Annotated in this window: 227 protein-coding genes, 4 tRNA genes and 10 pseudogenes (2 of these 241 running past the window's edge); 100 read left to right on the top strand and 141 right to left on the bottom strand. The window is 67.9% G+C overall.

What is annotated here, in order from left to right:
• Window positions 1-704, bottom strand: partial view of a SigB/SigF/SigG family RNA polymerase sigma factor gene (locus KXD97_RS20605; RefSeq protein WP_260752005.1) — the 5' portion only. The gene continues 103 nt to the left of window position 1, outside the view; 704 of the gene's 807 nt are visible here — the first part of the coding sequence; the start codon lies at window positions 702-704; its stop codon lies off the left edge, out of view.
• Window positions 705-991: 287 nt separating this feature from the next.
• On the opposite strand from KXD97_RS20605, the gene KXD97_RS20600 reads away from it, so the two are divergent.
• Window positions 992-1,507, top strand: a complete 516-nt coding sequence (locus tag KXD97_RS20600) for a hypothetical protein (RefSeq protein WP_260752004.1) — start codon at window positions 992-994, stop codon at window positions 1,505-1,507.
• Window positions 1,508-1,535: 28 nt separating this feature from the next.
• Here KXD97_RS20600 and KXD97_RS20595 read toward each other — a convergent pair whose 3' ends face one another.
• A complete protein-coding gene (locus KXD97_RS20595; RefSeq protein WP_260752003.1) occupies window positions 1,536-1,739 on the bottom strand; it encodes a lipoprotein LpqH in 204 nt (67 codons plus the stop codon).
• A gap of 378 nt (window positions 1,740-2,117) precedes the next feature.
• On the opposite strand from KXD97_RS20595, the gene KXD97_RS20590 reads away from it, so the two are divergent.
• On the top strand, window positions 2,118-2,435 hold the full coding sequence (locus KXD97_RS20590) for a hypothetical protein (RefSeq protein ID WP_260752001.1): 318 nt from the start codon (window positions 2,118-2,120) through the stop codon (window positions 2,433-2,435).
• A 95-nt stretch (window positions 2,436-2,530) separates the two neighbouring features.
• Here the strand turns inward: KXD97_RS20590 and hisS are convergent, their stop codons facing one another.
• Window positions 2,531-3,793 (bottom strand): histidine--tRNA ligase, encoded by a 1,263-nt coding sequence (gene hisS, locus KXD97_RS20585; RefSeq protein WP_260752000.1) that lies wholly within the window; start codon window positions 3,791-3,793, stop codon window positions 2,531-2,533.
• Window positions 3,790-4,467 carry an MBL fold metallo-hydrolase gene (locus tag KXD97_RS20580; RefSeq protein ID WP_260751998.1) on the bottom strand — a complete coding sequence of 226 codons (678 nt, stop codon included), beginning with the start codon at window positions 4,465-4,467 and terminating at the stop codon, window positions 3,790-3,792. Before KXD97_RS20580 ends, hisS begins: the two co-directional genes overlap by 4 nt.
• A gap of 118 nt (window positions 4,468-4,585) precedes the next feature.
• Here KXD97_RS20580 and KXD97_RS20575 point away from each other — a divergent pair, with 118 nt between their 5' ends.
• Window positions 4,586-5,479, top strand: coding sequence for a peptidylprolyl isomerase (locus KXD97_RS20575; protein WP_260751997.1), 894 nt, complete (start codon window positions 4,586-4,588; stop codon window positions 5,477-5,479).
• A gap of 13 nt (window positions 5,480-5,492) precedes the next feature.
• Here KXD97_RS20575 and KXD97_RS20570 read toward each other — a convergent pair whose 3' ends face one another.
• Entirely contained in the window at window positions 5,493-5,831 is a 339-nt protein-coding gene (locus KXD97_RS20570) for a hypothetical protein (protein WP_260751996.1), read from the bottom strand.
• Between the two features lie 54 nt (window positions 5,832-5,885).
• Here KXD97_RS20570 and KXD97_RS20565 point away from each other — a divergent pair, with 54 nt between their 5' ends.
• On the top strand, window positions 5,886-6,410 hold the full coding sequence (locus KXD97_RS20565) for a helix-turn-helix domain-containing protein (protein ID WP_260751995.1): 525 nt from the start codon (window positions 5,886-5,888) through the stop codon (window positions 6,408-6,410).
• Window positions 6,411-6,419: 9 nt separating this feature from the next.
• Here KXD97_RS20565 and KXD97_RS20560 read toward each other — a convergent pair whose 3' ends face one another.
• The 6 genes from KXD97_RS20560 to yajC form a co-directional block, all read right to left on the bottom strand.
• Window positions 6,420-8,801, bottom strand: coding sequence for a bifunctional (p)ppGpp synthetase/guanosine-3',5'-bis(diphosphate) 3'-pyrophosphohydrolase (locus KXD97_RS20560; RefSeq protein WP_260751994.1), 2,382 nt, complete (start codon window positions 8,799-8,801; stop codon window positions 6,420-6,422).
• 39 nt (window positions 8,802-8,840) lie between these two features.
• Entirely contained in the window at window positions 8,841-9,395 is a 555-nt protein-coding gene (locus tag KXD97_RS20555) for an adenine phosphoribosyltransferase (RefSeq protein WP_396884515.1), read from the bottom strand.
• Window positions 9,362-11,047: an ABC transporter substrate-binding protein gene (locus KXD97_RS20550; RefSeq protein WP_260751992.1), complete on the bottom strand. Its 1,686-nt coding sequence runs from the start codon at window positions 11,045-11,047 to the stop codon at window positions 9,362-9,364. The genes KXD97_RS20555 and KXD97_RS20550 overlap by 34 nt, the downstream gene beginning before the upstream one ends.
• Window positions 11,048-11,053: 6 nt before the next feature.
• A complete protein-coding gene (gene secF, locus KXD97_RS20545; RefSeq protein ID WP_260751991.1) occupies window positions 11,054-12,334 on the bottom strand; it encodes a protein translocase subunit SecF in 1,281 nt (426 codons plus the stop codon).
• Window positions 12,335-12,337: 3 nt separating this feature from the next.
• Window positions 12,338-14,101, bottom strand: coding sequence for a protein translocase subunit SecD (secD, locus tag KXD97_RS20540; RefSeq protein ID WP_260751990.1), 1,764 nt, complete (start codon window positions 14,099-14,101; stop codon window positions 12,338-12,340).
• A 106-nt stretch (window positions 14,102-14,207) separates the two neighbouring features.
• A complete protein-coding gene (gene yajC, locus KXD97_RS20535) occupies window positions 14,208-14,552 on the bottom strand; it encodes a preprotein translocase subunit YajC (protein WP_260751989.1) in 345 nt (114 codons plus the stop codon).
• A gap of 338 nt (window positions 14,553-14,890) precedes the next feature.
• Between yajC and gabT the strand changes: the two genes are divergently transcribed.
• Window positions 14,891-16,240: a 4-aminobutyrate--2-oxoglutarate transaminase gene (gabT, locus tag KXD97_RS20530; protein ID WP_260751988.1), complete on the top strand. Its 1,350-nt coding sequence runs from the start codon at window positions 14,891-14,893 to the stop codon at window positions 16,238-16,240.
• A gap of 19 nt (window positions 16,241-16,259) precedes the next feature.
• The gene (locus KXD97_RS20525) at window positions 16,260-17,693 is read left to right on the top strand and encodes a gamma-aminobutyraldehyde dehydrogenase (RefSeq protein WP_260751987.1); all 1,434 of its coding nucleotides are present in this window, start codon (window positions 16,260-16,262) and stop codon (window positions 17,691-17,693) included.
• Here the strand turns inward: KXD97_RS20525 and KXD97_RS20520 are convergent.
• Entirely contained in the window at window positions 17,681-18,040 is a 360-nt protein-coding gene (locus KXD97_RS20520; RefSeq protein WP_260751986.1) for a hypothetical protein, read from the bottom strand. The two genes, KXD97_RS20525 and KXD97_RS20520, sit on opposite strands and share 13 nt — an antisense overlap.
• A 292-nt stretch (window positions 18,041-18,332) precedes the next feature.
• On the opposite strand from KXD97_RS20520, the gene car reads away from it, so the two are divergent.
• Window positions 18,333-21,821, top strand: a complete 3,489-nt coding sequence (car, locus tag KXD97_RS20515) for a carboxylic acid reductase (protein WP_260758082.1) — start codon at window positions 18,333-18,335, stop codon at window positions 21,819-21,821.
• Here car and KXD97_RS20510 read toward each other — a convergent pair.
• The gene (locus KXD97_RS20510) at window positions 21,818-22,492 is read right to left on the bottom strand and encodes a hypothetical protein (protein ID WP_260751985.1); all 675 of its coding nucleotides are present in this window, start codon (window positions 22,490-22,492) and stop codon (window positions 21,818-21,820) included. The two genes, car and KXD97_RS20510, sit on opposite strands and share 4 nt — an antisense overlap.
• Window positions 22,493-22,626: 134 nt before the next feature.
• Between KXD97_RS20510 and KXD97_RS20505 the strand changes: the two genes are divergently transcribed.
• Window positions 22,627-23,703, top strand: a complete 1,077-nt coding sequence (locus KXD97_RS20505; protein ID WP_260751984.1) for a GGDEF domain-containing protein — start codon at window positions 22,627-22,629, stop codon at window positions 23,701-23,703.
• Here KXD97_RS20505 and KXD97_RS20500 read toward each other — a convergent pair.
• The 15 genes from KXD97_RS20500 to KXD97_RS20430 form a co-directional block, all read right to left on the bottom strand.
• Window positions 23,692-24,615, bottom strand: a complete 924-nt coding sequence (locus KXD97_RS20500; protein ID WP_260751982.1) for an alpha/beta fold hydrolase — start codon at window positions 24,613-24,615, stop codon at window positions 23,692-23,694. The genes KXD97_RS20505 and KXD97_RS20500 overlap by 12 nt on opposite strands.
• Before the next feature lie 50 nt (window positions 24,616-24,665).
• Entirely contained in the window at window positions 24,666-25,733 is a 1,068-nt protein-coding gene (gene ruvB, locus KXD97_RS20495; RefSeq protein ID WP_260751981.1) for a Holliday junction branch migration DNA helicase RuvB, read from the bottom strand.
• Window positions 25,734-25,737: 4 nt separating this feature from the next.
• Complete coding sequence (ruvA, locus tag KXD97_RS20490; protein ID WP_260751980.1) at window positions 25,738-26,325, bottom strand: Holliday junction branch migration protein RuvA; 588 nt, start codon at window positions 26,323-26,325, stop codon at window positions 25,738-25,740.
• Window positions 26,322-26,906, bottom strand: a complete 585-nt coding sequence (gene ruvC / locus KXD97_RS20485) for a crossover junction endodeoxyribonuclease RuvC (protein WP_260751979.1) — start codon at window positions 26,904-26,906, stop codon at window positions 26,322-26,324. Before ruvC ends, ruvA begins: the two co-directional genes overlap by 4 nt.
• Before the next feature lie 76 nt (window positions 26,907-26,982).
• Window positions 26,983-27,342, bottom strand: coding sequence for a hypothetical protein (locus KXD97_RS20480; protein WP_260751978.1), 360 nt, complete (start codon window positions 27,340-27,342; stop codon window positions 26,983-26,985).
• Between the two features lie 109 nt (window positions 27,343-27,451).
• On the bottom strand, window positions 27,452-28,708 hold the full coding sequence (gene fmdA / locus KXD97_RS20475; protein WP_260751976.1) for a formamidase: 1,257 nt from the start codon (window positions 28,706-28,708) through the stop codon (window positions 27,452-27,454).
• A gap of 10 nt (window positions 28,709-28,718) precedes the next feature.
• Window positions 28,719-28,943, bottom strand: a complete 225-nt coding sequence (locus KXD97_RS20470; RefSeq protein WP_260751974.1) for a zinc ribbon domain-containing protein — start codon at window positions 28,941-28,943, stop codon at window positions 28,719-28,721.
• Window positions 28,944-29,137: 194 nt separating this feature from the next.
• Window positions 29,138-30,331, bottom strand: a complete 1,194-nt coding sequence (locus KXD97_RS20465) for a PucR family transcriptional regulator (protein WP_260751973.1) — start codon at window positions 30,329-30,331, stop codon at window positions 29,138-29,140.
• A 93-nt stretch (window positions 30,332-30,424) separates the two neighbouring features.
• Entirely contained in the window at window positions 30,425-31,369 is a 945-nt protein-coding gene (locus tag KXD97_RS20460; protein WP_260751972.1) for a PDR/VanB family oxidoreductase, read from the bottom strand.
• Window positions 31,366-32,409 carry an aromatic ring-hydroxylating dioxygenase subunit alpha gene (locus KXD97_RS20455; protein ID WP_260751969.1) on the bottom strand — a complete coding sequence of 348 codons (1,044 nt, stop codon included), beginning with the start codon at window positions 32,407-32,409 and terminating at the stop codon, window positions 31,366-31,368. Before KXD97_RS20455 ends, KXD97_RS20460 begins: the two co-directional genes overlap by 4 nt.
• On the bottom strand, window positions 32,406-33,311 hold the full coding sequence (locus tag KXD97_RS20450; protein ID WP_260751968.1) for a polysaccharide deacetylase: 906 nt from the start codon (window positions 33,309-33,311) through the stop codon (window positions 32,406-32,408). The genes KXD97_RS20455 and KXD97_RS20450 overlap by 4 nt, the downstream gene beginning before the upstream one ends.
• Window positions 33,308-34,270, bottom strand: a complete 963-nt coding sequence (gene speB, locus KXD97_RS20445) for an agmatinase (protein ID WP_260751963.1) — start codon at window positions 34,268-34,270, stop codon at window positions 33,308-33,310. The genes KXD97_RS20450 and speB overlap by 4 nt, the downstream gene beginning before the upstream one ends.
• A gap of 12 nt (window positions 34,271-34,282) precedes the next feature.
• Window positions 34,283-34,996: an SDR family oxidoreductase gene (locus KXD97_RS20440; RefSeq protein ID WP_260751959.1), complete on the bottom strand. Its 714-nt coding sequence runs from the start codon at window positions 34,994-34,996 to the stop codon at window positions 34,283-34,285.
• Window positions 34,997-34,998: 2 nt separating this feature from the next.
• Complete coding sequence (locus tag KXD97_RS20435; RefSeq protein ID WP_260751957.1) at window positions 34,999-35,694, bottom strand: SDR family NAD(P)-dependent oxidoreductase; 696 nt, start codon at window positions 35,692-35,694, stop codon at window positions 34,999-35,001.
• On the bottom strand, window positions 35,691-37,151 hold the full coding sequence (locus tag KXD97_RS20430; RefSeq protein ID WP_260751954.1) for an amino acid permease: 1,461 nt from the start codon (window positions 37,149-37,151) through the stop codon (window positions 35,691-35,693). The genes KXD97_RS20435 and KXD97_RS20430 overlap by 4 nt, the downstream gene beginning before the upstream one ends.
• A 318-nt stretch (window positions 37,152-37,469) precedes the next feature.
• Between KXD97_RS20430 and KXD97_RS20425 the strand changes: the two genes are divergently transcribed.
• Window positions 37,470-38,513, top strand: a complete 1,044-nt coding sequence (locus KXD97_RS20425; protein ID WP_260751953.1) for a polyprenyl synthetase family protein — start codon at window positions 37,470-37,472, stop codon at window positions 38,511-38,513.
• Between the two features lie 21 nt (window positions 38,514-38,534).
• Here the strand turns inward: KXD97_RS20425 and KXD97_RS20420 are convergent, their stop codons facing one another.
• Entirely contained in the window at window positions 38,535-39,290 is a 756-nt protein-coding gene (locus KXD97_RS20420) for a YebC/PmpR family DNA-binding transcriptional regulator (protein WP_260751952.1), read from the bottom strand.
• Between the two features lie 93 nt (window positions 39,291-39,383).
• Window positions 39,384-39,986, bottom strand: coding sequence for a TetR family transcriptional regulator (locus KXD97_RS20415; RefSeq protein WP_260751951.1), 603 nt, complete (start codon window positions 39,984-39,986; stop codon window positions 39,384-39,386).
• A gap of 53 nt (window positions 39,987-40,039) precedes the next feature.
• Here KXD97_RS20415 and KXD97_RS20410 point away from each other — a divergent pair, with 53 nt between their 5' ends.
• Both KXD97_RS20410 and KXD97_RS20405 read left to right on the top strand, forming a co-directional pair.
• Window positions 40,040-41,773 carry a CocE/NonD family hydrolase gene (locus KXD97_RS20410; protein WP_260751950.1) on the top strand — a complete coding sequence of 578 codons (1,734 nt, stop codon included), beginning with the start codon at window positions 40,040-40,042 and terminating at the stop codon, window positions 41,771-41,773.
• 48 nt (window positions 41,774-41,821) lie between these two features.
• Window positions 41,822-43,033 (top strand): acyl-CoA dehydrogenase family protein, encoded by a 1,212-nt coding sequence (locus KXD97_RS20405; RefSeq protein WP_260751949.1) that lies wholly within the window; start codon window positions 41,822-41,824, stop codon window positions 43,031-43,033.
• A gap of 18 nt (window positions 43,034-43,051) precedes the next feature.
• On the opposite strand, the gene pdxT is transcribed toward KXD97_RS20405, so the two are convergent.
• From pdxT to KXD97_RS20345, 12 genes are all read right to left on the bottom strand, one after another.
• The gene (pdxT, locus tag KXD97_RS20400; RefSeq protein ID WP_260751947.1) at window positions 43,052-43,636 is read right to left on the bottom strand and encodes a pyridoxal 5'-phosphate synthase glutaminase subunit PdxT; all 585 of its coding nucleotides are present in this window, start codon (window positions 43,634-43,636) and stop codon (window positions 43,052-43,054) included.
• Window positions 43,633-44,481, bottom strand: coding sequence for an acyl-CoA thioesterase II (tesB, locus tag KXD97_RS20395; protein ID WP_260751946.1), 849 nt, complete (start codon window positions 44,479-44,481; stop codon window positions 43,633-43,635). The genes pdxT and tesB overlap by 4 nt, the downstream gene beginning before the upstream one ends.
• A complete protein-coding gene (gene pdxS / locus KXD97_RS20390; RefSeq protein ID WP_260758081.1) occupies window positions 44,482-45,387 on the bottom strand; it encodes a pyridoxal 5'-phosphate synthase lyase subunit PdxS in 906 nt (301 codons plus the stop codon).
• Between the two features lie 102 nt (window positions 45,388-45,489).
• Complete coding sequence (locus KXD97_RS20385) at window positions 45,490-46,533, bottom strand: NUDIX domain-containing protein (RefSeq protein WP_260751943.1); 1,044 nt, start codon at window positions 46,531-46,533, stop codon at window positions 45,490-45,492.
• Window positions 46,530-47,660 carry a glycosyltransferase family 4 protein gene (locus tag KXD97_RS20380; RefSeq protein WP_260758080.1) on the bottom strand — a complete coding sequence of 377 codons (1,131 nt, stop codon included), beginning with the start codon at window positions 47,658-47,660 and terminating at the stop codon, window positions 46,530-46,532. The genes KXD97_RS20385 and KXD97_RS20380 overlap by 4 nt, the downstream gene beginning before the upstream one ends.
• 28 nt (window positions 47,661-47,688) lie before the next feature.
• Window positions 47,689-48,648 carry a phosphatidylinositol mannoside acyltransferase gene (locus tag KXD97_RS20375; protein WP_260751941.1) on the bottom strand — a complete coding sequence of 320 codons (960 nt, stop codon included), beginning with the start codon at window positions 48,646-48,648 and terminating at the stop codon, window positions 47,689-47,691.
• Window positions 48,645-49,316: a phosphatidylinositol phosphate synthase gene (gene pgsA, locus KXD97_RS20370; RefSeq protein WP_313901317.1), complete on the bottom strand. Its 672-nt coding sequence runs from the start codon at window positions 49,314-49,316 to the stop codon at window positions 48,645-48,647. The genes KXD97_RS20375 and pgsA overlap by 4 nt, the downstream gene beginning before the upstream one ends.
• Window positions 49,313-49,885, bottom strand: a complete 573-nt coding sequence (locus KXD97_RS20365; RefSeq protein ID WP_260751940.1) for an HIT domain-containing protein — start codon at window positions 49,883-49,885, stop codon at window positions 49,313-49,315. Before KXD97_RS20365 ends, pgsA begins: the two co-directional genes overlap by 4 nt.
• Window positions 49,863-51,932, bottom strand: a complete 2,070-nt coding sequence (gene thrS, locus KXD97_RS20360; RefSeq protein ID WP_260751939.1) for a threonine--tRNA ligase — start codon at window positions 51,930-51,932, stop codon at window positions 49,863-49,865. The genes KXD97_RS20365 and thrS overlap by 23 nt, the downstream gene beginning before the upstream one ends.
• Before the next feature lie 68 nt (window positions 51,933-52,000).
• Window positions 52,001-52,432 (bottom strand): TIGR02611 family protein, encoded by a 432-nt coding sequence (locus tag KXD97_RS20355; protein ID WP_260751938.1) that lies wholly within the window; start codon window positions 52,430-52,432, stop codon window positions 52,001-52,003.
• A complete protein-coding gene (locus KXD97_RS20350) occupies window positions 52,429-53,106 on the bottom strand; it encodes a PaaI family thioesterase (protein WP_260751937.1) in 678 nt (225 codons plus the stop codon). Before KXD97_RS20350 ends, KXD97_RS20355 begins: the two co-directional genes overlap by 4 nt.
• A 20-nt stretch (window positions 53,107-53,126) precedes the next feature.
• A complete protein-coding gene (locus tag KXD97_RS20345; RefSeq protein WP_396884499.1) occupies window positions 53,127-53,987 on the bottom strand; it encodes an aldo/keto reductase in 861 nt (286 codons plus the stop codon).
• A gap of 37 nt (window positions 53,988-54,024) precedes the next feature.
• On the opposite strand from KXD97_RS20345, the gene KXD97_RS20340 reads away from it, so the two are divergent.
• The gene (locus tag KXD97_RS20340) at window positions 54,025-54,522 is read left to right on the top strand and encodes a DUF1990 family protein (protein WP_260751935.1); all 498 of its coding nucleotides are present in this window, start codon (window positions 54,025-54,027) and stop codon (window positions 54,520-54,522) included.
• Window positions 54,523-54,719: 197 nt separating this feature from the next.
• On the top strand, window positions 54,720-55,427 hold the full coding sequence (locus tag KXD97_RS20335; RefSeq protein WP_260751934.1) for a GAF and ANTAR domain-containing protein: 708 nt from the start codon (window positions 54,720-54,722) through the stop codon (window positions 55,425-55,427).
• Window positions 55,428-55,590: 163 nt separating this feature from the next.
• Here the strand turns inward: KXD97_RS20335 and KXD97_RS33160 are convergent, their stop codons facing one another.
• The 5 genes from KXD97_RS33160 to KXD97_RS33360 all read right to left on the bottom strand — a co-directional run bounded on the left by KXD97_RS33160 (window position 55,591) and on the right by KXD97_RS33360 (window position 59,960).
• On the bottom strand, window positions 55,591-58,560 hold the full coding sequence (locus tag KXD97_RS33160) for a hypothetical protein (RefSeq protein ID WP_313901316.1): 2,970 nt from the start codon (window positions 58,558-58,560) through the stop codon (window positions 55,591-55,593).
• A gap of 233 nt (window positions 58,561-58,793) precedes the next feature.
• Window positions 58,794-59,237, bottom strand: a complete 444-nt coding sequence (locus KXD97_RS33375) for a sensor histidine kinase (protein WP_396884496.1) — start codon at window positions 59,235-59,237, stop codon at window positions 58,794-58,796.
• Window positions 59,234-59,509, bottom strand: coding sequence for a GAF domain-containing protein (locus KXD97_RS33370; RefSeq protein ID WP_396884494.1), 276 nt, complete (start codon window positions 59,507-59,509; stop codon window positions 59,234-59,236). The genes KXD97_RS33375 and KXD97_RS33370 overlap by 4 nt, the downstream gene beginning before the upstream one ends.
• A complete protein-coding gene (locus tag KXD97_RS33365; protein WP_396885579.1) occupies window positions 59,392-59,670 on the bottom strand; it encodes a GAF domain-containing protein in 279 nt (92 codons plus the stop codon). The genes KXD97_RS33370 and KXD97_RS33365 overlap by 118 nt, the downstream gene beginning before the upstream one ends.
• Window positions 59,631-59,960 carry a GAF domain-containing protein gene (locus KXD97_RS33360; protein ID WP_396884492.1) on the bottom strand — a complete coding sequence of 110 codons (330 nt, stop codon included), beginning with the start codon at window positions 59,958-59,960 and terminating at the stop codon, window positions 59,631-59,633. The genes KXD97_RS33365 and KXD97_RS33360 overlap by 40 nt, the downstream gene beginning before the upstream one ends.
• Window positions 59,961-60,101: 141 nt before the next feature.
• Here KXD97_RS33360 and KXD97_RS20315 point away from each other — a divergent pair, with 141 nt between their 5' ends.
• From KXD97_RS20315 to dosR, 3 genes are read left to right on the top strand one after another with little or no spacing between them, the layout of a single operon-like run.
• On the top strand, window positions 60,102-61,091 hold the full coding sequence (locus tag KXD97_RS20315; RefSeq protein WP_260751932.1) for an Acg family FMN-binding oxidoreductase: 990 nt from the start codon (window positions 60,102-60,104) through the stop codon (window positions 61,089-61,091).
• On the top strand, window positions 61,088-61,909 hold the full coding sequence (locus KXD97_RS20310; RefSeq protein ID WP_260751931.1) for a universal stress protein: 822 nt from the start codon (window positions 61,088-61,090) through the stop codon (window positions 61,907-61,909). The genes KXD97_RS20315 and KXD97_RS20310 overlap by 4 nt, the downstream gene beginning before the upstream one ends.
• 36 nt (window positions 61,910-61,945) lie before the next feature.
• Window positions 61,946-62,596 carry a hypoxia response regulator transcription factor DosR/DevR gene (gene dosR / locus KXD97_RS20305; RefSeq protein ID WP_260751929.1) on the top strand — a complete coding sequence of 217 codons (651 nt, stop codon included), beginning with the start codon at window positions 61,946-61,948 and terminating at the stop codon, window positions 62,594-62,596.
• Between the two features lie 4 nt (window positions 62,597-62,600).
• Here the strand turns inward: dosR and KXD97_RS20300 are convergent, their stop codons facing one another.
• Together KXD97_RS20300 and KXD97_RS20295 are read right to left on the bottom strand one after the other, a co-directional pair.
• A complete protein-coding gene (locus KXD97_RS20300; protein ID WP_260751917.1) occupies window positions 62,601-63,593 on the bottom strand; it encodes an Acg family FMN-binding oxidoreductase in 993 nt (330 codons plus the stop codon).
• 94 nt (window positions 63,594-63,687) lie between these two features.
• Window positions 63,688-65,352 (bottom strand): glycoside hydrolase family 13 protein, encoded by a 1,665-nt coding sequence (locus KXD97_RS20295; RefSeq protein ID WP_260751916.1) that lies wholly within the window; start codon window positions 65,350-65,352, stop codon window positions 63,688-63,690.
• Window positions 65,353-65,457: 105 nt separating this feature from the next.
• Between KXD97_RS20295 and KXD97_RS20290 the strand changes: the two genes are divergently transcribed.
• The 12 genes from KXD97_RS20290 to KXD97_RS20235 all read left to right on the top strand — a co-directional run bounded on the left by KXD97_RS20290 (window position 65,458) and on the right by KXD97_RS20235 (window position 77,725).
• Window positions 65,458-66,483 (top strand): LacI family DNA-binding transcriptional regulator, encoded by a 1,026-nt coding sequence (locus tag KXD97_RS20290; protein ID WP_260751915.1) that lies wholly within the window; start codon window positions 65,458-65,460, stop codon window positions 66,481-66,483.
• Window positions 66,484-66,546: 63 nt separating this feature from the next.
• A complete protein-coding gene (locus KXD97_RS20285) occupies window positions 66,547-67,899 on the top strand; it encodes an extracellular solute-binding protein (RefSeq protein WP_260751914.1) in 1,353 nt (450 codons plus the stop codon).
• 38 nt (window positions 67,900-67,937) lie between these two features.
• The gene (locus tag KXD97_RS20280; RefSeq protein ID WP_313901388.1) at window positions 67,938-68,861 is read left to right on the top strand and encodes a carbohydrate ABC transporter permease; all 924 of its coding nucleotides are present in this window, start codon (window positions 67,938-67,940) and stop codon (window positions 68,859-68,861) included.
• Window positions 68,858-69,685: a carbohydrate ABC transporter permease gene (locus KXD97_RS20275; protein ID WP_260751911.1), complete on the top strand. Its 828-nt coding sequence runs from the start codon at window positions 68,858-68,860 to the stop codon at window positions 69,683-69,685. Before KXD97_RS20280 ends, KXD97_RS20275 begins: the two co-directional genes overlap by 4 nt.
• Before the next feature lie 4 nt (window positions 69,686-69,689).
• The gene (locus tag KXD97_RS20270) at window positions 69,690-70,889 is read left to right on the top strand and encodes an ABC transporter ATP-binding protein (protein WP_260751908.1); all 1,200 of its coding nucleotides are present in this window, start codon (window positions 69,690-69,692) and stop codon (window positions 70,887-70,889) included.
• 19 nt (window positions 70,890-70,908) lie between these two features.
• Window positions 70,909-72,171, top strand: coding sequence for a DUF4032 domain-containing protein (locus KXD97_RS20265; RefSeq protein WP_260751906.1), 1,263 nt, complete (start codon window positions 70,909-70,911; stop codon window positions 72,169-72,171).
• Window positions 72,172-72,283: 112 nt separating this feature from the next.
• Window positions 72,284-72,685: a molybdopterin-binding protein gene (locus KXD97_RS20260; protein WP_260751905.1), complete on the top strand. Its 402-nt coding sequence runs from the start codon at window positions 72,284-72,286 to the stop codon at window positions 72,683-72,685.
• Between the two features lie 38 nt (window positions 72,686-72,723).
• Window positions 72,724-73,434, top strand: coding sequence for a molybdate ABC transporter substrate-binding protein (gene modA / locus KXD97_RS20255; protein ID WP_260758078.1), 711 nt, complete (start codon window positions 72,724-72,726; stop codon window positions 73,432-73,434).
• The gene (locus KXD97_RS20250; RefSeq protein ID WP_260751904.1) at window positions 73,431-74,243 is read left to right on the top strand and encodes an ABC transporter permease; all 813 of its coding nucleotides are present in this window, start codon (window positions 73,431-73,433) and stop codon (window positions 74,241-74,243) included. Before modA ends, KXD97_RS20250 begins: the two co-directional genes overlap by 4 nt.
• A complete protein-coding gene (locus KXD97_RS20245) occupies window positions 74,240-75,319 on the top strand; it encodes a sulfate/molybdate ABC transporter ATP-binding protein (protein ID WP_260751903.1) in 1,080 nt (359 codons plus the stop codon). Before KXD97_RS20250 ends, KXD97_RS20245 begins: the two co-directional genes overlap by 4 nt.
• A gap of 63 nt (window positions 75,320-75,382) precedes the next feature.
• The gene (locus tag KXD97_RS20240; protein WP_260751902.1) at window positions 75,383-75,547 is read left to right on the top strand and encodes a hypothetical protein; all 165 of its coding nucleotides are present in this window, start codon (window positions 75,383-75,385) and stop codon (window positions 75,545-75,547) included.
• Between the two features lie 63 nt (window positions 75,548-75,610).
• Complete coding sequence (locus KXD97_RS20235; RefSeq protein ID WP_260751901.1) at window positions 75,611-77,725, top strand: acyltransferase family protein; 2,115 nt, start codon at window positions 75,611-75,613, stop codon at window positions 77,723-77,725.
• Between the two features lie 16 nt (window positions 77,726-77,741).
• Here the strand turns inward: KXD97_RS20235 and KXD97_RS20230 are convergent, their stop codons facing one another.
• The 3 genes from KXD97_RS20230 to KXD97_RS20220 all read right to left on the bottom strand — a co-directional run bounded on the left by KXD97_RS20230 (window position 77,742) and on the right by KXD97_RS20220 (window position 81,977).
• Entirely contained in the window at window positions 77,742-80,357 is a 2,616-nt protein-coding gene (locus KXD97_RS20230) for a LuxR C-terminal-related transcriptional regulator (protein WP_260751900.1), read from the bottom strand.
• Between the two features lie 126 nt (window positions 80,358-80,483).
• Window positions 80,484-80,660: a hypothetical protein gene (locus tag KXD97_RS20225; protein WP_260751899.1), complete on the bottom strand. Its 177-nt coding sequence runs from the start codon at window positions 80,658-80,660 to the stop codon at window positions 80,484-80,486.
• A gap of 39 nt (window positions 80,661-80,699) precedes the next feature.
• Window positions 80,700-81,977 carry a YihY/virulence factor BrkB family protein gene (locus tag KXD97_RS20220; protein WP_396884483.1) on the bottom strand — a complete coding sequence of 426 codons (1,278 nt, stop codon included), beginning with the start codon at window positions 81,975-81,977 and terminating at the stop codon, window positions 80,700-80,702.
• Window positions 81,978-82,216: 239 nt separating this feature from the next.
• Between KXD97_RS20220 and KXD97_RS20215 the strand changes: the two genes are divergently transcribed.
• Both KXD97_RS20215 and KXD97_RS20210 read left to right on the top strand, forming a co-directional pair.
• A complete protein-coding gene (locus KXD97_RS20215; protein ID WP_260751898.1) occupies window positions 82,217-82,372 on the top strand; it encodes a hypothetical protein in 156 nt (51 codons plus the stop codon).
• Between the two features lie 547 nt (window positions 82,373-82,919).
• On the top strand, window positions 82,920-83,648 hold the full coding sequence (locus KXD97_RS20210; protein ID WP_260751896.1) for a SigB/SigF/SigG family RNA polymerase sigma factor: 729 nt from the start codon (window positions 82,920-82,922) through the stop codon (window positions 83,646-83,648).
• 354 nt (window positions 83,649-84,002) lie between these two features.
• Here KXD97_RS20210 and KXD97_RS20205 read toward each other — a convergent pair.
• Window positions 84,003-85,141, bottom strand: a protein-coding gene (locus KXD97_RS20205; protein ID WP_260751893.1) for an IS3 family transposase whose coding sequence is annotated in 2 segments (ribosomal slippage) — window positions 84,003-84,871 and window positions 84,871-85,141 — 1,140 coding nt in all. Because the reading frame shifts where the segments join, the coding sequence is not laid out codon by codon here.
• 84 nt (window positions 85,142-85,225) lie between these two features.
• Between KXD97_RS20205 and KXD97_RS20200 the strand changes: the two are divergent.
• Window positions 85,226-85,642, top strand: a pseudogene (locus KXD97_RS20200) (STAS domain-containing protein); the annotation flags it as partial.
• Between the two features lie 59 nt (window positions 85,643-85,701).
• On the opposite strand, the gene KXD97_RS20195 reads toward KXD97_RS20200, so the two are convergent.
• Entirely contained in the window at window positions 85,702-86,016 is a 315-nt protein-coding gene (locus KXD97_RS20195) for an NAD(P)/FAD-dependent oxidoreductase (protein ID WP_260751891.1), read from the bottom strand.
• A gap of 137 nt (window positions 86,017-86,153) precedes the next feature.
• Here KXD97_RS20195 and istA point away from each other — a divergent pair, with 137 nt between their 5' ends.
• The 4 genes and pseudogenes from istA to KXD97_RS20175 all read left to right on the top strand — a co-directional run bounded on the left by istA (window position 86,154) and on the right by KXD97_RS20175 (window position 90,533).
• Complete coding sequence (istA, locus tag KXD97_RS20190) at window positions 86,154-87,683, top strand: IS21 family transposase (RefSeq protein ID WP_260751889.1); 1,530 nt, start codon at window positions 86,154-86,156, stop codon at window positions 87,681-87,683.
• Window positions 87,680-88,480 (top strand): IS21-like element helper ATPase IstB, encoded by an 801-nt coding sequence (gene istB, locus KXD97_RS20185; RefSeq protein WP_260751888.1) that lies wholly within the window; start codon window positions 87,680-87,682, stop codon window positions 88,478-88,480. Before istA ends, istB begins: the two co-directional genes overlap by 4 nt.
• A gap of 49 nt (window positions 88,481-88,529) precedes the next feature.
• A pseudogene (locus KXD97_RS20180) lies at window positions 88,530-89,720 on the top strand (DDE-type integrase/transposase/recombinase); the annotation flags it as partial.
• Window positions 89,721-89,758: 38 nt separating this feature from the next.
• Window positions 89,759-90,533, top strand: a pseudogene (locus KXD97_RS20175) (ExeA family protein).
• A gap of 32 nt (window positions 90,534-90,565) precedes the next feature.
• On the opposite strand, the gene KXD97_RS20170 reads toward KXD97_RS20175, so the two are convergent.
• Window positions 90,566-90,718, bottom strand: a complete 153-nt coding sequence (locus tag KXD97_RS20170; protein ID WP_260758289.1) for a hypothetical protein — start codon at window positions 90,716-90,718, stop codon at window positions 90,566-90,568.
• Here KXD97_RS20170 and KXD97_RS20165 point away from each other — a divergent pair.
• Window positions 90,672-90,938, top strand: a pseudogene (locus KXD97_RS20165) (transposase); the annotation flags it as partial. The gene KXD97_RS20170 and the pseudogene KXD97_RS20165 overlap by 47 nt on opposite strands.
• 278 nt (window positions 90,939-91,216) lie before the next feature.
• Here the strand turns inward: KXD97_RS20165 and KXD97_RS20160 are convergent.
• The 4 genes from KXD97_RS20160 to KXD97_RS20145 all read right to left on the bottom strand — a co-directional run bounded on the left by KXD97_RS20160 (window position 91,217) and on the right by KXD97_RS20145 (window position 94,231).
• Window positions 91,217-91,957: a helix-turn-helix transcriptional regulator gene (locus KXD97_RS20160; RefSeq protein WP_260751884.1), complete on the bottom strand. Its 741-nt coding sequence runs from the start codon at window positions 91,955-91,957 to the stop codon at window positions 91,217-91,219.
• The gene (locus KXD97_RS20155; RefSeq protein ID WP_260751883.1) at window positions 91,954-92,139 is read right to left on the bottom strand and encodes a hypothetical protein; all 186 of its coding nucleotides are present in this window, start codon (window positions 92,137-92,139) and stop codon (window positions 91,954-91,956) included. The genes KXD97_RS20160 and KXD97_RS20155 overlap by 4 nt, the downstream gene beginning before the upstream one ends.
• 246 nt (window positions 92,140-92,385) lie before the next feature.
• Entirely contained in the window at window positions 92,386-92,853 is a 468-nt protein-coding gene (locus tag KXD97_RS20150; RefSeq protein ID WP_260751882.1) for an Hsp20/alpha crystallin family protein, read from the bottom strand.
• Between the two features lie 121 nt (window positions 92,854-92,974).
• Window positions 92,975-94,231, bottom strand: a complete 1,257-nt coding sequence (locus KXD97_RS20145) for a CdaR family transcriptional regulator (protein WP_260751881.1) — start codon at window positions 94,229-94,231, stop codon at window positions 92,975-92,977.
• A gap of 651 nt (window positions 94,232-94,882) precedes the next feature.
• On the opposite strand from KXD97_RS20145, the gene KXD97_RS20140 reads away from it, so the two are divergent.
• The 4 genes and pseudogenes from KXD97_RS20140 to KXD97_RS20125 all read left to right on the top strand — a co-directional run.
• Window positions 94,883-95,257 (top strand): STAS domain-containing protein, encoded by a 375-nt coding sequence (locus KXD97_RS20140; RefSeq protein WP_260751880.1) that lies wholly within the window; start codon window positions 94,883-94,885, stop codon window positions 95,255-95,257.
• 366 nt (window positions 95,258-95,623) lie between these two features.
• Complete coding sequence (locus tag KXD97_RS20135; protein WP_260751879.1) at window positions 95,624-96,256, top strand: GAF and ANTAR domain-containing protein; 633 nt, start codon at window positions 95,624-95,626, stop codon at window positions 96,254-96,256.
• A gap of 222 nt (window positions 96,257-96,478) precedes the next feature.
• Window positions 96,479-97,078, top strand: a complete 600-nt coding sequence (locus KXD97_RS20130; protein WP_260751877.1) for a helix-turn-helix domain-containing protein — start codon at window positions 96,479-96,481, stop codon at window positions 97,076-97,078.
• A gap of 112 nt (window positions 97,079-97,190) precedes the next feature.
• Window positions 97,191-97,730: pseudogene (locus tag KXD97_RS20125) on the top strand (helix-turn-helix domain-containing protein); the annotation flags it as partial.
• Between the two features lie 229 nt (window positions 97,731-97,959).
• Here KXD97_RS20125 and KXD97_RS33355 read toward each other — a convergent pair.
• From KXD97_RS33355 to KXD97_RS20105, 5 genes and pseudogenes are all read right to left on the bottom strand, one after another.
• Window positions 97,960-98,174, bottom strand: a pseudogene (locus tag KXD97_RS33355) (integrase core domain-containing protein); the annotation flags it as partial.
• Between the two features lie 23 nt (window positions 98,175-98,197).
• Window positions 98,198-99,547 (bottom strand): IS30 family transposase, encoded by a 1,350-nt coding sequence (locus KXD97_RS20115; RefSeq protein WP_234713714.1) that lies wholly within the window; start codon window positions 99,545-99,547, stop codon window positions 98,198-98,200.
• Window positions 99,487-100,248, bottom strand: coding sequence for a DDE-type integrase/transposase/recombinase (locus KXD97_RS33350; protein WP_396885479.1), 762 nt, complete (start codon window positions 100,246-100,248; stop codon window positions 99,487-99,489). The genes KXD97_RS20115 and KXD97_RS33350 overlap by 61 nt, the downstream gene beginning before the upstream one ends.
• Before the next feature lie 71 nt (window positions 100,249-100,319).
• On the bottom strand, window positions 100,320-100,646 hold the full coding sequence (locus KXD97_RS33345; RefSeq protein ID WP_011896177.1) for an IS3 family transposase: 327 nt from the start codon (window positions 100,644-100,646) through the stop codon (window positions 100,320-100,322).
• Between the two features lie 47 nt (window positions 100,647-100,693).
• Window positions 100,694-101,037, bottom strand: a pseudogene (locus tag KXD97_RS20105) (IS3 family transposase); the annotation flags it as partial.
• 51 nt (window positions 101,038-101,088) lie between these two features.
• On the opposite strand from KXD97_RS20105, the pseudogene KXD97_RS20100 reads away from it, so the two are divergent.
• Together KXD97_RS20100 and KXD97_RS20095 are read left to right on the top strand one after the other, a co-directional pair.
• Window positions 101,089-102,015 (top strand): annotated as a pseudogene (locus KXD97_RS20100) (DDE-type integrase/transposase/recombinase); the annotation flags it as partial.
• Window positions 102,012-102,827, top strand: coding sequence for an ExeA family protein (locus KXD97_RS20095; protein ID WP_083739454.1), 816 nt, complete (start codon window positions 102,012-102,014; stop codon window positions 102,825-102,827). The pseudogene KXD97_RS20100 and the gene KXD97_RS20095, both read left to right, overlap by 4 nt.
• A 163-nt stretch (window positions 102,828-102,990) precedes the next feature.
• Here the strand turns inward: KXD97_RS20095 and KXD97_RS20090 are convergent.
• The 6 genes and pseudogenes from KXD97_RS20090 to KXD97_RS20065 all read right to left on the bottom strand — a co-directional run.
• Window positions 102,991-103,210: pseudogene (locus KXD97_RS20090) on the bottom strand (putative quinol monooxygenase); the annotation flags it as partial.
• A 38-nt stretch (window positions 103,211-103,248) separates the two neighbouring features.
• A complete protein-coding gene (locus tag KXD97_RS20085) occupies window positions 103,249-104,310 on the bottom strand; it encodes an IS630 family transposase (protein WP_260751873.1) in 1,062 nt (353 codons plus the stop codon).
• 463 nt (window positions 104,311-104,773) lie between these two features.
• On the bottom strand, window positions 104,774-105,505 hold the full coding sequence (locus KXD97_RS20080) for a type 1 glutamine amidotransferase domain-containing protein (RefSeq protein WP_396884475.1): 732 nt from the start codon (window positions 105,503-105,505) through the stop codon (window positions 104,774-104,776).
• A gap of 385 nt (window positions 105,506-105,890) precedes the next feature.
• Window positions 105,891-106,463 (bottom strand): hypothetical protein, encoded by a 573-nt coding sequence (locus tag KXD97_RS20075; RefSeq protein ID WP_260751871.1) that lies wholly within the window; start codon window positions 106,461-106,463, stop codon window positions 105,891-105,893.
• A gap of 20 nt (window positions 106,464-106,483) precedes the next feature.
• Window positions 106,484-107,625, bottom strand: a pseudogene (locus KXD97_RS20070) (zinc-dependent alcohol dehydrogenase).
• 160 nt (window positions 107,626-107,785) lie between these two features.
• The gene (locus tag KXD97_RS20065; protein WP_313901315.1) at window positions 107,786-109,144 is read right to left on the bottom strand and encodes an IS1380 family transposase; all 1,359 of its coding nucleotides are present in this window, start codon (window positions 109,142-109,144) and stop codon (window positions 107,786-107,788) included.
• 168 nt (window positions 109,145-109,312) lie between these two features.
• Here KXD97_RS20065 and KXD97_RS20060 point away from each other — a divergent pair, with 168 nt between their 5' ends.
• Entirely contained in the window at window positions 109,313-110,374 is a 1,062-nt protein-coding gene (locus KXD97_RS20060; RefSeq protein ID WP_260751869.1) for an IS630 family transposase, read from the top strand.
• Between the two features lie 575 nt (window positions 110,375-110,949).
• Here the strand turns inward: KXD97_RS20060 and KXD97_RS20055 are convergent.
• Both KXD97_RS20055 and KXD97_RS20050 read right to left on the bottom strand, forming a co-directional pair.
• Complete coding sequence (locus KXD97_RS20055; RefSeq protein ID WP_260751868.1) at window positions 110,950-112,263, bottom strand: IS256 family transposase; 1,314 nt, start codon at window positions 112,261-112,263, stop codon at window positions 110,950-110,952.
• 426 nt (window positions 112,264-112,689) lie between these two features.
• Window positions 112,690-112,764: transfer RNA gene (locus KXD97_RS20050), tRNA-Val, on the bottom strand.
• A gap of 124 nt (window positions 112,765-112,888) precedes the next feature.
• Here KXD97_RS20050 and KXD97_RS20045 point away from each other — a divergent pair.
• The 6 genes from KXD97_RS20045 (at window position 112,889) to KXD97_RS20020 (ending at window position 114,448) form a co-directional block, all read left to right on the top strand.
• Complete coding sequence (locus KXD97_RS20045) at window positions 112,889-113,302, top strand: DUF6636 domain-containing protein (protein WP_260751867.1); 414 nt, start codon at window positions 112,889-112,891, stop codon at window positions 113,300-113,302.
• Window positions 113,303-113,397: 95 nt separating this feature from the next.
• Window positions 113,398-113,470 (top strand) — tRNA-Gly (locus KXD97_RS20040).
• A gap of 25 nt (window positions 113,471-113,495) precedes the next feature.
• Window positions 113,496-113,569 (top strand) — tRNA-Cys (locus tag KXD97_RS20035).
• A 12-nt stretch (window positions 113,570-113,581) separates the two neighbouring features.
• A tRNA-Val gene (locus tag KXD97_RS20030) sits at window positions 113,582-113,656 on the top strand.
• A 100-nt stretch (window positions 113,657-113,756) separates the two neighbouring features.
• The gene (locus tag KXD97_RS20025) at window positions 113,757-114,167 is read left to right on the top strand and encodes a hypothetical protein (protein ID WP_260751866.1); all 411 of its coding nucleotides are present in this window, start codon (window positions 113,757-113,759) and stop codon (window positions 114,165-114,167) included.
• A complete protein-coding gene (locus tag KXD97_RS20020; RefSeq protein ID WP_217889361.1) occupies window positions 114,164-114,448 on the top strand; it encodes a hypothetical protein in 285 nt (94 codons plus the stop codon). Before KXD97_RS20025 ends, KXD97_RS20020 begins: the two co-directional genes overlap by 4 nt.
• Window positions 114,449-114,505: 57 nt before the next feature.
• Here KXD97_RS20020 and KXD97_RS20015 read toward each other — a convergent pair whose 3' ends face one another.
• From KXD97_RS20015 to KXD97_RS19935, 17 genes are all read right to left on the bottom strand, one after another.
• Window positions 114,506-114,850 carry a hypothetical protein gene (locus tag KXD97_RS20015; RefSeq protein ID WP_260751863.1) on the bottom strand — a complete coding sequence of 115 codons (345 nt, stop codon included), beginning with the start codon at window positions 114,848-114,850 and terminating at the stop codon, window positions 114,506-114,508.
• Window positions 114,847-115,164 carry a hypothetical protein gene (locus KXD97_RS20010; protein WP_260751861.1) on the bottom strand — a complete coding sequence of 106 codons (318 nt, stop codon included), beginning with the start codon at window positions 115,162-115,164 and terminating at the stop codon, window positions 114,847-114,849. Before KXD97_RS20010 ends, KXD97_RS20015 begins: the two co-directional genes overlap by 4 nt.
• Complete coding sequence (locus KXD97_RS20005; protein ID WP_260751859.1) at window positions 115,165-116,010, bottom strand: phage major capsid protein; 846 nt, start codon at window positions 116,008-116,010, stop codon at window positions 115,165-115,167.
• Between the two features lie 132 nt (window positions 116,011-116,142).
• On the bottom strand, window positions 116,143-116,460 hold the full coding sequence (locus tag KXD97_RS20000; protein ID WP_313901314.1) for a hypothetical protein: 318 nt from the start codon (window positions 116,458-116,460) through the stop codon (window positions 116,143-116,145).
• Window positions 116,461-116,569: 109 nt separating this feature from the next.
• Window positions 116,570-117,193 (bottom strand): hypothetical protein, encoded by a 624-nt coding sequence (locus tag KXD97_RS19995; protein ID WP_099962974.1) that lies wholly within the window; start codon window positions 117,191-117,193, stop codon window positions 116,570-116,572.
• Window positions 117,190-118,506: a phage portal protein gene (locus KXD97_RS19990; protein WP_260751855.1), complete on the bottom strand. Its 1,317-nt coding sequence runs from the start codon at window positions 118,504-118,506 to the stop codon at window positions 117,190-117,192. The genes KXD97_RS19995 and KXD97_RS19990 overlap by 4 nt, the downstream gene beginning before the upstream one ends.
• On the bottom strand, window positions 118,503-119,966 hold the full coding sequence (locus KXD97_RS19985) for a terminase large subunit domain-containing protein (RefSeq protein WP_260751854.1): 1,464 nt from the start codon (window positions 119,964-119,966) through the stop codon (window positions 118,503-118,505). Before KXD97_RS19985 ends, KXD97_RS19990 begins: the two co-directional genes overlap by 4 nt.
• The gene (locus KXD97_RS19980; RefSeq protein WP_260751853.1) at window positions 119,963-120,337 is read right to left on the bottom strand and encodes a hypothetical protein; all 375 of its coding nucleotides are present in this window, start codon (window positions 120,335-120,337) and stop codon (window positions 119,963-119,965) included. Before KXD97_RS19980 ends, KXD97_RS19985 begins: the two co-directional genes overlap by 4 nt.
• The gene (locus KXD97_RS19975) at window positions 120,334-120,600 is read right to left on the bottom strand and encodes a hypothetical protein (protein WP_260751852.1); all 267 of its coding nucleotides are present in this window, start codon (window positions 120,598-120,600) and stop codon (window positions 120,334-120,336) included. The genes KXD97_RS19980 and KXD97_RS19975 overlap by 4 nt, the downstream gene beginning before the upstream one ends.
• Complete coding sequence (locus tag KXD97_RS19970; protein WP_260751851.1) at window positions 120,597-120,800, bottom strand: hypothetical protein; 204 nt, start codon at window positions 120,798-120,800, stop codon at window positions 120,597-120,599. The genes KXD97_RS19975 and KXD97_RS19970 overlap by 4 nt, the downstream gene beginning before the upstream one ends.
• Window positions 120,797-121,018, bottom strand: a complete 222-nt coding sequence (locus KXD97_RS19965; RefSeq protein ID WP_260751850.1) for a hypothetical protein — start codon at window positions 121,016-121,018, stop codon at window positions 120,797-120,799. Before KXD97_RS19965 ends, KXD97_RS19970 begins: the two co-directional genes overlap by 4 nt.
• Window positions 121,011-122,222: an AAA family ATPase gene (locus KXD97_RS19960; protein WP_260751849.1), complete on the bottom strand. Its 1,212-nt coding sequence runs from the start codon at window positions 122,220-122,222 to the stop codon at window positions 121,011-121,013. Before KXD97_RS19960 ends, KXD97_RS19965 begins: the two co-directional genes overlap by 8 nt.
• Entirely contained in the window at window positions 122,219-122,506 is a 288-nt protein-coding gene (locus KXD97_RS19955) for a hypothetical protein (protein ID WP_260751848.1), read from the bottom strand. Before KXD97_RS19955 ends, KXD97_RS19960 begins: the two co-directional genes overlap by 4 nt.
• Entirely contained in the window at window positions 122,503-122,847 is a 345-nt protein-coding gene (locus KXD97_RS19950; RefSeq protein ID WP_260751845.1) for a hypothetical protein, read from the bottom strand. Before KXD97_RS19950 ends, KXD97_RS19955 begins: the two co-directional genes overlap by 4 nt.
• 30 nt (window positions 122,848-122,877) lie before the next feature.
• Window positions 122,878-123,060 carry a helix-turn-helix domain-containing protein gene (locus tag KXD97_RS19945; protein WP_260751844.1) on the bottom strand — a complete coding sequence of 61 codons (183 nt, stop codon included), beginning with the start codon at window positions 123,058-123,060 and terminating at the stop codon, window positions 122,878-122,880.
• Between the two features lie 434 nt (window positions 123,061-123,494).
• A complete protein-coding gene (locus KXD97_RS19940; protein WP_260751842.1) occupies window positions 123,495-124,643 on the bottom strand; it encodes a site-specific integrase in 1,149 nt (382 codons plus the stop codon).
• A 289-nt stretch (window positions 124,644-124,932) separates the two neighbouring features.
• On the bottom strand, window positions 124,933-126,126 hold the full coding sequence (locus tag KXD97_RS19935) for an ISL3 family transposase (RefSeq protein ID WP_260751841.1): 1,194 nt from the start codon (window positions 126,124-126,126) through the stop codon (window positions 124,933-124,935).
• 216 nt (window positions 126,127-126,342) lie between these two features.
• On the opposite strand from KXD97_RS19935, the gene KXD97_RS19930 reads away from it, so the two are divergent.
• Both KXD97_RS19930 and KXD97_RS19925 read left to right on the top strand, forming a co-directional pair.
• Window positions 126,343-126,636 (top strand): hypothetical protein, encoded by a 294-nt coding sequence (locus KXD97_RS19930; RefSeq protein ID WP_260758075.1) that lies wholly within the window; start codon window positions 126,343-126,345, stop codon window positions 126,634-126,636.
• A gap of 272 nt (window positions 126,637-126,908) precedes the next feature.
• The gene (locus KXD97_RS19925) at window positions 126,909-127,331 is read left to right on the top strand and encodes a hypothetical protein (RefSeq protein ID WP_260751840.1); all 423 of its coding nucleotides are present in this window, start codon (window positions 126,909-126,911) and stop codon (window positions 127,329-127,331) included.
• 40 nt (window positions 127,332-127,371) lie between these two features.
• Here the strand turns inward: KXD97_RS19925 and KXD97_RS19920 are convergent, their stop codons facing one another.
• Window positions 127,372-127,689, bottom strand: coding sequence for a helix-turn-helix transcriptional regulator (locus KXD97_RS19920; RefSeq protein WP_396884465.1), 318 nt, complete (start codon window positions 127,687-127,689; stop codon window positions 127,372-127,374).
• A 114-nt stretch (window positions 127,690-127,803) separates the two neighbouring features.
• Here KXD97_RS19920 and KXD97_RS19915 point away from each other — a divergent pair, with 114 nt between their 5' ends.
• Genes KXD97_RS19915 through KXD97_RS19885 form a run of 7 tightly spaced genes read left to right on the top strand, consistent with a single transcriptional unit; the run spans window position 127,804 to window position 131,690 of the window.
• Window positions 127,804-128,283 (top strand): SRPBCC family protein, encoded by a 480-nt coding sequence (locus KXD97_RS19915; protein WP_260751838.1) that lies wholly within the window; start codon window positions 127,804-127,806, stop codon window positions 128,281-128,283.
• A 49-nt stretch (window positions 128,284-128,332) separates the two neighbouring features.
• Entirely contained in the window at window positions 128,333-129,055 is a 723-nt protein-coding gene (locus KXD97_RS19910) for a Clp protease N-terminal domain-containing protein (protein WP_260751837.1), read from the top strand.
• A gap of 35 nt (window positions 129,056-129,090) precedes the next feature.
• Window positions 129,091-129,573, top strand: a complete 483-nt coding sequence (locus tag KXD97_RS19905; protein WP_260751836.1) for an RNA polymerase sigma factor — start codon at window positions 129,091-129,093, stop codon at window positions 129,571-129,573.
• Window positions 129,570-130,172, top strand: coding sequence for a methylated-DNA--[protein]-cysteine S-methyltransferase (locus KXD97_RS19900; protein WP_260751835.1), 603 nt, complete (start codon window positions 129,570-129,572; stop codon window positions 130,170-130,172). The genes KXD97_RS19905 and KXD97_RS19900 overlap by 4 nt, the downstream gene beginning before the upstream one ends.
• A 28-nt stretch (window positions 130,173-130,200) precedes the next feature.
• Window positions 130,201-130,626, top strand: a complete 426-nt coding sequence (locus KXD97_RS19895) for a PPOX class F420-dependent oxidoreductase (protein ID WP_260751834.1) — start codon at window positions 130,201-130,203, stop codon at window positions 130,624-130,626.
• 48 nt (window positions 130,627-130,674) lie between these two features.
• Window positions 130,675-131,169 (top strand): hypothetical protein, encoded by a 495-nt coding sequence (locus KXD97_RS19890; protein WP_260751833.1) that lies wholly within the window; start codon window positions 130,675-130,677, stop codon window positions 131,167-131,169.
• The gene (locus tag KXD97_RS19885; protein ID WP_260751831.1) at window positions 131,154-131,690 is read left to right on the top strand and encodes a GNAT family N-acetyltransferase; all 537 of its coding nucleotides are present in this window, start codon (window positions 131,154-131,156) and stop codon (window positions 131,688-131,690) included. The genes KXD97_RS19890 and KXD97_RS19885 overlap by 16 nt, the downstream gene beginning before the upstream one ends.
• Here the strand turns inward: KXD97_RS19885 and zapE are convergent.
• Window positions 131,666-132,703, bottom strand: coding sequence for a cell division protein ZapE (gene zapE / locus KXD97_RS19880; protein WP_260751830.1), 1,038 nt, complete (start codon window positions 132,701-132,703; stop codon window positions 131,666-131,668). The genes KXD97_RS19885 and zapE overlap by 25 nt on opposite strands.
• Before the next feature lie 34 nt (window positions 132,704-132,737).
• On the opposite strand from zapE, the gene KXD97_RS19875 reads away from it, so the two are divergent.
• Genes KXD97_RS19875 through msrB form a run of 4 tightly spaced genes read left to right on the top strand, consistent with a single transcriptional unit; the run spans window position 132,738 to window position 136,871 of the window.
• Entirely contained in the window at window positions 132,738-133,526 is a 789-nt protein-coding gene (locus KXD97_RS19875) for a pyrimidine reductase family protein (RefSeq protein WP_260751822.1), read from the top strand.
• 54 nt (window positions 133,527-133,580) lie between these two features.
• Window positions 133,581-135,140, top strand: a complete 1,560-nt coding sequence (locus KXD97_RS19870; protein WP_260751821.1) for an alpha/beta hydrolase — start codon at window positions 133,581-133,583, stop codon at window positions 135,138-135,140.
• Window positions 135,141-135,175: 35 nt separating this feature from the next.
• The gene (gene aftC, locus KXD97_RS19865; protein WP_260751820.1) at window positions 135,176-136,441 is read left to right on the top strand and encodes an arabinofuranan 3-O-arabinosyltransferase; all 1,266 of its coding nucleotides are present in this window, start codon (window positions 135,176-135,178) and stop codon (window positions 136,439-136,441) included.
• Window positions 136,442-136,451: 10 nt separating this feature from the next.
• Window positions 136,452-136,871 carry a peptide-methionine (R)-S-oxide reductase MsrB gene (msrB, locus tag KXD97_RS19860; RefSeq protein WP_260751814.1) on the top strand — a complete coding sequence of 140 codons (420 nt, stop codon included), beginning with the start codon at window positions 136,452-136,454 and terminating at the stop codon, window positions 136,869-136,871.
• A 38-nt stretch (window positions 136,872-136,909) separates the two neighbouring features.
• Here the strand turns inward: msrB and hemQ are convergent, their stop codons facing one another.
• From hemQ to hemE, 3 genes are read right to left on the bottom strand one after another with little or no spacing between them, the layout of a single operon-like run.
• Window positions 136,910-137,614, bottom strand: a complete 705-nt coding sequence (gene hemQ, locus KXD97_RS19855; protein WP_260751813.1) for a hydrogen peroxide-dependent heme synthase — start codon at window positions 137,612-137,614, stop codon at window positions 136,910-136,912.
• Window positions 137,615-137,653: 39 nt separating this feature from the next.
• A complete protein-coding gene (locus KXD97_RS19850; protein ID WP_260751812.1) occupies window positions 137,654-139,027 on the bottom strand; it encodes a protoporphyrinogen oxidase in 1,374 nt (457 codons plus the stop codon).
• Complete coding sequence (gene hemE / locus KXD97_RS19845; RefSeq protein WP_260751810.1) at window positions 139,024-140,088, bottom strand: uroporphyrinogen decarboxylase; 1,065 nt, start codon at window positions 140,086-140,088, stop codon at window positions 139,024-139,026. The genes KXD97_RS19850 and hemE overlap by 4 nt, the downstream gene beginning before the upstream one ends.
• 85 nt (window positions 140,089-140,173) lie before the next feature.
• Between hemE and KXD97_RS19840 the strand changes: the two genes are divergently transcribed.
• Together KXD97_RS19840 and KXD97_RS19835 are read left to right on the top strand one after the other, a co-directional pair.
• The gene (locus KXD97_RS19840; RefSeq protein ID WP_396884457.1) at window positions 140,174-140,755 is read left to right on the top strand and encodes a DUF3000 domain-containing protein; all 582 of its coding nucleotides are present in this window, start codon (window positions 140,174-140,176) and stop codon (window positions 140,753-140,755) included.
• 5 nt (window positions 140,756-140,760) lie between these two features.
• Window positions 140,761-142,056 (top strand): ribonuclease D, encoded by a 1,296-nt coding sequence (locus tag KXD97_RS19835; RefSeq protein ID WP_260751809.1) that lies wholly within the window; start codon window positions 140,761-140,763, stop codon window positions 142,054-142,056.
• Between the two features lie 61 nt (window positions 142,057-142,117).
• Here the strand turns inward: KXD97_RS19835 and KXD97_RS19830 are convergent, their stop codons facing one another.
• The 13 genes from KXD97_RS19830 to KXD97_RS19770 all read right to left on the bottom strand — a co-directional run bounded on the left by KXD97_RS19830 (window position 142,118) and on the right by KXD97_RS19770 (window position 156,384).
• The gene (locus KXD97_RS19830) at window positions 142,118-144,283 is read right to left on the bottom strand and encodes a thiamine pyrophosphate-dependent enzyme (RefSeq protein ID WP_260751808.1); all 2,166 of its coding nucleotides are present in this window, start codon (window positions 144,281-144,283) and stop codon (window positions 142,118-142,120) included.
• Window positions 144,284-144,298: 15 nt separating this feature from the next.
• Window positions 144,299-145,492: an acyl-CoA dehydrogenase family protein gene (locus tag KXD97_RS19825; RefSeq protein WP_260751807.1), complete on the bottom strand. Its 1,194-nt coding sequence runs from the start codon at window positions 145,490-145,492 to the stop codon at window positions 144,299-144,301.
• Between the two features lie 28 nt (window positions 145,493-145,520).
• Complete coding sequence (locus KXD97_RS19820) at window positions 145,521-146,756, bottom strand: amidohydrolase family protein (RefSeq protein WP_260751805.1); 1,236 nt, start codon at window positions 146,754-146,756, stop codon at window positions 145,521-145,523.
• Window positions 146,757-147,875, bottom strand: coding sequence for an FUSC family protein (locus KXD97_RS19815; protein WP_260751804.1), 1,119 nt, complete (start codon window positions 147,873-147,875; stop codon window positions 146,757-146,759). It abuts the gene before it with no gap.
• Window positions 147,862-148,380, bottom strand: coding sequence for a (2Fe-2S)-binding protein (locus KXD97_RS19810; protein ID WP_260751803.1), 519 nt, complete (start codon window positions 148,378-148,380; stop codon window positions 147,862-147,864). The genes KXD97_RS19815 and KXD97_RS19810 overlap by 14 nt, the downstream gene beginning before the upstream one ends.
• Window positions 148,370-149,248 (bottom strand): xanthine dehydrogenase family protein subunit M, encoded by an 879-nt coding sequence (locus KXD97_RS19805; protein ID WP_260751802.1) that lies wholly within the window; start codon window positions 149,246-149,248, stop codon window positions 148,370-148,372. Before KXD97_RS19805 ends, KXD97_RS19810 begins: the two co-directional genes overlap by 11 nt.
• Window positions 149,245-151,503: a xanthine dehydrogenase family protein molybdopterin-binding subunit gene (locus KXD97_RS19800; RefSeq protein WP_260751801.1), complete on the bottom strand. Its 2,259-nt coding sequence runs from the start codon at window positions 151,501-151,503 to the stop codon at window positions 149,245-149,247. The genes KXD97_RS19805 and KXD97_RS19800 overlap by 4 nt, the downstream gene beginning before the upstream one ends.
• 44 nt (window positions 151,504-151,547) lie before the next feature.
• Window positions 151,548-152,357 carry an ABC transporter permease gene (locus tag KXD97_RS19795; RefSeq protein ID WP_260751800.1) on the bottom strand — a complete coding sequence of 270 codons (810 nt, stop codon included), beginning with the start codon at window positions 152,355-152,357 and terminating at the stop codon, window positions 151,548-151,550.
• The gene (locus KXD97_RS19790; RefSeq protein WP_260751799.1) at window positions 152,354-152,749 is read right to left on the bottom strand and encodes an ABC transporter permease; all 396 of its coding nucleotides are present in this window, start codon (window positions 152,747-152,749) and stop codon (window positions 152,354-152,356) included. Before KXD97_RS19790 ends, KXD97_RS19795 begins: the two co-directional genes overlap by 4 nt.
• Complete coding sequence (locus KXD97_RS19785) at window positions 152,740-153,201, bottom strand: ABC transporter permease (protein WP_260751797.1); 462 nt, start codon at window positions 153,199-153,201, stop codon at window positions 152,740-152,742. Before KXD97_RS19785 ends, KXD97_RS19790 begins: the two co-directional genes overlap by 10 nt.
• A complete protein-coding gene (locus KXD97_RS19780; RefSeq protein WP_260751796.1) occupies window positions 153,198-153,998 on the bottom strand; it encodes an ABC transporter ATP-binding protein in 801 nt (266 codons plus the stop codon). The genes KXD97_RS19785 and KXD97_RS19780 overlap by 4 nt, the downstream gene beginning before the upstream one ends.
• A gap of 44 nt (window positions 153,999-154,042) precedes the next feature.
• Window positions 154,043-155,050, bottom strand: a complete 1,008-nt coding sequence (locus tag KXD97_RS19775) for an ABC transporter substrate-binding protein (RefSeq protein ID WP_260751794.1) — start codon at window positions 155,048-155,050, stop codon at window positions 154,043-154,045.
• A 344-nt stretch (window positions 155,051-155,394) separates the two neighbouring features.
• Window positions 155,395-156,384: an LLM class flavin-dependent oxidoreductase gene (locus KXD97_RS19770; protein ID WP_260751793.1), complete on the bottom strand. Its 990-nt coding sequence runs from the start codon at window positions 156,382-156,384 to the stop codon at window positions 155,395-155,397.
• 109 nt (window positions 156,385-156,493) lie between these two features.
• Here KXD97_RS19770 and KXD97_RS19765 point away from each other — a divergent pair, with 109 nt between their 5' ends.
• A complete protein-coding gene (locus KXD97_RS19765; protein WP_260751792.1) occupies window positions 156,494-157,087 on the top strand; it encodes an SRPBCC family protein in 594 nt (197 codons plus the stop codon).
• Here the strand turns inward: KXD97_RS19765 and KXD97_RS19760 are convergent.
• The 5 genes from KXD97_RS19760 to nhaA form a co-directional block, all read right to left on the bottom strand.
• Complete coding sequence (locus tag KXD97_RS19760) at window positions 157,068-157,532, bottom strand: RidA family protein (RefSeq protein WP_260751790.1); 465 nt, start codon at window positions 157,530-157,532, stop codon at window positions 157,068-157,070. The two genes, KXD97_RS19765 and KXD97_RS19760, sit on opposite strands and share 20 nt — an antisense overlap.
• The gene (locus tag KXD97_RS19755; RefSeq protein WP_260751789.1) at window positions 157,529-158,293 is read right to left on the bottom strand and encodes a GntR family transcriptional regulator; all 765 of its coding nucleotides are present in this window, start codon (window positions 158,291-158,293) and stop codon (window positions 157,529-157,531) included. Before KXD97_RS19755 ends, KXD97_RS19760 begins: the two co-directional genes overlap by 4 nt.
• A 101-nt stretch (window positions 158,294-158,394) precedes the next feature.
• Window positions 158,395-159,585: a S9 family peptidase gene (locus tag KXD97_RS19750; RefSeq protein WP_260751788.1), complete on the bottom strand. Its 1,191-nt coding sequence runs from the start codon at window positions 159,583-159,585 to the stop codon at window positions 158,395-158,397.
• Between the two features lie 2 nt (window positions 159,586-159,587).
• Window positions 159,588-161,501: a 1-deoxy-D-xylulose-5-phosphate synthase gene (dxs, locus tag KXD97_RS19745; protein ID WP_260751787.1), complete on the bottom strand. Its 1,914-nt coding sequence runs from the start codon at window positions 161,499-161,501 to the stop codon at window positions 159,588-159,590.
• A 28-nt stretch (window positions 161,502-161,529) separates the two neighbouring features.
• Window positions 161,530-162,843 carry a Na+/H+ antiporter NhaA gene (gene nhaA / locus KXD97_RS19740; RefSeq protein ID WP_260758073.1) on the bottom strand — a complete coding sequence of 438 codons (1,314 nt, stop codon included), beginning with the start codon at window positions 162,841-162,843 and terminating at the stop codon, window positions 161,530-161,532.
• Window positions 162,844-163,071: 228 nt separating this feature from the next.
• Here nhaA and KXD97_RS19735 point away from each other — a divergent pair, with 228 nt between their 5' ends.
• Window positions 163,072-166,023, top strand: coding sequence for a UPF0182 family protein (locus tag KXD97_RS19735; RefSeq protein WP_260751784.1), 2,952 nt, complete (start codon window positions 163,072-163,074; stop codon window positions 166,021-166,023).
• Window positions 166,024-166,030: 7 nt separating this feature from the next.
• Here KXD97_RS19735 and KXD97_RS19730 read toward each other — a convergent pair whose 3' ends face one another.
• Together KXD97_RS19730 and KXD97_RS19725 are read right to left on the bottom strand one after the other, a co-directional pair.
• The gene (locus tag KXD97_RS19730; RefSeq protein ID WP_260751783.1) at window positions 166,031-167,215 is read right to left on the bottom strand and encodes a class I SAM-dependent RNA methyltransferase; all 1,185 of its coding nucleotides are present in this window, start codon (window positions 167,213-167,215) and stop codon (window positions 166,031-166,033) included.
• Window positions 167,212-169,206: an APC family permease gene (locus KXD97_RS19725; RefSeq protein ID WP_260751782.1), complete on the bottom strand. Its 1,995-nt coding sequence runs from the start codon at window positions 169,204-169,206 to the stop codon at window positions 167,212-167,214. The genes KXD97_RS19730 and KXD97_RS19725 overlap by 4 nt, the downstream gene beginning before the upstream one ends.
• A 100-nt stretch (window positions 169,207-169,306) precedes the next feature.
• On the opposite strand from KXD97_RS19725, the gene KXD97_RS19720 reads away from it, so the two are divergent.
• Both KXD97_RS19720 and KXD97_RS19715 read left to right on the top strand, forming a co-directional pair.
• Window positions 169,307-169,978 (top strand): TrkA family potassium uptake protein, encoded by a 672-nt coding sequence (locus KXD97_RS19720; RefSeq protein ID WP_260751780.1) that lies wholly within the window; start codon window positions 169,307-169,309, stop codon window positions 169,976-169,978.
• Window positions 169,979-170,053: 75 nt separating this feature from the next.
• A complete protein-coding gene (locus tag KXD97_RS19715; RefSeq protein WP_260751779.1) occupies window positions 170,054-170,719 on the top strand; it encodes a TrkA family potassium uptake protein in 666 nt (221 codons plus the stop codon).
• Window positions 170,720-170,725: 6 nt separating this feature from the next.
• On the opposite strand, the gene KXD97_RS19710 is transcribed toward KXD97_RS19715, so the two are convergent.
• Together KXD97_RS19710 and KXD97_RS19705 are read right to left on the bottom strand one after the other, a co-directional pair.
• Entirely contained in the window at window positions 170,726-171,427 is a 702-nt protein-coding gene (locus KXD97_RS19710; RefSeq protein ID WP_260751778.1) for a DUF3159 domain-containing protein, read from the bottom strand.
• Window positions 171,424-171,795, bottom strand: coding sequence for an OB-fold nucleic acid binding domain-containing protein (locus tag KXD97_RS19705; RefSeq protein WP_260751777.1), 372 nt, complete (start codon window positions 171,793-171,795; stop codon window positions 171,424-171,426). Before KXD97_RS19705 ends, KXD97_RS19710 begins: the two co-directional genes overlap by 4 nt.
• A 144-nt stretch (window positions 171,796-171,939) precedes the next feature.
• Between KXD97_RS19705 and KXD97_RS19700 the strand changes: the two genes are divergently transcribed.
• A complete protein-coding gene (locus tag KXD97_RS19700; RefSeq protein ID WP_260751776.1) occupies window positions 171,940-172,644 on the top strand; it encodes an alpha/beta hydrolase in 705 nt (234 codons plus the stop codon).
• 62 nt (window positions 172,645-172,706) lie between these two features.
• Here KXD97_RS19700 and KXD97_RS19695 read toward each other — a convergent pair whose 3' ends face one another.
• Both KXD97_RS19695 and dut read right to left on the bottom strand, forming a co-directional pair.
• On the bottom strand, window positions 172,707-173,519 hold the full coding sequence (locus KXD97_RS19695) for a DUF3710 domain-containing protein (protein WP_396884446.1): 813 nt from the start codon (window positions 173,517-173,519) through the stop codon (window positions 172,707-172,709).
• Complete coding sequence (gene dut, locus KXD97_RS19690) at window positions 173,506-173,970, bottom strand: dUTP diphosphatase (RefSeq protein WP_260751773.1); 465 nt, start codon at window positions 173,968-173,970, stop codon at window positions 173,506-173,508. Before dut ends, KXD97_RS19695 begins: the two co-directional genes overlap by 14 nt.
• Window positions 173,971-173,995: 25 nt before the next feature.
• Here dut and KXD97_RS19685 point away from each other — a divergent pair, with 25 nt between their 5' ends.
• Window positions 173,996-174,472, top strand: coding sequence for a DUF3093 domain-containing protein (locus KXD97_RS19685; RefSeq protein WP_260751771.1), 477 nt, complete (start codon window positions 173,996-173,998; stop codon window positions 174,470-174,472).
• A 22-nt stretch (window positions 174,473-174,494) separates the two neighbouring features.
• Here the strand turns inward: KXD97_RS19685 and KXD97_RS19680 are convergent, their stop codons facing one another.
• Window positions 174,495-174,797 (bottom strand): DUF4193 domain-containing protein, encoded by a 303-nt coding sequence (locus tag KXD97_RS19680; protein ID WP_260751769.1) that lies wholly within the window; start codon window positions 174,795-174,797, stop codon window positions 174,495-174,497.
• Window positions 174,798-174,975: 178 nt separating this feature from the next.
• Between KXD97_RS19680 and cei the strand changes: the two genes are divergently transcribed.
• Window positions 174,976-175,632, top strand: coding sequence for an envelope integrity protein Cei (gene cei, locus KXD97_RS19675; protein WP_260751767.1), 657 nt, complete (start codon window positions 174,976-174,978; stop codon window positions 175,630-175,632).
• Window positions 175,633-175,635: 3 nt separating this feature from the next.
• On the opposite strand, the gene KXD97_RS19670 is transcribed toward cei, so the two are convergent.
• Window positions 175,636-176,484 carry an inositol monophosphatase family protein gene (locus KXD97_RS19670; RefSeq protein WP_260751766.1) on the bottom strand — a complete coding sequence of 283 codons (849 nt, stop codon included), beginning with the start codon at window positions 176,482-176,484 and terminating at the stop codon, window positions 175,636-175,638.
• A gap of 137 nt (window positions 176,485-176,621) precedes the next feature.
• Here KXD97_RS19670 and ppgK point away from each other — a divergent pair, with 137 nt between their 5' ends.
• The 3 genes from ppgK to KXD97_RS19655 all read left to right on the top strand — a co-directional run bounded on the left by ppgK (window position 176,622) and on the right by KXD97_RS19655 (window position 180,343).
• On the top strand, window positions 176,622-177,437 hold the full coding sequence (gene ppgK, locus KXD97_RS19665; protein WP_260751765.1) for a polyphosphate--glucose phosphotransferase: 816 nt from the start codon (window positions 176,622-176,624) through the stop codon (window positions 177,435-177,437).
• 237 nt (window positions 177,438-177,674) lie between these two features.
• Window positions 177,675-179,114 (top strand): RNA polymerase sigma factor, encoded by a 1,440-nt coding sequence (locus KXD97_RS19660; protein ID WP_260751764.1) that lies wholly within the window; start codon window positions 177,675-177,677, stop codon window positions 179,112-179,114.
• Window positions 179,115-179,170: 56 nt separating this feature from the next.
• On the top strand, window positions 179,171-180,343 hold the full coding sequence (locus KXD97_RS19655) for an acetylserotonin O-methyltransferase (protein WP_260751760.1): 1,173 nt from the start codon (window positions 179,171-179,173) through the stop codon (window positions 180,341-180,343).
• 39 nt (window positions 180,344-180,382) lie between these two features.
• On the opposite strand, the gene KXD97_RS33155 is transcribed toward KXD97_RS19655, so the two are convergent.
• A complete protein-coding gene (locus KXD97_RS33155; protein ID WP_313901312.1) occupies window positions 180,383-181,744 on the bottom strand; it encodes a hypothetical protein in 1,362 nt (453 codons plus the stop codon).
• Between the two features lie 507 nt (window positions 181,745-182,251).
• Entirely contained in the window at window positions 182,252-183,034 is a 783-nt protein-coding gene (locus tag KXD97_RS19645) for a hypothetical protein (protein WP_260751758.1), read from the bottom strand.
• Window positions 183,035-183,116: 82 nt separating this feature from the next.
• Between KXD97_RS19645 and KXD97_RS19640 the strand changes: the two genes are divergently transcribed.
• Entirely contained in the window at window positions 183,117-183,473 is a 357-nt protein-coding gene (locus tag KXD97_RS19640; RefSeq protein WP_260758072.1) for a RidA family protein, read from the top strand.
• Between the two features lie 7 nt (window positions 183,474-183,480).
• Here KXD97_RS19640 and KXD97_RS19635 read toward each other — a convergent pair whose 3' ends face one another.
• Window positions 183,481-183,846 carry a DUF952 domain-containing protein gene (locus KXD97_RS19635; protein ID WP_260751757.1) on the bottom strand — a complete coding sequence of 122 codons (366 nt, stop codon included), beginning with the start codon at window positions 183,844-183,846 and terminating at the stop codon, window positions 183,481-183,483.
• A 133-nt stretch (window positions 183,847-183,979) separates the two neighbouring features.
• Between KXD97_RS19635 and KXD97_RS19630 the strand changes: the two genes are divergently transcribed.
• Together KXD97_RS19630 and KXD97_RS19625 are read left to right on the top strand one after the other, a co-directional pair.
• On the top strand, window positions 183,980-184,171 hold the full coding sequence (locus KXD97_RS19630) for a hypothetical protein (RefSeq protein ID WP_067960391.1): 192 nt from the start codon (window positions 183,980-183,982) through the stop codon (window positions 184,169-184,171).
• A 27-nt stretch (window positions 184,172-184,198) separates the two neighbouring features.
• The gene (locus KXD97_RS19625; RefSeq protein ID WP_260751755.1) at window positions 184,199-185,287 is read left to right on the top strand and encodes a YihY/virulence factor BrkB family protein; all 1,089 of its coding nucleotides are present in this window, start codon (window positions 184,199-184,201) and stop codon (window positions 185,285-185,287) included.
• Here KXD97_RS19625 and KXD97_RS19620 read toward each other — a convergent pair.
• Window positions 185,277-185,513, bottom strand: a complete 237-nt coding sequence (locus tag KXD97_RS19620) for a DUF3039 domain-containing protein (RefSeq protein WP_067960388.1) — start codon at window positions 185,511-185,513, stop codon at window positions 185,277-185,279. The two genes, KXD97_RS19625 and KXD97_RS19620, sit on opposite strands and share 11 nt — an antisense overlap.
• A gap of 89 nt (window positions 185,514-185,602) precedes the next feature.
• Between KXD97_RS19620 and KXD97_RS19615 the strand changes: the two genes are divergently transcribed.
• From KXD97_RS19615 to KXD97_RS19605, 3 genes are all read left to right on the top strand, one after another.
• On the top strand, window positions 185,603-186,031 hold the full coding sequence (locus tag KXD97_RS19615; RefSeq protein WP_260758071.1) for a DUF3099 domain-containing protein: 429 nt from the start codon (window positions 185,603-185,605) through the stop codon (window positions 186,029-186,031).
• A gap of 147 nt (window positions 186,032-186,178) precedes the next feature.
• On the top strand, window positions 186,179-187,138 hold the full coding sequence (gene sigB, locus KXD97_RS19610) for a sigma-70 family RNA polymerase sigma factor SigB (protein WP_036368877.1): 960 nt from the start codon (window positions 186,179-186,181) through the stop codon (window positions 187,136-187,138).
• 158 nt (window positions 187,139-187,296) lie between these two features.
• On the top strand, window positions 187,297-187,986 hold the full coding sequence (locus KXD97_RS19605) for a metal-dependent transcriptional regulator (RefSeq protein ID WP_260751748.1): 690 nt from the start codon (window positions 187,297-187,299) through the stop codon (window positions 187,984-187,986).
• A 23-nt stretch (window positions 187,987-188,009) separates the two neighbouring features.
• Here the strand turns inward: KXD97_RS19605 and KXD97_RS19600 are convergent, their stop codons facing one another.
• Together KXD97_RS19600 and KXD97_RS19595 are read right to left on the bottom strand one after the other, a co-directional pair.
• Window positions 188,010-189,059, bottom strand: a complete 1,050-nt coding sequence (locus KXD97_RS19600) for a DUF4192 domain-containing protein (protein ID WP_260751746.1) — start codon at window positions 189,057-189,059, stop codon at window positions 188,010-188,012.
• 96 nt (window positions 189,060-189,155) lie between these two features.
• Window positions 189,156-189,914: a serine protease gene (locus KXD97_RS19595; protein ID WP_260751745.1), complete on the bottom strand. Its 759-nt coding sequence runs from the start codon at window positions 189,912-189,914 to the stop codon at window positions 189,156-189,158.
• Window positions 189,915-190,139: 225 nt separating this feature from the next.
• Between KXD97_RS19595 and KXD97_RS19590 the strand changes: the two genes are divergently transcribed.
• From KXD97_RS19590 to KXD97_RS19580, 3 genes are read left to right on the top strand one after another with little or no spacing between them, the layout of a single operon-like run.
• Window positions 190,140-191,129, top strand: coding sequence for a proteasome assembly chaperone family protein (locus KXD97_RS19590; protein WP_260751744.1), 990 nt, complete (start codon window positions 190,140-190,142; stop codon window positions 191,127-191,129).
• 41 nt (window positions 191,130-191,170) lie between these two features.
• On the top strand, window positions 191,171-192,193 hold the full coding sequence (locus KXD97_RS19585) for an alpha/beta fold hydrolase (RefSeq protein ID WP_260751743.1): 1,023 nt from the start codon (window positions 191,171-191,173) through the stop codon (window positions 192,191-192,193).
• 35 nt (window positions 192,194-192,228) lie between these two features.
• The gene (locus KXD97_RS19580) at window positions 192,229-192,915 is read left to right on the top strand and encodes a PhzF family phenazine biosynthesis protein (RefSeq protein WP_260751742.1); all 687 of its coding nucleotides are present in this window, start codon (window positions 192,229-192,231) and stop codon (window positions 192,913-192,915) included.
• Window positions 192,916-192,919: 4 nt separating this feature from the next.
• Here KXD97_RS19580 and nrdR read toward each other — a convergent pair whose 3' ends face one another.
• Window positions 192,920-193,384 (bottom strand): transcriptional regulator NrdR, encoded by a 465-nt coding sequence (gene nrdR, locus KXD97_RS19575; RefSeq protein WP_260751741.1) that lies wholly within the window; start codon window positions 193,382-193,384, stop codon window positions 192,920-192,922.
• A gap of 177 nt (window positions 193,385-193,561) precedes the next feature.
• On the bottom strand, window positions 193,562-194,032 hold the full coding sequence (locus KXD97_RS19570; RefSeq protein WP_260751740.1) for a LysM peptidoglycan-binding domain-containing protein: 471 nt from the start codon (window positions 194,030-194,032) through the stop codon (window positions 193,562-193,564).
• A 246-nt stretch (window positions 194,033-194,278) separates the two neighbouring features.
• Between KXD97_RS19570 and lexA the strand changes: the two genes are divergently transcribed.
• Window positions 194,279-194,965, top strand: coding sequence for a transcriptional repressor LexA (gene lexA / locus KXD97_RS19565; RefSeq protein WP_260751739.1), 687 nt, complete (start codon window positions 194,279-194,281; stop codon window positions 194,963-194,965).
• A gap of 13 nt (window positions 194,966-194,978) precedes the next feature.
• Here lexA and KXD97_RS19560 read toward each other — a convergent pair whose 3' ends face one another.
• Window positions 194,979-197,075 carry an LGFP repeat-containing protein gene (locus KXD97_RS19560; protein WP_260751737.1) on the bottom strand — a complete coding sequence of 699 codons (2,097 nt, stop codon included), beginning with the start codon at window positions 197,073-197,075 and terminating at the stop codon, window positions 194,979-194,981.
• Between the two features lie 172 nt (window positions 197,076-197,247).
• Window positions 197,248-198,423, bottom strand: coding sequence for an acyl-CoA dehydrogenase family protein (locus KXD97_RS19555; protein ID WP_260751735.1), 1,176 nt, complete (start codon window positions 198,421-198,423; stop codon window positions 197,248-197,250).
• A 103-nt stretch (window positions 198,424-198,526) separates the two neighbouring features.
• Between KXD97_RS19555 and KXD97_RS19550 the strand changes: the two genes are divergently transcribed.
• A complete protein-coding gene (locus KXD97_RS19550) occupies window positions 198,527-200,821 on the top strand; it encodes a molybdopterin-dependent oxidoreductase (protein WP_260751734.1) in 2,295 nt (764 codons plus the stop codon).
• On the opposite strand, the gene KXD97_RS19545 is transcribed toward KXD97_RS19550, so the two are convergent.
• The 6 genes from KXD97_RS19545 to KXD97_RS19520 all read right to left on the bottom strand — a co-directional run bounded on the left by KXD97_RS19545 (window position 200,794) and on the right by KXD97_RS19520 (window position 207,221).
• The gene (locus KXD97_RS19545; protein WP_260751732.1) at window positions 200,794-202,119 is read right to left on the bottom strand and encodes a DEAD/DEAH box helicase; all 1,326 of its coding nucleotides are present in this window, start codon (window positions 202,117-202,119) and stop codon (window positions 200,794-200,796) included. The genes KXD97_RS19550 and KXD97_RS19545 overlap by 28 nt on opposite strands.
• A 223-nt stretch (window positions 202,120-202,342) precedes the next feature.
• The gene (hflX, locus tag KXD97_RS19540) at window positions 202,343-203,755 is read right to left on the bottom strand and encodes a GTPase HflX (RefSeq protein WP_260751730.1); all 1,413 of its coding nucleotides are present in this window, start codon (window positions 203,753-203,755) and stop codon (window positions 202,343-202,345) included.
• A gap of 87 nt (window positions 203,756-203,842) precedes the next feature.
• Window positions 203,843-204,712, bottom strand: a complete 870-nt coding sequence (gene dapF / locus KXD97_RS19535) for a diaminopimelate epimerase (RefSeq protein ID WP_260751728.1) — start codon at window positions 204,710-204,712, stop codon at window positions 203,843-203,845.
• A 4-nt stretch (window positions 204,713-204,716) separates the two neighbouring features.
• Window positions 204,717-205,634 (bottom strand): tRNA (adenosine(37)-N6)-dimethylallyltransferase MiaA, encoded by a 918-nt coding sequence (gene miaA, locus KXD97_RS19530; protein ID WP_260758070.1) that lies wholly within the window; start codon window positions 205,632-205,634, stop codon window positions 204,717-204,719.
• A gap of 5 nt (window positions 205,635-205,639) precedes the next feature.
• Window positions 205,640-206,326 carry a hypothetical protein gene (locus KXD97_RS19525; RefSeq protein ID WP_260758069.1) on the bottom strand — a complete coding sequence of 229 codons (687 nt, stop codon included), beginning with the start codon at window positions 206,324-206,326 and terminating at the stop codon, window positions 205,640-205,642.
• Window positions 206,327-206,339: 13 nt separating this feature from the next.
• Entirely contained in the window at window positions 206,340-207,221 is an 882-nt protein-coding gene (locus tag KXD97_RS19520; RefSeq protein ID WP_260751726.1) for a DMT family transporter, read from the bottom strand.
• A 171-nt stretch (window positions 207,222-207,392) separates the two neighbouring features.
• Between KXD97_RS19520 and KXD97_RS19515 the strand changes: the two genes are divergently transcribed.
• Window positions 207,393-208,790 carry a DUF349 domain-containing protein gene (locus KXD97_RS19515; RefSeq protein WP_260751725.1) on the top strand — a complete coding sequence of 466 codons (1,398 nt, stop codon included), beginning with the start codon at window positions 207,393-207,395 and terminating at the stop codon, window positions 208,788-208,790.
• Here the strand turns inward: KXD97_RS19515 and KXD97_RS19510 are convergent, their stop codons facing one another.
• Both KXD97_RS19510 and miaB read right to left on the bottom strand, forming a co-directional pair.
• Window positions 208,791-209,399, bottom strand: coding sequence for a hypothetical protein (locus KXD97_RS19510; RefSeq protein ID WP_396884432.1), 609 nt, complete (start codon window positions 209,397-209,399; stop codon window positions 208,791-208,793).
• Window positions 209,396-210,904: a tRNA (N6-isopentenyl adenosine(37)-C2)-methylthiotransferase MiaB gene (miaB, locus tag KXD97_RS19505; RefSeq protein ID WP_396885475.1), complete on the bottom strand. Its 1,509-nt coding sequence runs from the start codon at window positions 210,902-210,904 to the stop codon at window positions 209,396-209,398. Before miaB ends, KXD97_RS19510 begins: the two co-directional genes overlap by 4 nt.
• Before the next feature lie 275 nt (window positions 210,905-211,179).
• Here miaB and KXD97_RS19500 point away from each other — a divergent pair, with 275 nt between their 5' ends.
• The 6 genes from KXD97_RS19500 (at window position 211,180) to KXD97_RS19475 (ending at window position 215,147) form a co-directional block, all read left to right on the top strand.
• On the top strand, window positions 211,180-211,908 hold the full coding sequence (locus tag KXD97_RS19500; RefSeq protein ID WP_260758068.1) for an amino acid ABC transporter ATP-binding protein: 729 nt from the start codon (window positions 211,180-211,182) through the stop codon (window positions 211,906-211,908).
• 28 nt (window positions 211,909-211,936) lie between these two features.
• Window positions 211,937-212,770, top strand: coding sequence for a glutamate ABC transporter substrate-binding protein (locus KXD97_RS19495; protein ID WP_260751720.1), 834 nt, complete (start codon window positions 211,937-211,939; stop codon window positions 212,768-212,770).
• 28 nt (window positions 212,771-212,798) lie between these two features.
• Window positions 212,799-213,479: an amino acid ABC transporter permease gene (locus tag KXD97_RS19490; RefSeq protein ID WP_260751719.1), complete on the top strand. Its 681-nt coding sequence runs from the start codon at window positions 212,799-212,801 to the stop codon at window positions 213,477-213,479.
• Between the two features lie 97 nt (window positions 213,480-213,576).
• Window positions 213,577-214,455 (top strand): amino acid ABC transporter permease, encoded by an 879-nt coding sequence (locus tag KXD97_RS19485; protein WP_260751718.1) that lies wholly within the window; start codon window positions 213,577-213,579, stop codon window positions 214,453-214,455.
• Between the two features lie 12 nt (window positions 214,456-214,467).
• The gene (locus KXD97_RS19480; RefSeq protein ID WP_260751716.1) at window positions 214,468-214,881 is read left to right on the top strand and encodes a DUF1622 domain-containing protein; all 414 of its coding nucleotides are present in this window, start codon (window positions 214,468-214,470) and stop codon (window positions 214,879-214,881) included.
• Entirely contained in the window at window positions 214,878-215,147 is a 270-nt protein-coding gene (locus KXD97_RS19475; RefSeq protein ID WP_260751715.1) for a hypothetical protein, read from the top strand. Before KXD97_RS19480 ends, KXD97_RS19475 begins: the two co-directional genes overlap by 4 nt.
• 154 nt (window positions 215,148-215,301) lie before the next feature.
• Here KXD97_RS19475 and recX read toward each other — a convergent pair whose 3' ends face one another.
• The 3 genes from recX to KXD97_RS19460 all read right to left on the bottom strand — a co-directional run bounded on the left by recX (window position 215,302) and on the right by KXD97_RS19460 (window position 217,422).
• Window positions 215,302-215,862 (bottom strand): recombination regulator RecX, encoded by a 561-nt coding sequence (gene recX / locus KXD97_RS19470; protein ID WP_260751714.1) that lies wholly within the window; start codon window positions 215,860-215,862, stop codon window positions 215,302-215,304.
• Complete coding sequence (recA, locus tag KXD97_RS19465) at window positions 215,831-216,883, bottom strand: recombinase RecA (protein ID WP_260751712.1); 1,053 nt, start codon at window positions 216,881-216,883, stop codon at window positions 215,831-215,833. The genes recX and recA overlap by 32 nt, the downstream gene beginning before the upstream one ends.
• 311 nt (window positions 216,884-217,194) lie before the next feature.
• The gene (locus tag KXD97_RS19460; RefSeq protein WP_260751711.1) at window positions 217,195-217,422 is read right to left on the bottom strand and encodes a hypothetical protein; all 228 of its coding nucleotides are present in this window, start codon (window positions 217,420-217,422) and stop codon (window positions 217,195-217,197) included.
• Between the two features lie 20 nt (window positions 217,423-217,442).
• Between KXD97_RS19460 and KXD97_RS19455 the strand changes: the two genes are divergently transcribed.
• The 8 genes from KXD97_RS19455 to KXD97_RS19420 form a co-directional block, all read left to right on the top strand.
• Entirely contained in the window at window positions 217,443-217,772 is a 330-nt protein-coding gene (locus KXD97_RS19455; RefSeq protein WP_260751710.1) for a hydrogenase maturation nickel metallochaperone HypA, read from the top strand.
• Window positions 217,773-217,774: 2 nt separating this feature from the next.
• A complete protein-coding gene (gene hypB, locus KXD97_RS19450; protein WP_260751708.1) occupies window positions 217,775-218,539 on the top strand; it encodes a hydrogenase nickel incorporation protein HypB in 765 nt (254 codons plus the stop codon).
• 124 nt (window positions 218,540-218,663) lie between these two features.
• Complete coding sequence (locus tag KXD97_RS19445) at window positions 218,664-219,719, top strand: hydrogenase expression protein HypE (RefSeq protein WP_260751706.1); 1,056 nt, start codon at window positions 218,664-218,666, stop codon at window positions 219,717-219,719.
• An 88-nt stretch (window positions 219,720-219,807) separates the two neighbouring features.
• Window positions 219,808-221,604 (top strand): nickel-dependent hydrogenase large subunit, encoded by a 1,797-nt coding sequence (locus KXD97_RS19440; RefSeq protein WP_260751703.1) that lies wholly within the window; start codon window positions 219,808-219,810, stop codon window positions 221,602-221,604.
• A gap of 3 nt (window positions 221,605-221,607) precedes the next feature.
• A complete protein-coding gene (locus KXD97_RS19435; RefSeq protein WP_260751701.1) occupies window positions 221,608-222,492 on the top strand; it encodes a NifU family protein in 885 nt (294 codons plus the stop codon).
• Window positions 222,492-223,127: a DUF5947 family protein gene (locus KXD97_RS19430; protein ID WP_260751700.1), complete on the top strand. Its 636-nt coding sequence runs from the start codon at window positions 222,492-222,494 to the stop codon at window positions 223,125-223,127. The genes KXD97_RS19435 and KXD97_RS19430 overlap by 1 nt, the downstream gene beginning before the upstream one ends.
• Entirely contained in the window at window positions 223,124-223,762 is a 639-nt protein-coding gene (locus KXD97_RS19425; RefSeq protein ID WP_260751698.1) for a DUF6084 family protein, read from the top strand. Before KXD97_RS19430 ends, KXD97_RS19425 begins: the two co-directional genes overlap by 4 nt.
• Window positions 223,759-224,810, top strand: the 5' portion of a protein-coding gene (locus tag KXD97_RS19420; protein WP_260751697.1) for a hypothetical protein. It continues 277 nt past the right edge of the window; 1,052 of the gene's 1,329 nt are visible here — the first part of the coding sequence; the start codon lies at window positions 223,759-223,761; its stop codon lies beyond the right edge, outside the window. The genes KXD97_RS19425 and KXD97_RS19420 overlap by 4 nt, the downstream gene beginning before the upstream one ends.

The following is a 224,810-nucleotide window of genomic DNA, read 5'->3' as shown; positions in this document are numbered from 1 at the left end:
AGCAGGGTTAGCGCCGCATTCAGCAGCCGAGACACCTGAACATGAGAAATGCCCAGTCGGCGACCGATTTCTCGCTGGGACAGGCCGTTGAAGTAGCGCATACCGAGAATCGCGCGGGATCGAGGAGTCAGCGCGCCGATGGCGTCCTGTAGCACGATGCGATCCTCGACGGTCTCGAAGTGGGGGTCTTCCGCGCCGTGAATCGTTCCGAGCAACGTCGGATCCGGTCCACCCGGCCCCGAACGAGACGCATCGAGTGACAGCGGTTGATACGCCCAATGCGCAGAGCTCGACTGGGCCACGTCGTCGCTGCCGATGCCGAGTTCCCGCGCCAACTCGGGGTTCGTCGGTGACCGGTTCAAGCTCCGAGAGAGTGTCTCCACCGCGTCCCGCACTCGCAGCTGTGTCTCCTGAATGTGGCGAGGAACGCGGATCGACCAAGTGTGGTCGCGAAAGTGCCGACACACCTCCCCGCGAATGGTCGGCACCGCGAACGCCGCGAATCGCCCCTTGGCGGGGTCGTAGCGGTCCACGCTCTTGACCAACCCCATCCGGGCAACCTGGACCAGGTCCTCGGACGGTTCGCCGCGCCCGACAAATCGGACGGCGATGTGGTCGGCCAGCGGCACACACTCGGTGATGATCCGTTGTCGCCAACGCCTGCGCTCGTCGTCCGCCGCGCAGGCAGTCAACTGCGCGAACATGGTGTCAACATGCGGCCAGTCAGGATCTCGGACGGCAACATCGCTGCCTGAACCATCCGGCTGCGCGAGTGTCATCGTGGCCTCTTTCTGGGCGGAAGGCGTCGTCTTCGTCGGCTTTGCTGTGCCCTCCGCCTACCCACATGAGCCACACAACTATGGTGTTCGCGCAATCGTTGCTCAACCGAGACAAACACCGATTTCCGGATGGCGGGTATCAAGCCCCGGCCCGGAGGGAACTCCTCCTCGGACAATCGAGATCGCCGATGCGACCCACTGGAGGCAGACACATGCGGCAAGCACAGGTCCACCGGGAGGCTCCGGTGGTGCTGGCAGCAACGGCGCTGGCACTCGGAATCTCCGGGTGCGGCGAGGATGCCGCGGTGGACTCGTCCAATCGCGGCTCGGGATCGGATACGGAGGGTACGTCGGTCGAGAACGCTTTCATCGTGCCGGCCTTTGTGCCCGGCGAATGCGCGCTGCAACTCGATGCCGGCGGCGAAATGCGTTTCACCGTCACGAACAACCGTCCCGCAGACACCGAGCGACTCCTCGGTCTGACCATCGGCGCGGCCGCGCAGGCGCACGGCATCGACAGCGTGGCCATCCCCCCGAAGTCGACCGCCGCCTTCGGCGAGGCGAACCACGGTCCAGCCCCCGACGGGCGTCACCCGGCGGTCCGGCTCCAACGATTGGATCCAGGCCTGCGACCCGCCACCTCGACTGACGTGACCTTCCGTTTCGAGCGGGCCGGCGACATCACGTTGCCGGTGCCGGTCGAGGCGTGCCCCGTCCAGACTCGGTGACGGACCACCGGCAGGTACTCTGCTCGGTCTAGCAACCTGTCCTGAGCTCGAAGTGCGCGGTGTCTGTGTCCCCGGGTTCGTCGACGTAATACCCCACCGCGGTTCCGGTGATCGTGCATACCCCATCGGAGAACGTGGCATCGGCTTCGACCGGGGCGGTCGCCGGATCGGCGTTCCACGAACTGCCGGTGAAGCCGGCCAGATTCTGAATCCGGACCAGTCGCGCGCCCACGCGTCGCCGGTGCGCACCTGAGCGGTGAAACCTGGTTCCTGCTGCAGACTTTCGATGAACCACACCCAACCGACCTGGTCACACGTGATTCGCATCTGCTCCTCGACCACACTGCCGTTGATCAGCACTCGCGCAGTGTGGGTACCGAGGGCCTCGTGGCCGTCGGTTGAGCACCCTGCACCCAGCAGAGCCGCAAGTGCAAGTCCGAGAGCCCGCGTGGGGTGCGCGCGGCCTGGCATCAATCGGGCTTGGTGGTGAGCACACACGCTCACAAGTACCCCGGCGCCACGAAGTCATACGGTCGTGCAGCGGGCCGGCACGTATCAAAGCGGCGTCTGCGGGTACGGATACGGCATGGTGCGATGGATAGCAATCTTCGTGGGTGTGGTGGTCTTGCTGGTCGGGCTCCTGGGACTGATCACGCCCGTGTCAGTCTCGCCTTTTCAGCAGAGCGTCAGTTGTGGCAGTGTTGTCGCGCCCGACCTGTCGGAGGCTCGATCGCTCGACGACTCGAACGCAGCGAACGTACCCGTAGACGGCGAGATCGTGGTCGACGTGAACTACACGCACCTGTGTCGCATGGAACTGGAGGACCGGAGGCTGTGGACCATCACCGTCGCGGTGTTGGGAGCGCTGATGGTGAGTGCGGCCGGCGTGCAGCGCGTGTTGACTTCGAGAAGGACTCCCGTCAGCTGAGTCCCTCATGGACGAGCGTGCGCATTCTCGGCAGTTTCCACGGCGTGTCCGCCACAGACACGCACGCTCGCCATGACACTCGCCATGACACCGGGCTACGCCAGACGGGAAAGGACTTCTGCGACAACCTGATCGAGTGCGATGTCGACCTGCTCGCCGGTGGCCATGCTCTTCACCCCGACCGTGCCGGCCTCCAGATCCCGGTCCCCGGCCACCAGCGCGATCGAGGCCCCCGACCGGTCGGCGCCCTTCATCGCGCCCTTGAGACTCCGGTCGCCGTAGGCGACGTCGACGCGTACCCCGGCCCCCCGCAACTGCGCGGCCAGTACTGCCAGCCGCACCTTGGCGTCGGCCCCCAGCGGCACCGCGTACACGTCCACCCGCGCCGTCTCCCCGGCCGCCTTGCCCTCGGCGCGCAGCGCCAGCAGCGTGCGGTCCACCCCGAGGCCGAAGCCGATCCCGGACAGGTCCCGGCCACCCAGCTGTGACATCAGGCCGTCGTAACGGCCCCCGCCGCCGATGCCGGACTGGGCGCCGAGCCCGTCGTGGACGAACTCGAACGTCGTCTTGGTGTAGTAGTCCAGCCCGCGCACCATCCGCGGGTTGATCACGTACGGCACCGACAACGCGTCCAGGTGCGCGAGCACGGTGTCGAAGTGTGCCTTGGCCGCGTCGGAGAGGTGATCGAGCATGACCGGCGCGTCGGCGGTCATCTCCTTCACGTGCGGGCGCTTGTCATCGAGCACCCGCAGCGGGTTGATCTGCGCGCGGTGCCGCGTTTCTTCGTCCAGATCCAGCTTGAACAGGAAGTCCTGCAACAGTTCCCGGTACTGCGGCCGGCAACTGTCATCGCCCAGCGAGGTGATCTCCAGCCGGAACCCGTCAAGGCCCAGAGATCGGAACCCGGCGTCGGCGACAGCGATCACCTCGGCGTCCAGCGCGGGATCGTCGATGCCGATCGCTTCGACGCCCACCTGCTGCAGCTGCCGATACCGGCCTGCCTGCGGGCGCTCGTAACGGAAGAACGGGCCGGCGTAACACAGCTTGACGGGCAGCTGACCACGGTCGAGGCCATGCTCGATGACCGCCCGCATCACGCCGGCGGTGCCTTCGGGCCGCAGTGTCACCGATCGCTCACCGCGATCGGCGAAGGTGTACATCTCCTTGGAGACCACGTCGGTGGACTCCCCCACCCCGCGCGCGAACAGCGCGGTGTCCTCGAAGATCGGCAGCTCGATGTCGCCGTAGCCGGCGCGTCGGGCTGCGGCCAGCAGCCCTGCGCGTACGGCGACGAACTCGGCCGAGTCCGGCGGGAAGTAGTCGGGGACGCCCTTGGGCGCCTTGAACGAGTCAGTCACGGAGTCAAACCTTCGAGGAATGGGTTGGTGTGGCGTTCGATGCCGATGGTGCTGCGCTCGCCGTGCCCCGGCAATACCAGAGTGTCGTCGTCGAGGACCAGCAGTTTTGTGACGATCGATTCGAGCAGGTCCCGCCCGCTGCCGCCGGGCAGGTCGGTCCGTCCGACCGTCGCCCGGAATAACGTGTCGCCAGTGAAGGCCACCTGCTCGGGCCCGTGCTCGACGCGGAACACCACCGAGCCCTGGGTGTGGCCGGGGGTGTGGTCGACGGCGACGGTGATCCCGCCGAGCTCGATCTTGTCCCCGTCGCGGTCCAGTTCGAGCACCTGTCTGGGCTCGCGGAACATGGCTCCGAGCGCGGTGCGCGCCAGGCCGCCGAGAAACCCCCTCCCGAAGCCCTTGATCGGGTCGGTGAGCATGTGCCGGTCGGCCGGGTGGATGAAGGCCGGGCACCCGTAGGTGTCGGCCACCTTCTGCGCCGACCATATGTGGTCGATATGCCCGTGCGTGAGGAGTACCGCGGCCGGGGTCAGCCGGTTCTCGTCGAGGATCCGGCGCAGCGGACCCATCGCCCGCTGGCCGGGGTCGACGACGATGGCGTCGGCGCCCTGCCGCGGGGCCAGCACGTAGCAGTTGCACGCCAACATGCCGGCCGGGAATCCGGTGATCAACACGTCTTCCAGCTTCCCATGCCCAGGTGGTGAGCCTGTTCAGGAGGGTCGCGGCGGCCGTTTCCAGCCGGAGCTGGCACACTCGGTGCCGACCGGATCAACTTCGAGGAGGACACCGGCCGTGCCGACGAACGAACAACGGCGTGCGACCGCCAAGCGCAAGCTCGAGCGACAGATGGAGCATCGGGCCGAGCGTGAGCGCAAGCGCCGCCTGTACACGATCATCGGATCGGCGGTGGCAGCCGTCGTCATCGTCGCCGCCGTGGTCGCCACCATCGTGATCACCAACCGCGACTCCGGCACCCAGACCGCGTCCGCTTCCAGCACCACCGCCACCACCGAGCCGTCGTCGCCACTCGACATGCCGGCGCCGGCGGAGGCCGGGGCCCTGCCCGAGTTCACCGCACCGGAAAATCTGGGCGGCGACTGCCAGTACCCCGCGGCCGAGCCGGCCAGCAAGGAGAACACCCCGCCGCGCAGTGGCAAGGTGCCCACCGAGCCTGCCCATGTCAGCGCCAGCATGGTCACCGACCAGGGCAACATCGGGCTGCAACTCGACAACGGCAAGTCGCCGTGCACGGTCAACAGCTTCGCCAGCCTGGCACAGCAGGGCTACTTCAACGACACCCCGTGCCACCGCCTCACCACCAGCGACTCTCTCGGGGTGCTGCAGTGCGGCGACCCGACCGGTGAGGGCACCGGCGGTCCCGGCTACCAGTTCGCCAACGAGTACCCGACCGACCAGTACCAGCCCGACGATCCTGCGCTAGGCCAGCCCGTGGTGTACCCGCGCGGCACGCTGGCGATGGCCAATGCCGGCCCCGGCACCAACGGCAGCCAGTTTTTCCTCGTCTACCAGGATTCGCAGCTGCCGCCGCAGTACACGGTCTTCGGCACGATCGACGAGACCGGTCTGGCCACCCTGGACAAGATCGCGGCCGAGGGCGTCGACGGTGGCGGGCCCGACGGACCGCCCAAGCTGGCGACCACGGTGAAGTCCATCCAGCTGGACTGACCGCCGGGAAGGCTCAGCGCAGCGAATCCGCCGACGACTGCGCGTCGGTGACGCTGACCACCAACCGGTCGTAGTGCTGACCGTCGAGTTCGATCTGCACCGCGGGCCGTCCCGCCCGCGCGACGGCGAACGTCTTGCGACCCCGTCGGCGCCAGGTACCGATCTTGGTGCGTCCGGGCCAGTGCAGACCCGGGGCCCGCACGCCGGCTACCGCGCGCAGCGGCTCGTCCACGACGTCGACGGCCTTCACCGCCGACACCGGCACACGGATGTCGCCGTGCAGGCCCGCGATTTTCTCCCCGAGTGTCAGACGCAGCTCCACATCCGTCCCGACCCGTCGAAGTTCAGCCATCGATCCCGCTCCTTTCTCAGTTTTGATAATGATACCAAGGGTGATAATCGGCAGATGGCTTCGCTCGATATCCTGCTGCACCCGGTTCGCATGCGCATCGTCCAGGCGATGCTGGACGGCAGTGAACTGACCGCCGGTGACCTGCGGGCCGAGCTACCCGAGATCCCAGCGGCGTCGCTGTACCGGCACATCGCCACGCTCTCTGAAGCCGGCGTGCTGGAAGTGGCGCGCGAGCGACAAGTGCGAGGGGCCGTCGAGCGGACCTTCCGCCTGCACCTGCCCTCCGCGGTGGTCTCCCCGCAGCAGGCGCGCGACTTGACCCGTGAAGACCACCGCCGCGCGTTCGCCGCCTTCGTCGCGATGCTGATGGCGGACTTCGACCGCTACCTGGCGGCCCCCGAGGTCGACGTCGTAGCCGACGGCGTGGCCTTCACCCAGGCCGCGCTGTGGTTGGACGACGACGAAATGCACGCGCTCCGGGACGAACTCGCCGCGGTGATCACGGCACGCATGGGCAATCGCCGCAGCGCGGGCCGCACCAAACGGTTGCTCAGCACCGTGCTGATGCCCGCGCGCTGAGATTGCGGCTCACGCCGCTGACGTCACGCGGTAGACGTCGTAGACGCCCTCCACGTTGCGCACCACGTTGAGCACGTGACCGAGGTGCTTGGGGTCCCCCATCTCGAAGGTGAACCGGCTGATCGCGACCCGGTCGTTGGACGTGGTCACCGACGCCGAGAGGATGTTGACCTTCTCGTCGGCGAGCACCCGGGTCACATCCGACAGCAACCGGTGCCGGTCGAGCGCCTCCACCTGGATGGCGACCAGGAACACCGACGACGGCGACGGCGCCCACTGGACATCGATGATGCGCTCCGACTGTTGTTGCAAAGACGACGCATTCGTGCAGTCGGTGCGGTGCACGCTGACCCCGCCGCCGCGGGTCACGAAGCCCATGATGTTGTCGCCGGGCACCGGCGTGCAGCACTTGGCGAGCTTGGTCAGCACGCCGGGCGCGCCCGGCACCGCGACGCCGACGTCATCGTTGGTGCGCTGCCGCACCGGCATGGTCGCCGGCGTAGACCGCTCGGCGATCTCGTCGGCGGCCTCGTCGTCGCCGCCGAGCTGGGCCACCAGCCGCTGCACGACGTGCCGCGCCGAGACATGCCCCTCACCGACAGCCGTGTAGAGCGCCGACACGTCGGTGTAGCGCAGCTCCCGGGCCAGCGCGGTGATGGTCTCGGCATTCATCAGCCGCTGCAACGGAAGTCCGCCACGGCGGACTTCGCGGGCGATGGCCTCCTTGCCGGATTCCAGCGCCTCCTCGCGGCGCTCCTTGGCGAACCACTGCCGGATCTTGGCCTTGGCCCGCGGTGAGACGACAAAGGTCTGCCAGTCCCGCGACGGCCCCGCATTCGGGGCTTTGGAGGTGAAAACCTCCACCACTTCCCCGTTTTCGAGCTTGCGTTCCAGCGCGACCAGCCGACCGTTGACACGGGCGCCGATGCAGCGGTGCCCCACCTCGGTGTGCACCGCGTAGGCGAAGTCCACCGGTGTCGACCCGGTGGGCAGCGTGATCACATCCCCCTTCGGGGTGAACACGAAGATCTCCTGCACCGCGAGGTCGTAGCGCAGCGATTCGAGGAACTCACCGGGGTCGGCGGCCTCCCGCTGCCAGTCGAGCAGCTGGCGCATCCACGCCATGTCGTCGATCTCGGTGGCGGCGTGGCTGGGCGGAACTCCGTTGCGGCCCTTGGCTTCCTTGTAACGCCAGTGCGCGGCGATGCCGTACTCGGCGGTCTTGTGCATGTCGATGGTGCGGATCTGCACCTCCAGCGGCTTGCCCTCGGGGCCCACGACCGTGGTGTGCAGCGACTGGTACACCCCGAACCGCGGCTGGGCGATGTAGTCCTTGAACCGCCCGGCGATGGGTTGCCACAGCGAGTGCACCACGCCGACGGCGGCATAACAGTCTCGCAGCTCGTCGCACAGAATGCGTACGCCGACCAGGTCGTGGATGTCATCGAAGTCACGGCCCTTGACGATCATCTTCTGATAGATCGACCAGTAGTGTTTCGGCCGGCCCTCGACCACAGCGTTGATCTTCGACGCGTTCAGGGTCGCGGTGATCTCGGCGCGCACCTTGGCCAGATAGGTGTCCCGCGACGGGGCCCGGTCGGCGACCAGCCGCACGATCTCCTCGTACTTCTTCGGATGCAGGATCGCGAACGACAGATCCTCCAGTTCCCACTTGACCGTCGCCATCCCGAGCCGATGAGCAAGGGGCGCAATGACTTCCAGCGTTTCGCGAGCCTTGCGGGCCTGCTTCTCGGGCGGCAGGAAACGCATCGTGCGCATGTTGTGCAGCCGGTCGGCGACCTTGATCACCAGCACCCGTGGGTCACGCGCCATCGCGATGATCATCTTGCGGATGGTCTCGCCCTCGGCCGCCGTGCCGAGCGCGACCTTGTCAAGCTTGGTGACACCGTCGACGAGGTGGCCGACCTCGGTCCCGAACTCCTGGGTCAACTGCTCGAGCGTGTAGCCGGTGTCCTCGACGGTGTCGTGGAGCAGCGCGGCGATCAGCGTGGTGGTGTCCATCCCGAGCTCGGCCAGGATGTTCGCGACCGCCAGCGGATGGGTGATGTACGGGTCGCCGGAGCGGCGCAGCTGGTCGGCATGCCGTTGCTCGGCGACTTCGTAGGCCGTCTGCAGCAACGTCAGGTCGGCCTTCGGGTAGATCTCGCGGTGCACTGCGACAAGCGGTTCGAGCACCGGGTTGATCGTGCTGCGCTGGGACGTCATCCGACGGGCCAGCCTGGCCCGCACCCGGCGGGACGCGCTGGTGGCCGGTTTGGTGCTGTCGCCGCGGGGCAGCTCCAACGGCTGGGTCTCCGGGCTGGACACCGGCGGCCGGGACGGCGACTGCACAGCCTGGCTGGCGGGCTCGGTCCGAACCTTGTCGGCCATGTTCACCTCCGGGATCTGTGTTCTTCGCAGGATATCCGCTCAGACGGTGTAGAGACTGGTCACCTCGAGCGGTCCCAGCGCGGTGCGACCGCCCAGCGCCGTGAGCTCCATCATCACCACCGCACCGGTCACGTTCGCGCCGACCCGGGTGAGCAACTGATGGGTGGCGGCCAGCGTGCCACCGGTGGCCAGTACATCGTCGATGATCACCACGCAGCGGCCCGCCAGATCGATGCCCTCGGCGGGGACCTCCAGCGTGGCCGTGCCGTATTCCAGGGAGTAGGTCTGGCTGATGACCGGGGGTGGCAGTTTGCCGCCCTTGCGCACCGCGAGAACACCGATGCCCAGGCTGATCGCGACCGCACCACCGAGCAGGAAGCCGCGGGCGTCCACCCCGGCGATCAGGTCCGCCCCGCGCGCGGCGTCGGCGATGGCCCTGCTCACCTGCGCCAGCCCGTGCGCGTCGGCGAGCACCGGCGTCAGGTCCTTGAACTGGATGCCAGGTTCGGGGAAGTCCGGGACCTCCCGCACCAGGGACGCGATCACGTCGGCGATGTCGCTCACTGGCTCAGCTTCCAACGATCCATGTTCCATCCCGCGCCCCATCGTGTCGGATTGCCGCTCACCGCGTACATCTTGGCCGAGGTCAGCAGCGTGCGCTGCTGGCGGTACAGCGGCAGCGTCGGCATGTCGCCCCACAGAATCGGCGCGGCCTCACCGAGCAGCCGCGCGATCTCCTTCGGGTCGGAGACGACGGCCAGCGTTGCGATGATCGCGTCGATGCGCTCGTTGCGGTAGCGGGGCAGGTTGTTGCCGTTGGCGCTGTGCAACGCGTAGGCATCCATCGTCGACGAGCCCGTCGACCCGCTGCCCGCCGCTCCCCCGACGGTGGCGATCAGCACGTCGATCTCATTGTTGCGCAACGACAACGGGCCGACATTCTCCCCCGCCACGTCCTCGACGGTGATGCCCGCGGGGGCACACGCCTTCGCGATGGCGCCGACGGTCGCGGCCAGACGCGCGTTGGGGGTCTGGTAGCCGATCCGCACGGTCAGGGGCGCCCCGTCCAGCGCGGCGCGCGCGGCGTCGGGGTTGGCCACCGCGAACTCGTTGACCTGCGGCGTGACTTCGGCGGCGCTGTAAGCGTCCACCGTCGCGCTGTTCAGCCGCGTGTTGGCCACCGGCACCTCGGCGTTGCGGGCGATCACGTCACGGGGTGTGCACAGGGCCAATGCCCGGCGCGCCGGCACCGCGGCCAGCGGGCCACCCGGGGCGAAGATGAGCTGTTCGACGCCCGCCGACGGCGAGTCGGTGCGCACGTAGTCGTCGGGCAGGTTCAGCGTGCCCGACGACCCGGTGGCGATATCGACGACGTCATAGGCGCCCTCGTTGACCTTGTCCTGCATGTCGGCGCTGCGCGGCCACACGGTGATCTCGGCGGTGACCGGTGTGGTGCCCCACCATTTGTCGTTGGCCACCAGTTTCACCGCGCCGTCCTCGGTGACGGAGTCCATCTTGTAGGGGCCCGAGGATGGGAACTTCTTCAGGTCGAGGTCTGGCGTCAGGTCCCAGGTGGTGTTCCACACCTGCGCGATGCGCTCGACGGTCGGGCGGTCGTTGTCGAGCAGCGCCCGGGTCACCCCGCCGTCACCGAGACCGAGGACGTCGGCGATCACGTGGGCCGGCATCATCGACGTCGCCGCGAACAGCTGGCCGTAGTCGGTGAAACCGCGTTCCGGAGCGAACGACACCCGGGCCTTCTTCTGCCCCGGCGCGCAGTCGACGCTCGCGATGTCGACGTAGCCCGCGCGGCTGGCCGCGTCGAATCCCGGGAACCGGCCCGACTGCGACGCCCATGCCAGCACCATGTCGTCGCAGGTGATCGGTTTGCCGTCGGAGTACACCGCCTCGGCCTTGATCTCGTAGTCCAGGATCAGCGGGCTGCGGCCCACCACCGAGATGGTGCCGAAGTCGTGGTCGCCGACGATCTGACCGTCCGGCCCGTGATAGTTGAACCCGGTCAGGACGCGTGCGAACGCCTGCGGTCCGCCCGATGCGGCGCCGACGACGGTGTTGGTGTTGTAGGTGACCAGCGCTCCGTCCACGGCGTAGTCGACGGTGTCGGCGGTGGCGTCCCCGCACGAGGTCAACCCCAGCCCGCCCACCACGGCCAGCACCGCGGTCAACGCGATCGCGCGACGTGGGCGAGGTGCCCGGCGGGCTCGCAGGCGCCAGCGATCGGCCATCGGCGGCTACCGGTTCCGCGGGGTGCGCTTACCCGACGGTCGCCCGGTCCGGCTGCTGGTGGGCCGCACGGGGCGGGCGCCGGGGGCAGGCTTGTCAGGCGCGGGAGCCGGCGGTGTGGACACCACGGCCGCGGGTTCGGCCGTCACGGCGTCGTCGTCGGCGAGCGCGTCGGCCCCGGTCAGGTCGGCGCCGCCGGCCTTGGCCGCCGCCGTCTGACGGCGGTTGAGCACCCGGCGGGTGTGCTTGCTGACCAGCTCGGTGCGTTCGCGCAGGCTCACCAGCAGCGGTGTGGCGAAGTAGATCGACGAATAGGTGCCGACGATCACGCCGACCAGCTGGACGAGCGCGAGATCCATGAGCGTGCCGACGCCGAGCAGCCACACCGCGATCACCATCAGCGCGATGATCGGCAGCACGGAGATCAGGCTGGTGTTGATCGACCGCATGAAGGTCTGGTTCACCGCCAGGTTGGCCTGCTCGGCGAACGTCCGGCGGGTGGTGTGCTCGAACCCGTCGGTGTTCTCCTCGACCTTGTCGAACACGATGACCGTGTCGTAGAGCGAGAAGCCCAGAATCGTCAGCAGGCCGATGACGGTGGCCGGGGTGACCTCGAAGCCGACGAGTGCGTACACCCCGGCGGTCACGACGAGGTCGAACACCAGGGTCGCCAGCGCCGCGATCGCCATGTATCGCTCGTAGCGCACCGTGATGTAAATGGCCGCCAGCACGAGGAAGACCACGAGCGCGATCAGCGCCTTCTGGGTGATCTGCCCACCCCAGGTCTCCGACACCGCGGAGTCGGAGATGGCCTGTTCGCTGGGCTGGCCGTCCGGTCCTTTCGGCTGGAACGCGTCGAACAGCGCCTTGCGCAGCTCGATGATCTGCTCGTTGTCCAGGGTCTCCGAACGGATCTGGAACGTCGCCGAGTCGCCGGCGCCGACGATCACGACCGATTCCGGCGGGTTGCCGATGGTGTCGGTGAAGACGGTCTCGACCTGCGAGGTGGTGGCCTGGGTGTCGCTGCGGGGGAACGACACCTTGGTGCCACCCTCGAAGTCGATGCCGAAGGTGAACCCGCGCAACAGCATCGCGCCGAGCGACACCAAAATGATCAGCCCGCTGACCGTGTACCACAGCTTGCGTTTGCCGATGACCTCGAAGGCGCCGGTGCCTGTGTAGAGCCGGACGAAGAAGCCGTGCTTGGCTGCGCCGGTCGCGGCGGACTCCAGGTCGGGCGCCTCGATCGCGCCGGATTCGTCGTTGTCTGTGCGGTGACGTGTCGCCATGATCTATCCCCGTCCCGCCGCGTTCGCGGCCGCTCGGCGTTCGCGTGCGATCTGTTGGACGGCACCCAACCCGTTGAGCGACGGCTTGGCCCACAACGTGGACTTCGACGCCGCGTACACGAGCGGCCAGGTCACCAGGAACACGATCACGACGTCGAGGATGGTGGTCAGGCCGAGGGTGAACGCAAAGCCCTTCACCTGACCCACAGCCAGGAAGTACAGCACCGCTGCGGCGAGCAGGGTCACGGCGTTGCCGGAGACGATGGTCTTGCGGGCGCGGGCCCAGCCTCGTGGCACCGCCGACCGGAACGAGCGCCCCTCCCGGATCTCGTCCTTGATGCGTTCGAAGAACACCACGAACGAGTCGGCCGTCATACCGATACCGATGATCAGACCCGCGATACCGGCCAGGTCCAGCGTGTAGTTGATGTATCTGCCGAGCAGCACCAGGATCGCGAACACCATGGCCCCCGACGCGGTCAGCGACAGCGCGATGAGCACGCCCAGCGCCCGGTAGTACAGCAGCGAGTACAGCAGCACCGCAACGAGCCCGACCGCGCCGGCGATCAGGCCGGCCCGCAGCGAGGACAGGCCCAGCGTCGCGGACACGGTCTCGGCCTCCGAGGATTCGAAGGACAGCGGCAGTGAGCCGTACTTGAGGACGTTGGCGAGTTCGCGCGCGGTGTCCTGGGTGAACTGACCGGTGATCTGCGTGCGGCCACCGGGGATGGCCTCCTGGATCACCGGGGCGCTGACCACCTGCGAATCGAGGACGAACGCGGTCTGCGTGCCGATGTTCGCGGCGGTGAAGTCGGCCCACACCTTCGCGGCGTCGCTCTTGAACTCGACGTCGACGACGTACTCGCCGGCCTGCTGGTTCAGCCCGGACGTCGCGTTGGCGATCTGCTCGCCGTTGATGATCGACTTGTCCAGCAGATAGACCTCATTGCCGTCCTGCGAGCAGGTCACCAGCGGCAGGTTCGGGTCGTCGTTGCCCGCCAGCACGTCCTCCTGGCCGCAGCGGGTGGCCTGGAACTGCAGCGCGAGGATCTGGATCGCCTGCTCCGTGCTCTGCCGCAGCCGCTTCTCGTCCTGGATGCGGGTGGCCAGCGGGACATCCTTGTTGTCACCCGGCGTCGCGGCGCCCGGCGCCGGCTGCGCTCCGGGCGCGGGGGTCGGCGACGGTCCCGGAGGCGGGGTCGGCGCGGGCTGTTGCGGGAACGGACGCGGCTGCGGGGCGGGCGCTTGCGGCGCCCCCGGCTCGGCGGCCGCATCCGCACCGGGCGCGGGGCCGGGTTCGGCGCCCGGAGCCGTTCCGGGCGCTCCCGGTGGAGCCCCGGGGACGCCGCCCTGCGGGCCGGCTTCCGCTCCGGGCGGCATCGCACCGGCGGCCGGGATCACGTGGACGACGGGACGGATGTACAGCCGAGCCGTCTGCCCCAGGCTGCGGGCTTCGCTGGTGTCGTCACCGGGGACGGTGATCACGAGGTTCTGGCCGTCGATGATGACCTCTGAACCCGACACGCCGAGACCGTCGACGCGGGAGCCGATGATCTGCTTGGCCTGCTCCAGTGATTCGCGCGACGGCGGTGAGCCGTCAGGGGTGCGCGCGGTCAGGGTGACGCGGGTGCCGCCCTGCAGGTCGATGCCCAGTTTGGGTTCGGCCTTCTTGTCCCCCGTCAGGAACACCAGCAGGTAGGCGCCGATGAGCAGCACCAGAAACAGTGCCAGATAGCGGGCAGGGTGAACCGTCGAAGACGATGCCACGTGTTTACAGTCTCCTAGAGATCAGTTCGTCAGGTACCGCACGAGGGCGCGAAGGTACGGAAAGACATGGAAAGACACGAAAAGATTACGTGCTGTTGCTGAGATTTCAGCCGTCGCTCTTGGTGTTGGGCCGCTCGCCGAGGTCGGCGCCGGCGTCGAGATCGGCGTCATCGGTGTCGCCGTCCTCGTCGATGTCGTCGACGATGCGGTCCCGCACCGCCAGCTTCATCCAGGTGGTGACCACACCGGGGGCGATCTCCAGGTCGACGTAGTCGTCGGTGATACCGGTGATCGTGCCCTTCAGGCCGGAGGTGGTGTGCACCTGGTCGCCGATCTGCAGCGAGTTGTGCAGGTCGATGGTCGCCTGCATGGCCTTCTTCTGGCGCCGCGACGCGAAGTACATGAATGCGCCCATGATGATGAGCAGGGGCAGGAAAACGACCAGATCCATGGCGGCAATGTCTCTCTAAAAGTCTTCGTATCGGTCATGCGTGCAGGCTGTCGCACCTGCCGCAACAGGGGCCCGTCGCGCGGACTCACGCGCGGGCTCAACTAACCAGTGTGCCATTTCGGCCGCTTGAGGCCACGACCCTGGTCGGGCGTCCCCTGCCACGACCTCGCCCACCGGGTCCATTCGCGACGGAATCCGAAGCTGACAGCGCCAGACAGCGATGATTCCGCATCAAAGTGGTGATGTTCTCGACGGATCAGCCGGTTCAGCGACTAGGCTCAGACGGTAACTCGGCAGTCGTCGAACTCGGTCCCGTTGAGGCCTGTAGGAGGTTTCCCGTGAGCGCTCTGGAACAGAGCCGCCACCTCGCCACCGCCATTCCCGGTCCCCGCTCCGCCGAGATGATCGCGCGCAAGAGCGCGTCGGTGGCCCGCGGCGTCGGCACCACGATGCCGGTGTACGCGGCGCGGGCGTTCGGCGGCATCGTCGAGGACATCGACGGCAATCGGCTGATCGACCTCGGGTCTGGCATCGCGGTGACCACCGTCGGGAACTCGTCGCCCCGAGTGGTCGACGCCATCACCGACCAGGCCGGCCGGTTCACCCACACCTGCTTCATGGTCACGCCCTACCAGGGATATGTGGCCGTGGCCGAGGCGCTCAACCGGCTCACACCCGGAGACGGCGACAAGCGGTCGGCATTGTTCAACTCAGGCTCCGAGGCCGTCGAGAACGCGGTGAAGATCGCCCGCGCGTACACCCGCAAGCAGGCGGTGGTGTCGTTCGACCACGCCTATCATGGGCGCACCAACCTGACGATGGCGCTGACGGCGAAGTCCATGCCCTACAAGCACGGCTTCGGCCCGTTCGCCCCGGAGATCTACCGCGCTCCGCTGTCGTACCCGTTCCGCGACGCCGAGTTCGGCAAGGAGTTGGCCACCAACGGCGAACTGGCCGCCCGACGGGCGATCACGGTGATCGACAAGCAGGTCGGCGCCGACAACCTTGCCGCCGTGATCATCGAGCCGATCCAGGGCGAGGGCGGTTTCATCGTGCCCGCCGAGGGTTTCCTGCCGACCCTGCTTCAGTGGTGCCGGGCCAACGGCGTGGTGTTCATCGCCGACGAGGTGCAGACCGGGTTCGCCCGGACCGGCGCGATGTTCGCCTGTGAACACGAGGGCCCCGAAGGCCTGGTCCCCGATTTGATCGTCACCGCGAAGGGCATTGCCGACGGGATGCCGCTGTCCGCGGTCACCGGCCGCGCCGAGATCATGGACGCCCCGCACGTCAGCGGGCTGGGCGGCACCTACGGCGGCAATCCGGTGGCCTGCGCGGCCGCGCTGGCCACCATCGAGACCATCGAGTCGGAGGGTCTGGTCGAGCGGGCCCGCCAGATCGAGGCGCTGATGAAAGACAGGCTGGGCCGGATGCAGGCCGAGGATGACCGGATCGGCGACGTCCGTGGCCGTGGGGCGATGATCGCCGTCGAACTGGTCAAGTCCGGAACGCTGGAACCGGACCCGGAGCTGACCCGCAGTCTGCTCGCCGCAGCCCACCAGGCCGGCGTGATCGTGTTGTCCTGCGGCACGTTCGGCAACGTGCTGCGCTTCCTGCCTCCACTGGCCATCAGCGACGAACTGCTGCTCGAAGGCCTCGACATCCTCGAACTGATCCTGCGCGACCTCTGACCCAAGGAGCTCCAAAGACATGACCACAGTTCAGAACTTCATCGACGGCCGCCTCGTCGACTCCAGCAGTGGCGCCACCATGCCGCTGGTCGATCCGAGCACCGGCGAAAAGTACGGCACGGCACCGGTTTCCAACGAACAGGACATCGACGAGGCGTATGCCGCGGCGGCCAGGGCGTTCAAGGAGTGGAAGAAGACGACACCGTCGCAACGACAGAAGGCGCTGTTGGGCTTCGCCGACGAGGTGGAGAAGGCCGCGGACGCGTTGGTCGCCGCCGAGGGCCGCAACACCGGAAAGCCCAATCACGTCACCGCGGTCGAGGAGATCCCGCCGATGGTCGATCAGATCCGGTTCTTCGCCGGCGCGGCCCGGGTACTGGAAGGCAAGTCGGCCGGGGAATACATGGCCGACCACACGTCGTGGATCCGCCGCGAGCCGGTCGGCGTCATCGGGCAGGTGGCGCCGTGGAACTACCCGATGATGATGGCGATCTGGAAGATCGCCCCGGCCATCGCCGCGGGCAACACCGTGGTCATCAAACCCAGCGACACCACCCCGGTGACTACGGTGATGCTGGCCGAGCTGGCCGCCAAGCACCTGCCCGCCGGCGTGCTCAACGTCGTCACCGGCGACCGGGTGACCGGCGCGTCCCTGGTGGCGCACCCGACCCCGGAGATGGTGTCGATCACCGGCTCGGTGGCGGCGGGCAAGGCAGTCGCGGTCAGCGCCGGAGGCAACCTCAAGCGCACCCATCTGGAGCTCGGCGGTAAGGCCCCGGTGGTGGTGTTCGACGACGCCGATTTGGCCGCCGCGGCCGAGGGCATCGCCACCGCGGCGTACTTCAACGCCGGGCAGGACTGTACGGCTGCCACCAGGGTGCTGGCGTCGGCCTCGATCGCGGCCGACCTGACCGCGGCCCTGGCCGAGCAGGCCAAGGCCGCCACGACCACGTTCGGCCGACCCGCCGACGACGAGGACGCCTGGGTGCCGCCGGTCAACAACGTCAACCAGATGGAGCGGGTGCTGTCCTTCTTCGACGACATCCCGTCGCACGCTACCGTCGCGGTAGGGGCGAATCGCCAGGGCGACAAGGGGTTCTACATCGAGCCGACAGTGATCGGTGGGCTACGCCAGGACGACCGGCTGATCCAGCAGGAGATCTTCGGTCCGGTGATCACCGTGCAGACGTTCTCCGACGAGGACGAGGCGATCGGCTGGGCCAACGGGGTCGAGTACGGACTGGCGTCGTCGGTGTGGACCAAGGACGTGTCCAGGGCGCTTCGGGTCTCCAATGCGCTCGACTTCGGCTGCGTCTGGATCAACACGCACATCCCGCTGGTCGCCGAGATGCCGCACGGCGGTTTCAAGTCGTCGGGCCACGGCAAGGACCTGTCGATGTACGGGCTGGAGGACTACACGCGCATCAAGCACGTGATGGCTTACACCGGCTGAGCCGCGGCCCGCACGAAGTCGACGAGGATCTGCCGGATCTCGTCGGCGGTCAGTCCGTCACCGTCGACGTCATGGGCGATCAGCCCGGAGATCAGGTCGTCTCCGGGCTGCCCGCACCGGTATGCCACCATCACGTCGAAGTAGGCGCCGAGCTCGTCGCGCACCTCGCTGTCGTCAAGAGCGCCTGCCCACCGAGCGATCCGCCACCAGTCCCGAACCGGCGCGCCGAGCGCGCTGCACAGCCCGCACATCCGGGGTCCGAGGACGATCGCGGCGACGTCGTCGTGGGTGCCGGCCGACATCCGCGCCGTGAACAACTCGGTGAGCCGCTGCGTCTGCGGGTGCACCTTCCGACCTCCCTGGACGATTAGCCAACCTATTCATTCCACGCTAACCGTCGGCGATACCCGAAGAAGCACGCAGGTGGCCGACTGTGGCGGGCTTAACGCCGGACCGCGCAGTGTGACCCCCGCTGCACATATGCGAGTTGGCTTGCGCCGCAATCATTCACAGCATTTTGACAGGCCGCGAGGTTACCGTGACGGTATAAAGTTAGTTTTACTATCGTAGTTTTTTACGGCGCAGCGCAGCGCCCGTCCCCCACCGCGATTCCGCTGAGGAACTCTGATGCCCACTGAGATGCCCACTGACTCCCGCGAGGACCGCCTCGTCCGTCGCATCGCCGACCTGCGCGCCACCGACCCGCAATTCGCCGCCGCCGTGCCCGACGAGGCCGTCTCCCACACCATCGACCGACCCGGCATGCGCCTTCCCGAGATCATCGCGACCGTGCTCGGCGGCTACGCCGACCGACCGGCCCTCGGCGCGCGCGCCGTGCGCTACGTCGTCGATCCGGACACCGGCCGCACCAGCGCCGCACTGCTCCCCCACTTCGAGACGATCAGCTATGCGGAGCTGTCGCGCCGCGTCGACGCCGTGGCCGCCGCGCTGGACGACGTGCGCCCCGGCGACCGTGTCGCGATGCTCGGGTTCACCAGCATCGACTACACCACCATCGACATGGCCCTGGCCACCATCGGGGCGGTGGCGGTGCCGCTGCAGACCAGCGCCCCGATGGGCACGTTGGCGCCCATCGTCGCCGAGACCGAACCGTGTGTCGTCGCCTCGTCGGTCGACTCGCTCACCGACGCGGTGACACTCGTGCTGGAAACGGCGACCGTGACGCGGCTGGTGGTGTTCGACCACAACACGCGGATCGACGATCACCGTGACGCGGTCACCTCCGCCGCCGCCCGACTGAAGTCCGCCGGGTCGGCGGTCGACGTCGAGACACTCCCCCGGCTCATCGCCCGCGGATCGACACTGCCGCACCGCGAAATCTCCGTCTCCCGCGACGACACGCTGGCCCTGTTGATTTACACATCCGGCAGCACCGGCGCCCCGAAGGGCGCCATGTACCCCGAACGACTGGTGGCCAACTCGTGGCGGCAGTCCACCAAGGCGAACTGGGGCAACCGCGGCGGCCTTCCGTTGATCACGCTGAACTTCCTGCCGATGAGCCACATGATGGGCCGCGGCCTGCTCTACGGGACGCTGGGCGCCGGCGGCACTGCGTATTTCGCTGCACGCAGCGATCTTTCGACCTTTCTGCAGGACCTCACCCTGGTGCGGCCCACGCAATTGAGCTTCGTCCCGCGGATCTGGGACACCGTCTACGCCGAGGTGTGCAAGGAACTCGAGGGCCGCGCGGCAGAGCACCGCGAGGTTCTCGCCGACCTGCGGCAGAGCCTGCTCGGCGGCCGCTTCGTCACGGCGATGACGGGCTCGGCGCCGCTGTCTGCAGAGATGAAGACCTTCGTCGAGGACCTGCTCGACATGCACCTGGTCGACGGTTACGGCTCGACGGAAGCCGGCGCCGTGTTCGTGGACGGGCTCGTCCAGCGGCCCCCGGTCATCGACTACAAACTCGCCGACGTTCCCGAGCTCGGCTACTTCGCCACTGACCGTCCCCACCCGCGCGGCGAGCTTCTGGTCAAATCGGAGACGCTGTTTCCCGGCTATTACAAGCGTCCCGACGTCACCGCCGAGATGTTCGACGCGGACGGCTACTACCGCACGGGCGACATCGTCGCCGAGACCGGCCCCGATCACCTGGCCTACCTCGACCGTCGTAACAACGTTCTGAAACTGTCCCAGGGTGAATTCGTCACCGTGTCCAGGCTCGAAGCGGTGTTCGGGGACAGTCCGCTGGTTCACCAGATCTATCTGTACGGCAACAGCGCGCGACCCTACCTGCTCGCAGTGGTGGTGCCGACCGAGGCGGCGTTAGCCGGCGACGACGTCAAAACGGCTGTGGCGGAATCACTTCAGCATGTCGCCAAGCAGGCCGGACTGCAGTCCTACGAGGTTCCTCGCGACCAACTCATCGAGACCACGCCCTTCACGCTGGAGAACGGCCTGCTCACCGGCATCCGTAAGCTGGCCCGTCCCAAGCTCAAGGAACGATACGGCAACCGACTGGAAGTGCTGTACACCGAGTTGTCCGAAGGGCAGGCCGACGCACTGCGGCAACTTCGCCGGCAGGGGGCGGGCCGGCCGGCCCTCGAGACCGTCGGCCGCGCCGCCGCCGCGCTGCTCGGCACCGCGGCCGGCGATGTGCACGACGACGCCCATTTCACAGACTTGGGCGGGGATTCCCTGTCGGCGTTGACCTTCGCGAACCTGCTCCGTGACATCTTCGACGTCGAGGTTCCGGTCGGTGTGATCGTCAGCCCAGCCACCGATCTCCGCGAGCTGGCCGACTACATCGACTCCGAGCGCCGAAGCGGTTCCACGCGACCGACATTCGCGTCGGTGCACGCGCGATCCGACGGCCCGGTGACCGAGGTGCACGCCGGCGACCTGACGTTGGACAAGTTCCTCGGCGCCGAGACCCTCGCCGCCGCGCCCGCCCTGCCCGGGCCGCGCCAGGAGATCCGCACCGTGCTGCTGACCGGGGCGACCGGGTTTCTGGGCCGCTACCTCGCGCTCGAATGGTTGGAGCGCATGGCGTTGGTCGGTGGCACGCTGATCTGTCTGGTGCGCGCGAAGGACGACGCCGCGGCACGGGAGCGGCTGGACCAAACGTTCGACAGCGGGGATACCGAGCTGTTGGAGCACTACCGGCGTCTGGCCGCCGAGCACCAACAGGTCCTCGCCGGCGACAAGGGCGAGCCACATCTCGGGCTCGACCCGCAGACGTGGCAGCGACTCGCCGACACCGTCGACCTGATCGTCGACCCGGCCGCGTTGGTCAACCACGTGCTCCCCTACAGCCAGCTGTTCGGTCCCAATGTGGTCGGCACGGCCGAACTGCTCCGCATCGCACTGACGACGAGGTTGAAGCCGTTCGTCTACGTGTCGACGATCGGCGTCGGCGCCGGTGTCGAGCCTGCAGAGTTCACCGAAGTCGGCGACGTCCGCCAGATCAGCGCGACCCGCAGGGTGGACGACAGCTACGCCAACGGCTACGGCAACAGCAAGTGGGCCGGCGAGGTCCTGCTGCGGGAGGCGCATGACCTGTGCGGTCTTCCGGTGTCGGTGTTCCGGTGCGACATGATCCTGGCCGACACCACCTACACCGGACAGCTGAACCTGCCCGACATGTTCACCCGGCTGATGCTCTCGCTGATCGCCACCGGTGTGGCGCCGGACTCGTTCTACGAACTCGACGCTGACGGCCGCCGGCCGAGGGCCCACTATGACGGTCTGCCGGTGGAGTTCATCGCCGAGGCGATCTCGACGCTCGGCGCCCAGGCCGTCTCCGGGTTCGAGACCTATCACGTGATGAACCCGTACGACGACGGGATCGGTCTCGACGAGTTCGTCGACTGGCTCATCGACGCCGGCCACCCGGTCCGCCGGATCGGTGGCTACGACACCTGGCTGCAACGTTTCACCACCGCGCTGCACGGGCTACCGGACCGACTGCAGCAGGCGTCGTTGCTGCCTCTGCTGCACAACTATCAGCGGCCCGACGCTGCGGTGCGCGGTTCGATCGCACCGACCGACAGGTTCCGTGCGGCCGTTCAGGACGCGAAAATCGGTCCGGACAAGGATATTCCGCACGTGACGCCGCAGATCATCGTCAAGTACGCGACTGATCTACGGCGCCTCGGCCTGCTCTAGTTGACCGCCAGCTTGTCGCGGGCCTTGGTGCGGCGACGCCCGAACAGCCGGTGCCGCTTGCGGTCGCGTTCCACGGGCGCGGTCACCGCATCAGGCCGGTCGGACCGATTCCACCCTGCGGTGGCCTCCGGGGTCGCGTCGGTGACGGGGTGCGGTTCGGCCGCCGGGACGCGGGCATCGCGGTAGGCGATGTCGCGAGCGCTGCGCACCGACAACCGCCCTACGGCCATCGCGGCGAGGAACACGATCAGCGCGCCCAGCCCGGAGAAGTAGGTCAGCTCGAGCCAGACCTGCTTGGTCTCGTTCGCGGCCACCGGCTGCCCGGCCCCGCCCAGTCCCAGCGGTCCCGCCACGGCGCGTCCGACGACGAACCAGGCGCCGGCGGCCACGGCCAGCCACGCGCCGAGCATCGCGGTGGCACGGTTACGGGACACCAGCAGCAGCAGACCGCCCAACACGGCGACCGCACCGGGCAGCACTTCCAGCCATCCACGGCCTGCGGTCCACGTCCACGCCCGGTCCGGGGTGAACGCGAAATCGAAGAGCGGGCCGATGAAAGGCACCAGCGCGCCCCATATGCCCAGCGCGATGATCAGCAGGCCGCTGACCGCGCCGCGGCTCCGGGGAATGTGCATCCTGCTCTCACGGACCCGATTGGTTGAGTCGACCATGATTCCTCCTGAAGGTGATGCCAGCGGGTACCCGCAGCCGCCGGGCGATAACCCGAGGGTCGCGTGGAAGGCAGCCCGGGTTGCCAGAACCGCACCCGTGCGCTCCGTCGGCGGGACTCACTAACATCGGCGGCGTGGGTCGCATACGCCAGTGGTGGGGACAACCCGACCATTACCACTGGTTGTCGGGGTATCTCGGCTCCCGCGACCTGCGCGGGTTCACCCGCATGATGATGGGGCTGATCGTCGTGGTGCTCGGCGTCGTCCCGGCTCTGATGTTGCTCAGCCCGTCGGGTCCGGACACGAATCTCGGCCGCGGGGTCAGCCTCGCGGTCGTGACGCTGTGCGCGCTGATGGCAGCCGTCTGGTTCAGACACTGGCCGTCGAGGCGCGAATCCCTGATCTTCGCGGTGCTGTCCGACCTGAGCATCGCCGCCGTGGTGCTGGTCTGGCCGGACCCGCTGACCGGGCTGCTCGGGTGCATCTCGTTCGCCGCGCTGGCGGGTTATGTGGCGTTCTTCCACTCCAGCCACTATCTGGTGATGGTGCTCGCGACGGCGGCGGCCGTCGCGCTGCGCTGCACTCTCGAGATCACCGCCCGCGGCGACGGTTACCTCGCCACCGTGGCCTTCCTGATGATCGCGGTCGGGGTGCTGGCCGTTCCGTTCTCAGCGCAGGTGCTGGTCCATCTGCTCGGCGACGATGCGCTGCAATCCCACACCGACGCGCTGACCGGTCTGCGCAACCGCCGGGGGTTCTACCGGTCGGTGCGGGAACTCATCAATTCCGCACCGGCGCAAGGCCTTCCGCACCTGACCGTCGCGATGGTCGATCTGGACCGCTTCAAACAGGTCAACGACACCCGCGGCCACGCGACCGGGGACCGGCTTCTGGTCGCCGTCGCCACGAGCCTGCGCCAGGCCGTCAGTGGACAGGCGGTCGTCGCGCGGGTCGGTGGCGAGGAGTTCCTGGTCGCCGAGGCAACCCGGGACGACGACGCCGACGCGCTGGGCGAACGGCTCCGCAGTGCGATCGTGGCGGCCCCGTGGGGTGTCACCGCCAGCATCGGGGTGGTCTGCACGCAGATGGACGGCGACACCGGCACCCGGGAAATCCTGGGTGAGCTCATCGAGGCCGCCGACACCGCGATGTACGAGGCCAAGCGGTCCGGCGGAAATCAGTACCGCCGGGCGGGGCGGTCAGCGGCCTGACCGACGCACCCGTTCGACGACGTCGACGATCGCGCGGGCGAGGACCTTCGGCTGGTAGAGCATCACGTTGTGGCCGCATCCCGGCACCAGCACGTTGCTGGTTCCCAGCGCGGCGGCGAGCAGGTCGTTGGCGCGGTGGATCTGCGCCTGCGTGTAGTTGTCGGCGGTGAGCCGGCTCGGCGGCGGGAATCTGTCGGCGCTGAGCACACTGGCGGGCACCCTCGGCAGCGGCGGCGCCGCGGCGACCGCCGCGAACGCCCTCTCAAACCAGACGCTTTCGCCCGGCGCTCGGCCCTCCCGGCCGCTGGCGTAGAACGCGGCGTTCTGCGCCGGCGTCCCGATACCGGGCAGAAACTCCGAGGTGGGTTCGACGAACACCAGGCCGGAGATCAACTCGGGGTGTTGTCGGGCGAGCAGGTCGAGGATCAGACCGCCGTAGGAGTGAGCCACGAAGACAAGCGGCGCGGTCAGCTTGGCGGCCGCGATCAGCGCCAGGATGTCGTCGACGTCCTGCTGCATGTCGTGCGGTTGGGGTACCGACGTCGATCGCTGGTCTCCGTCGGGGCGGGTATCGGGCCGGTCATAGACGCACACGTGGGTGGCCTTGGCGACCGTCGGCTGGGCTGCATCGCGACTCGGCACCGGATCGGCGATCTCGACATCGTCGTAGGGCGTGGACCAGACCGGGTCCCCCGGCGGGATCAGATAATTCCAGGCTTCGGCGTAGCTGCCCATGCCGGGAATGACGAAAACCGTTGGGGCGCCAGAGCCCTGGCAGTTCAGGAACAGAGTGCGCCCGCCACCGATGTCGACGGCGCCGGGAACGGCCGGGGACGGTTGGGCCGCGCTGGTTGCGCACGCCGACACCGCGACGAGCACCGCCGCGAGCGCGCCGTACCGACGCCACCTCACGCCGGCGACAGTACGCGCGGCGGGGGCGTCGCGAGCAGGATTGCCGGGCGTCAGTCGAACAGGCCGGCCTGGCCCAGTCCCACGGCACCGGCGGGCGGTGTCATCCCGAGATGCGTCCACGCCTGCGCGGTGGCGACGCGACCGCGCGGCGTCCGCGCGATCATGCCGGCCCGCACCAGGAACGGCTCACATACCTCCTCGACCGTGGTGGCCTCCTCACCCACCGCCACCGCCAGCGTCGACACCCCGACCGGCCCGCCGCCGAAGCTGCGCGTCAGCGCCGAGAGCACCGCCCGGTCGAGCCGGTCCAGGCCGAGCTCGTCGACGTCGTAGACCTCCAGCGCGTACTTGGCGATGTCGCGGGTGATGACACCGTCGGCCCGCACCTCGGCGTAGTCCCGGACGCGCCGCAGCAACCGGTTCGCGATACGGGGGGTGCCCCGGGACCGGCGCGCGATCTCCGCGCCGGCGTCGGCGCCCAGTGCGATCCCCAGAATGCCGGCCGATCGGGCCAGCACCCGTTCCAGTTCGGCGGGCTCGTAGAAGTCCATGTGCGCGGTGAAGCCGAACCGGTCCCGCAGTGGGCCGGTCAGCGCCCCCGACCGGGTGGTGGCCCCGACCAGCGTGAAAGGCGCCACCTCCAGCGGAATCGACGTGGCGCCGGGCCCTTTCCCGACGACAACGTCGACGCGGAAATCCTCCATCGCCAGATAAAGCATCTCCTCGGCAGGCCGGGCGATCCGGTGGATCTCGTCGATGAACAGCACGTCGTGTTCGACCAGATTGGACAGCATCGCGGCCAGATCACCGGCGCGTTCCAGCGCCGGCCCGGAGGTGACGCGCAGTGAGGACCCCAACTCGGCGGCGATGATCATCGCCAGCGAGGTCTTGCCCAGCCCGGGCGGGCCGGACAACAGGATGTGGTCCGGGGTGCCGCCCCTGTTCTTGGCGCCCTCGAGGACGAGCTGAAGCTGTTCACGCACCCGGGGCTGGCCGATGAACTCACCCAGCGACCGCGGACGCAGGCTGGCGTCGATGTCGCCCTCGCCGACAGTCAGCGCCGGCGACACGTCCCGTTCGTCGGGCTCGTCGACCGAATCTTCGGAAAACCGGCCCACGTTGCTACTTCTTCCCCAGCATCGACAGCGCCGCGCGCAGCGCGCTGGAGGTGGTGGCCTCCGGATCGTTGGCGAGCACCTTGTCGGTGGCCTCCTCGGCCTGCTTCTGCGCGAAGCCCAACCCGACGAGGGCTTCCACGACGGGGCCGCGGATACCGTGTCCGCCGCCGGCGACGACCCCGGCCGGGCCGGACGCACCGACCTTGTCGCGCAGGGTCAGCACCAGAAGTTCGGCGGTCTTCTTGCCGACCTTCGGGATCCGGGTCAACGCGGTGACGTCCCCGTCGCCGATCGCCTGCCGCAGCGTGGGACCGTCGTACATGGCCAGCGCACCGAGGGCGATGCTCGGTCCGATCCCGGACACGCCGAGCAGCGTCAGGAACAAATCCCGGGCGTCGGAGTCGGCGAAGCCATAGAGCGTCATCGAGTCTTCGCGGACGATCATCGCGGTGATCAGCCGCGCCTCGACGCCGCGTCGCAGCGTCGCCAGGGTGGCGGGGGTGGCCATCACCTTGTAGCCGACCCCGGCCGCCTCGATGACGACGTGATCGAGGGCGATGTCGAGGACCTCACCCCGGACCGCGGCGATCACCGCGCACTCCGGGACATCCGGCTCTGCTTGGCCTTCGCGTTGAGGGTGGCCCGGTACTTGCGGCGCTGCTCGGCGGCCATCGCCTCCGCTTCGGCCATCCGGGCGATCATCGGTGCCCGCCAGCAGTGGCAGATGGCAAGTGCCAGCGCGTCGGCGGCATCGGCGGGAGTCGGTTTCTGTTGCAGCGCAAGAATTCTGGTGACCATCTCGGTGACCTGGGCCTTGTCGGCGCGTCCGTTGCCGGTGACCGCGGCCTTGACCTCGCTGGGTGTGTGAAAGTGCACGTCGATGTCGCGGCGCGCCGCCGCCAGCGCGATCACCCCGCCGGCCTGCGCGGTGCCCATCGCGGTGTTGGCGTTCTGGTTGGAGAACACCCGTTCGATGGCGAGCACATCCGGGCGGTGGGTGTCCAGCCAGTGTTCGACGGCGTCACTGATGGCGAGCAGACGGTGCGCCAACGGATGATCGGCGGGCGTGCGCACCACATCGACGTCGAGCGCGATGACCTGACGGCCCCTACCGCTCTCGATGACCGACAACCCGCACCTGGTCAGGCCGGGGTCGACACCCATCACTCGCACGCCGGCCCTTCCTCGAAGAGAACATCTGTTCGAGAGCTTAGCCGCTTGCGCGGACAGGGCCCGGCAGGACACGCGTTCAGTTCAGCGTCGTCCCCGCACTCGGCAGGACGATCTCGCCCGGTTGTTCGGCCGTGCCGGCTTCAACCGTGCCGGTTTCGGCCATCCGGGCCAGTTCGGCGATCCGCCGGCCCGAGTTGCGCCAGCCCCGGACCCGTTCGCGCGCGACCTCGGTCCCCTCCCTCTCGACGAGCACGGTCCACGGCACCCCGCACCACTTGGCCAGCAGCCAGAACGGCCACATCGCCATGAACGGCAGCACGATCAGGAGGATGACCGTGTCCAACGTCGCGAAGCCGGTCTCCCACGGGATGGTCTTCCACCACCACCGCCGCACCGTCCACTTCACGCCGTCGGGCCCGACCACGTTCTTGCGCATGGCGCCACCGCTTTCCGCCCGTCTCGGGAGTGACGTTCGGATTATGCCGCGCTACACCACGGCGCGGGAGTTGACCGGCGAAGCCGGACCCGGTGCGGCGTAGAGCGTCTCAGCCGAACGAGGCGCGGGGCGCGCCGATGCCCGGATCGATCTTCACCGGCCCGGAGGCCGACGGGGCGACCGGGAAGTCGAAGATCGCCGTCGGGATGTACACGGTGGCACAAGCATTGGGGATGTCGACGACGCCCGACAGCCGGCCCTCGATCGGTGCCGCACCGAGCAACAGGTAGGCCTGCTCGGGGCTGTAGCCGAACTTGGTCAGGTAATCGATCGCGTGCAGGCAGGCCCGCTGATAGGCCAGATGCGAATCCAGATAACGCTGTTCGCCGTCCAGGGTCACCGATGTCCCCGAGAACGCCAGCCACTCGCAATACTGCGGGTCGGTATTGCCGGGCATGAAGATGGCGTTCTCGCTGACACCGTAGGTCTCCATCCCGCCGGGGACGACGTCGACCCTCAGGTCGATGAAGCCGCCCATCTCGATGGCGCCGCAGAACGTGATCTCGCCGTCACCCTGGGAGAAGTGCAGATCGCCGACGGACAGATTCGCACCGTCGACGAACACCGGGTAGAAGATGCGGCTGCCCTTGGTCAGGTTCTTGATGTCCTGGTTGCCGCCGTTCTCGCGGGGCGGCGCGGTCCTGGCCGCCTCGGCGGCGGCCGCGGTGAACGCGTCACCGGTGAGGCCGCCGAGGATCGCGTCCCGCGGTTCCGGCGGCAGCGCCAGCGGCGGCACCCGGTCGGGGTCGGTGGCGATGAGCGCGGCCTCGCGGGTGTTCCACGTCGAGAGCAGCTCCCGCGACGGGGCGGTGCCCATCAGACCGGGGTGGATGATGCCGGTGAACTCCACGCCCGGGACGTGGCGAGAGGTCGCCTTCTGCCCCGAGAAATCCCAGATCGCCTTGTAGGCGTCGGGAAACTGCTCGGTCAGGAAGCCGCCGCCGTTGCGCGTGGCGAAGATCCCGGTGTAGCCCCAGCCCTGGCCCGCCAGCGGCCCGGAATCCTCCTGCGGAATCGGACCCACGTCGAGAATGTCGACGATCAACAGGTCGCCGGGCTTGGCGCCCTCCACGGCGATCGGGCCCGACAGCGTGTGCACCGTGGTCAACGGCGCGTTGAGGATGTCCTCGGCCGAGTCGTCGTTGTGGATCGCGCCGTCGAACCACTCGCGGCAGTGCACCCGGAAGGAATCACCCTTCTTGACACTGACCGCGGCCGGGATGTCGGGGTGCCACCGGTTGTGCCCGACCTTCTCCTGGTCGGTGAACTTCTTCGTGGAATCGAGCGGGAAGACGACGTCGGGCATGGAAGCTCCTTCAGGGTCGCGGGAGGGTCTGATGCAGGGGGTTCGTGGTGATCTTGCGGGCGGGGGCGCCCCGAGGCGGCGCCGCGACAACAGCGGGGGTATCGGCGGAACTGCGGGTGGCGTCCTGCAGCGCCATCGCGGTGCTGCCCGAACGTCCCAGGTGCGGCGTGCCCATCATCCGGCGTGCCATCCCCCGGCACGTCGGGCACTCGATTTCGTCGGGGCGACTCGCCATCGAATGCATCTGCCGGGTGATTCCACAACCGGATCGGCACCGAAATGCGTAGAGGATCAAAGCATTTCCCTTGGTGGTCGAAGGAGAGAAGCGGGGATGAACGCCACCCTACCCAGCCACGCGGGTGTGTGCGCAGCAGATGGACAACACGACAACACACGGGGGTGCCGTTGTGGCCGGCTACAGCTGCGGGGCTACCGCCGTTGCCGGGATGAAGGCGTAAAAACCTTGTGCCGGAGGGTGTTGGGTCCCGGAACAGGCGTCGCGCCGTCCGGTTCGCCGCGCTCCTCCATCCCCATGTTGTGGGCGGCCCACAGCGCGATGCGGAAATTGATGCGATCGCTCTCGTCGAGCGGGTTGGCGTCGGTCAGCTCGGCGATCTTGGCCAGCCGGTTGCGCAGCGTGTTGACGTGCACGTACAACTGACCGGCCGCGGCGCCGATGTCGTTGCCGGGGGCCAGGAACGCCTCCAATGAGGCCACCAGGAAGGAGTTGTTGACCCTGTCGTGGTCGACCAGCGGTCCCAGCAGCCTATGGACGAACGGGACCAGTCGCACCTTCGGCACCGCCGCCAACAACCCTTCGAGCGTGGCGATCTCATCGATGTGCACAGTGCGCTGCCGGCGACCCGCCTCGTGGAGCGCTTCGAGGGCCTCCGGGATCGCATGCGCCATCGACTGGGCGTCGGCGCCCAGCGCCACCCCACAGACCAACGGCGATGCGGCCAGATCGGCACGAAGTTCCGGAGTCTGCGGGCACAGCGCCACGATGCGGTCATCGAGTAGGGCCACCGCCCCGCGGTGGCGGTCGACCAGCGCGTGCACGTCCGCATGCCCCTCAGACGGGAACGCGCACACCGCCACGGGTGCCTCGCTGAGTCCGTGGCGCGCCAGCGCGGCCTCGACCGGACCGACGCCCAGCGTGCCCGCGATGAACCACCGCAACATCGATCCGAGGTCGCGTTCCCGGGCATCGACGTCACGATCGGCGGCCCGCCGGGACTCGCCCCAGTCGACGATACGGCGGAAAGGCACCGCCGGCCGCTGGACCATCAGCGGCAGGTTTCGGTCCAGGCACGCCTGCACCAGAGGCTCGGGCAGCTCGTCGAACACGTCGCCGAGCCCGATCACCAGCCCCGCCACGCCGCGCTCGGCCAGGATGTCGACGTATCGAAGCACGGCCGCGTCCGGCTGCCCGGCCACCGGCACGCCGACACTGAGGATGAGCTCCTCGCCGATCAGGTACGGCGATGGGTCGGCGAGCTCGGTGGGATAGACGTAGCGGATCGGCCGGTCGAGATCGTCGATCGGCGTCACGATCTCGACGTGCAGGCTGGGTTCGGCGAGCAACTCCCCGACGCTGACCGTGCCGTCGTGAGGCCCTTTCACGGTCGTCGCACTCTCCTCGGCGCTCCGTTCGCTCGTCGTCATCGCGCCGCTCGCACTGCCATGCCAGCGGAGTCTAAGCGCCGGAGCGCGCCGTCACAGGTCGAGCGTGAGCTTGGACCCGCACTGCGAGCGCGACACGCAGATCATCATCGAGCTGTTCGTCCGCCGCTCCGCGTCGCTGAGCAGCTCGTCACGGTGGTCGACGTCACCGGCGAGCACCTTGGTCTCACAGGTCCCGCAGAAGCCGCTGGTGCACGAGAACGGGGTGTCGGGTGCCACGGCGAGGACCGCGTCGAGCACGCTCTGGTTCTGCGGGACGCGGACCGTGACGCCGGTGCGGGCCAGTTCGACCTCGAACGCCCCGTCCTCGGATCTCGCCTCCAAGGCCGGGGTCGCGGCGGTGAACTGTTCGACGTGCAGCAGCATGTCCGGGTAGCGGGTGCTGATCTGCTTGACCGCCGCGAGCATCGCCGGCGGCCCGCAGCAGTACACCGCCGTGCCCGCCGGACTGTCGGCGAAGGCGCGTTCGATGTCGGGCAGACCGACTTCGTCCTGCGGGTAGAGGTGGACGAAGTCGCGCCCGGCCAGGCGGTCGGTGAACGCCATGGCGGCGCGGCTGCGTCCGCCGTAGAGCACCGTCACCGGGGGCGGCAGCGGCCGGGCTTGCAGTGCTTCGACCATCGCCAGGATCGGAGTGATCCCGATGCCCCCGGCCAGCAGCAGATAGCGCGGCGAGTCGACCAGGGCGAAATCGTTGCGCGGCTCCCCCACCTCCAGCACGTCGCCCGGGCGTAGCCGGTCGTGGACTTCCCGGGACCCGCCACGGCCGCCGTCGACCTTCAGCACGGCGACGGTGTAGCTGTGCGGGTCATCGGCGGACCCGCACAACGAATACTGGCGCACCGCCCCCGACGGGAGCGTGACGGGGATGTGGGCCCCGGCGCTCCAGTCGGGGAGCCGCTCCCCGCTCGGGCTTCGCAGCTCGACGGAGATGACGGCGTCGGCCTCCAGGCGCAGTTGGGTGACTCGCAGCCTCACTGCGGTGCGTGACCGTTGGTCGCAACCAACTCCGGATCGCGGGCCTGCTGGATGGTCTGTACGGCGAATTGGGTGGCCCGCCGGTAGTTCAGCGTGTAGATGTCCGCGGGCGCGGACACCTCCACGGCCTGCCCGGCCAGCGGCACCTCTTTGGGTTCAAGGCCCTCCAGGACGGGGGTGTCCTCGTTGAAGACCTTGGTCTCGACCTCCAGGATCTCGTCGACGGTGCCACCGCGAAAGTCCTTGTCGGTGGCCACGCCCCAGAAGATGATGCACTTGTCGTAGCTGACCGGCGACGGGAAGTCGACGAGGTAGCGCTTGCCGGTTTCGGGGCCGAAGTCGTACAGGATGGTCGCGATACCCGGGGCGTACGAGTGGTAGTGCATCCAGGCGTCACCGACGTCGGAAAAATCCGAATCGGGGACCTGCCGATAGAAATACGACGCCCAAACCTCACGTCCTTCGCGCTTGACGTCGAGATCGGTGACGACCGGGTTCACGTCGCCCATCGACGGCGCGTGCACGAACGGGAAATGCGCCATGTCACGGAAGTTCTCGGTGGCGGCCATGAATCCGCAGTCGGCGTGAATGGGTTCTGCTGCGCGCCAACTCAGTTCGAGACCGTCGAGCTCCGGCGGGTTGGGCAGGTCGAAGACGGGGTCGCCCAGGCAGGTCCAGACGTGCTCGAAGCGCTCGATCACCGGATAGGACTTGATGGCGGCCTTGGGCGGGATGCGCCCGTCCTCGGGCAGGGACGGGATGCGGCTGCAGACGCCGGTGCCGCCGTCGAACTGCCAGCCGTGGTAGGGACACGCGATGCCCTCGCCCACCACCTTGCCGTCGGCGAGGTTGCCGCCGCGGTGTATGCAACGGCGGTCGGTGACCCGCGCCGCGCCGGTGGAGTCGCGGAACACCACGAGGTTGTGGTCCAGCAGCGTCGCGGACTGCGGGGTGTCGATGTCCTGGGACCTCGCCACCACGAACCACACGTGCTGATAGGCCGCACGCAGTTTGTCCGGGGTCAGTGCATCGTGATTCATCGTCGCTCTCCTGTCGGTCGGGCTGTGACCGGGTCGAACTCGGGTCGGGTCAATGTACGGGGGGTCAGCCGCTGGGCACGCACGTGATCGGCGATCTCGGCCATTCCGGCCACCCAGACGTCGTCCATGCCGCATACGTCGGCGACGAACTCGCGCAGCGCGGCGGCCCGTCCGGGCCGGCCGCTGAGAAACGGGTGGTTGGTCAGAATCCAGGCGCCGCCGATCTCCCGCATGGCGTCGAGCTCGCTGCGCCACAACTCGACAGCCTTCGCCGGCGTCTCGATCAGGCCCGTGCCGGAGAAGTCGGGAACGAAGCAGTACTGCTGCCAGTCGTCGAGTGCCCAGCTCACCGGAAGCTCCACGAGCGACCCGGCTCCGGGAACCGCCAGCTCATAAGGGTGATCGGAGTCCATCAGCGTCGAATCGTAGGTGAAACCGAACTCGGCGAGCAGTTTCGGTGTGTGCCAATTCATCTCCCACATCGGCGCCCGGTAGCCGGACGGCCGGACACCGGCTACTTCTTCCAGCGCGCGCAGGCCACGGTCGAGGATCGCGCGTTCGGTGTCCTCGTCGACGCCGACCAGCGACTCGTGCAGATATCCGTGGTGAGCGATCTCGTGACCGGCGCGGGCGATCGAGCGGATCGCCTCCGGGTGCCGGTGCGCGGTGTATCCAGGCACGAAAAACGTTCCGCGAACCCCGAACTCGTCGAGAATTCCGAGGAGGCGCGGTACGCCCACCAGAGGGCCGTAGGCCTGATGCGACATCGCACCCATCCGGTCGGCGAACGCGGGATCAGTGGTCAGCAGCGGTGATTCGGCATCGACGTCGAAGGTGAACGCCACAGCACAGCGTTTCCCCTCCGGCCACGACACCGGACCCGCGGGTGTCAGTGCGGTCAAAGTTGTGCCTTTCTCCCGAAGACGGACAGGAATTCCCATGTGACGTTGGCCGCCGCGACGGCGGTGATCTCGGCGTGGTCGTAGGCCGGCGACACCTCGACGACGTCGACACCGACGAGGTTGACGCCGTCAAAGCCGCGGATCACCTCGAGCAGCTCGCGGCTGGTCATCCCGCCGGCCTCGGGGGTGCCGGTGCCCGGCGCGTGCGCAGGGTCGAGCACGTCGATGTCGACCGACACGTACACCGGCGCGTCCCCGACCCTCTCGCGGACGCGTTCGATCATCCCCTCGGTGCCGAGCGTGTCGATGTCGCGGCAGGTGATGCAGGAGAAGCCGAAGTTGGCGTCCTCCACGAGATCCTGCTTGTCGTAGATCGATCCGCGGACGCCGATGTGCAGGTTCTTGTCCAGCAGCAGCCCCTCCTCGAAGGCCCGGCGGAACGGCGATCCGTGGGTGATGTCGGCGCCGTAGTAGCTGTCCCAGGTGTCCAGGTGTGCGTCGAAATGCACCAGGGCCACCGGACCGTGCGCGGCGTGAACCGCCCGCAACGAAGGCAGTGCCACCGAGTGGTCACCGCCGAGGATGACCGCGCGGGTGCCGTCGGCCTGCAGCGCGGTCAGCTGCTGGGCGGTCTGGTCGACCGCCTGGGCGATATCGAAAGGGTTGCACGCGATGTCGCCGGCGTCGGCGAACTGGCACACCTCGAACGGCTTGATGTCCAGCTCGGGGTTGTACCCGCGGATGAGCCGGGATGCCTGCCGAATCGCGTTGGGGCCGAACCGCGCTCCGGGACGGTAGGTCACCGCGCTGTCGAACGGCACGCCGACGACGACCACGTCGGCGCGCGTGACGTCCTCCAGCCTTGGCAGCCGCGCGAACGTCGTCCATCCCGCATACCGCGGTTGAACCTGGGGGTCGACCGCGCCGACGATGGGAGGCCGGCCGGTGTCGTTGTTCATTGATTGCCTTTCCTATACGCGATTACGAGAGAGTCCGCCGTCGACGTTGACCACCTGGCCCACCGCCGCACCGAGCTCGCGTTGACAGAGCAGACCGATGGTCCGGGCCACCTCGGCGACGGTGCCCCGCCGACCGATCGGAGGTACGGCCGCGGGAGTACCGTCTGCGGCATCGCACACCGACCACTCCGAGGCGACGGCACCGACGGCTACGGCGTTGACCCCGACTCCGAATCGGCCGAAGTCGCGGGTCAACGACTTGGTCAGGGCGACGAGGCCACCCGCCGCGGCCGCGACGGCGGACAGGCCGGGTGCACCGATGTGCCAGCGCGAGGCGGTCAGCACCATGCGGCCGCCCGCGCCCGTGTCGCGCATCCGCTCGGCGGCGGCCTGGGCGAACAGGAAGCTGCCCGTCAGAGTGCTGTCCACGTGCGCCCAGAAGTCGTCCATGGACTGGGCGGTGACCGTGGCGACGTGCGGCAGACCGTGCGCGGTCACCAGCGTGTCGATCCCGCCCATCGCCTCGGCGGCGGCTGCAACGGCGGCCCGTACGGCGGCGCCGTCGGCGGGGTCCGCCACGACGGAGATCGTCTCGCCGGAGGCGGTCGCCGGTGCAGCGGAGCAGGTGCCGACGGTGCGCGCGCCACCGGCACGGAAATGGTCCCGCACGGCCGCACCCAGCTCGGTGTCCACCCCGGTGACGAGAACCCGCTGTTGTGTCCCCATGCTCAGATCACCGTTCCGCTGTTGACCGACAACACTTCTCCGCACAGGAAGAGATCGTCTTCCAGCAGCGCCCGGACCAGCTCGGCGACCTCGACCGGTGTGGCTATCCGCCGGGCGGGCAACGACTCGAGGAACTCCTCGGCGCGTTCCCAGGAGTCGGCGGGCAGCAGCGGCGTGTCGCAGGGACCCGGCGCGACCGCATTGACGATCACCCCGTCTGCCGCCACCTCGGCGGCGACACTGCGCAACAGCGACAGCGCGGCGCCTTTGGCCGCGGCGTAGTGAGCGTCGTTGCTGCCGCCGCCGATGGCACGTTCGGACGCGATCCCCACGATCCGGCCCTGCGTGCGCCGGCGCATCTGCGGCAGCACCGCCCGGCACACGTGGGCCAACCCGCCGACGTGCACCCGCAGCATCCGCTGCCAGGACTCCGGATCGATGTCCAGTGCCGGGATCTCCTCGTAGTGACCGGCACAGATCACCGCGGCGTCGATCTGCCCGAGGGTGGCCTCGATCTGTGCCACGGCATCGATCACCGCCTGTTCGTCGGCGACGTCGGCGGTCAACCACATGTCGGTGTCGGGCGCGGGTTCGCGGGAGATGGATGCGACCGTCCACCCGCATTCGGCGAGCCGCGCGGCGATGGCCGCACCGATGCCGCTGCCGGCGCCGGTCACCACGGCGACGGGGGCACTCATACGAGTTCCGTTTCCGGGGTCGACTCCGGCGCGGAGGGCGCGCCGGGCCGACTCTGACCGACCTTGCGGACCTTCACGATCACGATGCCGAGCGCGAGAATCGCGCCCATCGCCACGAAGAACGCCCAGTTGATGAACCACGCGTCCGACACCGTGCGGGGCCACACGATGTTGAGGAACGCGAATCCCGCCCAGAGGACGGCCATCAGCGCCACCGGCAGGCTGAGCCTGCCCAGATGCCACGGCCCCGGCACCCACGTACCGCGAAGGCGCGCAACCAATCCGGTGACCAACGGGAACAGGAAGGCGAGGTAGTAGCCGCCCGCTGTGAAGGTGACCAGCACCGAGTAGACGTCGGTGGCGGAGATGAGGTAGACCACGGCGCCGATCACGGTGGTGACGAGGATCGCGGTGACCGGCTGGGCCTCCGCCCTGGACAACTTCGACAGCACGCGTGAGCCGGGCAGCACCTTGTCGCGGGCGAAGGCCCAGATGACCCGGGATGCCGAGGCCTGCAGCGCCAGGAAGCTCGCCAGGAAGCCGATCACGAACGCCAGCAGGATCGGTTTGACCCAGGATTCGCCCAGCGCGGTCCCGAGAACGTAGGTGACCGGATCGGAGACCTCACCGGAGGTGATCTTGTCGAAGTCGGGCACCGCCAGCGTGACCGCCAGCGATGCGTAGGCGATGACGATGGCGATGAACGACACCGAGAACAGCATGGCCTTGGGGACGTTTCGCTGCGGTTCCTTGACCTCTTCGGCGATCGCACCGGCACTTTCGAAGCCGAGGATCGACCAGCTGGTGAAGGCCAGGGCCGCCAGGAACGGCCCCGACAGATAGGCCCACGACCATCCGCTGCCGAGGTCGATGCCCTGCACGATGATGTCGAGACCGTGGTGGCGATGGAAGATCAGCAGGTAGGTGCCCAGCCCCACCGAGGCCACGATTTCGGCGATGATGCTGCCCAACATCAGGGTTTTCAGGAAGACGCGGCCGGCGATGTTGGCGCAGGTGCCGGCCAGCAGAATCAGCAGCGCGATGATGCTCTGCTGCACCGCGGTCGGACTCGCGATCCCGACCAGCTCCGCCAGGAACCCTGCGCCGCCGTAGGCGACCGTGGCCATGATGATCACCAGCGCCCACATGTACACCCACCCGGCGAACCAGCCGGTCACCTCCCCGGCCAGGCGTTTGGTCCACTGGTAAATGGAACCTTCGAACGGCCAGCGCGACACCAGTTCTGCGAACGCCAGCGCGACGATGAACTGTCCGGCGCCGACGATCACGAACGTCCACCAGAACCCGGGCCCGGCAGTGGACAGCGACAGTCCGTAGATGCCGTACATCGCCACGATCGGCGAGATGAACGCGAACGCAAACGCGAATGCCGACCACAACGAGAACTCGCGCTTGAGTTCGGTTGGCGCTGAGCCTAATTGACCATTTCCGGCCATCCGGGTTTCCTTTCGTCACCCCCAAAGTTCACGCAAGTATGCGCACGGGCGCGGTGCCCCGGCAGCCGGACCGGCCGAGTCTGGTTTGGGCGCACAGTCCGACGCCGCACGGATGTAGGGATCTACAGCGTCGTGCCGGCAACCGGCTGCGCAGGCGAGCGCTGGGGCCCCACTGCCCATACACTCGCCGCGCCGGTCTGCTCAGAAAGCGAGGATGTGGTGGGCGACAACGCGGTGGCTTCTCCGTTCCAACCAACGAGTCCGTGTCAACCAACGACCAGGTTCCTGGGGACCCTGGAGGACCAGCTGGGCGCGGCGGTGTGCGACACCGTCGCCGCACCACTGCGATCGATCGACGCCAACCTGGAGCCGGTGGCGGATCTCTGCCTGTCGGCGGTGAAGGCGGGAGGTAAACGGCTGCGTCCCCGGTTCATGTTCTGGGCGTGGCGGGCGGCCGGCCCGCCCGCCACCGGTCTCCCGCCGCTGGTGCACCTGGCCGCGGCGGTCGAACTGCTCCATGCCGCGGTGCTGGTTCACGACGACGTCATCGACGACTCCGACGTGCGGCGCGGACAGCCGTCGGTGCGCGCGGCGCTGGCCTCCCGGCACCGCGCCGACGACGGCACGGGTGATGCGCGTCTGTTCGGCGACCACATGGCACTGCTTGTCGGCGACCTGCTGTGGTCGGCGGCGCACGACTCCGTCGCCTGCGCGGTCAGCTTGCTCGGCACCGACGCGCGCCGCCGCGTCAGGCAGACCTTCGGCGCAATGCGGGTCGAGGTGGTCGCCGGCCAACTCCTCGAGCTCCAGGCCCAGGCCGCGCGTGACTACTCCTGGGCCGCGGCCGGGAAGATCCAGCGGTACAAGACCAGCAGCTACACCGTGGAGCGGCCGATGCAGCTGGGGCTCGCGCTCGCCGGGACTGCGACCCCAGCGATTGAGGCCCACCTGAAGAAGTTCGCCCGCGCGGTAGGGCAGGCTTTTCAGCTGCGCGACGACCTGACCGATGTGTTCAGCACAACGGCCGCAAGTGGCAAGCGGGTCGGCGACGACATCCGCGGCGGAAAACCTACAGAGTTGCTGGGCACCGCTCTGGAACTGGCGAGCGCACCGGACCGGCGCACCCTGACCGGCATCGTCGGCGACGCGGACGCCGACGACGCCGCGATCGCCGAGGCCCGGCGCGTCCTGGTGGGCTCGGGGGCGGTCGATCGAATCCGGGGTCGCGTCACCGAACTCGTGGTTATCGCGAACGAGGCGATCGAGGAGTTGAACTCCCGCACCGATGCCGCGGTGTGCGCGGGCCTGACCGCGATGCTCACCGAATGCACCGACCTGTCGTTCCTGCCGCCCGGGGTCTGACCGGGCGTCACCGCGCGGCGGTCACTCCTGTTCGAGTGCGGCGGCGACGTCGTCGGGGATGTCGATGTTGGTGTAGACGTCCTGGACGTCGTCACTGTCTTCGAGGGCGTCGACGAGCTTGAGCACCTTGCGGGCGGCCTCGACGTCGACCGGAACACTGACCGAAGGCTGGAAGGTCGCCTCGGCCGACTCATAATCGATGCCCGCGTCCTGCAGCGCAGTGCGTACCGCGACCAGATCGGTTGGCTCCGAGATGATCTCGAAGCTGTCGCCGAGGTCGTTGACATCTTCGGCACCGGCGTCGAGCACCGCGGCCAGCACGTCGTCCTCGGTCAGCCCGTTCTTGTCGAGGGTCACCACGCCCTTACGGGTGAACAGGTAGGACACCGAACCCGGGTCGGCCATGCTGCCGCCGTTACGCGTCATCGCCACCCGCACCTCGCCGGCGGCGCGGTTGCGGTTGTCGGTCAGGCACTCCACCAGCACGGCCACGCCGTTGGGTCCGTAACCCTCGTAGGTGATGGTCTGCCAGTCGGCGCCGCCGGCTTCCTCGCCCGCGCCCCGCTTGCGGGCACGTTCGATGTTGTCGTTGGGCACCGAGTTCTTCTTCGCCTTCTGAATGGCGTCATACAGTGTCGGGTTGCCGGCGGGATCTCCGCCGCCGGTGCGCGCCGCGACCTCGATGTTCTTGATCAGCTTGGCGAAGTTCTTACCGCGACGCGCATCGATCACGGCTTTCTTGTGCTTGGTGGTGGCCCACTTCGAATGGCCGCTCATAGAGGTGCTACTTCCTTCGAGTTCTACTGGTCAATGTCACGTCGTCAGTCCGATCGACCAGTCTACGTGGGTGTTCGGGTGAACCGAACCCACTCACCCCAGGTCTTCGAGGATGTAGCGCTGCAGATTCGGCGCCACCGCCGCGATGAGCGCATCATCGTCCATCGATGCGATCGGCTCGATGCGCCATACATAGCGCATCATCGCCAGCCCCATGATCTGCGAAGAGATCAGGCCGCTACGGAACAGTCGGTCGGCGTCGTCGGCACCTAATTCTGAGACACCCATCAGACTCCGCTGCACCACCAGGCGCAGCTTTTCCCGGGTGGCCGCCTCATGTGCCGCGGTCTGCAGGATCGCATGCAGCACGGGGCCGATCTCGCAGTCGGCCCAGGCACTGAGCATCAGCCGCACCAGGGCGGCCCCCAGTTGGGGAGCCGGCGTGGCCCACGTCGCGGCGACGCTATCCAACCACTGCTGAGGTGGGTCGGTAGCGGCGTCGAGCAGCGCTTCCTTCGACCCGAAGTAGTGGTACACCAGCGCCGGGTCGACCTCGGCGGCCCGGGCCACCGCGCGCACCGTCGTTCCTGCGTAGCCGGTGGCGGCGAACGCCGCGCGGGCGGCGACGAGGATTCGCCGCGACAGCACACCGCGTTCGTCCCGGGGGCCGGACGGGATCTTGGGCACGAGTTTCATCGTAGCGTGAAATTCATGTTGTGGTGAAACTAGTCTCAACGTAGCGTGAGACTATGCCCAGCGTCGATCGCCCCCTCAACGGCCCGCAGGACACCGGCCGCACATACCGCAACCTGAGCCGGCCGCGGTTCGGAATCGCCCACCGCATAAACCAACGGGTCGGCATGCGCGACGGCGTCGACCTGCTCGCCGATGTGCACCACCCCGATTCGGTGGGACGATTCCCGGCGCTGATCGCCGCGTCGCCGTATCCGCGGCAGATTCAGGACCTGGGCGCCCCCGCGGGCTTCATCGAAGCCGGGGCGACGTACTTCTGGGTCTCCCGCGGATACGTCCATGTCATCGCCAACCTGCGCGGCACCGGCGGATCCGGCGGCACCTTCGGCTTCATGGACGCCCAGGAGCGCCGCGACCTCTTCGACCTCGTCGAGTGGACAGCCGCCCAACCGTGGTGCGACGGCAACGTCGGCATGATCGGGATCAGCTACTTCGCGATGGCCCAGCTGGAGGCCGCCGTGGAGCGGCCACCGCACCTGAAAGCCATCTTCCCGATCGCGGCCACCGCCGACCTCTACGAAGCCGCATCACACCATGGGCTGACGAGTTCGTCGTTCGTCACGCCGTTCTTGTCGATGATGGGACTGACCGCCGGCCGCAGCGACGCTTTCTGGCGGCGCAATCCGGCCCTCGCCGTCGCCCGCCGCATCCTGAACACGCCGCGGTTACATCGCAGGTTGGCCACGATGAACGGGGAAGCCGCCGTGACGATGATGCGTCGGCTGCTCCAACTCCCCCACAATCCACACCCGTGGGACGACCTCTGGCTCGATGCCATGGTCCGGCATCCCCTGCGCGACCAGTGGTGGCAGGAACGCAACCTGTTGCCGCTGCTGGACCGCGTCGACATCCCGGTCTATCTCGGCTGCGACTGGGAGAACGTCCCGCTGCATCTGCCCTCGACCTTCACCGCATGGAAGGCGTTATCGGCCAACCCGAATGTGCGGATGGCGATGCTTGGTCAATTCGGGCTCACCTGGCCGTGGGAAAGCCTGCACCGCGAGGCACTGGCCTGGTACGACCACTGGCTCAAGGGCGCCAACACCGGCATCATGGACGGCCCGCCGGTGCGCTACGTCCTGCCGGGCGCCGACACCTGGCTCGCCAGCGCGAACTGGCCACCGGCCGCCACTGCGCTGCACTGGGCGCTACGCGCCGACGGCACCCTCGGCGCCGATGAGGGCGAACCCGGAGCACGCGAATACCTGACCCTCGGTGGCGGGCTCAACCGAGTGAAGGCCAGCCCGATCGACCCGCCGCCGACGCTGAGCTGGACTTCCGCCCCACTCGAGCGCGACCTCGACCTCGTCGGCGACATCGAGTTGCGGCTGCAGGCCTCGGCCACCGCCGCGGACACCGCCTGGATCGCGACGCTGCGCGACGTCGGACCCGATGATCAGATCACCGAGGTGACCGCGGGCTGGCTTCGGGCCAGCCTGCGCTCCGTCGACGCGGCTGCCAGCACCGACGGCGCCCCGGTGCTGCCCTGTGACACCGCCGTGGCCGTACCGGTCGGCGATACCGTGACCTACCGAATCCCGTTGGTGCCCAATGCCCGCCGCTTCCGAGCCGGCCATCGGGTGCAGCTCACCCTGACCAGCGACGATCAGGATCCACGCACTCCGGCGATCATGGGCTTCCGGCACGCGTCGGTCGGAACCAGCAGCCTGAACACGGTTCGGTCCGACTCCCAGCTGATTCTTCCAATACTTGCCGACGCTGTTAGCTGAGCCACACTCGCTGGCCGAGTAACTTACTCCGCAGTAAGGTACCCAGGCATGACGTTCTCCCTGGAACTGCCGCCGGACTTGGTGGATGTGCAGAAGTGGGTTCACGAGTTTGCTGCCGACGTGGTCCGGCCCGCGGCCGCGGAGTGGGACGAGCGCGAAGAGACCCCATGGCCGATCATCCAAGAGGCTGCCAAGATCGGTCTCTACTCCACGGAGTTCTTCGCCGAGCAGGCCGCCGAACCCAGCGGTCTGGGCATGATCGTTGCGTTCGAGGAGATGTTCTGGGGTGATGCCGGCATCGCGCTGGCCATCCTGGGCACCGGCCTGGCCGCGGCGTCGGTCGCCGCCAACGGCACCCCCGAGCAGGTCGGCGAATGGGTGCCACAGATGTTCGGCTCCGTCGACGATCCCAAGGTTGCCGCGTTCTGTTCATCCGAACCCAACGCCGGCTCCGATGTCGGGTCGATCCTGACGCGCGCCCGCTACGACGAGGCCACCGACGAATGGGTGCTCAACGGCACCAAGACCTGGGCCACCAACGGCGGCATCGCCAACGTCCACGTCGTCGTCGCCTCGGTGCACCCGGAGCTGGGCACGCGCGGTCAGGCGTCGTTCATCATCCCCCCGGACACGCCAGGTCTGAGCCAGGGCCAGAAGTTCCTCAAGCACGGCATACGCGCCTCCCACACCGCCGAGGTGGTCCTCGAAGACGTGCGCATCCCGGGCCGCCTGATCGTCGGCGGCAAGGAGAAGTTCGATGCGCGGATCGCCAAGGTCCGCGAGGGCAAGAGGGCCGCCGGGCAGGCCGCACTGGCCACTTTCGAGCGCACCCGACCCACCGTCGGCGCGATGGCGGTCGGGGTGGCACGCGCCGCATACGAGTACGCCCGCGACTACGCCTGCGAGCGTGAGCAATTCGGCCGCAAGATCGGTGAGTTCCAGGCCGTCGCGTTCAAGCTCGCCGACATGAAGGCACGCATCGACGCCGCCCGGCTGCTGGTCTACCGCGCCGGCTGGATGGCCCGCAACGGCAAGGAGTTCACCTCCGCCGAAGGGTCGATGGCCAAGCTGGTGGCCAGCGAGACCGCGGTGTACGTGACCGACGAGGCGATCCAGATCCTCGGCGGCAACGGCTACACGCGCGAGTACCCCGTCGAGCGCATGCACCGCGACGCGAAGATCTTCACGATCTTCGAGGGCACCAGCGAGATCCAGCGACTGGTGATGGCCCGCGCCCTCACCGGCCTGCCCCTGCGCTAACGCGAACCGGCGGCGTCGCTACAGGGAGGCGACGAAGAGTTTGTGGACGCGGCGGTCGCCGGTCACTTCGGGGTGGAACGCCGTGGCCATCGTGCGTCCCTGCCGCACCGCGACGGGATGGCCCGCCGCGCTGGCCAGCACCTCGACGCCTGCGCCGACCCGCTCGACCCACGGCGCGCGGATGAACACCGCGTGCACCGAACCGTCCAGCCCCTCGAAGTCGACGTCCTCTTCGAAGGAGTCGACCTGCCGCCCGAAAGCGTTGCGGCGCACCGTCATATCGATGGCGCCCAGCGGCAGCGCCTGCCGTCCGGGCACCCCGGCGTTGGCGATGTCGCTGGCCAGCAGGATCATCCCCGCGCAGGACCCGTAGGCGGGCATCCCGTCGGCGAGCCTGGCGCGCAGCGGCTCCAGCAGCTCGAACTCGCGCAGGAGATGACTCATCGCAGTGGACTCCCCACCCGGGATCACCAGCGCGTCCACCGCGTCGAGCTCGGCGCGCCGACGGACGGTGCGGGCCTGCGCCCCGGCTTCCTCCAGTGCGGCCAGGTGCTCCCGGGTGTCACCCTGCAGCGCGAGCACCCCGACCTGGGGAGCGCTCACCCTCGGCCCGGGGTGAAGTCGCGGGTGTAGCGGGTCAACCCCTCCTGCATCACGGCGGCGACCATCTCGCCGTACCGGTTGTAGATCTTGCCCTGGGTGAGCGCGCGCCCACCGCACGCCGACGGCGAGGACTGGTCGTAGAGCAGCCACTCGTCGGCCCGGAATGCCCGCATGAACCACATCGCGTGGTCCAGCGAGGCCACCATCAGGTGAGCACGCTCCTCGATGTGATTGACCTGCGCCGATCCCAGCAGCGTGAGATCGCTCATGTAGGCCAGCGCGCAGATGTGCAGCACGTGGTCGTCGGGCAGCGGGTCGCGATGCCGGAACCACACCTGCTGCTGAGAGGCCTTGCCTTCCCGCACCCCCAGCCGGTCGCGCGGCACGATCCGCACATCCCATTCGTCGAACTGCCGGAAGCTGGCGTCGTCGAACACCTTGCTGCTGGACTTGAAATCAGGGATGTCGTCCGGCGGCGGCGCGAACGGCATGGCGTCCTGGTGTTCGATGCCGCTCTGGTCGGTCTGGAACGACGCCGACATCGAGAAGATGGTCTCGCCGTGCTGGATCGCGCTCACCCGCCGGGTGCAGAACGACCCGCCGTCGCGGATGCGCTCGACGATGTACACCGACGGCGCGCGCGCGTCGCCGGGCCGCAGGAAGTAGCCGTGCAGCGAGTGCACCTGGAACTTCGGGTCGACGGTCCGCACCGCGGAGACCAGCGACTGCCCGGCCACGTGACCGCCGAAGGTGCGCTGCAGGAAGCCGGATTCGGGACTGAAGACACCGCCGCGATAGATGTTGACCTCGAGCTGCTCCAGATCGAGGATTTCTTCAATCGCCACTTACCAGCCGCGCTCGGCCAGGCGGTGCGGCACCGGGATGTCGTCGACGTTGATGCCGACCATCGCCTCACCCAGACCGCGCGACACCTTGGCCAGCACGTCAGGATCGTCGTAGAACGTGGTGGCCTTGACGATCGCCGCCGCGCGCTCGGCCGGGTTGCCGGACTTGAAGATGCCCGACCCGACGAACACGCCCTCGGCGCCGAGCTGCATCATCATCGCCGCATCGGCCGGGGTCGCGATGCCGCCGGCGGTGAACAGCGTCACCGGCAGCTTGCCGGCCCGCGCCACCTCGACCACCAGATCGTAGGGGGCCTGCAATTCCTTTGCCGCCACATATAATTCGTCCTCCGACAGCGAGGTCAACCGGCGGATCTCGCCGCCGATCTTGCGCATGTGGGTGGTGGCGTTGGACACATCGCCGGTGCCGGCCTCACCCTTGGAGCGGATCATCGCCGCCCCCTCGGTGATCCGCCGCAGCGCCTCGCCGAGGTTGGTCGCCCCGCACACGAACGGCACGGTGAACTTCCACTTGTCGATGTGGTTGGTGTAGTCGGCCGGGGTCAGCACCTCGGACTCGTCGACGTAGTCGACCCCGAGGCTCTGCAGGATCTGAGCTTCGACGAAATGCCCGATCCGCGCCTTGGCCATCACCGGGATGGTGACCGCGTCGATGATGCCCTCGATCATGTCGGGGTCGCTCATCCGCGACACCCCGCCCTGGGCCCGGATGTCGGCGGGAACCCGCTCTAGCGCCATCACCGCGACCGCGCCGGCGCCCTCGGCGATACGCGCCTGCTCCGGGGTCACGACGTCCATGATCACGCCGCCCTTGAGCATCTCGGCCATACCGCGCTTGACCCGCGCGGTTCCCCGGGTGGGAGTCCCGAGCCCTTCGCCGGACATTTCGGATTCCACTGCTTTCTCCTTCAATCGCTACTGATCCAGTCTAGGTGTGGCCGCAAATCGATTCGATCCGCGCGGACATGAGCAGCGATACAACTCAGGTCAGCGGATGGACCGCAGGGGGCCGTCCCCCGGCGCACCCGGTGCGTCGGCCAGCGCGTTCGCCTCGTCCAGAAGCTCACCCAGCTGCAAGGGGTACACGGTCTCCCCGTTGGCGACCAGCTTGTCGATCATTGTCGCATCGCACCAGCGGTGACCGTGAATGTAGGTGCGCTCCAGCCCGGACCGGCCCGCGTCCGACGGCTCGAACCGTGTGGTGCGGTGCACGAAGTACATCTCTTCGCTGCGGATCACCGACCCGTTGAAGTCGATCACCGCGTCGCGGCGCCACACCGGGCCGGCGATGACGTCAGGCGCCACCAGCAGTCCGGTCTCCTCGTGCAGTTCCCGCACCGCGGCCTGCGCCAGCGACTCCCCCACCTGGGCTGCACCGCCGATGGTGAACCACCACCGCGGCGGGGGCCCGTCCCCGCCCGCGGCGGCGGGATCGGATCCGCACAGCAGCAGCACCGCACCGTGCTCGTCGAGCAACACCACCCGCGCCGAGGTCCGTCTGCTCACCGGCGCAGGCTCGCGGGCCGACCGCTCGCCACCCTCGGCGATCTCGAAATAGGTTGGCAGCGAAGCGGTTCCACCCAGGCGCAGCGTGCGCACCAGAGGGCGCTCCCGCAGGGCGAGGGTGTCGCGCACCGCATCGTTGTGGAAGCGGCGGGCCAGCACGACGCGCGCCTCGGCGTCGGCGAGTTCGGCCACCAGCGGCAACGGCAGCGACGCGGGGTTCACCCGCGCCAGGGCCGCCGACAGCTCGTTCTCGACGGCTTCCCGGGCTTGGCGGGGAGCCCGCTCGGCGGCGTCCGCCAGCGCGGCGAGCCGCTTGCCCTCGGGTCCCCCGCCGTGCGCCTCGACGGCCACCGCGCGGGCTACCACGGCCCGGCGGGCCAACGCCCCGTCGAGTGCCTGCCACGACAGGTCGTAGCGCACGTGCAGCCGATCCAACCGGTTCGCCGTCTGATAGGCCCAGCCGACGATCAACAGGATCAGCGCGACCAGCACCGCGACCAGCACCGCGGTCACCCACGGGATCACGAGGCGACCTGGATCTTCACCCCGGCCCCGGCGACGGTCTCGTACACCCGCACGATCTGGCGCGCCACCACCGACCAGTCGTACCGCTGCACCGCCTGCGTCGCGTTGTCGACGTAACGCGCCCGCGCGGCGTCGTCCGACAGCATCTCGATCAGCCCGTCGGCCAGGGCGGCCGGGTCATCGACAGCCACCAGACGGCCGGCCTGGCCGTCGACCAGCACCCGCCGGAACGCGTCGAGACTACTGGCCACCACCGCGGTGCCGGCGGCCATCGCCTCCACCAGCACGATGCCGAAGCTCTCCCCGCCGGTGTGGGGCGCGCAGTACACGTCGGCGCTGCGCATGGCCGACGCCTTCTCCGCGTCGTCGACCTGCCCGAGGAACCGCAGGTGACGGGCCAACGGTCCCGCCTGCGCGCGCAGCTCGTCCTCATCGCCGCGGCCGACCACCAGGATCTCTACGTCCTCGAACCGGGCCACCAACTCCGGCAGCGCCGCGAGCAGCACCGCCATGCCCTTGCGGGGTTCGTCGAACCGACCCAGGAACAGCACGGTGCGGCCCGGCCGCGGATACCCCGGCAGCAGGGGCGCCGAGGCGAAGGAGGCCACATCGACCCCGTTGGGGATCTCGACGGCGTCGCTGCCCAGCGCTTCCATCTGCCAGCGCCGTGCCAGATCCGACACCGCAATCCGGCCGACGATCTTCTCGTGCATCGGCCGCAGAATCGGTTCGAACACCGACAACGTCAGAGACTTCGTCGTCGACGTGTGGAAGGTCGCCACGATCGGGCCCTCGGCGATGTTCAACGCGAGCATCGACAGGCTGGGGGCGTTCGGTTCGTGCAGGTGCAACACATCGAAGTCGCCCTGCTGCAGCCACTTCTTGACCTTGCGGTGGGTCGCCGGGCCGAACCGCAGCCGCGCCACCGAGCCGTTGTACGGGATCGGTACGGCCCGGCCTCCGGACACCACGAAATCCGGCAGCGAGTCCCCCGCCTCCGGCGACGCGGGCGCCAGCACACTGACCTCATGGCCGCTGCCGCGCAGCACCTCCGCCAGCTGCAGCACGTGCGACTGCACCCCGCCGGGCACGTCGAACGAGTACGGGCACACCATCCCGATCCGCATCAGCATCGTCGCTTCTTGGCGCAAGCGCTCACGGGGAAGCCTCCAGGCGGGCCCTGCGCTCGTCGGACAGGTCGGCCAGCCACTGCGGCTGCATCATGTGCCAGTCCTCGGGGTGGGCGGCGATGTTCTTCGCGAACCGGTCGGCCAAGGCCTGAGTGATCGCGATGACATCCCCCGAGAACGTGTCCACTTCCGGATAGACCTGCATGCCCCAGTCGTCCGGCTCGAACCAGCAGTGCACCGGAAACAGCGCCGCCCCGGTCGCCAGCGCGAGTTTGGCCGGGCCCGCGGGAAGCCTGCTCCGCTCGCCGAAGAAGTCGACCGGGACCCCGGTGCGGGTCATGTCGCGGTCGGCCATCAGGCACACCACACCGTTGTCGCGCAGCCGGTCCCGCAGCACGTCGAACGGCGGCCGCTCACCTCCGGACAGCGGCACCACCTCAAACCCGAGGCGTTCCCGGTAGGCCAGGAACCGGTGATACAGCGACTCCGGTTTGAGCCGTTCGGCGACCGTCGCGAAGGTGCCGTGGTGCTGGACCAGCCACACCCCGGCCATGTCCCAGTTCCCGCTGTGCGGCAACGCCAGCACGGCCCCGCGGCCGGCCTCCAGTGCCGACCACAGCAGCTCGACGTCGTTGACGTGCAGGCGCCTGGCCAGATCCTCGTGGTCCATCGCGGGCAGCCGGAACGCCTCACGCCAGTACCGGGCGTAGGACCCCAGCGAGGCGCGCACCAGGTCCGCGGGCACGTCGTCGGGCGGCGCGCCGACCACCCGGGCCAGGTTCCTGCGAAGCTGCTCGGGCCCGCCATTGCGCGACGCCCACCAGGCTCCGGCATCGAAGGTGTTGCGCGCCAACACCTCCGGGGCCGCACGCACCAGACGCCAGCCCGCGGCGTACCCCCAGTCGGTCAGGTGGCCACTCAATGTCGACGGCACCGACAACAGGCGCCCGATGCCGTGTCCCGACCCGACCGGGTGCTCCGTCATTGGTCGGTGGCCTCCGGTGTGTCGCCGGCTTCGGGCACCGGGAGCGGATCCATCGCCGCCGCGGAGGTCCGCACGCTGTGCAACCGTTGCCCCACCGTCACCACGCTGGTCACCGCCAGCACCCACATCGCCACATCGAGCAACCAGGGCAGCGGGAAGAACGGCAGATCCGACAGTCCGGCGCCGACGAGCACGATGACCAGCCGCTCGGGCCGTTCGATCAAACCGCCGTCGCCGGACAGCCCGCTGGCCTCCGCACGGGCCTTAATGTAGGAGATGACCTGCGACGAGACCAGGCAGATCATCGTCGCGACCACCAAGTGCGTGCTGTGCAACCCGAATGCGGCCCACCACAACAGACCGCAGAACACCGCGCCGTCGCTGATGCGGTCGCAAGTGGCGTCCAGCACCGCCCCGAAGCGGGTGCCGCCGCCGCGCAACCGGGCCATCGCGCCGTCGAGCATGTCGGCGAGCACGAAGAACGAGACCGCGACCGCGCCCCACCACAGCTGCCCGACCGGGAACAGGGTCAGCGCGGCAAGTACCGAGCCTGCGGTACCCAGGATCGTGACGCTGTCGGGCGTCAGTCCCAGCTTGAGCGCACCCTTGGCCACCGGCCGCGACACCTTGGCGTAGGCGGCGCGGGTCATCAGGTAGAAGTCGCTCACTGCTGCCTGTCCCACTCGGTGGCCAGCAACTTGCGGGTGTCGCGCAGCAACTGCGGGATCACCTTGGAATCGCCGATCACGGTGATGAAATTGGCGTCCCCGCCCCAGCGCGGCACGACATGCATGTGCAGGTGTTCGGACAGCGATCCGCCCGCCGAAGTGCCGAGGTTCAGGCCGACGTTGAAACCGTGCGGGCGCGACACCGCCTTCATCACGCGGATGGCCTTCTGGGTGAACGCCATCAGCTCGGCGCTCTCGTCGTCGGTCAGGTTCTCCAGTTCGGCCACCCGCCGGTACGGCACCACCATCAGGTGACCCGGGTTGTACGGGTACAGGTTGAGCACCGCGTACACCAGTTCCCCGCGAGCGACCACCAATCCGTCCTCGTCGGACATGGTCGGGATGTCGGTGAACGGCTCCGACGACGACGCCGATCCGGGTTTGACCGCGTCGACGATGTAGGTCATCCGGTGCGGCGTCCACAGCCGCTGCAGACGGTCCGGGTCCCCGACGCCGCGGTCTACGATCGTGTCCTCGGGATCCACGTCACCCCTCGCCCGCTTCAGCATTGACCTCGACGAGTTGGGCTGTGGGCGTGGCATTCTCGCGCCGCCGCACCCACTCGACAATGGTCTCGACCGCTCGGTCCCGCGGCACCCCGTTGATCTGGGTGCGGTCCCCGAACCGGAAGGACACCGCGTCGGCCTCGACGTCGCGGTCGCCCGCGAGCAGCATGAACGGCACCTTCTGGTTGGTGTGGTTGACGATCTTCTTGGCCATCCGGTCGTCGCTGGTGTCGACCTCGGCGCGGATGCCGTTCGCGCGCAGCCGGGCTGCCACGTCCTGCAGGTACGGGATGTGGTCGTCGGCGACCGGGATGCCGACCACCTGCACCGGTGCCAGCCAGGCCGGGAAGGCTCCGGCGTAGTGCTCGGTGAGCACGCCGAAGAACCGCTCGATCGACCCGAACAGCGCCCGGTGGATCAAGACGGGTCTCCGGCGGGATCCATCAGCGCTGGTGTATTCCAGCTCGAAACGGTCGGGCATGTTGAAGTCGAGCTGGATGGTCGACATCTGCCAGCTACGGCCCAGTGCGTCACGCACCTGCACCGAGATTTTGGGGCCGTAGAACGCCGCGCCACCCGGATCCGGCACCAGCTGCAGCCCTGAGGATTCGGCCACTTCACGCAGGGTTTCGGTGGCTTCCTCCCAGATCTCGTCGGAGCCGACGAACTTGTCCGGATCCTTGGTCGAAAGCTCCAGGTAGAAGTCGTCGAGACCGTAGTCGGCCAGCAGATCCAGGACGAACTGCAACAGCCGGGCGAGCTCGTCGCGCATCTCCTCGCGGGTGCAGTAGATGTGCGCGTCGTCCTGGGTCATGCCCCGCACCCGCGTGAGCCCGTGGACCACACCGGACTTCTCGTAGCGGTACACGCTGCCGAACTCGAAGAGCCGCAACGGAAGTTCCCGATAGGAGCGCCCCCGCGACCGGTAGATCAGATGGTGCATGGGGCAGTTCATCGGCTTCAGGTAGTAGTCCTGACCGGGTTTGCGCACCGTGCCGTCGTCATTGTACTCGGCGTCGATGTGCATGGGCGGGAACATGCCGTCGGCGTACCACTCGAGGTGCCCGGAGGTGATGTAGAGCTGTTCCTTGGTGATGTGCGGCGTATTGACGAACTCGTAGCCGGCCTCGATGTGCTTGCGGCGCGAGTACTCCTCCAGTTCACGGCGCACCACACCGCCTTTGGGGTGGAAAACCGGCAGACCCGAACCCAATTCGTCGGGGAAGCTGAACAGGTCCAGCTCGACGCCGAGCTTGCGGTGGTCACGCTTCTGAGCTTCCTCGATCAGCTCGAGATGGCGGTCGAGCGCTTCCTGGGACTCCCAGGCAGTCCCGTAAATGCGCTGCAGGCTGGCGTTGTTCTGATCACCGCGCCAGTAGGCCGCCGAGCTGCGGGTCAGCTTGAACGCCGGGATGTAGCGGGTGGTAGGAATGTGCGGACCGCGGCACAGGTCGCCCCAAACCCGTTCCCGGGTACGGGGATTGAGGTTGTCGTAGGCGGTCAGCTCGTCGCCACCGACTTCCATGACCTCCGGATCGTCGGCGCCGGACTTGTCGTCGATCAACTCGAGCTTGTAGGGCTCCGCGGCGAGCTCTTCGCGGGCCTGGTCAATGGATTCGAACACCCGGCGCTCGAATAGCTGACCGTCCTTTACTATCTTGCGCATCTTTTTCTCGAGCGCCTCAAGATGCTCCGGGGTGAACGGCTCGGCGACGTCGAAGTCGTAGTAAAAGCCGTCGGTGATCGGCGGGCCGATGCCGAGCTTGGCGTCGGGAAACATGTCCTGCACCGCCTGGGCCAGCACATGGGCGGCCGAGTGCCGGATCACGCTGCGGCCGGCCTCGGTGTCGGCGGCCACAGCGATCACCTCGACGTCGGCGTCGGGAACCCAGGACAGGTCGCGTAGCCGGCCCTCGGGATCTTGAACCACGACGACGGCGTCGGGCGCCCCCCGGGACGGTAGGCCCGCGTCACGCACCGCCTGCCCGGCGGTCGTCCCGGCAGCCACCCGGATCGAGGCTGCGGGGGCGGGGCGGGCGGGGGCGCTCATCGCTGGGCTCTCCAAACTCTCAGGTGCGGGTCGTGGATCGATCGCGACCATGCTATCGGTGCTGGGCCTCAGCTCCCGATACCAATAGGGCTCTTGAGCCACGGGTAGTCCATCCCGACCAATCCGCCGGCGAAACCGAGCGCCCCCAGCAACCACAGCGTGCCCACCACCACCGCGAAGGTGAAGAGCGCGCCGAGCGCTTGAACCCAAAGGCCCTGACGTTTGAACCAGTCCATCGCGGCGTCGTAGCGGGAGCGTGCAAATTTCAGCAGGCGATGTGCCCACTCGAACTCGGTGGCCAGGATCACCAGGCCCAGGAAGACGATGGCCCAGCCTGGGCCGGGGTACGGAATCGCCAGGATTCCGACGGCGAGCACCAGGAGCCCGACCACACCGACCGCGATGCGGTAGGCGAGATCGAGGCCCCGGCGGTCCCGCAGCCGGTCTCTCCAGCGCGCCCACCTGCGGGTGAGTCCGCGTACCCCGCCGCGCTCGCTCACGGCTGCCCGGGTTTCAACGTGACGAACAGAGAATGGGCGTCGGCCAGCACGTCGTCACCGTCGAGAAGCCTGCCCGACACGAAGATCTTCCGGTCGACAATGTCGTCGATCCGGGCCTCGACCTGGAGCTCGGCGCCGATCAGCGCGATCTTGCGGTAGTCCACGTGCAGGAAGGCGGTGCGCTGGGCCTTGTTGCCGCTGAGTTTGAACGCGGTGAACCCCAGCAGGGAATCGAACAGGTGGGCCACCGCGCCGCCGTGCGCGGCGCCGTTGCGGCCCAGGTGGTAGCGACGGAACCGGGCAGTGCCGGCGACGCGGCCGTCCTCGGTCAGGTGCAGGTCGATCGGCGGGCTGAGAATGTTGCCGCGGTTGGGCAGGTCCATCCGCCGGCCGGACGGCGACGACCATTCGTCGGCGTCGTACGGCGCCAGCAGCGCCGAGACCTTCTCGATCAGGTCGGCGGCCTCAGTGATCACCGCGTCGGGCGCGTCCGCAGCGCGGGCATGGTCCTGCAGTGTGCGGACCGCTTCGACGAACCGCCCGTAGTCCGGGCCGCCGCGGTTGGTGGGTTCGGGCGGGTTGAACCCGCCACCGACGTGGGCGTCGAAACCAGTACCGACGCGGGCGTCGAAACCAGTACCGACGCGGGCGTCGGCAGCTTTGTTGGTGCTCACCCGCTCACCGTATTGGTTGCTCAACTCGCGGCGGCGCCGGCGTTGCTCAGTGTCTCGAACTCGGTGTCGGTCAGCTCGATCTGCGCGGCCGCCACGTTCTCCTCCAGATGGGCGACCTTCGAGGTTCCCGGGATGGGCAGCATCACCGGCGAACGCTTGAGCAGCCAGGCCAGCGCCAGCTGCGACGGGGAGCACCCATGGTCGGCCGCGATCCGCTGCAGCGGGCCGTCGGCAGCCGCCAGCGGACCCGCGGCCAGCGGAAACCACGGGATGAACGCGATGCCGTCGGCTTCGCACACGTCGAGCACAGGCTCCGAGTCGCGCATCGTGAGGTTGTACTTGTTCTGTACGGACACGATCACGGTGACCCGCCGCGCCGCGGCGAGCTGGTCGGTGTCGACCTCGGAAAGGCCGACGTGCCGGATCTTGCCCTCCTTCTGGAGCTCCGCCAGCTCACCGACCTGGTCTTCGGCGGGGAACTTCGGGTCGATGCGGTGCAGCTGGAACAGGTCGATGGTGTCGACCCCCAGCCTGCGCAGACTCATCTCGCATTCCTGCCGCAGGTAGGCCGGAAACCCTAGCGGCTCCCACACGTCCGGCGCGGTCCGCAACAGGCCCGCCTTGGTCGCGATGACGACACCGTCGTAGGGGTGCAGCGCTTCGTGGATGAGGTCCTCGGAGATGTACGGGCCGTAGGAGTCCGCGGTGTCGATGAAGTCGACGCCGAGTTCGACCGCCCGGCGCAGTACCCGCAGGCATTCGTCGCGGTCGGCGGGCGGGCCCCACACGCCGGGACCGGTGAGGCGCATAGCGCCGAAGCCGAGTCGGTGGACAGTCAGGTCGCCGCCGAGGGTGAAGGTCGGTGCGTTCGCGGCAGTCACCGCTCCGACGGTACGCGGGCGATGACAAGCTGACATGGTGAGACTGACCGACCTGGCCGCCAAGGCGCTGACCTATCCGGAGGTGGGGGCGACCGCCTCGGACATGCCCGGCGGCTACCACCATCTGCACAAGTCGTCGGTGATCGGACGCGGCCGTGACCGGTTCGAGCGGGCCGCCGCCGAAGGCATGCGCTGGGGGATGCTGCGCGGGGCGGGGCTGCGGGTGGAGGCCACGGCGCCGGTGGCAACCGTCGGCGCCGAGGTGCTGGTGCATCTGGGACCGGTGATCGCCCCGTGCCGGGTCGTCTACGTCGTCGACGAGCCCGATCGTCGCGGTTTCGCCTACGGCACGCTGCCCGGCCACGCCGAGTCTGGAGAGGAACTCTTCCTCGTGCGCTACGACCCCGCCACCGATCTCGTGCACGCGGAGGTGACCGCGTTCTCCCGGCACGCGACATGGTGGAGTCGGTTGGCTTCCCCGGTGACCTCGCTGGTGCAGCGGGTGGTCACCAACCGGTACCTGCGGGCGCTTTGACCGAGCGCCTCCGATTTCGCTGGCAGCGCGCTGCCCGGAACGGAAAGGCTGCCGGACGGGCGCCGGCCCGGCCTTCCGGTATGACGGCTACCGCGCCAAACGGTCACAATAGCGACATTCCGCATGCCCGCACCGACCGTCGGGCTCGGCGGTAGCCTTAAGAGCCATATTGACGCGTGAGTATCGGACGGTGAGGGATGAGCGATCCAGCTGCCATGGAGGCTGCGCACCTGCGTGTGGCCGAGCTGGTGCAGGGCCTGCACAACAGGCCTGACACCGACTCAGAGACCGTGGTCGCCGAATTGGCCGAACTCGCCGCCGCGGAGATCCCGGGTGCTCAGTACGCCGGAATCACGTTGACTCGCAACGCGAAACAGATCGAAACCCCGGCAGCGACCCACCATTGGCCGCTGCTGCTGGACAAGATCCAGCAGCGTCATCTGGAAGGGCCGTGTCTGACCGCGGCATGGGACGAAAAGACCGTCCACGTCCGCGATCTGGAGACCGACGAGCGCTTCCCGAACTATCGGCGTGATGCGCTGGCCGAGACACCTGTCCGGTCGATCATGGCGTTCCAGCTGTTCATCGCCGGGGAGACGTTGGGTGCGCTCAACATCTATTCCGAAAGTGGGGGGGCTTTCACGGACGAGTCGCGCACTCTCGGACTGATCTTCGCCGCACATTCGTCGGTGGCATGGAACTCGGCGCGCCGCGAAGAACAGTTCCGCCGGGCGCTGGCCAGTCGGGACGTGATCGGCCAGGCCAAGGGCATGATCATGGAGCGCTACCGCGTGGACGCCGTTCAGGCGTTCGAGTTGCTGCGCAAGCTGTCTCAGGACAGCAACGTTCCGCTGATCAAGGTCGCCACGAACCTGGTCGCCGACGCACAGACTTCGGAGGCCTGAGGCAGCCGGGAGTTCTGCGGTTCAATGCACGTGGCGGGCAGGTGAGTGCGGCTACAGGCCGCAAGCCCCAGGCGCACGTGTGACACGCCCGTGCTCGAAGCGAGCCGGGCCGCCCGCACTCCCGGTGGCGGGAGGACGGGCGGCCAGGTCGCCCGCGGCGTCGTTACCGGGTGTCCCACCGGTCACGTCGGTCACCGACCGGGGCGGTACCCGTGACCAGTGCCCGCGGGATCTCGGCGTTTACCGGAGCGGCAGCCGAATCACCCTGCGTCGCCGACCAATCCGTGCCGACGCAGAGCAGGTCCGACGGCGTGGGCAGTTCACTCGGCAACGGCACCGGCAGACCCGGGATCGACGGGATACTCAGCGACGGCGGCGCCACCAGATTCGACAGGCTCGTCGCGGCGAGCGGGGTGAACGGGTCGGGCGGCGCGGGGACACCCACACTGACCGATCCGGCACCACCGGGCACCGGGGCGGGCGGCGGCGGCAGGATGCCGGCGACCGAGGACGTGGCGTCCTGAACCGAGCGGATCACTCCGGGCGGCGTCAGCAGATCTTCGAGCGCCACCGAGCTGCCGGGTGTTCCGGGGATCGGCGACCTCGGCGTGCCGGTATTGACGCTGGTGGATCCTCCCGGAGCGGGCGGTAGACCCGGGTTGTTGCCGGGAACCGGTCCGCCGACAGACGTTCCGGGTGTGCCGGGTGACGTCGGCGTACCCGCGTTGACCGAGCTGCCGGTCGACGCAGGCGGCACCGGCGGAGTCCCCGGTGTCGCGCCGGGCACCGTCGTGATCGCGGGCGTGCCGGGACCACCCGGCGCCGGCGGGGTCACCACACCGGCAGGCACCGCACCCCCACCACCGGGAACACCCGGCACCACCGGCAGGCCCGGGACGGGAGGTGTCGCAACACCGGCCTCCCCCACCACCGGAGCACCCGGAACACCCGGAGCGGGCGGCGTCACGACACCCGCCTCACCTCCAGCGGGCACACCCGGCACACCCGGAGCGGGCGGCGTAACGACACCCGCCTCCCCCACCACCGGAGCACCCGGCACACCCGGAGCGGGCGGCGTAACGACACCCGCCTCACCTCCAGCGGGCACACCCGGCACACCCGGCGCCGGCGGTGTGGCCACGTCGACCGACGAATTCACCGGTGCACCAGGCACTCCCGGCGTTGGAGGCGCCGCAACACTCACCTCACCACCAGCAGGCACACCCGGCACACCCGGAGCCGGAGGCGTCGCCACCCCGGCCTCGCTGACCACCGGCGCACCAGGCACACCCGGCGCCGGAGGCGCCGCAACACTCACCTCACCACCAGCAGGCACACCCGGCACACCCGGAGCCGGAGGCGTCGCCACCCCGGCCTCGCTGACCACCGGCGCACCAGGCACACCCGGCGCCGGAGGCGCCGCAACACTCACCTCACCACCAGCAGGCACACCCGGCACACCCGGAGCCGGAGGTGTCACCACGCTCGACGACGCCTCGATCGGCACGCCGGGAACGCCGGGTGCCGGCGGCGTCGCCACCTCGAGCGAGGAGTGCACCGGTGTGCCAGGTACACCCGGGGCCGGAGGAGCCGCCACATTCACTTCGCCACCGGCAGGCCCACCCGGAACACCCGGAGCCGGCGGCGACGCCACCTCGACCGACGAGCCCGCCGGAGTAGCGGGTGCCGGAGGGGCAGGCGGCGAGAAGGTCTCCACCGTGCCGGACGACGGTGTGCCCGGGGCCGGCGGAGCGGGCGGTGAGAACGTCTCGACCGTGCTGACGGTCGGAGTCCCGGGCGCACCCGGAGCCGGAGGCGTCACCACACCAGCCTCATCACCCACCGGAGCACCCGGCGCACCCGGCGCCGGAGGCGCCACCACACCAGCCTCATCACCCACCGGAGCACCCGGCGCACCCGGCGCCGGAGGCGCCACCACACCAGCCTCATCACCCACCGGAGCACCCGGCGCACCCGGCGCCGGAGGCGTCACCACACCGGCCTCATCACCCACCGGAGCACCCGGCGCAGGCGGAGCCGGGGGCGCCACCACACCAGCGTGATCGCCGATGGGAGCCCCGGGAGCGGGCGGAGCCGGAGGCGTCACCACACCGGCCTCATCACCCACCGGAGCACCCGGCGCAGGCGGAGCCGGAGGTGCCGCCACGCCGGAAGCCCCGGCGATCGGGGCGCCCGGAGCCGGCGGAGCCGGAGGGGGCACCGCGCCCGACGCGCCCTCGACCGGGGCGCCCGCCGCCGGAGGACCGGCCTCGCCGGCCGCCGCTGCGATCGGCGCACCGCCGCCCGGGCCGCCGGCACCGCCGACCGCCCCACCGGAAGCACCCTCGAGTGCCGCGCCGCCACCGGGGCCACCACCGGGCACGCCGGCTGCGCCCGGGGCAGGCAAACCCGGGGCCGGGACTGCGCCGGCCTCACCGAAGACCGGCGCGCCGGGAGCCGGGGCCGGCGGAAGAGCCGCACCGGCGGGCACCGCGCCAGGTCCGCCTGGGGCGGGCGGAAGCGGAGGCAGGGCCGCGCCGCCGTCGCCGACGACGGGCAGGCCGGGAACCGGCGGAACCGGTGGAGCCGGATTGGCGACGGGTACACCTGCCGGGGCACCAGCAACCGGAGGAAGCGGCGGGGTACCGCCTGCGGTCGATGTCACCGTCGGGGTTCCCGGAATGGGGGGCGCCGGCGGGGTCGCACCCGAAGCCGGGGTCACCACCGATCCGGGCGGCGTACCCGGAACAGGCGGTGTCCCAGCGCTTGTCGAGCCCACCGCCGGAGCGCCCGGCACAGGCGGGGACGGCGGTGTCGCACCCGCGGCCGGTCGCAGCACCGAGGCCGGCGGTGTCGGGGGCGACGGCGGCGTACCGATCGACGACGAGGAGCTGGCCGGGGGCACGACGACCGGCGGAGCCGGCTGGCCCGGGTTGGTGAACGATCGCGCGGTGTCCGTCAGAGCCTGCGGGATGTCACCCGGACGAGAAACGATCTGCTGGAGGATGCCCACGCACGGAACGCCGCCCCGGGTGGGGTTCGCGTTTGCCGATGGGCCCAGCAGCGGGGCGCTCAAGAACAATCCCGCGCTGCCCATCATGACAACGACGATGCTCTTTTTCGTCCGAGACATGTGCCCCCAGTCCTTCTGCGTCCGTGCCGTGCGAATTACATCCGCGTAGTTACGGGGCTTACTGAACCGACAATTTGCGGAATCACCGACGCGACAGAACCGGCGTTATCCAACCGTTGTGAAGGAGAGGCGATCCCGTCACAGAACGTAGCGGCTTCCCAGCGCGCACAAACCACCGTCACGCTGGCCAGACGCGGCGGTACAGCACGGATGCCGCGTCACCGGTCCGGTGGTCACGGCAGCGGCGCGCGCCACGTCAGGACGGTCCCGCCCTCGGGGACGGGTTGGACCGCGAAGCTACCCCCGGCGTCGCGGGCGCGCTGCGCGAGATTGGCCAGCCCGCTGCCGGTGACGTCGGCCCCAATTCCGCGGCCGTCGTCACGGACGTCGATCACCAGATCGTCGTCAACGGCGATCGTCACCGCGACGACAGTGGATCCGGAGTGGCGAACAGCGTTGCTGACCGCTTCGCGCACGATAGCCTCGGCATGGTCTGCCGGCGCGGCATTCACGACCGACAGCGGTCCGGCGGACTGCACCGACGCACGGATTCCCGAGCCCGGAAACGCCGCGACCGCCCCATCGAGTCGCTGGCGCAACCGGGGGATTGGTCGACGATCCGCCGTGCAGGTCGAAGATCGTCGTACGGATCTCCTCAATGACCTCCTGGAGGTCATCCACGGAATCCGAAAGCCGCTGCCGCACTCAGTTCCCGCATTCTGCGCTGAGCGCCGGCCAACTGCCACACCAGTGCGGCCTGATCGGCGAACGCCGCCATCATGTCGAGGTCGTCGGACCGGAACGGTTGCGCGCCAACATCTCTGACGGCGATCAACACGCCAGAAACGGCGTCGACGGCCCGTAACGGGAGCACCAGCGCCGGTCCCGCCGCGCGGGGTCGGTCCCGGACAGCAACTCGGTGCCGATGTCGCGCGTGGTCGCGATCCATTCCTGACGGGCGCGCGACTGCTCGTAGAGCCGGGCGTTCTCGATCGCAATGCTCGCCGCCGCCAACGCCTGTACCAGCACCTCGTCGTCTTCGCTGAACGGCTCACCACCTATCTTGTCGGTCAGATACAGGTTGCCGAACACCTCGTCGCGGATGCGCACCGGGGCCCGAGGAAAGTGCGCATCGGCGGATGGTTGGGCGGGAATCCCACGGAGGCCGCGTGCGCCGAGATATTTTCCAGCCGAATCGGTTTGGGGTCGTCGATCAGCACCCCGAGCACTCCCCGGCCTTCCGGCAGGTGCCCGATCAGCTGGGCGTCGACGAGGTTGATCGCGGTATGCACGATGGTGCGCAGCGTGTCGTCGAGTTCCAGGCCGCCAAGCCGGTCGCGGCCCCTGATGATCCGCTCCACCCGGTCCTGCACCTCGGCGAGCAGCTCACGCAACCTCAACTGGACAAAGTGCCCCGCAGCGCACCCACTCCACCGTCAGTGCACCACGGTGTCGGCCGTTCTGTGATGTGGTTGAGGACCATTGACCCTGGTCCTCGACGCGTGGGGCGCGCAGTGTGGAGGTGAATCGAAGGGAGCCTGATGACTGCGACACGTGTGCACACCGCGGCGATCGTCGACGCACTGCAATTGGCGTGCCGGGCACCGTCTCTGCACAACAGTCAACCGTGGCGGTGGGTCGCCGGTGACCACGCAGTCGACCTGTTCGCCGACCCGGCGCGGCTGATCCGCGCCGCCGACGCCACCGGGCGTGAGGCGTTGATCAGCTGTGGGGCCGCGCTCGACCACTTCAGGGTCGCGATGGCCGCCGCCGGATGGGCCACCAGTGTGCAGCGCTTCCCCGACCCCGCAGATCCCCACCACCTGGCCCGGATCGAGTTCAGCTCGACCGCGGTCTCCGACGAGCAGAAGCGTCGCGCCGACGCGATTCTGCTGCGACGCAGTGACCGCCTTCCCATGGCGGCGCCTCCGGACTGGGAGCGGCTCATCGACGCCCTCACCGCCGCGACCCGGCATACCCCGGCCCGGCTGGACGCCGTCGCCGACGACGTTCGCAGCCCGCTGGCCGAGGCCTCGCACCTGGCCGAGGTGGTGCGCCTCTACGATGCCCGTTACCATGCCGAGATCGATTGGTGGACAGCGGAATTCAGCGCCTCCGAGGGGATTCCGCGCAGCGCCCTGATCGCGGCGACGGACAGCGATCGGGTACACGTCGGGCGCGCCTTCCCCGTCAGCGGTGCACGAGAAAGCCACAGCCGGCCCGACGAGGACCGCGCGGGGATCCTCGTGCTGTCCACCGACGACGACTCCGCCGAGAGCGTATTGCGTTGCGGCGAAGCACTGTCGGCCGTGCTGCTCGAGGCCACGATATTGGGCCTGGCGACATGCACCGTCACACACATCACCGAGGTGCCCGAGGGGCGCGACGTGGTCGCCTCGTTGATCGGAAGCACCGCCAGTCCGCAGGCGCTGGTACGGGTCGGACTGACCCCGACAATGGATGCCGCGCCGCCGCCCACTCCCCGCCGGGCCGTTCGGGACGTGCTCGAAATCCGCGGAGGCGCATCATGACCGAGGCACAGCCCAGCCCCTACATCGTCGTCGGGATCGACGGCTCCCCGGCCGCCGTGGACGCCGCGCTGTGGGCGATCGACCAGGCCGTCGACCGCGATGTTCCCCTGCGGTTGGTGTACGTCATCGACACCCAGGACGGTGAGGTCGACCCGCACGACCAGTCCCGCCGCATCGCCACCGCGGACGTCTCCCTGCGCCACGCGCTGACCGCCGTGGAGGCTGCCCAGCGACCCGTCAAGATCGAGGTCGAGATTCTGCAGGGCAGGCCGGTTCCGACTCTGCTGGAGGCGGCTCGAACGGCGGCGATGTTGTGTGTCGGCGCTCGCGGACTCAGGCATTCGACCCAGGGCCGGATCGGGTCGACCGCGACGGCCCTGTCGGCGTCCGCCCACTGCCCGGTGGCGATCGTGCGCGCCCACCGGCCGCACCACCGTCAGGATCGCTTCGTGGTCATCGAACTCAACAACAGTGCCGCCAGTTCTGAGGTGATGCGGCGCGGTCTGGACGAAGCTCGCCGCCGGAAGGCGCCGGTGCGCGTGCTGACCCCGGCGCGACCCCACCCCGAGGCCAGAATCCACTGGGACCGCCGACTGGCCGAATGGCAGCGCGCCTATCCGGATGTGGAGATCGTGCCGGTCGGCGATCACGGCGACACCCTCGACTATCTCGCCGCGCACGGCGACACCGTCCAACTCGTGGTCGCGGCCCGAAACCGCCCCGGCGGCGTGGCGGCTCTGGTGGGACCTCCCGGCAATGCCGCCCTTCGCGACACGGATTGTTCGATACTGGTGTGCGAACCGCACAACGCTCTATGACCGGGCGCCGGCCCGTTGGGGGGATGACGTCGCGACATGGTGAGGGTTTTCCTGGTAGACGACCATGAAGTGGTACGGCGCGGGTTGATCGATCTGCTCGGGAGTGACCCCGAGCTCGACGTGATCGGAGAGGCCGGGTCGGTGGCCGAGGCGATGACCCGGATCCCGGCACTGCAGCCCGACGTGGCGGTCCTCGACGTCCGCCTGCCCGACGGCAACGGCATCGAGTTGTGTCGCGATCTGCTCTCCCGGCTTCCCGACCTGCGCTGCCTGATGCTGACCTCGTTCACGTCCGACGAAGCGATGCTCGACGCGATCCTGGCCGGCGCGAGCGGCTACGTCGTCAAGGACATCAAAGGCATGGAACTCGCCCAGGCCATCAAGGAGGTCGGAGCCGGCCGCTCCCTGCTGGACAATCGGGCTGCCGCGGCGCTGATGGCCCGGCTGCGCGGAGACAGCGACCCCTCCGACCCGCTCTCGGGTCTGACCGAGCAGGAGCGGGTGTTGCTCGACCTGCTCGGAGAGGGTCTGACGAACAAGCAGATCGCCGCTCGGATGTTCCTCGCCGAGAAGACGGTCAAGAACTACGTGTCGCGGCTGCTCGCGAAATTGGGCATGGAACGTCGCACCCAGGCCGCGGTGTTTGTCTCCAAACTCGAACGGCACCGCCACGCCGACGGCGGCTGACCACTCACCTCAGCGGCGAACCATCAAGGCGCGCAGCAATTTCACCCAATTCGCGGCGCGGCGTCGGCGGCAGCGGGTCGGCGTTCACCGGTGCCCACCCCACCCGAAGCAGCATCTGTGCGTATCCGTCGGCACCGAACACGTCGCGGCGCACGGCCTCCCGGGTGTCGGCGATCTCCAGCGGTTCGGTGATCGGGCAGCTCGCCAGTCCGAGGGCTGTCGCGCTCAGCAGCGCGATGCTGGTCGCCTCCCCCGCGCGCAACCACGACAGCCGGTCGTCCTCGCGGGTGCCCAGGGCGAGCACCGCCGCGTTCTCCTCAGCGGCATCGACCTGCGGACTCTGCGGCAGCACGCCTCCGGCGAACGCGCGCAACGGAACCGGCCCCGTCCCGTCGGTGGTGGGAACGCTGTGGGCGGGCACCCCCGCCGTGGCGGCGTACCGGCCGCTCCAGGCGGCCAGCTCGGCGAGGTAACCCTGGTCGCTCGCGTGTGCGAACGCGGCGGCGTTCACCAGCCGTTTCAGGTTCACCAGATCATCGACCCGCCGCAGCATCACCCCGGCCCGGGCGGCACGCGCGCCCATCAACGCGATATCCCCGCGCGGCACCGGCCATGAGCTGTAGTGCCGACGATCGGTGCGGCGACGCGGGATCGCGGCGGCCAGCGTCACATCGAGCTCGGCCGCCGGATAGCGGTGCAGAACCAGCGCGGCAAGATGATCGGGTTCGGCCGGGTTGGGGAACCGGTGCACCTTGGACTGCCAGCCGAGCGCGGCCAACGCCACCACACAGTGGTTGAGCGCCGCGCCGCAGCTGAGCATCAGGTCGCGGCCGTCGGGATCGGTGTGGGGCAGCAGCAGATCCGGGTTCGCGTACAGATGGATGGTGTGCTCACCGACACGCCACTGCCACGGTTGTGAGTTGTGCACCGAGGGGGCACGACTCGCCAACGACAGCGCCGACCGCAGGGTCTCGCCGCCCGGAAAATTGCTACTCATCGCTTCGTCTCCACGTCAGGAGTTGTCGTCTCCATCAAGGGTGCTTCGGAAGCGGTTCTCAGGGTGAGGGCACAAAGACCCTTTAAGGAGTGACTTACTTCAACCAGACCGCGGTGTCGGGTGCAAGCGTGCCGCCCACGTCAGGTTCGGAGGACAGCACCACCGTCGCCCCCGCGGGCAACCGCACGGTGGTGTCGCCGGTGTTGACCCAACACTGCGTGCCCCCGCGCTCGAACGCCGCGACGCCGGGCGCAACCTCGGTCCACGTGACGTCCCCGGCGTCGCGCCACAGCGCCGGGCGCAGCTGCAGGGCGGCGCGGTAGAGGTTCAGCGTCGACGCCGGATCGCGGTCCTGCGCCTGGACGCTGTGTTCGGCCCAGTGCTCGGGTTGCGGCAGCCACGTCTCGGTTTCCGGATGGGCGGCGAAGCCGTAGGGCGCCGAGGTTTCGGTCCACGGCAACGGAATTCGACAGCCGTCCCGACCCACATCGGTGAAGCCGGACTGCACCCAGGTGGGGTCCTGGCGCGCATCGGCGGGAAGCTCCTCGATCTCCTCGAGCGCGAGTTCCTCGCCTTGGTAGACGTACGCCGTACCGGGCAGCGCCAGCTGTACGAGCGCGGCGGCCCGGGCGCGCCGGCGCCCCAAGACGTGGTCGGCCGCCTCCCCGCCCCAACGTCCCCGCTCCCAGTCGGTGTCGATCAGATGTGCCGGCTGCGACCGGGAGAACCGCGTCACGGTGCGGGTGACATCGTGGTTGGACAGCACCCACGTCGGCGGTGCACCGACCGACGCGGCTGAGCGGATCGCATCGTCGATGACCTTGCGCATCAGCTCCGCTCGCCACGGGGTGCGCAGGAAGTCGAACTGGAATGCGGTGTGCAGTTCGTCGGCGCGCAGGTAACGGGCCAGCCGCTCATTGCTGGGCACCCACGCCTCGGCGATGAAGATCCGTTCCGGCGTGTAGCGGTCGGCCACCGCGCGCCAGCCCCGGTAGATCTCGTGCACCCCGTCCTGGTCCCACGCGGGGTGCCGGGACTGAGTGTGCAGCAACGCCTGCGGTTCATCGTCGGTGCTCACACCGTCGGGGAGACCGGCCTCTTTGACCAGACCGTGCGCGACGTCGATGCGGAAGCCGTCGACACCCCGGTCGAACCAGAACGCCAGGATGTCCTCGAACTCGGCGCGCACCTCGTCGTTGGCCCAGTTGAGATCCGGCTGGGCGGGCGCGAACAGGTGCAGGTACCACTGACCTTTCAGGGGACCTTCCTCCACCCGGGTCCAGGCAGGCCCACCGAACACGCTCTGCCAGTTGTTCGGCGGTGACGCGCCGTCGGCGCCCCGGCCGGGCCCGAAGTGGTACCGCCGGCGCGCACGCGGGTCGCCGGCGAGGGCGGCCTGGAACCACGAGTGCCGGTCGGAGGTGTGGTTGGGCACGATGTCGAGGATCACGCGGACACCCAGATCGTGCGCCTCGACGATCAGCGCCTGAGCCTCGTCCAGCGTGCCGTAGTCGGGTTCGATGTCGCGGTAGTCGGCGACGTCGTAGCCGGCGTCGGCCATCGGTGACGGGTACCACGGGTTGATCCAGATCGCGTCGACGCCGAGCCGGGCCAGGTAGGGCAACCGTGCCCGCAGGCCCGCGATGTCGCCGATGCCGTCGCCGTTTCCGTCGGCGAAGCTGCGGATGTAGACCTGGTAGACGACGGCGGTCTGCCACCACGACTGTTCGGGGGCCACTGGGCGAACTCCTCCGGGCATGAGCGTACGTAAACGTTTTCTCGCCCAGATTCCCGTTTTCAAAGGAATTTGTCAATCAGAATTCCTCTTACGTAAATACTTACGTACGGTTATTCTGGTCACCCTATGATCCCCAGGCAGACCGTCAACATGACCGACGTGGCGCGCCGGTCCGGGGTGTCCATCGCCTCGGTCTCCCGCGCGCTGCGCGGCGAGGCCGGCGTCTCCCCCGCCACCCGCGACCGCATCCTCGCCGCGGCGCGGGACCTTTCCTACGTCGTGTCCCCGGAGGCCTCGCGCCTGTCGGGCGGACCCACCGGCCGCGTCGGGGTGATCGTCCCCCGGATCGACGCGTGGTTCTACTCGACGATCCTCGCGGGAATCGCCGATGAGTTCGACACCGTCGGTGTGGATCTGGTGCTGTGCACGGTGCCCGATTCGGGCGCGCGGCATCGCTTCTTCGAAGCGCTTCCGTTGCGTCGCAAGGTCGACGCGGCGATCGTGGTGTCGCTTCCCCTGTCCACCCGTGAGCACACCCGGCTGGAGCAGCTCGCGGTGCCCACGGTGTTCGTCGGCGGGCATCGCGCCAGGGATCACCGGCCGTGGATCGGCATCGACGACGAGCGCGCCGCACAGCAGGCCGTCGGCCACCTGGTGCGGATCGGCCATCGCGACATCGCGATGATCCAGGCCGCCGACGACACCGACATCCCATGGGCCACCGACCAGGCCCGCATCCGGGGGTTCCACTCGCAGCTGCACGAGGCCGGATTGCCCGACCCGACCGTGGTGACGGTGAAGTGGAGCATCGACGGCGGGGCCCACGGCATGGAGACGCTGCTGAGCCAGGACCGCCTGCCCACTGCGGTCTTCTGCCACTCCGACGAGATCGCGCTTGGCGCGCTGCGCACCCTACGACGCGCTGGAATCACTGTGCCCCAGCAGATTTCGGTGATCGGGGTGGATGATCATCCCTCCGCCGACATCAGCGATCTGACGACGGTCGCGCAACCGGTGCGCGAGCAGGGCAGGCTCGCGGCACGCGCGGTGCTCGACCGACTCGACGACGGAGAGGCCGCCGAAACCATGTCTGCGGTGACCACATTGCCGACCAGGCTGGTCATCCGCGGATCCACCGCCCCGCCGCGCTGACACCGCTGCCCCACCGAGCCTGTGAGGTGTGACACACTCACATACGTACCGAATGTGCTGCCCGTGGCCCTCATCGGAGACCACAACTTCATAGACGAGGACGTGATGAAACGAAATCAGTTCGCCCGCGGGCGACGGCGTCGTGCGATCGCGCTGGCCACTGCGCCCCTGATCGCGGCGACGGTGCTGTCCGGCTGCGGCAGCGAGGGCGGTCCCCCGACGCTGACGTGGTACATCCTCCCCGACAACGGCGGCTCCGCGGCGCGCGCAGAGCAATGCGCGGAGGCCTCCGGCGGCGCCTACCAGGTGCGCATCGAATCGCTGCCGAGCACCGCGACCGCCCAGCGTGAACAGATGGTGCGCCGACTGGCCGCCGGTGATTCGTCGATCGATCTGGTGAGCATGGACGTGGTGTTCACGGCTGAATTCGCCAACGCCGGATTCCTGCGCCCGTACACCCCCGAGGAAGCGCAGCGGCTCACCGCGGGAATGCTGCCCGCCCCCATCGAGACCGGAATGTGGGAGGACACGCTCTACGGGGCGCCTTACAAGTCCAACGCCCAGTTGCTCTGGTACCGCAAGTCGGCCGCCGCCGCGGCCGGGGTGGATCCCGCCTCGCCGACGTTCACCTGGGACGAGATGCTCAAAGCAGCTGTGAGCCAACAGAAGAAAATCGCCGTCCAGGCCCAGCGCTACGAGGGCTACACGGTGTGGATCAACGCGCTGGTCCTCTCCGGCGGCGGCGAGTTGCTGCAGGACATGCAAGCCGGCCGCAACGCCAAACCGTCGCTGGACACCCCGCCCGGTTTGAAGGCCGCCGAGATCGTCGGCAACCTCGGCCGCTCCCCGGCCGCGCCCGCCGACCTGTCCAACGCGTCGGAGGAGCAGGCACGCGCGAACTTCCAGTCCGATGAGGGCATGTTCATGGTCAACTGGCCGTATGTGCTCGCCGCCGCGCGCAGCGCCGCCGAAGAAGGAACGCTGCCCCAGGCGGTGGTCGACGACATCGGCTGGGCCCGCTATCCGAGGGTGTCCCCCGACCGTGCGAGCGCGCCGCCGCTGGGCGGGGCGAACCTGGGCATCGGGGCCTACACCGAGCACCCCGAGCAGGCCGTCGCACTCGTCGAGTGCATCAACGCCGAGCCGAAGGCCACCCAGTACATGCTCGACGAAAGTGAGCCGTCGCCGTACGCCGCCTCGTACGACGATCCCCAGATCCGGGAGACCTACGAGAACGCCGACCTGATCCGAGAGTCCATCGGCGACGGCGGCCCCCGCCCGCCGACCCCGTTCTACACCGACATCTCGGGCGCGATCCAGCAGACCTGGCATCCGCCGGACGCAGTGAACGCCCAAACCCCGGAAAGGACAGACCAATTCATGGCTGACGTGCTGGCGGGGAGGCGGCTGCTGTGACCGCCCGGGCGAGCGAAGCGACGGGGGTGAGTGGCGCCGTGCAGAACGGGTCCATCCAGAAGGAACCAGGCACCCCCTCGGTCAGTGAGCGGGTCAAGGGCGAACGCCGCCTCGGCCTCTACCTGACGGCACCGTCGTATGTGGTGATGCTGCTCGTCACCGCCTATCCCCTCGGTTACGCGCTGGTCTTGTCGCTGTACAACTTCCGGCTCACCGATCCCGAGGGCCGCAGCTTCGTCGGGCTGAGCAACTACCTGGTGATCCTGACCGACCCCGTGTGGTGGAACGACTTCGTCACCACGCTGGCGATCACCGTGGTCACCGTGGCCATCGAGTTGGTGCTCGGGTTCTGGTTCGCGTTCGTGATGCTGCGCATCGTGCGGGGACGTGGTCCGTTGCGGACCGCGATCCTGATCCCGTACGGCATCGTCACCGTGGTGTCGGCGTTCATCTGGCGCTACGCGTTCGCCATCGACTCCGGCTTTGTCAACCAGTGGCTGAACCTGACCGATTTCGACTGGTTCGGCGACCGCTGGTCGGCCATCTTCGTGATCTGCCTCTCGGAGATCTGGAAGACCACGCCGTTCATCTCGCTGCTATTGCTGGCCGGGCTGGTACAGGTGCCCGAGGACATGCAGGAGGCCGCCAAGGTCGACGGCGCCACCGCATGGCAGCGGCTGTGGAAGGTCACGCTGCCGAACATGAAGGCTGCGATCATGGTGGCGCTGTTGTTCCGGACGCTGGACGCCTGGCGGATCTTCGACAACCCGTACGTGATGACCGCCGGCGCCAACAACACCGAGACCATCTCGTTTTTGGCCTATCGGCAGAACGTCACCCTGGTGAACCTCGGTATGGGATCGGCGGTCTCGGTGCTGTTGTTCCTGTCGGTGGTGGCCATCGCCTGGATATTCATCAAGGTCTTCAAGACCGACCTCTCGCAAGTCAGGGGTGACCAGTGACCAAGAACACCAAGTGGTGGACGATCGCCGGCATCGTCATCGTCATCTACAGCTTCGTGCCGATACTGTGGATGATCAGCCTGGCGTTCAAGCCGCCGTCCGACATCGTCTCCGGCAATCCGTCATTCCTGCCGAGCTCGATCACGTTCGACAACTTCGCCCAGATCTTCAGCCAGCCGCTGTTCACCCGGGCGCTGATCAACTCGATCGGGATCGCGGTAATCGCGACGATCATCTCGGTGGTCATCGCGATGTTCGCCGCCTATGCCATCGCCCGGCTGGAGTTCCCCGGCAAGAAGCTGCTCCTTTCACTGGCACTGGGTATCGCGATGTTCCCGCAGGCCGCGCTGGTGGGTCCGCTGTTCGACATGTGGCGCGGCCTGGGCATCTACGACACCTGGCTCGGCTTGATCATCCCGTACCTGACCTTCGCGCTACCGCTGTCGATCTGGACGATGTCGGCGTTCTTCCGTCAGATCCCCTGGGAGATGGAGCACGCCGCCCAGGTCGACGGCGCCACCCAGTGGCAGGCGTTCCGCAAGGTCATCGTCCCGCTGGCCGCACCGGGAGTGTTCACCACCGCGATTCTGACGTTCTTCTTCTGCTGGAACGACTTCCTGTTCACGATCTCGCTGACGTCCACCGACAGCGCCCGCACGGTTCCCGCCGCGCTCGCCTTCTTCCAGGGCGCGTCGTACTTCGAATCCCCCGTCCCCTACATCATGGCCGCGTCGGTGATCGTGACGATCCCCGTCGTGATCCTGGTTCTCATCTTCCAGCGGCGCATCGTCGCCGGTCTCACCTCCGGAGCAGTGAAGGGATAGCCCCATGGCAGCAATCACCATGCGCAATATCGTCAAGAGGTACGGTGACGGGTATCCGGCGGTCAACGATGTGAGCCTCGACATCGCCGACGGTGAGTTCATGATCCTGGTGGGACCGTCGGGTTGCGGCAAGTCCACCCTGCTCAGGATGATCGTCGGCCTGGAGGACATCACGTCCGGGGACATGCTGATCGGTGACACACGCGTCAACGACAAGGCGCCCCGTGACCGCAACCTGGCCATGGTGTTCCAGAACTATGCGCTCTATCCGCATCTGACGGTGTTCGAGAACGTCGCATTCCCACTCCGGTTGGCGGGCAAGCTGTCCGACGAGGAGATCCGCAAACGGGTCAACGATGCGGCCGCGACGTTGGAGCTCGGTGAGCACCTCGACCGCAAACCCGCCAACCTGTCCGGCGGTCAGCGCCAGCGGGTGGCGATGGGACGCGCCATCGTGCGCGAGGCCGATGCGTTCCTGTTCGACGAGCCGTTGAGCAACCTCGACGCCAAGCTGCGCGGCCAGATGCGCACCGAGATCCTGCGGCTGCAGCGCAAACTGGGCGTCACCACCGTCTACGTCACGCACGATCAGACCGAGGCGATGACGCTCGGCGATCGCGTCGCGGTGTTGAAAAAAGGTGTCCTGCAACAGGTCGCCAGCCCTCGCGAGCTTTACGACCAGCCGGTGAACCTGTTCGTCGCGGGCTTCATCGGGTCCCCGCCGATGAACTTCGTCCCTGCGCGGGTGCAAGGCAACGAGATCGAGCTGCCTTTCGCGACGGTGCCGCTGCGCGACGAGTGGCGCGAGACGGTGGAGGACGGGAAGGTCTACATCGCGGGGATCCGGCCGGGGGCCTTCGAGGATGCGGAGTTCGTCGACGGCGACAAGGCCTCGCGCGGTGTCACTTTCGAGGTCGAGATCGACGTCACCGAATGGCTGGGCAACGAACAGTACGCGTTCGTGCCGTTCGACACGACAGCCGAGATCTCCGGTCAGCTGGCCGAGCTGGCCAGCGAGCTCGACAGCGAGCAGCTGCGCACGCAAATCTGCGTCGAACTCGACCCGCTGAGCCGGGTGCGCGCGGGGGACAAGGCCACCCTGTGGCTGGACTCCGCACGGCTGCATCTTTTCGACCCGCAGTCCGGCGACAACCTCACCAGGGTCAGCGAGTCCAGCGGCCGGCACGCGGCGGCAACCGGCTGAGCCGACAGCCGCCACGGCGATGGCCGCCCCCGAGTTGCGGCTGCGTGCCCCGCGGCCAGGACTGATCGCGCTGCCCTGGGAGCGTCCGCTCGCCGACTGGACGGCACCTGAGGTTCCGCTGCGCGAGATCGCGGTCGGGCCGAGCCGGCACCTGGTCAGGTTCGTCGAATGCGACGGCGAACTGTGGGCGCTCAAGGAGCTGCCGCCGCGTATCGCCGGGCGCGAGTACGGCGTGCTGAGCCGCCTCGAGGAGATGGGTCTCAACGCCGTGCGGCCGGCGGGCCTGGTGTTCCAGCCGGATTTCGACACCGCGATCCTGCTGACCCGCTACCTCACCGGCTCGTGGCAGTACCGCCGGCTGTTCATGCGGCTGCCACCGGATGCGCCCAAACACCGGGCGCGCCTGTTCGACGCGATGGCCACGCTGTTGGTGGAGTTGCACCGGCACGGGGTGTTCTGGGGCGACTGCTCGCTGGCGAACACGTTGTTCTCCCGCGACGGGCAGGTGTTGCAGGCATTCCTCGTCGACGCCGAAACCAGCGAGGTGCACCCGACCCTGTCCGACGGGCAGCGTGCCCACGACATCGACATCACCGTCGAGAATGTCGCCGCCGGCCTGCTGGACATGGCGGCAAGTCTCGAAAGACCGGAGCTACAGCCGGGTTTCATCCAGGAGGCCATCGAGATCCGGGAACGCTACGAGCAGCTGTGGGGATTGTTGAGCGCCGAGCCGACGTTCGGGTTTGCCGACCGCTACCGGGTCGAGGGCACGATTCGCAAACTCAACGAGGCGGGCTTCGCCGTCGACGAGGTGTCGCTGCAGCCCGTCAGTACCGGTGCCGACGAACTGCGCCTGCATGTCGCCGTCGGCGACCGCAACTTCCACGCCGACCAGTTGCGGCGGCTGACCGGACTGGACGTCGGCGAGGGGCAGGCGCGGATCCTGCTCGGCGACCTGCACGCCTACCAGGCGCAGTTGTGCCAGGAGGCCGGATACGACGTCGACGAGCGCACCGCCGCGCAGCTGTGGGTGATGGAGGTGGCCACTCCGATGATGCACCGGGCCCACTCGGCGATCGGGGGCACCGGAACCCCGATCCAGGCCTACTGCGATCTGCTGGAGGTCCGATGGCTGCTTTCCGAACGCGCCGGCCACGACGTCGGCACCGAACGCGCGCTGCACGCTTTGGCGCGCAAGGTCGTGCCGTCGGAGTCGGCCGCGCAGTTGATGGTGGTCGAAGAACCCACCGAACCGTTCTCGGTGCTCGAGGACGACGACTGACGGTCACGACACCTGGCGCAGCGCGACACTCCCGACCCCACGAATCCGCAGAAGCGGATGCAATGGCATCATTGACCCGCATACACGGATAGCTGACGCCTCGGGAGGGTTCATGCCGAACATCCGGATCCGGGATGCCGCCACTCTGCTGGGCGTCAGCGACGACACCGTGCGGCGCTGGATCGACAGCGGCAGCCTGCCCGCGGTCAAGGATGCCGCCGGCCGCAAAGCCGTCGACGGGAAGGCGCTCGCCGAGTTCGCGCGCGAGCACGCTTCTCCCCCGCCGGATCCGCTCGGCGTGGGTAGCTCGGCACGCAACCGGTTCGTCGGGCTGGTCACGAAGGTGACCGCCGATCAGGTGATGAGCGAAGTACAGATGCAGTGCGGCCCGTTCACGGTGGTGTCACTGATGAGCACCGAGTCCGCGCGCCAGCTCGGACTCGAGCCCGGCGTCGTGGCCGTCGCCGTGGTCAAGGCGACCACCGTCATCGTCGAGACGGCCGAGGTGCCATGAAAGCCGTTGCCGCCGTTGTGCTGTGCGGCCTGGCCGTGATGACGGCGGGGTGTGCCTGGCCGCACCACGACCCGCAAGCCACCCTGACGGTGTTCGCCGCCGCATCGCTGGAATCCACGTTCACCGAACTCGGGACACGGTTCGAACACGACCATCCCGCAACGGTGGTCACGTTCAATTTCGCGGGTTCGTCGGATCTCGTCGCTCAACTCGCCCAGGGCGCTCCGGGCGATGTGTTCGCGTCCGCCGACACCGCCAACATGACCAAGGCCGTCGAGGCGGGTCTGGTCGCGGGAGCGCCGGCGCAGTTCGCGTCGAACACGTTGACCATCGTGACCTCACCCGGAAATCCGCATCGGATCACCTCTTTCGCCGACCTCACCCGGCCGGGACTTCAGGTCGTGGTGTGTGCGCCCCAGGTGCCGTGCGGTGCGGCGACGCGGAAGGTGGAGGACGCCACCGATGTGACGCTGACTCCGGTGAGCGAGGAGTCCGCCGTCACCGACGTGCTCGGCAAGGTCACCTCCGGTCAGGCCGACGCCGGCCTGGTCTACGTCACCGACGCCGCCGCGGCCGGCGACGCGGTCACCGCCGTACCGTTCGCCGAAGCCGGCAGCGCCGTCAACACCTATCCCGTTGCGGTGCTGGCAGATTCGTCGAATCCCGAGGCTGCGCGGCAGTTCGTCGAGTTGATCACCGGGCCGCAGGGACGAGAGGTGCTGGCGGCGGCCGGCTTCGGGGCGCCATGACTGCGCGCCGCCGCCCGGGTGGTCGGATCGAGGTCGGGTTGCCGCGCTGGGTCATTGTCCCCGCAACGGTCGGTGCGCTGTTGGTCATCCTGCCGCTCGCGGCGGTGCTGCTCCGTATCGACTGGCCCAGATTCGTGCCGTTGATCACCTCCGACTCGTCGCGCGCCGCACTACTTCTCAGCCTGCAGACCGCGACCGCCAGCACCGCGGTGTGTGTGCTCGTGGGCGTGCCGATGGCGCTGGTGCTGGCCCGCGGCCGATTCCCCGGCCGGTCCGTGCTGCGGGCGCTGGTGCTGCTCCCCCTGGTGCTGCCCCCGGTGGTCGGCGGCATCGCGCTGTTGTACACCTTCGGCAGACAGGGGCTGCTCGGCCAGTATCTCGACATGATGGGGCTGCGCATCGCGTTCTCCACCACCGCGGTGGTGCTGGCCCAGTCGTTCGTGTCGTTGCCGTTCTTGGTGGTCAGCCTGGAAGGCGCGCTGCGCTCGGCGGGGTCGGACTACGAGCAGATCGCCGCCACCCTCGGCGCGCGGCCGGCCACCGTGCTGCGCACGGTCACGCTGCCGCTGGTGCTGCCCGGCCTGATGTCGGGCGCCGTGCTGGCCTTCGCCCGTTCTCTCGGGGAGTTCGGCGCGACGCTCACCTTCGCCGGGTCGCTGGAGGGGGTCACCAGGACGCTTCCGTTGGAGATCTATCTGCAACGCGAAACCGACGCCGATGCCGCCGTGGCGTTGTCGCTGCTGCTGATCGTTGTCGCCGCCGCGATCGTGATCGCGTCGGCCGGCCGCCGTTTGGCGGGGCCGTTGTGAGCCGGCTGCGGGTGCATGCCCGGCTGGATCAGCGCGGCATCGATCTGGCGATGTCCCTCGACGACGGCGAGGTGATGGCGGTGCTCGGGCCCAACGGCGCCGGGAAGTCCACGCTGCTGCACCTGATCGCCGGCCTGATCCGTCCCGACGCCGGGCGGATCGAGCTGGGCGCCGCGGTGGTCACCGACACCGCTACGGGGACGTTCGCGCCGGCACACGCCCGGCGCGTCGCGATGCTGAACCAGCAGGCGCTGCTCTTCCCGCACATGACCGCCGAACGCAACGTCGCCTACGCCCCGCGGTGCGCCGGGCAGTCCCGGAAGGCCGCAGCCAGCACGGCCCGCCGATGGTTGGACGCCGTCGGCGCCACCGAACTGGCCACCCGGCGGCCCGCGCAGCTCTCCGGCGGTCAGGCGCAGCGGGTCGCGCTGGCCCGCGCGCTGGCCGCCGAACCGCAGCTGCTGCTGCTCGACGAGCCGATGGCGGCCCTCGACGTCGCCGCTGCACCCGCGCTGCGCCGGCTGCTGCGCGAGGTACTGCGCGACACCGGCCGGACGGCGATCATCGTCACCCACGACCTGTTCGACGCGTTGGCCGTCGCCGACAGAGTCGCGGTGCTCGACAATGGCCGCCTCGTCGAGAGCGGGCCGGTGCGCGACGTGCTGGCCGCGCCGCGCAGCGACTTCGCCGCCCGGATCGCCGGGGTGAACCTCGTCGCCGGGACCGCCGCCGAGCCCGGTGTCCTGCGCACGCCGTGGAACACCGTGCTCCGCGGGACCGGTGACGTCGGTGCCGGCGCGGCCGCTGTCGCACTGTTCCGGCCCGATGCCGTGGCGGTGCATCTCGATCCTCCGCACGGCAGCCCGCGCAACGTGATCGAGGTGACGCTCGCCGAAGTCGATGTGCACGGCGCGGGGGTGCGTGTGCGTGGCGTCGATCAGCCCGACGGCGCGACCGGTCTGGCCGCCGACATCACTGTGGCCGCGGCGGCCGAACTGGATCTGGCGCCCGGGCAGACGGTGTACTTCGTGGTGAAGGCACGCGAGGTGCAATTGCACCCGGCGTTGGCGGGGTAGACCGCGGCACCGGGCGGGTATCAGGCTCGGGAACACCGACATCGACCAGGAGAAGCAATGCAGATGTGTCCAGGATCCGGCCGCGAACTGCCCGGCGATCCGCCGCCCGCGACCGCTGCGACGTGCCCGGAGTGCGGTCGCGAGACCCGAGTGGACCCTGAGGAGACCGACCAAGGACTGCGGTTCACCGTTGCGCCGCATGAGCAGGTAGGCCGGGACATCGGCTAAATTACTGGCGACGTCGGCCGGCGGCTGCACCGGCTGGACGTGAAGGCCGTGTTCGTGATCTAGGTGGTGAACTTGTCGGGCAGGTGGCGCGGGCCGGCGCAGGCACCCGAGAACACCCGCCGCGCCGATCTCGACGGCCTTCGGGGTCTGGCGATCGCTCTGGTCGCCGTGTTCCACGTCTGGTTCGGGCGGGTGTCCGGAGGCGTCGACGTCTTCCTGGTGCTTTCGGGCTATTTCTTCGGCGCGATGGTGTTGCGCCGCGCGCTGAAACCGGCGGCGTCGGCCGACCCGCTGCCCGTGGTGCGGCGCCTGGCACGCCGACTGCTGCCGGCGCTGGTCGTGGTACTCGGCGGCGCAGCATTGCTGACGGTGACACTTCAGCCGCAGACACGGTGGGAGTCCTTCGCCGACCAGAGCCTGGCCAGCCTCGGCTACTACCAGAACTGGTATCTGGCCGGAACCGCGTCGGACTACACCCGTGCAGGTGAAGCGGTCAGTCCGCTGCAGCACCTCTGGTCGATGTCCGTGCAGGGCCAGTTCTATCTGGCGTTGCTCGCAGTGGTGACGGTGCTGACGTGGCTGGTACGTCCGCTGGCCGCCCACCGGCGCAAGGGTGCGCTCGCCGTCGTGCTCGGCGCGTTGATCGTCGCGTCGTTCGTGTACGCGATCGTCGCGCAGGCTGAGAACCCCGCCGCGGCGTACTACGACAGCTTCGCGCGAGCCTGGGAGCTTCTGGCCGGCGTGATGGCCGCGCTGCTGCTGGCCGGGCTGCGGATGCCCATGTGGCTGCGCGCGGCCGCCGCCGCGACCGGGATCGGGTTGATCGTGTCCTGCGGCATCTGGCTCGACGGGGCCGCCCTGTTCCCCGGGCCGTGGGCGCTGGTGCCGGTCGCGGCGACCCTGCTGGTGATCGCCGCGGGGGCGGGCCGTCCGGCCGGCGTCGCGGCACCGCTGCGGCTGCTCTCGACCCGTCCACTGATCTGGCTCGGCGCCGTGGCGTACTCGCTGTATCTCTGGCACTGGCCGCTGCTGATCTTCTGGCTGGTGCACACCGGGCGGCCGACCGCGGGCATCCTCGACGGGCTCGGCGTGCTGGCCGTGTCGCTGCTGCTGGCGTATGCGACCCATCGGTTCATCGAGAACCCGCTGCGCTACCCGGATGCCGGGCCGGCCGAGGCCCACCCGGTGCGGCAGGTGTGGGGCTGGGGGCGGCGTCCCACCGTCGCGCTCGGCTCGGCGGTGGCACTGCTGGCCGTGGCGCTGACCGTGACATCGTTCAGCTGGCGCGAGCACGTCGTCCTGCAGCGCGCCAATGGCCACGAACTCGCGCTGCTGCCCGAGCGGGACTACCCCGGAGCGCGGGCGCTGACCAGCCGGGTGCGGGTGCCGGAGCTTCCGATGCGCCCGACGGTCCTGGAGGCCAGGGACGACCTTCCCGAGACCACCCGCGACGGCTGTATCAGCGACTTCCTCACCCCCGACGTCATCAACTGCATCTACGGCGACCCGGACGCCGTCCGCACCATCGCACTGGCGGGGGGCTCGCACGCCGAGCACTGGGTCACCGCACTCGACATGCTGGGCCGGCGCCATGGCTTCCAGGTGGTCACCTATCTGAAGATGGGCTGTCCGCTCACCACGGAACTCGTACCGACGATCGCCATCTCGGACAACCCGTATCCGCAGTGTCACCTGTGGAACCAGGAGGTGATGAACAGACTCGTCACCGATCGACCGGATTACGTGTTCACCACCACCACCCGGCCGAACACCGACGGCCCGGGCGACATCGTGCCCGAGGGTTACCTCGGCATCTGGGACACGTTCGCCGCCAACGAGATCAGCATGCTCGGGATGCGCGACACCCCGTGGCTGATCCAGAACGGGCGCCTGTTCGACCCCGCGGATTGCCTGGCCCGCGGCGGCGACTCGGTCAGCTGCGGGGTGAAGCGGTCCTGGGCGCTCTCGGAAGTCAACCCGACGCTGGCCTACACCGCGCAGTATCCGCTGCTGAACCCGCTGGACCTCAGCGACGCCATCTGCGATGCCACGGACTGCCGGGCCAGCGAGGGAAATGTGCTGGTGTACCACGACTCTCACCACGTGTCCGCGACCTACATGCGCACGATGGCCGACGAACTGGGCAGTCAGATCGCCGCGGCCACCGGGTGGTGGTGACCGCGGCGACGATGGGCTAGGCGCCGTCTCGTCGACGGGGTTTGAGGAGTGAGGCGAGTTCTTCGCGGCTGTTGACGCCGGTCTTCGTCATCGCCTTGTAGATGTGGCCCTCGACGGTTCGGACGGAGAGCACCAGACGCTCGGCGATGTCGCGGTTGGACAGCCCGAGCCCCAGCAGAGCGATCACCTCACGTTCGCGGTCGGTCACCGGAAGATCTGAACCCGCCGCAAGCAATGCCGGGGTGCGCACTCCTCCGCCCTCTGTGGCCAGCGCTTCGGCGCGCGTCGCGCAGCCGAGGGCGGACCCGCGCAGACCCGCCCGCCGGTAGACGACCGTGGCATGCGCGGCCGCGTCCACCGCGGCGATGCGGTCACCCAGCTCCTCGAAAGCGTCGGAGACGGCCGCCAGCTCCCCCGCGTCTGCGGCCTCGAGCGCTGCGGCGAACCGGGCGGCCACCCGGACGCGGGGTCCCTCCACGATCGTGGTCAGCTCACTCAGCCGCGGGCCGCAGGACCTGTCACCGAACTGGGTCGCGAGTTGCCGGCATTCCACCTCCGCGGCGAACAGCTCGTCCGCGGCGGCGCTCTGTGCCGCACGCAGCAGGATGTCGATCGCCTCACTGACCGCGCCCTGCCCGGCCGCCACCCACGCACGCGCCGTCGCCGTCTCCTTGCTCAGCGACCGAAACGGACGGTGTTGACTTTGCAGCAACTCCAGAAGGGCTGCGGCTTCGGCGATTTCACCTGACGCCGCGAGTGCGGTCACGTACGGGATCCGGTAGCGGTAGGCCCACCCGGTGTCATGACCAGACGCCGACAGCAGTGTCGCGGCCCGGCCCAGCATCGACCGCGCGTCGGCCAGCCGGCCCGCCCCGAGCGCCGCCCGACCCGCGATGGCCGTTCCGAGGAGTTGGGCGGCGCCGGGAAGGTCGGCGGCCTGCCGGCGCTCCCGATCCGCGACCGCCTCGGCCGACCGGACCTGTCCGGCCAGCAGTAGCGCACCGACGTGCGCGTCGGCGATGTTGCACTGCAACTGAGGTGCATCGGAACTGCGTACGATCGCATAGCCCGCGGCGGCGACGGCTTCCGCCTCCGCCGTGCGCCCGGCGTCGCCGTAGATGTTGGCCAGCACCCACGCCACTTCCCCGCCGACCACGGGCGGCAGATCCTGCAACGTGAGGTCGCGGGCGGCGGCCAGTGCCTCTCCCGGGCGGTCGGTGGCGAAAGCATGCACCGCGCGAACCGCGTCGACGTTGCGCCGTGCCCGTGCGGACGTCAGATGTGCCGCGGCCGCGATGATCTCCTGTGCGCGTGCCGGCTGGGCGAGAGCCCACAACATGTTGCTGGCCCGGAAGAAGGTGTACCGCGCGAAATCGTCTTCGCTCAGCGCGGTGGTGTCGACCTCGGTGAGCACTTCTTCGGCCACCTCGCCGCGGCCCAGCCAGGACAGCGCGTGCGCCCGGATGAACTGCGCCTCTGACGTCGCACCGGCGTACATCGCGGCCTCGGCAAGCCGCTCGGCAAGCGGCAGATCGGCCAGGCACACCGCCCCCTGCGCCGCGCGACAGAGCAGATCGGCGTCGATGTCGAGATCGGACTCGACGGTCAGCGCCGCGCGGCGCACGAGTACACGAACGTCGTCGCGGTCGGCCCCGGCGGCCAGTTCGGCGGCCACGAGTCCGCGCAGCCGCCGCAGGCGGGTCGGTGCGGCGCGGTTTCGCCGCACCTCCCCGTAGAGCGGGTGGGCCACCCGGACCTCGGTCCGGGGGCCCGTCTGGTCCAGGCTGATCAACCCGAGAACGTCAGCCTCTTCAACCACCTCGGGGTCGGTGATCCGTTGCAGCGCAGCAAGTTCCAGAGGCTCGCCGACGGAGAGCACCTCGATCACCGTGGCGACCTCGGGCCGCAGCGACCCGATGCGGGACTCGATGAGCTCGACGAGGGTGGGCGGTACAGACGGTTCGCCGTTCCACCGCCAGTGGTCGTGCCGCTGCGCGAGCCGGCCCTGCGCCACCTCGTGCTCGACGATGTGGCGCAGATAGAGCACGTTGCCGCCGGTCAGTTGGTGCAGGCGGCTGACGGAGTCCGGGTCGACCGACCGGCCGAGACTCACCGCCAGCAGGGCCCCGGTGTCCTCCCGGGACAGCGGGCCGAGTTCGAGCCATTCGAAATCCCCGAGCTTCCACAGCTCGGCCAGTCCGCCGGGAACGGTTTCCCCCGACCGCAGGGTCACAACCAGCTTCCCGGTGCGCCGCTGGACTATTTGATGAAGCACGAAGATCGACATGTCGTCGAGCTGATGCGCATCGTCGACACCCACCACGACGGGTTGCGTTGCCGCAGTCAGCCGTTCGATCACCCCGCACACCGATTGCAGCGCATGGGTGTCCGCCGGGTCCGCCCAGGATGCCATCGCGCCCAGCGGAACGCCGCGGGCCGCCGAGGATCCGGCGATCCAACGCACGTCCTTCCCCCGTGTGGCCGCCTCATCCAGTGCCGCCGCGGCGATCCGACTCTTCCCGACCCCGGCGTGTCCGGAGATCACCACGCCCGCGGTGTCGGGGCTCGACAGCGCCGCCTCGACGAGCCGCGTCTCCCGTCCGCGACCCACCAACGGCCACCCCAACCGCATGCCGACAGCCTAAAGCAGCAGGTGGCAGGGCGTCGGATGTTAGGACAACCCATCGCGGACCGCCGTGTCACACAGGTTGCCGACACGTCGAGGTCGACGCGGTGCCGTTGCACCGGGAGGCGCGATCTATGCGGCTGTGGGTGTGGTCGCGGTGCGGTGCCGCCGCAATGCCAGGTCGGTCGCGCCGGCGGCCAGGCCGCTACCAACCAGCACCGGCCAGAACAGGAGTTGGACCAGCGCCACCCTGCGCTGCACCTTCGCTCCGCGACGGATGAAGGAACGACCACGACGCACCACGCTCATGCCCCGCTCCGTACCCGGCATTTTCATCGGACAAACGGCTCAGCCCTGTCGGCCTCGGGAGCGGCGCAGCTTTCGTCCACGCAGCCGATTCTGGCGCTCCTTCACCCGGTTCTTGTCGATCACCGTGGTGTCGCGCAACGGGAGCTTGAGTGTGTCCTCGGCCTTGATCCCGGCCTGAAGCTGACGCCCACGCTCCAGTTCGGCGTCGATCTCGGCGCCGAACAGTAGTGCCAAGTTGGTCAGCCACACCCACAGCAGGAAGACGATGACACCGGCCAGGGTGCCGAAAGTCTTGTTGTAGTTGCCGAAACTGGCGACGTAGAACCCGAAGCCGAGTGAGGCCACCACCCAGGTGAGGATCGCGATGGCGGCGCCGACGCTGATCCAGCGGAACCTGGGCTGGCGCACGTTCGGGCTGAGGTAGTACAGCATCGCCACTCCGACGATCACGAGTGCCAGTAACGCCGGCCATCGCGCGACATTCCAGATCGCCAACCCGGTTTGACCGATGCCGAGGTAACCGCCGACGGCCTCGGCGACCGGTCCGCTCACCGCCAGCAGCAGGACCACCGCCGCCGCGACGACGAGACCCACCAGCGTGAGCAGCAGCTGCTGGGCCCGCAGCTTCCACGCCGGCCGGCCCTCTTCGACCTCGTAGATCCTGTTCATCGCACGACCGAACGCCCCGACGAACCCGGACGCTGACCACAGCGCGCCGAGCACGCCCGCCACCAGCGCGATGCCCGCCGACGGGGAGTTGACCAGGTTCTCGATCGGCTCGCGCAACACGTCGACGGCTGCTCCGGGGCTGACGTCGTCGATGATCTGCAGGATCGAGTCCGCGGTGCGTTCTCCCTGACCCAGTACTCCCAGCAGTGACATCACCACCACCAGCGCCGGAAAGAGCGACAACACCGCGTAGTAGGTCAGCGCGGCGGCCAGGTCGGTGCATTGGTCTCGGCTGAACTGGCTGGCGGTCTGCCGGAGGACGAACATCAGCGAGGGGCGGGTCAGGTCGCTCGGCGAGTCGGGTTTCTTCGGATCATCGGCGGGCGGGTTGCCCTCCACGGCGAGGGCCGCGTCTGCCTCTTCGGTCCCGGCATGGTCGAAACCGGCCGCACGGCCCTCGGCCGGATCCGCAGCCGGCCCGTGAAAGGGCGGCTCGGGCTTTAGCTTGGCGCGTCCCGACCGGGTCAGTACGCCGGTTGCCACACCGGCGGCGAACGCCCCCGCCACAGCGAGCGGGCTGCGCTTCTTGACGTTCATCGGAAGCGGTGACTGCTGTTGGCGCTGAAGGCTTCCCACCTGGTGCGTCATGGGCGGTTGATGCCCGCCGTCATCCCCCGCCAAACGCGCGGCGCGGTGGGGACCGCAATGCTGCCGGCGCCGTCGACGGTCGGACCCGCGGCCGGACTCCTACCGCCGGTGATCCCGAGATAAGCGGGCGCCTGGCACCTGGATCAGGACGGCCTCACCGGCGGAAGTTTCAAAGTATGACATTTCGGTAACTCACTGCCCGCAGTTCTTGACCCCGCATGCCTCGGATCGGAGCACACATGATCATCCTCGGAATCATCCTTCTGCTGATCGGTTACTTCACCAGCCTCTCGATCCTGTACACCATCGGCGCAATCCTCGTCGTCGTCGGCGTTATCCTGTGGATCCTGGGCGCTGTGGGGCGGCCCGTCGGCGGACGCAAAGTCTGGTTCTAACCGCAGGGTCACGGTCCGCGCTCGCGCGGGCCGTGACCTGCGTTGGCCGGACCCATCAGGGGTGCACGGCAGCACAGAAGCCTGATAACCCCCGCCATGGGGTTGCGCTTGCCGATCGGACCCGTATTGTCGGTAACAGGTGATGAACGAGCGTCACCGTCATCGAAAACAGAAACCGCTTGATCAACCAGGCGTTTCGATAGACGGCGACCTACCTACCGCAGCAAGCGCATGTCGAGCACCCGGCGTGATCCGTTGGTCCGAATGCCAATCGCTAGTGAGCGGTCCACGACGTGACCTGATGCTCCCCCAATCAAAGCCCTCGCTCGCCGAGGCAGATCACCCACCGGCCCGACGTCGAGTCGGCCGGCACCGAGCATCTCACCGTCACGTTCACGACCCGAAAGCGTGACCCGTGCAGACAATTGAACACCCCAAGACCATTGACACCATTGACACCGCGACCACCCAGACCGCGACGATCGAACCCCGGCAACATATCCCTACCCGCCGCCGCAACAGCGGCGCCTACGACGACGTGGTCGACATGTTCCGCGAACTCGCGGCTCTTGACGCGCAATCGGCGGCCTTCCAGCGCCAGCGCGCAGCGATCATCGAACGCTGCCTGCCCCTGGCCGATCACATCGCGCGCCGCTTCCGCGGTCGCGGCGAAGCGCACGAGGATCTCGTCCAGGTGGCCCGTGTCGGCCTGCTCAACGCCGTCAACCGGTTCGACGTCGACGCCGCCAACGATTTCCTGGCCTTCGCCGTCCCCACGATGATGGGCGAGGTCCGCCGCCACTTCCGCGACCACGGCTGGTCCCTGAAAGTGCCCCGTCGCCTCAAAGAGCTCAATATCCGTCTCAATGGCGCCAAATCGGAGCTCACCCATACGCTGAACCGCGCACCAACCCCGAGTGAGCTCGCCGAGTATCTCGGGATGGATCGTGAGGAGATCGTCGAGGGCCTGGTCGCCGCGAATGCATATTCCACCCGTTCCACCGAGCAGGAAACTGTGCTCAACGGCGACGGTGACGGATTGACGTTGATGGACACCATCGGCGCGCCCGATGACAACATCCAGCGCGTCATCGACGTTCAGACGGTACAGCCTCTGCTGGCGAAATTGCCTGAGCGCGACCGTATCGTCCTGCAGTTGCGCTTCTTCGAGAACCGCACGCAGAGCCAGATCGCCGAGCAGATCGGCGTGTCGCAGATGCATGTGTCGCGGCTGCTCGCCCGCGCGTTGGCCACGCTGCGTGAGCAGATCGGCTGACGGCTCCGGCTACGGATTCCGTCGCGCCGAACGCGCGGATTGACGACCGCGTCAGCAATCGCGCAGGCGAGGCGCACAAAACCAGCCGTACGAAACGAAACTCGCGATCGTGCCGAGTGGGCCACAGCCTACGAATTTCGTACTAGGCTGACTCCAGGTTGAGTGTCCAGCCGCGTACGCGCCTCATGGCGCAGCCTGACGGCGGTAGCTGGGCACGTGCAAGACGTCCCTTACCCCATGAAGGCTTCTTTGCAATGACGCATTGGAGATGAGGATGGTCGCCGTCGGTACTGAACCCACCAACCACACCGTTGCGGGCGACACCTGAGGGGGACCCGTTCGGTGGTCCAGTCGCTATGCGACTTTCGGTTGATGGGTCGCGGCCCACTGTAGGGCAAACTCGGTTGGGGTGCGGTCACCGTGGGCGGAGTGGGGCCGATTGGAGTTGTAATCGGCTCGCCAGTCCTCGATGATCACGCGGGCTTCCAGCAGCGAATCGAAGCGCCACAGGTTGAGCAGTTCGTCACGCAGTCGGCCGTTGAATGATTCGATCCACGCGTTCTGCCACGGCGAGCCGGGATCGATGAAAAGTGAACCGGCACTGTTGAATCGGCACCAATCAGACACGGCATGCGCGACGAACTCAGGCCCGTTGTCGAACCGCACGTAATGTGGTGCCCCGTGCGTGAGCGCCAGACGGTCCAGGACATCGACGACCCCGTCAGCGTTGATGGACCGATCCACCTCGATGGCGAGGGCTTCGCGGGTGAACTCGTCGATGACGTTGAGCATCTTAAGGGTGCGCCCATCGGAGGTGGTGTCGAACTGAAAGTCCATCGCCCAGATCACATTCGGACGGATCGGGGACATCGCACCCACGGCGACGCCGATCCCGGTCAGCCGCTTCTTGCGGCGCCGCTGCGGCACCCGCAGACCCTCCTCACGCCACAGCCGGCGGATACGCTTGTTGTTGGCCTTCCAGCCGGCTCGCCGCGCCATCTTCGCGGCCCGGCGCCACCCCCAGCGCGGACGGTCAACCGAGAACCGGCGCAGCCACGCCCGCAGCTCAGCCTCCTCGGTGGTCACCGGCGCCGGTGCCAGTCGCATCGTGGAGCGGTGCAAGCCGACGACCGAGCAGGCGCGGCGCTCCGACACCCCGAACCGCTCACGCAGCGCTACGACCGCGCTGCGCTTGCGGTTCGGGGTCAGAAATTTCCCGACGAGATCTCCTTGAGCATGTCGATATCGAGGGCCTGGTTGGCGACCAGCTTCTTGAGCCGGGCGTTCTCGGCTTCGAGCTCCTTGAGTCGTTTGGCCTCGTTGGCCTTCATGCCGCCGTACTGGGCCACCCAGCGATGCCAGGTCGACTCGGTGATCTCCAGGTGCCGGCACACCTCGGCCAGCTCCTGGCCGGTCCCCAGGAGCTTGTTGCCCTCGGCGAGCTTGCGGATGATCTGATCCGGGGTGTGCCGCCGGCGTTTGTTCGTTGCCATGTCGTCGTTGATTCTTCCTGCCCGAACACTCGGGCAACAGAGTCCCACAACGACTGGACCACTACAGGGGGCTCACCTCACACCGACCAGCAGCAGCGTTGCGGCAACGCGACATTCGCAGTACGTCCTTGCGCCCCGCACCGCGTTGCGGTCGCGGTGATCGGCGAGATCGACGCCGTCAACGGCCGTGCGCTCGCCCGCTACGTCGAGCGTCACACCCGCGTTTCGCGGCAGTTGGTGCTCGATCTGCGTGCGGTCGACTTCTTCGGTAGTCAGGGTTTCACCGCGCTGTTCTACATCAGCGTGCACTGCACGCGCAGTGACGTGGACTGGGCGATCGTCGCCAGCCCGGCGGTGCAACGGCTGCTGGCCATCTGCGATCCCGACGGAGAACTCCCGGTGATCGGCGAATTAGGCGTGGCCCTGTCCCGGTTGGACCGGCTCGCACACAGCCGACACCACGTTGTGCGCGGCGCGAGGTCGCGCCGGCTCAAACGGTGAGCAGCACCGTGACCGCGCGCCGCTCATCCGTCGCCCGGGAAGCTCTCATCGGGACACGGTCAGGCACCGAAGTACTCGTGGATGTGCCGGATTGCCATGGCCCCTTCGCCGACGGCGGAGGCCACGCGCTTGACCGAGCCGCTACGCACATCGCCCGCCGCGAATACACCCGGTCGACTGGTCTCCAGCATCATCGGTTGACGGTGCATCCGTCTCTGACTGCGGCCCGCCTCCGAGGAGAGTGCTGCCGGCCCAGTCGACACGTAGCCGTGGTCGTCGAGCTCGACCGTGCCGGCGAGCCAGGAAGTGTTGGGGACAGCACCGATGTGAGTGTGGTCACCTGACTTGGCCCCACTTTGGTCGGTGTTCGTCACCAATTTTGGCCCCGGTGGGTGGGTGAGCGTTTCCGGCCGGGTGGGGCGGTGTGTCGTCACGAATTTTGGCCCCACCCTCGTTCAGATCTTTCCTGTCGCACCGTCGTCCCTGGCGGTCGTCAGGGAGGTCGGTCAGGATGCGGTCACGCGTGGAGCTGTTCGAGAAGATCAGGAAGGACCGGCGGCGCGAGGGCTTGTCGATCCGTGAGTTAGCAGATCGCCATGGCACCCATCGGCGGACGGTGCGCCAGGCACTCGCTGATGCGGTGCCCCCGCCGCGCAAGGCCTATCCGGCGCGGCCCCGGCCGGCGATCGATGAGTGGGTGTCGGTGATCGACGCCTGGCTGATCGCCGACAAGCAGGCTCCGCGCAAGCAACGCCACACCGCTCGGCGGATCTGGCAGCGTCTGGTCGCCGAGCATGGGGCTACGTGTGCGGAGGTGACGGTGTCGCGGTATGTCGCGCGTCGGCGGGTCGAGTTGGGCCTGGACCAGCAGGAGGTGTCGGTCCCGCAGGCCCATGAGGCCGGTGCCGAGGCGGAGGTCGATTTCGGTGAGTTCTACGCCACGATCGCCGGTCTGGTGGTGAAGTGCTGGATGTTCGTGATGCGACTGTCCCACTCGGGCAAAGCATTTCACGTCGCGTTCGCCACCCAGGCCCAGGAGGCGTTCCTGGAGGGCCACGTCCTGGCGTTCGAGTACTTCGGTGGGGTGCCGGCCCGGATCCGGTATGACAACCTCAAACCGGCGGTGATCCGGGTCCTCAAAGGTCGCGACCGTACCGAGTCTGAACGGTTCACCGCGCTGCGCAGTCACTACGGGTTCGACTCGTTCTTCTGCCGCCCAGGCGTCGAGGGAGCGCATGAGAAGGGCGGTGTGGAAGGTGAGATCGGCCGGTTCCGGCGACGCCACCTCGTCCCGGTCCCCACGGTCGCCTCCCTGGCCGAGCTCAACGAGGTGATCGCCGCTGCCGACGTCCTCGACGACGACCGGGTGATTACCGGGCGCCCGATCACTGTCGGGGCGGCGTTCGCCGCCGAGGCCGCTGCGTTGATGGGGCTGCCGGCTGAGGGGTTCGACTGCGCGAGGCTGCTGCACGCGCGGGTTGATAATCGGGCCAGAGTGTCTGTGCGGCAATGCTTCTACTCCGTGCCGGCCCGCTACGCCGGGCGGCGTCTACCGGTGCGTCTGGCCGCCCGCAGCGTCGAGATCTATGACGGTCCCCGGTTGGTGGCCCGCCACGAACGTGCCGCCGGACGCTACGTCGAAGTCCTCGCCCTGGACCACTACCTGGAGGTCCTGGCCACCAAACCTGGGGCGCTGCCCGGGGCGACCGCCCTGGCCCAGGCCAAGGCCCGCGGCGTGTTCACCACCAGCCATCAGCGGTACTGGGATGCCGCCCGCACCGCCCGCGGCGACGCCAAGGGCACCCGCGCTCTGATCACCGTGCTGCTGGCGCACCGCAGCCTGCCGACGGCCGCGCTGATCACCGCGATGGACCGCGCGGTCACCTCCGGATGCCTGGATCCCGAGGCGGTGATCATCGAAGCCCGCCGCGACACCACCCCGCAGGCGCCGATCGCTGCGATCGGTGCCCTGGCCCGCTACGACCGGCCCGCACCCTCGCTGACCGACTACGACGACCTGCTGACCGGAAGTGACTCATGACCACCACCGCCACCACCAAGCCGGCGACCGCTGATGCCGCCGCGCAAGCCTCCATCGGCGCCGCGGCACGCGAACTGCACCTGCCCACGGTGCGCACCGAAGCCGCCCGCCTGGCCGAGATCGCCGACCGGGAACGCCACACCCATCTGCGCTACCTCGCCGAGGTGCTGGCCGCCGAAGTCGACGACCGCACTGAACGGCGCCGCGCCCGGCGCATCAACGACGCCAAGTTCCCGCGGCTGAAACGGTTGGCGGAGTTCAACATTGACGCCGTACCCGGCATCACCCCGGCGCTGCTGGGGCAGCTGGCCGCCGGGCATTACATGGATGCCGGCGAGCCGGTTGTGCTGCTCGGGGACTCCGGAACCGGCAAATCGCATCTGCTCATCGGGCTGGGGCTGGCGGCCTGCGAGCAGGGCCGTCGAGTCCGATACGTCACCACCGCGCAACTGGTCAACGAACTCGTCGAAGCCGCCGACGAGCGCATCCTGTCCCGGGTCGTTGCCCGCTACGGACGCCTGGATCTGCTCTGTCTCGATGAACTCGGATACGTCCAAATCGACCCTCGCGGAGCAGAACTGCTGTTCCAGATCATCACCGAACGCGAAGAACGCGCGTCCGTGGCGATTGCCACCAACCTGCCGTTCAGCGAGTGGGGCACCGTCTTCCCCGACCCCCGCCTCGTTGCTGCCATCGTCGACCGCGTCACCTTCAACGCCCACATCCTCGAAACCGGCACCAAGTCCTACCGACTACGCACCAGCAAAACCGCCACCCGAGCCAAACGCGCCGACTGACCCAAGCTGGGGCCAAAATTCATGACGACGGTGGGGCCAAATCACTTGACGAAACGCAAACCCGGCCCGCACCGCCGCGCAGGTGGCTCGCATCCTGCGCACCGCGACCGGGTGGGCGCCCTCGGAATCGACCCTGCTGCGCCACTTCCATCGGTGCGAGCTGATGGGCCCGGCCGCAGGTCAGAGCACGGAGGTGTTCGGCCGGTTCGAAGCCGCTGACCCCAACGAACTGTGGGTCGGCGACGCTTTGCATGGCCCGCGGGTCGGGGACCGCAAAACCTACCTGTTCGCCTTCCTCGACGACCATTCCCGGCTGGTCGTCGGGCACCGGTTCGGATTCGCCGAAGACACCGTGCGCCTGGCCGCCGCGCTCAAACCCGCGCTGGCCGCCCGCGGAGTGCCCGCCGGAATCTATGTCGACAACGGCTCGGCGTTCGTCGATGCCTGGCTGCTGCGGGCGTGCGCGAAACTCGGGATCCGGCTGGTGCACTCCGCGCCCGGGCGCCCGCAAGGCCGAGGCAAGATCGAACGGTTCTTCCGCACCGTGCGCGAACAGTTCCTCGTCGAGGTCACCGACACCAGCAGCGAGGACCTCACAGCGGCCGGGGTCGCCCACACCGCGGCGTTGTTGGAACTCAACCGGCTGTTCATGGCCTGGGTCGAAACCGAATACCACCGACGGACTCATTCCGAGACCGAACAGGCACCACTGGCACGGTGGGAAGCCGGCTTCGACCGGCTCGGCGGGTCACCGGCATTGCCGACCGCCGCGGATCTGACCGAAGCGTTCTTGTGGTCGGAGTTTCGCGTGGTGACCAAGACCGCCACCGTGTCGCTGCACTCCAACACCTACCGAGTCGACCCCGCCCTGGCCGGGCGCCGCGTGGAGCTGGTGTTCTCCCCGTTCGACCTGCACACCATCGAGGTCCGCTACCGCGATCAAAGCTTCGGCGCCGCGGCGCCGCACACCATCACCCGCCACGCTCACCCGAAAGCCCGACCCGAGGCCGCTGGCCCAGCGCCTGCGCCGGCGGCGACCGGGATCGACTACCTGGCATTGACCGCCGCCGCCCACCACGCCCAACTGCGTGACGATGAACGCATCGGCTACCACGCCCTCTACGGCACCGAGGTCACAGCCACCGACGACATTGTGGTCAACGACCAGGTCCTCGGACAGCTCGCGTTGACCGACCTCGGTGCCGAGAACTCTGACCATGAAGGTGAGGCCTCGGCGTGAGTATTCAACGACTGCAATCACACTGGGGATTCTCCCGGATGCCGTTCGGACGCGACCTCGCCCCCTCGATGCTGCACCGCTATCCCGGACACAGCGAAGCGATCGCCCGGATCTCCTGGTGTGTGGACCAATGCGCCATCGGAGTCATCACCGGCGAAGTCGGTGCCGGCAAAACCGTGGCCATCCGCGCCGCAGCCACCTCCTTGGATCCGGCGCGACACGTCATCATCTACCTGGCCAACCCCACCATCGGCGTGCGCGGCATGCTCACCCACATCGTGGCTGCCCTCGGACACACCCCGGTCTTTCACACCGCCCGACTGGCACCCCAGGCCGCCGACGCTCTGGCCGCCGAACACGCCGAACGCGGCCGCAGCCCCGTGCTGGTCGTCGATGAAGCCCACCTGCTCGACAACCATCAACTAGAAGCGATCCGGCTGCTGACCAACCACGACATGGACTCCGGATCCCCATTCGCCGTCGTACTCGTCGGCCAACCCACCCTGCGCCACCGGCTACGTCTCGGAGTCCTGGCCGCCCTGGACCAGCGCATCGCAGTGCGCTACACCCTGCCCGGCATGACACCAGACGACACCGCCGACTACATCAACCACCACACCAAAATCGCCGGCCGCTCCGACGTACCTATTCGCCGACGACGCGATCACCTTGATCCACAATGCCTCGCGCGGGCACCCCCGCGCGGTCAACAACCTCGCCCTGCACGCCCTGACCGCCGCGTTCGCCGCCGGTCACTCCATCGTCGGAGAGAAAGCCGCACGCATCGCCATCAGCGAAACAGCAACCGACTGAACCCAAGTCGCTTCACCGCGACGAACACCACGTCACCACGACGACGACCCCGTCACGACGACGACCACGGCCCCGCTCACCACACCGAGCGGGGCCGTTCCCATCGGCCACTCGTCACCAAACTCGATGATGCCCATATCCTCATCCACAGCGACGGGCAACACCTGGCTGGTCATGGCCACCATGGCGTTCAACCTCACCCGCGCCGCCGCGACCCTTACCAGGGGACCGTTGGCCAAAGCCCGCACCGCTACCATCCGCCGAACGCTGATCAGCGTCCCAGCCCGTATCGCGTCCTCAGCCCGCCGGCTGACCCTGCACCTACCACGAGACTGGCCCTGGGAACATGCCTGGAACACCCTGTTCGGCAGCCTGTCTCACCAAAATCGGCCCATCATCGCCTAACCAGGTCCTCTCAACCCATCCCGCGACGCGAAAGACCAACAGGAACAACCCGACAGCGAGGCCGGGCGATCCCTGGTACGCACACCACTGCACACACCAGAATCAAGCCGCACAATCGAACTCATCACCACGCAAACAGCTGATCGGTGGATCGAGGCTAAGACACCGCCGAATGCAGGCCTGCCAGGTGAACATTCCCGCTGCGGATGCGCGCGCCGGCGAGTATCCACATGCGGAGACCCAGTCGCACAACGCTTCTCGCGATGGGGGCGTGCAAATCAAGAAGACGGGACGGGGCGGGGCGGCTGGGCGCTGGACCGAAGCGTCTGCGAGGGGCTTTCCCCGAAGAGCTGACGATACTGAATGGCGAACCGGCCCAGATGCAGGAATCCCCATCGGCCTGCGACCATCGTCACCGTGACCGAGGGCGGAGAGTGAGCGATCAGTTCTGCACGCACATGGTGCAGTCGATGCCGCCGCAGATACACCATCGGCGAGGGGTGGCCGGACCTCTCGAACGATCGCTGAAGTGCTCGCGCGCTGACCCCCGTCACTCGTGCCAGTTCGGCCGTACTCCAGGGCTTCTGTGAATGAGCATGCATCAGGTCGATCACCCGCTTCGCCACCGCTGCACTGGCTGGCCCCTCACGTCCACTCAGCGCGTCGGTGTAGTTGTGGGGCTGTAGCTGCAATAGCCCCTGAATCAGCAGAAGTTGCAGGTTTCCCACGGCGAGCTGATGGTTCAGAAGGCCCCCCGGCTGCCAGGCTTGCCGCGCCAAGAGCCGCAACAAGTAGTACCAATCGCATTCGGCGGCGGTATTCAGATTGATCCGCCGATCGAACGTAATTCGTTTGCGCACCGGCTTGTTGAGCATTGCTTCGAGCTGCCATCGCATCTGTGATTCGGATATCTTGAGACAGACCTGGTCACAGTCGAGCACGCAAGGCGTACCCGGTGTGAACAGGGCGGCGGCCCCGGTCGTCGTGCGGATAGACTCGCCGTCACGCCAGCGATTCACCGCCGATCCTGATAGCGGTGCATCGATGTAGTAGGCGTGACCTCATCAGCGCGGATCTCGATATCCACGCCGAAGCCAACTTGGCCGACGGTCACCATGGGAAGCTGCAGCGCTTTCATCTGCATGTTCACCGCGGTGGTACCGGTCGGAGCCAGCTCGGCGGCCACATAGAAACGACCCACCGGCGTCGGTCGCCTCGTCGACGTCAGTTGTCCGAACCTCAGCTGCCTGATTGACGGGCGCCTGGCTCATCTGTTGCTCCCAGCGTGCATTGCGCGGTCGGCGGCTGCCGCTCACGTAACGACGATTTTATCGCCGGCCCGCCCCACGGGTGTGTGGATCTGGGCTTGGCTACGACAGTCGTCTACCGAACGCATGTCGGATTGCGGAACTGTCGTCCCCCCTCCACGAGCAACCTCTACAAGCATTCAGTGTGTTCGGTCGTCCGACTCATTCACAGTGATCTTGTTCGTCGTCGTGCGCTGTTCCTTCGGGACGTAGACCCTGAGCAGCCCATATGCCAACGACGCTTCGATCTCGCCGATTCGCAGATCGCCGGGCAGCGTGACTCGGAACTCGAACTCACCGATCCGCCGGGTGCGCCGACGCAACAGGCCCTCACGCTTGCGTTCCTTCACCTCGCCGGTAACCACGAGCTCGTTGCCGTTCATCGAGACATCGAGGTCTTCGCGGCGCACCCCTGGGAGCTCGATCTCGACGATGTAGGCGCTGTCGGTCTCGATGATGTCGGCGGCTGGCGACCAGGCGCCGTCGCCCTCCCGTCCACCGAACATCGATTGCGCCAGCCGGTCCATCTCGGTGTAGAGATTCTCGAGCTCGCGGATCGGACGCCATCTCTGTGCTTGGCCAGCCGATCGCTGCATCGACAAAGTCATGTTGGTTCCCTCTCTGTCGCTCGCCGGTATGGTGCAAGGATGTCGCAGCAGTGCGGTCGAACGCCTCGCGCCGTCGAGACGATTTCCGCTCTGTGGCTTCGTGCGCTGGGGTCGGATCCAATCAGTCCGCCGGTTGATCCTCACGGCGTTGCGGGCTGAGGAAGCGCCACACGCGCGTCGCAGCGTGCAAGTTGAAGCGGGTGTCGACATCGCGCAGGTCGAAGCCCGTGAGATCCGCGATCCGGCCGAGCCGGTACCGCAACGTGCTGCGGTGAACGTGCAGAGCGGCCGCGGATTCATCGTAATTTCCGCCGCATTCGAGGTACTGGATCAAGGTGTGCACCATGTCGGAGCCCTTTTCGGCGTCGTAGTCGATCAGCGCCCCCAACCATTCGCGCATGTACTCTTCAGCGACGCAGGCAGAATGTGCCGCATCCACCAGGTGATAGAAGCCGAGATCGTCGTAGTCCGACGCACCGTGGGGATTGGCCGAGTTCAACCGGATGCTCGCCGCGCGGCGAGCCCTGAGGTACGACTGTGGAATATCGCTGGGCGCCTCGCAGAGTGATCCGATACCGATCGCACTCGCCAGGTGGCCGAGTTGTCGGCTGACCTCTTTGTGTAGGACGGTGGCATCAGGATGGCGGTCGACGAGAACGACAATGAAACCCTCCTGTTGACCAACCAAGAAGTCGAGATGCAGGTTGGCCGCGGCACGGCTCACGGCGCAGATATCGGTCTTGCCGGCGCCGTGCCCGGAGTGGATGACCACGACGTAGTGCGGACGGCGTAGATCGTAGCCCATCGCCTCAGCGCGCGCGTAGGCCCCGTTCGCGTCGGTACCCGCGAGCAGGTCGTCAACCAGTTCCCGCCGCAGATTCAGCTGCATTTCAGCGAGGCTCCGCTGATGCGAAAGCTCCAGTCCCAGCGCTCTGCTGCCATATCGGAGGGCGAACAGCTGGTCGTCGTCGACTGCGTCGCCAGCGTCGACGAGCGCCACGACACCGAGAATTTCGGCGCGCGACTGTATCAGGACGCATACGCGGTTCCCCATGCGCACAGGCCCGGCCTGTGCGGACAACAAGCGCAGAAGCTGGTCCCGCTGACTGGGCCGGGGTTTCAGGTAGTGCAGTGGTCGCCCGGGTCCAGACCACGCGAGGAGGTTGCCGAATTTGTCTTCGACGCTGACCGAATAACCCGTCAATCGATGAAGCGATTCGACGACTCCTTCTACGCCTGTACCCGCCGCGAGGGCCGCCTCCAGCAACTCATGTGTGCGCGTGCGGGCCTTCAACCGGCGCACCGCGGCTTCCAGCTCCTCGTTGGCCTTCGCGAGTTCGCGAGCCCGGCGAAAGTCACGCGAGTGCAGTTCTGACATGGATGCCCCTTCGACGGTAGCGGACGATGCCCAAGCAACTGGCCTGGCCGCGCTGGGCCGACTCAACTTCTCTTCGCTAGATCCGAGGGAAGATCGGTGAGCGGCAGGCTCGTCGCGGAATTCACTACGGGCCACCGGTCATCTCTACGTCTGGAACAAGCGCCGTGGAACGACGACAAGCCGGAGCCGTCCACCTCCCTTCGTGCCGGGACAGCTTGATTGTACTCCACCACCCTGGTCAGCGGTGGTTGATCACCCTGGCCAGCGGTAATTGCTACGTACCAGCATATCGAACCGCCAAACTCCATTGACGCTTATCCTCGAATCCCGAAAGCCTTGAAAACAGCGATTTTCAGCGACGCGCGAGCCAAGTACGGGACTCGTCGGCGTCGCCGGAATTTGCGCTGCCACGGATGGCCGCGATCGAGGGCACGGAAGATGTGGGCGCATGGTGAGCGTGAGCTTCCGCGGCAAGGCATTCTCAGCGATGACGAGTCAATGACGAGACACTCGACCCCTTAGCCCCGAACCTCCAAGAAGTCAGTCTGAATCTCTGTGGCGCGAATCGGGTAACACCGAGGCCGTCGGCGGATATCGGACAGCCATTCGGCCGGATTGAATCGCCGATGGAGACTTGCGGGAGGTGACAGAGTGAGCGAGAAGGAAGCCGACGACAAGCAGGATGGACACCCCTTCATCGTGCGACGACTTCCCGACGGAACGAGCATTGTCTCCGCGTCCGGGAACGTCGACCGTCATAAACCATCGTTGCTGGGCCGCTTGGTCGCCGACGAATTAGCACGAGAAGCAGCACAGTTGGTGCTTGAGCTGTCACGCGCCACGTCGGTCGACAACGCATTCGTCGTCGCCCTCGCCGGCGCTTCGGCGTTGGCCGGAGAGGCTGACACGTCATTTTGCCTGATTGTGTCACCGACCGGCCCGGTCGCGGAGGCGCTCGCCGCTGCGGATCTGATCGAGCGATTCGAGATCTTCGCGACCGTGGACGAGGCCATGCTTCTGCGCTGATTGCGCTAGAGCCTCGACATCTACCAGGTCGGCATGACCGTGTGCAGCTGTGCGTGAATCCCGTATGCCGGGTGCGATGCGCATAGGTGGCTCCACGAGGTCCACGGCGTATCCGATTTGTTGATCTGCCGGGTCGATGTCTGTAGTCCATTCGGCAGGCATCGTCGTGTGACGAAGTGACGGATAGCGCACCCCGGGGGGCTTCATGATGAGATCGCAATCGGTTATCTTACAGTGCTTTTCGCCGATTCGCGATACCGTGCACGGAACGGCCTCGGCATGGTCGCAGTAATCGATATCGCTGATCCCGGGCCAACTCCGCGCGCACGCCGCGGTGGGGCGGTTCAGTCCACAGGACCGGGACTTGTGGGGGCGCTGGCCGGCGGTGACATCGAGGAGGCACTCGGCCGACTGGTCGTCTCGTCTTCGCCGTTGGTACCCGGAGCGGACTTCGCCAAGATCTCGGTGATCGACAACGGCGGGCTGCATACGATCGTGGCGAACACACAGCTGGCCGCTTCACTCGACAGCGTTCAGCAAGTGGCGGGGCATGGTCCGTGCTTGGACGCAATCAGCGCCGGAGTAGCTGTTTGCTGCAATGATCTGGGTACTGATGCGCGCTGGCCGCGATTTGCACCACACGCAGCGACCGCCGGGGTGCGCAGCGTCTTGTCCTTTCCGGTTGACGTTCCTGGTGACAACGGCGTGGCTCTGACTCTGTTCGGATTTCGGTTTCATGCCTTCGGCGCACGTTCGAAGGCCATCGGTGCGATGCTGGCCGACCACGCCCCACTTGCCTTTCTCAACCGACGACAAGCGGACCAGTTCCGGACCGCGTTGGCCTCTCGCGACATCATCGGACAGGCGAAGGGCATCATCATGGAACGCTTCGGCGTCGATGCTTCCCGCGCGTTCGCGATGCTGAGAAGAATCTCGCAAGAAACCAATACGCCGGTACGCGACCTTGCCGCGACACTCGCCGGGTCCGCGGGTCAGTAACCGCGTGCAACAGGCTTGCAGTTCGCGACAACAGCCGCGGCAAACGCCATGGCGTCAGAGCTTGTTGGTGTTGGCCGTCTCTCGGGATGATGACCACGGGGTAGTCAGTCGTCCGTGTTGGTGTGCACTGTCAGGGTGAGGACGTACTGATGGGTCGCGCGGCACCCCGCTGAAGTCTTGGCGGGCTCGCAGGGTGCCGCGCTGTAGTGCACGGAGGCACTCATGGTGACGGTAGAGGCTGATCTTGTTCACGTCGAATCGCGGCTTGCCGCCGGCCAGATCGGCTGCCCATCCTGCCCGGGCGGAGTGCTGGGTGGGTGGGGTTTCGCCCGTGTTCGCCGCATCCACGGCGTCATCGGCCCGGTGCGGCCACGGCGGGGGCGTTGCCGGTCATGCCGGGCCACTCACGTGCTGCTGCCGGTGATGACGCTGCTGCGCAGAGGGTATGCGGCACAGACCATTTGGAATGCGTTGGCGTTGCGGGACCACGGTTGGGGACATCGCCGCATCGCAGCCAACCTGGACTTGCCGAGGAGCACGGTGCGGGGGTGGTTGCGCCGACTGGCTGGGCGGGTGGAACCGCTGCGGGCCTGGTTCGTCCAGGTCGCGGTCCGCACCGGCATCGACGTGGTGATCCCGGACGGGTCTGGCTGCGGTTGGCGTGACCTCGTGACCGCCGTCGCCGCAGCCGCGGCGGCGATCGCTGCGCGCTTCGGCCCGGCTGGGGTGCTGGGCGTGGTGACGGCACCGCTGGTGATGGTGACGGTCAGCGGCGGCCGACTGTTGGCGCCTGACTGGCCACCGGCTGCTCGGCGGTGGTGAGCAACACCAGTTGCCCCTGACGCGAGGGGGCGATGTTCGGTGATTCTCGCCAAGGCACCTGCCCGGCACTGGTTTCGGGCCGGGCCGTCACAGGTGTGAGGAGAACGTCGCGGTGTCGTTGGAAGACCACAAACGTCGGGAACGAGCCCAAGCGATCGGGTTGTTCCGGTATCAGCTGATCTGCCCCGCCCTGGAGGAAGGGCTGTCGACCAAGCAGCGCGGCAAGCTGGTTCGTCAGATCGCCGAGCGCCGGCATGTCGATCCGTTCGGCACCGGGGTGCAGATAGCGCGACCGACCCTGGACCGCTGGATCCGCCGCTACCGGGCCGGCGGGTTCGAAGCACTGGTCCCGGAGCCACTGCGGCTGGGCACCCGCACCGACACCGGTGTGTTGGAGCTGGCGGTCTCTTTGAAACGGGAGAACCCGGCCCGCACGGTGGCTCAGGTGGCGCGGATCCTGCGCACCGCGACGGGGTGGGCGCCCTCGGAGTCGACGCTGCTGCGCCACTTCCATCGGTGTGAGGTGATGGGCCCGACCGCCGGGCAGGCAGTCGAGGTGTTCGGTCGCTTCGAAGCTGCCGACCCCAATGAACTGTGGGTCGGCGATGCGCTGCATGGCCCGCGGGTCGGGGACCGCAAAACCTACCTGTTCGGGGGTGTCAGATGGTCTGTGTAAGTCCTGACGGAAGGATTTCGGTCAAGTCCAGGGACGTGGTGTACGACGTCGTCGTGTGATTCTTCGAGGTGATGGTTCAGGTGGTCAGTGCCGCGGGTGATCCACCCCGGCATGTCGGGAGGTTCTCTTATCTGAGTGCCTCCTCGGTATGAGGGTGCCGTTGGCGATGGTAATAGAGGGCTTCGGCCCGGTCCGGAGTCAGGTCCTGGCAGTAGCCATTCGGTCGCTGCCGGTTGTAGAAAGCCACCCATTCGGCGGTTGCCAGCGAGAGGTCGGCGGCACCGGGATACGGCGGCTGGTGGTCGATGAGTTCGGTCTTGTAGCTGCTGTTCACCGATTCGGCCAAGGCGTTGTCGAAGCTATCGCCCACCGATCCGACTGAGGGCAGGATCCCTTCAGCGGCCAAGTGTTCAGTGAACGCTACCGCCGTATATTGGGCGGGTTCAATCGGTCGTTGCAACACCGGGTTGTTGGAGTGAGTGTAGCTGTTGGGCAAAGACTTCGGCGGGAGTCTTCCAGCCGAGGACCTTTCGGGGTCGGTTGTTGAGCGTCAGTGCGACCGCTTCGAGGTCTTGAGCCGACCATCGAGATAAGTCGGTGCCTTTCGGAAAGTACTGACGCAGAACGCCATTGGTGTTCTCGTTAGTAGGCCGCTGCCATGGCGAGTGCGGGTCGGCGAAAAACACCTTCGTTCCGGTGTCGAAGGTGAACTGGGCGTGCGCGGCCAACTCTTTGCCGCGGTCCCATGTCAACGTCTGACGCAGCTGCTTGGGTAGCTGTGCCAGTGAGGCGATCAGGGCAGCGTTCATCGCCTCGGCGCCGTAGCCGCTGAGCGCCGGCCCGTTCTTCACCGGCGGCGCCAGACCCCACCCCTCGAGGCGGGGAAGGTGAACCAGCATCACCGAGCGGCTCTTGCGTTCCACCACGGTGGCAATCGCCGACCGGCCCGCACCGATGATCAAATCACCCTCCCAATGCCCAGGAACTGCGCGATCGGCGGCTTCGGCAGGGCGTTTGCTGATCACGACGTCCGCGGTGACATGTCCCTGCGGTTTGTTCTGTGTCCTGGCCCGCGGGACCCGCAGCGCACGACCGGTCCGCAGGCACGCGACCAATTCCCGTTTGAGCGCCCCACGCCCCTCGATGAACAAGGACTGATAGATCGCCTCATGGCTGATGCGCATGGACTCATCATCGGGGAAATCCAGCGGTAAGCGGTGGGCAATCTGTTCCGGGCTCCATGCTGTCGACCACCGTCGGTCTTGTCGGTGCGGCTTGTTGCGGCCGTTCCAGGCCTTGGTCTGCGGACCTGCGACGGCGGTGCCGTCGGGTCCGCGGACACTGCCATCGAGCCGCTGCTGCACGTACTCACGCAGCTGCGGGTTGACTGCCAGTTTCGCGGGTTTCGGGCGCTTTGCTGCTTGCTGGGCCTTCCACTGCGCCACCCCTGCGCGGTACACCTGCGTGCCGCTGCGGGTGGCTGCGTTGCGCCGCAGTTCCCGCGAAACTGTCGAGGGGTCACGCTTGATCTCGCGGGCGATCTCACGCACCCCGGCGCCCTGGGCGCGTAGCAGTGCGATCTCCTCCCGCTCGGCGAACGACAGATACCGGCCCGTGGGCTCATCCAGACTGATCGGCGTCATGCCGCCAGCGTGGTGGAACCACCTGGTCGCCACCGGTGTCGACACGCCGACCTCTGCGGCTGCGTCGTCGGTGGAGACACCCTGGGCGATCAGCCGCCAAAACTGACGCTGCACCGACCGCGACGGGTCCGGGCGCCCTGGTGAGCGCATCGCAGGCCGCAACGCACGGTCAGCCGCCCACTGCCGTCGCCTACCAACCGATTCCGCGTCCTTACGCTTGGCCACACCACACCTCCGTGATCAAGGTGTTGCGACGACCAGTTGAATCCGCCTTGAGAGCCCGCATCGCTGTGATGGATCAGATCATCCAAAAATGTTGCACCAGAACGCTTCCTGGTATCTATGGCGTGGTTGATCGCATCGGTCACCAGCTTCTGGGTCATCTCGGTGGCCACCTTCCAGCCTACGATCTTGCGGGCGTAGACGTCGGTCACGAACGCTGTGTAGGCCCAGCCGGCACGGGTCCGGCAGTACGTGAAATCGGCCACCCACAAACGGTCCGGCGCGCCGGCGACGAAATGCCGCGCGACCCGATCCGGAGCTCGCGTTGCTGCCGGATCAGCAATGGTGGTGCGCACCCGGCGGCGCTTGCACGCACCCCGCCAACCCATCTCCCGCATGACCCGCTCCACAACACACCGTGAGACATCGAGTCCGTTGGTACGCAACACAATCCACGTCTTACGGGCACCCAGAACCGCGAACAGCTTGTTGGATCGGCGCAGCCGCCAGATGGCGTCGATCACCTGCGCATCAGTCCAGTCCGCCTTCGAGGGGCCACGGCGGGCGCGGTGGGCGTAATACGTCGACGGGGCGATCACGACGCCGAACTCCGAGAGCACGGCGCACATCGACTCGACACCCCACTTGAGACCATCAGCGCCCACACGCATGTGCTGGTGGGCGCTGATGAACTCCACGACTACTGAGACGGCCGGTCGAGCTCGGCAGCGAAGAAAACCGACGCCGCCTTCAAAATCGCGTTGGCCCGCTTGAGTTCGGCGTTCTCCCGGCGCAGCTTGCGCAGGACCTCGGATTCCTCGCTGGTCTGCCCAGCCCGATCTCCGGCGTCGATCTCGGCCTGGCGGACCCATTTGCGCACCGTCTCGGCGGTACCGACGCCCAGCAGATCAGCAACCCGGCCCATCGCCTCCCACTCCGAGACCGTGTCGCTGCGCAGATCGGCCACCATCTGCACCGCTCGCGCCTTCAGCTCGTCTGGATACCGCTTCGATGACTTCGTTCCCACGTGCCCATCCTTCCCAACAGAAGAACTCTCCGGACACGCCGGGGCGGATCAGCCCGCAGCTCGTCGATGAACGCGACGATCATCGGTTGCGGGGGTCGAGTTCCCCCGCGAAGAAAATCGAGGCCCGCCGCAGAATCTCGTTATCCTCCTCAAGCCGGCGCACCTTGGCCTTGAGCTCCTTGATCTCAGCGAGCTCCTCGCTCGTAGCGCCCTGACGCTGACCCCCGTCGATCTGAGCCTGCACGACCCAGCGGCGCACCGATTCCTTCCCAACGCCCTCACGCCGCGCGACGGCCTCACACGCGGCAGTCACCGACGGGTACAGCGGCAAGGTATCCAGCACCTGCCGCACACAGCGCTCCCTGACGTTCGGGTCGATCTTCTTCGGCATGGTTTGCATCCTTCCAACTCAGAAAGATGCGGCATCAAACCTGGGGCGCTTCACCTGTTCGCGTTCCTCGACGACCACTCTCGGGTGGTGGTGGGGCACCGGTTCGGGTTCGCCGAAGACACCGTGCGCCTGGCGGCCGCCCTGAAACCGGCGCTGGCCACCCGCGGCGTCCCCGCGTCGATCTATGTCGACAACGGCTCCGCGTTCGTCGATGCCTGGCTGCTGCGGGCGTGCGCGAAACTCGGTATCCGGCTGATCCATTCGACCCCGGGGCGCCCGCAAGGACGCGGCAAAATCGAACGATTTTTCCGCACGGTGCGCGACCAGTTCCTCGTCGAGGTCACCGACACCACCGCCGAAGACCTGACCGCCGCAGGGATCGATCACCGTGCGGCGTTGTTGGAGCTCAACCGGCTGTTCATGGCGTGGGTTGAAACCGAATACCAACGCCGCACCCACTCCGAAACCGGACAAGCCCCGCTGACCCGGTGGGAGGACGGCTGGGACCGACTCGGCGGGTTGCCCGCGTCACCGACGGCGGCGGATCTGACCGAGGCGTTCCTGTGGTCAGAGTTTCGCACGGTGACCAAGACCGCCACCGTCTCGCTGCATGCCAACACCTACCGAGTCGATCCTGCCCTGGCCGGACGCAAGGTCGAGCTGATCTTCAGCCCGTTCGATCTGGAGACCATCGAGGTCCGCTACCGAGACACCAGTTTCGGTGCGGCGATCGCGCATACCATCACCCGCCACGCGCATCCGAAAGCCCGACCCGAAACCCGAGACACGCCACCGGCAGCGACGGGGATCGACTACCTGGCGTTGACCGCCGCCGCCCACCACGAGCAGCTGCGCCACGATGAACGTATCGGCTACCACGCCCTCTACGGACCCACCGCCGACGCAGATGAGCTGCCCGGTCAGCTGTCGATCACCGACCTCGACAACGCTGCCGAGGAAGACGGGGTGCCGGCATGAGTATCGAACGCCTGCAATCGCATTGGGGTTTCACCCGGATGCCGTTCGGACGGAATCTGGCGCCGTCGATGCTGCACCGCCACCCCGGCCACAGTGAAGCAATCGCCCGCATCGGGTGGTGTGTCAATCAATGCGCCATCGGGGTCATCACCGGTGAAGTCGGCGCCGGCAAAACGGTGGCCATCCGCGCCGCCGCGACCGCCCTGGACCCGGCCCGGCACGTCATCATCTACCTGGCCAACCCCACCATCGGAGTGCGCGGCATGCTCACCCACATCGTCGCTGCCCTCGGGCACACCCCGGTCTTTCACACCGCCCGCCTCGCGCCGCAGGCCGCCGACGCCTTGGCCGCTGAACATGCCGAACGGGGTCGCAACCCGGTGCTCGTCGTCGATGAGGCCCATCTGCTCGACAATCATCAACTCGAAGCGATCCGGCTGCTGACCAACCACGATATGGATTCCGGGTCCCCGTTCGCGGTGGTGCTGGTTGGCCAACCTACCCTGCGGCACCGCCTGCGTCTCGGTGTCTTGGCCGCCCTGGATCAGCGCATCGCGGTCCGCTACACCCTGCCCGGCATGACCGCAGCGGATACTGCTGACTACATCAGCCATCACACCAAGATCGCCGGCCGCTCCGATGTCCTGTTCGCCGACGATGCCGTCACCTTGATTCACAACGCCTCCCGCGGCCACCCGCGGGCAGTCAACAACCTGGCCCTGCACGCGTTGACGGCAGCGTTCGCCGCCGGTCATTCCATCGTCGGGGAGAAAGCCGCCCGCATCGCCATCAGCGAAACAGCCTCAGACTGACCGAGATCCCCACCAGCCCGACCACAACTGCATCACCTCGACGACGATCCCGTCACCGAGACCACCACGGCCCCGCTCACCCGAGCGGGGCCGTTCTCATACCTACCTGGTCCATCGCCACGGCCAGTGACTCCGACATGGTCACCGTCGATGACGCGCAACAGCTGGCCAGAACATCGAGTCGGCTGATGTCTGGTGGCGAGGCGAACAGCTCATCGGCTCTTTCTGCGAGAGCTTTTCACACGGCGCCCCCAAGATGCTGCCTCGAGCGCCGCCTCGTCCGGGAACGCGTCGACGATCCCGAATGTCGACGGGCCGAATCGAACCGCGAGCCACGGCTTCGTGTCCGGTTCCTGCTCTACGAGCGGCAGGGCAGAGATCAAGAATTCCTCGACAGCGCTTTCTTTGCCGGGCTTGGCCTCTAGTGTCTCGCGTCTGAATTTGGTTTACGGGTATGGGGCAGGATGTCGTCTGCGGATTTGGTCCACACGAATGGGTGGCAGCGCTGATTCCAGCCTTGGATGAACGCGGCGATGGCGGCCATCAGTTCTTTGACGCTGTTGAACGAGCCACGGCGGATGGCTTGGCGGGTGATGATCGAGAAGAACACCTCGACCATGTTCAGCCAGGATCCTGAGGTCGGCGTGAAATGCAGTGTCACGCGGGGGTTCTTGTCCAGCCAGGCGTTGATGTCGGCATGCTTGTGGGTGTGGTAGTTGTCGCACACCACGTGCAGTTTCCGTCGGGGGTAAGCGCGGGCGACCGCTTTGAGGAAGTCGAGGAACTCCGCTTTGCCATGCCGCTCATAGCAGCGGTCGGTCACCTTGCCGGTGGCGATCTCGAGTGCGGCAAACAAGGTGGCGGTGCCGTTGCGCTGGTAGTCATGGGTCGCTTTTTCGGGCAACCCGGGACGCAGCGGCAGGATCGGCTGGGTCCGGTTGAGGGCTTGAATCTGGGACTTTTCATCTACGCACAACACGATCGCGTTGGTCGGCGGGTTCAAGTAGAGGCCGATTACGTCGCGGACCTTGGCCTCCAGCTCCGGGTCGGTGGAGAACTTAAAGGTCTCCCGGCGCCAGGGTTTGACCCCGTAACGGCGCCAGGCCCGGGCGACCGTGGCGTCCCCCACGCCGAGGTGTTTACCGAGCAGTCGACTCGACCAGTGGGTGACCGCCAAAACCTCCGGCGGCGGCTCCAGGGTGGCTGCCAGGATCGCCGCGTCGTCGACAGTCTTGGGTCGACCGCTGCGAGGCTCGTCGGCAAGTCCATCAATCCCGTACGCGGCGAATCGATCCCGCCATTTGATCACCGTCGGTCGCGAGACTCCCACCTGCCGGGCTGCGCCAGAGGTGCCGGCACCATTAGCCACCGCCAGCACGATCCGGGCCCGCTCGACATGACCGGCAGATGCCGTCGTCGACCGCGTCCACGACTCCAACGTCACGCGATCCTCAGAACTGATCACCAGCGCAGATGACGGCATACACCATCATCCCACACTGTAAAACTAATTAATGACGCATGACACTAGCCGTTTAGAATTTCGGGAAGGATAGTGCGAACTCAGCGGACGAACCCGATAGCCGCAATCCTTGTGCTCTGCAATGTTTTCCGCGATGAGATCACCCTATCCGATAGACGAGAAACGTATATCGCAGGCTCATTCATCGGATGCGCCGCGCGCCTGCTCCTAAAGGCTGGGCGATGGAGCGGCCGATTTCCTGCTCCCGCCGCGCCGAAGGCGCAGGTTTGCATTCACCCCCTTGTGTCAAGGTGCCACCCAACGGGCCAGTCGGTATGGTGCGAGCCAACCGGCCATGGCGCCTCAGGAAATCTCCGAAGCTCCGGGTGCCCGAGGTTCTGTTCCAGCAGCTGCGGAGGCCGCAGTCCACCACGCCGTCAGCAAGAGCAACAGGAAGCACGCCGCGTGGAGAGCAATGACACCATCAACCCCCTCGTCTGACCGCCATCGGGCTGCGCAACGCTGCCGCCAGCGTGGCAGCACCCACCCCGGCGAGAGCTGCCGCCGAGGGCTTCGGCGACCAGCGCAATGCGGCGACCGCCCAACCGATGGGCTCGTTGCGCGCAGGATCGGAGCCGGTAGGGCTGGACACCGTCTGCTGTTGACTCGTCGGTTCGGCGAAGATGTCCAGCATCGCAGGCACGAACGCTTTCAGGTCCTGAGGCCCGCGGCTTGTGACCAGATTGCGGTCGCGCACCACCTCGCGGTCAAGCCACGTCGCGCCCGCGTTCACGAGATCATCGCGGATGCCGGGCCACGACGTGAGGGTCCGTCCCGTGAGCAGTCCCGCCGACGCCAGCACCCATGGACCGTGACACAGGGTGACGATCGGCTTTCGGCCGTGGTCGAAGGCACGCACGAAATCTCGTGCGTCCGCCGACTGCCGCAGTAGATCGGGGTTGATGAAGCCGCCGGGAAGCAGCAGTCCGTCGTAGTCGTCGGGGTCGGCGTCGGTGACCACCTTGTCCACGCCGACGCGGCTGGCGGGCATGTGCAGGTTCACCCCGCGTATTCGGCCTTCGCGCAGTGACACGATGTCCACCTTCGCGCCCGAAAGCTGCAGCGCACGTAGCGGAACCACCAGTTCGACCTTCTCGAACCCGTCGGCGGCCAGCACCGCGATCGTGCGCCCCGAAAGGCGTCGTTTGTGTGCCATCATCCTCCTGTCGATGTCATGCATTGCGTCACTTGCTCTTTCGTTGTCGGTCGACGCTCAACCGACTTTTACGCCCCACGCACTGCCGTGTTGTGTCAACGGACCTGCCCCGCGACGCCGGGGCCGATGCGCGGTCATCGCCATAGTTCCCAGGCCAGCCAGACCCATCCGATGCCGGTGAGCACACCGAGCGCTGCGATCGCAAGGATGTCAACAGAACCGGCAAGGTCGCCGCGGCGGCACACCCGGTGGCGGTCCGGTCGACCGGGATCTGTCGATAATCGCGCCACCAGTAAGCGACATCACCGAGATAGAACAGCGCCATCCCCCCGGCAAGTGCGACTGCCGGCAGTAGCGGCAGGGGATCGTCGGCGTGCGCCCATCGTTACTTACGGCGCCTGAGAACCCTTCGCACGAGATAGATGGACAGGATCCACGGACCGGCGACGATGACCGGGTCGATCCACATGTGTCTCACATCGACCCGCTTGCGGCCGAACCGCGACCGAAGCCCGTTGTGACTGAATTCGGCTTTCACGCCCGACTCGGTGATCGGGTTGTCGGGCCGCAAGGTGACCAGCGAGCGAAGGTGGTGCTCGAGGGCATCCACTCGGTCGGCGTAGAGCAAGATCATCCAATGGGCGGCGCGGCCTTCACTGAACTTGTAAGCGAACTTCCGCATAGTCCCCGACAAACCGCTGGGTGGCTGCGCGGTACCGAACACCGGAGTCAGGAATCGATGTTCGACGGACCTTTCACGCGGCCACTTCTCGGGCTGCCGCTCGGGGAAGTCCCAATGCGCCCCGGTCTCAAGGAACTTCAGTTTGGGGACGGACGGTCGATCCTCCTTGTTGAGATCCGCGCCCCATCCGTGGATACGCGCTCGAAGAGCCTCGCTGTCCGGTACCGGCGGATGGTCGGCCGTGTAGGCGGGCACGCGCTGCGAAGTCTGGGTCATGACAGTTCTCCTTGGGTCCATCAGTTGTGGTTGACGACGACGACCGGCTTGATGTTGTTGTCGAGCTTGGAAGAGAAGATGTGGTAGCCCTCGGCAATATGCTCGAAGTGGGATGCGGTGCGTGACAATGTCATTCGGCTTGATGTAGCCATTCTCGATATGCGACCACAACCGCGGCCACTGCCGCTTCACCGGGCACTGGTTGGCGTTGATCGTGAGGCCCTTGTTCATGGCATCGCCGAACTTCACCGCGCTGAACATCGGCCCGTAGGCGCCGACCACCGAAACGGTTCCGCCTTTGCGCACCGAGTCGATCGCCCAGTTGAGAGCCACTGGAGAGCCGCCCTGCATTTTGAACTTCGCCGTCGTCACGTGCTGCATGAGGTTTCCGTCCGCCTCCGCACCGACCGCGTCGATCGCGACGTCGGCGCCCAGGAAGTCGGTGACTTTCTTCATCTCCAGCACGATGTCGCCGTACTCACCGAAGTTGTAGGTCTCGGCATCCGCGAACTCCCGGGCCTTCTGCAAGCGGTACTCCTGATGGTCGATGACGATGACGCGGCCGGCCCCCATCAACCAGGAACTTTTCGCTGCATACAGACCGACCGGCCCGGCGCCGAACACGATGACGGTGTCTCCCTCGGCGATGTCCCCGAGCTGAGCGCCGAAGTATCCCGTCGAAAGGGCATCGGTGCAGAGCAATGCGTCTTCACTTTCCATCCAGTCGGGGATCACCGATGGACCGACGTCGGCGAAGGGCACCCGCACGTACTCGGCCTGAGCGCCGTCGTACCCACCGCACGTATGCGAGTAGCCGTAGATGCCACCCACCGCAGTGGCGTTGGGGTTCACGTTGTGACAATTGGAGTAGAGGCCTCTGGCACAGAAGTAGCATGAGCCGCAGTAGATGTTGAACGGCACCATCACCCGATCACCGGGCTGGATGTTCTCTACAGTGGGGCCGACTTTCTCCACCACTCCGATGAACTCGTGTCCGAAGGTGTGCCCGATCCGGGTGTCGGGCATCAAGCCGTGATAGAGGTGCAGATCCGAACCACTAGATCGCCGCCAATTCCACCCGAACGATCGCATCGTTGGGGTGCTCGATCGCCGGGATCTCTTTTTCCTCAATACGAACTTTGCAGGGACCGCGATAACTCATTGCTTTCGTAGCGCCTCCTAGCCTCGATCTTTCACGTGGCGGGTAGTTGAGGTCTTTTCGTGGCGTGAGTGGGCGGTTCTGACGTGGGCGGCCTGGGGTTCCGGCGTTGCGTCTCGCCGGTGCTCCTGGGTCCTTTGCTCGTCGGAATGGTTTCTGTGTTTTAGGTGGGTTGCAGTGCGGTCCAGCCGAATTCGATGAGGTCGCTCCACGGCCAGCCTCTTGGCAGCCGTAGGTAGCGGCGACGCCCTGAGGTGATGATGCGTCCGGCGACGGCAAGCAGGCGCAGGCGTAGTCGTTTGGGTTCCCAGCCTCTGGCCGGGTGGCCGGTGAAGGCCAGGACTTGGGTCCAGACCAGCAGGTCAGCGGCCAGCAGGGTGATCTCCAGCCAGATCTGATTCTGGGCGAACCCGTGAAACGGCAGGTTGGTCAGTCCGGTGTCTTTGAGGTTGCGGATGCGGTCTTCCGCGCGGGCGCGTTGACGGTGCCGGACTTCGAGATCGCAGATCGACCAACCGCGGGTGTTGGTCGCAAAGCACGTGATCCGCCACCCGTTGTCATCGGTCAGGCGCAACTGCGCGCCGGGATGGGGACGTTCTCGGCGGGCGATGACCCGCATCCCTGCCGGCCAGCCTTTCAGCGTGTCGGGCAGGTAGCGGGTCAACTCAGCGACCTGGGCGCCCTCGCGTGGTGTGCCGTCGCCGTCGAGGGCAGCCCGCCACGCCCGCCGCGGGACCCGGCGCAGCGCTTCGACGATCGGGGGCATGCCGTAGAACCCGACTGAGTACTGCAGTCCCAGGTCGGTGATGTGGTGCAGGAAGTCCTTGACCCCGCCACCGGTGTCGGTGCGCACCAGCACCCGGGCCCGTTCGGGTTCGGGCAGTTGGGCCAACGCGGCATCCAGGACACTGATGTGGTCAGCAGCGCTGTTGGAGCCGGCTGAGCCGGGTCGCAGCAACCCGACCAGGGCTTCACCGGATCCGTGGCTGCCGTGGTCGACGAAGGCGAGCATGGGATGAAACCCGTATCCGTACTTGAAGGTTGGGGTGGCGCCCTGTTTGTCGCTGTGGGCGGTCACCAGGGTGGCGTCCAGATCGACGATGACCTGGCTGCCTGAGGTACCGGCCAGCGGTTGCTGGCGCCGCCATATGTGCGCGCGGGCTGCTGCCCGGGCCGCGCGGATCGCCGCAACGGCGGCATCGACGTCGCCGGCCAGCGTGGCGATCAGACGTGACACGGTGGCATCGGAGGCCACCGCCCCGAACAGCTCGGGCTGAGCACGCACCACCGCGATATCGGCGGCACAGTCACCGCCGAGTGCCACCGCGATCGCGACATCGGTGAGCACCTTGGCCGGGTCGTGCAGGGTTCGTGGTGCCCGCCACCGCTTCAAGACCTCTGACATGGCCTTTTCCAGTCCCGAGACGTGCAGCGTCCGAGCCAACAGCAGCCCGCCGGCCGACGAGACCAACGACTCGCGACCTGAATCCACCAGCAGAGAACGAACCGCGCTACGCTTCACCTACGGAGTGCCTTCCCGCTTTGTGAACATGGACCCTAGACAAGTCACATTTTCTCAAACAGGACAGGCACTTCCGTGCATTACAGGTCGTGTCAACAGCCTATTTCACGAAACGTCGAGGCTAGTGTCATGCGTCATTAATTAGTTTACAGTGTGGGATGATGGTGTATGCCGTCATCTGCGCTGGTGATCAGTTCTGAGGATCGCGTGACGTTGGAGTCGTGGACGCGGTCGACGACGGCATCTGCCGGTCATGTCGAGCGGGCCCCGATCGTGCTGGCGGTGGCTAATGGTGCCGGCACCTCTGGCGCAGCCCGGCAGGTGGGAGTCTCGCGACCGACGGTGATCAAATGGCGGGATCGATTCGCCGCGTACGGGATTGATGGACTTGCCGACGAGCCTCGCAGCGGTCGACCCAAGACTGTCGACGACGCGGCGATCCTGGCAGCCACCCTGGAGCCGCCGCCGGAGGTTTTGGCGGTCACCCACTGGTCGAGTCGACTGCTCGGTAAACACCTCGGCGTGGGGGACGCCACGGTCGCCCGGGCCTGGCGCCGTTACGGGGTCAAACCCTGGCGCCGGGAGACCTTCAAGTTCTCCACCGACCCGGAGCTGGAGGCCAAGGTCCGCGACGTAATCGGCCTCTACTTGAACCCGCCGACCAACGCGATCGTGTTGTGCGTAGATGAAAAGTCCCAGATTCAAGCCCTCAACCGGACCCAGCCGATCCTGCCGCTGCGTCCCGGGTTGCCCGAAAAAGCGACCCATGACTACCAGCGCAACGGCACCGCCACCTTGTTTGCCGCACTCGAGATCGCCACCGGCAAGGTGACCGACCGCTGCTATGAGCGGCACGGCAAAGCGGAGTTCCTCGACTTCCTCAAAGCGGTCGCCCGCGCTTACCCCCGACGGAAACTGCACGTGGTGTGCGACAACTACCACACCCACAAGCATGCCGACATCAACGCCTGGCTGGACAAGAACCCCCGCGTGACACTGCATTTCACGCCGACCTCAGGATCCTGGCTGAACATGGTCGAGGTGTTCTTCTCGATCATCACCCGCCAAGCCATCCGCCGTGGCTCGTTCAACAGCGTCAAAGAACTGATGGCCGCCATCGCCGCGTTCATCCAAGGCTGGAATCAGCGCTGCCACCCATTCGTGTGGACCAAATCCGCAGACGACATCCTGCCCCATACCCGTAAACCAAATTCAGACGCGAGACACTAGCGGGGTTGATGTCCGGCGCCGCATACCCGGCAACGATGTGGCAAAACCACCCTGCAGTGGCCAAAAAGCGCAGCGGCATTGGACCTTTGGGCACGAAGACGCGAGTCGGTAACTTCCCGCCGTCATTCCCGAGTGGGAGCTACGTCGAACGCCGCGTGATAATGGCAGCGATATGCACCACGTCGGCTGGACCAATGACGACGATTCGAAAGGAGAAGCGGCACAGACGGTCCCAGGCAGACGGGGTCGCCATGAGGGCAGTTATGTACGACGGACCAGGTGGGGTCGTTGTCAAGGAGTTCCGGACACCAAGATCGAGCACCCGACCGAAGTACTCGTCAAGATCACCGCTACCGAGGCATGGTGGTCGGGCACGAGACGTCGGCATCGTCGCCGAGGTCGGCAGCGCGGTGTCCACGGTCTCGCCAGGTAACGCCAGGCGATCGGGATTGTCCGCCCATCAACATCGGCTGCGGTTTCTGCCGCGATTGCGACGAGGTCAGACGGCGCTGTGTCCGACAGCGCATCCCGAGGCGAACTGGGAGCAATTGTCAATACCTGTGGATCGGGGTGTTTCAGGCGACCTCCGTTTCGGTGTGCTGATCGCCGTCTGACGGTGGTGTCGGTGGGGTGATGTCGGTGGGTCGTTCGAGCAGTTTGCCTTTGTGGAAGACCGCTCCGGCGCGGACGAGGGCGACCAGATGTGGGGCGTTGACGGCCCGCCAGCGGGCCTGCGCGGCGTCGATCAGCTTGTAGGCCATGGCCAATCCAGCGGCCCGCGATCCCGGACCCTTGGTGACCTTCGTTCTCAAACGCACTGTGGCGAAGGTACTTTCGATCGGATTCGTGGTACGCAGATGGATCCAGTGCTCGGCGGGGTAGTGGTAGAACTCCAGCAGGACATCGAGGTCGTCGACAATCTTGGCGACCACTTTCGGGTACTTCGCGCCGAAGGCAACCGCGAAGGCCTTGACCGCGACCTGAGCTTTGTCGATGTCTTCGGCGTTGTAGATGTCCTTGATGGCCGCCAGCGCGGCCGGATGCGCTGACTTCGGCAGCCCGGCCAGGACGTTGGCCTGCTTGTGGAACCAGCAGCGCTGCTCCTTGGTCGACGGGAATACCTCCCGCACCGCCTTCCAGAACCCGAGCGCGCCATCGCCGACGGCCAGCACTGGGGCGGTCATGCCGCGGCGTTTGCAGTCGCGCAGCAGATCCGCCCACGACTCGCATGACTCCCGATAGCCGTCGGTGATCGCCACGAGCTCTTTGCGGCCGTCAGCGCGCACGCCGAGCATCACCAGCAGGCACAGCTTCTCCTGGTCCAGGCGGACCTTGAGGTGAATGCCGTCGACCCACAGGTAGACGTAGTCGCTGCCGGACAGGTCCCGGGCAGCGAACGTACGGGCTTCGTCTTGCCACTGCGCGGTCAGACCGGTGATCGTGGTGGCCGACAACCCGGCACCCGAGCCGAGGAACTGCTCGAGTGCGGGCCCGAAGTCGCTGGTTGATAGGCCGTGCAGATACAGCAGCGGCAGCACCTCACTCATCTGCGGAGACTTGCGTGCCCAGGCCGGCAGGATCGCCGAGGAAAACCGCTGCCGCTCACCAGAATCGGGGTCGACACGGCGATCGTTGACCCGCGGCGCCTTCACCAGCACGGCACCGGCCGCGGTCAACACCTCACGCGGCTGGTGATAGCCGTTGCGGACCACCAGTCGGTGACCGTTCTCGTCGAGCTGATCAGCGAATGCGGCTACGTACGCGGCGACCTCGGCCTGCAGTGCAGCGGCCAACATCTGCCGGGCCCCGTCGCGGACGATCTCGTCCAACAACGACCGGCCGGCCTCGCCGCCGTTGGCCTCCTCGGCATCGTGAACTACGGTGAGCATGGGCGTACCTTCCCAACCAGCGCGCCAACGCCGGTCTTGATCGAATACCTGATTCCGTGATGATCATCCTCGGGAAGGTGCGCCCACTTTCAGGCCGCCTCCTCGGGCCTCATCCACAGGTATTGATCATTGCTCGTGCGAACTGGCGGGGGCCGCCGCCTATTGCTTCGCCGGGATGGGACCGTGCTGGGGCGGGCAAGCAGACCATCGGGTGCCAATGCGGTCAGCGGGTCTGATGGCTGCTTATCCGGCAATGATCCCGGGGGTCAGAAAAGGTGATCACCGTCGATCGTCGCCGCGACCGTCTGCCCTGCGAAGCTGATCGCCGGCAGTCAAGCCGCCCCTCCGGCGGCGACCAGCACGTCCACCGGCGAACCGCGGGGACACGGATGAGCGATTATCGGGACATACCCCTGAGCTGTTTGCTGGTGGTCCCGGCTGGGTTCGAACCAGCGACCTTCCGCGTGTGAGGCGGACGCTCTCCCACTGAGCTACGAGACCGGATATTCGGCGATGCGAACGAGGCAGAAGACTAGCACGCGGCACTCGTCCCCCAAGAATCCGCTGGCAGGCAATCGCCGTTTTCGGGGCGCGGCGCAGGGCATGGCGCCGCTAATGTCGCCGTATGAAGCGTTGGGCGCTCGCCGCCACTGTCGTGATTTCGGCCGCCCTGACGCTCTGCTCTGCCGCCGGAGCCGACGTCGTCGGCTTCACCTCGCCGAGCGGCAACATCGGCTGCATCCTCGCCGAGGACTCGGTGCGCTGCGACATCGCGGCCCGTGACTGGACGCCTCCCCCGCGGCCGGCCGACTGCCCGGACTTCACCGACTACGGACAGGGCATCTACCTGGGACCCACCGGCCCCGCCCGATTCGTGTGCGCCGGCGACACCGCACTGGGCAGCGGCCCGGCCCTGGACTACGGCCAGTTACGGGTCGGCGGCGGATTGAGCTGTGAGAGCGAACCCTCGGGCATCCGCTGCTCCAACTCCCACGGCCGCGGCTTCGCGATATCCCGCCAGGCATATGAGCTGTTCTGAGCCGCGGCGCGCCGCGCGAGCAAGGGATTTGTGTCTGCCTAGCTGCCTGGACTATCGTTCTGCATCGCGACGGGCGACGATCTCGCACGTGGCACGCGGATGTAGCGCAGTTGGTAGCGCATCACCTTGCCAAGGTGAGGGTCGCGGGTTCGAATCCCGTCATCCGCTCGAGGGTGCAGGCATCAACCCCAGCGGTGGAGTGGCCGAGTGGTGAGGCAACGGCCTGCAAAGCCGTGCACACGGGTTCGATTCCCGTCTCCACCTCCAAAGGTGTTCCCGGCGCGATTAGCTCAGCGGGAGAGCGCTTCCCTGACACGGAAGAGGTCACTGGTTCAATCCCAGTATCGCGCACCACGTTCGATGCAGGTCAGAGCATGTATCTAGACCCGCTTTGTGAATCCCGTGCAACTAACGTGCAATAGCCGCCCCGGTCAGTCCCAACCTGGAGGCTGGCATGAGTACGGAAACCGACCACAACATCGCGGACGCCCCATGGGCTGATCCCGCCTGGACCGTCGATTCGACGACCCGCACATGCTGCGGTGGAATCGGCGCCCACACCCACGCCTGCGCCACCGAGCCCGCATCGCCGGCAGGCGCAGACACAATCGACGATTGGGGTTCTGGCGGTGAGGGTCGCCGGGTCATCCTCGGCTACAACCGCCACGTGATCGACTCCGATGTGTTCGTCAGTACTGCCTGCATCCAGCACCGTGACGGCCATATCGACGACGGCAGCAATGGTGAAGCGCCATCGGTATACATCGACGGGGCACCGGCAAGCCTGAACTCCGACCAGGCGCGGATCTTGGCGGCGCTCCTGCTGGAGTCGGCAGCATTAATTGATGGGTGGGTCCAGCGATGAGCAAGTGCGCGTTCGATTGGTGCACCAACACCGACGACGATCACAGAGAGCACAACTGGACTGATGGCGTTGACGGCTCCAGCATCATAGGAAAGCTACGCCACGTGTCGGTCTGGACTTCGATACATGATGGGTTCGCGGAGCCGATCATGATTGGAATCGAGGCGGGTCCCGACGAGGTAGACGACGGTACCGAGGCGTGGCTCAGCGTCGACCAAGCTGTGTACCTACGCGACACGCTCACGAAGGCGATTGAGAACGCGACCACTGAACCGAGCTAGGAACGCAAACAGATGCGCCTCGGCCCCCAGACAAGGGCCGGGGCGCACTGCTGTCCATCAGCCGGTCACCCGTTTGAGTTGCACGACCTTACCGGGGGCGTACCGGTGGGGGCCGTGGGTCCAGTCCAGCGGCCACCCAACGACCTCGTACTGGCCATCCGGGAGGTCCACAACATCGGCGGGCTGTCCGGCGACCGACGGTGGCACAAAAAGGTCGATGTCGTGGATGACGCGACCTATCTCGGGTTCGGTGGATTGCGGTGTCGCCCAGCCGATGACGGCGGTCGGTGTGCCCGGTTCGTCGAGCGAGGGAAGGTACTCGATGACGGGGTTGCCTTCGCCGTCTACGGCTCCGGTGTCGACGGTGTGCCATCCGACCGTGTGACGGGCCGGGAGGGTCATAGCGCCGTCTTTCTGTAGCGGTTCAACACGAACAGTTCCGCGAGTGTCCAGCCTTGGAATGCGCCCCGGACGCTGCGGGTGAAGGGTCCGGCGGTGTCGTCGTGTGCCAGCCCTGACGGGTTGGACACCATGCGGGCCGCTGCGGCGACGATCACCGCGTCAAGCTCGTCGTTCGACTCCCAACCGGCTCCACCACGGACGTAGGCCCGCAGCATCGTGGAGACAACCGGGATGGCCTGCTCGGCGGTGGCCAGGGTGGCGGCGTTCTCTGGTTGTCCGAGGAACGCCGCCACCTGTTCAGCCTCTACGGCCACTTAGCTGCCGCCCTCGGTGAGGTAGATGACACCTTCGGGGTGCAGGAGGCCGAGGTCGTAACGGCACTGGACCCGGAGGCCGACCATTCCGTACTCGGCGTACCGCTCGGTGAGCACCTTGACTGAGGGTGCGATGTCGCGGGCGATGGCCACCTGCGACATGTCGGCCAGGATGGCATCCCCCGGTGCCAGCTTGTTCGTCACCTGGACGGAGATTCCGAAAAGTCGGTAGGTGGCGTCCTTGGTCAGGTCGGACTCCAGCACGTACTTCTTCGAGCCGGTCGCTTCCTTCACCTTCCGAAGGGCAACGAAATCGGCACCGTTGAGGAACCACCGATTCGGGGTCACCTCGGCGGCCACGGCCAGGCCGATGGCGTCCAGCATGGAATCCGGGTCCGTGGGGTCCCACACGTGGGTCTGGACGTCGGGCTGGTTGATGATGCCGGTGATGGTGTCCGATGCTCCGGTGCCCTTCAGCAGAGCGTTGTCCAGGGCGTCCGAAACATCCTTGACGAGACGGGCTTTCAACACCGCGTCAATGCCGATGACGGACTGTCGCACCAACTCATCGGTGTACTTCAGAATGGTTTTAATGCTCTTACGCTCGGTCGGCATCAGGACCAACTCGTCGAAGTCGACGTCGGCGTCGTCCGGGATGAGCCCACCTTCACCGACGAACGTCGGGGTGGAGCCGGAGACGAGCTTCGGGATGCGGAGAACGCCGGAGGTGTCGAAGATGCGGGGGCCGCTGGAGAGAACGACGGAGGCGGCTTCGAGGGGCTGAACGAGCAGGCTGGATACCTGGTCGGCAAGCAGCTCCGGATTGGCGGCAGTGGTTTCAGTCATGGGAGTCCTTGCGTGACAGGGGGTCGCGTTTCAAACGCAACCCTCAAGAGGGTTCGGGGAGACCCATCGCCGCCAGGACGCTGTAGGGGCCGGCCACCAGGACCGACCCCTACAGGATACCCCCTGAGGGTATTAGCCGGTACCCCGCAATATCGCGGCCAGGTCCACGGTTCCCGCCGAGGGGTTGTGTCCCTGCCCGATGTCGCCGGACGCGCGACGGGCCGCCAAATGCGGTTTGCGGTTGAGCAGTTCGGTGATGGCGTCCGCCATTTTGTTGGCGTCGACAAGATGGTCCTCGATGTACGGCAGGTCGGTGGGGTCGGCCAACCTGCCAGTGGCCCGTACTAATTCGGTGTGCAGTCGTTCGGCGTACGTGTCGGCCTGCTGTGCGCGCTGCCGGTACTTGCCGTTTTCCTGCCGCAGTTGTTCGACGTAGGCAAGTGGGAACATCTCGGGGTCCGATTCCAAATCGGACCCTTCGAGGTTTCCCGATTCCAAATCGGGTTCGTCTCCCGTTTCCTGCGATTGCAAGGGAAGGTCGTCGGGGGTGTCCGTGTCTTCAGCTTGCTCGGGCATTTCTCTCCAATCTTCTGGTGTATCCGGTGGATTTGATGTTGTCGGCCAGCACGATTCGGGGCTGGCAGTTGCAGCCCTTATGGCGTTGGAAAGGGTGGGCTTTCGGCCACACGCGGCTGTCCCGGGACCACCACTCACAGAGCTGACACCTGCCGGCCTCCATCTGCCGGACCCATCCCTCGACTAGGGGTTGTTGCTGCATCGCCTGCCACGTCCCGTTCTGGGCGGCCTCGAACGTCTCCGACCGCGCCAGTCGGTCCAGGCGCGTGACGGTGGGGTCGGGTTCCAGATTTGAGAGTGACGCGCTGTCACGCTCAGCGAGGACGGTGCTGACGGCCTTCGTGAGCCGGTCGGCGTCGTCGGTCGGCGGAACGCCGGTCGCTAACGCGGCTGCGCCGGTCCGTTCCTCAATCTGTGCGACCAGCCACACATCCCCCAAAGCCACGGCCGCCGAGGTGGCTTGGTTGATGGCGGCGACGATGAGCGGCACGACGTCCTGCTCGGGAAGCTCCCCGGCAAGATAGGCGGCGTACAGCATCAGGACGTGACGTTGCACCGTGGCGGCCAGGGTTTCGGTTTCGGACTGGAAGTCCTCGACGGCGGTCACGCCGACCTCGGCAGGGCTTGCAGATTCACGCCTACCGTGTCGAGTGCTTCGGTGCGTCGGGCGATACGGATAGCCTCAATCTCGCTGTCGCTGTAGCCGAGTCGTTGCAGGGCGTAGGAGGCGGGCAGCAGACCGGCGGCGAACATTTTGGTCACCGCGTCCGCCTCCTGGGCGACACTTCGGGTGGACGCGTCAGCCCACTTCACCCGGACATCGACGTTGAGCGGGTCCACCCCGTCCCGGACAGCCACGATGAGGCGTGCCACGTCCTCGAATGCGCGTCCGAACTGCTTCTGGCGGGCCTCGGCTCTTGCGGTGAGCGACGCTTCACTGGCGCGCAGCGCGTCAGCGCTGGCCGGCTGATTGTTCATCACGCCGAGGTAATGCATCGGCATCGCCGACGTGGCAGACACCATTCCCAGCACAATGTCTACGGCGTTGGTGAAGCCTCCGAGGTCCGCGCCGTCCAATTGCCCGAATTTCGTGTTTTCGGATTCAGAAACCATCATCCGCATGCCTTCGTCGATAGGATTCACTGGTTCGGTTTCGCCGGTGTCGTTGCCGTCGTCGTCGAGGATGGGTCGTTCGTCCAGTTCCAAACCGGTAGCCCATCGGCGGCTACGCGCCGAATACTCCGACGCCACAGCCAAATCCGCCAGCAGCTTGTTAAGCAGGTCTGCGACAGGCTTCAAATCCTCTATCTCAGAAACCCCCTCGTCGAGGATGCGGTCAGAGTTCAACAGCCTGACGACCGGCGGCACACCCAACGGGTTGCTGATGGACTCCACAGCATGAAACCCGTTCGTGGTCGCCCCGGTGGCGTTGGCCCGGTACCGGACAATCTCGTCCGGCCCGTAAAGCACGGCTTCGGTCGTTGTGGCTGTCTCCCAACGCTTCAGGGTGTGCGTGATGCGTCTCGTGCCTGCGTCGCGCAGGCATGACATCTGCTTGGCTGACTCGACACTGACCTGTGGTCGGCCGTAACGGTCCACCCACACAAGCACATACGCCGAACCCAGCAGCAGGGCTTCGCGGATGGCCACTGCGGACAGCTCGTCCATGTCGTTGCGCTGCCAGTCGTCGAACACGTCGACACCGTCGAATCCGACCACGCGGAGCCGTTCGGCCAAACTCGTGACCGCGAGGCGGGGGAGGTTCGCAGCCATCCGGCCGAACCTGTCCCCCAACGCTGTCTTCGCCTCCGGGGACAAGAACGTCAACGGCTGCGTCGCGGTGTAATAGCGTTCCAAGTCCGCATATTTCGCGGCGGGCTCGTCGACCTTCTGCAACAGCGTGGTAAGTAAATCGTTCATCTGAAACCTACTGCTCTCTTTCGGGGTTTGTTGATGTGATGGAACGAGGCGCGGTCAAACGCCACAATGCCTGCGACAGCCGCATCTATCTTTCGGGGCGACCCCCGCTTGTCCTTACTGACGAGGTCACCCATCGGGGTCGGCTTCGCCACGCAATGCGCGATGTGAGCCGCCAACCGTTGGTCACCGTCGTGGGTAAGAGATTTGGTGGCCACCGCCTGATACATGCGGTCCGTGGCCGGGGCCATACGGGCGGCGTGAGCGGTGTTCCATTCCACGACGCGTTTCTCACCGTGCCGCTTCGCCCATCCCTCGATCTCGGAGCGCCAGCCCCACGGGTCGGCAGCCAACTCGACCACCTTGTACTTGTCGAACGCCATCGCCACCGCCAGGTCGACGTCCTCCCGGGGTACACGCCAGCGTTCATCGCCGGGGTTCTCCCACAACCCCTCGACCCACAGGTGAGGTTTCTCCCCCACCGTGCAGCCGACCAGCGCTGTAGAGTCGCCCGACGCTGAACCGTCGAACGCCAGCACGACACGCTCCCCCGTGGGCTGCGTGGTCCTATCGCCTACGCAGGCATCCCACGCACCGAACGGCAGCCACGCCTCGATACCGGTCACCCACTGCCCTAGCCGCAACTGCCGGAAGACGGGTTCGCGGATGGTGCGCCGCGCCGCCTCCATCCCGTCCTCGGACAAGAACGGCTTCTCACACGCCAACGCCGGGTTCGCAATCCGCCATGCCTCACGGTCGGTGGTGTCGCAGCCCTCCGGGGCCATGTACTCCCGCAGCGTGAAGGCCGGGTCGTCTGCGTCGCGCCCATGCTGCACGAGCCGCCACATCACCGAATCCGGTGACGCGGCGGGCGTCGATATGGCCAACGTCAGCGACTCGGGCCGCTTGCCGGTGACCGACGTGACCGCCTCCCACACGTCCTCGGTGACGACGTGCAACTCGTCCACGATGAGCAGCGAGGGGTCGTGCCCGTGCAGCGCACCCGGTTCGGCCGGCAGCGGCAGCAGCATGGAGTCGTTGTGGGGCACCAGAATGCGGTCCGCGTAGATGTGCGCCCGGTCCGCCAACTTCGGGTTGAGCTCAATCATCCGTCTGGCCATTCGGAGGGTGATAGCGGCCTGCCTCTGGTCGCTGGCGACGACCAACACCTCCGCCGACGCGTCACCGACGAACAGCTCCGCTACGGCCAGCATGGCCGCGAGAGCGGTCTTGCCATTAGCCCTCGGAATCGACACCAGAGCGGTGCGGATACCCTCGGCGAACGCAGCTTCCACGATGTCGGTCTGGAAGTCGCGGAGCCGCACCGGCTTCCCCGCGCCCACACCCTTCGGCACCACCAAGTAGTCAGCGATGAACTTAAGCCGACGAGCAGCGCGTTCCTCCGGGTAGCGGCTGAAGCGCAAGGGAGCGGCCTGAATCGCGCCCTTCGCCCCGGACTTCACGCGGTCTCACTCTCAAACTTTGCCTTGCCCACGGGTCGGCTATCGGTCGGTTTGACCTCCACGGGGGTGGGTCGTGCGCGGCCTCGCTCGCGGTTGTGGGCTCCGCAGACGACGTCGATGTCTTGCAGGCGGATGGGCAGTCCGGCGTCCTTCCGTCGCCACGCTTCTGGGCTGTGGTCGGCTTGCAGGTCGGTGGTGCCGTTGCACACGCTGCAGAAGGGCTGAAGGCGTCGGGCTCGTCGGCTGAGCTTGGTCCATTGCCAGTCGTAGCCGCGTGCGGTGGCGCTGCTCTTGTCGGGTGGTTTGCAGTCGGTGCAGTAGGTGCCGGTTGGGGTGAGGTCGCCGCAGCTGAGGCAAGGTCTGGCTGTCACGATTCCTCCTGTTGAGCGAGGGCCGCGAGTTGGTCGTAGGTGGCCTTGTACTCCTCGGTGGTGAAGTTGGCGATGTTCTGCAAGATCGCGTAGATGATCTGGAGGTGGTTGGCGTTGAGGCCGACTACGAACTTGCCGAGGTCGGTGGCGAGGGTGAGCAGGATGGCGATGCCGCCATCGCTTGGGATGAGGCCGACTCGCAGGCCGTCGTCTTCGAGATGCAGTCTGATGAAGTCGTTGAGGTCGATGAAGGGGTCGGTCATTTCTTCTTGGGTCCTGTCACCCGGGGGTCGAGCAGTGCCTCGACGGCGTCGACGTGTGGGCATTCGGGGAAGGTGAGTTCGTCGCAGGTGCAGGACCAGTCGTCTTTGGGGTCCCAGCGGACGGCGTAGTCGTCGGCGATGGCGAGGACGGTGGGGTGTTGTGCGCGGCTGCCGAGGACTCGGAGGAATCGGATTTTCATGGTGTGCTCCTACTCGTTTCGATGGTGTCGATGATTGCGTTGGCAAAGTTGATGGCTTGGTTTTCGGTCAGGGTGATGCCGCCGAAGCTGACCATTTCCCTGTCGCGGTGGATGGCGGGTATTGCGTCTGCGGGTCGGCAGGCGATGCACAACGCCGTGACCGATGTTGTCTTTGCTTTTCGGCAGTCGCGGCAGAGGCGGGATTTTCGTTTAGCCATTCGGTTCCTCATCGGCCATTGCCATTAGTTCATCGAGGGTGTGGTCGATTGTTTCGGAACAGTCGTCGCAGTAAGTCGACTCGTTCCATGTAGGTGCGGTGTCAGGGTTTGCAATTACGCACTCACAGACAGCACATAAAGGTGTCTGAAGTGTCTTTTGTGTCTGAATGTCGATTGGATGAACCGTCGTTTCAGACAGTTCAGACACTTCAGACACACATACAGGGGTGTAGAAGCCCCTGGTGGGTCTGTCAATGCGTCCTTTGGAGTGGAGTCGCCGTAGATATGTGCCTGCATCGTTGTTGTTGATGCCCAGATGTTCGGCGACTGCTTCGGGTGTGACCCCGGACGGATGCTCGTTGACGTAGGCGAGAACCTTGAGCGCGTTATCACCGAGATTGCGACTCTCTTTGCGGCTCTCGGCTTCAGCAGCGGCTTCGGCCAGTCCGTTGCCTGACAGGGTCCAGGCTCCCTCGGCGGTGGAGAAGGCGTACTCCCCTTCGGGTGCGTCCCGTCCGGTGACTTGGAGGGTGGCGTCGTTGCTGTTGCGTTGGCGCCGCAGGACCAGCACGTAGTCGGCGGACCCGGCTAGGCCGAGGGTGCCGGACAGGTCGTCTACGAAATCGTCACTGGACGCTTTGCGGGTGTGGTGGACGGAGAGGAGTGCGCTGCCGGGGAAGGCGTCGACCACGTTCTTGAGGGCGACGCCGGCCTGGTAGTCGGCGAGGTAGGCGTCGTCGCCGCGTCGGCGTTGCTGGCGTGCCCGACCGAGGGTGTCGAGGACGATCAGACCGCCGGGGTGGGTTTGCAGCCATGTGGTGATGGTGGGGATGAGCAGTCCGGGCTGCACCGAGGTCAGGATGTGCAGCCGGTGGGGTGGAATGTCGCTTCCCCACACTGCGCGGATTCGGCTTTGGAGGCGGCGTTGGGAGTCCTCCAGCGCCAGGAGCAGCACGTCGCGTTGCTCGACGGGGATTTTCCCGAACGCTCGGCCGCCAGCGGAGACGGCGAGGGCGAGGTTCAGTGTCCACCAACTCTTTCCGAGTTTCGGTGGTCCGGCGACGATGCCGAACCCTTCGATGACGATGCCGTGGACGAACTGGACGAGGTCGGGGAAGACTTCGTGGTGCAGTTCGGCGGCGGTGATGATCTGGGCGAGGAGGTTGGGTTCCTCGGTTGACGGGTCGTCGTAGACCGCTGTCACATGCCCTCCTCGACTGGAATGACGACGGCGTTGCGGTCACGTGCTGCCCAGAAGGAAAGCGCACTGAGGATGTCGTTTTCTCCGGTGGCGGCAGCGGCTTCCCGTGCGCGGCGACGGCCCGCCTGTAGCCAGGTTTGGGGGAAGACGGTTCCGGCGGCGGTGCTGTGCTCTTTGGAGAACTTGGTGATGTCTTCGGTGTCGACGCCGAAAAGCAGGCTGAGGGCGTCTGCGGACAGCATCGGTTCGCCGTCGATCGTTTCGATGAGGATGGTGTGTTCGGTCATGCTGCGGGGGTCTCCCAAAGTTCGGCGATTTGCATGGCGATGCGCTGGTCGTGGCCGCCGCGTTTCCACATGGCGCGCATCGCGTGAAGGTTTGGCGTGGGGGCCAGCCCGTTGGCCAACAGGTGTTGGGCGGTGGCCTTGTAGCCGTCGATGTACTGCTCGGTGATGCGGTCGGCGCGGCGGTGGGTCCAGGGGTCCGAGGTGGTGCAGCACTCCAGTCGGGGCAGGCGGCGCGCGGCTTCCCGGCGGCGTTTCAGACCGGCGATATACTCGGAGCAGTTGTTGGTTTCGCTGATGGTGGCCTCGTTGGTGGCGGGGCCACTTTCTTTTTCTGAATTCATTGTTTTCTTTCTTCTGGTCTTTACCGCCTTTCAGCCGGCCTCCAGAAATCGGGCGAGTTCGGTGGAGTCAATTCGCAGGAGTTTGGGGCCGACGCGGTGGGCCTTGATGAGGCCTTGGGCGATGTAATTGCGGACGGTCCGGTCGGTGACTCCGAGGAAAGCGGCGGCCTCCCGCAGGTTCAACGGCCGACTGGCAGTTGGTGCGTTTTTCATGAAATGGACGGTAGGACCGGACGCCGACAAACGGTAGTTGACAAAACCCCGCCCGATGTAAATGTCTTTAACCAAAAGCCACCGCTTTCACAGTGATTCCTTATGTTTCAAAGTTTCACGTGGAACTTCGTTATCGAATCGTTATAACCCTTTGGTTAATCGGCATGGCCGGCTGATCGAATTTCGATGAATTCACGCGGCGTGTCACGCCAGCGCCCGGGCGTGTCGAGCAGGGCGTTCTTTACACAGATGGGGATACCGCAGCGCAGCACCGAGGTGGTGTTGAAGTCATCAGGGCGTTGAGGTCGGTCGCGTGCTTGACGACGCCTGGCCGCATCTTCACGTTCACGTACATCTCGACCTGCGCCCTTTCGACGTTGGTCGACCTCGGCGACAGGCTTGCTGTTTACGTAGCCGCCGATGGGGTGCCTTGTTTAGCGGGGCGTCGGCGCGGCGGTCGATTCGGCAACGATTTCGGCCATGCGGTGCGCGATTTGTTGGTCGCGACCCTGGGCGGCGTGCTGGTAGCGCATGGCGGCTTGCGGGGTGGAGTGGCCGAGGCGGGCCATGAGTTCGGCCAGTGTTGCACCGGACTGCGCGGCGAGGACGGCACCGGAGTGCCGCAAGTCGTGCCATCGCAAGTCTTCTCGCTTCGCCGCGGTACGGGCCTTATAGAAGTGGCGGTAAAGAGTGGACGGCTGGAGGTGCCCACCACTGGCGGCGGGGAACAACAGCGCGTCCTTGCCGCTGTCCACATGACGTTTCAGATGCTCGGTGAGGGCGGGAATGATGTTCGGGGGAATCGCCACGTCGCGGGCGCCGGCATCGCTTTTGGGTTGTCCAACTGTCCATCCCCCGTCGACGCGAACGGCTGCGCGCCGCACCATGACGACGCCGCTGTCGATGTCGATGTCCTTGCGGCGCAGCTCGACCAGTTCGCCGAACCGTAGAGCGGTCCAGGAGCCGAGGAGCACCATCGCCTGTAGCCGCTCGGGCATGGAGGCGGTGAGAGTGGCCAACTGTCCGACCGTCAGCGGTTTGGGTCTAATCCTGCGTTCGGCGGTACCTGCGCCCCGGACCTGACAGGGGTTGGAGTCGAGGAGTTTGTCGTCTACGGCTGTGCCCAGGATGGCGCGCAGCAGGGAGTAGGAGTGCGCCCGGATGGTGGGGGTGTCGGGATCGAGGCGGCGATACCAGCGGTCGACGGCTTCGCGGGTGAGGCTGTCGATGGGCTTGCCCTTGAAGGTCGGGGTGATGTGTTGGGCGAGGAGTTTCTTGTAGTGCGCTTTGGTGCGCGGCTTAAGCGGTCTGCCTCGCACCATCCGCGATTCCACCCATTGCTCGGCGTACACCTCGAAAGCGGTCGCTGCCTTCTTCGCTTTCTTCGGCTTCTCCCCCGGCGGTGACCACAGTTCTCGGTCGATCTCGCGGCGGCGGTCGGTGAGCCAGGCTTCGGCGTCGACCTTCTGGGCGAATGTGGAGTCGGCTTTGTAGAGCCGGTTGTCGGGGCCGAGGTAGGCGGCCTGGTAGCGACCGGATGGGAGTTTCCTGATTCGGCCGAACGACCTGCGATCACGCGTCACTGTCTGCCGCCTCCCGTGCCGCCGTCGTGCAATAAATATGCAACAACAGTAGACATTAGATTCCGATCATTCCGCTTGCTTCCGCGTGTTTCCGTGGGTACTGTGTGCCATATCAGCAGGTAAATGGCCTGTTGGTGCAGTTCAGAGACACGACCGGATGCTATTCACAATACTGGTTCAATCCCAGTATCGCGCACCACGTTCAGCAACAGGCCCGGGCTCGTCCCGGGCCTTTTTCGTTCCCCGGTCCGACTGCCCTCCACCACATTTCGAACATATGAGCGGCTCCTCAGGTTCTCGTGGGTAGCTGGGGGTGGAGTCCGCCGCGGCAGAGGTAGATCATTGAGGCCAGTGTTTGGGCGGAGTGGTGGCCGTATCCGCGGGCGTTGATCAGCCTGGTCGTGGCGTTGATTCCTTCGAGTAGGGCGTTGGATATGCCGAGTTCGATGGCGGCGAGGATCGGCTCGAAGTAGGCCTGAAAGCGTTTGCCGAGCGAGATGAAGACAGGAATGCGGGATCGTTTGGCCGCGGTGATCCAGGCTTTAAGAAGTTGCCGGGCTTGACCGGGTGGATGGTCGTAGCGGTAGAGATCTCGGACCTGTTCTTTCAGTGCCCAGGCCCGTCCGATATGGCGGTTGGTCTTGGCGATGTGGTTGACCAGGTCGCGTTTGGACTCGCTGAGTTTGTCCTCACCAGTGCGCAGCGCCCAACGGCCGGCTTTCCAGTCCGCGGTGCTCATCATGGCGCGGCCGGGGCCGGTGGCCGCGCCGTCATAGACGCGATCGAGAGCTCGGTTGACCCACTGCATCAGGTGGAAGCCGTCGTAGCAGATGACAGCGTCTGGCAGATGCTCGGCGGTGGTGCTGGTGTAAACGCTGGAGAAGTCCATGCTTACTGCCTCGATGCGATCGAGAATTGAATCTGGTTGGCTGGTATAGAAATTGGCTAGTGATTCCTTGCTTCGTCCGGGCTGGATGTCGATGACGGTGCCGGTGTCGTGATCGCCGATGATGGTCAGGTAGCGGTGCGGGTGGCGGTAGCAGACTTCGTCGACACCGATGCGGTAGAGGGTGTCGAGTCGGCGTTGATCGAGGAGTTCGGCGACGCCGCGGTTGATGATGGCGGTGACGGTTTCCCAGGCGCAGCGCATCAGCGTGGCCACCGATGTGCGGTCGGTGCGTTGGGCCAGCCACAGCACCGTGTCTTCGAAGTCGCGGGTGTGGCGGGCACCGGGCCGCGCCCACGGCAGCTCCTCGGTGATCACGCCGCACTCGGGGCAGTCCAGGCGGCGGATCTCGTAGACCAGCCATAGCCGACGATGGGCCAGATCGAGGTGGCGCCAGCGTCGGCGGCGCCGGTCGTAGACCGACCGGAGGCGTTTGCCGCACGGGCAGCTCAGCAGGCGTGCGGTGGGCCGCAGCACCACTTCGACATCTCGGTCGCCGATGCTGACTTCGGTGACGGTGGCTCCGGGAATGGCCAAGAGACGGTTAAATGCAGTACTGACGCGCACGCGAGTCGTCCTAAAGGTTGCGGTTGGTGTGGTAACCCCGAAAACCTAAAGGCCCGACCGCGTGCGCGTCGCCCGTTTCACAGCCGACTCGCCGAACCTCTTACACACCAACCAAAATCGCCGCTGAGCAGCACAAAAGCGCCCACTAGAACACTAGGGGCGCCACATATGATCGAAGGCGTGGCGATGCAGAAAATCGGGCATGGCGGTCAACCTCTCCGCCCGGTCTTCCGGCGCGTCCACCCCCCACGACCCGTCCTGGTCGACCTGGTCGCACTGTTCCCTCGCGAACCGCACTGCGAGGGTCGCTACCACCCGAACGGCCTGCAGATGGATTCGATCGTCGAGGGCCAGCTCAAGTGCTGGGGCCTCAGCGAGCAGGGCCGGTGGTGGGGACTGGTCACCTACCCCATCAAGCACGGCAGCGAGAAGGATCCGGTGACGCACTGGGTGCCGGCGTCGGTGCTGCGACTCAGATAGCAGAGGACAAGTCGAACTCACCGGTGTCGCCGGCTGAGTTTTCGAAGCAGAGACCTAACTGTCTATTAGGTCTCTCTCAGGTTCGGGCCATAGCTTCGTCAGTGTTCGGTTGATTCAACCGTCAAGACGAACCCGATACGCTCGGCCCGCCACCAACCCCCCGGGTGGCGGGCCGAGATCGTCGTCAGGACCGAAACCTCACAGCGCCCCCGCCCCACCCGCTAATCTCGCGGTACGCCGGTACGGTTTTTCTGACGACCCAGGGGTGGAACATGATCCGCGAAACACTCGCAGCAGCCGCGCTCGGTGCTGCGGTCTTCGGCACCGCGCCGGCCGCCTCGGCGGAGCCGGGGCCGATGTATCCCGACAAGCCGGGCCGCTACGACACCGACGTACCGGGCATGGTCTACGACGCGCACCTCACCGCCCCGTGCACCAACATGGACCGCTTCACGTTCGGACGCGGCCCGGGCGGCGAAGCGTTGCAGTGCCGGTGGATTCCGAACCAGTGGCCGCCGATCTACACCGGTTTCTGGCAGATCAGCTACGAACTTGTCGGGGTCCGCGACATCGGCAGCCCCTGCCCCAAGCGGCAATCCGCCGCCCAGGCCCCCGACGGCCGCCCCCTGGTCTGCATGGGCACCCAGGGGTGGCAGGCCGGCAAGTTCAACGGGGTCGGCTTCACGCCGATGTGATCCCGATGGTGCCCTCCGCGCGTCTCCGCGGAGGCGGCCGTCACGACGAGCGCAGCGTGCGACTCGGCTCGATGCCGAACACCTCTTTATAAGCGCTACTGAACCGTCCGGGGTGGCTGAACCCGCACCGCCCCGCGATCGAGGTCACCGTGTCGTAGGCCGGATCGGCGGACTTCAGTTCGCGGTGCGCCCGCTCCAGCCTGATCCGCCTGAGGTATTCGAGCGGCGTGGTCGCCATGTGCTCGCGGAACGCGTATTGGATGGCCCGCGGCGTGACATCGGCCGCGGCGGCGATATCGCGAATCGTGATGTCGTACTGCGCGTTCTCGTGAATGAAGTCCAACGCCCGGCGCAGCATCCGAGGCTCTGTCGAAGATTTCTCGTTGGCCCTCATGGTGATCTCGGGTTCCCGGCTTGTACGCGGTGCGAAACACGAGAGTGACCCGTACCACTGGCATGGCACCATCGAGCGATGACCGATCGCATCGAGGTTTCCCGCACCATCGCCGCGCCCGCCGCCGACATATTCGCCGTCCTGTGCGATCCGCAGGGCCATGTCGCCATCGACGCCACCGGGATGCTGCAGGACGCCGACGGCGAGCCCGTCCGCGGCGCCGGGGACGCCTTCGTCGTGCACATGGACCGCGAGGCGCTCAACGACTATCCCGAACTGGGCCGCTACGACGTGACGGTGCGAATCACCGACTACGAGCAGGACCGATTGATCGCATGGACCATCCTGGGCCGGCTCAAACCGCAGATCGGCCACGTCTACGGCTACCGCCTGGAGCCCGCCGAGCAGGGCACGCTGGTCACCTCGTTCTACGACTGGTCCGACATTCACCAGCAGTGGCGGGACGCCGGCATCTTCCCGGTGGTGTCCGAGCTCGCTCTGCGCGCAACCCTGGGCATCCTCGACCGCACCGTGCGCCGCGGCTATCCGCGCCGCTGATCGTCAACAACGGGTTGACGACAACGGTTCGTCAACCTACGGTTGACGCATGAGTGATGCCGCGAAGATCAGCCACCCCGTCCGTCTCGACGACCTCATCGACGTGATCACCCGGGTGCACGACGAGCCGCTTGACCAACTCACCGATGCGGTTCTGGCCGCCGAGGCCCTCGGCGAGGTGGCCGATCACCTGATCGGGCATTTCGTCGACCAGGCGCGTCGCTCAGGCGCGTCGTGGACCGAGATCGGCAGATGCATGGGCGTCACCAAACAGGCCGCGCAGAAACGGTTCGTCCCCCGGACCCCCACCGACACCGGCGCGCTGGACCCCAACGCCGGCTTCAGCCGGTTCACCGACCGCGCCCGCGCCGTGATCGTCGAGGCGCAGAACAGGGCGCACGCCGCCGGCAATCCGGAGATCCTGCCCGCACACCTGATCCTCGGCCTGTTCGCCGATCCGACCGGGCTGGCGGCGCGCCTGCTCGCCGGCCAGGGCGTCGACGTCGCCGTGGCCGCCGGACGTGTCACGCTGCCACCGGCAGTGGCCGACGTCCCGGCGCTGATCCCGTTCGACACCCGCGCCAAGAAAGCCCTCGAGCTGACCTTCCGGCAGGCACTGCGGCTGGGGCACAACTACGTCGGGACCGAGCACCTGCTGCTGGCCCTGTACGAAGAGGAGGACGACGACGGCGTGCTGCACGGCCTCGGCGTCGACTGGAACCGGTTCGAGCGCGAGCTCCGCGACGCGCTGGAGGCGTTCTCCGCGCAGTGATCTCACATCCGCGCCCGACGCGGCGTCTACATGATGTGAAGGTGCGACCGTTCGAAGAGATCGTGGCCCGCCACGGCGCCACCGTGTTGCGGGTGTGCCGAGCGGTCGTCGGCCCGGACGACGCCGAGGACGCCTGGTCCGAGACGTTCCTGTCGGCGCTGCGGGCCTACCCCGGCCTGCCTGAGGACGCCAACGTCGAGGCCTGGCTGGTCACCATCGCGCACCGGCGCGCTGTCGATGCCGGGCGGGCCCGCAACCGACGCGCCGTGCCCGTCGCCGCGCTGCCCGAGCGCGCCGACGTCACGGCCGACCCGGCACGCCGCGACGGGGATCTGTGGGCGGCGTTGCAGCGTCTCCCCGACAAGCAGCGGCACGCGGTGGCCTACCACCACATCGCCGGACTGCCGTTCAGCGAGATCGCCACCATCCTCGGCAACAGTCCCGCCGCGGCCCGCCGCGCCGCCGCCGACGGCATCCGGAACCTGCGGGCGCACTACCGAGAGGACGAAACCCCATGATCGCCACCATGTTCGACCTATCAGCCCCAGACGACGGCGACACGCTGACCCGCCTGCACCGCAGCCTGGCCTCGGCGGCCGATGCCGACGGAATCCTCGACCTCGCCTACCGCACGGTCGACTCCCCCGTCGGCACCCTGCTGCTGGCGGCCACCCCGGCCGGGCTGGTCAGGGTCGCGTTCGACGTCGAGATCCACGACGCGGTGCTGGCCAGGCTCGCCGAGACGCTGAGCCCGCGCATCCTGCACGCCCCGGCCCGGCTGGATCCCGTCGCCCGCCAGCTCGACGAGTACTTCGGCAAGCGGCGCACCAGCTTCGACCTTCCGGTGGACCTGCGCCTGACCGGCGGGTTCCGCCGCGACGTCATCGAGCATCTGCGCAAAATCGGATACGGGCACCGAGAAAGTTATGCCCAGGTCGCCGCCGCCGTCGGCAACCCTCGCGCCGTCCGCGCGGTCGGCACCGCCTGCGCCCGTAACCCCCTGCCCGTGGTCATCCCCTGCCACCGCGTGGTGCGTTCGGACGGTGGTGGCACCGGACAGTACGTCGGCGGCGCCCGCGCCAAGACCGCGCTGCTGGCAATGGAAACCACGGAATGAACGGCACCGCACCCGCGTAGAACGTGGCATGAAACTCAACGACGCCGCCCGCGAGCTCATCGGCAACGGCGCAGACGCAACGCTGGTCACCCTGAACCCCGACGGCAGCCCGCAGATCACCCTCGTCTGGGTCGCCCTGCAGTCCACCCCGGACGGCGACGAACTCGTCACCGCGCACCTCGCCGAGCATCAGAAGGTCCGCAACGTGCGACGCGATCCCCGGGTGGCGCTCACGATCCTCTCGCCCGAGGGTGTCGGAAAAGCGATGCGCCCCTACCTGGCGATCACCGGGACCGCCCGGGTGGTCGAAGGTGGCGCACCCGAACTGTTGGAGCAACTGGCCCAGACGCTGTCCGCCCCGGACTCGGGCTTCCCGCCACCGGACGCACCGCCCGGATACCTGACCAGAATCCGCATCGACAAGATCGGCGGCGTCGGCCCCTGGGCGTCCTGACGGGCAAGACCATCCAGTGCCCGGCGCCGGTGTGCGATCATGCCAAGCATGCGTCGCTGGCTCGTACTCCTGCTCGCCACCCTGGCGGCCCTGGGCGGTGTCGCCGCACCGACGGCGTCGGCGGCCGACATTCCGATCGGGCGTCTCGGTGAGACGCTGCGCGTCGAATACGAAGGCCTGGTCGCCGACGTATCGGTGAACAACATCCTGCCGTCGCCCCCGCCGCCCGGCTTCGGCTATCCGCCGCGCGCGCCGCGCTACCAGGTCTACCGGGCCGACATCACCGTCACCCCGATCCAGATGCCGACGCCGTACGCGATGGCGATCACGTTCTCGTTCCGCGGCGTCACCCCGACCGGCGACGCCTACGAGTCACGCAACAGCGACGCCCCTGACGCGCTGCAGCACATGATGCAAAGCGCCGTGGCGGGCCGGCCGTTCACCGGCGGAGTCTGGTGGGACTGCTACCGCGACCTGGTGTCCAACGTCGTGCTGCTGGACAAGATCACCGGATTCCGCCTGGCCCAATGGAACGTCGGCTGAGAGTCGAGCCCGCCGGCACCGATCGCGTCGCCGAACTCGCCGACGTCGCCGCGCGCACCTTCCCGCTGGCATGCCCGCCCTCGGCGGAACCCGGCGACATCGCGGCGTTCATCACCGAGAACCTGTCCCCCGAGCGGTTCACCGAGTACCTCGCCGACCCGCACCGAGCGGTTCTCACCGCCGTCGAGGAGGGTCGGATTCTCGGCTACGCCATGATGATCCGCGGCGTGCCCGACGACCCCGACGTCGCGGAGGCGGTCACCGCCCACCCCACGGTGGAGCTGTCCAAGATGTACGTGCTGCCCGAGGTTCACGGCGCGGGCACCGCCGCCGCGCTGATGACCGCGGCGCTGCGGCACGCGGACACGCTCGGCGCGGCGTCCGTGTGGCTCGGGGTGAACCAGCGCAACGAACGCGCACAGCGCTTCTACGCCAAGCACGGCTTCGCCGTCGCGGGCACTAAGCGGTTCCGTCTCGGCGCCCATTGGGAGCAGGACTACGTGATGGTGCGGCCGGCCTGACCGGCCGCGGTCAGCGCCAGCAGGCGGGACGTGGCCCGCAGGTATTTCTTCCGGAAGCCGCCCGCGAGCATCTCGTCGCTGAAGATGGTGTCGAGCTTGGTGCCCGACGCGACAACCGGGATGCCCGCGTCGTAGAGGCGGTCGGTCAGCGACACCAGCCGCAGCGCCACGTTCTGGTCGTCGATCGGGTGCACCCCGGTGATGAACACCGCCGCCACGCCTTCGATCAACGTCAGGTACCGGGACGGGTGCATCGTGGCCAGGTGTGCGCACAGCGCGTCGAAGTCGTCGAGCGTCGCGCCCGACACCTCCGCGGCCCGCTCGGCCACCTCGGCGTCGGTCCGCGGCTCGGGCGCCGGCGGCAGATCGCGGTGCCGGTAGTCCGGGCCCTCGATCCGCACGGTGGTGAACATCGCTGCCAGCGTGTGGATCTCGCGCAGGAAATCCTGCGCCGCGAAGCGCCCCTCCCCGAGCTGCTCGGGCAGCGTGTTCGACGTCGCGGCAACCGACACGCCGCGCTCGACAAGCGCGGACAGCAGCCGCGAGATCAGCGTGGTGTTGCCAGGGTCGTCGAGCTCGAACTCGTCGATGCACACCAGCACGTAGTCGGAGAGCAGGTCGATGCACTCGATGAAACCGAACACCCCGGCCAACTGTGTTAACTCACCGAACGTCGCGAACGCCTTCTGGCCGGACACCGCGTAGTAGGACGAGGCCAGCAGGTGGGTCTTGCCGACGCCGAACCCACCGTCGAGGTACACCCCGACCCCGGGCAACACCTCCCGCTTGCCGAACAGCTTCTTCTTGCCGGCGCGCCGCTGCTCGGCCTGCTCGCAGAACTGCCGGCAGGTCTGCACCGCCGCGGCCTGCGTCGGTTCGGCTGGATCGGGGCGGTAGCTGTCGAAGCTCACGTCGGCGAATGTGGGCGGCGGGATCAGCTGAGCGATCAGACGTTCCGGTGTGACGCTGGGCTGCCGATCTACCAGATGTGCGACATCACTGGACCCGTGCATGCACGCACCCTATCGGCGTGCTGTGATTCTTCGTATGTCCGGCGACGCTGACGGGACGCAGTTCACACTGTTGGGCCGCGTGGGGGAACTCGGTCCGGCCGATCTCGCAGCGCGCTACACCTACCCCGACGGGCTGCGGTCCTGCTGGGTGCGCGCCAACATGATCGCCTCCGCCGACGGCGGCGCGACCAGCGGCGGTAAATCCGGCGAGCTCGGCGGTGCCGGGGACCGCGCGCTGTTCGCGGCGCTGCGCGAACACGCCGACGTCATCCTGGTGGGGGCGTCCACGGTGCGGGTGGAGAACTACTCGGGCGCGCAGCTCGGCGCCGCCGCGCGCCTCGAGCGGCAGCGCAGGGGTCAGTCGGAGGTGCCGCCGATCGCTGTCCTCACCCGCTCCGGGCAGCTCGACCATGACCTCAAGCTCTTCCACCGCACCGAGGTGACGCCGCTGATCCTGACGACCTCCGACGCACTCGACGACACCCGCCGGCGACTGGGCCGGCTCGCCGAGGTGCTCGACGCCTCCGGCGCCGACCCGCGATCGGTGGACCTGCGCACCGCGCTGCAGATGCTTGCCGAGCGCGGTCTGCTGCGGGTGCTCACCGAAGGCGGTCCGGCCATCCTCGGCATGTTCACCGAGGCGGACCTGCTCGACGAACTGTGCCTGACGGTCGCGCCGGTGCTCGTCGGCGGCGAGGCGAACCGGATCGTCACCGGCCCCGGCGAGGTGCACAGCGACATGGAACTGCTGCACGCGCTCACCGACGACCGCGGTTATCTGTACCTGCGCTACATCCGCGACCGGCTCGGCCGCGGCAGCTAGATTCGCGGCTCGGCCGCGGCAGCTAGATACCCGCCGGTCAGTACTGTGGTGCCCATGCGTCGTCTGGTGCCGGCTGTCGTGCTGTCGATGGCCGTCGTGCTCCCGCTGGCGGCCTGCTCCCCCGGCCTGGCCGCCAACCCCCGCTTCGCGACCGACTCCGGCGCCGGCCCCCAGGGTGAGCCGCAAACCAGCGACCAACCCGCCGGACCGCCCGCCGTCGAGGCTCCGAAGAACGACCTCTCCTGGCGGGACTGCACCTCGCGGGTGTTCGCCGCCGCGGCCGTGGAAGCGCTGCCGGGGGTGAAGCTCGACTGCGCCAGCTACGACGCGGACCTGGATCCGATCAACGGCGCCACCGGCACCGTGAGCATCGGCGTGGTGCGCGCGACGTCCGTGCAGACCCCCGCCGACGCCGGCCCGCTCGTGATGACCACAGGCTCGGACGTGCCGTCATCGGTGCAGCTGCCGGTATGGCTGTCCCGGGCGGGCGCCGACGTCCTCGCGAGCCACCCGATCGTGTCGGTGGACCGCCGCGGCATCGGCATGTCCGGGGCGCTGGACTGCCGCGACCTGTTCGACCGGCAGGAGATGTTCGAGCAGGCCCAGTTCCAGGCCGGCGACGATCCCGTCGCCAACCTGGCAGCGATCACCATGACCGCGACGACCAGCTGCACCGACACCATCGCCCCGGGTGACTCGGCCTACGACAACGCGCATGCCGCCGAGGACATCGAACGGCTGCGCACCACCTGGGACGTGCCCGCACTGGCCCTGCTCGGCATCGGCAACGGCGCCCAGGTGGCGCTGGCCTACGCGGGGTCGCATCCGAACAAGGTCGCCCGCCTGCTGCTGGACTCGCCGCTGCCGCTGGGAATCTCGGCTGAAGCCGCGACCGAACAGCGGGTCAAGGGCGAACAGGCCGCGCTCGACGCGTGGGCCACCCAGTGCCTGGCCACCAACTGTCCGGCCGGGCCCGATCCGTTGGGTGCGGTCGACGCGCTGCTCGCCGACGCGCGCGCGGGCCGCGGACCCGGCGGGGCGTCGGTGGCCGCGGTCGCCCACGCCATCTCGACCGCGCTGGGCTACCCGCGCGCCGGCCGCGTCGACGCGGGCAACGAGCTCGCACTGGCCGTCGCCGACGCCCGCAACGGCGACACCAACCGATTCAACAACCTCATCAACCAGGCCGAGACCCTGCGCCAGACCGACGGACAGTTCGTCAACACCTGCAGCGACGCACTGAACCGGCCCACCCCCGATCGGGTCCGGGAACTCGTGGTCGCGTGGGGCAAGATGTATCCGCAGTTCGGCACCGTGGGTGCGTTGGACATGGTCAAGTGCCTCAACTGGCCCAGCGGCAGCGCCCCGAAAGAGCCCAGCGGCCTGGAGATCCCGACCCTGCTGCTGGGCGTGCAGAACGACCCGATCGTCGGCAACGAAGGCGTCGCGGCCGTGGCCGCCACCGCCATCAACGCCGGCTCGGCGAACCGGCGGGTGATGTGGCAGGGCATCGGACACGGCGCGACGATCTACTCGCCCTGCGCCCTGCCCCCCGCGATCGAATACCTCAAGACCGGTCAGCTTCCGTCCACCGACACGTACTGCCCGGCCTGACGGTTCCCTGGGAACCCTGCGGTACGGTGCGGGGCGTGCGCGATCTTGTTCTGACGGTTTTCCGGCCTCGCACGACACCTCCCACCACGGCGTCGGTGCTGCGATCCATCCTGTGGCCGTTGGCCATCATGGCGGTGATCCACCGCAGCTACGTGCTCGTCTTCAACCGCTACATCACCGACGACTTCGCGCCCGTCTACCGGGCTGTCATCAACTTCAAGTTCGGCTGGGACATCTACAACGAGCACTTCGACCACGTCGACCCGCACTACCTCTATCCCCCGGGCGGCACGCTGATCATCGCGCCGTTCGGCTATTTGCCCGAGGTCGCGTCGCGCAACTGGTTCATCTTCTTCAATACCGTCGCGATCATCCTGGCCGGCTATTTCCTTCTGCGGCTGTTCAACTACACGCTGTCCTCGGTGGCGGCGCCGGCGCTGCTGCTGGCGATGTTCTGCACCGAAAGCGTCACCAACACACTGGTGTTCGGCAACATCAACGGCGTCATCCTGCTGCTGGAGGTGCTGTTCTTCCGGTGGCTGCTGGACGGCAACCGCAGCCACGAATGGTGGGCCGGGGTAGCCATCGGCCTGACCCTGGTGGTCAAACCGCTGATCGCGCCGCTGCTGCTGCTGCCGCTGCTGAACCGGCAGTGGCGGGCGCTGGTGACCGCGTTCCTGGTGCCGGTCGCGTTCAACCTCGCGGCCTGGCCGCTGATCAGCGACCCGATGAACTTCGTTACCCGCACGGTGCCGTACATCCTGTCCACCCGCGACTACTTCAACAGCTCCATCCTGGGCAACGGCATCTACTACGGCCTGCCGATGTGGCTGATCATGGCGCTGCGGGTCACGTTTGTGGTGCTCGGCGTGATCGCGCTGTGGCTGCTGTACCGCTACTACCGAACCCGCGATCCGTTCTTCTGGATGCTGACCTCGTCCGGAGTGCTGCTGGTGACCTCCTGGCTGGTGCTGTCGCTGGGGCAGGGCTACTACTCGATCGTGCTGTTCCCGTTCCTGATGACCGTGGTGCTGCCCAATTCGGTGATCCGCAACTGGGTGGCCTGGCTGGCTGCGTACGGGTTCCTGACCATGGACCGCTGGCTGCTGTGGCAGCTTCCGTCGACCGGGCGCGCACTGGAATACCTGAAGATCACCTTCGGCTGGTCGCTGATGGCGGTGGTGATCTTCTCCGTGCTGTTGTTCCGCTACCTCGACGCCAAACGGGACGGCCGCCTCGACGAGGGCATCGATCCGCCGTGGATGAAGCAGCTGGCCCCGGCGGTCAAGTCGTCCGAGTAGCCTGAAACCCATGACAGGTCCCAAGCTCGAACTCACCGACGACCAATGGCGCGAACGGCTGACGCCGCAGGAGTTCGCGGTGCTGCGGCGGGCCGGTACCGAGCGTCCGTTCACCGGTGAGTACACCGACACCAAGACCGAGGGTGTATACCAGTGCCGCGCCTGCGGCGCCGAATTGTTCCGCAGCACCGAGAAGTTCGAGTCGCACTGCGGCTGGCCGTCGTTCTTCGACCCGGCCGATTCTGACGCGGTGATCCTGCGGCGCGACGACTCGCTGGGCATGCGCCGGGTCGAGGTGCTGTGCGCCAACTGCCACAGTCACCTGGGCCACGTCTTCGAGGGTGAGGGCTACCCGACCCCGACCGATCAGCGCTACTGCATCAACTCGATCTCGCTGCGGCTGGTGCCGACGGAGTCACAGCAGTCCTGACACCTGGGCCGTCGTGACGGCGATGGCCGGCTGCCGCATCAGGGCAGCGCGGCCACCAGCTGCTCGACCGACACCCGCGGGCCGGTGAAGAACGGCGTCTCCTCGCGCACGTGACGGCGCGCGTCCGTGGCCCGCAGATCCCGCATCAGGTCGACGATGCGGTGCAGTTCCGGCGCCTCGAACGCCAGCAGCCATTCGTAGTCGCCGAGCGCGAACGCCGGCACCGTGTTTGCGCGCACGTCCTTGTAGCCGCGCGCGGCCATCCCGTGCTCGGCGAGCATGCGGCGACGCTCGTCGTCGGGAAGCAGGTACCACTCCAGGGACCGCACGAACGGGTAGACGCAGATGTAGGCGCCGGGCTCCTCGCCGGCCAGAAACGCCGGGATGTGGCTCTTGTTGAACTCGGCCGGCCGGTGCAGCGCCACGTTGCTCCACACCGGGGCGGACGCCCGGCCCAGCGCGGTGGTGCGCCGCAAATCCGAGTAGGTCTTCTGCAGAGCCTCGACGGTCGGCGCGTGGGTCCACATCATGAAATCGGCGTCCGCGCGCATCCCGGCGACGTCGTAGAGGCCGCGCACGACCACTCCCGAATCCTCCTGCCGTTTCAGGAAGGTCGCGGTCTCGTCGACGACGGCTGCCCGGGCGTCATCCGCGGTGTCGAGCACACCCGGTTTCACCGCGAACACCGAGAACATCAGGTAGCGGATCGTCGAGTTCAGTTCGTCGTAATCGAGCTTGGCCATGCGCCTATCGTGCCACGCACACGGCTGTGATCCAGCACGTCATCGGGCGGCGGGCGCTGGGCCGACCATCAGCGCGGCCACCGCCCGGGTCGCCGCCGCGACACACGCGGGCACACCGATGCCGTCCAGGTAGGCGCCGGCGACCGCGAGCCCCCTGGGCAGCCCGGCGCGCAGCTCGGCGACCAGCGCGGCGTGCCCCGGACCGTACTGCGGCATCGCGTCGATCCAGCGGACCACGCGCGCGTCGACGGGTTCCACCGTGATGCCGAACAACGTCGTCAGATCCTGCGCCGCCCAGGTCAGCAGGTCCTCGTCGCCAGTGCTGCCCGCGAGATCATCGCCGAAGCGGCCGTAGGACAGCCGCACCATCTCCACGTTGGCCCGTCGTCCCCACTTGCGCGACGACAGCGTGACCGCCTTGGTGCGCAACCGGCCGGGGCCGGCGACGAGCACCCCGGACTGTTCGGGCAGTGGGGTGCCGCCCGGCAGCGCCAGCGCCACGACCGCCGCCGACGCCACCGGGATCCGGCGGGCCGCCGCCGCGGTCTGCGGGGCGAGGTCGGCGATCAGCGCCGGCAGCCGCGGTGCGGGCACCGCGAGCACCACGGCGTCGGCCGGCCAGCGGACGCCCTCGTCGTCGACCACCTCCCAACCGCTGCCCGCCGGGCGCACGGTGTGCGCCGCGACCTGCGCCCAGTCCAGATCCGCCTGCCGCACCAGTTCGTCGACCAGCACCTGGTAGCCGCCGTCGATGGCGCCGAACACCGAGCCGGGCTGGGGCGGCGGCAGCGCCAGCGACACCGCCTCGGTCAGATTGCGCGCCCCGCCGTCGAGGGCCGCGGCGACCGTCGGTGCGCCCGCGCGGATGCCGATGGTCGCCGCGGAGCCGGCGTACACCCCGCCCAGCAGCGGGTCGACCGAGCGGATCACGACCTGCTCGCCGAACCGGTCACCGACGAGCTCCGCCACCGACGGGTCGGCGCCCTGCCGCCAGGTGAAGGGTCGCCGCGGCTCGTCGAGCATCCACCGGATGGTGGCGTCGTCGACCAAACCGGTCAACGCGGTCGGCCGCGACGGAATGCCCTGCACGGTGTCCGCGGGCAGCTGGTGCAGCCTGCCCCCGCTGTAGATCAGCGGCCGTGCACCCGAGGTGGCGATCTGTCGGCCGGCCAGCCCGAGCTCGTTGAGCAGAGCCGGCACTTCCGGTCGACGGGCGACGAACGCCTCCGCGCCGACGTCGAGGAGTTGCCCGCCGACACGTTCGGTGCGCAGCACCCCACCCAGCCGGTCGGCGGGGTCGAGCACCGTGATCGACGCATCGGGGCCTGCGGCGACGCGCAACCGGTACGCCGCGGCCAGACCCGAGATACCGCCGCCGACGACGCAGTACCGCAGCGGAGCCGCCGCGCTCACAGCTCGTGCACCAGCGCCACGGCGTCGGTGATCACGGCGGGATCGGTGGCCGGCAGCACGCCGTGCCCAAGGTTGAACACATGCCCGACCGCGCCGGCGTCGATCGCCCGCCTGCCGTCCTCCACCACCGCGCGCACCGCACGGTCGACCACGGGCCAGCCGGCCAGCAGCAGCACCGGGTCCAGGTTGCCCTGCAGCGCAGTTCCGGGCCGCACCCGCGTCGCGGCGTCGTGCAGCGCCGTGCGCCAGTCGACGCCCACCACGGCGGGCACTCCATGACCGGTGACAGCCTCGGACATGGCGCCCAGCAGCTCGGCGGTGCCGACCCCGAAGTGCGTCATCGGCACCCCGTACCCGGCCAGCGACGCGAACACGCGCGCGCTGTGCGGCAGCACGTACGCCCGGTAGTCCGCCAGCGACAGCGTGCCCGCCCACGAATCGAACACCTGGATGGCATCCACCCCGGCCTCGACCTGGGTGCGCAGGAACGCGATCGTGACGTCGGTCAGCGCGGCCATCAACGCGTGCCATGTGTCGGTCTCGCCGAACATCATCGCCTTGGTGCGTTCGTGGTTGCGGCTCGGCCCGCCCTCGACCAGGTAGGACGCCAGAGTGAACGGCGCGCCGGCGAACCCGATCAACGGGACGTCGCCCAGCTCGGCGACCAGCTGGCCCACCGCGGTGGCCACCGGAGCCACCTGGCCCGGTTCCAGCGGGCGGATCCCGGCGACGTCGCCGGCCGTGCGGATCGGATGCGCGATCACCGGTCCGACGTCGGGGACGATGTCGAGGTCGATCCCGGCGGCCCGCAGCGGAACCACGATGTCGGAGAACAGAATGGCCGCATCGACACCATGCCTGCGCACCGGCTGCAGCGTGATCTCAGTGATCAGGTCGGCGTCGAAACAGGCCTGCATCATGGTGTTCTTGGCCCGCAGTTCCCGGTACTCGGGCAGCGACCGGCCCGCCTGTCGCATCAGCCACACCGGCACCCGGAGCGGCTTGCGACCGGCGACGGCGGCCAGGTACGGGGATTCGGGCAGCTCACGGCGCGTGTTCATCGCCCACCATGCTGCCATGCCCGCTGATGCCCGAATCGGCGCGCCATGAGCACAGACCTGGCCGAATCCGCTAGCGTCAAACGACGTGACCACCGCCGAACCGGCTCCATTCCGTGAAGCGGTGGCGGCGATGAATGCCACCACCGTACGGCCGGAGATCGAGCTGGGCCCGATCCGGCCGCCGCAACGCCTGGCGCCGTTCAGTTATGCGCTGGGCGCCGAGGTCAAGCACGCCGAGACGGCGATCATCCCCGAACGTTCCGAGGGTGACGCATTCGGCCGGCTGATCCTGCTGCACGACCCCGAGGGCGCCGACGCCTGGGACGGCACGATGCGCCTCGTTGCCTACATCCAGGCCGACCTGGACTCCTCGGAAGCCGTTGATCCGCTGCTGCCCGAGGTGGCATGGAGTTGGCTCGTCGACGCGCTCGCCGCGCGCGGCGACCACGTCACCGCGCTGGGCGGCACCGTCACCGCGACCACGTCGGTGCGCTACGGGGACATCTCGGGCCCGCCGCGTGCCCACCAGTTGGAGCTGCGCGCCTCCTGGACTGCCACCGACCTCGAACTCGGCCCCCATGTGGAGGCGTTCTGCGAGGTGCTCGAACACGCCGCGGGACTGCCGCCCACCGGGGTGACCGACCTGAGTTCCCGCACCCGCGCCTGAACCATATGTCCGATTCCGACACGCCAGGCTCGTCGCTGGACGCCGACGACGCCCACCACACCGACGGCGCCGACGAGCAGGTCCCCGATGCCGAACCGCTGCTGACCCCCCGCGAGGGCGTGCCCGGGGTGTCCGTCAGCCGCTACGAGATCGCCGAGGCCGCGGATCGGCTGGCCGCCGGGCACGGACCCTTCGCGATCGATGCCGAGCGGGCCTCGGGCTTCCGGTACTCCAACCGCGCCTACCTGGTTCAGATCCGGCGGGCGGGGGCGGGCACGGTACTGATCGACCCGGTCAGCCACGGCGGCGACACCCTCGAGGTGCTCGCGCCCGTGGCGGAAGTGCTCGCCGACGCCGAATGGGTGCTGCACGCCGCCGACCAGGATCTGCCGTGCCTGGCCGAGATCGGCATGCGGCCCCCGTCGCTCTACGACACCGAACTGGCCGGACGGCTGGCCAACTACGAACGCGTGAACCTCGCGGCGATGGTGCAGCGCCTGCTGGGTCTGCAGCTGACCAAGGGCCACGGCGCGGCGGACTGGTCGAAGCGCCCGTTGCCCGACGAGTGGCTGAATTACGCGGCGCTGGATGTCGAAGTTCTCGTCGAACTGCGCCACGCGATCGACGAGGTGCTGCAGCAGCAGGGCAAGTCCGAGTGGGCGGCCCAGGAATTCGAGTTCCTGCGCACGGTCGAGCCCACTCCGACGCGCCGCGATCGCTGGCGGCGGACCTCGGGCATCCACAAGGTGCGCGATCCGCGCGCGTTGGCCGCGGTGCGGGAACTGTGGACCACCCGCGACCAGATCGCGCGGCGGCGCGACATCGCCCCCGGCCGCATCCTGCCCGACAGCGCGATCGTCAACGCCGCCACAGTGAACCCGGACAGCGTCGAAAAGCTCACGGCGCTACCGATTTTCGGTGGATCCAAGCAGCGGCGCAATGCTCAGGTGTGGCTGGACGCGTTGGCCCGGGCCCGGACCGGCGACCTGCCCGATCTCCTGGAGCCGTCCAATGGTCCCCCGCCGGCGTCCCGGTGGGCACGTCGTAAGCCCGAGGCCGCGGCCCGGCTGGAGGCCGCGCGCACCGAACTGTCCGCACTCGCGCAACAGATCTCGGTGCCGGTCGAGAACCTGCTGGCACCAGAGCTCGTGCGCCGGTTGTGTTGGGACTGGCAGCCTGTCGACGGGACCGAGGCCACCACCGCCGCGGTGGACGCTTTTCTGCGCGGATCGGCTGCGCGTCAGTGGCAGCGTGAACTGACCGTGCCCGTGCTGGCGAAGGCGCTCACGGCTGCCGGCTGACGACCGTGTCGACGTCGTCGACGAAGTGCCACCACCCCTCGTCCGGTGCTTCCAGGTGCGGTCAGCGGCCGGTCGACACCAGCTTGATCGCGGCCGCTTCCACGGTCTCCTCGGACAGCAGCACCTCTAACGCAGCGTCGCCGAGCGGAATGTAGCTGTCGTGGCTGGCCACCCGCGCCAGCGCGCCGGTGTAGCCGTGGTCGATCAATGCCGTCAAGATGCCCTCGCTGACGCCGCCGCTCTCGCGGGTCTCGTCGACCACGAGCACCCGACCGGTCAACTCGGCCTCGGCGAGCATGTCGGCCAGCGGAAGCGGTGCCAGCCAGCGCAGGTCCACCACCCGCACGTCGATGTCGCGTGCGGCGAGTCTGCGCGCGACCCGCAGGCTCATCCGCAGCCCGTTGCCGAAGGTGAGGATGGTCAGATCGCGGCCGGCGCCGTAGCCCCGCGCCCGTCCGATCGGCACCGCGCCGCCACTGTCGGGAGCAAGCCATCGATCGTCGCCGTCGTCGTGCAGGTCGCGGGTGTGGTACAGCGCGATCGGTTCGAGGAACAAGCACACCACGCCGGCCGCCCGCGCGGCCGCCACACACGTGCGCATCATCGCCGCGGCATCGTCGGGCCGGGCAGGTGACGCGACGATCACGCCGGGCAGGTCGCGGATCGCGGTGATCGAGTTGTCGTTGTGGAAGTGTCCGCCGAACCCTTTCTGGTAGCCGTAGCCGGCGATGCGCACCACCATCGGGTTGCGGTATTGCCGGTCGGAGAAGAACTGCAGCGTCGCGCCCTCACCGCGGATCTGGTCGGCCGCGTTGTGCAGGTACGCCAGGTACTGGATCTCGGGAATCGGCAGCAGCCCCGAGATGCCCGCGCCCAGCGCGAGCCCGAGAATCGACTGCTCGTCGAGCAGGGTGTCGAACACGCGGGCGGTACCGGCCCTGGCCTGCAGCCCGCGCGTCACGCCGTAGACGCCGCCTTTGCGGCCCACGTCCTCGCCGAAGATCATCGCCTCCGGGTACCGGGCCAGCACATCGGCCAGCGCCCGGTTGATGCCCTGGGCCACCGTCAGCGGCGCCGACTCCGTGCCGACGGGTTCGGCCTCCGCGGCGGCGCGCCCGGCCCGCACCGCCTCGTCGAAAGCGTCGGTCAACGGCGCCATCACCGCCCGCGGACTGTCCAGTTGCGGCAGGTCGGCGACCTCCTCGGCCACAGCGAGCACTTCGGCGCGCTTGGCCTCGCAGCGGTCCAGCACCTGCGCGGGGGTGAGCACGCCCGCCTCGACGAGGAGGCGCGCGGTGCACAACACCGGGTCGCGTTCGTAGTCGGCAGTGATTTCGTCGTTCTTGCGGTAGCCGGGCTCGTAATCCGAGCCGGCATGTCCCATCAGTCGCACGGTGCGCAGATGCAGGAATGCCGGACGGCGTTTGGCCCGAACGTATTCGGCGGCCTGCCCGGCGACGGTCAGCACCTCGGGCAGGTTCGTCCCGTCGGCGGTGAAGTACCTCAGGTCCTCGCGGCCGCGATAGGTGCGCGCGATCCAGCCCCGCGGGGTCTTGACGCTGATGCCGATGCCGTTGTCCTCGCAGACGAACAGCAGCGGCAACGGCATGCCCTGGTAGGCGGTGTGCATCGCGGTGTTGATCGCGCCGACGGCGGTCGAGTGGTTGGCCGACGCATCACCGAAGCTGCACACCGCCAGCGCGTCGGCAGGCCATGCGCTGTCCGCCTGCAGCTTGCGCGCCCGCACGATCGCGAACGCCACGCCGACCGCTCGCGGCAGGTGCGAGGAGATGGTCGACGTCTGGGGGATCACGGCGAGGTCGTGTCGGCCGAACACCTTGTGCCGTCCGCCCGAGATCGGCTCGTCGGTGGACGCGACCATACCGAGCAGCACGTCGCGCAGCGGATCGCTGCCTGGCACCTGCTGTGCGCGGGCCAGGAAGAACCCGCCGGAACGGTAGTGCAGCAGCGCCGGGTCGGTGGGGCGCAGCGCGGCCGCGACGGCGGCGTTGCTCTCGTGACCGGAGGAACCGATCGTGTAGAAACCCTTGCCCTGGGCGCGCAACCAGCGGGCGGCCAGGTCCAGAAGCCGGCTACCCAGCTGCGCGTCGAACACGTCGATGCAGTCCTGGGCGCAAACCCCCTGCAACGCATCGTATTTCCCGGCGTCCGGCGCGGTCAGCGACGAGACGACCGTGGTGAAGTACTCGTCGATCGGTTCTGCCACAGCGACTCCTGGCGATCAGCGGAACGCGGCGACGCCGGTGAGGGCCTGCCCGATCATCAGCGTATGCATCTCGCTGGTGCCCTCGTAGGTCAGCACCGACTCCAGATTGTTGGCGTGGCGCATGACCGGGTATTCGCCGGTGATGCCGCTGGCTCCCAGAATGGTGCGCGAGGTCCGGGCGATCTCGATGGCCTCGCGGACGTTGTTGAGCTTGCCCAGGCTCACCTCTTCGGGGCGCAGACCGGTGGCGTCCTTGGCCCGGCCCAGATGCAGGGCCAACAGCAACGCCTTGCCATACTCCAGCGTCATGTCGGCGAGCTTCTGCTGGGTCAGCTGGAAGCCGCCGATGGGCCGGTCGAACTGCTCACGCGACTGCGCGTAGTTCAGCGCGCTCTCCAGGCAGTCCCTGGCCGCGCCGACGGCCCCGAAGATGATGCCGAACCGGGCTTCGTTGAGGCAGCTCAGCGGCGCCCGGAGGCTGGTCGCGCCGGGCAGCCGAGCGCTGTCGGGAAGGCGGACTCCGTCGAGCACCAGCTCGCTCGTGACCGACGCACGCAGCGACATCTTCGCCTTGATGGTGCGGGCGGTGAACCCCGGGGTGTCGGTCGGGACGGCGAATCCGCGGATCCCGTCCTCGGTGCGCGCCCACACGATCGCGACGTCGGCCACCGAACCATTGGTGATCCACATCTTGGTGCCGTCGAGGATCCAGTCGTCTCCCGAGCGGGTGGCGCGGGTGCGCATGCCCGACGGGTTGGATCCGAAGTCGGGTTCGGTCAGTCCGAAGCAGCCGATCTTGTGCCCGGTGGCCATCTCGGGCAGCCACTGCTGCTTCTGCTCCTCGCTGCCGAAGGCGTGCAGCGCGAACATCGCCAGCGAGCCCTGCACGCTGACCAGCGACCGGATTCCGGAGTCGCCTGCCTCGAGTTCGAGGCAGGCCAGGCCGTAGGCCACCGCCGAGGTACCCGCGCAGCCGTAGCCCTGCAGATGCATGCCGAGCAGTCCGAGGTCGCCGAGTTCTACGGCCAGTTCACGCACGGGCAGTTCGCCACGCTCGTACCAGGTCGCGATGTCCGGGCTGATGCGCGCTTTCACCAGCGCGCGCACGGTGTCTCGGATCTGGCGCTCCTCGTCGTCGAGCAGGCTGTCGACGCGTAGCAGCACATCGGGGGTGGTCGGACCGGTGTGCGGCGAAAGCTGGCCGGACATGGTGTCTCCTTACATCGTGGTGGGGTGGTCAGCAGCAGCCGGAGCTATGCGCTCCGACGGGCACGGGGCGCCCGGACTCTGGTCGTGGCCGAGTGCCTCGCCAGGTCACGGAGCGGCTCGGCGGCGGGGTCTGCTCGCTGCGGGTGGCGACCAGCGGGACGCCGTCGACCAGCACCGTCGCGATACCGGGAAGGTCGCCGAGGGCGAAGGACTCCAGCGCATCGGTGGCCATCGAACCCGTGATCGGGCCCAGCACCAGCAGATCGGCCGGTCGGCCCTCGGCGATCACCCCGGTGTCCAAGCCGTGGGCGGCCGCGGTCTGCCCGGTCGCCGCGGCGACGGCCGCCACCGGGTCGACCCCGCACACCGACGCGAGATAGCAGACCGCGCGCAACATCCCGCGCGGGATGACGCCGGTGCCGCCGGGGGTGTCGGTGCCGAGGGTGAGCCGGTCCAGCCTGCCGAGCCGCGTGAGTTCGTCGACGACGATCCCGGTGGCCCGGTAGTTGTTCGAACTGCAGACCTCGACGTGGGTGTCGGGCAGACGATCGATGATCGCCAGGATATCGGCGTCCGGTGGCGGGATGGGGCCGCCGGAGATGTGCCCGACAACGTCGGGACCCACGGCCGTCACCACGTCGGCGCCGGCGACCCGGCTCGACCCCGACCGAGACACGCCACCGGAGTGCAGCTTCACGGTCATTCCGCGCTCGTGCGCCCAGCGGACGTAGCGCTGGGCCTCGCCGTCGCCCAACCTGCTCCAGTCGTAGAAGATGAACTTGAGCTGGTCGATGCCCTCACGGTGGGCCCGGTCGAAGTGCTCTTCGGTCATCCCCGGCACCAGCAGCACCGTGCCCGCGTTCACCTTGACCCCGGACGGCCGCATCCTTCCGGTGGTGTGCTTGGACGTGATCGCGATCGACAGCACGAGTTCGGGGGTGAGGGCGTCGAGCGCCAGCCCGGGGATGTGCAGTTCGCCGGCCGAGACCATCGAGGTGGTCCCGCCGTGCAGATAGTTGTGGATCCAGCCGATCGCATCCTGGGCCGGCGTCCACTCCCCGAAAGTGGGGTGGACGTGCCCGTCGACCAGACCGGGCATCACCGTCAGCCCGCCCGCCGAGAGCACCTGGTCGGGTGCTGCGGCGCTGACCCCGATCCCGGCCACCAACCCGTCCTCGACGAGCAGGGTGGTGTCGCGCACCGGGGCGACCCGCGGGTCGCCGTGCACCAGGAGGCCGATGTCCTCCACGAGCAGGGTCGTCACCTAGCGCCTCCTTGATTGGATTTTGTATACACTATCGTCCTGCCCCGTCTTCTGGGAAGTCATCGTCGTCGCCCCCGTGCGGAATGTCCTGCGCGTCAACGCCGGAACGGCGAAGACCACCACCAGCACGATCACCGCGCCGGCCAGGTTCATCGCGAGCCGCACGCCTCCCTCGTACCAGGGGAAGAGCTCCGGGTACTCGCTGATCACCAGGAGCACCGGCGGACCCGTCACCGCCCACCAGGTGTAGTTCACCGGCCGCAGGGCCATCGCCAGCGTGAACAACACCACGCTGACGACCGCGACCATCGGTATCGACGGATGCGTCCCGAGCAGCACCGCCGCGATCAGGGCCCCCACGGCATTACCCGAAAGTCGCTGCGCCAGGCGCATTCCCGTGTCCCCAGCCGCGGGCTGCACGGTGAGCACCACGCTGGTGACAAGCCAGTGTCCGCCGACCAGGTCCTCGGGCAGCAGACCGGCGACGCTCACCGCCACCGCGACGGCCACCCCCACCCGCACCGCGTGCGGCCATGACTCACGCCAGCCCCGCTCGGCCGCGGGCGCCGTGGGGGCCGCCGTCCCGCGCCGCCGGCGCAGCGCCTCGGCACACACGAACCACGCCGTCCACGCGACGGCCACCACCAGCGCGCCGGCCGCATAGGGCAACAGCCGTTCCGCGCCACCGTCGTCAGGCACGTCGACCGCGACCAGCACCACCGCCAGCGCGGCCGTCGGGCCGACCCGGGCCAGCAGGCCACCGCACACCGCGGCCGCGACGGTCACGCCCGCCAGCGCCGTCGGGTGACCGACCGTCAGCACGGCCAGCGCCGCGCCGGTCAGCACCGCCAGCGCGCGGATCGCGATGGTCGCGAACGCCGCCCGCCACGTCGGCGGCAGCGACGGCACCGCGGTCAACACGAATCCCAGCCCCATCGCCGACCCGAGCTCGGCGTGTCCGACCGCCGCGGTGGCCACGAGGATCGCGCCGAGCCCGGCCGCCAGCCAGGCCGCCATCCCCCACCGGCTCGCGCCGACCGGCCTCAGCAGCTCGGCGGGTCGTCGACGCCGCAGGGCGGGCGGCACCGCCGAGGTGGGCTCACCGTCAGGACTCGGCACTGTCCGCGCCATCGGCGGGCGCCGCCGCGGCGTCCAGTACCGCCGCCACGATGCCCTGATAGCCGGTGCATCGGCACACGTTGCCCGACAACGCTTCCCGCACCGACTCGGCGGTCAGCGGTTTCTCCGCATCCGGGTCGCGGAGCAACTCGACGGCGCTGACCAGAAATCCCGGGGTGCAGAACCCGCACTGCAGCCCGCCGCAGCGGGTGAACGCCTGCTTGAGGCGCGCGGCCTCCTCGAACTGGTCGAGTCCCTCCACGGTGTCGACCCGCAGTCCGTCGGCCTGCACCGCGAGCATCAGGCACGCCCGTCCGGAACGACCGTCGATGAACACCGTGCACGCCCCGCAGACCCCGTGTTCGCAACCCAGATGCGTTCCGGTGAGCCCGAGTTCGTCGCGGAGGAAGTCGGCGAGTGTGAGCCGCGGCGCCACGGCGCGGGAGATCTGCCTGCCGTTCACGATCAACGAGATGGCCACCTGCGCGGGTGTGTCAGCGTGCATCGTGCTCCCTTCCGGCCGTGCAGGCGCGCCGGTGCGCAGCGGTCATCGCCTCGGTCAGCGCGGACGCGCAAAGCCGCCGCGCATAGTCGGTGTCGTCGGCGACCGGTTCGGTGCCGCCGGCCCACCGCCGGCCCAGCTGCTGCCACAACCGCTCGGACGGCAGCTCGCCGACGACGTCGTCGCCGCCGAACAGCAGCGGCCGGTCGGCCACGCTCAGCACGCCGGCACGCAGCGCCGAGACCCGCCCGTCCGGTCCGAGGGTGAGCATGCAGCCCGCGCCGGCCAGGCCGTAATCACCGTGCTGGTGGGCATATTCGATAAAACCCCAGCCCTGGTCCGGTCGGATCGCGGGCACCGAGATCCAGGTGATCATCTCGTCGGGCGCCAGCGCGCTGGTGTAGAACGACACGAACATCTCGTCCGCGCCGACCGTGCGCCGCCCGGACGACGACGACTCGACATGGAAGGTCGCGTCGAGAACCAGTGTGGCCAAGGGCATTTCCGCGGCAGGGTCGGCGTGCGCGACCGAACCGCCGATGGTACCGCGGTTGCGGATGCCGACGTGCCCGATGTGCCGCGCCGCCTCGGCCAGCAACGGGGCGCGCGCCGCGATCAGTGGGTCCACCTCGACGGTGCGGTGCGTCACCAGCGCGCCCAGGATCAGGTCGTCGGTGTCGTCGAAGACCCGGTTCAGCTCGGTCAGCCGGCCGATGTCGATCACCGCCGAGGGCCGGGCCAGGCGCAGGTTCATCAGCGTCAACAGCGACTGGCCACCCGCCAGCAGTTTGGCGTCGGGATCGGCGGCCAGCAGATCCAGTGTTCCGGCGACGGTTTCGGGCCGGTGGTAGTCGAAGGGCGCCGGCTTCACGACGCCACCCTCTGCATCGCCCGGCACAGCTCACCGGTCTGGATCGGCGTGCTGGTGACGTGCAGGCCACCGCCGACGGCGTCATCGACGGCCCCGGCCACCGCCGAGTACACGGCGATGGTGCCGCTCTCCCCCGCACCGCGCACGCCGAGCGGATTGACCGGGGTGGCGACGGGCAGGTGGTTCACGATCACGTCCGGCACATCGGTGGTCAGCGGAAGGTGGTAGGCCGCGAAGGTGGTCGACGTCGGCTCCCCGGTGGGCGAATACCGCCACGCCTCGAAGAGCGCACCGCCGATCCCCTGGGCCACGCCGCCGATGATCTGGCCCTCGACGATGCGCGGGTTGATCTCCCGGCCTCCTTCATGGGAAACCGCGTAGCGCAGCACCTTCACGATCCCGGTGCGGCGGTGCACACCCACGATCACCGCGTGCACCCCCATGGTCCAGGTGACCGTCTCGACCCGGTACACCGATGTCACGTCGAGCGCCGCACCGCCCTCGCCGGCACCCCCGACACGGCTCGCCGCGGCCAGCTCGTCCCAGCCCAGCACCTCGCGGCCCGCGGTGAAGCGGCCGTCCGCATAGTCGGCGTGCCCGACGCCCATCAGGTCCGCGGCCCGCGCCGCGCCGAGCGCGACCAGCTCACGGCACGCCTGGTGTACCGCCGAGCCCGCCAGGACTGCCGACCGGCTGGCGAACGTGCCCACCCCTTCGGGGAGGCGCTCGGTGTCCGAGGCCACGTAGCGCACCCGTTCCAGCGGGACCTCAAGCGCATCCGCGGCCACCTGCGCGAAGACCGTCTCGTGTCCCTGGCCCGCCGAGGCCGCCCCCGCCGTGACCTCGAACCGGCCGTCGGGCAGCAGCCGCACCCGCCCGGTCTCGTGCGGCCCGCGCCCGGTGGCCTCCAGGTAGGACGACAGCCCGTAACCGATGCGGTGGTCCGGATTTTGGAGGGCGCACACGTCGGCCTCCGACGGCGGCAGCGCTGCCAGGACCGACTCCAGGCACGCGAGGTAGTCGCCACCGTCGTAGACGATCGGGACCCCGTCGCGGTACGGGATGGGCCGCGGATAGGGCATGTCGGCGGCGGTCAGCAGGTTGCGCCTGCGGATCTCGGCGCCCGAGATGCCCAGCGCGGCGGCGGCCGCGTCGAGGCTGCGCTCCAGCGAGAACGTCGCCTCGGGCCGGCCCGCGCCGCGGTACTGCGCCACCAGCGTCTTGTTGGTCAGCGCGGCCCGGCCGCGCACGTGCATCGCCGGGACACGGTAGGGGCCCATCAGGTGCACCGCGGTGTTGGCCACGATGCCTGCGACCCAAAGACTTCCGGCGCCGAGGTCGACGACGAAGTCGACGTCCCAGCCCAGGATCCGCCCGGTCGCGTCGACGGCCAGCCGGACGCGGTGCGTCTGGTCCCGGGCCTGCGCGCTGGACACCAGATGTTCCTGCCGGTCCTCGACCCAGATCAGGCGGCGCCGAACATGTTCGGCGAGCACCGCGAGGACGACCTCCTCGGCGTACACGTTGGCCTTGGTGCCGAAGCCGCCGCCGACATCGGGCACGCTGACCTTCACCTGGTCGCGCGTCCAGCCCGTCACCGAGCAGATCGCGTTGCGCACCATGTGCGGGATCTGGGTGGACGTGGACACCTCCACACGCCCCGGTGTCGCGGCGTATTCAGCCAGCACACCGCGACATTCCAGCGGCACCGCACCGTGGCGCTCCATCCGGTAGGTGTCCTCGACCACGTGGGCGGCCGCCTCGAACGCCCGCCCGGGATCACCGAACCCGTACTCCAGCCGGGCCGCCTCGTTGTGGCCCAGGTGATCGAACAGCACGGGAGCGGCGGGGTCCAGCGCCGCCTCGGCGTCGACGACCGGCTCCAGACTCTGATAGGACACCACGACGTGCTCGGCGGCATCCTCGGCCAGATACCGGTCGTCGGCGACCACGACGGCGATCGGCTGGCCGACGAAGTGGACGTGGTCCGAGGCGAGGATCGCCAGCCGCTGCTGCGCGAGCACGAGGGAGGTGGCCGCGGTGAAGTCCGGATCCGGCGTGGTCAGCGACGGGATCGGCGTGTGCTCCAGGCCGAGGTCGGCGGCGGTGAAAACGCCGTGCACACCGGGCATCTGCTCGGCGACGGCGGTGTCGATGCCGGTGATCCGGGCGTGCGGTTGGGTGGACCTGATGAAAACGACATGCTTGGCGCCCGCCGCGTGATCGGCCAGGAACCGTCCGTTCCCGGCCAGCATACGGTCGTCTTCCCGGCGCCGTACCGAGCTCCCCACCGATCGGCTCAATGTAGCCGTTTCTCCCACTGCCACAAGGCGATCGAGATGCCGAACGAGATGGTGATCAGCAGCATGATGGTGGCTACCATCGACGGGTAATCACCGTGGCTGTAAGCCTGCAGCACCACCCTGCCCAGACCGCGCCGGGTGGCGAAGAACTCCGACAGCACGACGCCGACCACCGCGAGGCTGACGGCGAGCCGGATCCCGGTCAGCATCGGACGCCGGATGGCCGGGAAGATGATGTGGGTCAACATCTGCCAGGCATTCGCGCGGACCGAGCGTGCCAGTTTCCAGTAGACCTTCGGGATCTCCTGCACGCCGGTGGACACGTTGATCAGCACCGGGAACAGGGCGAACAGCACGCCCATCACGACCTTGGAACCCGACAGGCTGAAGATCGGCAGCAGCACCGGGTAGAGCACGATCTTGGGAATCCCGTTGAGCACGATGATGAGCGGTTCGAAGATCGTCCGCAGCCGGCTCGACAGGCCCAGCATCAGGCCCAACCCGCCGCCGGCGGCGGTACCGACCACGAACGCCATCAGCACTGACTGCGCGGTGACCCGCAGGTCGAACAGGTAGGCGGGGTCGGACAGATTCTCGAACAGCACCACGATCGTCTGCACCGGTGACGGGATCACGAACGTCAGACCGGACATCACCTGCCAGGCGAGCACCACCACCACCGCCAACAGGCCGGCCCCGACCGCCTGGCTGGCCAGCAGGGACCGCCACGAGAAACGGAGTGGCGCAACGGTTTCGGATGCGGTGTCCGTCGAGGTCGGTTTCGGGGCCGGCATGGTGGCGGTCACGCGTTCCTCCCTCGCAACAACACCCGCTCGACGGTGGCCAGCGCGACCGTGAGCAGGCACGAGAGCACCAGCACGACCACGATGTAGGCGAACATGCCGACGTTGTCGAAGATTTCGTAGAGATACCGGATGCGGTACCCCAATCCGGCCTGGGCCGTCGTGAACTCCATCGCGATGGTGCCGATCAGCGCGTACACCACCGCCAGCCGCAGACCGGCGACGATGAACGGCCCGGCAGCCGGGATGGCGATGGCGAACAGCGTCTGCCGCGGCGAGGCTCTCAGTGAGCGCGCCAACTTCATGTACACCGGCGGCATCTGATTCAGGCCCACGGCGGTGTTCAACGCCATCGGGATGGCCGCCATGATGGTGGCCAGGATGATCACCGACATCGAGTTGATACCGACGAGCCAATCATCACCGGATAGAACAGCACCAGCGGTACGGCATAGAACGAGACCAGGTAGGGCTCGAACACCCGGCCCAGCAACGGCACCTTCCAGAACAGCAGGCCCGCGGCGAACCCCAACAAACAGCCGAACAGGATCGACAGCGCCACCTCGATGCCGGTGCGCTGCGCATCAAGCCAAAACTGCGATTCGGTGAGCAGCACACCCAGCTCGGCGACGATCACCGACGGCGCCGGCATCACATGGTCGTTCCACCAGCCCGCGGCGGAACCGATCTCGGCGAACGCGGTGAACGCCAGCAGCAGCAGCACTGTCGACCCCGCGCTGTAGGCCAGCTTTCCGAACCGTCGCCCGCGGCGCTGCGGTCCAGCCGGCGTGCCGGGCGGCGTGGCCTCGGTGGGCAGGTCGTCGGTGGCTGCGAACGAGGTGCTCACGTGGCCGCCGTCTCCTGCTGCTGGAAGCCGCGCATCGACTCGGCCTGCAGGGATCCCCAGATCCGGTTGTGCAGCTCGTTGAACCGCGGCGTTGAGACCACCCCGGCGTCGCGCTCCCCCGGCAGGTCGATGTCGACGACGTCGATGATGGTGCCGGGACGGTAGGACATCACCCAGACCTGTTGCGAGAGCAGGATCGCCTCGGAGATGTCGTGGGTGACGAACATGATCGTCTGCTTGGTCCTGGCCCAGATCTGGCGCACCTCGGCACCCAGGAACAGCCGGGTCTGCTGGTCCAGGGCTGCGAACGGCTCGTCCATCAGCACCACCTCCGGCTGCACGGCCAGCGTGCGCGCCAGCGCGACGCGCTGCCGCATACCCCCGGAAAGCTGTGAGGGATAGGACTTCTCGAATCCGCTCAAGCCCACCAGGTCGATGGCCTCCTTGGCCCGCCTGCGCCGCGCCTCCTTCGCAACCCCGATCATCTCCATAGCGAAGCTGACGTTTTCCTCGACGGTGCGCCAGGGAAGTGTCGAGTCCTCCTGGAACACCACGCCGATCTTGGGGTCGGGGCCGGTCACCGGCTTGCCGGCGACGCTGACGGTGCCGGTGGTCGCCTTCTGCAGCCCCGCAACCACCGCGAGCAGCGTCGACTTCCCGCATCCGCTCGGTCCGACGATGGACACAAAGCTCGCATGCGGAACACTCTGGTCGATACCGGTGACCGCCGTGACCCGGCGGGCGGGAGTGTCGAATACGACTGACACTCCGGTCATCTCGATGCCTGGTGAGTTCAAGTCGCTACCTTTTCGCTCGGTCGTGGGCTGGAGTCGACGGTCGGTCAGAAGGTGGCGCGGTCGTCCTCGGGCAGGTACTGCTGGTCGAGCACGGTGGCCCAGTCCACGGGCTGGTCGATCTGACCGGCGGCCAGCATCAAGTCGGAGAGGTTGTTCAGGCCTTCGGGATCGACCTTGAGCGAGTAAGCCTTGGCCAGATCGGGGCTGTTGCGCAGGGCGGCCTGCATGACCTCCGGGGAGACCCCCACCAGCGGTCCGATCTCGGCGCCGGCCTCGTCGGGGTTGGACACGACCCACTCGTTGAGCCGGTCGGCGACCTTGAAGAACTTCTTCAGGTTCTCGGGGTTGGCCTCGGCGTAGTCGGTGTTGACCGCGACCAGGTCGGCCGGCAGGTCGCCCAGCACGTCGCGGGAGTTGATCAGAACCTCGGCGTTCTCGCTGGCCTGCTTCTCGGCGATGAACGGCTGCATCGCCCAGCCCGCGGTGATCTGATTGGCCTTGGCGGCGGTCCAGTTGTCACCCATCTGGCCGACGGCCTGGGCCCGGACGCCCTGGCCGAGTTCGCGTTCCAGGCCCTTGACCAGAAGCTCGGTCGACGAACCGGCCGAGCTGAAGCCCAGCACGGCGCCCTCGATCGAACGCCCGGGTGGGCTGATCCACGAGAAGTCATTGACCTGGAACCACGGCGCGACGACCTTGAGGTTCGAATTCGGTTGCTGCGCAGCCAGAAGTACCGAGCTGTTGCCCGCGATCGCCATGTCGGCGTCACCGCTGGTCACCACGCGCAGCGTATTGCCGCCGCCACCCCCGGAGAACAGGTCAACCTTGAGCCCCTCCTCCTCGAACCACTTCTTGTTGATTCCCGCGGTCAGGATCGCCATGAAGGGCAGGCTGTCGACGCCGGTCGCCGAGATGCTCAGCGTGTCGGTCGTGGCTCCCGCGCTGCCACCGGCGTCGGCCGGTCCGGCAGATTCGTCAGCGCACGCGGTGGCGCCGACGAGCAGTGCGGACGTTGCGACGATTGCACCGATGACCTTGGGAAACCGTGACATGTGGGACGCCTCCAGAAGGGGTTTGAATATTGGATACACTATACGAAGAAGTGTGATGTAGAGCAATATTTAGGGGCGATGTCGCCTGGATAACATTGCCGCCACTTCCAGCCCGGCCGCGACACCCAACAGCACCGAGGCAGCACGCAGACCGGATCCGTGCGCCGATTCCGCCGTCTGCTGCTCGCGCCGCACGTCAGCATATTGGGAGACGACCGGCGGTGCAGGCCGAGAGTGCACGACGCCATCGGCCGGGGTGAGCGCGCGCTTCAAAGCCGGCGGAGCCCCGGGCACGGCACTGCCAGGCGCCGGGTACGGGCGCAGATCCGCGGCGTCGGAGCGGCTCACCCCTGGCGGCCGCTGACGATGTCGGCGAAGGCGCGGATCGTGCCCTCGCGACTTTGCCCGGGCCGCACGAACGGGACGATCGACACCTGGTCGACTCCGAGCGACTCGATCTCCTTGAGTCGCTGGGCGCACTCTGCCCTCGTGCCGGCCAGCGCGAAGAGATCGACGAGTTCGTCGGGCACCAGATCGGCGTGCGCGGCCTCGGGGTTCATGTGCTCGTAGTAGTTGTACTGTTCCCTGATCCGGTCGATGGCCTTTTCCAGCGAGGGGTCCACCTTGGCCGGCAACGGGCGGATCGCGACCCGGGAGACGTGTGCGCGCACCAGATCTCGCGCCTCGGTGCTGTCCTCGCCGATCGCCGTCGGGGTCCACAGCACGATGTGGAGGTCATCGAGCGTGCGCCCACTCTGCCGCGCGCCCCGCTCGATGGTCCGCAGCGCACCCTCGATGAACTCGGGTGCCGTGCCCACCAGCACGATGACGCCGTCGGCGATGCGGCCGGACATCTCCAGGATCTTGGGCGCGGACGCGGCGATGTAGATCGGGATGTCCACCGGGCCGCTGAGGTAGTTGAGGTGGTACTCGGCCCCGCTGGTGGGTTCGGCGACCTTCTCGCCGCGGAACAGCGCGCGCAGGTCCGTGATGGACTTCTCCAGTTCGGCGAGCTTGAGCGGCTTGAGGCCCATCGTCCGCAACGACGAATCCCCGGTGCCGATACCGAGAGCGACTCGGCCGCCGGTGAACTCGGCCAACGTGGCCCACGTGGAGGCCAGTAGCGAGGGGTGTCGGGTGACCGCGTTGGTCACCCCCGTGCCGAACACGATCCGCTCGGTGCCGACCGCGGCGGCGCCCATCACCGTCGAGGACTCCCGCCAAATGTTCTGGGAATCGCCGAACCAGACATGGTCGTACCCGAGGTCCTCACAGAGCCGGACATAGGAACACATCGCCCCCGCCGGTTCGGTCGGGAACAGTCCTGCACCCATGCTCAGCATTCGGAAAGCCTCCTCGGGGCGAGTGTGCGATTGCTGTATATCGTATCCAATCGTAGGGTTAGGTGGTCGGAATCACAACCGGAGGCAGTGAATGAAACTCATGAACGAGTTCACGGTCGACGCGCCACTGGACGACGCATGGGCGGTGCTCACCGACATACCGACCGTCGTGCGGTGCGTCCCGGGTGCCGAGCTGGACCGTCACGAGGGCGCCGACTACCACGCCCGCGTCACCGTCAAGGTCGGACCGATCGGAATGACGTTGGCGGGCAAGGCGACTCTGGTCTCACAGGACGACGCGGCCAGGGAGATGGTGGTCTCGGGCACCGCCGCCGACCGCAAGGGCAACGGGTCGACCGAGGCCACGGTGCGCCTGGTGGCCCGCGAACAGGCGGGCCGTACGGTCGTCACCGTCACCACCGACGTCGAGCTCAGCGGCCGCATCGCGCAGTTCGGCAAGAGCGCGATCGTCCCGGTGAGCAACCGCATCATCGGCCAGTTCGTCGAGCGACTCGACGCGGTGATCGCCGGCGGTCCCGCGCCCGCGCCCGGCGCGACCGGCGAACGTCCGTCGCACCCGGCCCCGGTGCCGCTTCCGGAATGGATCACCTTGGCGGTCAACGGATTCGCTGGGCTCACGCTGGGCCTGGCGATAGGGCGCTGGCTGGAGCGCCTCAGGCCGGTGCGACGCTGACCACGAGATCGAGCTCCACGCACGCCCCACCGGGCAACGATGCGACACCGATCGCGGTCCGCGCGTGCGCACCGACGTCGGCGCCGAACACATCGATCAACACCTTCGATGCTCCGTCGATGACCGCCGGGTGAGCGTCGAACTCGCCGACCGCGCGCACATAGCCGCGCAGGTGGATCACCGTACTCACCGCGTCCAGCCCCACGGCGGCCTCGATCGCGCCGAGAAGATTCAGCGCGGCCAGCGCCGCCTGCTCCACGGCAGTCTCGACGGTCACGTCGTCGCCCACGACCCCGCGCAACGCGGGCACGCCGGCGCGGCGGGCCGTCGCTCCGGAGACCCAGAGCTGGTCGCCGCACCGCCGGCTCGGGGAATAGGCACCCTTCGGGGGCGGCGCAGCAGGAAGTGACAAGCCCAGCTCGCGCAGCCGGTCGGCGACCGTCACGCCGGCGTGTCGGGTTCGGAATCGAAGATCCGGTGGATCGGCTCGATCGCGTGGGCGCGGTGCTCGTGGTTGAGCGCCACCATCCGTTCGACGTCGCGGGCGGCCATCGCCTCGATCATCGCCACATGCTCGTGGCAGACCTTCGGCATGTCGAGCAGCGGCGAGTACATCGGCCGGTAGGCGTCAGCGGTGTTCCACAACTGGGTGACGATGCGCTTGGTGCGGGCCATCCCACTGGCGTGGAAGGTCAGGAAATGGAACTGCCGGTTGAACACGCCCACCGAGATCAGATCGCCGTCGGCGAGCGCTTTGTCCATTTCGGCGTTACAGCTGCGCATCTCGTCGACGATCTGGTCGGTGACCCCGGGCATCGCATCCCGGATCAGCGCTTCCTCCAGGATGGCGCGTAGGGTGAACACCTCGACCAGGTCGCCCAGGCTGAGTTTGGTGACGCGGTAGCCGCTGTGCGGCACATAGGTGATGTACTCCTCGGCCTCCAGCGTCTTGAGTGCTTCGCGGATCGGGATGCGCGACATGCCGAACTGTTCGGCCACGGCCTCCTGCACGATCCAGCTGCCGGGTGCCAGCTTGCCGGTCGTGATGTCGTGCCGCAGCGCCTCCACGACAGCCTGCTGGGCGGTTTTGGGGCGGACGAAGTCCGACCGGCGTCCGCGGTCGGCACCCGCGGCCGAGGCCGTCGACGCGTCGCGCTCGTCGTTGTTCCGCGACGCAGAACGTTTGGTTGCGGTGCGCGGTGACATCGGCTCTCGCTTTCAGGTGATTGGATACACTATGCGATCACCTGGGCCGATGAGTCAAACCCCGGCCGGCATACCGCGGTTCGGCCACTGACGGGCGGCGCTCAGGCCAGCGCCCGTGCCAGGAACGGCGTCGAGTCGGGAATCGAGGCCAGCACGGTGCCGCTGTGGTCGGAATCCGGATACACCTTCAGCGTCACGCCCTGACCGTTGTCGGTCAGCCGTTCGGAAAACCGCAGCGTCAGGTTCGGCGGGACGTCACGGTCCTGCATCCCGACGCCGAGGAACACCGGGCGGTCGTATCCCGTTGCGGGGACGCCCATGTACGCGTCGATCGCCTCAGGGGCGCCGGGGATCGACGCGATCGGCGCGGTGAAGAACTCCGGTACTTTCAGCCCTTCGAGTGCACCGGGAAGCTCTGCGGCGCAGAGAGTTTCGGCCTTGTCCGCGGCCGCCCGGCCCTCCCGGGTCAGCACCTGGTCCAGATCAAGGTCGGGACGGGCCTCTCGCAGCGCGGCGACGATGTAAGCGGTGTAGGCGCTGCCCATCGGGCCCAGTTCGGGCGGGACGGCCATGTCGGGGCCGGCCTGTTTGACGATGTTCTCGACGTTGGCCGGGGTGCCGGTCGCGACGACGCCGCGGTAGTCCAGCCCGCGACCGGCGCTGAACTCGGTGGCCCACCGGGCTGTCGCGACGGCGGCTCCCCCGCCCTGCGACTGTCCGACGACGGCCCACTTCGGCGACAGATCGAGATCCATCTGGCGGGCCGCGATCACCGAGTCCACCACGGCGCGTGCAGTGCTCCGGCTGTTCAGATAACTCATCAACCCCGGTGTGCCCAGACCGGTGTAGTCGCTGCCCACCACCGCGTAGCCCTGGTCGAGCCAGTGCGACAGATACTCCTTGTCGCGGCCGCTGCGTGGCAGCGCCGACGGGGTGCAGTCGTCACCGAGCCCGACGGTGCCGTGCGCCCACGCGATCACCGGCCACCCACCCTGCGGGGCAGCGATGCTGGGGGTGAACACCACCGCGGTGCTGACCGCGGGGCGGTCGTGCTGGTCGATGGTGGAGTACAGGATGCGGTAGGCGGCGCCGGCCCCCGGCACCGACAGCGCCGGGTCCAGCGGCACGGTGTCCAGCAGGGTGCCGGGTGACGCGGCGGGCACCTCCAGCGCCCTGGCGTCCAGGCCGGACCACATGGGTGTGGCGGCATCCGCGGTCGGAGCACAGCCCACCAGCGCAGCGATCGTCAGCACGGCGCCCGCCGTGAGGCGAGCGGAGTGGGTTTTCGCCATCGTCAGTCGACGCGCTCACTGACCTCGCTGTCACCGGCGGCGGCGCCGAGCGCGGCCACCCAGCCGGTGATCTGGCGGGCGATGCTCTGTTCGGTCAGCCCGACCTCGGCGAGCACCTCACCCCGCGAGGCGTGGGCGAAGAACTCCTGCGGCAGCGCGGCGTCCCGGCACGGCACATCGATCTCGTTGCGACGCAACGCACTCGACACCGCCGATCCGACCCCACCGTGACCGCCGTTGTCCTCGATGGTGACGACGAGCTTGTGCCGGTCCGCCAGGGTCGCGATCTGTTCGGGCACGGGCAGCACCCACCGCGGGTCCACCACGGTCACACCGATGCCTTGGTTGCGCAGTCGTTCGGCGACCGCCAGCGCCATCGCGGCGAACGGACCGACGGCCACCACGAGCACGTCCTCGGACATCCCCTCGGCAGGAAGCGTGAGGATGTCCACCCCGTCGCGACGTTCGATCGCCGGGATGTCTTCGCCGACATCGCCTTTCGGGAACCGCACGGCGGTGGGGCCGTCGTTGACCTCGACAGCTTCGCCGAGTTCCTCCCGCAGGCGCGCACCGTCGCGTGGTGCGGCGACCCGCATGCCGGGCACGATGCCCAGGATCGACAGGTCCCACATTCCGTTGTGGCTGGCGCCGTCCGGTCCGGTGATCCCGGAGCGGTCCAGCACCATGGTCACCGGCAGCTTGTGCAGCGCGACGTCCATCAGCATCTGGTCGAACGCGCGGTTGAGGAACGTCGAGTAGATCGCCACCACCGGATGCATGCCGCCCATGGCCAGCCCCGCGGCCGACGTCATCGCGTGCTGCTCGGCGATACCGACGTCGAAGAAGCGATCCGGGAAGCGTTCCCGGAACGCGCTCAATCCGGTGGGTCCGGGCATCGCGGCGGTGATGGCGACGATGTCTCGGCGCTTGCTCGCCAGCCGGATCAGCGCCTCGGAGAACGTCGACGTCCAGCCGGGCCCGGGCACCGAGGTCGCCAGACCGGTTTGGGGGTCGATGACACCGCACGCGTGCATCTGATCGTCGACGTCGTTCTCGGCGGGCGCGTAGCCCATGCCCTTGCGGGTCACGACATGCACCACCACCGGGGCGTTGAACGCGCGGGCGTGCCGCAGCGCGCTTTCCACAGCGTGCTCGTCGTGACCGTCGATGGGCCCCACGTACTTCAGGCCGAGATCGGTGAACATCACCTGCGGTGACAACGCATCCTTGATGCCGGCCTTGATGCTGTGCATGCACTGGTAGCAGAACTCGCCGATCATCGGCACGCCACGGACCGCCTTGCGGCCCTCCTCCAGGAAGCGCTCGTAGCCGGGCTGCAGCCGCAGGCCGGCGAGGTGTTCGGCGAAACCGCCGATGGTCGGCGCATAGCTGCGGCCGTTGTCGTTGACCACGATCACGATCGGGCGACGCGACGCGGCGATGTTGTTCATCGCCTCCCAGCACATGCCCCCGGTCAGCGCACCGTCCCCGACCACCGCCACCACGTGCCGGTTGCGGTGCCCGGACAGCTCGAACGCCTTGGCCAGACCGTCGGCGTAGGACAGCGCTGAGCTGGCGTGGCTGGACTCGACCCAGTCGTGCTCACTCTCGGCGCGCGACGGATAGCCGGACAGGCCGTCCTTTTTGCGCAGCGAATTGAAGTCCTGGCTGCGACCCGTGAGCATCTTGTGCACGTAGGCCTGGTGCCCGGTGTCGAAGAGGATCGGGTCGTGCGGGGAATCGAAGACCCGGTGCAGCGCCAGCGTGAGCTCGACAACGCCGAGGTTGGGTCCCAGATGCCCACCCGTCGCCGCGACCTTGTGGATCAGGAAGTCACGGATTTCGCGGGCCAGGTCCTCCATCTGCGCCTGCGACAGGTGCTGTAGATCTGCGGGACCGCGGATCTGTTCAAGCATCCCGTCAGTCTACGCACGGCCGAGATGGTCAGTCCTGTCGAGTCTGGTAGACATCGGGCACTCCGTCGCGGTCGGCATCGGCCGTTTCTTCCTGGTATATCCGCCGGTAGACACGGTTTCTGGTGAGCAGGATGCCGGCCGCCAACGTGGCCGCCAGCAGCGAGCCGGACAACACACCGATCTTCACAAATTCGTCACGTTCGGACCCCATGCCGTAGGCCAGGTCGCCGATCAACAGCGACACGGTGAACCCGACGCCGGCCAGCATGGACATCCCGAGCACGTCCACCCACCGCAACGACGAATCCAGGCTGGCCCGCGTCACCGCCGACAGGACACGGGTGGTGAGCAGGATCCCGATCGGCTTGCCCAAGACCAGGCCGAGCACGATTCCCAAGGTGATCGGATCGCCGAGTGCCCGGGTCAGCCCGCTGAGACCACCGATGCTCACACCGGCGGCGAAGAAGGCGAACACCGGAATCGCGACGCCGGCCGAGATCGGACGGAACCGGTGTTCGAAATACTCGGCCATACCCACCCGGTGCTCCGGCTCGACTTCACGTCCCCGCTGTGTCGCCGATCGCCGCACCGGAACCGCGAAACCGAGCAGCACGCCGGCCACCGTGGCGTGCACACCCGACTCGTGCACCAGCACCCACACCGCCACCGCCAGAGGGACGAGCACCCACCACTTCTGGACGCCGCGCTGGACGCACACTGTGAAGAGCGCCAGCGGAACCACCGCCAGGGCCAACGCCCACCCGTTGATCTCCTGGGTGTAGAACACGGCGATGACGGTGATCGCCAGCAGGTCATCGATGACGGCCAGCGTCAGCAGGAACGTCCTCAGCGCGGACGGCAGATGGGTGGCGATCACGGCGAGCACCGCCACCGCGAACGCGATGTCCGTGGCAGTCGGGATCGCCCAGCCGCGCAACGCCCCGTCCCCGGTGTTGAGGTTCACCAGGACGAAGATCAGCGCGGGCACCACCATGCCGCCGACCGCGGCAGCGATCGGCAGCGCCGCCCGACTCGGATCCCGTAGATCGCCGGCAACGAACTCCCGCTTGAGCTCAAAGCCGACCACCAGAAAGAAGATCGCCAGCAGCCCGTCGGCGGCCCAGGCCCCCAGCGTGAGGTTCAGGTGCAGCCCGAACCATTCGCCTCCCAGCTCGAGATCGCGCAGCGCGAAGTAGCTCTGCGCCCACGGGGAATTCGCCCAGATCAACGCCGCAGCGGCGGCCACCAGGAGGATGGCGCCGCCGACGGTTTCCTTGCGGAGAATTTCGGTGACCCGGCGGGTCTCCGCCCAGGAACCTCGTGAGAAGACCGGGCGGCGCATCGGCGAGAACGGGCTGGTTGCCAAATCGAGAGTCCCATCATTTGTGGTCGTCAAAGCAAGGCCGACCAGACTTCCCGGCACACCAACTACGATCAATGTAGGCCATTCGCCACTCGCGCACTCGCCGAGCCGGGTCCGACCTCTGTCGGCGTTCTGCCGGGAGACTGGCCGCACCGGTGCCTCGGTATGCCCGGATCGACGGCACATCACCGCGATCGGAGCGCCCTGATGAAGACTGCGCCGTCGGCCAGGTTCGCACACCTCCCCCGCCGCACCCGCGCCGCGTTGTTCGTCGCTGCGGGGTGCGTGACGCTGCTCATCGTCGGCCCCCGCGCTGTCGACGCCTACGTCGATTGGTTGTGGTTCGGAGAAGTCGGCTACCGATCGGTCTGGGTGACGGTGTTGCTCACCCGGCTGGGGATTTTCATCGCCGCCGCGACATTGGTCGGGGGTGCGGTGATGGCCGCTGCCCTGCTGGCCTACCGCACCCGCCCGGTGTTCGTGCCGGCTGAGATCAGGTCAGAACCGCTCGATCCGTACCGCGCGGCCGCGATGGCGAGGCCCCGGCTGACCGCGTTCGGCATCGCGGCCATTGCGGGTCTGCTCTGCGGACTGATCGCCCAGCTGCGCTGGACGACGGTGCAACTGTTCCTCCACGGCGGCGCGTTCGGCATCGCAGACCCCGAGTTCGGCCACGACATCAGCTTCTACGTGTTCGATCTGCCGTTCTACCGCATAGTGCTGAACTGGTTACTCGTGGCCTGCGTGATGGCGCTGCTGGCCAACCTGGCCGCGAACTATCTGTTCGGAGGGCTGCGCATCGGCGCCGGCAAGGGCACGCTGACCCAGCCGGCACGCGTGCAGATCGCGGTCCTCGCGGGCACGGCGATCATGCTCAAAGCGGTGGCCTACTGGTTCGACCGTTACGAACTGCTCTCCGCGGACCGCAAAGAGCCCACGTTCACCGGCGCCGGCTACACCGACATCCACGCGGCGCTGCCGGCCAAACTCGTGCTGTTGGCGATCGCCGTGCTGTGTGCCGTGTCGTTCTTCGCCGCGGTCTTCCTTCGCGACATGCGGATTCCGGCGATGGCCACCGCGCTCCTGGTGCTGTCGTCGCTGTTGGTGGGCGGCGCCTGGCCGATGTTGATGGAGCAGTTCTCCGTGCGGCCCAACGCCGCCGATCTCGAAGCGCCCTACATCGACCGCAACATCGATGCCACCCGCGCGGCCTTCCGACTCGGCCGCGACCACGTCGAATACCGCGACTACCCCGGTATCGGCACCACCTCTCCCGTCGACGTGCCGGCGGACCGGACCACCATCGCCCAGGTGCGCCTGCTGGACCCCAACATCCTGTCGCGGACTTTCACCCAGCAACAGCAGCTGAAGAATTTCTACAGCTTCCCGGAGGCCCTGGACATCGACCGTTACCGCATCGACGGTCGGGTGCAGGACTACATCGTGGGTGTGCGTGAACTGTCCCCGGATTCGCTGACCGGCAACCAGACCGACTGGATCAATCGCCACACCGTCTACACGCACGGCAACGGGTTCGTCGCCGCGCCCGCGAACCGGGTCAATGCCGCGGTGCGTGAAGCCGCCGAGGCCTCGGAGAGCAACAGCGGCTACCCGATCTACGCCGTCAGCGACATCGCCACGCAGGCGTCAGGCCACCAGGTCATCCCCGTCGAGCAGCCGCGCATCTACTTCGGTGAGGTGATCGCCCGAGCCGATCCCGATTATGCGATCGTCGGCGGCGCCCCGGGGGCGCAGCCTCGCGAGTACGACACCGACACCTCGACCTACACCTACACCGGAGCCGGCGGCGTTCCCATCGGAAACTGGTTCAACCGCAGCGTTTTCGCCGCCAAATTGACCGAGCGCAACATCCTGTTCTCGCGGGCGATCGGCGCGGAGTCGAAGTTGATCCTTCACCGGGATCCCAAGAAGAGGGTCGAGCGGGTGGCGCCGTGGCTGACCACTGACGCCAACACCTACCCCGCGGTCGTCGATGGACGCATCGTATGGGTCGTCGACGCCTACACCACGCTGGACCGGTATCCGTACGCCGCCCGCGCCTTGCTGGAACAGCCGGCGCTCACCCCGAGCGGGTCATTCCGGCAGGGCAGTGCGGTGGGGTACGCCCGCAACTCGGTCAAGGCGACCGTCGATGCGTATGACGGAACCGTCACGCTCTATCAATTCGACACCGACGACCCGGTCCTGGCGGCGTGGATGCGCGCACTGCCAGGCACCGTCACGAGCGCAGACGACATTCCCGACCAGCTGCGGGCGCACTTCCGCTATCCGGAGGACCTGTTCCGCGTGCAGCGCGAACTGCTGTCGAAGTACCACGTGGACGAGCCCCGAGAATTCTTCACCACCAACGCTTTCTGGTCGGTCCCGAGCGATCCCACCAATGAGGCCACCTCGGCGCAACCACCGTTCTATGTGCTCATCGGCGACGAGGAGACCGCAGAGCCGTCGTTCCGGCTGGCCACGGCGATGGTGGGCTACAGCCGGGAATTCCTGTCGGCCTACATTTCCGCCGGCTCCGACCCGCACGATTACGGGAAGCTCTCGGTACTGCAGCTACCGACCGACACCCTCACCCAGGGCCCGCAACAGATCCAGAACTCGATGATCTCCGACACCCGGGTGGCTTCCGAACGAACCCTGCTGGAGCGGTCGAACCAGATCCACTACGGCAACCTGCTCACCCTGCCGATCGCCGACGGCGGCGTGCTGTACGTCGAACCGCTCTACACCGAACGCATCTCGACGAATCCGAACAGTTCGACCTTCCCACAGCTGTCGCGGGTGCTGGCGAGTTTCCGCGAACCCGGAGGCGGCGGCGTGCGGGTGGGGTACGCCCCGACCCTGTCTGAGGCGCTGGACCAGATCTTCGGCTCGGGTACGGGCCGTGTCGCCACCGCGCCGGGCGGAGATGCCGCCTCGGTCCCGCCTCCCTTTGCCCAGCCGCCTTCGGCCCCGGGACCGACCGATCCGCTCCCAGCACCCGAAACCGCGCCGGACGCGCAACGCGCGGTTCCGCTTCCCCCGGGCTCCGACGGTCCGATTTCGGCGACAGAGCTTCGCGAAGCGCTCGATCAGATGCGTGAGGCCCTCGACCGGATGGAACAAGCCGTCGATGCTCTGGAGCCTGCGCAGCCCTGAACCTGTCTCACCTGCGCAGCACGGCGACGCACTCGACATGGTGGGTCAGCGGGAACGAGTCGAACACGCGCAGCTGCTCGACCGCATACCCGTGCTCCACGTAGAGACCTACATCGCGGGCGAACGACGCTGCCTCGCAACCGATATGGACGATGCGCGGCACCTCGGCACCGGCCAGCAAACCGATCACCTCGCGGCCGGCGCCGGTGCGGGGCGGATCCAGCACCGCGACGTCGGCGCGCCGGCGCTGCCCGCTCAGCGCGCGGCGCACCGAATCCGTCAGCACGGTCACGTTGCCCAGGTCCGCCAGCGCCGCGCGTGCCGACCGCGACGCGCCCCTGGAGGTGTCCACGGTCAGCACCGAGCCGGTGTCGCCGACCTCGCCGGCCAGCGCCGCGGCGAAAACGCCTGCGCCGCCGTATAAGTCCCAGGCGGTCATGCCCGGTTCGAGCGCAGCCCACTGCGCTACCAGCCCGCTGTAGAGCGCGGGTGCTTCCCGGTGCGCCTGCCAGAACGCGGTGACCGGCACCCGCCAGGACCGCCCATGTACCCGCTGCACCGCCTCATAGTCGCCTTCCACGACGGTGGTGCGGCGGCCGCGCCCGGCATGCGCGACGTGCCGGTTACCGTCGTCGTCGATGACGACGTGGACGGCGGCCCCGGCCGGCCAGCGGGTGTCTGCCAGCCCGTCGAGCATGCCTGGGGGCAGCTGTGCGCAGTCGAGCCGATGCACCAGCTCGGCGCTGTGATAGCGGTGGAAACCGACGCGGCCGTCGGGCGAGGTGTCGAGGCGTACCCGGGTCCGCCATCCGGTCGCGGCACCGTCGCCGACCGGCTCGGCGGAGGCCTCCGACTCGTCAAGCCAGCGGTGATTGCCAAGCCGGACAAGTTGATTGGCGACCACAGCACCCTTGATCCGGCGCGCCGCGGCGGGGTCGGCGAACGCGAGGTCGCAGCAGCCGGAACCACCTGCGCCCGCGATCGGGCAGAGGGTGTCGACGCGGTCCGGCGACGGTTCGAGCACCTCGACCGTCTCGGCGTTCCAGTACGACCCGCGCTCGTCGACGAGCCGGGCGCGGACCGTCTCCCCCGGCAGCGCGTAGCGCACGAACACCACCCGACCGTCGTGGCGCGCGACACAGCTGCCGCCGTTGGCTGCCGCGGTGGTGGTCAGCACCAGGTCGTCACTCAATCCAGGAACCCCTTGCGTGCGTCTCCGGGTGCGGACTGGGGCGCCAGCTTCTTCAATCGCTCCGACGAACTCAGCTGCCAGGGCACCGACGTCACCATCACGTTGGGTTCGAACAGCAGGCGGCCCTTCAGCCGCAGCGCACTCTGGTTGTGCAGCACCTGTTCCCACCAGTGACCGACGACGTACTCGGGGATGAACACGGTGACCACCGTGCGGGGCGAGTCCTTGCTCACCCTCTTGACGTAGTCGAGCACGGGGCGGGTGATCTCCCGGTACGGCGAGGCGATCACCTTCAGCGGCACGCTGATGTCGCTGTGCTCCCACTTGTGCACCAGCTGGCGGGTCTCGGCATCGTCGACGCTGACGGTGACCGCTTCCAGCACGTCGGGTCTGGTGGCCCGGGCATACGCAAGCGCGCGCAGCGTGGGCATGTGGAGGTTGGAGACCAGCACGATCGCGTGGTTACGGCTGGGCAGCACGATGTCCTCGGTCTCGGCGGCCTGGGCGTCCAGCTCCTGGCTGACCGCCGCGTAGTGCCGGTGGATCAGCTTCATGATCCCGAACAATGCGGCCATCGCCAGTATCGCGATCCACGCGCCGACGAGGAATTTGGTCACCACGACGATCACCAGCACGGTTCCGGTGCAGACCAGCCCCACGGTGTTGATCACCCGCGCCCGCATCATCCGTCGGCGCGCGGCCGGATCGGTCTCGGTGCGCAACAGCCGGGTCCAGTGCCGGACCATCCCGACCTGGCTGAGGGTGAACGACACGAACACCCCGACGATGTAGAGCTGGATCAGCGCGGTGACCTGGGCCTGGAACGCCACCACGAAGGCGATCGCGCCGAACGCCAGGAACAGGATCCCGTTGGAAAACGCCAGCCGGTCACCGCGGGTGTGCAGCTGACGCGGCAGGAAGCGGTCCTGAGCCAGAATCGATCCCAGCACCGGGAAGCCGTTGAACGCGGTGTTGGCGGCCAGCACCAGGATCAGTGCGGTGACGCCGGCGATCAGGTAGAGCCCCAGCGGGAAGCCATGGAACACCGCCTCGGCCAGCTGCGCGATCAGTGTTTTCTGGTGATAGTCGGGCGGCGCGCCGACGAGTTGTTCATGGGGACGTTCGGCGATCTTCACGCCGGTTGCCTTGGCCAGCATGATGATGCCCATGAACAGTGTGATCGCGATCACGCCGAGCAGCAGCAGCGTGGTTGCGGCGTTGCGCGACTTCGGTTTACGGAACGCGGGCACACCGTTGCTGATGGCCTCGACACCGGTCAGCGCCGCGCTGCCGGACGAGAACGCACGGGCCACAAGGAACACCAGCGCGAAGCCGACGACGTCGCCGTGCTCGGAATGCATCTCGAAGTCGGCCGACTCCGCCCGCAGCGGGATGTCCAGCGCGTAGATCTGGACGAAGCCCCACACCAGCATCAGGTACATGCCGATCATGAACGCGTAGGTGGGAATCGCGAACGCGGTGCCGGACTCGCGGATACCCCGCATGTTCAGTGACGCGAGCAGCAGGATCGCGATGACGGCGAACAGCACCTTGTGGTCGTTGACGAACGGTATCGCGGACCCGATGTTCGACATCGCCGAGGACATCGACACCGCGACGGTCAACACGTAGTCGACCAACAGCGCGCTGGCCACCGTCAGCCCGGCGGTGGGGCCGAGATTGGTGGTCACCACCTCGTAGTCGCCGCCGCCGGACGGGTAGGCGTGCACGTTCTGCCGGTAACTGGCGATCACGACCAGCATCACCGCGGCCACGGCCAGCCCGATCCACGGCGCCATCGAGTAGGCGGCCAGGCCGGCCACCGACAGCACCAGGAAGATCTCCTCGGGCGCGTACGCCGTCGAGGACAGCGCGTCGGAGGCGAAGACCGGCAACGCTATCCGCTTGGGCAGCAGGGTGTGCGACAGCTTGTCACTGCGGAACGGCCGGCCCAGCACCAATCGCCGGGCGACGGTCGAAAGCTTGGACACGAGTGCCAAGAGTAAGCCCGACGGCCCGCAACCGTCGGAAAGCGGTAGCGTTCCGCGTGCATGGGTTTTGCAGCGACCTCGGCCGGGAAAGGACCGTCAGGTGCGTGTAGTGGTGATGGGGTGTGGCCGTGTCGGCGCATCGCTGTCGGACAGCCTGGCCAGGATCGGCCACGACGTCGCGGTGATCGACCGCGACGCCACCGCATTCCACCGGCTCTCCGCGGAGTTCCCGGGTGAGCGGGTGCTCGGCATGGGTTTCGATCGCGATGTGCTGATCCGGGCAGGTATCGAGGGCGCCTCTGCGTTCGCCGCGGTGTCCTCGGGCGACAACTCGAACATCATCTCCGCGCGGGTGGCGCGCGAGACGTTCGGCGTGCAACGGGTGGTGGCGCGCATCTACGACGCCAAGCGCGCGGCCGTCTACGAGCGGCTCGGCATCCCCACCGTGGCGACCGTGCCGTGGACCACCGATCGGCTGCTCAACGTGCTGACGCGGGAGACCGAGACCACCAAGTGGCGCGACCCTACCGGCAACGTCGGGGTCACCGAGCTGGCGCTGCACGAGGACTGGGTGGGCCGCCGCCTCACTGAGCTGGAGTCCGCGACGTCGGGCCGGGTGGCGTTCTTGATCCGCTTCGGCGCCGGGCTGCTGCCCGACGCGAAGACCGTCATCCAAGCCGGAGACCAGGTTTACATGGCCGCGGTGTCGGGGCACATCGCCGAGGCGCTGGCGATCGCCGCGTTGCCGCCCAGCGAGGACCCGGAGGGCTGATGCGGACGCGATGGAGCAGTGTGATGACGCGGACGCGAGGAGCAGTGTGATGACGCGGACGCGAGGAGCAATGTGATGAAGGTCGCGATCGCCGGGGCAGGCGCGGTGGGCCGGTCCATCGCGCGCGAGCTCGTCGAGTCCCACCAGGTCACGCTGCTGGAGCGCAATCCCGATCACATCGACGTCGAAACCGTTCCGGCCGCGGTCTGGCGCCTGGGCGACGCGTGCGAGCTGAGCCTGCTCGAATCGGTCAAACTGGAGGAGTTCGACGTCGTCATCGCCGCCACGGGTGACGACAAAGCCAACGTTGTGGTCAGCCTGCTGGCCAAGACGGAGTTCGCGGTTCCGCGTGTGGTGGCCCGGGTGAACGACCCGCGCAACGAGTGGCTCTTCGATGAGTCCTGGGGCGTCGACGTCGCGGTCTCCACGCCGCGCATGCTGGCGTCGCTCGTCGAGGAGGCGGTGTCGGTCGGCGACCTGGTGCGGTTGATGGAGTTCCGTAAGGGCCAGGCCAACCTGGTCGAGATCACGCTGCCCGACGACACGCCGTGGGGCGGTAAGCCGGTCAAACGTCTTGACCTGCCCAGGGACGTGACGTTGGTGACGATCCTGCGGGGTCCCCGGGTGATCGTCCCGGAGCGCGACGAGCCGCTCGAAGGCGGTGACGAGCTGTTGTTCGTCGCGGTCACCGAAGCCGAAGACCAGCTGCGTGAGTTGCTGCTCAATCCGCAGCAGCGGTGAGTTCTGTCAGTTCGGCTCGTGGGCCGCGTCGTCGCGGGGTTCGGGGGTGGCCGGCTCGTGCAAGCCGCGTTCCCGTAAGGCTCGCTGAGCGCCCCGTATCGCGATGTAGGTGACCACCGCGGCGACCGCCGTCAGCGGCCATCCCATCGCGATCCGCGCGACGCCGAGCCAGCCCGTCTGATCGGCGTCGTAGAGATGCTGCTGAACCACGAACCGCGAGGTGAACACCGCCGCCCATACCAGTGTGGCGACGTCGAACGCACGCACCGCCCGGCGCTCCTCGCGCCAGCGCCGGTCGCCGGTGTGCACCCAGCCCCAGATGTAGCCGACGACCGGGCGACGGATCACCACCGACGCCGTGAACACCACGGCCCAGAACAGCGACGTCCAGATGCCGAGCAGGAAGTACCCCTTCGACGCACCGACGAGATAGGCGATCAGCGCGCTGATCCCGACGGCGAAGAACCCGGAGATCGCCGGCTGGGCGGTCTCCCGGCGGACCAACCGCCAGATCAGGATCACGGTGGCCACCCCAAGCGCGGCAGCGATTGCGGGCATCAGCCCGAAAAGGGAAGACACCGGGACGAACACCACGACGGGCAGCGAGGAGTAGATCAGGCCGCTGACGCCGCCCATCTGTTCCAGGACGGCGGCGCCGCGTGCCGGAGGGGTCTGGTGCGTACCCGGATCGGTGCCCGGGTCGCTCACTTCTGGATCTCGTAGTGGGGGTTGTAGATCGCCTTGGATCCGTTGTCCAACTTGCCGACTCGGCCGTGCACCTTGAGGGTGCGGCCCGACTCGATACCCGGGATGCGACGCTGCCCCAACCAGACCAGCATCACCGAGTCAGTACCGTCGAACAGTTCCGCCTTCACCCCGCCGGCGCAGCTCTTGCCGTTGCACTCAACGCTGCGCAAGGTGCCGATCATCGTGACTTCCTGACCGCGCTGACAGTCGATCGCCTTCTGGGCGCCCGTACCGGCGGCTTCGTCGTTGAGTTCTTCGACGTCGAGTTGTTCAGGATCTTCGGTCAACCGGCGGGTGAGCCGGCGAAGATATCCCTCGGCCGTGGCCATGGCCTCTCCTGACCTTCTGCCAATCCAAATGGATGCTGTTAAACCAACGCCACGGTAGACCTCTTGGTTCCCAGATGCTAACTACAGCGCGAGTGGTGTTGGGGTCGCGTCGATGTGAGTTCCACGACAGGGCACGATCAAAACATGACGGTCACTCTGCGCGGCGTCACCGCGGTCCTGCTCCCCGGAACAGGGTCCGACGACGATTTCGTCTACCGGGCGTTCTCCCCCGCGCTGCACGACGCCGGTGCGGTGGTGGTGACCCCGCCCCCGCAGCCCGAGCGTCTCGTCGACGGCTACCGCGACGGTCTGCGCGATGCCGCCCGGTCCGGACCGATCGCGGTGGGCGGTGTGTCGATCGGCGCGGCGGTGGCCCTGGCATGGGCGCTGGCCCACCCGCAGGACGTGGTGGCAGTGCTGGCCGCCCTGCCCGCCTGGACCGGGGACCCCGACGCGGCGCCGGCAGCGATGGCCGCTCGCTACTCGGCCGAGACGCTGCGCCGCGACGGGCTGGCGGCGGCCACCGCGCAGATGCAGTCGAGCAGCCCGGCATGGCTGGCCCGGGAACTGACCCGATCGTGGCTCGGACAGTGGCCGGCGCTGCCGGACGCGATGGAGGAGGCCGCTCGGTATGTGGCGCCGACCAGTATCGAGCTGGAGTACCTGGGCGCCCCGCTCGGCGTGGTGTCGGCCGCCGACGACCCGGTGCACCCGCTGGAGGTCGGCATTGAGTGGGCGACCGCCGCGCCGTGCGCGGCGCTGCGCACCGTCACCCTCGACGCGATCGGCGCCGATCCTGCTGTACTCGGCGCCGAGTGTCTGGCGGCGCTGCGGGACGCCACCGCTTGATCGTCATCCGCCGGCCTGATTGGCGGATTCCTCAACGCGGCTCGTCCCTCACCGCTTGATCGTCATCCGCCGGTGATGGTCCGCAGCTGTTGCATCGCCGAACCCTGCGTGGAGCGGCGTGCATTGGGCTGCGGCGGCTCCTGCTGTTGCGGCGTGGCCGGGGGCTGAGGCGGCTGCGGCGCGCCGCCCTGCTGCTGGGCCATCGCCTGCTGGGCCTGCTGCGCCGCCTGCTGCTGCGCGGCAGCCAGCTGCGCGGCCATCGGCTCCGGCAGCTGCACCGGAAGCGGGGTGCGCACCGGCAGCGGCGTGTCACCACGGCGAACCACCGTGTCGGCCAGAGCGTTTCGGGCTTCCTCAGCCAGCTCGCTCACCCGCTCGTAGGGTCCGTTGACCACACAGCGGACCATCCAGCGGTACCCGTCCACGCCGATGAAGCGCACGACGGCCGCGCCCTCTCCGGCCGAGCCGACAACCTCACGGCCCCACGGGCCGTCTTCGATGCTGACCCGCGGAGCGTCTTTGCGCAGCGACTCCGCCAGCTCCGAGGCCACTTCCCGCCACAAGCCGGCGGACTTGGGCGCCGCGTACGCCGCAATCGTGAAACGGCCGTTGGGAGTCACGACCCAGATGGCGCTCGGCGCCCCGGCCTCGTTGAGTTCCACCTGCACCTGGCCGTTCTGGGGCATCGGGATCAGCACCGAGCCCAGGTCCAGCCGTGCCTGCACGGCGACCGACGGATCGTCGAAGTCGTCGATGTCGAAGGGGCCTTCCAGCTCCTCGTCGTCGGTGTCCACCGACGTCACCTCCTCGGGTGTTTCAGCGCTGTCACTGTGGTGTCTTCCCACTTTGGTGTCCTCTCCCCTACAGACTGGCATGCCCGCCCGACGAGCCGTGACCACCGTCACCGCGCGTCGTGTCGGCCAATCCGGCCTCATCGAAAGACGTCACCTCGATCAGGTCGGGCAACTCGACCCGCTGCACCAGCAGCTGGGCGATCCGGTCACCGCGGCGGATCACGATCGGAACCGCGGGATCGAGGTTGATCAGCGAAACCTTGATCTCCCCCCGGTACCCGGCGTCGATCGTGCCGGGGCTGTTGACGATCGAAAGCCCAACGCGGGCAGCAAGTCCCGAGCGCGGGTGGATGAGTCCGACCATGCCGTGCGGAATGGCCACCGCCACCCCGGTCGGCACCAACGCCCGCTGGTGCGGTGCGAGTTCGACGTCCTGAGCACTGTAGAGATCGACTCCCGCGTCGCCGTCGTGCGCCCGGCTGGGCAGCGGGAGGTCGCGGTCGAGTCGCACTACCGCCAGAGAGGAGGACACGACGTCAGAGATTACTCTTGGCCACGTGTCAGACACGCGTGCCACTGCCCGAACCGTTCGCTATCGCGAGCGGCTGCGGGTCCCGCTGTGGTGGTGGGTGCCCGGGCTCGGGGTCGCCGCCCTGATCGCGCTCGAGGTGGATCAGGGCGTCAGCGCGTTGCCGAGCTGGCTGCCCTACGCGGTCCTGTTGCCCGTGGCCGCCGTCGTGCTGCTGATGCTCAGCAGGACCGAACTCAAGGTGGTGAGCAGCGGCGCCGAAACCGAGCTGTGGGTGGGCAACGCACATCTACCGGCCTCGGTCATCTCGCGCACGGCGGAGGTCCCACGCTCGGCCAAGTCGGCGGCGTTGGGACGCCAGCTCGATCCCGCTGCGTACGTCGTGCACCGGGCCTGGGTCGGCCCGATGGTGCTGCTGGTCCTGGAGGATCCGGATGATCCCACCCCGTACTGGCTGGTCAGCGCCAAGCATCCGGACAAGCTCCTCGCTGCCCTGCGCGCCTGAGAACAGGCGCGTAGCTCACGCGTCAGGCAGCGCAGTCGGTGCAGATCATCTGGCCGTTCTTCTCAGTGGCCAGGCGGCTGCGGTGATGCACCAGGAAGCAGCTTGAGCAGGTGAACTCGTCGGCCTGTTTCGGGATCACCCGGACCGACAACTCCTCGCCGGACAGATCGGCACCCGGGAGTTCGAAGTTCTCCGCGGATTCCGACTCGTCGACGTCGACGACAGCCGACTGAGCTTCGTTGCGCCGCGCCTTCAGTTCCTCCAGTGAATCCTCGGAAACGTCGTCGGTCTCAGTGCGCCTTGGGGCGTCGTAATCGGTGGCCATAACGTGTCCCCTCCGTGAAGCTCGTTGCAGCGTTGCTTTGTACCAGCGTCGAACGCATCCGCCAAATAATTCGTGCCCGGATTGACACCGGTTCTCATGTGATTTATGTCACACTCCCGGCCGGGTCGTCGTCGCCGCCGGTCGGAGCCCTGCCGGTGGTGGCTCTAGAGTGCTGGACGTGGTCGCGCAAATCACCGAGGGCACGGCGTTCGACAAACACGGGCGCCCCTTCCGCCGTCGCAACATCGTGCCCGGGATCGTGCTGTTCGCGTGCCTGGCGGTCGCCTCGACACTGGTCTGGGTGATCGCGCTGTCGCGGCCGCCGGAGGTGCCGCAGGCCGCGGTGTGCAATCCTCCCCCGCCCCCGGCCGAGCCGGGCGCCCCGGCACCGAACCTCGGCGAACAGGTGTCCCGCTCGACGATGCTCGACGTGACACCGGCCAAGCTGGCCGATGCCAGGGTTCGGGTGCTCAACGCCAGCGGACAGGGCGGGCAGGCCGGTGAGATCGCAGGAGAACTGCGTGATCTGGGCTTCACCGAACCCGAGGCCGCCAACGATCCGCTGTACACGACCGCGCGACTGCAATGCCAGGGTCAGATCCGGTTCGGGCCGGCGGGCCGCGCCGCCGCAGCGGCAGTGTGGCTGGTAGCGCCCTGCACCGAACTGTTCCAGGACGGCCGCACCGACGACACGGTCGATCTGGCGATCGGCACCGACTTCGCCGAGCTGACCCACAGCGACGACATCGACGCCGTGCTGGCGAGCCTGCTTCCCGACGCCACCGCACCCGCCGACCCCGAGCTGCTCACCAAGGCCCACACCGGGACCTGCTGACACTCAGCGCGCGATCGCCCCGCAGCGGATCAGAGCCTCGTCGAAGGAGGCGCTGATGCCGGGCGCAGCGGCCACCATCAGCCCCGGCTCCGCCACCGACGCGGGTGCACGCACGTGCGCGCCCGCCTCTGCGGCGATCAGCGCTGCGGCCGCCCAGTCCCACAGATGCACGCCGTCTTCGAAGTAGGCGTCGAGTCGCCCCTCGGCGACCATGCACAGATCGAGTGCGCACGAACCCTGCCGTCTGAGGTCACGGACGTCGGGGAGCAGCCGGGCCACGATCTCGCCCTGTCGGCGACGGTGCTCGCGGTCGTAGGAGAACCCGGTGCCCACCAGCGCCATCGACAGATCTGTGGCGTCGGTGCACCGCAATTCGGTGACGACTCCGCCGCGGCGCACCGTGGCGCCGTGCCCGAGCGCCGCCGAGTACACCGCCCCGCCCGCGACGTCGGCCACGGCACCGGCCACCGACGCGCCGTCGCGCCGCACACCGACCGAGACCGCATAGGCGGGTAACCCGTACAGGAAGTTGACAGTGCCGTCGATCGGGTCGAGCACCCAGGTCAGCCGTCCGCCGGCGGCGTCGACCGCTCCGCCTTCCTCCTCGCCGATAATCGCGTCGCCGGGCCGCAACACCGCCAGCCGCTCGCGCAGCAATCGTTCGGTCTCGGTGTCGACCACGGTGACCGGATCGGTCGGGGTGCTCTTCACGCGCACTGCGGGCGGGGTGTCCTCGGTCACCGTGCCGGGTCCGAACACCTCGGGCCGACGCCTCCGGACGAACTCGGCGGCTTCGGACGCCAGCTGCTCTGCCACCGCACGCAGACCTGTGGGCTCGCTGTCGGAATTCACATGTCCATCGCAGCACACCCGCGGGATGCGCGACTGGCCCCCATCGCAATTGGCGAGCCGATAGGGTGTCAAACGCGCCCCGGCGACCCCCGCCGCGCCGAGAGCACCGGTGCCATCACCTGCGCAGAGGAGCCTGCATGACAGCCGACGCGTCACCCCCGCCGTCTGACACCCCCGCCCCGGGCTTGAGTTCACCGCGGCGCGGATTCGGCATCGACGTCGGCGGAAGCGGCGTCAAAGGCGGCATCGTCGACCTGGACACCGGCCGGCTCATCGGGGACCGGTTCAAGCTGCCCACCCCCCAGCCGGCCACGCCGGACGCGGTGGCCAAGACCATCGCCGAGGTCGTCGCCCACTTCGGCTGGGACGGCCCGCTGGGGGTGACTTACCCCGGCGTCGTCACCGACGGCATCGTGCGCACCGCCGCCAACGTCGACAAGGGCTGGATCGGACTCAACGCCAGGGAGGTCATCGGAGGGGCGCTGAACGGCCAGCCGGTGACGGTGCTCAACGACGCCGACGCCGCCGGCCTGGCCGAGGAGAAATTCGGTGCCGGCCGGGACAACACGGGGGTCATCGTGTTGCTGACCTTCGGCACCGGGATCGGCTCGGCGGTGATCCACAACGGGGTGCTGCTGCCCAACACCGAGTTCGGCCATCTGGAGGTCGGCGGCAAGGAAGCCGAACACCGAGCGGCCAGCTCCGTCAAGGAACGCAAGGACTGGAGCTACGAGCGCTGGACCAAAGAGGTCACCAAGGTGCTCGTGGCCATCGAGAACGCCATCTGGCCGGACCTGTTCATCGTCGGCGGCGGCATCAGCCGCAAGGCCGACAAGTGGGTGCCGCTGCTGGAGAACCGCACCCCCGTGGTGCCCGCCGCGCTGCAGAACACCGCGGGGATCGTCGGCGCGGCGATGGCCGCGGACTTCGACGTCACCGCCACCGGTAAGTAGCCGGCGCCCGCGGCGAGGGCGGCAGGCACCGGACGCGCGCGTGCGTCAAATTTGCCGCTGGGCACAGCGCCAATCCGCACTGTCGTTACAATGGTCAACGGCGGCCGCCTACTGAACAGCAGCGGAGTATCCCACCTTGAGATGACGCTGTGAGATCGACGCCGACATTCCCCATAGCCGACACAATCGGTGGCGCATGTGTGCCCGCCGACGACCCGCACGACCGAAAGGGTGTACGTGGCAGCGACCAAGGCAAGCCCGGCAACCGACGAGCCGGTGAAGCGCACCGCCGCCAAGGCCCCCGCGAAGAAGGCGCCCGCCAAGAAGGCTGCCAAGAGCGCGCAGGCGAAGGCCACCAAACGCGCCGCGAAACCCGGTGACGCCCCGGCGACCCGAGGCCGCGCCAAGAAGGCCACGTCGGCCGAGGCCGATGACGATCTCGCCGCAGAAGACGTCGACGGCGCCGAAGATCTCGACGCCGAGCCGGGCGAGGATCTGGACGTCGAGGACACCGACATCGAGCTTGACGACATCGACGTCGATGACGACGCCTCCGGCGACGACGACGCCGACGACGCGGAGTCCGACGACGAAGCCGCCGATGCCGCCCCGAAGGCGGCCGGCAAGGCGGCCAAAGACGGCGACGACGACGCCATCGCCGAGCCGTCCGAGAAGGACAAGGCTTCCGGCGACTTCGTCTGGGACGAAGAGGAATCCGAGGCCCTGCGCCAGGCCCGCAAGGATGCCGAGCTCACCGCCTCCGCCGACTCGGTGCGCGCCTACCTCAAGCAGATCGGCAAGGTCGCGCTGCTCAACGCCGAGGAGGAGGTCGAGCTTGCCAAGCGCATCGAGGCCGGCCTGTACGCCACCCAGCTGATGAACGAGCTCGCCGAAAAGGGCGAGAAACTGCCAGCCGCACAGCGCCGCGACATGATGTGGATCTGCCGCGACGGGGACCGCGCAAAGAATCATCTGCTGGAGGCGAACCTGCGGCTGGTGGTGTCGCTGGCCAAGCGTTACACCGGCCGCGGCATGGCGTTCCTGGACCTCATCCAGGAAGGAAACCTCGGCCTGATCCGCGCCGTCGAGAAATTCGACTACACCAAGGGCTACAAGTTCTCGACCTACGCCACCTGGTGGATCCGTCAGGCCATCACCCGAGCCATGGCCGACCAGGCCCGCACCATCCGCATCCCGGTGCACATGGTCGAGGTGATCAACAAGCTGGGTCGCATCCAGCGCGAGCTGCTGCAGGACCTGGGCCGCGAGCCCACGCCCGAAGAGCTGGCCAAGGAAATGGACATCACGCCGGAGAAGGTGCTGGAGATCCAGCAGTACGCGCGTGAGCCGATCTCGCTGGACCAGACCATCGGCGACGAGGGTGACAGCCAGCTCGGCGATTTCATCGAGGACAGCGAGGCCGTGGTGGCTGTGGACGCCGTGTCGTTCACGCTGCTGCAGGACCAGCTGCAGTCGGTGCTGGAGACGCTGTCCGAACGCGAGGCCGGCGTGGTGCGCCTGCGGTTCGGTCTCACCGACGGCCAGCCCCGCACCCTCGACGAGATCGGCCAGGTCTACGGAGTGACCCGCGAGCGGATCCGCCAGATCGAGTCCAAGACGATGTCGAAGCTCCGGCATCCCAGCCGCTCTCAGGTGCTCCGCGACTACCTGGACTGAGCCCCCGCAAGTCCTGCGCAAGAATTAATTAAGGGCCCTTTCCTAGCGTCGCCGGGGTGAGAGCACCGCAGACGATGCAGGACCCACAGGGTCAGAGCAGGGCTACGACAACCAACGCGGCAGGGGCCTCTTCGCCGCCCGCGGCGGTGGCCAAGGTGCCGCCCGCCATCGTTCTCGCCGCGGTCACCCGGCTACGCGGTGCGCTGGACCGGTTGCACAAGGCGATGGTGCCGCCCCACATCGCGCTCCTCGAGCTCGGCGTGGGGTCGTGGTTCACCGCGGCGCTGTACGCCGCGGTACGACTCGGTATCGCGGATCAACTGGCCGACGGCCCAGCCGACGCCGACGCTGTCGCCGCGAAGGCCGGAACCGATCCGCGGGCCACCTACCGGTTGATGCGCGCACTGGCGAGCCGGGGGGTGCTCAAGTCACGTCGCGATGGCACGTTCGCGCTGACCCGGATGGGGCGCACCCTCACGACCGACCATCCGGAGTCGATGGCCCCGATGGTCGCTTTCGTGGGCAGCCGCCAGCACTGGCAGCACTGGAGCGAGCTGAGCCATTCGGTGCAGACCGGCCGCACCGCGGTCGAAAAGCTGCGTGGCAGCATGATTTTCGACTACCTCGACACTGATCCCGAGTTCGCCAGACTGTTCAACGACGCCATGACCGGCGGATCCCGGGCCGTCACCGACAATGCGATTCCGGCCTACGATTTCCGGGGCCGCAGTTTGATCGTCGACGTCGGCGGCGGTGAGGGCGGGTTCCTCGCGGCCATTCTGCGCCGGGCGCCGCAGGCCCGGGGCATCGTGTTCGACCGTCCGTCGGTGGTGGCCGGCGCCGGCGCGGTGCTGGGCCCGGCCGGTGTGCAGAACCGGTGCCGGGCACAGGGCGGCTCGTTCTTCGACGCCGTCCCAGACGGCGGCGACACCTACGTGCTGAAGGCGATCATCCACGACTGGGACGACCGGGAAGCGTTGTCCATCTTGCGCAACGTGCGCTCGGCCATCGCCGACGGCGGCCGAGTGCTGCTGTTTGAGATGGTGCTGCCCGATCGCACGGACGCCCATCTGGGTTTCCTGGTTGACCTGGAGATGCTCGTCAGCGCGGGAGGCCGCGAACGCACCGCGTCGGAATATTCAAAGCTGTTGGCGGAAGCGGGCTTCGGCATGACCCGCGTGATACCCACCGCCAGCCCGCTCTCGATCGTGGAGGCGGTCCCGATCTGACGGCGCAACGGGCGATGGGTGATGGCCGACTGGTGACGGTCAGTCGGTGGGTTCGCCGCCGCCGGCGCCACCGTGACCACCGGCACCGCCCTGGCCGCCCTTACTGCCCGCCGGGCCGGTGCCGATGCGACCGTCCGATCCGGCGGAACCTGAAGCCCCGTCGCCTGCCGTTCCCCCGGCGCCACCGTAGCCGCCAGTACCGCCGGCGCCGGCCGTACCGGTCTTCCCCTCTGAGCCGTCGGCCCCGGACGAGCCCGCCTCGCTGCCTGAGCCGCCCTTGCCGCCGACACCTCCTGCTCCGCCGGCTCCGCCGGCACCGCCGTCACCGCCACGGCCGCCGGCCCCACCGGCCCCGGGGCGGACCCGCCCGCTGCCGGAATCGGACACGTCGGCGCCGCCCGAGCCGCCCGCGCCGCCCGCGCCGCCGGTGGCGCCGTTGCCGCCCGTCCCGCCGTTGCCTGCCGCACCGCCCGCGCCGCCGTTGCCGGTCAGTGAGCCGCTGCGTCCACCTGCGCCGCCGTTGCCGCCCGTAGTACCGGCAGCACCGGCAGCCCCGGCGCCACCCGCCCCTCCGGCGCCGCCGGCGCCACCGAGTCCGACGGCCTGTCCGATGTCGACGGAGCCGCCCGCCCCGCCGTCTCCGCCCCTGGCTCCGACACCGCCGGTGCCGCCGTTGCCACCGCGCCCTCCGAAGGCGGCGGCGAACGGCGTGGATTCCTGCGCCAACCCCGCATCACCGCCGTTGCCACCGACGCCGCCGCCGGCCCCGTCGCCACCGTCGCCGCCCGATCCGCTGATCGTGTACTGGTGGGGCCCGGCCAGGAACCCCGTGGCGCCCTGGCCCTGACCGCCGTGGCCACCGGAATGGTTGGTGCCGGCGGCGCCGTCCCTGCCGCGTCCACCGGATGCGCCGGTGATGGCGGTGTCCACGACGGCATTGGTCGACGGAAAGCCGGTCGAGCCGAGGAAGTTCGGGCTGCCGGTCGCCGCCCTGCCGGCCGGCGATGGGTTCACCCCGTCGAGTCCGGCGCCACCCGCACCGCCGTTACCGCCGGCGCCGCCGTCGCCGTGCAGCCGGCCGGCGTTGCCCCCAGCGCCACCGTGGCCACCGGCGACGCCCGGTCGGCCGTCGGCACCATGCCCACCGTCACCGCCGTTGCCTGTGGAAGCGAAGATTCCGGCGTGGCCGCCGTCGCCGCCGTTCTGGCCCGGAAGATAGCCGTCGCCCCCGCGGCCGCCGTTTCCGCCAAACAAACCAGCGTTGCCACCTTTGCCGCCGCGTGCACCGTTCCCACCGTCGCCCCAGAGCAGACCGCCGTTGGCGCCGTTGCACGCCGAGCCCTGACAATCCGCGGCGGCATCGATGCCGTCGCCGATCAGCCAGCCACCGGAACCGATCATCGGCCTGGCAGCGACCGCCGGGGTAAGTGCTGCGACCGGTCGATCCCGCTTCGTCGATCCAGCGGTGCCGAACAGCCAAACCTCTTGGGGTGCAGAATGAATAGGGACCAGCAAGGAATCGAACGACGCCAGTTGCACGACCCGCTCCGGCGTCGGTGACGGTCCGGTTGCATGCCTGCCACCAGGCCCATGCCGATCACCGCAACACCGCCGGCGCCCACGGCCAGCCAGTACCGAGCACCGGCCGAGGCGCACTGCGTGCCGGCCACGTCGATTGATTCCACTGCTCTGCTTCGGCCATGTGCCACGCGTGTTCCCCCGAATGTTTGCCTATGTCAATTAGCTGAAATCTAGCATGGCAAATCAACGGAACGGTCAATTGACGGCACCGCGGTCGCTTCGGGCGAAGCGCACGAGGGAGGCGGGACGGAGCCGTCGGAACCCACAGGAGAGGCCGGAACGGGCCGTACCGTCAGAACGGACCGCACGTTCACAAGAGGATCGCCGTCAGCGCTTGCGGTCGCGCACCTTGTAGGTCGAGGGCCATGACTCGCGGGTCTCGTCGCCGACAAGCGGCACACCTTTGGATCCGATGCGGACGTCATAAGCCTCCTTGCCCGCACCGGCCTCCCGGTTGGCGTGCTCGGTGGCCAGATAGATCAGCTGATCGATCTCGGCCTCGGCGAATGCGACGAACGTGGTCTTACGCACGATCTCATCCTCCGGCGGCGTCATGCGGTCCGGCAGGATCCGCGTCAACAGCGCCGCCACACCCAGCAGCGAGAACGGCACGACCCAGTAGCAGATGAACGACAGCGGCGTCCTGGTGTCGAGGATGGTCGCGTCGCCCTGGACCAGAGGCGGGATGGCCGACGACACCGTCATGCCACCGAAGGCCGCGACCCACACCCACGTCAGCACCGAGGTGATCCGGGCGAACGGTTCGCTCTCGACCACCTGCTTGGGCTGGCCGACCACTGCGAAGTCCCGGATAAAGGGCCGCCCGATCAGCACACCCACCAGCGCCACCAGGAAGATGCCGGCGTTGCTCAACGGCTGCAACCACCGCTCCATGAATGCCTGGCTCGTCGCGAATGTCAGCACAGTCAACACCAGAAACGTTGCGAGAGCGCCAATTTCAAGCGTGCGCCCGGGTGAGCCGGTCACTCGGGCGATGATGAACGCCGCCACCGCGACCACCAGTGCGATCAACACCGCGGCGACGAACGGCACGTTGCCCACGAGAACCCAGTAGACGATCCACGGTGCAAAGCCAAAGATGATGCCCACGGGCAGCAGTGTATTGAGTCACGTTCTGGCTTACGCGGGCACCGTGTCACTTTTGGCTTACTTTGTCACGGTGACCACGCGCATGAACATCTCGTCGGACTCGCCGCTCGAAGCCCGGGTGGGCTACTCACGGGCGGTGCGGATCGGTCCGCACATCGCGGTCGCGGGTACCACCGCGTCCGGTCCCGATGCGGCGGCGCAGACGCGGAAGGTGCTGCGACGCATCGAGACCGCCCTGGCAGAGGCCGGCGCGTCGTTGTCTGACGTAGTGCGAACCCGGATCTACGTCACCGACATCGCCTCGTGGGCACAGATCGGCGCCGTGCATGCCGAGGTGTTCGGCGAGATCCGGCCTGCATTGACAATGGTGGAGGTGGCGGCTCTGATCTCACCGGAGCTGACGGTCGAGATCGAGGCCGACGCCTACCTCCCCGGCTGAATGCCGATCAATCGTCCAGCGGTGGGAACCGGCCATCCGGACCCGGGCGATACTCAGTGATGCTAATCACACTCTCCGTCGGCAGCGGACCGTACAAATGTGGGAACACCATGCCATCGGGATCGGTTGGTATCCCAGGTTCCCAGCGGACAGGAGAGACCAGGCGTGCGGCATCGATGCGCAGCAACACCAGATCGGCCCGTCCGGCGAAGAGCCGGTTGGCCGGTAGGTGCACCTGGGCGGGACTCGACAGATGGACGAAGCCGTTCGCGTCGAGCGACTCCGGTGAATGCACGCCCACACGTTTCGCCCTTTCCCACTCCGCGGCACTGCACAGGTGCACGAGGACCTGCCCGCGCGGTGCCGGGTTCATCTGGCCGCCTTTCCACCGTGGTAACGCAACAAGTCGTGAGACACGACACACCTGTAAACCCCCGGGGAACAAGGCCGGAACCCCAGACGTCTGACAGAGTAGAAGTACGTCGCTACCACCCTATGGAGGTGCCATGACCGCAACGCTGACCAGTCCTGGATTGACCAAGGCTGACCGCTGCGACCGTTGTGGGGCCGCGGCCCGCGTGCGGGCGAAGCTTCCGTCGGGTGCCGAGCTGTTGTTCTGCCAGCATCACGCCAACGAGCACGAGGCAAAGTTGATCGAGCTCGCGGCGGTGCTGGAAGTGAGCCCGCTGGAGCCGTAGCAGCGAATCGGCAATGCTGGTCTGGTCATGAGTGACCAGACAGAGCGGCCGGACGCGCGGCCCGCACCACAGGCGGAGCCACGACGGGTCAAACCCGAACGGGCCAGACCTCAACGCCACCACATCCGGCACATCACACTCCGGACACTCGGCAAAAGCTGGGACGATTCGATTTTCTCGGAATCGGCTCAGGCTGCCTTCTGGTGTGCGCTGTCGTTGCCACCCCTGCTGCTCGGCATGCTCGGCAGCCTTGCCTACATCGCGCCGCTGTTCGGCCCGGACACACTCGGGACCATTCAGAGCCAGCTGATCACTGTCGCGGGAAAGTTCTTCTCCCCGAACGTCGTCAGCGAGATCATCGAGCCGACGGTGCGGGACATCGTTCGCGGTGCCCGCGGCGAGGTGGTGTCTCTCGGTTTCGTGATCTCGCTGTGGGCGGGGTCCTCGGCCATCTCGGCCTTCGTCGACTCCGTGACCGAGGCACACGACCAGACACCGCTTCGCCACCCGGTCCGGCAGCGGTTCTATGCGCTCGGGCTCTACGTGGTGATGCTCGTCGGCGCCATCGTCACCGCGCCGTTCTTGGCGTTGGGTCCGCGCAAGGTTGCCGAATTCATCCCGGACACCTGGGACGACGCGCTGCGTTTCGCCTACTTCCCGGTGCTCTTTCTCGCGTTGGTGGTGTCGGTGAACCTGCTCTACCGCGTGTCCCTGCCCAAACCGTTGCCGTCACACCGCTTGCTGCTGGGCTCAATCCTGGCCACGACCGTGTTCCTGATCGCCACCTGGGGGCTGCGGGTGTACTTGACGTGGATCACCAGCACTGGATACACCTACGGCGCGCTGGCCACCCCGATCGCTTTCCTGCTGTTCGCATTCTTCCTCGGCTTCGCGATCATGCTCGGCGCAGAACTGAACGCCGCGATCGAAGAGGAATTCCCTGCACCGGAGACCCACGCCAATCGTGTGCGGGGCTGGTTGGGCGCCAAGGCGGAAAGCCGCAACGGTGGCGCGGCGCCGGCCGCCGGATCGCACGCGGCAGACGCTCGCGGGATCGACGGACCGCGCTCGGGCGCCGATACCCCGGCGGCCGGCGGCGACGTGGCTACTTCTTGAGCTGCTCGTAGATCCGCTTGCAGTCGGGGCACACCGGCGAACCGGGCTTGGCTGAGCGGGTCACCGGGAACACTTCGCCGCACAATGCCACGACATGGGTTCCCATCACCGCGCTCTCGGCGATCTTGTCCTTCTTGACGTAGTGGAAGAACTTCGGAGTGTCGTCGTCTGTCCCGTCGTCGACGCGTTCGTCGGTATCGGTGCGTTCGATCGTCTGGGTGTCCATGTCATTCATTCTGCCTGGCCATCAATCGGTAATAAACGCGATGGGTATACCTGGGCCCGAATGTGGAACAGTGGAGGTATGAACGCCGGATTGAGCGCCGGATTGAGCACCGTGATCCCGTGCGTGGCTCGGAGCTGAGTTTCGACGACGAAGGCCGCCCGGTTCTGATCACCCGGGCCGCCCCCGCCTTCGAAGAACAACATCGCCAGCGTGTGCGCAAGTACCTGACGCTGATGTCCTTTCGTATCCCCGCCCTCGTTCTGGCCGCGGTGGCCTACGGCGTCTGGCAGAACGGTCTGCTCTCTCTGGCGATCGTGGTGGCCTCGATTCCGCTGCCGTGGATGGCCGTGCTGATCGCCAATGACCGGCCTCCACGCAAGGCCGAGGAGCCGCGGCGCTATGACGTCCGGCAGCGGATCCCCTTGTTCCCCACCGCCGAACGACCGGCAATCGAGGATGCGGCCGGGCACGCGTCGCAACATGAGGCCGGCGATACGCGCGGCGACGTTCCCGGCTGAGCGCTTTCTGGCGTCTTTCTCAGCACATTCTCAGGTCAAGCGCTAATAACCGCTGATCAGAAGGTGTGAAGCACAGAAAGTGCGGGAACTCTTTGCGGGCTTGGGGCGTTGTAGCTCATGAAAGTTCCACCCGATCAGGAGGCCGCCATGGCAAATGCCACCACCAGCCGCATCGACCAGGATCTGGACGCTCAGAGCCCAGCCGCCGACTTGGTGCGGGTTTACCTGAACGGCATCGGCAAGACTGCGTTGCTCAACGCCGCCGATGAGGTGGAGCTGGCCAAGCGGATCGAGGCGGGCTTGTACGCGCAGCACCTGCTCGACACTCGTAAGCGCCTGGGCGAGAACCGCAAACGCGATCTGGCGGCGGTCGTGCGTGACGGAGAGGCTGCGCGCCGTCATCTCCTCGAGGCGAACCTGCGACTGGTGGTGTCGCTGGCCAAGCGCTACACCGGCCGCGGCATGCCGCTGCTCGACCTGATCCAGGAGGGCAACCTCGGGCTCATCCGCGCGATGGAGAAGTTCGACTATGCCAAGGGGTTCAAGTTCTCCACCTACGCCACTTGGTGGATCCGGCAGGCGATCACCCGCGGCATGGCCGACCAGAGCCGCACCATCCGCCTGCCCGTCCACCTCGTCGAGCAGGTCAACAAGCTGGCCCGGATCAAGCGTGAGATGCACCAGAATCTCGGCCGCGAAGCCACCGACGAGGAACTGGCCGCCGAATCTGGCATCCCGGTCGAGAAGATCACCGACCTGCTGGAGCACAGCCGCGACCCGGTGAGCCTCGACATGCCCGTCGGCAGCGACGAGGAGGCGCCGCTCGGCGACTTCATCGAGGATGCCGAGGCGATGTCGGCCGAGAACGCCGTCATCTCCGAGCTGCTGCACACCGACATCCGCTATGTGCTGGCCACCCTCGACGAGCGTGAGCAGCAGGTGATCCGGCTGCGGTTCGGCCTCGACGACGGTCAACCGCGCACTTTGGATCAAATCGGCAAGCTGTTCGGACTGTCGCGCGAGCGGGTGCGGCAGATCGAGCGTGAGGTGATGGCCAAACTGCGCAACGGTGAGCGAGCCGACCGCCTGCGCTCGTACGCCAGCTGACCCCGCGGCCGCTTCCTCGAACCACACCCCCGCGAAGGCCCGTCGGAGATTCCGGCGGGCCTTCTGCATGCCCCGTGCACGTGTGGCCCGTGTCGCTCGGGGAAGAACCGCTTCCGGCCGGTAGGGCCGGTAGACTCGCTCTGAACGGAGGGTGTGCGATGAACGACCTGGTTGATACCACCGAGATGTATCTGCGGACGATCTATGACCTCGAGGAAGAGGGCGTGATACCTCTGCGCGCGCGCATCGCTGAGCGTCTCGATCAGAGCGGCCCCACCGTGAGCCAGACTGTGTCCCGCATGGAGCGCGACGGGCTGCTGCACGTCGCGGGTGACCGCCACCTGGAGTTGACCGAGAAGGGCCGCGCCCTCGCGGTCGCCGTGATGCGCAAGCACCGCCTGGCCGAGCGTCTCCTGGTCGATGTGATCGGCCTGCCCTGGGAGGAAGTCCACGCCGAGGCGTGCCGCTGGGAGCACGTGATGAGCGTGGACGTCGAGCGGCGTCTTGTTCAGGTGCTCAACAACCCCACCACTTCTCCGTTCGGCAACCCGATCCCCGGACTGTCGGAGCTCGGCGTCGGCGACGAGATCAACGAGAGCTTCGCCCTGGTGCGGCTCACCGAGCTGCCCGCCGGCATGCCGGTGGCCGTGGTCGTGCGACAGCTGACCGAACACGTTCAAGGCGACGCCGACCTGATTGCCCGCCTCAAGGACGCCGGTGTCGTCCCGAACGCCCGGGTGACGGTCGAGGTCAAGGACCACGGCGGCGTCATGATCGTCATTCCCGGTCACGAGCAGGTCGAACTGCCGCACGAGATGGCACACGCCGTCAAGGTGGAGAAGGTCTGACCAAGAGCGGCCTCGCGTACTACCTAGCCGGCCCTGCGACCGGACGACCGCCGCGGCGGCAGCCGCACGCCGAGCTGCTTCGCCAACCGGTAACCCGTCTGGGCGAGTTCCCGAATCTGTTCAGGCCGCATCCCCGACTGCAGTGCCTGATCCAGCATGCCCGCCATCCTGTGCGCCGGATCGGCCCGCAGTGCCTGGTCGAGCGAGATACCGGCCAGCGGACCGTCACCGCGTGCGTACGCCGAGAAGGCGAGCAGCACCAGGGCTTCGACCCGCCACGGCTCGGGAAGGCACCGTGCGAGCTCGGCCCACAGCGCCTCGGCGGCGCCGGCGCCGGCGCCGACCGCCAGCGCGTAGAGCGTGTCCCGCACCCGGGTGTCGGTGAGCGCCCACGCCAACCGCACCTTGTCTGCGTCGGCAAGCCGACCATCACCCTTGATCTGCTCAGCGCACGCCAACGCGTGCTCGATGTCACCGCGGGCCTCCGCCCCCGGCCGGGATGGCTCCGGCGCGCCGGCGAGTTCGATTGCGCGGCCGAGGGTCGCGGCGCGTGCGGGGTCTGCCGTCGCGACCACGGCGACCAGTTCCTCGCGGCGCCGATAGAGGCGGCGCCCGTCGAGCACCGCGGCCACGGCTGTCGGTGACGCAGTCGGGTCCTCGACAACACCAGAGTTGCCGCAGCCGTCCGCGCAGTACCACCGCGCACCCGCGGCGATCTCGGAGACGACGTGGGTGGCGATCAAATCGACACCATGGAAGTCGAGCTCACTCCCGAGTTCCTCGGACAGCGTGCGGTACCCCTCGGCGCACATCGGGCAGCACGCGCCCTCCGCGTCGACGATCACCGCCACCGCTGCGTCGGCACCCGAGGACGCCGCCAGCTCGGCCAACCGATACAGCTGGTCGGGCGGTCGCTCCCCCAGGTCGGCGCGGAGGACGGCGCCCAAATCGCCGCCGCTGATGGTGGTCAGAACGAGCGATTTCACCGGGATGAAGCCGAGGACGGCAGGCAGTGCCGCGATGAGGGCACCGGGACGGTCGAGCGAGGGATCGGGGCGAGGTGTTGAGGCCATGTGGCCAACCTCGCAACCGGCCCCGACGCCGATCGGGCGAAGACGTCCCGGCGGCACGCAACTGTGGATGAAATCGGATCTGGGGATGAATCGCGCTTAAGGGCAGCCGTCGTCGAACGGAGCGGACACCTCGTCTCCGGGCCCCCCGGCCTGCGCGCGTGCCACGAGCTCCGCGAGTCGCTGGTCGAAGGGCGGAGAGAACGACACCTCGTCGGCGCATCCACCGCCGTCCAGACCACCGATCAGACCGGTCACCGTCCCCCCGGAGATCCAGGGGGCGCCGGAGAAACCGTTGACCACCCCATCGCAGTGCAGGGTCGGGAAACCTTGCCGTTCCGGCACGGCCGGGGCCCGGCAGACCTGCGGACCACCGGCACCCGACGGATACCCGATGACCGTCACCTCCTTCCCCGGGCCGGGTGCTGCCCCGACGTCCAGTCCGTCGCCTGCCACCGACGCCAGCGGCACGCCGTCGTCGCGGCTGACCCGTGCGACCGCGTAGTCCGCGGCGGGGTCACGGCCGTCCAACCAACGGGTGTCGAAGAAGACCGCGTCGATCTGCCACCCGTCGCGCGCAGTGGGGCCCGCGCCGTAGCCCGGGACGAAAACCGCGTCGTCACCATCGGACAAGCAGTGCGCCGCGGTCAGGATCAGATCACCGGCGGGTGACCTCAGCACTGAACCCGTGCACGTGTGCAACTCCGAACCGTCGACGAACACCGCTCCCACCCGCGGATCCGGCGACACCGGTCCCGCCGACGGCCGTACGCCGGTGGACGGCCGGTACTCCGGGGCCGAGCATGAGGTGAGCAGCACCGCTGCCGCGACCACCAGCGCGGACTTCACGTCGACCATTCCTCCGATCTTCCCTCACAGGGACGTCACCGGCGTTTCCGCGACCCACACCCGGGGTAGATCGCCGGGCACCGTGCCGGAATGTCACGTCGGCGTGTTCGCGCTCGAACAAATGGGTGACGTCACGTGGCCCCGCGCGGCGGCGCCGGACACGTGCGAGACACTTGGTGTTCACGGTTCACCCGCATCACCCGTTGTGGTCACCGAGGCGAGGAGGCGAGGCAGATGGCTGACGATGAGCACGACCCCGGCCAGCAGTATCAGCCGGAGCAGACCGGCATGTACGAGCTCGAGTTCCCGTCCCCGCAGCTGTCCTCACCCGACGGTCGCGGTCCGGTGCTGATCCATGCGCTGGAAGGGTTTTCAGATGCCGGGCATGCGATCAGATTGTCTGTCCAGCACCTCAAGGACACGCTCGACACCGAACTGGTGGCGTCGTTCGCCATCGACGAACTGCTCGACTACCGGTCCCGCCGCCCGCTGATGACGTTCAAGACCGACCACTTCGCCCATTACGACGAGCCGGAACTGAATTTGTACGCGCTACACGACAGCGTCGGGACCCCGTTCCTGCTGCTCGCGGGTCTGGAACCCGATCTGCGCTGGGAACGGTTCATCACCGCGGTGCGACTGCTGTCCGAGCGACTCGGGGTGCGCAGGGTGATCGGACTGGGCTCCATCCCGATGGCGGTTCCGCACACCCGTCCGATGACGCTGACCGCGCACTCCAACGACAAGGAACTGATCGGCGAGCATCAGCCGTGGGTGGGCGAGGTCCAAGTGCCCGGAAGTGCCTCCAACCTGTTGGAGTACCGGATGGCCCAGCACGGCTACGAGGTGGTCGGGTTCACGGTGCACGTCCCGCACTACCTGGCACAGACCGACTATCCGTCGGCGGCCGAGACCCTGATCTCCGAAGTGGCAAGGAACGGCTTGCTGCAGATTCCCACCGCGAAGCTGACCCAGGCCGCCGCGGAGGTGTTCGACAAGATCAACGAGCAGGTCGCCGCGAGCGCCGAGGTCGCTCAAGTGGTGGAGGCCCTGGAGCGACAGTACGATGCCTTCGTCGCCGCTCAGGAGAACCGGTCCCTCTTGGCGCGGGACGAGGATCTGCCGAGCGGGGAGGAACTCGGTGCCGAGTTCGAGCGGTTCCTCGCTGAACAGGCCGGTGAGAAGAAGCGGAAGGACAGGGACGACCCGCGGGAGGGCCTGTAATTCCGCCTGCTGCCAGCCGTCCCGACAACGAAGTGGGCTACATGACCGACCGCAAGCCCCACCTGCGCCCGGTGCGTGAGATCACCCCGACGCTGAAGTTCTGCACGATCCACGGCTACCGGCGGGCCTTTCGAGTAGCCGGTTCCGGACCGGCGATCCTGTTGATCCACGGTATCGGCGACAACTCCACCACATGGAGCACCGTGCAGACCCAACTGGCGCAACGGTTCACCGTGATCGCCCCCGATCTCCTGGGGCACGGCAAGTCGGACAAGCCACGGGCCGACTATTCGGTCGCGGCCTATGCCAACGGCATGCGCGACCTGCTCTCCGTGCTCGACATCGACAGCGTCACGGTGATCGGGCACTCCCTCGGCGGCGGGGTGGCGATGCAGTTCGCCTACCAGTTTCCGCAGTTGGTCAACCGTCTGATACTGGTCGGCGCCGGCGGCGTGACCAAAGACGTCAACATCGCGCTGCGCATCGCCTCGATGCCGATGGGCAGCGAAGCGCTGTCCCTGTTACGTCTTCCGCTGGCGCTGCCCGTGCTCCAGGCGCTGGGCCGCGTCAGCGGGACGGTACTCGGATCCACGGGGGTGGGGCGCGACATTCCCCACATGCTGCGCATCCTGGCCGACCTGCCCGAACCGACCGCCTCATCGGCCTTCGCCCGCACGCTGAGGGCGGTGGTGGACTGGCGCGGCCAGGTGGTCACGATGCTCGACCGCTGTTATCTGACGCAATCGGTTCCCGTGCAATTGATCTGGGGTGACCTCGATGCCGTCATCCCCGTCAGTCACGCGGAGCTGGCGCACGCCGCCATGCCGGGTTCCCGGCTCGAGATCTTCCGCGGCTCAGGCCACTTCCCGTTTCACGACGACCCGGACCGCTTCGTCGAGCTCGTCGAGAAGTTCATCGACACCACCGAACCGGCCGTGTACGACCAGGAGTATCTGCGCAGCCTGCTCCGCACCGGCGTCGAGGAGGGCACCATCTCCGGCCCGGTCGACACCCGGGTGGCGGTGCTCGACGCGATGGGTGGCGACGAACGCTCGGCAACCTGACCGGTCGGCGTCGCCGAGCACGTAGCATCGGGCTCATGGCCATCGAAGTGACAGTGCTGCGCGTTTTCACCGACAAGGACGGACATTTCGGGAACCCGCTCGGTGTGGTCGACGCCGCTACCGTGGACCCGGCCGACCGGCAACGCATCGCCACCGAATTGGGATACAGCGAAACGATTTTCGTCTCGCTTCCGCGAGAGGGCACCCACAGCGCCCAAGCCCACATCCACACCCCCACCACCGAATTGCCGTTCGCCGGGCATCCGATAGTGGGTGCGTCGTGGTGGCTGAGAGACCGCGGCATGCCGATAAAGACACTCCAGGTACCGGCAGGGATCGTCCAGGTCAGCTACGGCCACGACCTGACCTCGGCTAGTGCTCGCGCGCAATGGGCTCCGGTGTTCTCGATCCACGACGTGGCCTCGCTCGAAGAGCTCGCGGCCGCCGATCCCGACGACTACGCCGACGAGTCCGAGCACTACCTGTGGACGTGGCTGGACGAGGCCGCAGGCACCATCCGCTCGCGCATGTTCGCGCCGTACCTGGGGATTCGCGAGGATGAGGCGACCGGCGCGGCTGCGGTGCGCATCACCGAGCATCTGAGCCGAGACCTGACGATCGTCCAGGGCGAGGGGTCGATCATCGAGACGAAATGGAGCCCCGAAGGCTGGGTGCAGGTCGCCGGCCGGGTGGTCGACGATGGACAGCGCCAACTGGAGTGACGCCTCAGCTCTGGGCCGTGACCTTCCGATGGGCACGCAGCGCCTGTATCTCGCGCTCGAAATCCTCGGCTGACGAGAACGAGCGGTACACCGAGGCGAATCTCAGGTAGGCCACTTCGTCGAGCTCTCGGAGCGGACCCAGGATCGCCAAGCCCACCTCATGGCTGGGCACCTCCGGCGAGCCGGTGGCCCGGACCGCGTCCTCCACCTGCTGAGCAAGATGATTCAGCGCGTCGTCGTCGACCTGCCGGCCCTGGCACGACCGCCGCACCCCGCGGATGACCTTCTCGCGACTGAACGGCTCGGTCACGCCACTGCGTTTGACCACAGCGAGTACCGCCGTCTCCACCGTGGTGAACCTGCGTCCACACTCGGGGCACGACCGGCGCCTGCGGATCGCCTGACCCTCATCGGTCTCTCGGGAATCGACGACCCGGGAATCGGGGTGCCGGCAGAAAGGACAGTGCATCACCGCTCCTTCGCCGCTCCGACAGTCAATCGCTTCGAACGCCATTGAGCGTACCTGCGTGGAACACGGGCGGCTCATGGCCGGACCCCATGGGGTGTATCTCATCGGGCCCCGTCCTCACAGAGCTCGGGCAGCACGGGCGATCAGATCCCGGCTGCGATCAGACGACGGGTGCGATCAGACGACGGGTGCGATCAGGGTCTGACCTGCGGCCAACGCCGCCGACTCGAGTTTGTTGAGCTCCCGGATCCGATCGACCACGTCGGCGACCGGGACGCCGGGAGCGACGCGCTGCGCGACCTGGTGCAGGGACTCGCCACTGTGCACCTGCACCACGGCGAGCCGTCCGGGGACCTCGGCCGTGCCGGCGGCCAGACTGCCGAACTGCCCGACCAGGCCCAGCCACAGCGTGATCGCGCCGGCGACCAGCGCCAGCAATACGGTGGTAGCCGGCGTGACCGGGCGGCGCCGGTGCGGCGCACGCGACATCAGCACGCCGGTCCCCCGGTGTCGCACCGGCGCAGCGCCGGGCCATCGGGACGGAGACCGCCGGCCCGGCCGCGCCGGCCGGACCCGGCCCGCGGTCACCTGCAGGCGCGGTGCCCGCTCGAACTCGTTCCATGTCGCGCGGTCGTCGAGAATGGTCATCAGTTCGCCTTTCGATCCGAGAAGTGTTTCGCTCTTGTGTTCGAACGATAGTCGATCATCTGTTCGATGAATAGAACGCGTGATCGAACTGTTGCGAACGCTAACCGAAGGCACCGACACGTCCGGGTCGTCGCCTCCAGGGCATCACCGGAGAGCCTCCGCGGGATCCCGGCCTCGGCCGCCGGCATGCGACACGCCTCGAACACATGTTTGATTATCGGCCGTGACCGGGCTACATTCGGGCACATGAGCGACGACAGCAATGACAGCACCGGCGGCCGCGGCCGCGATTCGGGTCTGACCGAGCGTCAGCGAACGATCCTCGAAGTCATCCGTGCGTCCGTGACCACCCGCGGCTACCCTCCCAGCATCCGGGAGATCGGTGACGCGGTCGGATTGACGTCCACGTCGTCGGTGGCCCACCAGTTGCGCACGCTGGAGCGCAAGGGGTATCTGCGCCGCGATCCCAACCGGCCGCGGGCGGTCGACGTCCGCGGGGCCGACGACAACGCCACACCGGTCGTCGGGACGGACGTCGCCGGTTCGGATTCGCTACCCGAACCCACGTTCGTGCCTGTGCTCGGCCGCATCGCCGCCGGTGGACCGATCCTGGCCGAGGAGGCCGTCGAGGACGTCTTCCCACTGCCCCGTGAGCTGGTCGGCGAGGGTTCGCTGTTCCTGCTCAAGGTTGTCGGAGAGTCCATGATCGACGCGGCGATCTGCGATGGCGACTGGGTCGTGGTCAGACAGCAGAACGTCGCCGACAACGGCGACATCGTGGCGGCGATGATCGACGGCGAAGCCACCGTCAAGACGTTCAAACGCACCCGCGGTCAGGTCTGGCTGATGCCGCACAATCCAGCCTTCGACCCGATCCCGGGCAACGACGCCGTGGTGCTCGGCAAGGTCGTGACGGTCATCCGCAAGGTCTGACCGGTCGGACGGCCTACTCGCCGCGTACGAAGCCGTTCGTGAGCGCGATCTCCTCCGTGGCGAACCAGATCTCGACGGGGGCGTCGTGATAGTCGCCGCTGTCCGGCGTCCAGTACAGGCCAGATTTGGTGTCGGCCTTGATCGGATAGCCCTCGGGGATCTCGCCCGGGTCGTCGAAGGGCATGTGCAGTGCGGTGCCCAGCGGCAGCGGCTCGTCGACGTCGATGCGCGCGTGACGTCCGGTGTCGGCCATGGGATCGCGCGCCGGTGGTGCCGCGGCGACGTTGACAGGTTCGTCGGCAGGTGCGATGACCGGCTCACCGACCGACGCGATGAGCGGCTCGCGGTCGGCGTCCAACTCTGTCTGCTCGGCCACGATGTCGTGCGCGTCGCCACGGCCGCCGTCGACCACATCGTGCGAGGGTGCTTCGGCCTCGGGTGTCAGCACCCGTGTCGGCGCGGTGTCGACGGCGTCGGGATCCTCCTGCGCGTCGCCGGAGTCGGCGGCCGGCCCGTGCTCGTTCTGATCTTCGCCGGGTTGCGCCCCCCAGAAGCCCTGCACGTCCGACCGGAAATCCTCGCTCGACGCCGGCGCCGCCGAGCCCAGCGATCCCAGACCCTCGCGGGCGTACCGGTCCCCGAACAGTTCGTCCTCCCGGCCGTCCTCGTGGGCCTGCGCGCCGGCACCCGACGGTACCGGCTCATAGGCGTGGCCGTCCGGGGCGCCCAGACGGCCGAGCAGGTCGTCGTCGCGGCGACGACCACGGGTGCGCAGCACCGCGAAGCCGACCAGAGCGGCCAACAGCACAAGCGGGACGATGGCCAGCAGCCACCACCAGGTCCACTTCAGCCCGGAGCTCTCGCTGTTCTCCGAGGGCTGCGATGTCGGCGGCGGTGCCTGCGGGGCCTGGGCGCCGGGCACCTCCAGACCGACCAGTTGCGGAGCCAGACCGGCGGGTTCGGTGCTGAACTTCTGCGTTGTGGTATCCCACGAGATCGCGCCACCGGCGAACCGCTGGGTGATCACATCACCGGTCTGCGTCTGATCGGCGACCGGCGCGCCAAGCTCCCCGGTCGCACCGCCGAGCTTGTTCCACGCCGCGTTCATGGCGCCGCGCACGATCACCGCGCCGTGGTCGGGCGTCCAGAAGATCACCGGCTTGTCGTCCGCGGCGAAGGCGCTGATGCGACTCGCCGGCGCCAGTCCGCCGTTCTGCTCGCTGGTGATCGGGAAACCCAGATCACCTTCTGGACCGCCGACGCTCTCGTACTTCTCCAGCACCTGGCCGGTGACGACGTTGGCTCCGGTCTGCGGGCTGTAGAAGATCTTGCCGTTGACGAAGTCCTGGCCCATACCGTCGGAGCCGATCTGGTACGGCTCACCCTCGGCAGCTCCGAGCGGGCCGAGGGCGCCGCCCGCGGCGCGGCGTGCGGCGTTGATCGCCGCGACCGGGTCGTCGGCAATGACGAGGTCGCCGAGCTGGCCGGCCAGCTCGGGCGGCACCGTGGTGAACTTCTTGGCGCTGGAGTCATACGACAGCTCGCCACCGGTGAACTTCTGACTCACTACGGAACCGTTGTAGGTCTCGTCCTCGGAGGGCACGCCGAGCACGCCGGAGGAACCGCCGAGCCTGTCCCACGCGGCGTTGATCGGTCCGCGGACCACCCTCGCGCCGGTTGCCGGCGTCCAGAAGATCACCGGTTTGTCCGACGCACTGAACGTGCTGTTGCGGCTCTCGGGTGCGCGACCCGGGCCTTCGTCGATGGTCGGGAATCCCAGGTCGCTGTCGGCAGGCCCACCCAGCGACTCGTATTTCTCCAGGATGGCACCCTGCATGAAGTGCGCACCGGTGGCCGGGGTGAAGAACATCTTGCCCGCCGCGAAGTTCTGAGCGAAGCCGTCACCGGCCGGATACACGTCACCCGATTTCGGACCCAACGGCCCTGTGTCGCCACCGCCGGCCTGCCAGGCCGCGGTGATCGCATCGTTTGCTTCGGCCTCGGGTTGCGCCGCCGCGGACGGGGCCAGCAGGAGCGCGGTGGCGACCCCCAGCAGCCCGACCGTCAGACGACCGACCAAACGTAGGCGCAGCATCGGCTGCCGGCTCATTCTTCCTCCCCGCGGTCGGCGACTGGTCCTCGTGCAAGCTCCACGCAAAATTCTGAGAAAGTTACCGCGTGCGTTCACTCTGCTTCAGTGGACGTCGATAACCAAGTCACCTCGCCGAATCCAGGCCAAGAATATGCCCGTCAGCTGCGCGCTGTCGCCGATCCGGCCCCCGTCAGACGCCCAGACTGCGTCCGATGATCTCCTTCATGATCTCGGTGGTACCGCCGTAGATCGTCTGCACGCGGGCGTCCAGGTACGCGCGGGCCACGTCGTACTCACGCATGTAGCCGTAGCCGCCGTGCAGCTGCAGGCAGCGGTCGATCAGGTGGACCTGCTTCTCGGTGGAGTACCACTTGGCCATCGCGGCCTGCTCGACGGTGAGCTTGTCCTCCAGATGCAGCTTGATGAACTCGTCGACCATCATGCGCACCACGGTGGCTTCGGTGGAAAGCTCGGCAAGGAGGAAACGGCTGTTCTGCTGGCTGCCGATCGGCTTGCCGAATGCCTTGCGCTCCTTGGCGTACTGCAGCGTCACGCCGAGCACGGCCTCCATCGCGGCGGCCGCCATGATCGCGATGCTGATCCGTTCCTGCGGCAGGTTCTGCATCAGGTAGATGAAGCCCTGCCCCTCCTCGCCGAGCAGGTTCTCCGCGGGCACCTTGACGTCGGTGAACGACAACTCCGCGGTGTCCTGTGCATCCAGGCCGATCTTGTCGAGTTTGCGGCCGCGCTCGAAACCCTCCATCCCGCGCTCGACCACGAGCAGCGAAAAGCCCAGGGCACCCTTGTCCGGGTCGGTCTGGGCCACCACGATGACCAGATCGGAGTGAATTCCGTTGGTGATGAACGTCTTGGCGCCGTTGAGGATGTAATGATCACCGTCTTTGACCGCGCGGGTCTTGATGCCCTGCAGATCGCTGCCGGTACCCGGTTCGGTCATGGCGATGGCAGAGATGAACTCGCCGCTGCAGAACTTCGGCAGCCACCGCTGCTTCTGCTCCTCGGTGGCCAGTCTGATCAGATACGGCGCCACCACGTCGTTGTGCAGGCTGAAGCCCAGCCCGCTGTAGCGGCCCGCGGTGATCTCCTCGGTGATGATCGTGTTGTAGCGGAAGTCGTCGACGCCGCCGCCGCCGTACTCCTCGGGCACCGCCATACCGAGGAAGCCCTGCTTGCCCGCCTCCAGCCACACGTCCCTGTCGACGAGCTTGTTCTTCTCCCACTCCTCGTGCTGTGGCGCGACGTGCCGTTCGAGGAAGGTGCGAAACGACTCCCTGAACATTTCGTGTTCGGGCTCGAACAGCGTGCGCTGGTAGGCGATGACTGGCGTGGCTTCGGGTGCGCCCATGACAACGTCTCCGTCGGGGTCGGTGCGGACAGTTGCCGCCAAGGTACCCCATCCAACCGGATGGTTGGTCGGACCTGCTGACCGCGCGGCGCGGCCTAGACTCATGGCCGTGGCCGCAGCTCAGACCAGCCTCACACATTGGGGAGCATTCCGGGCCACCGTGGCCGACGGCGACATCGCATCGGTGGCACCGCTTCCCGGTGACCGCGATCCTTCCCCGGCCCTGGGCAACCTGCCGGGCTCGATCCGGCACGCCTCCCGGGTCACCGCCCCGGCGATACGGCGCGGATGGCTCGACAACGGACCCGGTCCGAGTTCGCGCCGCGGCGCCGACGAGTTCGTCGCGGTGTCATGGGAGGAGCTCACCGAGCGTCTGGCCGATGAACTGCGCCGGATCGTCGACACCCACAGCAATGAGGCGATCTATGGCGGTTCCTACGGCTGGTCCAGCGCCGGGCGCTTTCATCATGCCCAGAGCCAGGTTCATCGATTCCTGAACTGCATTGGCGGATATACCTTTTCACGCCACTCCTACAGCCTGGGAGCGACGGGGGTGATCATGCCCCGCGTGGTCAGCACCCACGACGACCTGTTCAAGCGCTCCACCCAGTGGGACGTCATCGTCGAACACACCGATCTGCTGGTGTGTTTCGGCGGGATAGCGCTGAAGAACACCGGCGTCAATCACGGCGGCACCACCGAACACCCGGCCCGCGAGGCACTGAACCGGTTCCGGGACCGCGGCGGGCACCTCGTGTCGTTCTCGCCGTTGCGTGACGACGTCGACGACGAATGCCAGTGGTACGCACCGGTTCCGGGTACCGACGTCGCGATCATGCTGGCACTGGCCCACGTGCTGGCCACCGGGGGCCTGGCCGACCGCGAGTTTCTGTCCGCCTACTGCACCGGTTACGACCGGTTCGAGCGCTATCTGCTCGGCACCGATGACGGGATACCGAAATCGCCGCAGTGGGCCGCACCGATCTGCGGGCTGGACGCCGGCGACCTGACCGCTCTGGCCCGCCGGATGGCGGCCAACCGCACCATCGTGACGGTGAGCTGGTCGCTGCAACGCACCCGCCACGGTGAGCAGGCGCCCTGGATGGGATTGACACTGGCCGCGATGCTGGGCCAGATCGGGCTTCCCGGGGGAGGATTCGGCCACGGCTACGGGTCGATGAACGAACCGGGCCTGGCCCCGCTGCGCTGCGGGCTGCCGCGCCTGCCTCAAGGCGTCAATCCGGTGACGACGTTCATCCCGGTGGCCGCCGTCAGCGACATGCTGCTCCACCCCGGCGCACCGTTCGACTACAACGGGCTGCGCCTGCGCTACCCGGATATTAGACTGGTCTACTGGGCCGGGGGCAATCCGTTCCACCATCACCAGAATCTCCCCCGGCTGCGTCGCGCGCTCCACCGGCCGGACACCGTCGTGGTGCACGAACCGTACTGGACACCGATGGCCAAGCACGCCGACATCGTGGTGCCGTCAACGACGTTCGCCGAACGCGACGACTTCTCCGGCTCACGCAACGACCCGGTGCTGATGGCCATGCCGAGGCTCACCGCGCCCTACGCGCAATCCCGGGACGACTACGACACTTTCGCCGCGCTGGCGCACCGACTCGGCGTCGGGGAGACCTTCACCGAGGGCCGCACCTCGCGGCAGTGGCTGCGCCATCTGTACGAGAAGTGGTCGTGGACATTGAATTTCGAGGTCCCCCCGTTCGAGGAGTTCTGGCGGGCAGGCCGGCTGCGGTTGCCCACCGAAGACGGACTGACCCTGCTCGCCGACTTCCGCGCCGACCCGGTGGCCCACCGGTTGGCCACCCCCAGCGGACGGATCGAGATCTTCTCTGCCGACATCGACGGATTCGGCTATGACGACTGCATCGGCCATCCGGCATGGTTCGAACCGTCCGAGTGGCTCGGCAGTCCGCGTGCCACGCGGTATCCCCTGCACCTGCTCGCCAACCAGCCAGCCGGCCGGCTGCACGGGCAGCTCGACGGCGGGGCGGTCAGCCAGGCCTCGAAAGTCGCGGGCCGGGAGCCGGTCCGGATGCACCCGACAGACGCCGCGGCGCGCGGCGTCACCGACGGAGACGTGGTGCGTGTGTTCAACGACCGCGGTGCCTGCCTGGCGGGGGCGGTGCTCGACGAGCGGGTCCGTCCGCAGGTGGTGCAACTGTCCACCGGTGCGTGGTTCGATCCGGCCGACCCGGCCGACCCGGACTCGATGTGCGTGCACGGCAACCCGAACATGCTCACCGAGGACGTCGGCACCTCAGCACTGGCGCGTGGATGCACGGGGGCGCATGTGCTGGTGCAGATCGAGAAGTACACCGGCGTAGCTCCGCCGGTGTGCGCGCATCAGCCGCCGGTGTTCGCCGTGCGCTGAGCGCCCTGGCGCGGCCCGCGCCGCCGCGGCCCGCGACCGCTACGCGACGGTCCACCCCGGCGCGGGTCAGCGCCGCGGTGTTCCTGCTTGCGGGCAGCGGGTTTCGCCGCGGGCGCAGGGCCGGGAATCCGCAGCGGTGCGATCTCACCGACCAGGGCGTGCACCTCTGCCGAGTCGGCGTCGACGTCGCGCGGACGCACCGTGATCCCGGCGCGGCGCAGCAGTTGCTGGGTGTCCTTGCGCTGCTCAGGGAGCACAACCGTGACCACGTCACCGTCGCTGCCCGCGCGTGCGGTGCGCCCGGAGCGGTGCAGGTAGGCCTTGTGTTCCATCGGCGGGTCGACATGCACGACGAGCTCGACGCCGTCGACATGCACACCGCGAGCGGCGATGTCGGTGGCCACCAGGACGCGCGCGTCTCCACTGGAGAACGCGGCCAGGTTGCGCTCGCGGGCCGGCTGGGACAGATTGCCGTGCAGGTCCACCGACGGCACGCCGGACTCGGTGAGCTGCTTGGCCAGTTTGCGCGCTTGATGCTTGGTGCGCATGAACAGGATTCGCCGGCCGGTGCCCGATGCCAGCCGGTGCACCAGCTCGCGCTTCTCCTGCACGCCGCCGACATGGAACACGTGGTGGGTCATTTGGGCGGGCACCTCGGCGGCTTCGTCGACCGAGTGCAGCACCGGGTCGGCCAGGAAGCGCCGGACCAGCTTGTCGACGCCGTTGTCCAGCGTGGCGGAGAACAGCAGCCGTTGCCCGCCGGCCGGGGTGGCCGCGAGGATCCGGGTCACGCCGGGCAGGAAGCCGAGATCGGCCATGTGGTCAGCCTCGTCGATCACGGTGGTCGAGACCGCATCGAGGCTGATCAGCTTCTGCCGCATCAGATCTTCCAGACGCCCCGGGCAGGCCACCACGATGTCGACGCCGGAGCGCAGCGCGGAGACCTGGCGGCTCTGCGCGACACCACCGTAGATCGTGGTCACGCGCAGCCCGGATGCGGCCGCCAGCGGCTCCAGCGTGGCGGTGATCTGGGTGGCCAGTTCTCGGGTCGGCGCCAGCACCAGGCCGGTCGGGCGCGAGGGCTGGCTGCGGCGGCCGGTAAGTCGCGCCACCAGCGGCAGCGAGAACGCGAGAGTCTTTCCGCTGCCGGTCTTTCCGCGGCCCAGCACGTCACGCCCGGAGAGCGAGTCGGGCAGCGTGGCCGCCTGGATCGGGAACGGCTCGGCGATACCGCGGGCGGCCAGCGAGCTCACCAGGGCCGCGGGCACGCCGAGATCGGCAAAGGACTGCATGGTCATCGTGAAGGTCTTCCTGTCGTTTCGGCGTTGTCGGGCAGCGTGTGCCCGGCAGCCGCGACGGGGACCGTCAGGCGGAGTGCGCACACCGTGGCGAAGTCGCCACAACAATGTCTGGTGGAGATGGTCGTCGGCGCTGTGTGAAACGGGCACCTGCTCCGGTGGTCCGCAGCCGACGTCGCAACGATCGTAACCGACGGCGTCCGACTCAGCGCATTCGTGGTGGTCAGTAGGTTGCGTACGGGGCCAATCCGGCGGCAAGCGCGATCGGCACGCGCGCCTTCATCCTGGTCCCGCTTTCGCTGTGCTCGACGGCGTCGACGCGCCCCTCGGCGTGCACCCGGTTGACCAGATCGCCGCGGTCGTAAGGGATTGTGACGTCGACCACGGTGTCGCGCGGCGCGATCATCTCGGCCATCCGGGCCTGCAGTCGGTCCAGACCGTCACCGGTGTGGGCGGACACGAACACCGCGCCCGGCAGCGCCCGGCGCAGCTGCGCCAGGGTCAGGCCTTCGGCGGCGTCGATCTTGTTGACCACCAACAGTTCCGGCGGGGCCGGCGCATCGGTCTCGGCGACGACGTCGTTGACCACCTGCCGCACCGCGTTGATCTGTGCCAGCGGGTTGACGTCGGAACCGTCCACGACGTGCAGCAACAGGTCGGCGTCGGCGACCTCTTCCAGCGTGGACCGGAACGCCTCGACCAGTTGGGTCGGCAGATGCCGGACAAACCCGACGGTGTCGGTCAGCACGAACTCGCGTCCGTCGGCGAGTTCCCCGCGGCGGGTGGTGGGTTCGAGGGTGGCGAAGAGCGCGTTCTCGACCAGCACACCGGCACCGGTGAGGGCATTGAGCAGGCTGGACTTACCGGCATTGGTATAGCCGACGATGGCCACCGATGGCACGTCGTTGGCCACCCGGCGCCCGCGCTGGGTGTCGCGGACCTGTTTCATCTCGCGAATCTCGCGGCGAAGCTTGGACATTCGTTCCCGGATGCGCCGTCGATCGGTCTCGATCTTGGTCTCGCCGGGACCGCGGGTGCCGACGCCGCCGCCGGCGCCGCCGGCGCGGCCGCCGGCCTGCCGGGACATCGACTCACCCCAGCCTCGCAGGCGCGGCAGCATGTACTCCATCTGCGCCAGCGACACCTGCGCCTTGCCTTCCCGGCTGGTGGCGTGCTGAGCGAAGATATCGAGGATCAGCGCGGTGCGGTCGATGACCTTGACCTTGACGACCTTCTCCAGCGCGTTGAGCTGCGCGGGGCTCAGTTCGCCGTCGCAGATCACGGTGTCGGCGCCGGTGGCCACCACGAGCTCGCGCAGTTCGGCGGCCTTGCCGGAGCCGATGTAGGTCGACGGGTCCGGTTTGTCGCGCCGCTGGATCAGGCCTTCGAGGACCTCGGAGCCGGCGGTTTCGGCCAGGGCGGCCAGTTCGGCCAGGCTGGCGTCGGCGTCGGCGGCGCTGCCCTCGGTCCACACACCGACGAGCACGACGCGCTCCAGGCGCAGCTGCCGGTATTCGACCTCGGAGACGTCGGTCAGCTCGGTGGACAGCCCGGCCACCCGCCGCAGCGCGGTGCGGTCCTCGAGGGCCAGCTCGCCGACGCTGGGATTGTCGTTGGGGAATTCGGGATAGGTCATAAGCGAATCAAGATTCGCACGAACATCACTTTTCATGCACCCCAATTAACGTGCCCGCCGGCATGGCAATTCCCGTCAGCACCGGAGTCATTGCTGGGCCGCCCACCACCGGTCGGCCAGCTCACCGTTCGCGACCAGCACCGACGGCCCGCGCAGGTAGCTGTTCGCCTCGGTGACGGTGACCGTCACCTCGCCACCGGGGATGCGCACGGTCAGCGACCCGGTCTGATCGCCCCGGTGGGCCAGGGCCGCGACCGCGGCCGCGACGGTGCCGGTGCCGCAGGAGCGCGTCTCCCCCACGCCGCGCTCGTGCACCCGCATCGACACCGTCCCCCCGGCCGGCGCGGTGAGCACCTCGATGTTGACCCCGTCCGGGAACTGTGCGGGATCGAAGCCCACGGGTGCGGCGACATCCAGCGCGGCCAGCTCAGCGCTGGTCAGCGTCTCGTCTACGCAGGCCAGGTGTGGATTCCCGACGTCCACGGCCAGCCCGGTGAAAGTCCGGCCGCCGACGATCGCCGTGCCGGTGCCCAGCCGGTTGGCCTTGCCCATCTCGACGGTGACATCGGCGGTGGTCTCGGTGTGGCCGTGCAGCACCACCGGCCGCGGCCCTGCCAGCGAGCCGACGACGAACTCGTCGCGCGACTCCAGGCCGCTGGCACGCAGGTAGTGCGCGAAGACCCGCACCCCGTTGCCGCACATCTGGGCGATCGAGCCGTCGGCGTTGCGGTAGTCCATGTACCAGTCGCCCGCGGCCACCCCCTCGGGCAGCCGGTCGAACACCCCGGCCGCATGCGCGGCCCCGGCAGTAGTCACGCGCAGCACCCCGTCGGCGCCGAGACCCTGCCTGCGGTCGCACAGCGCGGTGACCGCGGCCGGGGTCAGGGCCAGCTCGGCAGGCAGGTCAGGGAGCAGCACGAAGTCGTTCTGCGTGCCGTGGCCCTTGGCGAACTTCACCTGGTCAGGATACGTCGCGCCAGGCGCGCAGCACTGCGTCGACGTTGCCGGCGCCCGAGCCGTCCAGCCAGACGATGCGGTGGTCGCGGCGGAACCATGAGCGCTGTCTGCGCACGTAGCGCCGCGTACCCAGGAACGTGGGTTCGCGCGCGGCGCTGCCGTCACCTCCGGCGTCGAGGTCGGCCAGCACCTGCGCGTACCCCAGGGCCCGCGCGGCGGTGACGCCGTCGCGCAGCCCCCGGTCGATCAGGGTGATGACCTCCTCGACCAGCCCCCGCTCGAACATCAGATCGGTGCGCCGCGCCAGGCGCTCGTCCAATGCCGTCGTCTCCCAGTCCAATCCGACGATCACGGTGTTCCAGCGCGGCGTCCCGATGGTCGGTGCGGACGCCGCGAAAGGCCGGCCCGTCAGTTCCACGACCTCCAGCGCCCGCACGATGCGCCGTCCGTCGGTGGGCAGGATCGACGCCGCCGCGGCCGCGTCGACCGCGGCCAGTTCGCGGTGCAGCGCCGCGACCCCGATCTCGGCGAGACGCTCCTCCCAGCGGGCCCGCACCTGCGGGTCGGTGGCCGGGAACGACCACTGGTCCAGCAGCGACTGGATGTAGAGCATCGAACCGCCGACGATGACCGGGACTGCGCCCCGCGCGGCGATCGCCTCGACGTCGGCGGCGGCGGCGACCTGGTAGCGGGCCACGGTCGCGGTCTCGGTGACGTCGAGCACGTCGAGCTGGTGGTGGGGCACCCCGCAGCGCTCAGCCGGGGTGAGCTTGGCGGTGCCGATGTCCATGCCCCGGTAGAGCTGCATCGCGTCGGCGTTGACCACCTCGACGGCGGTGTCGGCGCTCAGCGCGGCCGCGACGGCCAGCGCCAGGTCGGACTTGCCGGTACCGGTGGGGCCGACGAGGGCCAGCGGCCGCACGGCGGTCACGGTGTCCATACGCCGGCGAAGTAGCCGACGCCGTAGGGGGCGCCGCGGTAGAACTCCTCGGCCACGCGTGCGCCGGGCCCCGCCAGCCCCGCCAGCACCTGGTAGGCCACCCGGCCGAGGATCACCGACGGCAGGTCGGTCAGAGCCGCCGTGTCGCCGGCGGCCAGCGCGTCGTCGAGCGCGGCCTGCGCGCGCGGGGAATCCGGGTCGTGGCCGCCCGGGGCGGCCGGGGTGAGGGTGTTGGCGCCGTCGGCGACCACCAGGACACCGATCTGGTCCGGCTCGGCCTCGATCTCGGCGCGCAGCCGCCGGCCGGTCTCGACGGCGACGGCGGCATCCAGGTCGGCGCGGTAGCCGCGGACCTCGACCTCGGCGGCCGCGACGCCGCCGCGCAACCACGCAGCGATCAGCGCGCACAGCGGCAGCGCCGTCGCCTCGCCGGTCACAGCGCCGGCGGACAATCCGACGCGGACCTCGACGCCGTAACCGGCGAACGTGCCCACCGCGTCCGGCCGCAGGACTGTGTCGGCCGGTGTGACGCCGACGGCGATCCAGCGCGGTGGCAGTGCGGCCGCCGCCGACAACGCGGCCGCGCGCAGATTTTCGGTCTCGGTGGCCGCCGACGACGCCAATTCCGGGACCAGCAGCGGCGCCGACGGGACGAGCGCGATCGCGTTCAGCACGGCATCCAACTAATCACACGGTCACCGGATCACGGGTGGCCGCTTCGCCGCGGGCCAGCGCGACGGTGGCCACCACCATCACCGTCACCGCCGCCACGAGCGTGACCCAGCCCGCCTCCCCCGGCCGCAAGGTCTCACCCAGAACCACCACGCCCAGTCCGCACGCGACCATCGGCTCGGTCACCGTCATCGTCGGCAGCGAGGCCGTCAGCGCACCGGCCCGGAACGCCGCCTGCTGCGTCGAGGTGCCCAGGATCGCGACCACCGCCCACGCGTACAGCTCGGGCGTGCGCAACAGCTCCAGCACACCGGCCACGCTGGTGACGTCGAGGCGGTGCACCACCGCCTTGGTCAGCACGGCGAACAGCCCCCACAGCGCGCCGGACACCACCGCCATCAGGACCGCGCTGACCGGCCCGGACCACACGGTCGCACCGATCACGCACAGCAGCAGCGCGGGACCGAGCACCAGGGCCACGGCCAGCCAGGTCTCGGCCGAGGCCCGAGACGCCCCCGCGGTCGGGTTGCCGACGGTCACGATGATCGCGACCGCCCCGGCCAGCAGCGCCGCCCACAACCATTCCCAGCGGGTCACGCGCCGGTGCGCCAGTTTCGCGCTGATCGGAAGCGCGAACAACAGCGACGTGACCAGCAGGGCCTGCACCAGCAGCACCGAGCCCAGACCGAGCGCCGCGGCCTGCAGCGCGAAGCCGATCGCCGCCACCGCGCTGCCTGTCCGCCACCGGCGGTCCCGCAGGAGTTTCGCGAAAAGCTGCAGGTGGCTGACCTGTTCGTCGGTCACCTCGTGTGCCGAGCGCTGGTGCATGACATCACCGACCGCCACGAAGAAGGCGGCGGCGAGCGCGAGCAGGGCGGCCAGATCCGCCTTGGCCATCGACGACCTCCTCCGTGTTTCCCGGGAGAGCCTAGAGAGCTGCCGGACGCAAGGCGTGGGCGCAGCGCCGGGCAACCTGTTTCAATAGCCTGCAGGAGCGTTGTCACGCTCACAGGCGCCGCGCCGCGCGGCAGGTGCGTGGGAAACCGCGCGGAGACACGAGGTACGGACATGACGATCACCGAACCCGGCGGATCCCAGGACGCCGGACATCAGGACACCGATCCTGCGCAGGAGGCCCCCTCCGCGCCGGTCCCGGCCCCGAAGCCGTCCGCTGCCGCGAAACCCAAGCCGGGTCCGGCGCGGCCCGGACCCCGCCCCGCCGTCCCGGTGACGGCCCCCGTGGTGGGCACCGCACCGACCAGCGACCCGCACCGCTTCGGCCGCGTCGACCCCGACGGCACCGTCTGGCTGATCACCGCCGCCGGTGAGCGCACCATCGGCTCGTGGCAGGCCGGTGATGCGGAGGCCGCCTTCGCGCACTTCGGTCGCCGCTTCGACGATCTGCACACCGAGGTGGTGCTGTTGGAAACCCGGCTGGCGTCCGGGACCGGCGACGCCCGCAAGATCCGCTCGGCGGCGACGTCGCTGGCCGAGAGCCTGGCCGACGCGCACGTGCTCGGCGATGTCGACTCGCTTGCCGCGCGGCTGGCCGCCATCGTGGATCAGGCCGACAGCGCCACCCAGGAGGAGAAGGCCCGGCGCGAGGAACTGCGCGCCACCCAGACCGCCCGCAAGGAAGCACTGGCCGCCGAGGCCGAGGACATCGCCGCCAACTCGACGCAGTGGAAAGCCGCCGGCGACCGGCTGCGGGCCATCCTCGACGAGTGGAAGACGATCACCGGGCTGGACCGCAAGGTCGACGACGCGCTGTGGAAGCGCTACTCGGCGGCGCGCGAGACGTTCAACCGGCGCCGCGGCTCTCACTTCGCCGAGCTGGACCGGGAGCGCGCCGGGGCCCGGCAGGCCAAGGAGGCGCTATGTGAGCGTGCCGAGGCGCTGTGCGACTCCACCGACTGGGGTCCGACCTCGGCGACGTTCCGCGACCTGCTGACCGAGTGGAAAGGCGCCGGGCGGACGTCCAAGGACGTCGACGACTCGCTGTGGCAGCGGTTCAAGGCCGCACAGGACAAGTTCTTCTCGGCACGCAACGCCGCGACCGCCGAACGCGACGCGGAGTTCCGCGCCAACGCCCAGGCCAAGGAGGCGCTGCTGGCCGAGGCGGAGCGGATCGACACCTCCGACCTGGAAGCCGCACGCGCGGCGCTGCGGGCGATCGGCGACAAGTGGGACGCCATCGGCAAGGTTCCGCGGGAACGCGCCGCCGATCTGGAGCGCCGGTTGCGGTCGGTAGAGAAGAAGATCCGCGACGCCCCGACCGGCGGGGTCGACCCGGAGGCCCAGGCCCGCGCCGATCAATTCCGCGCCCGCGCCGAACAGTTCGAGCGCCAGGCGGAGAAGGCTGCCGAGGCGGGCCGCAGCAGGGACGCCGAGCAGGCCCGCGCCAGCGCCGAGCAGTGGCGACAGTGGGCCGACGCGGCCGCGGATGCGCTGAGCCGCAAGCGGTAGCTAGCTCTTGGGCGGGGTGGTGTCGTCGCCCTCGTCGGGGAACGATTCCAGCAGACCCTTCTGCTGGCCTTCCGCGGCGCGGCGGCGCCGCTCCTCCTCGGCCGCCAGGTGCAGGGCGGTCCGGGTGGCCACGACGCGCGCCCAGTGATAGCTGAGCAGGATCACCGCCAGCCACGCGACGATCAGCCCGATGCCGGGGCCGGGCTGGGACTCCAGCGCGGTCTGGCGCGACCACACCGCCAGCAGCCCGAGGAACGCCGACACGGTCGACCCCGCCAGCGCGATCCAGGCCAGCGTCCAGCGCCGCGTCAGCAACGCGAGCATCGAGAACCCGACCCCGAACACCAGCGACAGCCAGGTGAACACCCGCGAGGGCAGCGCAATCCCGACGTCGGAGGCGGCATCGGAGCCGGTGAGCACGTCAAATCCTTTGACGCCGCCCGTGTGGGGCAGCGCGAGGGTGGCCAGCAGCACGAACACCAGGATTGCCAGCACCAGCGCCCGCGGGCCGGGATCGATCTCGCGCGCCACGCGCCGTTCGGCCGCTTCGAGGTCGTTGCGGTAGGCGTCGAAACCGTTGGCCCCCTCGGCGCCGGCTGCCCCGGTCATCGGGCACATCCACTCGCCGCGGGCGTAGCGGCGGGCGCGCCGATCGAGGGCATGCCCAGTCCGACCCCGGTGCGTGGCTTCTGCCCGGCCGCGTGGGCGTCGCCGGCGCGGGTGCGCCGGTGCGAGATCAGCTGCCCATCGGCGATCAGATGGTGCGGCGCGGCTGCGGTGACGGTGGTGACGACGATGTCGCCCGGCCTGATCTCGCCGTCCGGCCGCCCGGGCGCGAAGTGCACCAGCCTCCCGTCGCGGGCACGGCCCGACATCCGGGCGGTGGCGGCGTCCTTGCGTCCCTCGCCGGTGGCGACCAGCAGTTCGACCCGGCGGCCGACCTGGGCGGTGTTCTCCTCCAACGAGATCCGCTCCTGAAGCTCGATCAGCCGTTGGTAGCGTTCGGACACAACAGCTTTGGGCACCTGGTTGTCCAGCTCCGCGGCCGGGGTCCCCGGCCGCTTTGAGTACTGGAAGGTGAACGCGCTGGCGAACCGCGCGGCGGCGACGACGTCGAGGGTGGCTTGAAAGTCCTCCTCGGTTTCGCCCGGGAAGCCGACGATCAGATCGGTGGTGATCGCGGCATCGGGGATCGCCGCACGCACCCGGTCGATGATGCCGAGATAGCGTTCGGCCCGGTAGGAGCGGCGCATCGCGCGCAGGATGCGGTCGGAGCCGGACTGCAGCGGCATGTGCAAGGTCGGGCAGACGTTGGGCGTCTCGGCCATCGCGTCGATGACGTCATCGGTGAACTCGGCCGGATGCGGCGAGGTGAACCGCACGCGTTCCAGCCCGTCGATGCGGCCGCAAGCCCGGAGCAGCTTGGCGAACGCCCCCCGGTCGCGCGGTTGGTTGTCCGCTGCCGTCAGGTCCTCGCGCAAGCGCTCGTCCGGTGCCGTCAGGTCCTCGCGCAAGCGCTCGTCCGCGAACGAGACGCCGTAGGCGTTGACGTTCTGCCCCAGCAGGGTGATCTCGAGCACTCCCTGGTCCACCAGCGACTGCACCTCGGCGAGCACATCACCCGGCCGCCGGTCGACCTCCTTGCCACGCAGAGACGGCACGATGCAGAACGTGCACGTGTTGTTGCATCCGACCGAAATCGAAACCCAAGCAGCGTAGGCGGATTCGCGACTCGCCGGCAGCGACGACGGGAACTCGCGCAGCGCCTCGGCGATCTCGACCTGAGCGACGCGGTTGTGACGGGCGCGGTCCAGCAGCGCCGGCAGCGACCCGATGTTGTGGGTGCCGAACACCACATCGACCCACGGCGCCTTGCGCAGCACCGAGTCCCGGTCCTTCTGGGCCAGGCAGCCGCCGACGGCGATCTGCATGTCCGGGTCGGCCTGTTTGCGCGGGGCCAGATGGCTGAGGTTGCCATACAGCTTGTTGTCGGCGTTCTCGCGGACCGCGCAGGTGTTGAATACGACGATGTCGGCGTCGGCGCCGTCACCGGCGCGCTGGTATCCGGCTTCTTCGAGCAGACCGGACAGGCGTTCGGAGTCGTGCACGTTCATCTGACAGCCGTACGTGCGGACCTCGAAGGTTCGCACCCGACGATCGGGCGAAAACCCGCTCGCCTGCTGCGTCACCGTGGAAGTCACGGGCCCTATCCTACGGAGCACAGGCGGTCGTCCCGAAATCAACCGGGGGCGAGCGAAGCGACGGGGAAAACAACCGCGGGCGAGCGAAGCGACGGGGAAAACACCGATCGCGGTCTTCCAGCACACGGGACGTTCCCTGGGTAAGGTCTTCACGCATGGAGAGCCCCAGGGAGTCCCCTGACGTGCCGATGGTCTCTGTGAAGGCGGTGAACAAGCACTTCGGCGCCCTCCACGTCCTCAAGGACATCAATCTCGACGTCGGCCAGGGCCAGGTCGTCGTCGTGCTCGGGCCGTCCGGTTCGGGCAAGTCGACGTTATGCCGCACCATCAACCGGCTGGAGACCATCGATTCGGGCACCATCTCCATCGACGGCGTGGTGTTGCCGGCGGAGGGACGCAAGCTGGCCCAGTTGCGCTCCGATGTCGGCATGGTGTTCCAGTCGTTCAACCTGTTCGCGCACAAGACAATTCTGGAGAACGTGACGCTGGCACCGATGAAGGTGCGCAAGGCGTCCAAGGAACAGGCGCGGGAGAAGGCGATGCGCCTGCTCGAGCGCGTCGGAGTGGCCAACCAGGCCGACAAGTACCCCGCCCAGCTCTCGGGTGGCCAGCAGCAGCGCGTGGCGATCGCACGCTCGCTGGCAATGGACCCGAAGGTGATGCTGTTCGACGAACCGACCAGCGCACTGGATCCCGAGATGATCAACGAGGTGCTGGCCGTGATGGCGGGACTGGCCGCCGACGGCATGACGATGCTCGTGGTGACCCACGAGATGGGCTTCGCGCGCAGGGCCGCCAACCGGGTGGTGTTCATGTCCGACGGCGCGATCGTCGAGGACGCCGAACCCGCCCAGTTCTTCGAGAACCCGCAGACCGACCGCGCCAAGGATTTCCTCGGCAAGATCCTCCACCACTGATCAGGGCCCCGGCGAAAGGAACCCCACCATGTCCCCCAAATCCCTGTCCGCGCGTGTCGCGGGCGCATTGGCACTGGCCGTCGCACTCCCGTTCGCAGCGACCGCGTGCGGCGGCGGTGACGGTGGCGGCGGCGCGGGTGGCGGCGACACGATCGTCATCGGCACCAAGTTCGACCAGCCCGGTCTGGGGCAGAAGAACCCCGACGGCACCATGAGCGGCTTCGACGTCGACGTCGCCACGTATGTCGCGGGTGAGCTCGGGTACGCCCCCGACAAGATCGAGTGGAAGGAGGCGCCGTCGGCGCAGCGCGAGAACCTGATCCAGAACGGCCAGGTGAGCTTCATCGCGGCGACGTATTCGATCACCGACGCACGTAAGGAGAAGGTCTCTTTCGCCGGGCCCTACCTGATCACCGGGCAGAGCCTGTTGGTCCGTTCGGACAACACCGACATCACCGGCGCCGCGTCCCTGGAGAACAACAAGATCCTGTGCTCGGTGTCCGGTTCGACGCCCGCCCAGAAGATCAAGGACGAGTACCAGGGCGTGCAGCTGCAACAGTACGACACGTACTCGGCATGCATCGACGCGCTCAAGAACGGCGCCGTCGACGCGGTCACCACCGATGAAGTGATCCTGGCCGGCTACGCCGCGCAGTCCCCGGGCGCGTTCAAGATCGTCGGCGAGCCGTTCTCCGAGGAGCGGTACGGCATCGGCCTGAAGAAGGACGACTCCGAGCTGCGCACGAAGATCAACGACGCACTGAAGAAGATGGAGGACAGCGGCGCCTGGAAGGCAGCGTTCGACAAGAACCTCGGTCCGGCCGGGATCACCGCGCCGGCACCGCCGCCGCTGGACAACTAGGGCGCCCAGGTAGCCACCGGAGCCGCCCGTGGAGGTTTTCACCGAGTACCGAAGCGAGATCTTCGCCGCGTTCTGGACCACGATCCAGCTGACGGTCCTGTCAGGCATCGGCGCTCTCGTCCTCGGCACGGTGCTGGCCGCGATGAGACTCTCGCCGGTGCCGACGCTCAACTGGATCGGCACGGCGTACGTCAACATCGTGCGCAACACCCCGCTGACGCTGATCATCCTGTTCTGCTCGTTCGGTCTGGCCCAGACGCTGGGATTGACGCTGGCCGACCGGCAGTCGCCGACGTTCATCGCCGACAGCGGCTTCCGGCTGGCCGTACTGGGCCTGACCGTCTACACCGCGTCGTTCGTATGCGAGACGGTGCGCTCTGGGGTGAACACCATCCCGCTGGGTCAGGCCGAAGCGGCCAGGTCCCTCGGGCTGACATTCAGCCAGAATCTGCGGATCGTGCTGCTACCACAGGCATTTCGTGCGGTCATCATCCCGTTGGGTTCGGTGCTGATCGCGCTGACGAAGAACACCACGATCGCCTCGGCGATCGGGGTGGCCGAGGCCGCGCTGCTGATGAAGGAGATGATCGAGAACACCGCGGCGGTGCTGGTGGTCGGCGGCATCTTCGCGCTCGGGTTCGTGATCCTGACGCTGCCGCTGGGGTTGTTGTTCGGCTGGCTGGGCAAGCGGATGGCGGTGGCGCGGTGATGAGCGCGACTTCGACCGGCGAGCAGACACAAAATCGCGCATTCTGGCGGCCAGCGATGCGATTTACTGTCTGCTCGCCGAGGCAGGTGGGCTGGTTGTGACCGGGTCCTCCGTTCTGTTCGACGCACCCGGGCCGCGCGCGCGGATCCGCAACCGGGTCATCTCGGCGGTGACCCTGGTGGTCCTCGCACTGGTGGCGTGGGTGGTGTATTCGCGGCTCGACTCGCGGGGCCAGCTCACCGCCGAGAAGTGGGAACCGTTCCTGACGCCGGACCTGTGGCGCACCTATGTGTTGCCGGGCGCGGAGGGCACGCTGACCGCGGCGGCGGTGTCGATCGTGCTGGCGTTGGTGCTCGGTCTCGCGCTCGGCGTGGGGCGACTGTCCTCGCACACCGGGATCCGGTGGGCCTGCTCGGTGTTCGTCGAGTTCTTCCGAGCGGTGCCGGTACTGATCATGATGATTTTCGCGTACTTCCTGTACGCGTTCTACGACGTGTTCCCGTCCAAGCATCTGGCGTTGGCCGGCGTGATCACCGGGCTGACGCTGTACAACGGCGCGGTGATCGCCGAGATCGTGCGCGCCGGTGTCCACGCGCTGCCGCGCGGTCAGTCCGAGGCGGCATCGGCGCTCGGCCTGACGTGGGGGCAGACCATGCGGTCCATCCTTCTGCCGCAGGCGATCACCTCGATGCTGCCGGTGCTGATCTCACAGCTGGTGGTGGTGTTGAAGGACACCGCGCTGGGCTACCAGATCACGTTCGTCGAGATGGTGCGGCAGGGCACGGTGATCGGCTCGGCGTACGGCAACTACATTCCCGCGCTGATCGTGATCGCGCTGCTGATGATCGCGCTGAACTTCTCGCTGTCGTGGTTTGCCACCTGGTTGGAACGCCGGATGCGCAGATCCCGGAAGGGTCCGGCGCCGATGGAGGCCGAACCGCTGGACATGCAGGGCGACCGCAGCCGCGCGGTCTGACGCGGACCGCCGATGAGTTCCACCCTGCTGGCCTTCGAGGTGCTGCCCGAGTCGACGCTGCGGGACATGGTCGATCTGATGGTCCGCCTGATCGAGGCGTGCGGAGCGGTGGTCATCATGATCGGCGCCGTCGTCGCGATCGTGAAGTTCGTCGCCGCCCTGGGCCGGCGCAACATCAACCAGTTCTCCGCCGTCCGGCTCACCTTGGCCCGGTTCTTGGTGCTGGGGCTTGAATTCCAGCTCGCGGCTGACGTGTTGCGCACCGCGATCTCGCCGTCCTTCGAGGAGATCGGCAAGCTCGCCGCGATCGCGGCGATCCGCACGGCGCTCAACTATTTCCTCAACCGCGAGATCGCCCAGGAGCAACGCGAGATCGAGCTGTTGCGCCACCCGCGGCCCACAGCCGATCCCCCACCGGTGTCGTGAACGTCGTCCTCGACGCGTCATGGTGCTTCGCGCTCGCCGGCATCGTGCTGGGGTCGGCGGCGCTGATCGTCTTCCGCCGACCCCTGCCCGCCTTGCGGGTGACGCTCGAGCTGCTCACCGCGGCCGGGCTGCTGCGGTTGAGCGTGGATTCGTCGTGGACAGCGATCACGGTGGCCGCCGTGCTGATCGTGCTGCGCCGCGTCATCATTCGTACCCTGATCGCCGACCTCACCCCGTCACCGCGGCGGACGCCCCGAACCACGTAGACAGTGCGTCAGTCAGTCCCGCGGACTCCGAGTTCGTCGACCCGGTCGGTCAGCAGACGTTCAATGCGCTTCTGCCACAACGCCAGTCCGTACGGATGCCGAGTCGGAAATTCCCGATGTCGAGGACACCGCGCTGGTCGAGCACCTGCTGAGCTCACACTTTCCGACGCTCCCTTTCGTTCGCCAACTCGGCGGTCACCACGTCCAGCGCCATCGACTGGTTGTAGCCACGGCGGGCCAGCATTCCCACCAGCCGTCGCACCACCTTGTTCTCGGCATCCCTGTCGTCGGGGTCGCCGAGCTTCTCGCGGCGTAGCTTGTCACGGACCAGTTGTTCGGCACGGGTGCGTTCGGCGCCGGCATCGATCCCGGCCAACGCCGCGTCGATCACCTCGTCGTCGACGCCCTTCTTGCGCAACTCGGCGGCCAGGGCGCGCTTGCCCTTTCCGGCGTTGATGCGTCGCGACCGCACCCACTGCTCAGCGAAGTCCTCGTCGTCGATCAGGCCGACCTGCGTCAAGCGGTCCAGGACCGCGACGCTCACGCCGTCGGGGTATCCGCGCTTGGCGAGCTGCGCCTCGAGCTCGGCACGCGTCCTAGCCCGGGCGGTGAGCAGACGCAGGCACAGGGCCCGCGCCTGCTCAGCACGCTTGTCGGACTCGTCGACCTGAGCTCCGGCCGGGTCAGAAGTCGACGGGAGCGGGAAGAGCGTCATCGGCTGCATCATCGGTCAACTGAGCCCCGATACCGAGCTTCTCTTTGATCTTCTTCTCGATCTCGTTGGCCACGTCGGGGTTCTGCAGCAGGAAGTTCCGGGCGTTCTCCTTACCCTGGCCGAGCTGCTCCCCGTCATAGGTGAACCAGGATCCGGACTTGCGGATGAAGCCCTGCTCGACACCCATGTCGATGAGCGAGCCCTCCCGGCTGATCCCGCGGCCGTACAGGATGTCGAACTCGGCCTGCTTGAACGGCGGCGAGACCTTGTTCTTGACGACCTTGACCCGGGTGCGGTTGCCGACCGCGTCGGTGCCGTCCTTGAGCGTCTCGATGCGCCGCACGTCCAGGCGGACCGAGGCGTAGAACTTCAGCGCCTTACCGCCCGTGGTGGTCTCGGGGGACCCGAACATCACGCCGATCTTCTCGCGCAGCTGGTTGATGAAGATCGCGGTGGTGCCCGAATTGTTCAGCGCCCCGGTCATCTTGCGCAGCGCCTGGCTCATCAGGCGGGCCTGCAGGCCGACGTGGCTGTCGCCCATCTCCCCTTCGATCTCCGCGCGCGGCACCAGCGCCGCCACCGAGTCGATGACCAGGATGTCCAGCGCGCCGGAGCGCACCAGCATGTCGGCGATCTCGAGTGCCTGCTCACCGGTGTCAGGCTGGGACACCAGCAGCGCGTCGGTGTCGACACCGAGCTTCTTGGCGTACTCCGGGTCCAGCGCGTGCTCGGCGTCGATGAAGGCGGCGATACCGCCGGCGGCCTGCGCGTTGGCGACGGCGTGCAGCGCGACGGTGGTCTTACCGGAGGACTCCGGACCGTAGATCTCGATGACACGGCCGCGGGGCAATCCGCCGATACCGAGCGCGACGTCGAGGGCGATCGACCCGGTCGGAATGACCGCGATCGGCGGGCGCACGTCCTCGCCGAGTCGCATCACCGACCCCTTGCCGAAGTTCTTGTCGATCTGCGCGAGCGCCAGTTCCAGGGCCTTCTCGCGATCAGGGGCTTGCGGTGCCATGGTGATACCTCTCCGGTAGTCGTTGTTGACCGGTTCTCGGTCGGTTGGCCGTGACGCTAGGCGAAGCCACCGACAAGTCCTTCGTACGATGTCTGCGGTCGAACTCCCCCCACAGTAGACGAACAGGTGTTCGATTCAAGTGGACACGCCGACGGCTCACCTTTTCCGGGCATGACGCGTCCGGATCCCGGCCGGTACCGCCGAGATGGCGGCGTACAGGTACCGGCCGCAGGTCGGCGGCGGTGACAGCGCATGAGCACGTGTCGTGAAGGCGCACGGCTTCACCGGCGCCCGCGACGACGGCTCTCCGACTACGCCGAGGCGTTCGGCGGCGCCGGCCGCATCGTCGTGATACGGGCCTCGTCGTTCAGCGACGGACACATCCTCGCCGCCTCCGCCGGGGATCCCCGGACCGCCGCGACGACCTCGCCGGACGCCAGGACCGGCTTCGAGGCGATTCGAAGCCCGAACTCCTTGGGGCGCAACGAGTTCGCCGCTCGGCTGGACGCGCCGCGCGCGCCGGTCCTATCGTGGATCATCCGCCACGGAACGGACTCTCATGCACGAGATGGCGATCACCCAGAGTGTCGTCGATGCCGTGTGTGAACACGCCGCCGGACGCCGCGTGCACGGCGTGACACTGGAAGTCGGCGCGCTGTGCGCACTGGTCCCCGACTCGATGCAGTTCTGCTTCGAACTGGCCACCGAGGGCACCGTCGCCGAAGGCGCACAGCTGGACATCGACGTGCGCCCCGGCACCGCACACTGCCGCGCCTGCGGCGCCGACTTCGCGCTGGCGGACTTCTTCCTGCTCTGCCCCTGCGGCAGTGCCGACGTCGAGGTGACCGCCGGCCAGGACATCAGGATCCGATCGATGGAAGTGAGCTGACCATGTGCGCAACCTGCGGCTGCGGCGAGAACACATCGACGATCACCGGACACCCCCACGACCACGCCCACGACCACCCCCATGACCATGACAGTCGGCGCACCCACACCGTCGATCTCGAGCACCGGGTACTCGCGAAGAACGACGCCCTGGCCGAACAGAACCGCCGGTGGCTCGCGCAACGCGGCATCCTCGCGCTGAACCTGACCAGTTCGCCCGGCGCCGGGAAGACCACACTGCTGGAGCGGACCATCCGCGAGATGGACGCCGCCGGCCCGGTGACGGTCATCGAGGGCGATCAGGAAACCCTGCTCGACGCCGAACGGATCCGGGCCACCGGCGCACCCGCGGTGCAGATCAACACCGGGGCCGGCTGCCACCTGGACGCCCAGATGATCGGTGATGCGCTAGGGGTTCTCAACCCGCCCGAACACTCGCTGCTGTTCATCGAGAACGTGGGAAACCTGGTCTGCCCGGCCATGTTCGACCTCGGGGAGCACGCCAAGGTGGTGATCATCTCGGTGACCGAGGGCACCGACAAACCTCTGAAGTACCCGCACATGTTCGCCGCCGCCGGGCTGGTGCTGATCAACAAATCCGATCTGCTGCCCTACGTTGACTTCGACGTCGACCGCTGCGCCGACCACGCACGGTCGGTCAACCCCGGCGTCGACGTGCTGACGGTGTCGGCCAAGACCGGCGCGGGCACCGCGGATTGGTACCGCTGGGTCCGATCGCGGCAAACCGGAACCGGTGCGGGGACCTAGATCCATCGATCCGTTGACAACGACCGTTCGGCGCGAGTAAACCAAAACCAGCGGCGTGCAAGTGGGCCGACGGTCGACTCCGATGCCGCAGGGGTCCCAGCCCGGCCCCGGAAAGCTGTGACACATGCCGAGCGAGGCAGCAGTCAAAGCGGAAGAGGCATTGATCCACGTGCTGTGGATCAACGCCGGACTGAGTTGTGACGGCGATTCGGTGGCGTTGACTGCCGCCACCCAACCGAGCATCGAGGAGATCGCGCTCGGCGCCCTCCCCGGTCTGCCCAAGGTCGCCGTCCACTGGCCCCTGATCGACTTCGAATGCGGGCCCAGCGGAGGTGCGGACGACTTCCTCGAATGGTTCTTCAGAGCAGACAGAGGCGAACTGGAACCATTCGTGTTGGTCGTCGAGGGGTCCATCCCCAACGAGAAGATCAAGGACGAAGGCTACTGGTGCGGGTTCGGCAACGATCCGGCAACCGGTCAGCCCATCACCACCAGCGAATGGTTGGACCGGCTCGCCCCGAAGGCGACCGCCGTCGTCGCGGTCGGGACGTGCGCCACCTACGGCGGTATCCATGCGATGGCAGGCAACCCGACCGGCGCGATGGGTGTGCCCGACTACCTCGGATGGGACTGGAAGTCCAAGGCAGGGATCCCGATCGTGTGCGTGCCAGGCTGCCCGATCCAGCCGGACAACCTCTCCGAGACGCTGACGTACCTGCTGTACATGGCCACCGACCAGGCGCCGATGATCCCCCTGGACGACGCGCTGCGACCCAAGTGGCTGTTCGGGGCGACCGTGCACGAAGGCTGTGACCGCGGCGGTTACTACGAGCAGGGTGACTTCGCGACGGAGTACGGATCTCCCAAGTGCATTGTGAAACTCGGGTGCTGGGGTCCGGTCGTGAAATGCAACGTGCCCAAACGGGGCTGGATCAACGGGGTCGGCGGATGTCCGAACGTCGGCGGCATCTGTATCGGGTGCACGATGCCAGGATTCCCGGACAAGTTCATGCCGTTCATGGACGAACCAACCGGCGGCAAGCTGTCCTCGACCGCGTCCGGGCTGTACGGATCGATGATCCGCAGCCTGCGCCACATCACCGGCCGCACCGTCGACCACGAACCCCGGTGGCGGCACCCCGGCGAGAAACTCGAATCAGGAGCGGCCCGCACCTGGTAGGAGCGGAGGCCCGGGCACATCCCGGCGAACCACCCGACGCCCGCCGCACGCGTGAACTGCGCAGCGTCACAGAGAGAGAAGAAGTTCGATGACAACGACCATTCCCGAGCCGTCCCACGTCAAGCGTGACCCCGGTCAACTCGTGGAAATGGCGTGGGACCCGATCACCCGCATAGTCGGCAGCCTCGGCATCTACACCAAGATCGATTTCGAGAACCGGGAGGTGGTGGAGTGCCACAGCACCTCGTCGATCTTCCGCGGCTACTCGATCTTCATGAAGGGCAAGGATCCCCGGGACGCCCATTTCATCACCAGCCGCATCTGCGGTATCTGCGGCGACAACCACGCCACCTGTTCGTGCTACTGCCAGAACATGGCCTACGGCGTCAAACCGCCGCACCTCGGCGAGTGGCTGATCAATCTCGGCGAAGCCGCAGAATACATGTTCGACCACAACATCTTTCAGGAGAATCTGGTCGGGGTCGACTACTGCGAGAAGATGGTCGCCGAGACCAACCCCAGCGTGCTCGCCAAAGCCGAGAACACCCCGTCCCCGCACGCCGACGCGCACGGCTACCGCACCGTCGCCGACATCATGAGAGCGCTCAATCCGTTCACCGGCGACTTCTACCGGGAAGCGTTACAGGTCAGCAGGTGGACCCGGGAGATGTTCTGCCTCATGGAGGGACGCCATGTCCACCCGTCGACGCTGTACCCGGGCGGCATCGGCACCACGGCCACCGTCCAGCTGATGACCGACTACATGACCCGGCTGATGCGCTATGTCGAATTCATGAAGAAGGTCGTGCCGATGCACGACGACCTGTTCGACTTCTTCTACGAGGCGCTGCCCGGGTACGACCAGGTGGGGCTGCGGCGCACCCTGCTCGGATGTTGGGGCTCCTTCCAGGATCCCGAGGTGTGCAACTTCGCCTATAAGGACATGGAGCGCTGGGGTGACGCGATGTTCGTCACGCCCGGCGTGATCATCGACGGCAAGCTGCACACCCACTCCCTGGTCGACATCAATCTCGGAATCCGAATCCTGTTGGGCCACAGTTATTACGAGGACTGGTCCGATCAAGAGATGTTCGTCAAGACAGACCCGCTCGGCAACCCGATCGACCGGCGCCACCCCTGGAACCAGCACACCAACCCCAAGCCGCAGAAGCGGGACTTCGACGAAAAGTACAGCTGGGTGATGTCGCCGCGCTGGTTCGACGGCACCGATCACCTCGCGCTGGACACCGGCGGCGGCCCGCTGGCGCGGCTGTGGTCGACCGCGCTGGCCGGTCTGGTCGACATCGGCTACGTCAAGGCCACCGGCACCAGCGTGCAGATCAACCTGCCCAAGACGGCCCTGAAAGGTCCCGTCGAGTTGGAGTGGAAGATCCCCGGGTACGGCTCGAACACGTTGGAACGCAACCGGGCCCGGACGTACTTCCAGGCGTACGCCGCCGCGTGCGCGCTCCACTTCGCCGAGAAGGCGCTGACCGAGATCCGCGCCGGGCGCACCAAGACCTGGGAGAAGTTCGAGGTGCCCGACGAGGGCATCGGCTGCGGCTTCACCGAGGCGGTGCGCGGGGTGCTATCCCACCACATGGTCATCCGCGACGGCAAGATCGCGAACTATCACCCGTATCCGCCGACCCCGTGGAACGCCAATCCGCGCGACAGCTACGGGACACCCGGACCGTACGAGGACGCGGTGCAGGGCCAACCGATTTTCGAGGAGAACGACCGGGAGCACTTCAAGGGCATCGACGTGATGCGCACGGTGCGCAGCTTCGACCCGTGCCTGCCGTGCGGTGTGCACATGTATCTGGGCGGAGGCAAACAGTTGGACCTGCTGCACTCCCCCACCCAGTCCGTCACCGGGGAATAGGGCATGGGCCCGCCGGCCCCGCCGCGCCGCGACGACGCACAGTGGCGCACGGCGGGTGATCGGATCCAGACGCTGCTCGACGCGCTCGCGACCGGCGGCACCGCCGCCCGTGAGCGCGCCGAACAACTGGTCCGCGAGGTGACCGACCTCTACGGCGCCGCGCTCGAGCGGATGCTGGACACCGCGCTGGCCGCCAAACCCGAACTGGCGCAGGCCTTCACGGCCGACGATCTGGTAGCCAGCCTGCTGTTGGTGCACGGTCTGCATCCGCACGACACCGAACGGCGGGTGGCCGACGCGCTCGCCGCGGTACGGCCCTATCTGGGTTCACACGGCGGCGACGTCACACTGCTCGGAGTGGCCGACGGCGTCGTCCGCCTGCAGTTGCTGGGCAGCTGCACGAATTGCCCGTCCTCGTCGGTGACGCTGGAACTCGCCGTTCAGGACGCGGTCCGCACCGCCGCCCCGGAGATCGCCGCCATCGAGGTGGTCGCGACCGAAGCAGATGGCCGACCCGGCGTCATCCCGGCCCATTCGTTGATGAGCCGGGTGCACGCCGGGCACTCCACGTGGCTTCCGGTGCCCGAACTGGCCGGCTTGCGCGACGGCGAGGTCGGCGGCTTCCGCACCGCAGGCGTGAGCGCCCTGGCGTGCCGCGTGGACGGCGCCGTAGTCGCCTACCGCGATCGGTGCGCCGCGTGCGCAGGCTCATTGGCCGGGACCCGGCTGGCCGGCACCGTGGTGCACTGCCCGGGGTGCGGCGCGCGGTTCGACGTGCTCCGCGCCGGGCGCGGGATCGGCGGCGACGGCCACCTGGAACCGATCCCGGTGCTCGAACGCGACGGCGTGTTGTCGCTGGCCGTACCGGCGTCCGCGGAGGTGGCGTGATGCCGGGAGCCTTCGACGTGCTGGCCCGGGTCCGGGCCGATCGGGCGGCCCCCCGGCCGGCCGGGGAGCGCTGCGAGATGTGCGCCGAACCCGTCGGCGACGAACACCAGCACGTGGTCGACGTCGAAGGCAGACAACTGATGTGTGTCTGTCGCGGCTGCTATCTGCTGTTCACCGATACCGCTGCGACATTGCGCTATCGGGCGGTGCCGGACCGATACCTGGCCTTCCCGGACCTCGCGTTGGACCGCCGGGTGTGGGAGCGCCTGCAGATCCCGGTCGGCCTTGCGTTCTTCTTCCACAACTCCTCGCTCGGGCGCACCGTGGCGTTCTATCCCGGCCCGGCGGGGGCCACCGAATCGGAACTTGATCTGCAGGCGTGGAACGACATTCGCGGCGCCGACCCGCGGGTTGACCGGCTGGCCGCAGACACCGAGGCCCTGCTGGTCCGCATCCCCGACATCCCTGATGCCACGCCACGGGGATATTTGGTCCCGATCGACGCCTGCTACGAGTTCGTCGGGCGACTGCGCATGCTGTGGCACGGATTCGATGGAGGCTCCGAGGCCCATGACTTCGTCGATGGGTTCTTCACCCTCCTCGACCAGCGCGCACCGGCGGTGCCACGCCCATGACCGAGATCCACTTCACCGTCGTCGACATCGCGCCCGAGCCCTACGCCGTCACCCCGGTCCTGACCGCCCGGGTCGGCGTCGCGGCCGACGGTGACACTCCGGTCCACGCGCTCGCGCTGCGATGCCAGGTGCGCATCGAACCGTTGCGGCGCAGCTATTCCGACGCCGAGGCGGACGGACTGGTGGACCTGTTCGGACCCCGCGAGCGGTGGTCGACCACCCAGCAGACCTTCCTGTGGCAGCACACCGCCGCGGTCGTCGCCGGGTTCACCGGCGACACGATCGCCGAGCTGCCGCTGGAGTGCACCTACGATTTCGAGGTCAAGGCCGCCAAATATCTGCTCGCACTCGGCACCGGCACCGTTCCGCTGCGATTCCTGTTCAGCGGAACGGTTTTCACGCAGGGCGAGCGGGGTTTCAGCGTCCGTCAGGTGCCGTGGGACCGCGAGGAACGCTTCGACATGCCGGTGGCGGTGTGGCACGACCTCATCCGGCAGCACTACCCCGGCACCGGCTGGTTGCGCCTGTCCCGCGACACCATCGACGCGCTGGCGGCCTACCGGTCGGCGCGCGGGTTGCTCGGCTTCGACGACGCGGTCACCGAACTGCTCGCCGCGGCCAGGGAGTTGCGATGAGCACCGGATGGGACCGGGCCCGCGCCGTCGCCGACGCGGTGCTCTACGAGGGCTACCTGCTCTACCCGTACCGCGCGACTTCCGGGAAGAACCAGTCACGCTGGCAGTTCGGGGTACTGGGCCCGCCGGGCGCCGAACAGGCCGGCATCGGCGAGAACGACTCGCTGTCGGCGCAGCTGCTCGTCGAACCCGACGGCGTGCCGACGCTGTCCGGCGCGGTGCGCTTCCTGCAGCTGCAGCAGCGCAGCGCCGAGCGCGGCACCCCGGCCGGCTATCAGCGGGTGCACGAACTGCAGGCCGGCCCCCGCCGGTGGCTCAGCTGGGACGAAGCGGTGGAGTGCGAGGTCGCGATCGACCCCGCACCGGTGACCGGTTCGCCTCGCACGGTGGACATCTCGATACCCGCAGGCCGCGACGTCGAGACCGTCGATGGCGGCAGACTGGTGCGCGAGCGGCGCAGCCTGCACGGTCAACTGGCGATCGGCGCCGAACCATGCGACGGCCTGGTGCGGTTGACGCTGGAGGTCCGCAACACCGCGGTCCCCGCGGCGGACAAACGCGAGGCGATCGCGACCTCGCTGATCGGCGCCCACCTGCTGCTGGAGATCGACGGGGCCGAATTCGTCTCGCTGCTCGAGCCTCCCGACCGGGCCGCCCAAGCCGCGGCACGATGTCGCCAGCGCCGCTGCTTCCCGGTGCTGGCCGGCCGGCCCGGTGAGCGCGACCTGGCGCTGGTTTCGCCGATCATCCTCTACGACCACCCCGAGATCGCCGAACAGAGCCAGGGCGACCTGTATGACGCCTGCGAGATCGACGAGATCCTGACGCTGCGCGTGATGACCATGACCGACGAGGAGAAGTCGGCGGCGCGGGCGACCGACCCGCGGGCCGCCGACATCATCGACCGCTGCGACTCGATGTCCCCGGAGGCCATGCTCGGTCTGCACGGCGTGCTGCGCGACCCGCACGCGTGCACGCCACCGTTGATTCCCGAGATCCCCTCAGACACCGACTGGTGGGATCCGCGTGCCGACACCGCTGTCCGTCC

This window comes from Mycobacterium sp. SMC-8 (assembly GCF_025263565.1).
Lineage (GTDB): Bacteria > Actinomycetota > Actinomycetes > Mycobacteriales > Mycobacteriaceae > Mycobacterium.
Note: the sequence above shows the minus strand (reverse complement) of the source record. Positions and strands in the feature narration are given on the sequence as shown.

Coding starts and splice junctions, on each gene's coding strand:
- KXD97_RS19920 (WP_396884465.1), bottom strand. CDS start 127,689: ATGCTGCGCCGGGCGTTGGACTTCATTCACGAGAACGCGCAGTACGAC.
- KXD97_RS19545 (WP_260751732.1), bottom strand. CDS start 202,119: ATGACCATGCAGTCCTTTGCCGATCTCGGCGTGCCCGCGGCCCTGGTG.
- KXD97_RS19910 (WP_260751837.1), top strand. CDS start 128,333: ATGAGTGATGCCGCGAAGATCAGCCACCCCGTCCGTCTCGACGACCTC.
- KXD97_RS19695 (WP_396884446.1), bottom strand. CDS start 173,519: ATGCCAGTCTGTAGGGGAGAGGACACCAAAGTGGGAAGACACCACAGT.
- istB (WP_260751888.1), top strand. CDS start 87,680: ATGACCACCACCGCCACCACCAAGCCGGCGACCGCTGATGCCGCCGCG.
- yajC (WP_260751989.1), bottom strand. CDS start 14,552: ATGGATCTGGTCGTTTTCCTGCCCCTGCTCATCATCATGGGCGCATTC.
- KXD97_RS20260 (WP_260751905.1), top strand. CDS start 72,284: ATGCCGAACATCCGGATCCGGGATGCCGCCACTCTGCTGGGCGTCAGC.
- KXD97_RS20240 (WP_260751902.1), top strand. CDS start 75,383: ATGTGTCCAGGATCCGGCCGCGAACTGCCCGGCGATCCGCCGCCCGCG.
- KXD97_RS19770 (WP_260751793.1), bottom strand. CDS start 156,384: ATGGGTGCAGGACTGTTCCCGACCGAACCGGCGGGGGCGATGTGTTCC.
- KXD97_RS19455 (WP_260751710.1), top strand. CDS start 217,443: ATGCACGAGATGGCGATCACCCAGAGTGTCGTCGATGCCGTGTGTGAA.
- KXD97_RS20270 (WP_260751908.1), top strand. CDS start 69,690: ATGGCAGCAATCACCATGCGCAATATCGTCAAGAGGTACGGTGACGGG.
- lexA (WP_260751739.1), top strand. CDS start 194,279: ATGAGCGACGACAGCAATGACAGCACCGGCGGCCGCGGCCGCGATTCG.
- KXD97_RS20525 (WP_260751987.1), top strand. CDS start 16,260: ATGACCACAGTTCAGAACTTCATCGACGGCCGCCTCGTCGACTCCAGC.
- KXD97_RS20440 (WP_260751959.1), bottom strand. CDS start 34,996: ATGGGGACACAACAGCGGGTTCTCGTCACCGGGGTGGACACCGAGCTG.
- KXD97_RS20410 (WP_260751950.1), top strand. CDS start 40,040: ATGCCCAGCGTCGATCGCCCCCTCAACGGCCCGCAGGACACCGGCCGC.
- KXD97_RS19620 (WP_067960388.1), bottom strand. CDS start 185,513: ATGGACACCCAGACGATCGAACGCACCGATACCGACGAACGCGTCGAC.
- KXD97_RS20600 (WP_260752004.1), top strand. CDS start 992: ATGCGGCAAGCACAGGTCCACCGGGAGGCTCCGGTGGTGCTGGCAGCA.
- KXD97_RS20115 (WP_234713714.1), bottom strand. CDS start 99,547: ATGCGCTCACCAGGGCGCCCGGACCCGTCGCGGTCGGTGCAGCGTCAG.
- KXD97_RS19750 (WP_260751788.1), bottom strand. CDS start 159,585: ATGGCGAAAACCCACTCCGCTCGCCTCACGGCGGGCGCCGTGCTGACG.
- KXD97_RS20405 (WP_260751949.1), top strand. CDS start 41,822: ATGACGTTCTCCCTGGAACTGCCGCCGGACTTGGTGGATGTGCAGAAG.
- KXD97_RS20550 (WP_260751992.1), bottom strand. CDS start 11,047: ATGGCCGATCGCTGGCGCCTGCGAGCCCGCCGGGCACCTCGCCCACGT.
- KXD97_RS19800 (WP_260751801.1), bottom strand. CDS start 151,503: ATGCTGGCCGGGAACGGACGGTTCCTGGCCGATCACGCGGCGGGCGCC.
- KXD97_RS19885 (WP_260751831.1), top strand. CDS start 131,154: ATGGAACGTCGGCTGAGAGTCGAGCCCGCCGGCACCGATCGCGTCGCC.
- KXD97_RS19755 (WP_260751789.1), bottom strand. CDS start 158,293: ATGTCACCGCGCACCGCAACCAAACGTTCTGCGTCGCGGAACAACGAC.
- KXD97_RS20210 (WP_260751896.1), top strand. CDS start 82,920: ATGTTCCGCGAACTCGCGGCTCTTGACGCGCAATCGGCGGCCTTCCAG.
- nrdR (WP_260751741.1), bottom strand. CDS start 193,384: ATGCACTGTCCTTTCTGCCGGCACCCCGATTCCCGGGTCGTCGATTCC.
- KXD97_RS19595 (WP_260751745.1), bottom strand. CDS start 189,914: ATGGTCGACGTGAAGTCCGCGCTGGTGGTCGCGGCAGCGGTGCTGCTC.
- KXD97_RS19945 (WP_260751844.1), bottom strand. CDS start 123,060: ATGAAAAACGCACCAACTGCCAGTCGGCCGTTGAACCTGCGGGAGGCC.
- pdxS (WP_260758081.1), bottom strand. CDS start 45,387: ATGTCCGGCGAAGGGCTCGGGACTCCCACCCGGGGAACCGCGCGGGTC.
- KXD97_RS19500 (WP_260758068.1), top strand. CDS start 211,180: ATGGTCTCTGTGAAGGCGGTGAACAAGCACTTCGGCGCCCTCCACGTC.
- KXD97_RS20290 (WP_260751915.1), top strand. CDS start 65,458: ATGATCCCCAGGCAGACCGTCAACATGACCGACGTGGCGCGCCGGTCC.
- KXD97_RS19930 (WP_260758075.1), top strand. CDS start 126,343: ATGCAGAAAATCGGGCATGGCGGTCAACCTCTCCGCCCGGTCTTCCGG.
- KXD97_RS33375 (WP_396884496.1), bottom strand. CDS start 59,237: ATGACCTCCAGGAGGTCATTGAGGAGATCCGTACGACGATCTTCGACC.
- KXD97_RS20085 (WP_260751873.1), bottom strand. CDS start 104,310: ATGCCGTCATCTGCGCTGGTGATCAGTTCTGAGGATCGCGTGACGTTG.
- fmdA (WP_260751976.1), bottom strand. CDS start 28,708: ATGCCCGACGTCGTCTTCCCGCTCGATTCCACGAAGAAGTTCACCGAC.
- KXD97_RS19520 (WP_260751726.1), bottom strand. CDS start 207,221: ATGGCCAAGGCGGATCTGGCCGCCCTGCTCGCGCTCGCCGCCGCCTTC.
- car (WP_260758082.1), top strand. CDS start 18,333: ATGCCCACTGACTCCCGCGAGGACCGCCTCGTCCGTCGCATCGCCGAC.
- KXD97_RS19895 (WP_260751834.1), top strand. CDS start 130,201: ATGAAACTCAACGACGCCGCCCGCGAGCTCATCGGCAACGGCGCAGAC.
- KXD97_RS19700 (WP_260751776.1), top strand. CDS start 171,940: ATGACGGTCACTCTGCGCGGCGTCACCGCGGTCCTGCTCCCCGGAACA.
- KXD97_RS20570 (WP_260751996.1), bottom strand. CDS start 5,831: ATGGCTGAACTTCGACGGGTCGGGACGGATGTGGAGCTGCGTCTGACA.
- KXD97_RS19835 (WP_260751809.1), top strand. CDS start 140,761: ATGTCCGATTCCGACACGCCAGGCTCGTCGCTGGACGCCGACGACGCC.
- KXD97_RS19480 (WP_260751716.1), top strand. CDS start 214,468: ATGAGTTCCACCCTGCTGGCCTTCGAGGTGCTGCCCGAGTCGACGCTG.
- KXD97_RS19440 (WP_260751703.1), top strand. CDS start 219,808: ATGACAACGACCATTCCCGAGCCGTCCCACGTCAAGCGTGACCCCGGT.
- KXD97_RS19640 (WP_260758072.1), top strand. CDS start 183,117: ATGAACATCTCGTCGGACTCGCCGCTCGAAGCCCGGGTGGGCTACTCA.
- secF (WP_260751991.1), bottom strand. CDS start 12,334: ATGGCGACACGTCACCGCACAGACAACGACGAATCCGGCGCGATCGAG.
- KXD97_RS20265 (WP_260751906.1), top strand. CDS start 70,909: ATGGCCGCCCCCGAGTTGCGGCTGCGTGCCCCGCGGCCAGGACTGATC.
- KXD97_RS20225 (WP_260751899.1), bottom strand. CDS start 80,660: ATGAGCGTGGTGCGTCGTGGTCGTTCCTTCATCCGTCGCGGAGCGAAG.
- KXD97_RS20365 (WP_260751940.1), bottom strand. CDS start 49,885: ATGCTGAAGCGGGCGAGGGGTGACGTGGATCCCGAGGACACGATCGTA.
- modA (WP_260758078.1), top strand. CDS start 72,724: ATGACGGCGGGGTGTGCCTGGCCGCACCACGACCCGCAAGCCACCCTG.
- KXD97_RS19555 (WP_260751735.1), bottom strand. CDS start 198,423: ATGGGCGCACCCGAAGCCACGCCAGTCATCGCCTACCAGCGCACGCTG.
- KXD97_RS19970 (WP_260751851.1), bottom strand. CDS start 120,800: ATGAAAATCCGATTCCTCCGAGTCCTCGGCAGCCGCGCACAACACCCC.
- KXD97_RS20480 (WP_260751978.1), bottom strand. CDS start 27,342: ATGCGCAAGAACGTGGTCGGGCCCGACGGCGTGAAGTGGACGGTGCGG.
- KXD97_RS20415 (WP_260751951.1), bottom strand. CDS start 39,986: ATGAAACTCGTGCCCAAGATCCCGTCCGGCCCCCGGGACGAACGCGGT.
- KXD97_RS20555 (WP_396884515.1), bottom strand. CDS start 9,395: ATGGAACATGGATCGTTGGAAGCTGAGCCAGTGAGCGACATCGCCGAC.
- sigB (WP_036368877.1), top strand. CDS start 186,179: ATGGCAAATGCCACCACCAGCCGCATCGACCAGGATCTGGACGCTCAG.
- KXD97_RS33370 (WP_396884494.1), bottom strand. CDS start 59,509: ATGGATCGCGACCACGCGCGACATCGGCACCGAGTTGCTGTCCGGGAC.
- KXD97_RS19510 (WP_396884432.1), bottom strand. CDS start 209,399: ATGACCGGGGCAGCCGGCGCCGAGGGGGCCAACGGTTTCGACGCCTAC.
- KXD97_RS33155 (WP_313901312.1), bottom strand. CDS start 181,744: ATGATCGGTTCCGGTGGCTGGCTGATCGGCGACGGCATCGATGCCGCC.
- KXD97_RS20510 (WP_260751985.1), bottom strand. CDS start 22,492: ATGGTCGACTCAACCAATCGGGTCCGTGAGAGCAGGATGCACATTCCC.
- KXD97_RS19460 (WP_260751711.1), bottom strand. CDS start 217,422: ATGATCCACGATAGGACCGGCGCGCGCGGCGCGTCCAGCCGAGCGGCG.
- istA (WP_260751889.1), top strand. CDS start 86,154: ATGCGGTCACGCGTGGAGCTGTTCGAGAAGATCAGGAAGGACCGGCGG.
- KXD97_RS20215 (WP_260751898.1), top strand. CDS start 82,217: ATGATCATCCTCGGAATCATCCTTCTGCTGATCGGTTACTTCACCAGC.
- KXD97_RS19870 (WP_260751821.1), top strand. CDS start 133,581: ATGCGTCGTCTGGTGCCGGCTGTCGTGCTGTCGATGGCCGTCGTGCTC.
- ppgK (WP_260751765.1), top strand. CDS start 176,622: ATGACAGCCGACGCGTCACCCCCGCCGTCTGACACCCCCGCCCCGGGC.
- KXD97_RS33160 (WP_313901316.1), bottom strand. CDS start 58,560: ATGTCTCGGACGAAAAAGAGCATCGTCGTTGTCATGATGGGCAGCGCG.
- KXD97_RS20055 (WP_260751868.1), bottom strand. CDS start 112,263: ATGCTCACCGTAGTTCACGATGCCGAGGAGGCCAACGGCGGCGAGGCC.
- KXD97_RS20380 (WP_260758080.1), bottom strand. CDS start 47,660: ATGCGGATCGGGATGGTGTGCCCGTACTCGTTCGACGTGCCCGGCGGG.
- KXD97_RS20095 (WP_083739454.1), top strand. CDS start 102,012: ATGAGTATCGAACGCCTGCAATCGCATTGGGGTTTCACCCGGATGCCG.
- KXD97_RS20335 (WP_260751934.1), top strand. CDS start 54,720: ATGAGCGATCCAGCTGCCATGGAGGCTGCGCACCTGCGTGTGGCCGAG.
- KXD97_RS19975 (WP_260751852.1), bottom strand. CDS start 120,600: ATGACCGACCCCTTCATCGACCTCAACGACTTCATCAGACTGCATCTC.
- KXD97_RS19585 (WP_260751743.1), top strand. CDS start 191,171: ATGACCGACCGCAAGCCCCACCTGCGCCCGGTGCGTGAGATCACCCCG.
- KXD97_RS20220 (WP_396884483.1), bottom strand. CDS start 81,977: ATGACGCACCAGGTGGGAAGCCTTCAGCGCCAACAGCAGTCACCGCTT.
- KXD97_RS19560 (WP_260751737.1), bottom strand. CDS start 197,075: ATGAGCCGGCAGCCGATGCTGCGCCTACGTTTGGTCGGTCGTCTGACG.
- KXD97_RS20420 (WP_260751952.1), bottom strand. CDS start 39,290: ATGAGCGGCCATTCGAAGTGGGCCACCACCAAGCACAAGAAAGCCGTG.
- KXD97_RS19965 (WP_260751850.1), bottom strand. CDS start 121,018: ATGGCTAAACGAAAATCCCGCCTCTGCCGCGACTGCCGAAAAGCAAAG.
- KXD97_RS20015 (WP_260751863.1), bottom strand. CDS start 114,850: ATGACCCTCCCGGCCCGTCACACGGTCGGATGGCACACCGTCGACACC.
- KXD97_RS20020 (WP_217889361.1), top strand. CDS start 114,164: ATGAGCAAGTGCGCGTTCGATTGGTGCACCAACACCGACGACGATCAC.
- KXD97_RS20170 (WP_260758289.1), bottom strand. CDS start 90,718: ATGGTGGCCATGACCAGCCAGGTGTTGCCCGTCGCTGTGGATGAGGAT.
- thrS (WP_260751939.1), bottom strand. CDS start 51,932: ATGAGCGCCCCCGCCCGCCCCGCCCCCGCAGCCTCGATCCGGGTGGCT.
- KXD97_RS19875 (WP_260751822.1), top strand. CDS start 132,738: ATGTCCGGCGACGCTGACGGGACGCAGTTCACACTGTTGGGCCGCGTG.
- KXD97_RS19810 (WP_260751803.1), bottom strand. CDS start 148,380: ATGCACGCTGACACACCCGCGCAGGTGGCCATCTCGTTGATCGTGAAC.
- KXD97_RS19550 (WP_260751734.1), top strand. CDS start 198,527: ATGGCCGTGGCCGCAGCTCAGACCAGCCTCACACATTGGGGAGCATTC.
- KXD97_RS20300 (WP_260751917.1), bottom strand. CDS start 63,593: ATGAGTAGCAATTTTCCGGGCGGCGAGACCCTGCGGTCGGCGCTGTCG.
- KXD97_RS20310 (WP_260751931.1), top strand. CDS start 61,088: ATGACCGAGGCACAGCCCAGCCCCTACATCGTCGTCGGGATCGACGGC.
- KXD97_RS20560 (WP_260751994.1), bottom strand. CDS start 8,801: ATGGCCGACAAGGTTCGGACCGAGCCCGCCAGCCAGGCTGTGCAGTCG.
- KXD97_RS19605 (WP_260751748.1), top strand. CDS start 187,297: ATGAACGACCTGGTTGATACCACCGAGATGTATCTGCGGACGATCTAT.
- KXD97_RS20565 (WP_260751995.1), top strand. CDS start 5,886: ATGGCTTCGCTCGATATCCTGCTGCACCCGGTTCGCATGCGCATCGTC.
- KXD97_RS19890 (WP_260751833.1), top strand. CDS start 130,675: ATGCGTCGCTGGCTCGTACTCCTGCTCGCCACCCTGGCGGCCCTGGGC.
- KXD97_RS19950 (WP_260751845.1), bottom strand. CDS start 122,847: ATGAATTCAGAAAAAGAAAGTGGCCCCGCCACCAACGAGGCCACCATC.
- KXD97_RS19715 (WP_260751779.1), top strand. CDS start 170,054: ATGAAGGTCGCGATCGCCGGGGCAGGCGCGGTGGGCCGGTCCATCGCG.
- KXD97_RS20145 (WP_260751881.1), bottom strand. CDS start 94,231: ATGTCAGAACTGCACTCGCGTGACTTTCGCCGGGCTCGCGAACTCGCG.
- msrB (WP_260751814.1), top strand. CDS start 136,452: ATGACAGGTCCCAAGCTCGAACTCACCGACGACCAATGGCGCGAACGG.
- hemE (WP_260751810.1), bottom strand. CDS start 140,088: ATGAACACGCGCCGTGAGCTGCCCGAATCCCCGTACCTGGCCGCCGTC.
- KXD97_RS20080 (WP_396884475.1), bottom strand. CDS start 105,505: ATGGCACACAAACGACGCCTTTCGGGGCGCACGATCGCGGTGCTGGCC.
- KXD97_RS20375 (WP_260751941.1), bottom strand. CDS start 48,648: ATGACGGAGCACCCGGTCGGGTCGGGACACGGCATCGGGCGCCTGTTG.
- KXD97_RS20470 (WP_260751974.1), bottom strand. CDS start 28,943: ATGGCGAGTCGCCCCGACGAAATCGAGTGCCCGACGTGCCGGGGGATG.
- hflX (WP_260751730.1), bottom strand. CDS start 203,755: ATGACCTATCCCGAATTCCCCAACGACAATCCCAGCGTCGGCGAGCTG.
- KXD97_RS20455 (WP_260751969.1), bottom strand. CDS start 32,409: ATGAATCACGATGCACTGACCCCGGACAAACTGCGTGCGGCCTATCAG.
- KXD97_RS19775 (WP_260751794.1), bottom strand. CDS start 155,050: ATGTCACGGTTTCCCAAGGTCATCGGTGCAATCGTCGCAACGTCCGCA.
- speB (WP_260751963.1), bottom strand. CDS start 34,270: ATGAACAACGACACCGGCCGGCCTCCCATCGTCGGCGCGGTCGACCCC.
- KXD97_RS20230 (WP_260751900.1), bottom strand. CDS start 80,357: ATGCGGTTGGGGTGGCCGTTGGTGGGTCGCGGACGGGAGACGCGGCTC.
- KXD97_RS19445 (WP_260751706.1), top strand. CDS start 218,664: ATGCCGAGCGAGGCAGCAGTCAAAGCGGAAGAGGCATTGATCCACGTG.
- KXD97_RS19425 (WP_260751698.1), top strand. CDS start 223,124: ATGACCGAGATCCACTTCACCGTCGTCGACATCGCGCCCGAGCCCTAC.
- recA (WP_260751712.1), bottom strand. CDS start 216,883: ATGGCACCGCAAGCCCCTGATCGCGAGAAGGCCCTGGAACTGGCGCTC.
- KXD97_RS19900 (WP_260751835.1), top strand. CDS start 129,570: ATGATCGCCACCATGTTCGACCTATCAGCCCCAGACGACGGCGACACG.
- KXD97_RS19765 (WP_260751792.1), top strand. CDS start 156,494: ATGAACGAGTTCACGGTCGACGCGCCACTGGACGACGCATGGGCGGTG.
- KXD97_RS19680 (WP_260751769.1), bottom strand. CDS start 174,797: ATGGCCACCGATTACGACGCCCCAAGGCGCACTGAGACCGACGACGTT.
- KXD97_RS19990 (WP_260751855.1), bottom strand. CDS start 118,506: ATGAACGATTTACTTACCACGCTGTTGCAGAAGGTCGACGAGCCCGCC.
- KXD97_RS19590 (WP_260751744.1), top strand. CDS start 190,140: ATGGCTGACGATGAGCACGACCCCGGCCAGCAGTATCAGCCGGAGCAG.
- KXD97_RS20045 (WP_260751867.1), top strand. CDS start 112,889: ATGAAGCGTTGGGCGCTCGCCGCCACTGTCGTGATTTCGGCCGCCCTG.
- KXD97_RS20430 (WP_260751954.1), bottom strand. CDS start 37,151: ATGGCCGGAAATGGTCAATTAGGCTCAGCGCCAACCGAACTCAAGCGC.
- hypB (WP_260751708.1), top strand. CDS start 217,775: ATGTGCGCAACCTGCGGCTGCGGCGAGAACACATCGACGATCACCGGA.
- KXD97_RS19625 (WP_260751755.1), top strand. CDS start 184,199: ATGAGTGACCAGACAGAGCGGCCGGACGCGCGGCCCGCACCACAGGCG.
- KXD97_RS19825 (WP_260751807.1), bottom strand. CDS start 145,492: ATGTCCGGCCAGCTTTCGCCGCACACCGGTCCGACCACCCCCGATGTG.
- KXD97_RS20295 (WP_260751916.1), bottom strand. CDS start 65,352: ATGCCCGGAGGAGTTCGCCCAGTGGCCCCCGAACAGTCGTGGTGGCAG.
- KXD97_RS20005 (WP_260751859.1), bottom strand. CDS start 116,010: ATGACTGAAACCACTGCCGCCAATCCGGAGCTGCTTGCCGACCAGGTA.
- KXD97_RS19515 (WP_260751725.1), top strand. CDS start 207,393: ATGACGATCACCGAACCCGGCGGATCCCAGGACGCCGGACATCAGGAC.
- KXD97_RS20075 (WP_260751871.1), bottom strand. CDS start 106,463: ATGACCCAGACTTCGCAGCGCGTGCCCGCCTACACGGCCGACCATCCG.
- recX (WP_260751714.1), bottom strand. CDS start 215,862: ATGACGCTCTTCCCGCTCCCGTCGACTTCTGACCCGGCCGGAGCTCAG.
- KXD97_RS20250 (WP_260751904.1), top strand. CDS start 73,431: ATGACTGCGCGCCGCCGCCCGGGTGGTCGGATCGAGGTCGGGTTGCCG.
- dosR (WP_260751929.1), top strand. CDS start 61,946: ATGGTGAGGGTTTTCCTGGTAGACGACCATGAAGTGGTACGGCGCGGG.
- KXD97_RS19430 (WP_260751700.1), top strand. CDS start 222,492: ATGCCGGGAGCCTTCGACGTGCTGGCCCGGGTCCGGGCCGATCGGGCG.
- nhaA (WP_260758073.1), bottom strand. CDS start 162,843: ATGCGCCGCCCGGTCTTCTCACGAGGTTCCTGGGCGGAGACCCGCCGG.
- KXD97_RS19915 (WP_260751838.1), top strand. CDS start 127,804: ATGACCGATCGCATCGAGGTTTCCCGCACCATCGCCGCGCCCGCCGCC.
- KXD97_RS20315 (WP_260751932.1), top strand. CDS start 60,102: ATGACTGCGACACGTGTGCACACCGCGGCGATCGTCGACGCACTGCAA.
- KXD97_RS19435 (WP_260751701.1), top strand. CDS start 221,608: ATGGGCCCGCCGGCCCCGCCGCGCCGCGACGACGCACAGTGGCGCACG.
- KXD97_RS19705 (WP_260751777.1), bottom strand. CDS start 171,795: ATGGCCACGGCCGAGGGATATCTTCGCCGGCTCACCCGCCGGTTGACC.
- KXD97_RS33350 (WP_396885479.1), bottom strand. CDS start 100,248: ATGTGCGCCGTGCTCTCGGAGTTCGGCGTCGTGATCGCCCCGTCGACG.
- KXD97_RS19600 (WP_260751746.1), bottom strand. CDS start 189,059: ATGGCCTCAACACCTCGCCCCGATCCCTCGCTCGACCGTCCCGGTGCC.
- KXD97_RS19630 (WP_067960391.1), top strand. CDS start 183,980: ATGACCGCAACGCTGACCAGTCCTGGATTGACCAAGGCTGACCGCTGC.
- zapE (WP_260751830.1), bottom strand. CDS start 132,703: ATGCACGGGTCCAGTGATGTCGCACATCTGGTAGATCGGCAGCCCAGC.
- KXD97_RS19580 (WP_260751742.1), top strand. CDS start 192,229: ATGGCCATCGAAGTGACAGTGCTGCGCGTTTTCACCGACAAGGACGGA.
- KXD97_RS20060 (WP_260751869.1), top strand. CDS start 109,313: ATGCCGTCATCTGCGCTGGTGATCAGTTCTGAGGATCGCGTGACGTTG.
- KXD97_RS20150 (WP_260751882.1), bottom strand. CDS start 92,853: ATGACTTTGTCGATGCAGCGATCGGCTGGCCAAGCACAGAGATGGCGT.
- KXD97_RS19925 (WP_260751840.1), top strand. CDS start 126,909: ATGATCCGCGAAACACTCGCAGCAGCCGCGCTCGGTGCTGCGGTCTTC.
- KXD97_RS19495 (WP_260751720.1), top strand. CDS start 211,937: ATGTCCCCCAAATCCCTGTCCGCGCGTGTCGCGGGCGCATTGGCACTG.
- dxs (WP_260751787.1), bottom strand. CDS start 161,501: ATGCTTGAACAGATCCGCGGTCCCGCAGATCTACAGCACCTGTCGCAG.
- hemQ (WP_260751813.1), bottom strand. CDS start 137,614: ATGGCCAAGCTCGATTACGACGAACTGAACTCGACGATCCGCTACCTG.
- miaB (WP_396885475.1), bottom strand. CDS start 210,904: ATGAACGTGCACGACTCCGAACGCCTGTCCGGTCTGCTCGAAGAAGCC.
- KXD97_RS20025 (WP_260751866.1), top strand. CDS start 113,757: ATGAGTACGGAAACCGACCACAACATCGCGGACGCCCCATGGGCTGAT.
- KXD97_RS19790 (WP_260751799.1), bottom strand. CDS start 152,749: ATGTCGGTGATCATCCTGGCCACCATCATGGCGGCCATCCCGATGGCG.
- KXD97_RS20435 (WP_260751957.1), bottom strand. CDS start 35,694: ATGAGTGCCCCCGTCGCCGTGGTGACCGGCGCCGGCAGCGGCATCGGT.
- KXD97_RS19955 (WP_260751848.1), bottom strand. CDS start 122,506: ATGACCGAACACACCATCCTCATCGAAACGATCGACGGCGAACCGATG.
- KXD97_RS20130 (WP_260751877.1), top strand. CDS start 96,479: ATGGTGACGGTAGAGGCTGATCTTGTTCACGTCGAATCGCGGCTTGCC.
- KXD97_RS19570 (WP_260751740.1), bottom strand. CDS start 194,032: ATGACCATTCTCGACGACCGCGCGACATGGAACGAGTTCGAGCGGGCA.
- KXD97_RS19735 (WP_260751784.1), top strand. CDS start 163,072: ATGAAGACTGCGCCGTCGGCCAGGTTCGCACACCTCCCCCGCCGCACC.
- KXD97_RS20000 (WP_313901314.1), bottom strand. CDS start 116,460: ATGTTCCCACTTGCCTACGTCGAACAACTGCGGCAGGAAAACGGCAAG.
- KXD97_RS19635 (WP_260751757.1), bottom strand. CDS start 183,846: ATGAACCCGGCACCGCGCGGGCAGGTCCTCGTGCACCTGTGCAGTGCC.